Genomic DNA, 184154 nt, shown 5'->3' on the forward strand with positions numbered 1-184154 from the left:
CCGTCCGCGTCGGGATAGAGGTGGCCGATCCGCTGCTGCGCTTCGTCGCGCATCCACGCGCCATAGGCGCGTACGTCCGCCGCCAACCCTTCGGCGCCCTGCCAGGACGAGCGCTCGCCTGCTGCACCCGGGAACACCGGCGGCTGATCGCGGAACTTAGGCGGGATCTCGATCAGCGCCTTGTTGATCAAGACCGCGACCGGGTTGAGGTCGGAGGCGTGTGCCTCCAGGCCGAGCCGCTGCGCCTCCAGGGGGATCGTGCCGCCGCCGGCGAACGGATCGAGGATCGCGGGCGGATTGCCGTCACACGACTTCATGATCTCGGCGCGAGCCTCGGCCAGCAGCCGCTCGTCCCTCACGTTCTCCCAGACGACCAGCCGCTCGATGATGCCGTGGAGTCGTTCACGCTCAACACGTTGGGCTTCCTCGCCCACGAAAATGTCCGGGTGACTGCTCGGGTCATCCACCAGTTGCGCGAACAGCACCGCCCGCGCTGCGGCCAGCGGTCGCCTGGCCCACCACAGATGGAGCGTCGACGGGTGGCCGTGCCGGATCGACTTCTCCCGCGCCGACTCCCGATTGATGACCTCCAGTGGCAACGCCACCTCGATCAGCTTGCGCTTCGGCGCCACGCCTTTGCCTCGCTTTCACCCAACTTGTTGGGCTTCTGGAACCACATGAACGCGCCACCACCGAATTGCGAGCGCAGCGCGAGACACCCAACGTGTTGGGTTTGGGTTCACCCTGTCATGGCCCACCGACAAGCGCAGCCGGACCTGCCCAATCAGTTGAGCGGACCTAAATAGCTTCTCGCCTTAGCGTTCGGTCATGGCCGACGCGGACCGGGCGTACGTCTATCCCACTGACCGGAAGTGGTCAGCCTTCCTGCGCGCCCGGCCTCACCTGACCGAGGTGAACTTCTGGACGCCTTCGGGCGCGTCCTTCAAGAGCTTGGAACGCAATCAAAGGTTCCTGTTCAAGGCCAAGGAGGCCGATGGCGGTCAACTCATCGGCGGTGGACTGTTCAGCCACTTCACGAAAGCAACCGTCTCGATGGCCTGGCGCGCGTTTGGGGAGGGCAACGGCGTGGCTTCCTCACGCGAGTTGCTGGACGCGGTGAATCACTACCGACGCAGGCACGGTCACCCGGACTCCCCCGACCCCGAGATCGGCTGCGTGATCCTGCACGGAGCCTTCTTCGCCCCGGATGAGGGACGCGTACAGCCACCGGTGGACTACCGGGCAGCCGGAGCTACGCGCGGACGCAAGTACTCACCCGTCGACGTGGGCTGGGCCCAAGTCGAGGCTTCGTTCGACTACCTCGCCCGCAACGCCGGCGCCGATGTCCGCCCTGACGCCGATCCTGATCTGGTGTCGTGGATCGGGGGCGCCACCATGAGCGAACTGCGCGAAACCACGCGGCGGCACCGTCTGGGGCAGGGCGAGTTCCGAGTGCGAGTGGCTTCCAACTACACCAACCGGTGCGCGATCACGGGCAATCGTGTGACGCTCACGTTGGATGCGGCGCACATCAAGGCGATCGAGGATGGCGGGGAGCACCGCTTGGATAACGGACTCCTATTGCGCACGGATGTCCATCGTCTCTTCGACGCTGGCTATCTGGGCATCGACACCGATCATCGACTGCGCGTGAGCAAGCGCCTGCGCGATGACTTCGGCAATGGCCAGGAGTTCTATGACCGCAACCACCTTGAGCTGGCTGTGCTCCCAACCCGGGCGGCAGATCAGCCCAACCGCGAGTTCCTGGAGTGGCATATGGACTCGCGCTTCAAGTCGGCCTAACGGGCGCCCTCGGCCGCTGGTTTCGGGTGAAAACGCCACTTACTCTCCACAGGCGCGTCGAAAACGTGCGCTTTCCACAGGCCGCTCTGGTGTCACCACAAATGTCGGTGGTCAGTCATAGAGTCGAACGCATGTTCACCAGACTCCAGGCGCAGCACCGCCGATCACGGCCAGTCACCGAGGCCGCGCTCGACATCGCGATGCTGCGCCTGGAAGTCACGGCGGTCGCTCCCGGCCATCGGGCGCGCGACCTAGTGGATCAGATCGATGAGTTGGAGCGGCTCAAGGCGAGCATCGCAGCGAAGCAGGCGAGACTGACCCTCGACCTTCATGACATCCGCCAGCACGAGCATGACGAGCGCCAGCTCCGCGATGACCCCGCGCTCCCCCGCCGGACGCCCAATCCCGACGCGAGCACAGGTCGCGAGATTGGCCTGGCCCGGCGCGAGTCGCCTTACGAGGGCCGGCGCGAGCTCAACGTGGCGCGCGCACTCCTGCACGACCTGCCGCTGACGCTCGCCGCGCTCGAACGCGGCCACCTCAACGAGCGACGCGCGGAGATCATTGCCACCGAGACCAGCCATCTCCGCCACGAGTTGCGCCGGCAAACCGACCGGATGCTGCATGAGCAGTACGACGGCACCTTTGACGGAGTCGGCAACGCGGAGTTGCGCAACTCCACCCGGCGTCTGGCGATCAAGCTCGACGAAGAGGGCTACCTAGCGCGGCGTGAGCGAGCCCTCTCCCAGCGTCATGTCACGACCCGCCCGCTGCGTGACGGCGTGAGCCAGATCAGTGCCATTGTCGACTCCTTGAGCGTCCCCGCGATCATGGAGTCGCTTCGGGAGTCCGCTGATGCTGAGTTGGCTGACGATGCCCGCTCCGACGCCGAACAGCGGACGCGGACACAGGTGATGGCCGACCTCTTCGTCGAACGTCTCGGCGGCTCCTTGTTCACCCGCCGCGTGCCCGTGGCACTCAAACTCCTCGTTGGTGCCGAGACGTTGCTCGGCGAATGCACGGAGCCGGGCTATCTGATGGGGTCGGGGTTCATCCCAGCGTCGGTGGCACGCCGGCTGGTCGCGCATGGCGTCAACGCCCTGACCTCCAGCATCCAGCGACTCTTCCAAGCACCCGGCGATGGAGCGATCGTGGCGATGGAAAGCCGCTCAAGCCTCTATCAACACAGTCTCGGAGAGTTCATCGCCCTGCGCGACCGAGAGTGCCGTACGCCCTATTGCAACGCCCCCATCCGGCACAAGGACCACATAGTCTCGCGCGCGCAAGGCGGCAAGACCACCGATGTCAACGGTCAGGGCCTGTGCGCGGGATGCAACTACGCCAAGGAGTCCCCGGGATGGCAGCACCAGGTGGTGCCCGGTGACCTGACCGACCCCCACGAGGTCGAGGTGCGGACTCCGACAGGCCACCGACATCGCAGCCGGGCCCCATCCCCGCCTGCGAGATTAGAGCCACCGACCCCGCTGGAGTTGGACATCACGCGACTGGTCCTCGTGCGCTAGTGCCGCGGATTTGAAGTTGTTGGACGGTTGGCCTTCGCCAGGATCTGATCGGCGGTCTTGGTCCACACGAACGGATGCGCTCTTTCGTGCCAGCCGTCGATGAAGGCGCGGATCTTGGCGTTGAGGTCCTTGACCGACTTGAACACCCCGCGGCGGATCGCCTGCCGCTCGACGATGCCGAACCAGACCTCGACCAGGTTCATCCAGGAGGCATGGGTCGGGGTGAAGTGCACGACGAAGCGCGGGTTGTCGGCCAGCCAGGTCTTCACGTTCAGGTGCTTGTGCGCGGCGTAGTTGTCCATCACCAAGTGCAGCTCGACCGGCTGCCCGTCGGCGTCGCGGACGTCGCGGTAGGCCCGCTCGATCTGCTTGAGGAACGCCAAGAACTCTTGATGACGATGGCGCGGCTTGAGCGCCGCGGTGACCTGCCCGGTCGCGATGTCGAGCGCTGCGAACAGCGTGGTGGTGCCATGCCGGTAGTAGTCGTGCGACCTGCGCTCGACCTTGCCCGGTTGCATCGGCAAGATCGGGACCGTCCTGTCCAGCGCCTGGATCTGGGACTTCTCGTCCACGCACAGCACGATCGCGTTCTCCGGCGGCGCCAGGTACAGCCCGCAGATGTCGGTCACCTTCCCGACCAGCTCGGGGTCGGTGGAGAACCGGAACGACTCCGCCTTCCACGGCTTGACGCCGTAGGCCGACCAGGCTCGGGCGACCGACTTGTGGGAGATCTTCAGCCGGTTGGCCAGCAGCCGGGTGGACCAGTGCGTGACACCGAGTTTCTTCGGTGGCGGCTTCAACGTCTCGGCCACGATCGCCCGGTGATCGAGCTCCCCGCGGACGTCCCGAACGCGGAGCATCTGCCAGCCCCGCCAGTCCCTTGGACTGGTAGCGATCCCGCCAGCCCAGCACCGTGGTCACCGTCGCACCGACCAACTCCGCGATCCGCGTATTCGCCACCCCGTCGGCCGCGAGCAACACGATCCGCGCCCGCTTCGCCGCCGACGCCGGCACCGTCGAAGCCCGGGCCCACCGCTCAAGCTCCTCGCGATCGCCTGGACGCAGAACCAATGCAGGAGCAGGACGATTCGCCATGCCTCATGATTTCAGATCCCAACTATCTAGGAACTTACGACACGCGGCACTAGCTCACGTACCCAGGATCAGTGCGGGGCGGAGCCGCGCGCCCACGTCTTCGCCCAGTTGCCGCGTACGCCCTCGGCCGCGAAGTCGCCCATCGACATGTCCCGGAATGGATCATCGACATAGCGCAGCTCGTCGTGCTCGGGCCCGCGCGGGTCTACGCGGACCAGTGCCAGGCGATAGTGCGGCGTGGCGTTCTGCCCGAAACGCACCTCGGAATGGGTCACGAAGAAGTCTTCGGCCCCGTCAATGCGCGCCTTGACCTCCAAGAAGACCAGCGGCTCGTCGCCGGATGCCGAACGCACATCGAAGCCCTTGTTGTTGTGTGCCATCTCCTCCGGTTCGCGGCCCAACGCCCGCTCGGCAGCGAGCACGGCGTCGACGCCTCGACGTTCGACCTCCTGGGTTTCGACCGCGTGCATCGGTGAGACAGCCGCGACTTCGTCGGAGTGCGCGGCGAATGGCAACACCAGCGCGGCCGCGACGATGCGAGGCGGCTTGGTGGAAAGCCGGCCTTGCTTGTCGAGCTCAGCGAGCCGGGCGTCCAGTCGCTGTTCGAGCTCGAGCCGTTTGCGGGTCAACGACTCAGAACCTTCGCGGACCCGCAAACCGCGTAACTCGCGATCTTGTGCAGCCATCGCCTCCCCCGCGAGTCGATTGATCTCCTGATTCATCCGAGCAGCGACTTGGGTACGCAGTCGCGACACCTCTGCTCCACGCCCCACGCTCACGTCGTGCAGGAACTCCGGCAACCGATGCGCCACCAGCCAGTCCTGCCCGAGCCGCTCCACTCCCGCGAGCCATCGCATCCCAGCAGCCGCAGCAGCGCCACCCGGAGCAGCCACACAGTCCAGGCACGGGGCGGGGCCGGCGTCACGGACGGCTCCTGCCTCGTTGACGTAGGCATAACTGAAGCGTTTGGCGATGCTCTCCCCCGTCGCGTCGGCGATCTCCTCGATCACGCCGACCAACACCTCCGGCTCGGTCACCTTGGTCGAGATCAACACCGAGCCCCGCTCCAAGGAGTCACCCCAGCGCGACAGCGCCACCTCGAGCACAGCGTCATGCAGCGGATGTCCGGGCGCGATCAGTTCGGCGCGAGAGAGTTCCGCGCCTTCGACTCGATCGAGTTCGAAGGTGATCCGTTCATAGCGTGTCGGCACCGGCCCACGGGCCTCGTGACGGACCTCGGCGGGCACCTGGGTGATCTCCCAGCGCCCGGCTTCGCGGCGCGACATCCGACCGCCCAACCGCTTGAACGCCTCACCGAACGCGTCGGCGATGAAGTGCGGCTGGAGCCTCATGGCCCGCGCCTCCTCCATCCGTCTGCGCAACTGCGCAACGGTAGCGGTGGTCATGGCATTGTGCGCGAGTCCTCGTTCCGCAATCAGTTCGCGCAATCCGTCGGACACCCGATCGTCGATGACCTGGTGCATCCGAGCACGAGTCTCCGGTAACCCGCCGTAGCGCACCGCCTCCATGAGCAGGCTGCGCAGAGGCGTGTTCTCGAAGGCGGCGCCCAGCACATCGAAGACCTTGCCGCCGTAGGCCTTGCGCTGCTCCTCGATCTTGTCCAGCAGACGCGCGAAGACCTCACCTTCGCGGGTATTGGTGGCGACGAGATTCCACAGCCGGCACACCTCGAGCTGCCCGATCCGGTGGATGCGACCGAACCTCTGCTCGATGCGGTTGGGATTCCACGGCAGGTCGTAGTTGACCATCAGGTGCGCGGCCTGGAGGTTGAGCCCTTCTCCTGCGGCGTCGGTGGCGAGCAGCACGCGTACGCCGCGGTTGTGGGTGAACTCCTCCGTGATCTCACGGCGCATGGAGCGCCGCACGCCACCATGGATGGCCACCACCGCCTCGGGACGCCCCAGATAGCTGGTGATGCGTCGGTGCAGATAGTCGAGGGTGTCCCGGTGCTCGGTGAAGACGATCAGTTTGTCGACGCCGTGCTCTTCCAGGATGGAACGAAGCTCGGTCCACTTGCGGTCGGTGTCCTGACCGCGTACGCGGGCCGCGGTCCGGATCAGCCTGCGCAACGCGACCAACTCGGTGTCGAGTTCCTCGACCGTGCGCGCCGCCGTCGCCGCATCGACGAGTTCGTCCTCGAGTTGCTCGATGTCGTCAGCAGCCCATTCGTCGGCGTCAGCGAGGGCGGAGGCGTCGATATCGTCGTCGCGTACGCCGACCCCGCGACTGAGGTCGTCTCGCCGCTTCTCCAATCGGGCGGCGCGACGGTTGAGCGACTGATAGATCGCCTCGGGGCTGGAAGCCAGGCGCCGCTGCAGCACCGTGAGCGCGAAGCCGACCGTGTTGCGTCGCAACTTGTTGTCGAGAGCGTCCGCTCGGTTCATCTCGTTGCGGACATACTCCGTGACCTCGTCATAGAGCAGGATCTCGTCACCGACGAGTTCATAGGGCAGCGTCTCGGCGATCCGTTCGGGGAAGAGGGGCTTGCCCTCGAACGTCAGCAGGTCCTCCTTGATAGCGCGCCCCATCACCGGCTCGGCGTCGATCACGGTGCTGCCGCGACGGAACTTGCCTTCGAACAGATCGCGATCGAGCAGGGAAAGGAAGAGTTGGAAGTCCTCGTCCTTGCCCGCGTGCGGAGTCGCGGTCATCAGGAGGAAGTGCCGCGTACGCTGCCCGAGCACCTCGCCCAGTTGGAACCTCAGACTCTTCTTGACCTCGCTGCTGAACGCATTGGCCGACATCCGGTGCGCCTCGTCGACGATCACCAGATCCCACTCGCACTCGCCGAGATGGGTCATCAGTTCCTCGTTGCGCGCCACCTGGTCCATCCGGACGATCAGGCGATTGTGAGCCTCGAAGACCGAACGACCCAACGCCGCCTCCGCGCCGGCCGCGGTCAGGATCGCGAACTCCAGCCCGAACTTGAACCACAACTCGTCCTGCCACTGGTCGACCAGCCCGCCGGGCACCACGACCAGGCAGCGGCGCACGTCTTCTCGCAGCATCAACTCCTTGATGAACAGTCCCGCCATGATCGTCTTGCCCGCGCCCGGGTCGTGCGCCAGCAGATACCGCAGCGGGGATCGGGGCAGCATCTCCTCATAGACCGCGCGGATCTGGTGCGGCAGCGGGCGTACGTCACTGGTCGCCACGGCCAGCATCGGATCGTGCAGCCCCGCCAGTCGGATCCGCTGAGCCTCGGCTGCCAGACGGAAGTCGTGCGCGGGAGCGTCGAACGGCCGTGCATTCGCGGTCGCGTTCGCAAGAGTCTGCTCGCTGTCGCGATACACGATCTGGCGGCCAAGATCGCCCGTCGCCGACTCGTACGTCAACGAAACCGCATCGGGACCATGCCACGCCACGGCGAGCACGTTGACCACCTCGCCGGGGACGATCCCGGCCACCGAGAGACCCTGTCCAAGTTCTTCTAGACGCACGCGGCCATCGTGCCCGACATTGCCCAACTTGTTGTGCGGACTCGGGCATCGCTGCCCAGCAGATTGGGCGGGTGCCCGAACGTCGAGTCTCCGAGGACTACTTGCGGGCATCTCGACTGCTCGGCATGAAAGTGCGCGCCGCGCGCGAGTCGATGGGGCTGACCCAGGAACAATTGCACGATCTGACCGGCATCAGCCGCAATCAGATCCAGAACATCGAGCACAGCCGCAACAACAGTCGCGACTCCAAAAGTGGCCGTCCGGGTCCTGGCAATGCCCGACTCGACACGATCTTCCTGCTGGCCGAGGCGCTGAAGGTCGAGGTCACCTACTTGATCGACCCCACACAGCCGATCCGCGACGCCCGCTAACCCCGTTGCGGCTCCCGGGCCGCGAAGATCGCCAACGTCGAGGGCACCAGGAAGATAGCCACGAACAGCAGCGCCTTCAGCGTGCCGGTGTGGTCGGCGATGTAGCCGACCACCGGAGGGCCGGCGAGGAACGCGCCGTACCCGATCGTGGAGACCACGCTCACCCGTGCGGCCGAGCGCTTGGGGTCGTCGGCGGCGGCACTCATACCGACGGGGAAGCCGAGCGAGGCGCCCAGGCCCCACAGCAGAATGCCTGCGATCACGAACACCGGCCCGGTGCCGAAGACGATCAGCATCAGGCCCGCGATCGCGCTCACGGCGGTGACGAGCAGGACCCGGACGCGACCGTACGCGTTGAGCGCCGAGGTGCCGACCAGACGCCCGAGCGTCATCGCGGTCACGAAGGCCGCGTAGCCGAGTACGCCGACCGCCTTGCTCACGTCGTGGCCGTCGACCAGTGCCAGGGCCAGCCAGTCGTTCGCGGCGCCCTCGGTGAGGGCGAAGGCCAGCACCATCAGCCCGATGACCAGCGTGCGCGGCTCGCGCCATGCCGTCCAGACCGACGGACCGGACGCCTCTTCCTCTGCGTCGGTGTGGCCGGGGATGAAACTGCGTACGCCCCACAGGATCAACGCGAGGCCCACGAGCACCACCCCACCGAGGTGCAGGATCATCGGGACGTCGAGCGCGACGAGACCGGCACCGATACCACCACCGGCGACCGTGCCGAGCGAGAAGGCGGCATGGAAACGCGGCATGATCGCGCGATCGAGTTCCTGCTCGACCGCGACGCCTTCGACGTTCATCGCGACATCCCACGAGGCGGTGCCGGCTCCGTAGAGGAACGCACCGAGACTGGTGACGACCACCGAGGTGAGCAGCGACCCACCGGTCGCCAACAGCATCATCGCGATGGTCACGGCGACGGCTCCGGCGACGACGACACGGGCGGTGCCGAAACGTGAGATCAGCGCACCCGTGGTGGGCAACGCGAGCAGCGAGCCCAGGGCCAGAGCCAACAACAGCGTGCCCAGCTCGCCGTTGCTCAGCGAGAGGTCCTCACGCACCTGCGGGATCCGCGACACCCAGGAGGCGAAAGCGAATCCGTTGAGGAAGAAGGCGAGAGCGGTGGCGTTGCGAGCAGCGGTGGCGGAGAACCCGCTCACAGGTTCATCACGGGACCCGGCGGGCCTGCCTCCAGCCACGCCTGGAAGCCGGTCAGGGAAGACTCGGTCATCGCCAGCTCCAGAGGTTCGGAAGAGTAGGTACAGGCTACGACGACGTGGTCTGCGTACAAGGACATGCGCTCAGGTCCGGCAGGTTCGCGACGCCCTGCGTACGCCAGCATGTTGCGCTGCCACACCACCTTGGGGCGCGGCGACAGCGAGAAGACACGGAACCATTCGAGCCGGTCACCGTCGTAGCGGCCGATGCCCAGCAACCAGCCGCGCCCGTCCTTGTCGGAACGGGCGCGGTAGGAGAGCTCGAAGGCTCCGCCTGGTCGGGTGAGCAGGCGGCGGCGAAGGATCAGGGCGAGGCCGAAGGCCAGCAGAAGGAAGAGCAGGACGCCGACGGCGTCAAGGATCAACTCCCACAGCGGCAACGTCCCACCCCTCTCGGCCGATCAGACTCGCTCGGCGGCGCGGATCCGCGCTTCGGCCAGTCGCAGTGCCTCTTGCGCCTCGTCGTCGCCCTCACCGGCGGCCTGAGCACGCTCCAGGTCCTTGCGCGCCTTCTCCAGGTCGATGTCGTGGGACGCCTCGGCGTACTCCGCGAGCACGGACACCCGGTTATGCGCGACGGACAAGAACCCGGCGCTGACCGCGGCCACCCACGTCTCACCCTCGACGGTCTGCACGTCGACGACACCGTCGATGAGCAGCGAGAGGATCGGCGCGTGGCCGGGCAGGATGCCGACGTCACCCTCGGTGGTGCGGGCGATGACCATCGTGGCCTCGCCCGACCACACGAGCTTGTCGGCCGAGACGACCTCGACCTGAAGGATCTTGTCGGAGTCGGCCATCAGAGGTTCTTCTGGATGTCAGCCCACTTCTGCTCGACGTCGTCCAGACCGCCGCACATGAAGAAGGCCTGCTCGGCCACGTGGTCGTACTCGCCGTCCGCGATCTTGTTGAACGCCTCGATCGTGTCGGCGACGGGCACCGTCGAACCCTCGATGCCGGTGAACTGCTTGGCGACGTAGGTGTTCTGCGACAAGAACCGCTGGATCCGGCGCGCCCGGTGCACGATGAGCTTGTCCTCTTCGGAGAGCTCGTCGACACCGAGGATCGCGATGATGTCCTGGAGTTCCTTGTTGCGCTGCAGGATCTGCTTGACGCGGATCGCGCAGTCGTAGTGCTCCCGGCCGACATACTGCGGGTCGAGGATCCGCGAGGTAGAGGTCAGCGGGTCCACGGCCGGGTAGATACCCAGCGACGCGATCTCACGCGAGAGCTCCCGTGGTCGCGTCGAGGTGCGCGAACGTGGTGGCAGGAGCCGGGTCGGTGTAGTCGTCCGCGGGGACGTAGATCGCCTGCAGCGACGTGATCGAGTGACCACGCGTCGAGGTGATGCGCTCCTGGAGCTGGCCCATCTCGTCGGCCAGGTTGGGCTGGTAGCCCACGGCGGAAGGCATCCGGCCCAGCAGCGTGGAGACCTCGGAACCGGCCTGCGTGAAGCGGAAGATGTTGTCGATGAACAACAGCACGTCCTGCTTCTGCACGTCGCGGAAGTACTCCGCCATCGTCAGCGCAGCCAGCGCGACGCGAAGACGCGTGCCGGGCGGCTCGTCCATCTGACCGAAGACAAGCGCGGTCTGGCCGATGACGCCGGCCTCTTCCATTTCGGCGATCAGGTCGTTGCCCTCACGGGTGCGCTCGCCGACACCGGCGAACACCGACACACCGCCGTGGTCGCGCGCCACGCGGGCGATCATCTCCTGGATCAGCACGGTCTTGCCGACACCGGCACCACCGAACAGGCCGATCTTTCCACCCTGCACGTACGGGGTCAGCAGGTCGATGACCTTGATGCCGGTCTCGAACATCTGGGTCTTGGACTCCAGTTGGTCGAACGAGGGCGCCTTGCGGTGGATGCCCCAGCGCTCCTTGACCTCCAGCGTCTCGCCCTCTTCGAGGTTGAGGCAGTCGCCGGTGGTGTTGAAGACGTGACCCAGCGTGATGTCGCCGACGGGCACGCTGATCGGGCCGCCGGTGTCGGTCACCGTGGCGCCGCGCACCAGGCCGTCGGTCGGCTTCATCGAGATCGCGCGGACCATGCCGTCACCGATGTGCTGCGCGACCTCGAGGGTGATCTCGTGCGACTCACCGCCGAGTTCGAACTTCACCTTGAGGGCGTTGTAGATCTCCGGCATGGCGTCGGAGGGGAACTCGATGTCCACCACCGGGCCGATGACGCGGGAGATGCGGCCCACGCCGCCCGAGGCACCCTCGGTCTTGGTCTCTTCAATCGTTGCAGTCATGTCTCTCACTCATTCCCTGCGGAGGAGTCGGCCAGCGCGTTCACGCCACCGACGATCTCGCTGATTTCCTGGGTAATGCCGGCCTGGCGGGCCTGGTTGGCGATTCGCTTGTACTTCTTGATGAGCTCGTCGGCGTTGTCCGTCGCGGACTTCATCGCCTTCTGGCGAGCGGCCAGCTCGGAAGCCGCCGCCTGCAGCAGGCTGAAGAAGATGCGCGACTGGACGTACTTGGGCAGCAACGAGTCGAGGACGTCGGCGGGCGACGGCTCGAACTCGTACAGCGGCAGCAGCTCGGACGAGTCCGGCTTCTCCTCGCCCTCCACGACCTCCAGCGGCAGCAGGCGTACGGCGGTCGGCTCCTGCAGCAGCATGGAGCGGAACCGCGTGTAGACCACGTGGACCTCGTCGACCGCGGGAGCGACCTCGACGTCGTTGGGCGTGTGCTCGCCGGCCAAGAACGCCTCGATCAGCGTCTTGCCGATGTCGGCGGCCACGTCGTACGTCGGCTGGTCGGAGAAGCCCGTCCAACTCTGCACCACCTTGCGCTGGCGAAACTTCATGTACGCCTCGCCCTTGCGGCCGGTGACGTAGAGGTCGACGTCCTTGCCCTCCTCCTTGAGGCGCTCAATGAGGCGCTCGGCCTCCTTGATCACGTTGGAGGAGTACGCCCCCGCGAGACCGCGGTCGGATGTCACCAGCAGCACGGCCGCACGGTCCGGGCTCTCCGGCTCCGTGGTCAGCGCGTGGTCGACGTTGGAGAACGTCGCCACGGCGGACACGGCTCGGGTGAGCTCCCGGGCGTACGGCGCGGCGGCCTGAGCCCGCTGCTGCGCCTTGATGATGCGCGACGCAGCGATGAGCTCCATGGCGCGCGTGATCTTCTTCATCGACTCGGTCGATCGGATCCGCGCGCGATACTCACGCAGCGATACGGCCACGGTCAGCCCCGCTTCTGCTTGACGATCTGCTCCTGCTCGAGCTCGTCGTCTTCCATCGCCTCGTGCTCTTCCTTGCCGACCTTGAGCGGCTGGCCGTCGGAGGTCTCGAACTGCTTGAGGAACTCGTCGTACGCCCGCTCCAACTCTTCCTCGCCCGATTCTTCGAGACTTGGTGGTCTCACGGATGCCGCTGAGGATGCCCTCGTGGCTGCGGCGCAGGAAGTCGAGGAACTCGTGCTCGAAACGGAGCACGTCCTCGGTGGGCACCCGGTCGAGGCGACCGGTGGTGCCCAGCCACAGCGAGGCAGTCATCTCATCCAGCGGGTACGGCGAGTACTGCGGCTGCTTGAGCAGCGCCATCAGGCGCTGACCGCGGTCGAGTTGCTGGCGCGACGCCGCGTCGAGGTCGGAGGCGAACATCGCGAACGCCTCCATCGCGCGGAACTGCGCCAGGTCGACCTTGAGCGAACCGGTCACGGCCTTCATCGCCTTGGTCATCGCCGCACCACCCACGCGCGACACCGAGATGCCGACGTCGATCGCGGGCCGCTGGTTGGCGGCGAACAGGTCCGACTGCAAGAAGATCTGGCCGTCGGTGATCGAGATGACGTTGGTCGGGATGAACGCCGAGACGTCGTTGGCCTTGGTCTCGATGATCGGCAGACCCGTCATCGAGCCGGCGCCCATGTCGTCGGAGAGCTTCGCGCACCGCTCCAGCAGGCGCGAGTGCAGGTAGAAGACGTCACCGGGGTACGCCTCGCGGCCCGGCGGGCGACGCAGCAGCAGCGACACGGCACGGTAGGCCTCGGCCTGCTTGGTCAGGTCGTCGAACACGATCAGGACGTGCTTGCCGTCGTACATCCAGTGTTGGCCGATGGCCGAGCCGGTGTAGGGCGCGAGGTACTTGAACCCGGCAGAGTCGGACGCGGGGGCCGCGACGATCGTGGTGTATTCGAGCGCACCGGCCTCTTCGAGGGCGCCACGCACCGAGGCGATGGTCGAGCCCTTCTGCCCGATCGCGACATAGATGCAGCGGACCTGCTTGGACGGGTCACCCGAGTCCCAGTTCTGCTTCTGGTTCATGATCGTGTCGATCGCGATCGTGGTCTTGCCGGTCGCGCGGTCACCGATGATCAGCTGACGCTGGCCACGGCCGATCGGGGTCATCGAGTCGATGGCCTTGATGCCGGTCGCGAGCGGCTCGTGCACCGACTTGCGCTGCACCACCGTGGGCGCCTGGAGCTTCCAGCGCCCGGCGCTCGGAGCTCTCGATCTCGCCGAGGCCGTCGATCGGGTTGCCGAGCGGGTCGACGACGCGACCGAGGTAGGCGTCGCCCACGGGAACCGAGAGGATCTCGCCCGTACGGCGTACGGTCTGGCCTTCTTCGATCTTCTCGAAGTCACCCAGGACCACGACGCCGATCTCGCGGGTGTCGAGGTTCAGCGCGATGCCGAGGGTGCCGTCTTCGAACTCCAGCAGCTCGTTGGCCATGGCCGACGGGAGACCGGAAACTCGCGCGATGCCGTCCGCGGCCTCGGCGACAGTGCCGACCTCTTCCTTGCTCGCGGTCTCGGGCTTGTAGTCCGACACGAAACGCTGCAGCGCGTCACGGATCTCGTCCGGACGGATGGACAGCTCCGTCATTTCATCTCACCTGTTCTTTGGGGTCTGCTGAAGTTGATGGTTGGGGTCAGCCGGCGAGCTTGCGCTTGGCGGCGTCAAGGCGACTGGAGACCGTGCCGTCGATGACGTCGTCACCGATCTCGACGCGGATGCCACCGATGACCTCGGGGTCGACGACGACGTTGAGGTGCACGCTGCGGTCGTACTGACGCGCCAGCGCCGAACGCAGCCGCTCGGTGTCGGCGTCCGAGAGCGGCTTGGCCACCCGTACGGTCGCCACACCCTGGCCGTGGACCTCTGCCGCGACCTTCTGATAGGTCGTAAGCGCCACGCCGACAGTGCGGTAGGTGCCGGCCAGCGACTGCTTGGCCAAGGTCACCGTCGCAGGCAGAGCCTTGCCTGCCAGCAGGCCTTCGACCAGGCCCGCCTTGTCGGCGACCGAGCGAGCCGGGTTGGACAGGGCGTCGCGCAACTCGGGGCTGTGCTGGACGACCTGGCCGAACTCGAAGAGTTCGTCGGAGAGCCGCTCGGTGTCGGCACCGGCAGACTTGACGACCGCGATCTCGGAAAGGTGCTCCAGCACGTCACCCAGATCACGGGTCGCGGTCCACCGCTGACCGAACGCCTTCTCGATCACCTGCAGCGCAGCCTCGTCGACCTTGCCGGCGAAGAGCTGGCGGGCCAGGTCACGCTTGGCATCGGCCGCGACCGACACGTCGGTCGCCACCCGTCGCAGCGCCGGCTCACCGCGCAGCAACTGCGACACGGTGAAGAGGTCGTCCCCGACGCGGGCTGCGTCGGAGCCGGCCAGTGCACCGTCCAACTCGCCGCGCAGCGCGGCGAGAGAGTCGGCGGAGGCACCTCGAAAAGACATCAGTTGACGCTCCCGGCGGTGTTGCCCGACTCCAACTCGGCGAGGAAGCGCTCGACCACGCGGCTCTGGCGAGCCTCGTCGTCCAGGCTCTCCCCGACGATGCGACCGGCAAGACCGGTCGCCAGCGTGCCGACCTCGGCGCGCAGCGACGTGACCGCCTGCTGACGCTCCGCCTCGATCTGCGCCTTGCCGTGCTCGACGATGCGCGCGGACTCGGCTTGGGCCTGGTCACGCATCTCGGCGACGATCTGAGCACCCTGCTCACGTGCTTCCTCACGGATGCGCGCGGCCTCGTGCCGGGCCTCACCGAGCTGCTTCTCCAACTCGGCCAGCTTGGCGTCGGCCTCGGCCTGCTTGGTCTCGGCCGCGGCCAGGCCGCCCTCGATGGCAGCCGTCCGCTCGGCGAACGTCTTCTCGAAGTTGGGCACGACCCACTTCGCGACCGCGAAGTAGAGCAGGCCGAACACGACCAGCGAGAGGATGATCTCGATGGTGTGCGGGATGAGCGGGTTGAGCTCGCCCGCCGCCATCACAGTCGGACTCGTCATGAGTGGTCCTTTGGCGTCGTGGAACTGGTCAGAGGACGAACGCGAGCGCGATACCGATGATCGCGAGCGCCTCGGCGAGCGCGAAGCCGAGGATCGCGATCGACTGGAGGCGGCTCTGCGCCTCGGGCTGACGGGCGACGCCGGAGATGTAGGCGGCGAAGATCAGGCCGATACCGACACCGGGGCCGATGGCGGCAAGGCCGTAGCCGATCATGTTGGCGGAGCCGTCGATAGCCATTGCAAGCACGGCGATTTCCTTTCGGTTTCTTTTTCTATTTCAGCTCTCAGTGCTCATCGGAGATGGCACTGGAGATGTACATGGCGTTGAGCAGAACGAAGACGTACGCCTGGAGGAACTGGATCAAGATCTCCAGGAAACTGATGGCGATGAACATCAACCACGCGAGCAGGCCGACCGGCTTGACCAGCGTGGAGCCTTCCAGCAGCAGGTATTCGCCACCGAGCGCGAACAGGATCAGCAGCAGGTGGCCGGCCATCATGTTGGCGAACAGACGCAACGCCAGTGTGACGGGGCGCACCAAGATGTTGGACATGAACTCGAGCGGGATCAGGAGCAGCAGGATCGGGCCGTTGACGCCGGCCGGGACGCTCTGGTGCTTGAGGTAACCGATCACGCCGTGGTGCCGCATGCCCGCGACGTTGTAGATGACCCAGCTCAACGCGGCCAGGCCGTAGACCATGCCGGAGCGGGAGAACGTCGGGAACTGGAAGAAGGGGACGCTGGCGAGCAGGTTGTTGATCAGGATGAAGAAGAACAGCGCGAAGAGGTACGGCGTGTACTTCATGAACTCCTTGCTGCCGATGATGTCGCGCGACAGCGAGTTGCGTACGAAGCCGTAGCCCTCCTCTCCGACGAACTGGAAGCTTGCTGGGCACCAGCGAGCCCTTCTTGGACGCGGAGTAGAAGAAGGCGAAGACCAGCAGAGCGACGAACACCAACTGCACCATCGGCTTGGTGATGCCCGCGACGATCGGCGGAAGGTCGAAGTCTGCGGGGCCTGGGGGCGTGAAAGTGTCCCCGGACAGCTTGATCACCGCGGTCGCGACTGCGCTCACCAATTCTCCTGTGTCTGCTTCAGTTCTGCTTCTCGGGATTCTCGGCGCTGTTGAACCTCTTGAACGTCATATAGAGGCCCAACGCGGCACCCAGCAGGATGCCCACCACGACGAACCCGGTCGTGCCGAGCCACCGATCTAGAGCCCATCCACCCAACCCGTAAAGACCTACGCCGGAGACCAGGTAACCGTACGCGTGCCATGGGTCCCCCTGCGGCTTTTGGTCCTCAGGAGAGTGGTTGGACATCGCGTTCGAAACCCTAGCAGCGAAGAGCCCTAAGACTCATTTCGGGAGGGCTCGTCGTAGACGGGGATGCGCGTACGCGTCGCGACCGCGAGGTGTACGACGGTCCAGGCCAGGGTGGCGACCACCACTCCACCCGCGAGCCAGGCGCGTTCGGAGCCGGCACCGAAGGCATTTGAGCGGTGCAAAGCGGTGAAGATCACGATCAGGGCCAGCAATTGCAAGGCGTACGTCATCAGGGCGACGAGCAGCGACAACGAGGGTGTGATTCTCGCCACGAGGTTGACCGCGACAGAGCCGAAGAGCAGCACCCCGATCGCGATCGCGGCCCCCACACCGGCACCGGTGGCGCCCGCGCGACCGTCGGCGAGCGCCGCCAGAGCGACGAAGGCGACGGCGATCAGCACCACGCCGCCCGCCGCGCGGAACAGGATGCCGCTCATGAGGTTGCCTCCGGAGGGGACTCTGCGCCCCGGCGCACCTGGGGCCTGCTGATCACGGGCAGGACGAAGGTCGCCACGACGCACAACAGCAGCGCCAGCGCCAGTCCGACGTACGTCGGCATGCCGGCGAACAGGCTCAACAGCACCACCGAGCCACCCAGCAGGGCGGCCCAGAGCCACAAGATCACCACCGCGCGCCGATGCGTGTGACCGAATTCGAGCATCCGGTGATGCAGGTGCTGCTTGTCGGCGGCGAAGGGCGAGCGTCCGGCTCGCGTACGCCGGAACACTGCAGCCACGAGATCGGCGAGAGGCACGATCGCCAGCGAGATCGGCAGCAGCATCGGCAACAACACGATCCGAGCACCACCGATGTCGGCGCCGGCGAACTGGCCGGTGAAGGTGATGATCGAAGCGGCCAGCACCAGGCCGATCAGCATCGACCCCGAGTCACCCATGAAGAGTCGCGCCGGGTGGAAGTTGTGCGGCAGGAAGCCCGTGCAGACACCCGCCAGTGCGGCCGAGAGCATGGCTCCCCCGGTCGCCAGGGTGAGTTCGTTGAGTCCGGCGGCGTAATAGCAGAACAAGAACATCGAGGCCGCGCCGACACCGACGATCCCGGCAGCCAGGCCGTCGAGGCCGTCCACGAAGTTCACCGCGTTGACCGTGATCACCACCATCAGCACTGTGCCCAGCGCGCCCTGCGCCGGATCGATGGTGCTGATGCCGCCCGCGAAGTCGGGTCGGTAGTAATACTGCACCCCGAACGCGACCAGCAGGCTCGCCGCCAACACCTGTCCGCCGAACTTCGTCAGCGCGTCGATGTCGAAGATGTCGTCGAGGACTCCGACCAGGCAGATCACCGTGCCCGCGATCAGCACTGCGCGCGCCTGGTCGAAGATGAAACTGTCGGCGCGCGAGAGGAACGGCAACTTCCCCGCCACGGCGTACGCGGACCACAACCCGCCCAGCATCGCGACGCCACCCAGATAGGGCACCGGCTCGTCGTGCACGTCTCGGTCGCGCACCGGCGCGAAGGCGTTCGTACGCAGCGCCAACTCGCGCGCGATCACCGTGAACAGGTAGGTGGTCGCGGCGGCGACCAGAAAGACGACGAGGTATTCGCGCATCAGTCCTCGTCGGCGAGCGTGACGTCGAGTTCGGCTAACGCCTCGTTGAGGGTCTCGACGCTCAGCGCACCGTGCCGCAGCACCCGCGGTGGGTCGACGGTGGCATCGATGATGGTCGACGCCTCGGCACCGGGGGTCTCGCCGCCGTCCACGAAGACCTCGACCTCAGCACTCAGCATGTGTTCGGCGGCCTGGACCGACGTCGCGGCAGGCTGGCCGGTCGTGTTCGCGCTGCTCACCGCGAGCGGACCGGTGCGTTCGAGGATCGCCAACGCCACCTCGTGGTCGGGCATCCGGATCGCGACCGTGCCGCGGGTGTCCCCCAGATCCCATTGCAGCGAGCGCTGCTGGTGGGCCACGACGGTGAGCGGGCCGGGCCAGAACTTCTCCATCAGGACCCGAGCCGCCTGGGAGAGTTCGCGGGCCAGACCGTCGGCGGTGAGCGGGGAACTGATCAGGACCGGCGGCGGCATGTCGCGTCCGCGTCCCTTGGCGGCCAGCAGCCTGGCGACGCTGTCCTTGTCGAACGCGTCGGCGGCGATGCCGTAGACCGTGTCGGTGGGCAACACCACGAGTTCGCCCTTCGAGATCGCCGTCGCGGCGGCCTCGACGGCCTGCTCGCGGTCCTCGTCGGAGCCGGTGGAGTAGCGCGCCATGCGGGCTATCGTGCCAGCCTGGCCGTCACGAAACGCGGTCGACCCGCGAGGTCGCGCCGGTCGCGTACGTCGGTCCAGCGCCCGCTGGTGGCAAACAGCGACACGACCGCCTCGGACTGGACCTCGGCGTGCTCTGCCGCCAGCAGCCCACCGGGACGCAGCAGTCGCGCCGCACGAGCTTCGAGGATCCGGAACGCATCGAGCCCGTCGTCGCCGGAGAAGAGTGCCAGGTGCGGGTCGTGGTCGCGGGCCTCCGGAGTCACCGACTCCCACGCTTCGAGGGGGACGTACGGCGGGTTGCAGGTGACCACATCGGAGCGTCCGAGGAGGTCGTCGAACGCGGTCGCGAAGTCACCCGCGCGCAGATCTACGCCGGTGCCGGCCAGGTTGCGCTGGGCGTACGCGACCGCTGGGGGGTCGAGTTCGACCGCGTGCAGGATCGCGCCGGGGATCTCGTCGTGCAGTGCCAACGGGATGGCCCCCGAGCCCGTGCACAGATCGACGATCCTGGGTCGCTCGACCGAAGCCAGGGCCTCGACGACCCAACCCACCAGGGCTTCGGTCTCCGGCCGGGGCACGAAGACACCCGGCCCGACCGCCAAGGTCACGTGCCGAAAATGCGCCACTCCGGTGAGGTGTTGCAGCGGTTCTCGACCCGCGCGCCTGGAGATGAGGTCGTCGTAGGCTCGCTCCTGCGCAGGTGTCGGCGGGTCGGCGAGGATCAGCCGGCCTCGCGCGGTGCCCAGCACGTGGGCGAGAAGTTCGTCCGCGTCGAACTCGGGCGAGGCGACGCCGGCTGCACGCAGGCGAGCGGCGGCTGCTTGGCGCAGCCGTCTCACTCGATCGCCTCGAGGCGCGCGGTCAGATCCGCCTGTACGCACGAATCGAGCACCGGCTGGAGGTCGCCGTCGAGCACCGCGTCGAGGTTGTAGGACTTGTAGCCGGTGCGGTGGTCGGAGATGCGATTCTCCGGGAAGTTGTAGGTGCGGATGCGCTCGGAGCGGTCGACGGTGCGGACCTGGCTCTTGCGGGCGTCGCTGGCCGCGGCGGCGGCCTCCTCTTCGGCGGCCGGCAAGCAGACGGGCTCGCAGGATGCGCAGCGCCTGTTCTTTGTTCTGCAGTTGCGACTTCTCGTTCTGACAACTCACCACGATGCCGCTGGGCAGGTGGGTGATCCGGACGGCCGAGTCGGTCGTGTTGACACTCTGGCCCCCGGGACCACTGGAGCGGAAGACGTCGATGCGCAGGTCGTTGTCGTCGATGCTCACGTCGACCTGCTCGGCCTCGGGCATGACCAGCACCCCCGCGGCGCTGGTGTGCACGCGACCTTGCGACTCGGTGACCGGCACGCGCTGGACGCGGTGCACGCCACCCTCGAACTTGAGCAAGGCGTACGGCGCCTCGCCCGGCGCGGGCGTGCCCTTGGCCTGCACCGACACGGTGACGGACTTGTAGCCGCCCAGGTCGGATTCGGTGGCGTCGAGGATCTCGGTGCGCCAGCCGCGCGTCTCGGCGTACCGCGAATACATCCGCAGGAGATCGCCGGCGAACAGCGCCGACTCCTCGCCACCCTCCCCCGACTTCACCTCCAAGAGCGCGTCCTTGGAGTCGGCGGGGTCGCGCGGGACCAGCAACTGCTGCAACCGCTCGGCGGTGGCGTCGCGCTGACCGACGAGGGCCGACGCATCCTCAGCGAAGGCGGGGTCCTCGTCGGCCAACTCGCGGGCTGCCTCGATGTCGTCGCCGAGTTGGCGCCACTGGGCGTACGCCGCGACGATCGCGGACAACTCCGCGTACCGCTGGTTGAGCTGCTTGGCCAGCCGCTGATCGGCATGCGTGGCCGGCTCGGCGAGCCGGCCCTCGAGCTCGGCATGCTCCTCGACGAGGCCGTCGACGGCCTCGAACATCAGGAGTTCTTCTGGACCTTCTTGTAGCGGGCCTCGAAGCGGGCCACACGACCGCCGGTGTCGAGGATCTTCTGCTTGCCCGTGTAGAACGGGTGGCACTGCGAGCAGACGTCGGCGTGGAGCACGCCGTTGGCCGCGGTGCTGCGCGTCTTGAACGAGGCGCCACAGGTGCAGGTGACCTCGGTGACGCGGTAGTCCGGGTGGATGTCCTTCTTCATGGCTTTCCCTTTTCTGTAGGCGGTCGCCGGGTCGCTGTTCGGGATCGAACCCTTCCGCGTGAACCGGAACCAATGGGCGATTGTGCCAGTGCGGACAACGTACGACGCAATCCCCGTATTCCGCCGCGCAGTCCTCAGCCGCGCTGGACGGCCGTCAACAACTCGATGTTGCTCTGCGTGCCGCTGATCCGGCGCAGCAACTCCTCCAAAGCGGCCTGCGGATGTTCTTGATCCAGCGAACGTCGCAGCCTGGTGAGGATCGCGGTCTCCTCGCGGCTCAACAGCATCTCCTCACGCCGGGTGCCCGAGTGCAGCACATCGACGGCGGGGAAGAGATGCCGCTCGGCCAGGTCACGCCGCAGGCGCAACTCGAGGTTGGCAGCGCCGTGGAACTCCTCGAAGATCGACTCGTCGATCGGCGAGCCCGACTCGACCACGGCGGTGGCCAAGATGGTCAGCGAGCCGCCGTTCTCGATGTTGCGCGCAGCGCCGAAGAACTTCTTCGGGGCATAGAGCGCGGCCCCGTCCACCGCGCCCGGGAGCGCACGTCCGGCTGTGGACGCGGCCAGGTTGTGGGCTCGGCCCAGGCGGGTGAGGCCGTCGAGCAGTACGACCACGTCGTGACCGAGCTCGACCAGGCGCTTGGCGCGCTCGATGGCGAGTTCGGCCAACGTGGTGTGGTCCAGCGGCGGCCGGTCGAACGCGGAGGCGATGACCTCGCCCTTCACGCTGCGCTCGAAGTCGGTGACCTCTTCTGGGCGTTCGTCGACCAGGACGACCATCAGGTGGCACTCGGGGTTGTTCTTGGTGATCGCCGCCGCGACAGCCTGCAGGATCCGCGTCTTCCCGGCGTTGGCCGGAGACACGATCAGACCGCGCTGACCCTTCCCGACCGGCGTCACCAGATCGATCACCCTGCCGATCGTGTTCGTCGCATCGGTCTCCAGCCGCAGCCGCTCACTCGGGTGCAGCGGGGTCAGCTTCTCGAACTCTCCGCGGTGCAGGGCCGAGTCGGGCTCGGCACCGTTGACGCTGTCGATGCGCACCATCGGGTTGAACTTCTCGCGGCGCTCGCCTTCACGGGGCTGACGCACCTGGCCGACGATCGCGTCACCACGGCGCAGGCCGTACTTCTTGACGATCGACAGGCTCAGGTAGACGTCGTCGACACCTGCGAGATAGCCACTCGTACGCACGAACGCGTAGTTCTCCAGCACGTCGAGGATGCCCGCCGCAGGGACGAGCACGTCGTCGTCGAGGATCTGCGGCTCGGGGTCGCGGCCCCCGGCCGTACGCGTGCGGTCGCGGCCCCGGCGGCGACGGTTGCGGCGCGAGCCGCCCTCGTCGTCGGTGTCGGTGGTGTCGCCGTCGGCCGGCTGGGCCTGCTGGGACTGGGCCTGGGGGGATTGGGCCTGGGGGGATTGGGCCTGCTGGTTGTCCTGCTTCTTGGCCTGGTTCTTGTCCTGCTTGGCGCCGGACTGGTTCTTCGGCTTCTCGGGCTGAGACTTCTCCGGCTGAGACTTCTCCGGCTGCTGTTTGTCCTGCTGGGCCGCGCGCTTGGCGTTGCGCGTGCGGGTCTTGACCTGGTGTTGGACCGGCTTCTCCTCGGCGGCCGGCGCCCCAGCCGGTGCCCCAGCCGGTGCCTCGCCCTGGGGAGCCTCAGCCTTCGCCTCGCGCTGCGGCTTCGCCTCGCGCTTCTGCTCCCGCTGGGCGTCGGTCGACCTCGCCACCGGCTTGTCGCTTTGGTGGGCGCGGATCGCGTCCAGGATCTGTGCCTTCTTCATGCTCGAGACACCAGAGATCCCCAGCGCACCCGCGAGCTTCTTCAGATCGGGGAGCAGCATGGAGTTGAGACTGCCTGCACGCTGGGCGGCAGTCGGTTCGGAGGTTTCGCTCACGTGAGCCCTTCCACGTCGTGGCCGGTGCGAGTTCATCCAGGACATGCGCCCAGGTCGCGGAGACCGGCAATGAGTCATGCGCCACAGCGGCGCGGCGTCAGGCTAGCACCGCGCAGTCCAGCACCGGGCGACGAGGCTCAGCCTGAGATCTCCTCGGCGGCGCCGCGAGAGTCGACAGCCAACGCGAGTGCGCGCCAACCGTCCGGGGCGTAGGCGATCAGCACCTGCGGGTCAGCACCGAATGCCAGCACGGTAGGTCCGGCTCCAGAGATCACCGCAGGGATTCCCGACGACCGAAGCTGACGTACGAGAGCCAAGGTGTGCGGCATGGCCGGCTCCCGGTAGTCCTGGTGCAAGAAGTCTTCGGTCGCGACGAGCAGGTGTTCGGGGCGACCGGCCAGAGCGGCGATCAGCAAGGCCGTACGGCCCGCGTTGGCGGCTGCGTCTGCATGAGAGACCTGCCTGGGCAACAGCCCCCGCGCCTTGGTCGTCTCCACGCCATCGGGCGGAATGAACGCGACGGCGGCGATGCGCGGGTCGACTCCGGACTGGACGGCGAACCAACGCTCGTGAGCACGACCCGCGATCACGAAACCACCCAGCAGCGCTGGGGCGACGTTGTCGGGGTGGCCTTCGAGATCGGCCGAGAGTTGCAGCAGTGCATCGTCGTCGAGCAGCAACTGCCCCCCGCGTACGAGCGCCCGAGCCAGGACCAGACCTCCCACGATCGCGGCCGACGACGAGCCGAGACCGCGCGCGTGCGGGATCACATTGGTGCAGCGCAGCCACAGCCCAGGCGGTTGCTCGCCCATCCGCTCGAAGGCCGCCCGCATCGCGCGTACGACAAGGTGGCGCGCATCGAGCGGCACCTCGCCTTCACCCTCGCCCTCCACCTCGACCGTCAGGCCGTGGTCTTGTACCTGCGCGGTCAACGTGTCGCGCAAGGACAGCGCCAGGCCAAGGGTGTCGAAGCCGGGGCCGAGGTTGGCCGAGGTAGCGGGCACCGTGATCGAGACGGGACCGGTGACGAAGTTGGTCATGGATCAGGCGAGGCCTGCGGCGCGGGCCGCCTGGTCGGCATCGGCATCCACGACGGTGTCGACGATGCTGCCGATCCCTTCGAGCGCGGTCGCGGTGTCCTTGAGGCCGTTGCCGGTCACGGTGATGACGACGGTCGAACCGGCGTACGACTCCCCCTGCGCCAACTCCTGCAACATTCCAGCAATGCCGGCAGCGCTAGCCGGTTCGACGAACACTCCGTCGCGGCGGGCGAGTTCGGCCTGGGCGGCAAGGATCTGCTGATCCGAGACGGCTGCGAACCGGCCACCCGACTCTTGAGCCGCTGCCTCGGCGAGTTTCCACGAGGCCGGGTTGCCGATGCGGATCGCGGTGGCCTTGGTCTCGGGGTCCGGGAACGGCTCACCGGTCACCAGCGGCGCCGCGCCCTCGGCCTGGAAGCCGCGCATCACGGGGCGTTTGGTGGACCGGCCCAGGTCGGCGTACTGCTCATAGCCCATCCAGTACGCCGAGATGTTGCCCGCGTTGCCGACCGGCAACAGGTGGAAGTCGGGCGCGTCACCGAGGTAGTCGACGATCTCGAAGGCGGCGGTCTTCTGGCCCTGCAGACGCACCGGGTTGACGCTGTTGACCAGCGCGACCGGGTAGTTCCAGGCCAACTGCTTGGCCATCTCCAGGCAGTGGTCGAAGTTGCCGCGCACCATGATGATCTGCGCGCCGTGCAGAATCGCCTGCGCCATCTTGCCGGCCGCGATCTTGCCTTCGGGGATGAGGACGAGCGGCTTCAGTCCGGCCTTGGCTGCGTACGCCGCCATCGACGCGCTGGTGTTGCCGGTCGACGCGCAGACCACGGCCTGCGCGCCCTCGTGCTTGGCCACCGAGATCGCGGTGGTCATGCCGCGGTCCTTGAAGGAGCCGGTGGGGTTGCTGCCCTCGACCTTGAGGTGCACCTGAGCCCCGGTGAGGCCCGAGAGCCACTCGGAATGCACCAGCGGAGTCCCACCCTCACGCAGCGTGATCGCCTCCATGCCCTCGGGCAGCAGGTCGATCAGGTCGCGGTATTCCTCGATCAGGCCGCGCCACTGTGCAGAAGTCATTCGTCGACCCCTTCCACCCGCATCACCGAGGTGACGTCGCGGACCATGTCCATCGACCGCAACTGCTCGACCGTCGCGCTCAACGCAGCATCGGTGGCGGCGTGGGAGACGACCACGAGTTGGGCATCATCACCGCGCCCCTCCTGGCGTACGGTTTGAATCGACACGTCGTTGTCGGCGAACGCGCTCGCGACAGCCGCAAGCACGCCCGCTCGGTCGTCCACGTCGATCGCCACGTGATAGCGCGTGCGGGTCTCCCCCATCGGCAGCACGCGACGGTCGGCGTACGCGCTCTCGCCCACACCACGGGTGCCCGCAAGCCGATTGCGCGCCACCGTGACCAGGTCGCCGAGCACCGCGCTCGCGGTCGGCGAGCCGCCCGCGCCGGGGCCGTAGAACATCAACTGACCGGCAGCCTCGGACTCCACGAAGACCGCGTTGTACGCCTCTCGCACGCTGGCCAGCGGGTGAGTTCTGGGAATCATCGCCGGGTGTACGCGCACCGAGATGCCGTCACCATCGGAGAGTTCGGCGATCGCGAGCAGCTTCACCACCGAGCCCATCTCGCGCGCGCTCTGCACGTCGGCTGCGGTCACCTCGGTAATGCCTTCGCGGAACACGTCGGCCGCGGTGACGCGCGAGTGGAAGGCCAGGCTGGCCAGGATCGCAGCCTTCGCGGCGGCGTCGAAGCCCTCCACGTCGGCGGTCGGGTCGGCCTCGGCGTACCCGAGGGACTGCGCCTCCTCCAGTGCCTCGGAGAAGCCGGAGCCCTGGGTGTCCATCTTGTCGAGGATGAAGTTGGTGGTGCCGTTGACGATGCCGAGCACGCGGGTGACCTTGTCGCCGGCCAGGCTCTCGCGCAGCGGCCGCAGGATCGGGATGGCACCGGCCACAGCCGCCTCGTAGTAGAGGTCGCGCTCGGCCTGGTCGGCCGCTTGGTAGAGAGTCGCGCCGTCCTCGGCCAGCAGCGCCTTGTTGGCGGTGACCACCGATTTGCCGCTTTGCAGCGCGGCCAAGATCAGCGACCTCGCCGGCTCGATGCCCCCGATCACCTCGATCACCAGGTCGATGTCCTCGCGCGTGACCAGGCTGTGCGCGTCCGTGGTCAGCAGGCCCTCGGGCACCTCGACCTCGCGCTCCGCGTCGAGGCGGCGTACGCCCACTCCGGCGAGTTCCACCGGAGCACCGACACGGGCGCCAAGGTCACCGGCCTGCTCGTCGAGCAGTCGTACGACCTGCGAACCGACCGAACCGCAGCCCAGCACCGCCACCTTCAGCGGTTTCTTATCACTCATGCGTTTGCACCCACATCTGTTGCCAGGAGATCGTCCACACTCTCGCGCCGCACGATCACTGTTGTCACACCGTCTCGCACTGCGACCACCGGAGGACGCAGCGCATGGTTGTAGTTGGAGGCCATCGAGCGGCAGTACGCGCCCGTGCCCGGCACGGCGACCAGATCGCCGGGACGGACGTCGCCGGGCAGGAACTCATCCTTGACCACGATGTCGCCCGCCTCGCAATGCTTGCCCACCACCCGGCTCAACGCGGGCGCGGCATCCGACTCGCGGTTGGCCAGCGTGCAGGAATAGTCGGCGTCGTAGAGCGCAGTGCGGATGTTGTCGCTCATGCCGCCGTCGACGGAGATGTACGTACGCTTCGCGCCGCCGTCGAGTGCCACCTCTTTGACGGTGCCGACCGTATAGACGGTGCACATCGCCGGGCCGACGATCGCGCGGCCGGGTTCGACGCTGAGGCTCGGCTCCTCGATGCCCTGGGCGCGGCACTCGTGCTCGACGATCTTGGTCATCTCGATCGCGAGCTGCGCCGCGTCGGAAGGGTCGTCCTGGGTGGTGTACGCGATACCGAAGCCGCCGCCGAGGTCGAGCTCGGGCATCTGGACACCGAGTTCGTCGGACACTCGCGTGTGCAAGGTGAGCACCCGTTTGGCGGCAACCTCGAAACCGCTGGTGTCGAAGATCTGGCTGCCGATGTGGGAGTGCAGGCCGAGCAGTTCGAGGCCGTCGGCCGCGTGGATCTTCTGGACCGCCGCGAAGGCCGCCCCGCTCGCGATGGAGAAGCCGAACTTCTGGTCTTCGTGCGCGGTCGCGATGTATTCGTGGGTGTGCGCCTCGACGCCCGCGGTGACGCGGACCATCACGCCTTGGGGTTCGCCCCCCACGCTTCGCGCCACGCTGATCAGCCGGTCGATCTCGTCGAACGAGTCCACGATGATCCGCCCGACGCCCTCGGCGACGGCGCGCCTGAGTTCGGGTTCGGTCTTGTTGTTGCCGTGATAGCCGATCCGCTGCGGGTCGAAGCCCGCGCGCAGCGCGACGGTGAGTTCGCCATCGGAGCACACGTCGAGGCAGAGCCCCTCCTCCTGGAGCCAGCGCGCGACCGTCGTACACAAGAACGCCTTGCCGGCGTAGTAGACCTCGGCGGGCGCGAAGGCGTCTTTAAAGGCACGCGCGCGTGCGCGGAAGTCGGCCTCGTCCAGGACGTACGCCGGGGTGTTGACGTTGGCGACCAGGTCCGGGATGTTGACGCCGCCGATGACCAGATCGCCGTCGACCTTGTGCGCGGTGCTCGACCAGAGCTGCGGCACGAGCGCGTTGGGATCCTGGGGTTCACGCAACCACTGCGGTCCCTTGAGGGCGCCGTCGGCATGCGCCCAGCCCGACGGGTGTGCGGTGGGCACCGGGTCACATCCTCTCGGGGGCCGAGACGCCGAGCAGGCCCAGACCGTTGGACAGCACCGTCTGGGCGGCGTGCACCAGCACCAGCCGGGCCTCGTTCGTCGGCGTGACCGGCTCGTCGCCCTGCGGGAGCATCCGGCATTCCTTGGTGTCGTACCACTTGTTGAAGACGCTGGCGGTGTCCTCCAGATAGCGCGCGATCCGGTGCGGCTCCCTGAGTTCGGCGGCGGCGCCGACCACTCGCGGGAACTCGGCGAGGGCGCGCAGCAGGTCGCCTTCGCGCTCGTGGCTGAGCAGCGCGGGGTCGAAGTCTGTCGGCAGGCTCATTTCGAGGTCTGTGGCATTGCGGATCATCGCCGCGGTGCGCGCGTGGGCGTACTGCACGTAATAGACCGGGTTGTCGTTGGACGCCTTGGTGATCTCGGCGATGTCCAGCGTCAACGGACTGTCGGCCGGGTAGCGCGCAAGGGAGTAACGCAAGGCATCGACGCCGATCTCGTCGACAAGTTCGTCGAGCGTGACGATCGTGCCCGCGCGCTTGGACAGCTTCATCTCGGCGCCGTCGCGCAGGATCTTGACCATCTGCCCGATCAGTACGTCCAGCGTCTGGTCGGGGTCGTCGCCCACACATGCGGCCATCGCGCGCAGCCGGCCGACGTACCCATGATGGTCGGCACCGAGCAGGTAGAGGCAGTTGTCGAACCCGCGCTCGCGCTTGTTGAGGTAATAGGCGGTGTCGGAGGCGAAGTACGTCAACTCGCCGTTGGAGCGGATCAGCACTCGGTCCTTGTCGTCGCCGAAGTCGGTCGTACGCATCCACAGCGCGCCGTCGGCCTCGAAGAGGTGGCCGTGATCGCGCAGGGAGTTCAACGTGTCGGCGACGGATCCGCGGGTGCCTGCGTCCGCGTGCAGGCCCCGCTCGGAGAACCACACGTCGAAGTGGGTGTTGAAGCCTTCGAGTTGGTCCTGCTGCTCTTGGAGTTGGACGGCGTACCCGGCCTCGCGGAACGCCTCCAACCTCTCGTCCGCAGGCAGGTCGACGATGCCTGGGTGCTCGGCGACCACCTTGGTCGCGAGGTCGGCGATGTAGGCACCCTGGTAGCCGTCCTCGGGGATCGGCTGCCCCAGCGCGGCGGCCTCGATGCTGGCTCCGAAGAGGTTCATCTGGTTGCCGCGATCGTTGATGTAGAACTCGCTGGCCACCTCAGCCCCGGCCGCTCTTAGGACGCGCGCGATGGCGTCGCCGAGCACGGCCCAACGCGTGTGTCCCAGGTGCAGCGGGCCGGTCGGGTTGGCCGAGATGAACTCGACGTTGATCTTCTGCCCACCCAGCGAGGCGTTGGTGCCGTACGACTCCCCTGCCGCGACGATCTCTCCCGCGACCTGACCTTGGGCGCCGGCCTCGACGGTGATGTTGAGGAAGCCCGGTCCGGCGATGTCGGTCTGCGCGATCCCGTCGGAGTCGTTGAGCTTGCTCGCGATCATCTCCGCGAGGGCGCGTGGGTTCGTACCCGCCTTCTTCGCCAACTGCAGCGCCACATTGGTGGCGTAGTCGCCGTGCCCCTTCTGCCGCGGTCGCTCGATCGTGACCTCCGCGGGCACGCCGTCGGGCAACGTCAGCGCACCCTCGGCCACCAGGGCCTCAAGCGCGGCGACGATCGTCGTGGAGAGTTGTTGCGGGGTCACCGGTGAAGCCTATCGACGCTCCTGGTTTCACCCACATCGATATCGACCGGTAGGGTTCTCGGTGCGCTGTTAGGCCTGGCCTGGCGACGTGTTGCCTCCGTAGCTCAGGGGATAGAGCACTGGTTTCCGGTACCAGGTGCCGCAGGTTCGAATCCTGCCGGAGGCGCGTTCGATCCTTGGCTCCCATCGGATAATGGCTCCGTGGAGATGCGATTCGAAATCGGCTCAGAGCCCGCGTCGTTCGTCTATCACGGCATGACCGGGCGTACCGACTTGGTCGCCGGCGGCCGGTTGATCGAATTGCAGAAGCTCACCTCGCTCGGGACTCACTACAGCCTTGGCCTCGTCAAGACCTTCGAGGTGGAAGTCGACGGACACCGGGTCGAGATCCAGATGACGCGCAAGCGATGGCTGGCGGGCTTTCGCGATGTCGATGTCGTGATCGCGGTCGAGGGCGTCGAAGTCGCACGCGCATCGGGGCGCTGATGATCCTGATAGACCCGCCTTTGATCCCGGCTTGGGGCCGGACCTGGTCTCACCTGGTCTCCGACACCTCACTCGACGAACTACACGCGTTCGCGGCTGCTTGCGGGGTCCCTGAACGCGGCTTCTCGCGCGATCACTACGACGTGCCGGCTGAGTTCTACGACGACCTGGTCGCAGCCGGCGCCGTGCCGGTGCGCCCGCGCGAGATCGTGCTTGCGCTGCACGCGGCCGGGTTGCGGCGGCGCAAGTCCGGCTGAGTGGTCGAACAGCGGCGATAGTCCACCGCGCCCGCGCGCGAGTTCGAGCGTACGCGTGAACTCGTGCGGTTGGTGGCGCGCAGAGCGCGCGAGTTCGAGCGTACGCGTGAACTCTCACCGCAGGGCTGGGCAGAACCTCTGCTCAGGCAGCTGAGGCGCGCCCCGGGAAGTGCGCACGCCAGTCATCGCGTGGGCGGGCGGGGAGCCCCTGGAGTCCCGCCGCGCGCAACACCTTGAAGGCGCGCTCGACCGTCAACCCAGGGTCGACGAAGACACCACGAGCCACCACGGTGACGATGCGCCACGACGCATCCTCAAGTTGCTCGCGCCGCTCGATGTCTGCCTCCCACTGCTCCACGCGCTCGATGTGGTGGCGACCGTCGTACTCGAAGATCACCTTGACCGACGGCCAACACAGGTCGAAGCGCCTGACGATGTCACCGATCTCGTTGCGCATCTCGCGGTTGACCTCGGGCTCGGGCACCCCAGCGAGTACGAGGAGCATCCGCAGGCGAGTCTCCATCGGGGAATCGACCCGCTCGCGGACATAAGACGCTGCTGCACGTGCATGCTTGCCGACCCGGCCAGGCACCTGAGATGCGGCGCGCTGGAGTCGTTGAAGGTTCAGCCCCTTGCGTACGAGATGGTCACCCACGACCACAAGGTCGACGAGACTGAGTTCGGCAGCAAGCTCCACGAAGAGGTCCTCGCGCGTAGAGACCCGGATTCCCTTCACGATGTCGTGTCGGGCATCGGGTCGGACATGGCTCACAATCCCGCCTCGGCTGACCCGCGCGGCGTAGTCCGGCACAGTCGCGTGCAGCGCCTCGCCGTCGGGTACGGGTACGCCTCGCACGCGCGCTGCCGTCTGGTGGCTGACGAACGCGCGCGGGCCAGCGACCAACAACACCGCCTCAGCGCGAAGCCGCGCAGTGACCGTGCGAGCACTGCTTATGTGAATACCGAAGAGCAAGCGTTGAAAGCCCCGCCCGGCCAACTCACGAGGGCTGATCCCCGCCGCCAGGCCACTCTTGGTCGTGAAGGGCGCATGTGGGTCGAACTCGGGCATCACGGCACCCTGCCCCAGATCGCTCAACGCCGCTCCCGTTATCCACAGGCCCGGTCTTCGGGCGGTGGGCGTCCGGGCTCGCTGCCGCGCGCGAGTTCGAGCGTACGCGTGAACTCGCGCAGCAATCAGGGTCCCGAGCGCGCGAGTTCGAGCGTACGCGTGAACTCGCGCAGCCCGAGCGGCGCATGCCGCGAAGCGACCGGCCGCGGCGACCAGGCACACGTTCTCAGACCAGCCGGGCCAACTCAGCGGCCACATTCGCTCTGGCCGCGGCCTCCCAACGGTCTCGGGCCGCGGGCCAGTGAAACAGCAGAGGCTTCGCCAGCAGAGCACGCAGGATCGCGGCCCGGCCGGAGGCGAAGTCGGTGTCGGACAGGTGGGAATACTCGTCACGCACCGCCGCGACATATTCGGCATAGCGATCCGGTGGCGAAGCCAAGATGGCCAGGTCTGCGTCACACAACGCCCCACCCGCATCGTCGTCGGGAGCGGGCTCGTGGGTCGCGGTCAGGCGTACGAGCCGGACGACCTCGTCGACCTCGGGGGCCGGAATCAGGCCGGCGAGAGACCAGGAAGCCAGCAGCGCCGAGCGCTCCTCGTCGTCGCGCTCGCCGTCGTAGACCGCGTCGTGGAACCAGGCCGCGAGCACGATCGCGCGACGAGCCGGGTGGTCAGCCGGCACGAGAGCCGACAGGTGGGTCAACACCTCCGACAGGTGCACGACATCGTGATAGTGCCGTGACGAGTCCGCGTACGCCGCGAGCAACCGATCGCGCAAGTCATCGGCACCTGTCAACGGCCACCAAGCCGCGAGACTCACTGCCCGAGACCCTCCAGCACCTCCGCGCCCGGCAGCGACGCGAACAACGCACCCGGCACGATCAACTTCGAACGGCGTACGCCCGACCCGATGATCGCGGTCGGGATCTCCAGCACCCGCGAGTCGATCAGGACCCGCCAGCCGGACGGCAGTCCGACGGGAGTGATCCCGCCGTACTCCATCCCAGACTCCTCCACCGCGCGCTCCATCGGCAGGAACGAACACTTGCGTACGTCGAGGGTCCGCTTGACCAGGTTGTTGACGTCCGCGCGCGTGTCGGCGCGCACCAGGCAGGCCGCGATCCGCTCCTCGCCGTCGCGCTTGCCCGAGACCAGCACGCAGTTGGCCCCCAGCAGCGGCGAGAGGTCGTACGCCTGGTTCATCGCGGCGGTGTCCGCGACCGCGGGATCGATCTCGACGGCCGCGATGCCGTCGGCGCCCGGCCATCCGGCCAGTGCCGACGCGACGGGAGGCGCGAGCAAGGAAGGGTGCTCAAGAGCAGGCAGAGAGCGGAGTGTCCCGACCGACGGCAGCGTCATGGGTCGAGAGTATGGGGCCATGCGATCGGGGCAGACCAGGGTGTTCGCGCACCGCGGCGCGAGTGGCTACCGGCCCGAGCACACGTTGCGAGCGTACGAACTCGGCATCGCGCAGGGCGCGGACGGCATCGAGATCGATGTGGTGATGACCAAGGACGGGCATCTGGTCTGTCGCCACGAGCACGAGATCACGGGTACGACCGACGTGGCACAGCGACCCGAGTTCGCAGCACGCAGACACACCCCGACGGTGCCCGGGCGCAAGGCCGTCGAAGGCTGGTTCGTGGAGGACTTCTCCCTCGCGGAACTCAAGACCCTCAAAGCCAAGGAGCGGATGCCCGGCACCCGACCCGACAACACCGTTTGGGACGGCGTCGACCCGATTCCCACCCTCGACGAGGTGCTGGACCTGGTCACGCGCGCCCGGGAGACCCAACCTCTCGGGCTGATGATCGAACTCAAGCACCCGGCGTACCTCACCTCGCTGGGTCTCGATCCGACCCCTCCGCTGCTGGACTCGCTGGCCCGCCACGGCCTCGACGGACCGGACCGCGACGTGATGTTGGAGAAGCTTCGAGCCGACCGCGCTCGTACGTCTGGCCGACCGGACCCGACTGCCGCTGATGCAGTTGATCGAGCTGGCCGACAAGCGGCCCGCGGACCTCGCCGAGACCGACGACGCGCGGACGTTCGGCGACCTGGTCACCCTGCCCGAGCTCGACGCGGTCCGTGGGCGGATCGCTGCCCTCGGCGTCCACACCACGCACGTCTTTCCCCTCGACCCGCAGGGCGCCACCGGGGCGCTCTCGTCCCTGATCGACGAGGCCCACGCTCGCGACATCCAGGTCGCCGCCTTCACGCTGCGCCGGGAGAACCGATTCCTGCCCACCCAACTCCGGATCGGCGACGATCCCAAAGCACCCGGCGACCTGGCCACCCAGGCCCGCGCGTTTGCCGAGGCCGGCGCGGACGCACTCTTCACCGACAACGTCGACGTCGTCCGAGAGGCACTCCAGCAATGACCGACACCATCCGCGCGCACTACGACGCGATCGCGTCGGGGTACGACGGGCGCACCGCCACCGACTGGACCAGCAACGACCACCTGATCCACGTCCTGCGCGACCAAGCCGTCAGCGCCGACAACGTGCTCGACCTCGGCGGGGGCACCGGGCAGACGACGCGAGCCGTACGCACGGTGCTGCCCGACGCGAAGGTCACACTGGTCGAGCTCTCGCCAGGCATGGCCCAGGTGGCCAGGGACGCTTTCGCGCGCGAGGAGGGCGTCCGCATCGAGGTCGCCGACCTGGACGCGTGGCTGAGCAGCACCGAGGAGACGTACGACCTGATCGTCTCGGCCGGGGTCCTGGAGATGGCACCCGACCTCACCGCCACGCTGACGCGGATCGCCGAGCGGGTGGCACCCGGTGGGCGGGTCGTCCTCACCTGCGAGACCCGGATCCACGGGTACGCACCACAACAGGCCGCCGACGAGGTGATCACCCCACCGTCCGGACCGATCAGGGTGCATCGCCCCGAGCCGTACGACTTCGAGGCCACGTTGCGCCGTGAGGGGCTGCACATCGACGTGTCACGACTCTTCGTCGCCTTCCATCGAGACCACTCCGAGCCGGTGATCTACCACCTGGTGAGCGCGGTCAGCAGCGACTGATCCGCGCGTCGCGACGGGCGTCACGACCGAGTCGTCTGGCCTGGAGTACGTCTGGGAACACCACCGACTGCGGGCCTACCCACCCGACGCCACCGCCGATCACACATGTGGTGATCTTGCCCGGCTCCACCTGTGCCACCAGTTGGGCGAGCCGGAAGAGTTCGCCGGGTCGCAGGTTCGTCGAGGTGTGCTGCAGCACCGTAAGCACACCTCGATCAATGAAGCCGGGGCGCTTCGCGTTCGAGTGGATCCGCCTGTGGATGCCGCGCAGCGTGCGCTGTTGGTTGGCCGAGCGGTCGAAGTCACCGCGGGGCAGCGACTTGCGGATCCGGGAGAACGCCATCGCCTCGAACCCGTTGAGCCGGATTCGCCCTTGCCGGAAGCCGCGCTTGCGCAGGTACGGATCGGAGAACGTACGCGGGTTCTGCACCGAGATCCCCCCGATGTCGTCCACCATCTGCTCGAAGAACTCAAAACGCGACACGAAGACATAGTCGGGGGTGATCCCGATCAGTCGCGACACCGCGGCTGCCATCGCCTTCGGGCCGCCGAACACCAACGCCGAGTTGATCTTGTTGCGACCGTGCCCGGGAATCGTGACCCACGAGTCCCGCGGCACTCCGATCGCGGTCGCGGCCCGAGTGCGGGGGTTGATCCCGACCAGTTGCAACGCGTCGCCGTGCGAGCGGTTCATCGGCTGGCCCGGACGCGCGTCGGAACCGACCGCCAGGATCCACACCACCCGATCACTCGCGCCGACGCTCTGGGCCGCGCGGATCCTCACGAGTTCGACGTCCGTCGGCGCCTGGGTCGAGTCGGGCAGGCTGAGCACCGCCACGCCCAACATCACGGCGAGCACCAAGCGTCGTACGATCCGCGCTCTCATCGGCGACCCTTCCGCAGGTCGTAACCGAAGATCCGCCACCCGTGTCGGGTCGGCTCCAGGAACAGCCGCCCACGCACGATCACGGTTCGGGCGCGCTGCCCGTGCGTTCGTAGCCGCAGACGCAGGTGCGCCGTCGCCACGCGCGGGCGGCGGTCGGTCGCCAGCAGATCCACGCGGATGCGCCGGGTCAGCACCTCGACCCCGTCGATCCTGCGACCCAGGTCGGCGTTGGTGAGCAGGTTGCGAGAACGACGAGCCGCACGCCTGGCCTGTGGGGTGAACGCGCCGAGAGCCTTCGGGTAGTGAGTACGCGGATAGTCCTCGCGCACGAAGGCCGCGTCGAGCCAGGCGTCGACCATACGAGCCGCGCGGCGCACCGCCCGATGGCGCTGCTTGTCGGGTACGCGCCCCACCACGACGCCGGCGCTGACGTCGGAGCGGGACTTGACCAGGCGTACGGAATCTCCGGTGGCGAGTCGGCCCGAAGCCTGGTCCCCGCCCATGAGATCCACGCCGAGTAGGGCGATCAGCAGTACGCACAAGGCCGCGAGCAGCCGCGCTCTGGCCGGACTGGCGACGACCATCGGATCGCTCCTGACAGTGACTGGGGAAGGTCCGGACCGCGCACCGAGTCGGTCGGCGAGACCAGAGTGCCGCACTCCGGGCCCGCCACCCTGCATTTCCCTCGCGTGTGCAAGTAGCCTTGCCTGAAAGTCCCGCGCACGTTTCGAGATGAGGCGAATCAACCCGTGCCGCAGCCCTCTGCCCAGTCCGGCAGTCACGCATCCGTCCAGCCGTCCAACGACCTCGGAGCCAACGAATGGCTCGTGGAGGAGATGCGGGAGAGCTATCAAGCAGATCCCAGCAGCGTGAGTGAGGAGTGGGCCGCGTACTTCGGCGCCAACGGCGCGAGTGCCGACTCCTCGTCCGGTGACGGCTCCGCCTCCAGTGCGCGCGCTGCGGAGAAGTCGCAATCGGCGTCCGCACCGGCCCAGGAGTCGCGGAAGACCCCGCAGTCGGCCGAGAAACAGCCTTCGGCCAAGCAGGAGCAGCCCCCGGCACAGAAGGGTGAGGCGAAGTCCACTCCCCCGTCCGTGGCGCGACCGCGCCCCGACACCGCTGCTGCGGAGCCGGCGAAGGGCACCAGCACCCCCGTGGCGAAGGACGCCACGAAGGCGGCTCCGGCCGAGGCCGGCGACGAGCCGAGTTACACCGTGCTGCGCGGTGCCCCCGCGCGTACGGCCACCAACATGGAGTCCTCGTTGACCGTCCCGACCGCGACCTCGGTCCGCTCGGTGCCGGTCAAGTTGTTGTGGGACAACCGCACCGTCATCAACAACCACCTCGCCCGAGCACGAGGCGGCAAGGTCTCCTTCACGCACCTGATCGGCTACGCGCTGGTCAAGGCGATGAAGTCGATGCCGGAGATGAACAACTCCTACGCCGAGGTCGACGGCAAGCCCAACCTCGTCACCCCGGCCCACATCAACCTCGGCCTGGCCATCGACATCAAGAAGGGCGACCAGCGCCAACTTCTGGTGCCCTCGATCAAGGCCGCCGAGACGATGGACTTCGCGGGCTTTTGGACCGCGTACGAGAACATCGTGGTCAAGGCGCGCGACAACAAGCTCACGGTTGCCGACTTCCAGGGCACGACCTTCTCCCTGACCAACGTCGGCGGCTTGGGCACGGTGCACTCGGTGCCACGGTTGATGCCCGGCCAGAGCGCGATCATCGGCGTCGGGGCGATGGACTACGCCCCCGAATGGCAAGGCGCCTCCGAGGAAACCGTCGCACGCAACGCCATCAGCCGGGTCATGTCGATCACCTCGACCTACGACCACCGCGTCATCCAGGGTGCCCAGTCCGGAGAGTTCCTGCGCCGCGTACACCAGTTGCTGCTCGGTGCGGACGGCTTCTACGACGAGATCTTCGCCAGCCTGAGAATCCCGTACGAGCCCATCAAGTGGGCTCAGGACATCTCCACCAGCCACGACGACGAGATCAGCAAGCAGGCTCGCGTCCAGGAGCTCATCCACGCCTATCGCGTGCGTGGGCACCTGATGGCCGACACCGACCCGCTCGAATACCGCCAGCGCAGCCACCCCGACCTCGAGGTCGAGTCGCACGGACTGACGCTGTGGGACCTCGACCGCGAGTTCGCCACCGGATCATTCGGCGGCGAACGGCGCTTCATGAAGATGCGCTCGATCCTGGGCATCCTGCGCGACTCCTACTGCCGCACCATCGGCATCGAGTACATGCACATCATGGATCCCGAGCAGCGTCGCTGGATCCAGGAGCGGGTCGAGAAGCCGCACGTGAAGGTGCCCCGAGAGGAGCAGTTGCGGATCCTGCTCAAGCTCAACCAGGCCGAGGCTTTCGAGACGTTCCTGCAGACCAAGTTCGTCGGCCAGAAGCGGTTCTCACTCGAAGGCGGCGAGACCACCATCGCATTGGTGGACGACATCTGCGAGAAGGCCGCCGGCGCCGGTCTCGAAGAGGTCGCGATCGGCATGGCGCACCGTGGCCGCCTCAACGTGCTGGCCAACATCGTGGGCAAGAGCTATTCACAGATCTTCCGCGAGTTCGAGGGCAACATCGACCCGCGTACGGTCCAGGGTTCTGGCGACGTGAAGTATCACCTCGGTGCCGAGGGCGAGTACGTCTCGGAGTTCGGCGACCGGATCAACGTCTCGGTGGCCGCCAACCCGTCCCATCTCGAGGCCGTCGACCCGGTGCTGGAGGGCATCGCACGCGCCAAACAGGACGTGCTCAACAAGGGCTCCGAATACCCGGTGTTGCCGCTGCTCATCCACGGTGACGCGGCCTTCGCGGGCCAAGGGGTCGTGGCCGAGACGCTCAACCTGTCGCAACTGCGCGGCTACCGCACCGGCGGCACGATCCACGTCGTCGTCAACAACCAGGTCGGTTTCACGACCTCCCCCGGCTCGTCGCGTTCGTCGCTCTACTGCACCGACGTGGCCCGGATGGTGCAGGCGCCGATCTTCCACGTCAACGGTGATGACCCGGAGGCTTGTGTCCGGGTCGCGGCGCTCGCGTTCGAGTTCCGTCAGGCGTTCAACAAGGATGTCGTGATCGACCTGGTCTGCTACCGCAGGCGCGGACACAACGAGGGCGACGACCCGTCCTACACCCAGCCGCTGATGTATGACCTGATCGAGCAGAAGCGTTCCGTACGCAAGCTCTACACCGAGTCGCTCATCGGTCGTGGCGACATCACGATCGAAGAGGCCGAGACCGTGCTGCGCGACTATCAGCAGCAACTTGAGCGGGTCTTCACCGAGGTACGCGAGGCCAACACTCAACCGTCCTCGTGGACGACCGTGCCCGACTACCCCGAGAAACTCGGCGGCGACACCACCACCGCGGTCGCCCCCGAGGTGCTCAAGCGGATCTCGGATGCGTACACCAGCCCGCCCGAGGGTTTCACGGTGCACCCGAAGGTGATGCCACAGTTGCAGCGCCGCGCCGCGTCGATCACCGACGGCCCGATCGACTGGGGCACCGGGGAGATTCTGGCGCTCGGTTCGCTGCTGATGGAGGGGCGTCCCGTACGCCTGGCGGGTCAGGACTCGCGTCGTGGCACCTTCGTGCAGCGCTTCGCGACCATCATCGACCGCGTCAACGCCGACGAGTGGACTCCGCTGGCCAATCTCAGCGAGGACCAGGCGAAGTTCTTCGTCTACGACTCGTTGCTGTCGGAGTACGCCGCTCTCGGTTTCGAGTACGGCTACAGCGTGGCGCGACCCGATGCCCTGGTGCTGTGGGAGGCGCAGTTCGGCGACTTCGTCAACGGCGCACAGACCATCATCGACGAGTTCATCACCTCCGGTGAGACCAAGTGGCGCCAGCAGTCCGGTGTCGTGATGTTGCTGCCGCACGGGTACGAGGGACAAGGCCCCGACCACTCGTCGGCGCGGATCGAGCGCTTCATGACGATGTGTGCCGATGATGCGTTCGTCGTGGCTCAGCCGTCGACTCCGGCGTCGCACTTCCATCTGTTGCGCCGCCACTCGTTGGGCGAGGAGCACAAGCCCCTGATCATCTTCACTCCCAAGTCGATGCTCAAGCGCAAGGAGGCCGCATCGCAGCCCAGCGACTTCACCGAGGGCGAGTTCCGACCGGTCATCGGCGACGGTGTCGCGGACCCGGCCGAGGTCGAGGTGCTGTTGTTGTGCTCGGGTCGGATCACCTGGGACCTGATGGTCGAGCGCGGCAAGCGCGAGGACGGCGGCAAGTTCGCGGTGGCTCGGGTCGAGCAACTCTACCCCTGGCCGTTGGAGGAGTTGAAGGCCGAACTGGGCCGCTACCCCAACCTCAAGCAGATCCGCTGGGTGCAGGACGAGCCGTTCAACATGGGGCCGTGGCCCAACTACGCGGTCAACGTCTGGCCGGCTCTCGACGTGGAGGTCGAAGGCATCACGCGCGCCGCCTCGTCCTCGCCGTCGGTGGGCACCCTCAAGCGGCACACCGAGGAGCAGAAGGACCTGCTCGCTCGTGCCTTCGCGGCGACCGCCGACGAGACGCGCGACGACTACTGAGGGGAGCGCGCCATGTACTTCACCGATCGCGGCATCGAGGAGTTGCACAAGCGCCGTGGCGATGAAGAGGTCAACCTGGCCTGGGTCGCGGATCGGTTGCAGGACTTCACCGATCAGCACCCCGAGTTCGAGACCGCCATCGAGCGCCTGGCCACCTGGCTGGCGCGCGAGGACGACCCCGAGGACTGATGTATCCGCCGGCACCTTGGCGCATGACCGGCGACCTCTGGTTGTCGCTCTTCCGCCTTCCCACCGCAGTCGATGCACGACGTCCTGCCGGCGTCTACGGCGCGGCCTTCGTGTCGTACGCCGAACCCTCCCCGCTGACCTACAGCGAGTTGCTGGTCGGTCGAATGGCCGATGCGCCCCCTGACGGGGGACGTGCGCGTGCGGTCACGATCACCGACATCTGGGTGGACTCGCCGGAGTCTCGCCAGGGCGGACGCGAGTTGTGGGCGATCCCGAAGGACCTGTGCGACTTCACCTTCGAGTCCGCGCGTACGGGTCCGCTGTCCCACACCGACTGGTCCGCGTCCGTAGGTCGGCATCCGATCGCGAGCGCCACCTTTCACGACATCTCGGTGATCGCTCCCCCGCTGCCCTTCCAGGGCATCGCGCAACAGCCGGGCGTCGATGAGACCGGCGGCGAAGACCGCGTGACGACGCTGCGCGGGCGAGCGCGCACCCTGCCCTGTCGGGGTCGCTGGGAGTTCGCCCCGGACGGACCGCTCGGCTGGTTGGGCCAAGCCCGTCAGTTGTCGTCGGCGCGGATGGCGCGCTTCACGATGTCGTTCGGCTGAGCCGGGCTTAGGACGTGCGAATGGTGACGTCGGTGATCGTGGCGTCTGCCGGCAGATCGAGCACCTGCACGACACTGCGGGCCACGGTCTGCGGCGTCATCCAGTCGTCCTCGGCGTAGTCGCGCCCTTCCTGGGCGTGCACCCGCGCCTGCATCGGCGTCGCGGTACGGCTCGGGAAGACGGTGGTCACCCGGACGTCGCGTTCCTCCGCACGCACGGCATCGGCGAAGGCTCGCAGTCCGAACTTCGAGGCGGCGTACGCACCCCAGGTCGCGTTGGCGGCCAGTCCGGCAGTGGAGTTCACGAAGACGAGCGTGCCCCGAGATGCACGCAGGTGGGGCAGGAACTCGCGGGTCAGCATCGCCGGCGAGGTCAGGTTGACGTCCAGTTGCTCCTGCCAGGGATCGAGGCGCTGCTGGGCCGCCGGCGACAGATCGACGATCCCGGCGGCGTGCACCAGCGAGTCGACCGTACGACCCACGGCCCGCCCGATGCCATGCAGACTGCCGGGGCTGGCAAGGTCGGCCTCCACGAACTCCGCGCGCGCAAACTCGGTGCGCAACTGGTCGATCCTCTCGGCGTCACGGACCAGCAGGATCAACTGGTCGCCGCGGTCACGCAGGATCTCCGCGATCGCGCGGCCGATCCCGGAGCCGGCACCGGTCAGGGCGTGCGTACGACTCATCGAGTGAAGACGATCTTGCCGAAGACGTCACCGGCGGCCATCGCGGCGAACCCGTCGCGGGCCTGGTCCATCGGCAGGGTGCGGTCGATCAGCGGACGGGCGCCGGTCGCGTCGAGCAGGTTCACCAACGACGCGAGCTCGGTCCGGGTGCCCATGGTCGAACCGACGACCTGCAACTGCAGGAAGAAGATCCGGGTGAGTTCGGCGTCATCGAGGTTGGGTCCAGACGTAGTCCCGGAGATCACGATCTTGCCGCCGGGACGCAAGGCCCGGATCGAGTGCGACCAGGTGGCCCGACCTACCGTCTCCATCACGGCGTCGACCTTGACCGGGAGTCGGGCCCCCGACTCGAAGACCTCGTGCGCGCCGATCTCCAGGGCCCGCTGGCGTTTGCCCTCGTCGCGCGACGTGGCGAGCACCGTCAGACCGCCCGCGCGAGCGAGCGTGATCAACGCGGTGGCAACTCCCCCGCCCGCGCCCTGCACCAGGACGGTGTCGCCGGGCTTCAGGTCCCCTTGGGTGAAGAGCATCCGGTACGCCGTCAGCCACGCCGTCGGCAGGCACGCGGCCTCCTCGTACGACAGCGACGCGGGCTTGGCGATCACGTTGCGCCGCGGCACCGCGACCTTGTCGGCCAACGTCCCCTGATAGCGCTCGGAGAGCAGCGACCGCTTCGGGTCGAGGGTCTCGTCACCGGTCCAACTCGGGTCTGAGACGACGGCGTGCACGACGACATCGTGGCCGTCCTCGTCGACACCGGCCGCGTCGCAGCCCAAGATCATCGGCAACGACTCCTGGCGAAGACCCACGCCACGCAACGACCAGAGGTCGTGATGGTTCAGGCTCGCGGCCTTGACCGTCACCGTGGTCCAGCCGTCGGGCACCTCGGGTTCGGGGCGCTCGCCGACCACCAGGCCGGACAGCGGGTCGTCGGTGGAGAAGGACTCGGCATAGACGGCGAACATGTCTGCCACGCTATCTCCCCACCGGAGTCAGACCCGTGCGACCCCGTCGCGCAGCGCGGCCTCGGCAACAGCCGCCGAGACGGCCGGACCGACGCGCGGGTCGAAGGGGGAAGGCACGATGTATTCGGGAGTGAGGTCCTCGGCGACCAACGCCGCCAGGGCGTCTGCGGCGGCGAGTTTCATGCCTTCGGTGATCGCCGAGGCGTGGACGTCGAAGGCGCCGCGGAAGATGCCGGGGAACGCCAGGACGTTGTTGATCTGGTTGGGGTAGTCCGAGCGGCCGGTGGCCACGACACTGGCGTACTTGTGCGCCAGGTCGGGGTGGACCTCGGGCGTCGGGTTGGCCAGGCCGAAGATGATCGCGTCGTCGGCCATCGTGGACACGATCTCCTCGGGCACCGATCCCCCGGACACCCCGATATAGACGTCCGCGCCGCGCATCACGTCGGCCAAGGTGCCCGCACGACCGAAGTTGTCGGCGGTGAGGCGGGCGAGTTCGGACTTCACGGCAGTGAGGTCGGCGCGCTGGGAGTTGAGGACGCCTTGACGGTCGACCACGGCGAGATCGCGGATGCCCGCCCCCAGCAGGATCTTCGCGACCGCGACCCCGGCTGCGCCTGCCCCGGAGATGACGACGCGCGTGGTGTCCGGCGTACGCCCGGTCAACACCAGGGCACCCTTGAGGGCCGCGAGCGCCACCACGGCGGTGCCGTGCTGGTCGTCGTGGAAGACCGGGATGTCCAGGCGCTCCTTGAGCCGGTCCTCGATCTCGAAACACCGCGGGGCGGAGATGTCTTCGAGGTTGATGCCACCGAAGGACGGTGCCATCCGAGCGACGGTTTCGATGATCTCCTCGGTATCGGTGGTCGCCAAGCAGATCGGCACCGCGTCGACACCGCCGAACTGCTTGAACAGCACGGCCTTGCCCTCCATTACCGGCATCGCGGCCGCAGGCCCGATGTCGCCCAGGCCCAGCACGGCGGTGCCGTCGGTGACCACGGCCACCGTGTTGGGCACCCAGGTGTAGTGCCGCGTCATGATCGGGTCCTCGGCGATGGCCTCGCAGACACGGGCGACTCCGGGCGTGTACGCACGCGAGAGTTCGTCCTTGCCACCGAGAGCGACCGTCGAGACGATCTCCATCTTGCCGCCGACATGCAGGTCGAAGACGGGATCGCCAGCGAAGGGATGGTCAGAACTCACGACGCAGAATACTTCCACAACCCCACGTGCGGTCGCGGCCACACCCTCGCGAGTACGACTGCCAGCACGTCGGTGTCGGCGATGACGCCCCGGTGCCGGGAGTCGACGCCGTGGTGCGGGTCGTCGCTGAGCAGCCAGACGCCCGGGGCTCCGGTGCGGGTCTCTCGCACGTCCGCCACCCGCTTGACGACCAGCGCACCATCTGGGAAACGCGCCAGAACCAGGTCTCCCGCGCGGGCCTCGCGGGCGTACGACACGAAGAGTCGATCGCCCGCGTGCAGCGTAGGTTCCATCGACCTACCGTGGACCTTGGCCAACCCCCACGGCAGCACACCTGAACGTGGGGTGTGAGGTCGGCGCATAGAGCGATAGTGTCGCAAAGTACTGACCACGTTCGAAAGGTTGTGTCACTCATGCGACTTCTTGCTCCCACCATCGACGTCTCGGCGCACTGCGATCTGCCGTGCGGCGTCTACGACCCGGCTCAGGCCCGGATCGAGGCCGAGTCGATCAAGGCGCTCATCGGGAAGGTTGCCGACAACGACGATCCCGACTTCCGCACCCGTGCCCTGATCATCAAGGAGCAGCGCTCCGAGTTGGTCAAGCACCACCTGTGGGTGTTGTGGACCGACTATTTCAAGCCCCCGCACTTCGAGAAGTACCCCCAACTCCACACGTTGGTCAACGAGGCCACCAAGCTGGCCGGTGCGGGCGGCACCAAGGGTGAGATGGACGCGGCCAAGGCCGACGAACTGCTCGCCAAGATCGACGAGATCGCCGAGATCTTCTGGGAGACCAAGAAGTCATGACCCCCGGCGGCCGCGCCGCCGTGGTCATGACTTCTTTACGGTCCACCACGCGGCTTTGCCGCCTAGGTCACGACTTCATACCCCCGACAGCCGGGTCCGCGCTTCGCGGGCCCGGCTGTCGTTTAGTCTCTGTGCAACACCGGTGCCGACCGTGAAGGATCCTTGATGACCAACGCGCCCACGACGAGCATCACCGAGGGGTCACCCGACGCCGAGGTGGAGATCACGGTTCCTGCCGAGGGTGCCTACGTGTCGATGCTGCGCACCACGACGGCGGCACTGGCGGCGCGATTGCAGTTCACGATGGACGACGTCGAAGACCTGCGGATCGCGGTCGGCGAGGCTGCCGCGATGGCGCTGGGACACGCCAGCCCCGACAGCCAATTGCGTTGCACCTTCCGGCTGGCGCCCACACAGGTCGAGGTGGTCGTACGCGTGCTGGCGATCGAGGGCGCGTTCCCTGAGTACGACTCCTTCACCTGGACGGTCCTGTCAGCGCTGGCGACCGACGCCGACGTCGCGACCGACAACAGCGAGTTCGTCGTACGCCTGCTCGTGGACTCCTCTCTCGCGGGAGTAGAAGCCTGACATGACCGAACAAGATCTCGGTACTGAGTCGGTCGGGGAGGTCAGCGACAGCCGCACCCGCGTGGAGATCACGAGGGCGCGCTCGGCCGAACTCTTCCTCGACTTCCGCGACCCCGACGCCAGCGAGGCGGTCCGCGCCAGCGCTCGGGACAGCCTGATCCAGTTGCATATGCCCCTCGTCGAGCATTGCGCACGCCGCTTCCGCAACCGTGGCGAGCCACTGGAAGATCTCGTCCAGGTCGGGACGATCGGCCTGATCAAGTCGGTGGACCGCTTCGACACCGAGCGCGGGGTCGAGTTCAGCACGTACGCCACCCCGACGATCATCGGCGAGATCAAGCGCTATTTCCGCGACAAGGGCTGGGCCATCCGCGTGCCCCGGCGGCTGCAGGAATTGCGGATGCAGATCACCTCGGCCAGCGCGGAACTCACCCAGAGTCTGGGCCGCTCGCCGACAGCCGGTGAGCTGGCCGAGCAGATCGGCTGCACGATCGAAGAGATCGTCGAGGGCATGGAGTCGAGCAACGCCTATTCGACGCTGTCGCTTGATGCGACGACCGAGCATGACGACCACTCGACTCCGATGCTCGACGCGATCGGCGTGGAGGACGTCAACCTCGAGCACGTCGAGGTCCGTGAGTCGATCAAGCCGTTGCTGGACCAACTCGAACCGCGGGAGAAGAAGATCCTGATGCTGCGTTTCTTCAAGAACATGACGCAGTCGCAGATCGCGGCCGAGATCGGTGTCTCGCAGATGCACGTCAGTCGCCTGCTGACGCGCACCTTGACGCGGCTGCGTGAATCCCTGGGCGAGTCACTGGCCGAAGCCGACCACTGACCCCCGGGCTCAGGGCTCGTCGGCGAGCGCCTCGATGCTGCGGGGATGGAAGATCCCGACCAGTACGACGCCGGCTAGCAGCGCCAGCCCGATCGCAACCCACGTCGTGGCACCACCGCGGAAGCTCCAGGCCACCCCGAGTTGGATGAGCTGGGCCAGCACGACCGGACTGCGCGCCCAGGAATCGAGACGGGACAGCCGGAAGGCACACCACGCCAGCGCAGCGGCATAACCGAAGAAGAAGATCGCGGTCGTGGTGCCCATCGCCGCACGCGTGGCGTCGAACGTCGCGACCTCCAACACGCCCATGATCGCCAGTAACGACGCCTCGATCCCGGCGACCGCCGTCGCCACAACGAGAGGCGGCGGGACCGGTCGGCTGCGCTTCTCCACGGCCTGGATGCTAGTTGACGACGAAATCAGTTGTGACACAGGTGACGCAACACTGCCCGAGGTAAACCCTTGTGTCAGCCGCAATCTCTTGCGACGCTAGGGCTTGCCTCGTGAACGGATTCACACACTCCGGCGAGGCAGCACCTTGTTGGAAGACCCCTGCGAGGCCCCGGTCGAAGAAAGAAGTAGCAATTCCATGGATTGGCGCAGCCGTTCCGCGTGTTTGGACGAGGACCCGGAGCTGTTCTTTCCCATCGGCAATACCGGCCCTGCGATCCTCCAGATCGAAGAGGCGAAGGCCGTCTGCCGACGCTGCGAGGTGCGCGAACAGTGCCTGGCGTGGGCCATCGAGGCTGGTCAGGACCACGGAGTCTGGGGCGGCCTGAGCGAGGACGAGCGCCGGGCGCTCAAGCGTCGCAATGCCCGCAACCGCGTGCGTACCCCGGTCTGAGCGCCGAGCAGAGCCGGCCTGAACTCACGTCGCCGTCAACACCAACTCCACCAGCACTCCGCGTCCCGGCTTCGCGGAGCCGATGCGGAAGGTGCCGGCGAGTTCACTCTCGACCAGCGTCTTGATGATCGACAGGCCGAGGCTGGCCGACTGATCGGGATCGAAGTGCGCGGGCAGGCCGCGCCCATCGTCGAGCACGTCGACCAGCAGGCGACCCCGCTCGCGTCGCGCCGTGATCTCGATGGAGCCCTCGTCGCCCTCGGCGAAACCGTGTTCCACCCCGTTTTGCAAGATCTCGGTGAGCACCATCGCCAGTGCCGTAGCGGTCTCGGAGCGCAGGTTGCCGAACGCGCCGCGGCGCACGACTCGTACGTGGGCTCCGGTCGAGCTGACGTCGGTGACCATGTCGCCGAGCCGGTCCGCGATCTCGTCGAAGTCGACCACGCCTTCGAGCGAATGGCTCAATGTGTCGTGCACCAGCGCGATCGAACCGACCCGGCGCACCGCCTCCTGCAGCGCTTCGCGGGCGGCGGGCTCGTCGATCCGGCGAGCCTGCAGGCGCAACAGCGCCGCGACGGTCTGAAGGTTGTTCTTCACTCGGTGGTGGATCTCGCGGATGGTCGCGTCCTTGGTCACCAGTTCCCGATCGCGACGACGCAGGTCCGTGACGTCGCGCACCAAGATCACCGCACCGAGATGTTCGCCGCCTCGCGTGAGCGCGATCGAGCGAAACACCACCGCGACATCGTCGGTGGCGACCTCGGAGTCGCGGTCTGCTCGGCCACCGAGGATCGCCGAGAGGGTCTCCTCGTCGCCGCGACGGGTCACCGGGACCAGCGCCCTCGTCACGTCCGCCAAGGAGAGACCGTCGAGGTCGCCGTGATGGCCCAGTCGGCGATACAGCGACAAGGCGTTGGGACTGGCATAACTGACCTGGCCGCCGGGTGTGAGCCGGAGGAACCCATCCCCCACGCGCGGTGAGTCGGCGTGATCGCCGCGCGCCGTCGGAGAGGGAAAGGTGCCCTCGGAGATCATCTGGGTGAGTTCGCCTGCCGTCTGGAGATAGGAGAGTTCCAGACGCGAGGGCGTACGGATCCCCTGCAGATTGGTGTTGCGCGCGACCACCGCGATCACGGCTCCGTTGCGGCGGACGGGGATCGCCTCCACCCGTACCGGCACGTTGTCGCGCAACTCAGGGTCGCCGTCGCGCATCAGCCGTCCTTCGGACCAGGCGCGATCAAGCAGGTGTCGACGACCGACCGGCACGAACGTGCCGACCACGTCGTCGACGTAGGCGGTCGGGCCGGTCGTCGGGCGCATCTGCGCGCCGGCCCAGAAACCTTGGCCGCTCTCGTCGGGCAGCCACAACACCAGGTCGGCGAAGGAGAGGTCGGCGATGATCTGCCAGTCGGCCATCAGACGCTGTAGCCAGGCGATGTCCTCATCGGTCAGGTCGGTGTGCGCACGGACCAACTCGGACAGGGACGGCACTGCGCCAGCGTAGACCCGGGTTTGGCAAGATGGCTTCATGGTCTCGGGCTATTGGCGAAGGGTGATGGCGTCGGGCCTTGAGGTCCCGACAGACCGTGCCCTGACCGATCTGACCGCCGAATTGACCACCATGCTCGGCTCCCCGGACCCGGCTCAGCGAGACGGGATCGCCTTCCCGTTGCTCGCGACCTGGATCGAACGCGGCGTCTATGACGACCTGCTCCCAGGGCTGGGCGACGGGATGACCGCGGGTCTTACCGTCGGTCTCGGCGAGCAGGGTTGCGACACGGTCTTCCGCCGCAGCTTCTCGGCCCTCGTGTTGGCGCAGATCATCACCCGAGACACCGAGCACGGGCTGGTCTCCGCGGGGCAGGTGTTGCGCTGGGGCGACCACCTGATGTCGTGGCTGCTGCGTGAGAAGGATCTGCGCGGCTTCGTGACACAGAAGGGGTGGGCGCACGCTCTCGCGCATGGCGCCGACGCCCTCGGCGCCCTCGCCGCGTCCCCGCACTGCCGGATTCACGAACTCACGGTGATCTTGGACGTCATCGCCGACCGGGTGCTCGTACGCGGGCAGCGGTTCACAGCCCGTGAGGACGACCGGCTCGCGCTGGCGACGCTGGAGGTGCTGCATCGCGGCACGGTGCCGCTGAGTGTCGTCGAACCCTGGATCGCGCGAATCGTGGCCGAGGCGACCGCGCGCACGCCCGAAGGCACCGACCCGGGCGACCACCAAGCAGCACCGGAGGCGTTCCTGCGTGCGCTGCACCTCCAACTCGCGCTAGGCCCACGCAAGCCGCCGTTGCGCGCGGATCTGTTGCTGGCTGTGGTGGCTGCGTTGAGCCGTACGAACGCCGCCTACCTGCCCGCCCCCTGACCGCCGGGCCCGGGGCAGGTTTCCGGCCGGTAACCTCCGTTCATGAGCCAACAGATCAGCGGTCACTCCGGAGCCCTCGCCGTCGCCGTCGCCCGCGCTTACGGCGTCGAGACCATGTTCACTCTCTCGGGGGCGCATGTGTTCCCGATGTACGACGGAGCGGTGCAGGCCGATCCGCCGATGCGGCTCATGGACGTACGCCACGAGCAGACCGCCGCGTTCGCCGCCGAGGCGACCGGCAAACTCACCCGCACTCCCGGCCTCGCGGTCCTCACCGCCGGACCCGGCGTCACCAACGGTGTGAGTGCCATCGCGCAGGCCCAGTTCGCCGGCTCACCCATGGTGGTCGTGGGCGGACGCGCCCCGCAGAACCGGTGGGGCACCGGCTCGCTGCAGGAGTTGGATCAGCCGCCGATCGTCGCTCCGGTGGCCAAGCTCGCCCGGACCGTGATGACGGCCGGCGAAGTGCTTGCGGGGTTGGGTGAAGCGTTCTCAGCCGCCGGCTCGGCGCACCGCGGCCCCACGTTCGTCGACATTCCGATGGACGAGTTCTTCAACAATGCCGACGGGCCCGAGCCGATCGCGACGTACGCCCCTCGCGACGCTGTCGATACCGATGCGCTGGACCGGATCGCCATGCTGCTGGCCGAGGCCGAGCGCCCGGTGCTCGTGCTCGGGACCGACGTCTGGGCCGATCGCGCGGAGGTCGCGGCACTCGACTTCGTCGAGGCCCTGCAGATTCCGACCCTGACCAACGGCATGGGCCGCGGGATCGTGCCGGGCGGCCATCCACTGTTGGTGACGAAGGCTCGCGGTCAGGCGCTGGGGCGCGCCGACCTGGTGATCGTCGTCGGCACCGCGCTGGACTTCCGGCTTGGCTACGGCCAATTCGGCGGGCCGGAGAAGAACGACGGGCTCCCCTTCGCCAAGGTCGTGCATGTGGCCGACTCGGCCGCGCAGATCTCCGGTCACGCCGACCTCGCCGCGTCGGCGTCCGGCGACCTGAGTGAGGTATTCACCGCGCTGTTGTCTGCGGTCGAACGCACAGCGCGCGCCGACTGGTCGGCGTGGACCGGCGCGCTCCAGGAGACGGTCGCGGTCGCCACGGCCAAGGACCGCGAACTGCTGTCCGCCGAGGCCGACCCGATCCACCCGGCACGCATCTACGGCGAACTCGTCCCGCGCCTGGCCGACGACTCGGTCGTGATCGGGGACGGTGGCGACTTCGTGTCGTTCGCGGGCAAGTTCGTGGAGCCCCAGCGTCCTGGCGGCTGGCTGGACCCGGGGCCGTACGGCTGCCTCGGTGCCGGCCTAGGCGCCGCGATCGCCGCGCGGCTGGCTCGCCCGTCTGCCCAGATCACGCTGCTGCTCGGCGACGGCGCGGCCGGCTTCTCGCTGATGGATGTCGACACCTTGGTCCGCCACAATCTGCCGGTCGTGATGGTGATGGGCAACAACGCTGCGTGGGGTCTGGAGAAGGGCCCGATGCAGATGCTCTATGGCTATGACGTCGTGGCTGACCTCTCCCCCACTACCTCGTACGACGGTGTCGTGCGGGCGCTGGGCGGCGGTGGCGAGACGGTCACGGATCCCAAGCAGATCGGTCCGGCGCTGGATCGGGCGTACGCCTCCGGGGTGCCCTATCTGGTCAACGTGGTCACGGACGTGAACGCGGCCTACCCGCGCAACACGTTCGGCATCTGAGTTGGTGCGCCCTTTGCCGTCGTACCAGATCCGGATGGCTCGGGAGAGCGAGTTCGAGGCCATCGGCGACCTGACCGTCGCGGCGTACGCCTCCTTCACCCAGGGTCCGGGCGACCCCTACATCCAGCGGCTGCGAGACACTCGGACCAGGGCGACGCAGGCCGAACTGTGGGTCGCGGTGTCGGACGGTCGGCTCCTCGGCAGCGTCACGTACACGCCGCCCGGCTCGCCGTGGCGCGAACTCTCGGCCGACTCGGACGAGGGCGAGTTCCGGATGCTGTCGGTTCATCCCGACGCCCGGGGGCTCGGGGTGGGCGATGCTTTGGTGTCGCGCTGCGAGGAGCGGTCGGTCGACGACGGAGCCACCTCGATGGTGCTCTCCTCGCTGCCCGACATGCGCGATGCGCACCGCCTGTACGCTCGGCGCGGCTATCAGCGCGCACCCGAACGAGACTGGAGTCCCGTGCCAGGAACCGAACTGATCGCCTTCACCAAGGAGTTGAGATGACCGTGTTGTCCTTCACCGTGACAGACGCAGACACCGCGCAGGCGGTCGGATCGGGATCGCTGCCCGTGTTGGGCACGCCCCGGCTGATCGCCTGGTGCGAAGCCGCGACCTGCGCCGCGATCGAGCCGGCCCTGTCCGAGGGCGCCACCTCAGTCGGCACCCGGATCCAGTTCGAGCATCTCGCCGCGTCGGCCGTGGGGTCGACGGTGAGCGTCACAGCCGACAGCGCGTACGTCGACGGGCGACTGCATCGCTTCACCGTCGCCGCGCGCGAGGGGGACCGACTGATCGGCACTGGGGAGGTCACCCGCGTGATCGTGGATGCCGAGCGGTTCATGTCACGCGTCGGCTGACCCCACGGACCGACCCGCGATTAGCGGCGCCGCCCACGATTTGAGAGACTGATCCGCACTTCGATCCAGGAGGAACACCATGGGCAAGACCGGCCGCAAGCGCCGCGCGCGTAAGAAGAAGGGCGCGAACCACGGCAAGCGCCCCAACGCGTGAGCTGATCTCAGCGTCGCGGACCCCCGGCATCGCCGGGGGTCTCGTCAATTCACGAGGCCGGTCAGCCTTCGAGTTCGATCCGGACTTCACGGATCGACATCAGCACCCGCGCGCGCAGGTCCTCGGGCGCCCTTTCGGCACACGAGCGGGCTACGACCGCCTTCACGGTGCGTTGCACCTCGTATCGTTCGTGACACGGCGTGCAGCCGTCGATGTGCAGGCGTACCGCCACCACATCCTCGTCGGCCAGTTCGTTGTCGATCAGATAGACGATCGAATCCAGGAACTGCGCGCACTCGGCGGTGACGCCGAAGCCGTGGTTGTGCTCGCCGGCGCTCACGAGTCGGCTCCTTCCGAGATCCGCACGAGATCGTTGTCTCGGACGTAGTCGGTGAGCAGATCACGCAACTGGCGACGTCCGCGGTGCAGTCGCGACATCACGGTGCCGATCGGCGTACCCATGATCTCGGCGATCTCCTTGTAGGGGAATCCTTCGACATCGGCGAGATAGACCGCCAATCGGAACTCTTCGGGCAGCTTCTGCAAGGCCTGCTTGATCTCGCTGTCGGGCAGGTGCTCCAACGCCTCCATCTCGGCGGACTTCAACCCGCCGGAGGTGTGCGCCTCGGCGCGAGCCAACTGCCAGTCCTCGATCTCACCCGACTCGCCGGTCAGCGACTGCTGCGGCTGGCGCTGCTTCTTGCGGTAGGTGTTGATGAAGGTGTTGGTCAGGATGCGATACATCCACGCTTTGAGGTTGGTGCCGGGCTTGAACTGGTGGAAGGAGGCCCACGCCTTCGCGAAGGTCTCCTGCACCAGGTCGTCGGCATCCGCGGGGTTGCGAGTCATCCGCATGGCGGCGCCGTAGAGCTGGTCGAGCAACGGCACGGCGTCACGCTCGAAGCGCACCAAGCGCTCGGCGTCGGTCTCGTGCGCGAGGTCGATCGCCTCGGGATCTGTGTCGTATGAGTCTGTCATCACGGGCCAGCCTAGTCGGGATAGCGACAACGCACTGGTCCCCCGCGGTCTCTCCAGGACTGCCTGCATGAGGCGGATAACGTCGAGGATCGCTCAACGATTCCCGAACGATCGGATCCACCAGTCCAGCACCGATTCCGTGAGCAGTCGGGCCACCCCTTCGGCACCCAACGTGGACGACTTGGCCACCTTGAGCCCGTGGTCGGCGCCCGGCACCACCACAAGCTCCCACTCCTGGTCGGGGAACTCCTCGGGACGCCCCATCGGGTCGCGCTCCCCTTGCAGGATCAGGGTCGCAACGCCTGCGCCGGTCAACTCGTCGAGTCGGGACTTCTCGGGGCGTCCTGGCGGATGCAACGGGAACGCCAGCGCGAGGAGCCCGGCGGCGCCGAGCGCTCGTGCCGTACGAGCCGCCGACCGCGCGCCGGCCGAGCGACCGCCCACGACGAGAAGCCCCCCGGTGTCGAGAAGACCGGCGGCTGCTGTCAGTCCTACGTCGAGCGTGGCCGGCGGCGTCGCGACCTTGCGACCGGCCACGCGCCAGGGTTGCTCGAACCTCGCCACCGTGATGCCTGCGGCAGGCAGGGTGGCGGCCAACGCCGCGAGGTCGTGGGTGTCGATCCCGTTGCCCGCACCATGACTGAGCAGCAGCGTGCCTCGCGGAACCGCTGCCGCCTCGATGACCAGTCGCCCCGGTCCGTACGCCGTGTCGACCTCGATCCGGCTCACCACAGGGCGTCCTCGGTGTCCGACTGGATGGTGTCCGGCTGGGCGGTGTCCGGCTCGATCGGAATCGGCTTGATCAGCTCCGGCCCGTTGTTCTTGACGTTGTTGACCAGGGTCGCCACCGGGTAGGCGTCCAGGTGTCCGGGCGCGGCGGGTTGGAGAAGGTCGAGAAGATCGGGACCGGAGACACGCGGGTCGAGCCACCCCTGCCAACGATCTGGCTCGACCATCAACGGCATCCGGTCATGCAAGTGTCCCAGTGAGTCTTCGGCGGTCGTCGTGATCACCGTCGCGGTCCATCGAAACCGGTCCGGGTCGTCTTCGGCACGGCTCGGGTCTCGCCAGATCTCATAAAGCCCGGCCATCGCCAAGATCCCACCGTCTCTCGGGGTGATGTAGAAGGGCTGTTTGACCGGCTTGCCGCCACGACCGGTCCGTTCGGTGGGATACCACTCGAAGTATCCGTCCGCAGGCAGGAGGCAACGCCGCTTCGCGAAGGCTTTGCGAAAACTCGGCTTCTCGGCGACCGTCTCCATCCGCGCGTTGATCAACCGACTGCCGATGCTGGCGTCCTTGGCCCACGAAGGCACCAACCCCCAACGCAGGACTCGCAACTGGCGTTCGGGCTCATCCTCCTCGGCAGGAGGTCGGGCCACGACGCCGTAGATCTCCTTGGTGGGCGCCACGTTGAAGTCCGGCTCGAGAGGCGCGGCGAAACGGGGGGTCCGGATCTCGAACTCTTCGATCAGGTCCTCGGGTTGGCGACTCGACGCATAGCGACCACACACAGACCCAGCCTAGGTGGCTCAGATCCGGGCGAGTTCGTCCATCAGTACGGCCGCGCTGGCATCCGAGCCCGGCAGGCCCTCGATCCACACGCGGACGGGGCGCCCCTCGAGGTCGAGGGCGTTGACCAGGCGGCGCAGCAACGCGGTGCGTTGGCTCAACTGCTCGTCTCGAAGCGCGAGCACCGCTAATCGGTTCGTGCCCAGGCGGGCGATCGTCTCGGCGCCGGAGAACACCGTGCGTGCCGACTGCCCCACGCGCGTGACCCGACGCGCCGACGCAAGGCGCGCCGAAGCGCCGTGCGTGAGGTCCCCGCCGAGCACGTCGACGATCACCAGTGAATAGGTGTCGCGGATATCCCCCGGTGCGGCCTCGGCTCGGTAGAGCTCGGTCAGTCTTCCGCGCAGGTGCGCGAGTGAGGCCAGTCCGGTCATCGGGTCCGCACACGAGAGTTGGTGCAGGTAGCCGAGCGTTGCTTCGCTCCACGCCTCGGCCAGAGCCTGTACGTCGCGGAAACTCGGGTCGGTGCCGCGTACGGACCGGTACGTCGCCTGCAGCGCAGTCAAGCACTCCCCCAAGGATGACCCCCGAAGGGCCAGAGCATGCCCAACCACGCTGCAGGCGACCGATGGATCGGCGCCGGAGACCAAGGCCTCCTCGACGCTGGCGAACTCTCCCCGCAACCCCCCACAGGCCGCGGGTACGAGCTCGACCGCGTACGCAGGCGCCGCGCTGGCGCGTCGGCGGGAGGTGAACATTCCCAACACGTCAGCACACCCCCGTCGTTTCCGTTGTCGCCCCGACACCATGGAAACGTGGCGGCGCCCCTGCCATGACGCGGTTGTGCGGACATTTCTGGATGCCAGCTGCCGCTGCACCGCCTAGCATGGGGTGGAGTGACCGGACCGAGGATCTTGCGTCATTCTCCCCCGTTAGGAGCGTCTTCTTCACGTGCCTGTCACTCTCTCGCGCACCCACGGCCCCACGGACGCCGAACTGATCTCGGCCGTCCGCGAGGGAGACCTTGACGCGTACGGAGAACTCTTCGGGCGCCATGTCGGTGCCGCGACCCGTCTGGCTCGTCAACTCACCAGCGCGGCCGATGCCGATGACCTGGTCTCGGACGCGTTCGCGAAGGTGCTCGGCGTGCTGCAGCGCGGCGGGGGGCCGGACGTGGCATTCCGCGCCTATCTGCTGACGGCCGTACGTCGCCTCCACATCGACAAGGTGCGCGCGGGCGCGAAGTTGCACACCACCGACAACCTCGAGCCGTTCGACCCGGGCGTCCCCTTCCGCGACACCGTGGTCGAGGGCTTCGAGAACGCCGCAGCCGCCAAGGCATTCGAGTCGCTCCCCGAGCGGTGGCAACTCGTGCTGTGGCATACAGAGGTCGAGGGGCACAAACCGGCCGATATCGCACCGCTGCTGGGAATGAGCCCGAACTCCGTGGCCGCGTTGGCGTATCGGGCGCGCGAAGGTCTGCGCCAGGCATTCCTGACGATGCACGCCCAGGAGATCGAGGACGACGCCTGCCAGTTCACCCACGACAACCTCGGAGCGTACGTCCGCGGCGGCTGCTCCAAACGCGACGCCGCCAAGATCGAGACTCACCTGGAGGAATGTCGCGCCTGCACCGCGATCTATCTCGAACTCTGCGAGATCAACGGCAACCTGCGCGGCATCCTGGTGATCACACTGCTCGGCACCGCGGGACTGGGCTATCTCGGGGGCAGCACGACGGCGTCCACCGCCGTGAGCACTCTGCTCGCGCGTGGCCGCGACCTGGTCGTACAGCACACCGGAGTTGCGGTGGCGACCGCTGCTGCCGCGACCGTCGCGATCGCCGCGACCAGCGTCGCGCTGCTCGGTGGCGCCGACGCAGACCTCTCCTCGGCAGATCGCCAGATCACCCCCGACGTATCAACCTGGGCACCGACCGAGCCGTCCCAGCCCGGTGCGGCCACCACTTCGCTCCCCGCCGAGGCAACGGTCGCGCCCACGGCAGGGGTCCCGCCTACTTCTGGGCCGACTTCTGGGCCGACTTCTGGGCCAACCCCTGGGCCTACTTCTGCGCCCAGTTCTGGGCCCACTTCTGGGCCGTCGTCCCCGCCCGTCGCCACGTCGATGCCGACGACCAGTCCGAGCCCCACCCGCACCATGACGCTCGGGAGCCCGACCCCCACGACATCACCGTCAGTCACGACCAGCGCAACCTCCACGGTGAGCCCGACGGCGAGTGCCTCGCTCACCGTCTCCGCCTCAGCGTCACCCAGTTTCACCCCGACCAGCACCGCCACCTCGAGCCCGACCAGCACCGCCACCTCGAGCCCGACCATCAGCCCAAGCCCGAGCCCGACCAGCAGCCCCAGTCCGAGCCCGACCAGCACCGCCACCCCGAGCCCGACCAGCACGCCCACCAGCACGCCCACACCGCCGTTGGCCGCGATCGTCACCGGTTCCGCTCCCGACTACACGATCACCCTGGTCGTGTCGGGCGCCTCGGCCGACTCCGAGCTTCGCGTGCAGTCCAGTGGCCCGGTCGCGATCTCCAGCACGGACCCTCGCTGCGAGCGGCTCAACACCAGTTCAGGCGCGTGCATCGTGTCCGGCGACACGACTCTCGTCCTCTCCGCGAGCATGCGCAACGACGGCGGCAGCGTCACCGTGACGTTCACCCTCACCACGACCGTCAACGGGCTCCCGCAGACGACCACCCAGACCGTCGAACTGCCGCCGGCGCCCGCGCCGGCATCCCCGACTGCGACCCTCGGCCTGTTCTCGATCGGCGCCGCGACGCTCGCCGGCCCCTCGGCTGTGGTCTGGACCCACCGACCCCGCCGCTGAGCAACTCAGCGAACCCTGGAACAATGGCCAAGGTGACCGACGACCTGTGGCCCGCTCCGACCGCGCAGGCACCCGTACGCGCGATCGTCTCCTTGCCGGGCAGCAAGTCGGAGACTAATCGAGCGCTGATCCTGGCCGCGCTCGCCGACGGTCCGTCGGTCGTACGCCGTGCGCTGCACTCGCGCGACACCATGCTGATGGCCGCTGCGCTGGGCTCGCTGGGAAGCAACGTCGACACTTCTGGTCCCGACTGGGTCGTGCACCCAGGCCTCCTGAGCGGACCCGCGACCGTGGACTGCGGCCTGGCGGGAACGGTGATGCGGTTCGTCCCACCGGTGGCGGCCTTGGCACAGGGGCGGGTGGACTTCGACGGCGACAGCCACATGCGCCAACGGCCGATCGGCGCCATGCTCGGCGCGCTCGCAACCTTGGGCGTCGACGTGCACGGCGAGTCGCTGCCCTTCTCGATCCACGGCACCGGCACCGTTGCCGGCGGGAAGGTCGTCATCGATGCCTCGGCCTCCTCCCAGTTCGTGTCCGCGCTCCTCCTCGCCGGGGCACGATTCGAGCGCGGCGCCGACGTGGTGCACGACGGCAAACCCATGCCGTCGTTGCCGCATGTGGAGATGACCGTCGCGATGTTGCGTGAGCATGGCGTGGCGGTGGACGACACCGATGCCAATCGGTGGGTTGTCTCGCCCGGCCAGATCACCGCCCGGGATCGCACCATCGAGCCCGACCTCTCCAATGCCGCAGCCTTCCTGGCACTTGCTGCCGTCTCCGGCGGTGAGGTCGTCGTACGCGATTGGCCCCGTCACACCAAGCAGGCAGGCGACCGACTCCGCGAGATCTTGAGCCTGATGGGTTGTGCGGTCGAGTTCGTCGAGGGAGGTCTCTGTGTGCGGGGACCCGAACACCTCCTCGGCGTGGATCTCGACCTCCACGACGTCGGAGAAGCTCACTCCCGTGGTCGCCGCCCTGTGCGCGCTGGCCACCACCCCTTCGCACCTGAGCGGCATCGGCCACATCCGCGGTCACGAGACCGACCGCCTGCTCGCACTGGCGACCGAGTTGGGTGCGCTCGGCGCCGACGTGACCGAGCACGACGACGGTCTCGCCTTCCGGCCTGCTCGTCTGCACGGTGGCCGCTTCGCGACGTACGCCGATCACCGGATGGCGCACGCGGCCGTGGTGATCGGAGCCGGCGTCGAGGGCGTGCTCGTGGAGAACGTCGCCACCACCGCCAAGACGTTCCCCGACTTCGCGACCACCTGGTCGGCGCTCGTGGAGGACGTGTGACCGGACGCTATTCCGACCACGATCACGAGCACTACGAGCGTCCGCGTCGCCGCACCAGGCCCCGGACCAAGGAACGCCCGACGTACGACGACGCGGTCGAGGCCTCGGTCATCACCGTCGACCGGGGACGCTTCACCCTCGATGTGGACGGCACGACAGTGATGGCGATGAAATCCCGCCCCCTGGGCCGCAAAGGGGTCGTGGTCGGCGATCGGGTGCGGGTGGTCGGTGACGTCTCCGGGCAGGACGGCTCGTTGGCGCGCATCGTCGAGGTGCGCGAGCGGCACACCGTGTTACGTCGTACCGCCGACGACGACGACCCCGTCGAGCGCATCATCGTGGCCAACGCCGACCAACTCGTCGTCGTCACGGCGCTGGCCGATCCCGAGCCACGACCGCGCCTGATCGACCGCGCCCTCGTCGCGGCGTACGACTCCGGCATGGCTCCCCTGCTGTGTCTGACCAAGGCCGACCTGGCGGACCCCGAGACGCTGCTGAGCACCTACCGCTCCCTGGGAGTGCCCTGGGTGGTGACCCAGCGCGACGGCGACCTGGCCGAGTTGTGCACCCGCCTGGCCGGACGTACGTCCGTGCTGATCGGCCACAGTGGGGTGGGCAAGTCGACGCTGGTCAATGCGCTGGTGCCCGATGCCAATCGCGACGTCGGGCACGTCAACGAAGTGACCGGCCGCGGCCGCCACACCTCGACGTCGGCGCTGATGCTGGCACTGCCCGGAGCAGGCGGGCTTGGATCATCGACACCCCCGGCATCCGCTCGTTTCGGGCTGGCCCACGTCGAGCCCGAGCACCTGATCGAGGCCTTCCCCGACCTCGACGAGATGACCGAGGACTGCCCGCGCGGCTGCACTCACGGCGGGGACGAGCCGGAGTGCGGACTCGACGTGGCCGTGCAGTCGGGAGCAGCCGACGCCGAACGGGTGAAGTCCTTCCGACGGCTGCTTGGCGGCCCGCTATGACGCGTCGGCGTACTGATGGCGACGCATGGATCTACCCTGTCACTATGGCGATCACGGGCACTGGCGTGCCGGACTACACCGACGATCTTCGCTTGGCCCACGTGCTGGCCGACGACGCCGACTCCCTGACCATGAGCCGCGCTTTCAAGCGCGCTCGACCTGCACGTGATGAGCAAGCCCGACCTGACACCGGTCACCGAGGCCGATCGTGGCCGTGGAAGAGAGCCATTCGCCGGACGCTGTCGCGCGTACGCTCTCGTGACGCCGTCGTCGGTGAGGAGCACGGCAGCACCGGACACTCCCAGCGACAGCTGGATCATCGACCCGATCGACGGCACCAAGAACTTCGTCCGCGGAGTTCCCGTCTGGGCCACCTTGATCGCATTGGCGGTCGACGACGAGGTGGTGCTGGGCGTGGTCTCCGCCCCCGCGCTGCATCGGCGCTGGTGGGCCAGCGTCGGGCCAGGGCGCCTGGACCGGCCGTTCGCTGCTGAAGGCAACGCGCTGCGAGGTGTCCGATGTACGCCGCCTGGAGGATGCGTCGCTGTCCTACAGCAGCCTGGGCGGCTGGGATGAGCGGGGTCGACTCGACGACTTCTTGTCCTTGACCCGGCGTTGCTGGCGGACCCGCGCGCTACTGGCGACTTCTGGTCCTACATGCTGGTCGCCGAGGGCGCGGTCGACATCGCCACCGAACCCGAACTCGCACTGCACGACATGGCAGCACTCGACATCATCGTGCGCGAGGCCGGCGGACGCTTCTCCGCCCTCGACGGTGCTGGACGGCCCGTTCGGCGGCAACGCGCTGGCCACCAACGGACACCTGCACGACGCGGCGCTGGCCTTCCTCGGCACCGCCCATGACGACGACGACCCGGACGCCCCGGTTCGTGGCCCCGGTTCGGTGAGCCAACTGCGAGGCAGGCGCGGCGAGGACGAGCACGGCGGTCGCTGACCGGTCTCGCAGGTCGGACAAGTGTCCAGCAGACCCTTCACGCGGACACCGCACCTGGGTACGTTGTGGTCACCGCACAGCGACAGGAGTGGCCCATGCGCATCAACGAGGTCTTGAAGCGGAAAACTCTCGACGGCGTCGTCACGATCAGTCCGGACGCGACCGTACGCGAACTCATCGGGCTCCTGGCCGAGCACAACGTCGGTGCCTTGATCGTCAGCACGGACGGCTCGTCGGTCGACGGCATCGTCAGTGAGCGCGACGTCGTACGCCGCCTTCGCGACGGCGCCGAACTTCTCGACGGCGCAGTGCACTCGATCATGACCAGCGAAGTGCACACCTGCGAACTCGACCATGACCTCGACTCACTGATGTCGCTGATGACCGAGCGCCGCATCCGCCACGTCCCCGTCGTCTCCGACGGCCGACTCACCGGCATCATCAGCATCGGCGACGTTGTGAAGAACCGGATGGCCGAACTCGAGTTCGAGCGCGACCAACTCGACTCCTATATCCAGTCCTGATGCAGATCCCGGAGGTCTCCGTCTCCGACGGCGCGATCCGGCTCGGGCAGTTCTTGAAGCTGGCCGACCTGGTCGACTCGGGCTCCGACGCCAAGGCCCTCATCGCCAGCGGACGGGTGCGGGTCAACGACGAGGTGGAGACCCGGCGCGGGCGTCAGCTCGCCGCCGGTGATGTCGTACGGGTCGCCGAGCGCGCCGCCCGGGTAGCCGGCAACGTCAGCTGACACCCATCAGGTCACACACGAAGATCAGCGTCTCACCGGGCTTGATCACGCCGCCGGCACCGCGCTCGCCGTAGCCCAGGTGCGGCGGGATGACCAACTGTCGGCGACCGCCGACCTTCATGCCCGTGACGCCGTCGTCCCAGCCCTTGATGACCTGGCCGATGCCGAGCCGGAAGGCGAGCGGCGCACCCCGGTTGTAGGAGGCGTCGAACTCCTCGCCGGTGGAGTGGGCCACGCCCACGTAGTGCACGGACACGGTGGAGCCGGGCGTCGCCTCGGCGCCGTCACCCTCCACCAGATCGGTGATCACCAGGTCGGCGGGGGGCTCGAAGTCGGGGAAGTCGATCTCAGGTTTTTCCATATCGACGACCCTAACCCTTGGCCTCGGCGTCAGTGCACCAACACCGTCACCGCGTGGATCAACACACCCACCAGACCACCGACGATAGTGCCGTTGATCCGGATGAACTGCAGATCACGCCCGACATACAGCTCGATCCGGCTGGCGGCCTCCTTGCCGTCCCAGCGCTCGATCGTGTGCGTGATGACCGTCGTGAGTTCCGCGCCGTACCTCTCGATCCCGAAGACGGTGACGTCTGCGACCAGGCCGTCCAGCTTCGCACGCAGGGCCTCGTCGTCGAGCAACCGGTGCGAGAACGCCGAGAGTTCGGTCTGGAGCCGCAGGCGTACGGCGCCCTGCGGGTCCTTCAGCGACGTCAGCATGGCCCGTCGCAGCGCGTTCCACAACGAGACCGCCGACTCCAGCACTGCCGGATGATCGAGCATGCGCTCCTTGAGGCGCTCTGCTCGGGCCTGGGTCTCCTCGTCGAAGAGCAGGTCCTGGGCCAACTGCTCCAGCATGGAGTCGAGAGCCTGCCGGGCGCGGTGGTCGGGATCCTCCAGGATGTCCTCGACCCACTTGATCGCCTCCAGGTAGACCCTGCCGGTCACCGCCTCGTTCAGGCGCGGCGGTGCCCACCACGGCGCACGCTCGGACAGGATCTCGGTGAAGGTCTCCTCGTTGCCGAGCAGCCAGGCGTGCAGTTCGCGCATCGCGAGGTCGACCAACGAGTGATGCACATCGTCCTCGACGAACTCATGCAACATCCCGCCGAGCAAGGGCGCGAGGGGCTCCTCGCGAAAGCGCGGCACCAGTGCGTCTCGGACCAGGTCCTCGACGTGCGAGTCACGCACCTTACCCAGCCCGATCGCGGCAACGTCGGAGGCCTCGTCGACCACCCGGCGTACGTTGGCCGGATCCGACAGCCAGGTCGCCACGCGGTGGGAGATCGTCGCCGCCGCGACCCGATCGCGGATCACCTGTTCTTGCAGGAAGTTCTGCCCGACGAATTCCTCCAGCGACTTGCCGAGCAGGTCCTTCTTCTTGGGCACCAGCGCGGTGTGCGGGATCGGCAACCCGAGTGGGTGCTTGAACAGAGCCGTGACGGCGAACCAGTCGGCGATCGCGCCGACCATCGACGCTTCCGCACCGGCATTGACGAACCCCAGGAAGCCCGACTCCCCCAGCGTCAGCAGGTAGACGACCGCGGCGAAGATCAGCAGCGCGACGGCGACCGTACGCATCTTGCGCAGTCCCGACCGGCGTTCGGCGTCGGCCTCGGGGTCGGGCGTGATCATCGAGATCGCGGGGGCGGGCATGGAAGGAGCAGTCATGATGGCGGAATTCTCCCCCATCCCCTGTGAGTGGAAGAATCCGGCCATGGCCAACCCCTCCAGCACCGCGAAGACGGTCGTCACCTTCGGGACCTTCGACGTCTTCCACGTCGGGCACCTGCGCGTGATCGAGCGCGCCGCCGCGCTCGGCGACCGACTCGTGGTCGGGGTGTCCGCCGATGCTCTCAACCTGCGGAAGAAGGGCCGCGAGCCCGTCTTCAGCGAGCGCGAGCGCCTGGAGATCGTGGCCGCGCTGAAGTGTGTCGACGGAGTCTTCTTGGAGGAGAGCCTGGAGCAGAAGCGGGACTACCTCGTGGAGCACGGCGCCGACATCTTGGTGATGGGCGACGACTGGAAGGGGCGTTTCGACGAGTTCTCCGACATCGTCGAGGTCGTCTACCTTCCTCGCACTCCGGCCATCTCCACGACGGCGTTGATCGAGAAGATCTCCGGTTCCTGAGCAAGGGTCTACCCTGTGCGGGTGTTGCGTAAGAGAACCCTCGCCCTGCTGACTTCGGCTGTGCTGATCACGGGTGGCCTGCTGGCCTCCCCCGTAGCCGCACAGGACAAGTCCCCCGCTGCGGACAAGGGCTCCGCAGTCATCGACCGCGTGCTGGAGTTGGCCTCCGGTGACACGCCCGCCCAAGCCAGCGACATGACCATGGCGCTGGTCGAATTGCGCAAGGCGTTGCCCACGCTCACCGGTGCCGACCGCCGCGAGGCGCAGAGCCTGCTGGCCCGTCCCACCGACGGCCCCAACGATCCCCAGGGGTTCGGCTACACAGTGGCTGAGGCTGCACCCCTGTGCAGCGCCAGCTTGTGCGTGCACTACGTCGCGAGCACCTCCGACGCGCCTCCGGCGGTGGACGCGAATGCCAACGGCGTGCCGGACGGCGTCGAGTTCACCTTGGCCACGATGGACCAGGTGCTGGCGTTCTTCACCCAGCAACTCGGCTTCCGCCCACCCGCCGCGGACGGCATCAAGGGCGGCGACGCTCGTTTCGACATCTATCTGTCGGACGTCGGGTCGCAGAGCCTTTACGGCTTCTGCGCCCCGGAGAACAAGGTCGCCGAGCGCTACCGCGCCGACGGCTACTGCGTGCTGGACAACGACTTCGTCGAGTTCGACGCGCCGCCCGACCAGAGCCTGATCGTCACCGCCGCACACGAGTTCTTCCACGCCATCCAGTTCAACTACGACTTCGCCGAGGACAGTTGGCTGATGGAGGCGACGGCCACCTGGGTCGAGGAGCGCTACGCCACTCACGTCAACGACAGTCGGCAATACCTCCCGGCGAGCCAGATCCGGCTCCCGTCCATCCCGCTGGATCTGTTCAACCGTCAGACCGGCTCGCACTACGGCAACTTCATCTTCTTCGAGTTGCTCTCCCAGCGGTACGGCAACGACATCGTGCGCGACATCTGGAGCCGTGCCGACTCCGACGCCCTGGCCCCGGACCTCTGGTCGGTCCAGGCCATCGACAGGGCACTGCGCGCTCGGCACTCGAGCATGGCCAAGTTCTACCCGCAGTTCGCGGCGGCCAACGTACGCCCGGCCTCCTTCTATGCCGAGGGTGCCGCGTGGCCCAAGGGCAAGGCCAAGAAGTCCACTCTGCGCAAGCGCAAGAAGTTGAGCCGATCCAAGCGGCTTGACCACCTGACCAACGCCAGCTATGAGTTGAAGCCGCGCAAGTCGTTCAAGCGGGGCAAGCTCAAGCTCACGTTCTCCCTGCCCAAGAGGGGCCGCGGCGGCAGCGCCGCGATCACCCTGGTCAAGCGCAACGGCAAGGCGAAGATCAAGGTGATCAGGATTAACAAGCGTGGCCATGGGAAGGCTCGCGTCGCGTTCGGGTCGAAGCGGGTCCGTTCGGTCACCGTCACGCTGGCCAACTCCTCGCTTCGGATGAACTGCTGGCAGCGTACGGACTACGGCTGCCGGGGGATCGCCCGTGATGACAACGGGAAATTCCGCTTCACCGCACGCACCTGATCGATTCCGACCTGCTTTCCTCGGGAGTTCTCCATGCGTCGCAGTCTCGCCGCCGCCGCGGCGGCCCTCGCCCTGTTGGTCTCCGGTCCTCTGGGAGTCGCCCCTGCGGCTCAGGCCAGGCCGACCGATGGTGCGCTGGACCCGTTCTATTACGGCTACTCCGTCCCGGCGGCGAAGAAGTGCTCGAAGAACATCTGCGTGTATTGGGTGCCGACGAGTGCTGACGCGGCAACCGACGCCTTCGCCAGCCACACCCTCGGCGCATGGCAGAAGTCGTGGAACGTGATGGTCGACAAGCTCGGCTTCCGCAAGCCGCTCGCCGACGGCAAACTCGGCGGCAACAAGAAGTTCGACGTCTATCTCAAGGACCTGAGCGCCACGGCCTCCACGTCCGTGTGTCCCCAGGAGAAGGTCAAGAACCGCTGGTTCATCCAGACCTACTGCATGGTCGAGAACGACTTCCTCAACCCGCAGTACAGCGGGGTCGACTCGGGAGCGCTCGCGCAGGTCACCGCCGCCAAGGCACTCTTCACCGCGGTGCAGTACGCGTACGACTCCGAAGAGGACAAGTGGTTCGCCGACGCCACCGGCACCTGGATGGAGGAGAAGATCTTCGGTTCGGCCAACCTGAACCGGCGCTACCTGGCCAACAGCCAGATCATGGAACCGCACGTGCCGCTCGATACCTGGGTCACCGGCACCAACTACCCCTACGCCAACTGGATCTTCCTGGAGTTCTTGACCAAGCGTTATGGCAAGAAGACCGTCCGCGCGGCGTGGCAGCGTGCAGCGGCCGACAACAAGGACGACTTCTCGCTCAAGGCCGTCGACTACGTGCTGCGCAAGCGGGGTGGGTTCGAGAAGGCGTACGCCGAGTTCGCCGCGTGGAACACGCGACCGGCGCGCTTCTACCGTGACGGCGGTTCGTGGCCCCAGCCCGTGGTGGCGGCGACGACGCTGAGCCGCTCGGTCCCTCGCTACGCCGCTCCCACGGTCAGGTTGCACCACCAGACCTCCAACAGCACCGTCTTGACACCTGACGCCTCCCTGGCGAAGAAGAGCTGGAAGCTGAAGGTGCGGGTCAAGGGCCCGAAGCGCAAGAAGATGCCGGCACTCTTCGTCCTCGTCGAGAAGAAGAAGGGCGGTTTCACCAAGGTGTTCGGCAAGTTCAACCGCCGCGGCAAGGCCAAGGTCGTCGTCCCGTTCAGCACCCGCAAGGTACGCAGTGTCACCGTGACCGTCGCCAACGCCTCGATTCGCTACCGCTGCTTCCGAGGCACCAGCAATGCCTGCCAGGGCGTGGCCAAGGACGACAACCAGGCGTTCACCTGGTCGGCCAAGGCCTCCCGATAATCGGTCTGGGAAGTTTTCTCGCGTAGGTTGACCGGATCTGTCAACGATGGGTCACAATGGGCGGATGGACCCCCGCCAGGCGGAGTTATTGCGAGCCGTTCCGACTGACGTGTTGGGCGCGCGGGTGCGTGCCCACCGGGTCGCCAAGGGGCTGACGCAAGGCCAACTAGCAGGAGCCGAGGTCTCGGTCGGCTACATCTCGCGCATCGAGGCCGGACAGCGACGCCCGACCGTCGAGGTGTTGCGCGCCATCACCGAACGCCTGGGGGTGTCGCTGGAGCGAATCCTGACCGGTGTCGAAGCCCATGAGTTGGACGAGATCCAGGTGTTGCTCGATTTCGCCCAGCTCTCCTTGGAGTCAGGAGATGCCTCGACCGGCCGTACGCAGGCTGTCGAATCCCTCGCTCGAGCCGAGAGCAGCGACCAGGCACGCCTGGCGCAGCGCGCTCGGTTCTTGATCGCTCGCGCCACGGAGGCGCACGGTGACGTCGACGAGGCGATCTTGGCCTATGAGTCGCTGATCGACGCGGAGCCGAGTTGGGTGCAGCGGCTGCAGATCGGGATCGCGCTGTGCCGCTCCTACCGCGAGGCCGGGGACCTGAGTCTGGCCATCGAGACCGGCGAGCGACTGCTGAAAGAGGCAGGCGAGGCCGGCCTCGACGGCAGCGACGAACAGGTCCAACTCGCGGTCACGCTCGCGGCGGCGTACTTCGAACGCGGCGACGTCAACCGCGCGGCCCGGGCCTGCGAGAGTGCCGTCCGCTCCGCGGAGCGACTCGACTCCCCCAAGGCACGAGCGGCCGCGTACTGGAACGCCGCCACGATCCAGGCTCGTCGCGGAGCCATGCAGGAGGCAGTTCCGCTTGCTACGCGTGCTCTGGTCTTGATGTCGCAAGGCAATGACATGCGCAACCTTGCCCGGCTGCGTACGCAGTTGGGCCTGATGCATCTCGAACTCGACCCGCCCGATCTTGACCAGGCACGTACGGAGTTGGTGCGCGCCGCACAGGAGTTGTCGTGGTCGAGTGCCAGTCCGGCCGAACGCGGTCGCAATCGGCTGGGTCAGGCACGGGTCCGGTTGCTCAGCGGCGATCCCGCTGACGCGCGCGAGATCGGCGAGGCCGTGCTGGCGACGGCGGACGCCGACACTCCGGCCACGCTGCTCGCCATGGCACACACCCTGATCGGCCAGAGCCGAGCCGCAGAGGGGGACGTCTCCGCGGCGGCGGCAAGTTATCAGTCCGCCTCGATGGCGCTGACCGCTATCGGCTCCGACCGGTCAGCCGCCCAGATCTGGTACGACCTGGCCGAACTTCTCAGCGAGGTGGGCGATCACGACGCAGCCCTGCATGCCTATCGCAGCGCGGGCGCCGCAGTCGGCCTACGCCATGGCGCGTGGACCCGCTCGACTATCGCCGGCCTGCGCGTCGACGGCTGAGTCAGCAGCACCACTCGGTGCCGAGGTTGATCCGCGGCTGCCGCTCCAGGTTGGTGTTGACCGCCGAAACCGGCGAGAGGGTCAGCGCCGCCATGAGGGCGACGACAATCGTGGCGACAGCCTTCGAAATCCTGGACATGGGCGTCCTCTCGGAGCGGGGGGTGCGTGAGTGAAAAGTGGCGAGTCGACCGAGACCACCGACTCCTGGAAGAACTCAACTTATCCTCCCACATTCGTGACAGTCAGGTGTAGAGTTCAGTCAACTTCCTCAGACATATTCTCTCGACTTCACCGGCAGCGCACCCACACCCACCCACAAGTGCTGCCGGTGGGTGCCGGAGGCCCCCCACACCGCCAGCACCGACAGCGCCCCGCCTCCTCGTGAGGCGGGGCGCGCCCCATTCCTGACCGATACGGTGTGGTGTGTGAGTCGCATCTTCGGCACCCCCGTTGCCTCGGTCTATCCGCACTACGTCACCAAGGTCGAGAAGAAAGGACGTACGGTCGGCGAACTCGACGAGGTGATCTGCTGGCTGACCGGATTCGATCAGTCCGAGCTCGCCCACCACCTGGAGGCGGGCACCACTTTCGAGGACTTCTTCACCACCGCCGAACTCAACCCGCGGGCCGATCAGATCACGGGCCTGGTGTGCGGCGTACGCGTCGAGGAGGTCGAGGATCCCTTGATGCGAAAGATCCGCTATCTGGACAAACTGGTCGACGAACTCGCCAAGGGCAAGACGATGGACAAGGTGCTGCGCTGATGACGACTCCACTCACCCTTCCCGGCATGGACCCAGCCGCGGGGCTGGACTTTCTGGCCGGGCGCGAGCACGACATGAGCAGCGTGTCCGCGATCGCCGAGCGCGTGAAGTCGGGAGCAGCCGGCTCCACACTCGAGGTGCTGCAGGCGTGGAACGAAGCCGAGTTGCTGATCCACAACGCGGCCTCAGCGGGAGAACTCTTCGCCGAAACCCACCCCGATGCGGGCGTACGCGAACGCGCCGACGCCGTCTCGCAAGCGGTGCAGAAGTTGACCACCGACCTGTCGCTGGACCGCGATCTGCACGCGGCCTTCGCAGGCCTGGACGACTCCGATCTCGACGATCTCGCGCGGCGTTATCTGGAGCGCATCCTGCGCGACTTCCGGCGCGCCGGCGTCGACCGCGACGACGAAGCGCGCGAACGGCTGCGCGCATTGGCCGAGCTCGAATTGGAGTTGAGTCAAGAGTTCGGACGCAACATCCGTGAGGGCACTCGTACGCTGCGGCTGCGAGCCGAGGAACTCGACGGTCTGCCGGCCGACTGGCTGGACGCGCACCCCCCGGCCGAGGACGGCTTGATCGAGGTCACCACCGACTACCCCGACCTGGTCCCGCTGCTCACCTTCTGCCGGGTGCGCGAGACCCGACGCAAGCTGGCGTTGGAGGCCAACAACATCGCCTGGCCGGCCAACGACGTGGTGCTGCGACGGCTCTTCAACGCGCGCGCGGAACACGCTGCGCTGCTCGACTACGACTCCTGGGCGTCGTACGACACCGAGGTGAAGATGCTGGGCGGTGGTGCCCACGATGGTTCCGCGCGCATCGCCGCCTTCGTCGACGAGATCGCCACCGCGGCGCGTGAACGCGGCCTGGCGGACAAAGCGGTCCTCCTCGAACGCCTCCAGCAGGACTATCCCGACGCGCAGGACGTGCAACCGTACGACCGTGCCTTCTACGAAGAACTCGTGGGCACCGAGCGCTACCACGTCGACGGCCAGGTCGTGCGCCAGTACTTCGACTTCGCACGCGTACGCCAGGGACTCCTCGACGTCACGGGTCGGCTCTTCGGCCTGACCTACGTCCCGGTGCCCGATGCGGCCGTCTGGCACGAGGACGTGGTCGGGCTCGACGTGGAGTTCGAAGGTGCCCGGATCGGGCGGATCTATCTCGACCTGCATCCGCGCGAGGGCAAGTACAAGCACGCGGCCCAGTTCGACCTGGCCCCGGGTGTCGCGGGTCGACAGTTGCCCGAGGGTGTCCTGGTCTGCAACTTCTCCCGTGGCGTGATGGAGCACGGCGAGGTCGTCACGCTCTTCCACGAGTTCGGCCACCTGATCCACCACGTGATGGGCGGGCAGGGCGACTGGGTGCGCTTTGCCGGTGTCGCCACCGAGTGGGATTTCGTCGAAGCTCCCCTCGCAGATGCTGGAGGAGTGGGCCTGGGACGCAGCCGTGCTCGCCACCTTCACCTCCGGCCCCGACGGCGAACCGATCCCGGCCGAGTTGGTGGCCCAGATGCGCGCGGCCGAGGAGTTCGGCAAGGGTTACCACACGTGCCAACAGATGTTCTACGCCTCACTGTCGCGGGAGACGCACGTGCGGACGTACGACGACAGCGACGGCGGCGACGACGATCTGACGACACTGGTCCGCGCGCGGCAGGAGGCGTACGCCGTCTTCCCGTTCGTCGAGGGCACGCACTTCCATTGCTCCTTCGGCCATCTGGACGGCTATTCGTCGGGCTACTACACCTACATGTGGTCGAAGGTGATCTCGAAGGATCTGTTCTCCGCGTTCGACCCCGACGACCTGTTCGCCTCGGCGGTGGCGACGCGCTATCGCGATCGGGTGCTGCGGGCGGGCGGCACGAAGGATGCAGCGGATCTGGTCGCAGACTTCCTCGGCAGGCCGTACGACTCCACGGCGTTCCGGGCCTGGCTGGAGGCCTGACCCGCCATGGCGCACACCATCGTGACGTTGACGCGTGGGGATGCGCACAAGATCGGCGAGTGGATCGAGTATCACTCGCGGCTCGGCTTCGACGACTTCCAGATCATCTTGGACGGACAAGTCGACGACACGCAGAGTGTCTTGAAGTCGTTGGATGTGCCGGCCACGATCGGGATCCACCTGCGAGACGAGATCGGCGAATACGCCGAGGGTCTCACCCCGACCGAACGGCTGGCGCAGACCGCCGCCTGGCGCGCGCGACACCAGGAGGAGTTGGCCGCAGGTCGAATGCGAGGTGTCGACCCGTTGTCGTGGCGACAGCAGATGCACTTCCCGGGGATATTGGCGCCGTACGCGGCCGGTGACCGGGGCAAGGGCTGGCTGTCGCTACTCGATGTCGACGAGTACCTGGTGTTGCGGGGTCCGCGCAACGTGCGCGAGGTGACGAGCGCGGCCGAGGCCCCCCGGATCCGCTTCCGCAGTCTCGACGTCGACACGACCGGTCACGATCCCGGCCGACCGGTGCTCTCGCAGCACAGCCGACGATGGTCGTTCGACGACCTCGTGGCGCTGCCGGATCCGCGTTGGGCACGCAGATTCAAGTCTCTGGTGCGCTACCGGTGCGCGCGGCTGACCAGCACGGTCCACAAGATCAGCCTCGGCCCCAAGGTGATCGCCGACCCCGAGGTGGCCCGCGTACATCACTTCCGGGTGCCGCTCCAGTCCGGCGTCGACGTGCCGTATTCCGTGGACGATCCGATCCGGCTGCCGGACTAGTTCGTGCCGCCCAGGCAAGAAGAACTCCCCTGGGCCATCGGGGTGCGGATTCCAGCTCGTCTCTGCCTGGGTGAACCCGTGGGTGCGTACGGCTTCTACCCACAAGGCATGGGCGCGCTCGACGAGCCCGATCTCGGTCGGCGGGCTCAGCGCCGCCACGTCGCCCTCCTCGACGAAGCGGATCATGAGCCGCTCGGTGCACATCGGCAAGACCATCAGCGACTCCACCAATCCACGACGTGATCGACAACTGCCGCAGGCATGCGAACCCAGGCGATGTGATCAGTGGAGCCACCCAGCGGGGCCTCACTGCGGCGATAGTGCCACCGTTGCGCGTCCTCGGGTTCATAGAGCGCGGCCAGCCCCTCGACCGCTGCAACCGGTGACAGATCGTCGCCTTCGAGGCTGACGAAGAGGGCGGGACCGGCCACGAGGTGCGGTGTCTCGAACGGCGTCTGGCCGCTTATCACCATCCGGGACCATTCGCGCATCAACGTGCGCGCTCCCGGCCCGCCGAACACCGGCTTGGGCACATAGCCCAACGCCGTCGTGGTGACCGGCACGATCACCCCGGCCATCAGCAGCAGCGCCAGACTTCGCATTCCATAATGGCGAAAGTGCGGAACCGAACCGGCGACGGCGATCACACCGTCAGCGGGTGGGTGGGTCAGTTGGTGACCGATGGCGAGTTGAGCACCCAGGCTGTGCCCGAGCAGCAGCACTGTGCGCCCCGGCTCTTCGGCGCGTACACGCGCGATCGCGTCGGCGATGTCAGCGATCTCGTCGGCGTAACTCCAGTCGTGGGCGCGACCGGCCCGATCCCGGTCAGGCTCGAAGCCGCGCCGCCCGAGCGCCTGCGCCGACCAGCCCACCTGCTCGAATGCCTCCACCAACGGTCGGTAATAGCGCGCTCCGACGGCCATGGCCGGTGAGATGAGGACAACCGGCGTCGCACTTGCGTCTGTGGGCACGACGACCATTCTCCTGGCTCGCTCACGAGGAGTCACCTTTGAGCGCCGCGGCGATCTCGTCCAGCGTGTACGGCGGGTGCGCGCCATGGTCACGCCAGGCGATCAACTTCTCTGCGGGTGGGCTGAAACCCCCGAGGTAGCCGCCTGACCCGGAGAAGACCCGGCCGGTCAGGTCCGTGGCCAGATCACTGGCCAGGAAGGCGTACAGGCGCGCGACGTACGCGGCGGGCGCGGGGGCGCTGGCACCGGCGTACGTCAGGTCGTCGAGGATGCCGCGGCGGTGCAGTTCTTCGATGTGATCGGAGTAGTCACTTCCCGTGGACATCCGGGTCTCGGCGCCCGGGCAGACGGCGTTGACCCGGATGCCATGCTCGCGCAACTCGGCGGCCAGGGCGTAGGTGAGGCTGACCACTCCCCCTTTGGCCGCCGGGTAACCGGTGCCGGCGAAAACGCCGGTGAACGCGTGGGAGGCCGTGTTCACGATCGCGCCACGCCCACGCTGCGCCATCTCGGGGGCGAAGGCGCGACAGGTCGCGAAGGTGGAGGTGAGGTGGCTGGCGATCAGGTCGTGCCAGTCCTCGGGCGTGATCGACAAGATCGAGGACCCCGGTGGTTCGACGATGCCGGCGCAATTGATCAGGATGTCGACATCGCCCAGTTCGCCAGCCGTGGCCTGAAGTTGGGCCACGACGTCGGGATCGGCGGCTGATCCGACGACCGCCGCGACCTGGCCTTGGGCGGCCAACTCCTCATGGGCCCGGGCCACCGCCTCGGGGTCGCGCCCGTTGATCACGACGGCGGCGCCCTCGTCCAGGAGTGCGGCAGCCACCGCTCGCCCTATCCCACGAGTCGAGCCGGTGACCACCGCGACCGAGCCGGACAGCCGTAGCGGACTCATCAACGCCGGACCAGGACTAGCGTGGTGCGCGACGTGCCGCCGTCGGCCTTCAACGCCGCGACCACCTTGACCCGTTTGCGCCGGGGCAGCAGCCGGACGCCCCGTGTGGTCACGCGGAGTCTGACCTTGGCCCGCTGCCCGGGCTCGATCGCGTAGGTCGCGGTCTTGGTCAAGACCTTGCGGCCCTTGACGCGGCTCAGTTTCACCGTGCCCGAACAACCTGCCGTCGCGGTGGTCGGACACTGGATCTTGACGACTGCGCGGCGCTTCTTGACCACCGTCGGAGTTCGTCCTTTGACCACCCTTCCCGGAGCCGGGTCCACAGTACCCGGCGGGGGCGGCGGGGGCGGCTGCGTGGCCGAGGTCGCGGCATCGAAGTCGGCCAGTGTCATCGTGCCGATGCGGTTGAGGTCGTTGTCGACGAACCAGATGTTGCCGTCCGGCCCGACGGTGATCGACTCCATCTCGACACCGCCGGGGATGCTGGCCAACCGGTACTGACCGGTCGCGCTGAGGTGGCCGATGCCGGTGCCGAACCCGGTCACGAACCAGACGCCGCCATCGGCAGCCGGAGTCAGGCCGACCGGAACGAGATCTTCGACAGGCATCGGGTAACTCGTGACCTGGCCCTGCGGGGTGAGCGCGCCGATCGCCCCACCGTACGCGCTGGTGAACATCGTGCCGGGAGAGAACTTGGAATACCAGATCCGCCCACCGCTGTGCGTCAGCGCGGAGAATCGCGAGCCACCCGAGGAGGGGACCGGGAAGTTCACGATGTGGCCATCTGGCGAGACCCGCTTGATCACCGCGTAACCGTCGGCGACCCACGCAGATCCGTCCGGAGCGGCCGCCACTTTGCCCTGGAAGTAGCGCAACGGCTCGAGGTAGTCCTCGCTGGTCGGGCGGTCGAAGTGGCCGATCCCCTCACCATCGCCATAGATGGCCCACGTCCCACCAGTTGGATCGGCGGCAATGCCGTCGATGCCGTTGTAGCCCATGTCCTTGACCAGGGAGACGGTGCCGGAGGGGTCCGCGACACCGACCACGCTTTCGAGCGGCAGTCCCTTCTGCACCAGCCACAACTCGTCGGCGCGCGCCGCTGACAGCATGAAGGGACCGTACGGCGCTTCCCCCATGCTGGCCGGGATCGGGAACTCGCTGATGTTGCCCGCAAGGTCCATTCGGCCGAGTTTGTAGGCGTCCTGCTCGGCGAACCACAACGCGCCGTTCCACGACACGATGCCGCCCTGGCCGTACGTCGGGCCCTGGTTCGCCGACGCCAGGCCGACCTCGGACGACGGCAGCGCCCAGGTCGTCACCGACACGGCGGGTGCGGCCGCGGCTCGCACTGCGGGTGGCTGCCCGGCCGCGAGAGGCGCGAGCATGGTGGTCACGAGCCCGGCGAGCCCGGCCGCCAGTCCCGCCCGGATTCCGCGAGTCATCCGAGTCCCCTCCCCTTGGGGTCGTCCGATCGAGATCATCCCACCCTGAAGTGGGTACACGGCACACTAGCGGCGAGCAGCGACACCGTGTCGAGAGGAACCACATGACAGACGTCTCCGGTCGCCCCGTCCTGATCACCGGTGCGACCGGCCTGATCGGGCGACGAGTGACGCAGATCCTGTTGGAGCGCCGAGTCGACACCGTGCTGTGCCTGCGCGACTCGAAGGCCAACAGGCGATTCGCGGCCACCCATCTCGGCGCGCGGGTGCGGTGGGGCGACCTGACCGACCCGGCGTACGTCTCCCAGACCCTGGCCGTGGAACGCCCCCGGGCGATCGTGCACCTCGCCGCTGTAATCCCGCCACAGTGCTTCGAAGATCCGGACCTGGCTCGTCGGGTCAATGTCGAATCGACCCGAACACTCCTTGCCGCAGCGGCCGAGATGGACCCCCCGCCCCGCTTCGTCCACGCGTCGAGCATCGGCGTGCACGGCCCTCGCAACCCGCATCGCGAGCAGGGAGTGCTCACCGTCGACACGCCGATCGCGCCGCGAGACGTCTACGCGGCTCAGAAGGCGATCGCGGAGACGCTCGTACGATCGGCCGCACTTCCCTGGCTGATCCTGCGCGTGGGCGGGGTGGTCGACATCGAGCAGAGCGTCCGGCTCGACCCCGCCGTGATGTATTTCGAGTCGACGATGCCGGGCAACGGTCGAATCCACACCGTCGACGTACGTGACGCAGGCAAGGCGTTCGCCAACGCCGTCGAGGCAGCGGCTGCGCAGCAGATCCTGATGATCGGCGGCGACGAGTCGCACCGGAAACTGCACCACGAGTTCACCGACGAGTTCGCGCGCGCTTTAGGCATGCGCCGCGGACTGCCGGACAAGCCGTCCAGTGACCCTGATGTCGACGACTCCTGGTATGCCACCGACTGGATGGACACCGCCGAGGCTCAGCAGGTGTTGGATTTCCAGGACCACACCTTCGCGGACACACTCGCGGCCGTACGCCACCACGCAGGTCTGCTGGGTCTGGTGATCGCGCCTTTCTCCGGGCTGTCGAAGTTGGTGCTCTCGTGGATGAGTGCCTATCCGCGCAGATATGCGGGAGTCGCGGAGCCCTGGCCGCGGATCGCGGCGCGGTGGCCGGAAGCCCTGGTGGAGAAGGAGTGAGTCTCAGCGCCACCAGGTGTCGCTGATCGTGACCGGGGTGGTGCGCTTGTGCCGGGTCCGGCTCCACTTCTCCTCGATCCGCTCGGCGACGTCGTCGGGGACCTCTCGACCCTCCAGGTAGGCGTCGATGTCGTCGTACGTCAGGCCCAATTCGTTCTCGTCGGTGCGGCCGGGTTGGTCATCGAGAAGATCTGCGGTCGGCACCTTCTGCCACAGCCGCTCGGGTGCACCCAGATGCGCCAGCAGGCGACGGTTCTGGCCCTTGTCGAGACCGAAGAGGGGCAGGATGTCGGCGGCGCCGTCTCCGAATTTCGTGAAGAAGCCGGTCACGCTCTCGGCGCCGTGGTCGGTTCCGATGACGAGCAGGTTGTGGTCACCCGCGACGGCGTACTGCGCCACCATCCGCAGGCGCGCCTTGGTGTTGCCCTTGGTGAAGTCGGAGAGTTCTTGGCCCGTCGCGCGGTCGTACTCGGCCTCGAAGCCGTCCACGCCAGGGGCGACGTTGTAGGTGAGGCACTCGTCGGGGGCGATGAAGGTGACCGCGGCCTGCGCGTCCGCCTCGTCCTGCTGGACCTTGTACGGCAGACGCATCGCCACGAATCGCGCGTCACCGCCGCCGTCACGGACCCGTTCGACGGCCAACTGCGCCAGCCGCCCGGCCAGCGTCGAGTCCAGACCACCCGAGATGCCGAGGACGAAGCCGCGGGTGTGGGTCGCGCGGAGATAGTCGACGAGGAAGGAGATCCGGCGTTCGATCTCTTCGGCCGGGTCGATCTGGGGGCGTACGCCCATCTCGTCGATGATCACGCGCTGGAGTTCACGCATCGGGGGCTCTCCTCTGCTTGCCGAAGCCTCGAAGTTATCAGTGGCCCAGGTCGAGACCGGGCGGCGCCTCACCGGTCGGCGTCAGCAGGAACGGCGTCCCGCCGATGCGTCGTACGCCGGGCAGGTCGACGTACGTCATCCCCACGAAACTCGACCCGTCGGCCGTCCAGCGGATCTCGTCGCGCACCCAGCGCCACGGTCGCGGCGCGTCCACTGCGTACGAGACCACCAGCGCCGGGCGTCCGTCCGAGAGTGAGGTGCCCACAGCCAGGGTCATGGGCAGCACCTCGGCAAGGTCGGCGCCTCGTCGGACGAGGTTGACGCCCGCGATCGAACCGACGGCGCGCCGGAAGCGTTTGCCGTACCAGTGCGGCAGGCCGATCAGACCCAGTCCCGGCGGCGCGATGCGGGTCAGTGGAGGTACGAACGAAGCGGCCAGGTCACCCACGTCCTCCAGGAGCAGGTCTTCAGGGGCAGGCGTTGCCAGGCCACCCCACGCCCGCTTGAGAGTCACCACGGTGTGCGCCATCCGGTCACCTGGGTCAGGCGCCGGCATCGCATCATCGATCGGCGCGGGGAAGAGACTGGCGAACCGCTCAGCCAGCGCGGTAATCGTGAGCGAGGGATTCACGCCGAGGTTGGCCGGGATGACGCTGGCATCGGCGACGAAGAGCCCGGGATAACCGTGGACCTCGTGTCGCGCATCGACGACCCCGTGGGCCGCATCGGGCCCCATCACCGCGCCGCCGAGCACATGCGCGGTGACCGACAGGCCACCTACCGACTCCCCGAGGAGGTTGAGTGCTCGACCGCCGGACGCGGCCGCGAAGGCACGGGTGACCTCGTTGGCAATCGGGATGTTGCTGGGGGGTCGCGTGCCGTCGGTCAGGCGGGAGCGCAGGGTGCGTCGCCACGGCTGGGACGCGGAGCGCCGCAACTCCAATGCCAGTTCGCTGTCGTGATGTTGCATGGTGGTGAGGACGGTGAGGCGCCGCAGGAAGTCCCGCGCACCCATCAGCTGCGCCTGGGCGAGCGGGTTGGACGCCAGTGCTCGGAGGACCCGCCGGGCACGGCGCCCAGGACGATCGTCGTCCACCATCGGTCCCAACTGGGCTCGCATGTGCCACCCACCCATGTAGCGGTTCTGTGTCACGTGCGTACGCGCGTCGGGGTGGAAGTGACTGGAGATCGTCGGCCCCTGCGACAAGTCGTCTCCAGGCGGCTGCAGCACGGCGGTGAGAGCCTCGGAATTGGTGCGTACGCGCCGGCCGAGGAGCGGCGAGATGTCGGGCAGGGTGCCGAGTTCGTCGCGGCAACGGTGCAGCAGTTCCAGGGTCCCGAGCACACCTGCAGCCAGGACCACCCGGCGGGCGGAGATCGTCGTACGCCGATCCTTGCGCCACGGATGCCGCGTTTCGACCAGGTAGCCGCCCTCGACCGGGCTCAACCGGGTCACCTCGTGCTCGGCACGGATCTGCACACCCTCCTGTTCGGCGAGGTGCAGGTAATTGCGGGTCAACTCGTTCTTCGCGCCATAAGGACACCCCAGCAGACATTCACCGCAGAGGCGGCAGCCGGTGCGCTCGGGTCCGCGACCGTCGAAGAACGGGTCCGGTTCGCTGACGCCGGGGCGACCGAAGTGGATCGCGGTCGGGACGGGACCGAAACTGTCCTCTGCGCCCGCAGCGCGTGCTGCGGCCTGCAGGTAGTCGTCCATCCGGCCATGGTGCGCGCTGGTGACCCGCCCCAGCATCCGCGCCGCCCGCGCCAGATGCGGCGCGAGCTCGCCACGATCGATGCCGAGATCGGCGACCGCCGGCGCGGCGTAGAAGTCGTCCCCGGGCTCCAGAAGCACCCCGGCCCACACGATCGAACCGCCCCCGACACCGGTGCCCCCGATCACGGCGACGTGCTGGAAGATCCGCTGCCAGAAGAACCCTCGCAGTCCCACACTCGGCTGCCACAGATAGGCGCGCGGGTCCCGCCGAGCACGAAGCAGGTCACTGTCGGACAGGCGGCGGCCCTTCTCGGCCACGATGACACGGTGCCCGGCCTCAGCCAGGCGCAGGGCAGTCACCGCCCCACCGAAGCCGCTGCCGACCACGACGACATCTGCGTCCCATGCCTGATTCACCTGCTCACCGTAGAGGTTTGGTGACCCTCACGGCCCGACATCCGGTGCACTCTCGCGGTCGCTGCCGGCATTGCGTGGCAGCGCGATCGTGGCGAGCAGTCCGATTGCCAGCGCGAGTGCCGCGAGCCCTGTCGTCCACCGGCTGGCCTCGATCATGGCCTCACTGGCCGCCCGGGCAATTGCTGCTTGCGCGGGGTCGGACTGGAAGCCCGCGATGGCGATCCCGGCCGACTCGCGAACCGCCGTGACAATGCGGTCAGATGCGGCAGTCGGCAGGCCCAATGAGGCGAGGTTCTCCTGGGTGGCTCGGCCGAGTTGGGCGATGAGGAAGCCGCCGAGGAGCGCGACGCCGAGGGCAGAGCCGATCTGTCGCACGCTCGACTGGAGCCCGGAGGCCTGTCCGCTCTCGTCGACGGGGACGTCGGCCAGCAGCAGCGAGGTGAGTTGCGCGGTCGCGAAGCCCACGCCGAAGCCGTACAGGAACAGCCACGCCGCAATCGTCCAGGTCGAGACGTCGAGCGACAGCGACCACGCGAGCCCTCCCACGGCAAGGGCTTCGAGGAAGAGCCCGATCCGCACGATCTCGCGCTGCGACATCCGCTGGGACAGCTGCGGCAGTGCGCCCGAGGCCAGGAAGGTCCCGACCGCGAGGACCAGGATCACCGCACCGGTGCTCAGGGCCGAATACCCCAGCGTCCCCTGAAGCAGCAGCGGGAGGGTGAAGAGGAGGCCGAACTCTCCGAACGAGACGATGAGTGCCGCGATCGCCCCATTGCGAAACGATCGGATGCCGAAAAGGCCGAGGTCCACCAATACGTCGCGGCCGGCACGTGCCCGAGCGCGCTCGAGCCAGACGAAGCCAACGAGCAGCACCAAGCCCACGACGAGCACGAACGGCACTGGCGAGAGGGCGCCGTCGTCTTGGCGCCACCAGCCGTACCACTCCGCCTCGATGAGTGCGAAGACGAGGGCACCCATGCCGAGGGCGGACAGGAGTACGCCGCCCCAGTCGCGCAGGTCGGTGGCGTTGGCATCGCGGGTCTCGGGCAGTGCCTTGACGATGCCGATGACCACCAGGAGACCGACCGGGATGTTGAGCCAGAAGGCTCCCCGCCAGGAGACGTCGGTGGCCACCCAACCACCGACGAGGGGGCCGATCGCCGCCATCCCGCCGATCGCCGAACCCCACACGGCGAAGGCGATCGCACGGGCGCGGCCCTGGAACATCGCATTGAGCGTGGACAACGTGCTCGGCACGATCATGGCCGCGCCCAGTCCCTGGACGAAGCGCGCGCCGATCAGCATCTGGCCGTTCTGGGCGAGCCCGGCGACGACGGATGCGACCATGAAGACCGCCATGCCGATGAGGAAGACCCGACGCCTGCCGTGCACGTCGCCGATCCGGCCCACCGTGAGCAGCAGGGCGCCGAAGACGAGCGCGTACGACGCGTTCAGCCATTGCGCGTCTGCGGCGGTGAGGTGGAGATCTTCCAAGACGACGGGCAGCGCGACGTTGACGATGGTCGCGTCCATGATGACCAGGCTGACGCCGAAGCCCAGCGTGAGCAGCGCGGCCCAGCGCGCGGGAGTCATGGCATCAGTGGCACTGCCATTAGCGGAGAGTTCGTTCACAGAGAACCACGTTATCGACACTACCGTCGAGAAACAAGCCGACACATGTGTCGAAAAGATGCTCCGTCTGGGAAGATGTGGCCATGCCCAGGATCGAGGCCCCCACGCTCGCAGAGCATCATGCGCAGCGGCGCGCGGCGATCGTGGCGGCCGCCGTCGATCTGCTCGGCCGCGAAGGCATCGGCGCCGTCACCCCGGCGGCCGTAGCGTCAGGTTCTGGCCTCGCGCGCAGCAGCCTGTATCAGTACTTTCCCTCCACCGCCGCGCTGGTGGCGGCGGCCGTCGAGGAGAAGCTCACCCGCACCCGGATCCTCATCGAACGCGGGCAGTCTCGAGCCGCGACCCCGGCCGAGCGGGTGCTGGCCTGGGTCGACAGCGCACTCACCGCGGCCGTCGAGGGACATGACCCCACGCGGATGCACTCGGCCGCCGAACTGCCCGAAGAGTGCCGAGCCGCAGTCGCCGCACTGCACCTGGAACTGACCACGCCACTGGTCGGAGCGCTCGACGAGCTTGGGAACGCCTCGCCGGAGGCGGTGGCAGAGGCTTGTGGGCGGGGCGGTCGCCGCGGCGGCGGGCCAGGTGGCACGCGGGGCATCCGTACGCACGGTGCGCCACCGGGTGCGTACGTTCGTGCTCAACGCGGTCACGTAGCCGACGCGATCACCCTCACGCCGCGGGGATGAGCTCGCTCAGGATGTCGGTCAGGGTGACGACGCCGAGAACACCACCGGTCTGATGGCCGATCGGGACGGACTCGGCGGCATCGTCGACGACTGCCGCGATATGGCTGCTGGTCTCCCGCATCTGCCGCAGTGCCTCGTGCAGTGCCGTGTTGATGTCGAGACGGAGCAGGTCGCGTACGAGTGGCTGGACGGGGTGGTCCGGGTCGAGGTCGAGGGTGTCGCGCACGTGGACCATGCCGGCGATAGTGCCGTCCTGCTCGCGGATCAGGATCCGCAGATGATGGGTGTCCAGCGTGGCTTCTTGCAACTGCGCGACGGTCGCACCGGTCGACACGGCCGCCACATCGCGACGATCGTCGAGCAGGTCCGCCACGGTGCGGCTGCGCAACTCGATGGCGCTCTCGATGGGAGCGCGGTACGCCGACTGGAGGGCGCCGACGTTCGCGGAATGCTCGACCAGCGCGCGCAGCCCTTCGGGGCTCTGCGCTGCGGCCAACTCGTCGACGGGCTCGATGCCGAGGGCGCGCAGGATGCGGTTGGCCGAGTTGTTCATCGCCAGCAGCAGCGGCCGGGTGGCCCACATGAAGCCGCGCATCGGCAACGCCAAGAGCGTCGCGGAGCGCTCGGGGTGGGCGATCGCCCACGACTTGGGCGCCATCTCCCCCACGACCAGGTGCAGGAAGGTCACCACGAACAGCGCCAGGATGAAGGAGGCCACGTCGGCGACCGCCACGGGCAGGCCGACCGACTCCAGGGGTGGCATCAGCCAGTGGTGGACGGCCGGCTTGGTGATCGCTCCCAGCGCCAGGGTGCATACCGTGATGCCGAGTTGCGCCCCGGCCAGGACGAGGGTGAGGTCGGCCGCGGACCGCAGGGCCGCGCGGGCACCCGTCGAGGTGTGGGCACGTTCCTCGAGTCGGTGACGTCGAGCGGCGAGCAGCGCGAACTCGATGGCGACGAAGAACGCCGACGCGGCCAGGATCGCGACGGTGGCGGCAATGACGGCAGTGGTACTCATCGCTCATCCTCGATCGTGTCGGACTCCCCCACGACGGGCTCCGACTCCGGCAGGGTCAATCGCAGTCGCGAGGGCACGTGATTGGCGATCTCCAGCACCTCCACGTGGAGAGTGAGCGGAATCGGGGTCTCGTCCTCCAGCAGCGCGGTCGCGTCGAGAGGCAACGCGATGTCGACCGTCTGACCCTGCTCCGGGAGTGCACCCACGGAGTCGATGACCAGGCCGGCGATCGTTTCGTACTCGCCTGGGGGAAGATCGATGCGCAAGGCCCGCTCCACCTCGTCGACGTGGACGTCGCCGTTCATGATCCAGATGCCGTCGTCCTCGACGGGTTCGGCGTTGAGGTCGTCGGGGTCGTGTTCGTCGGTGATCTCGCCGACGATCTCCTCGGCCAGGTCCTCGATGGTGAGGATGCCGGTGAAGCCGCCGTACTCGTCGACGACACAAGCCAGCCGTTCCTTCTCATAACGCAACAGGGACAGCGCCGCGGGCAGTTTCATGAGTTCTGGTACGACCAGGGCCGGTCGCACCAGGTCGGTGATCGGCCCCTCGGTCCGCGGGGCGCCCAATACATCGAGGAGGTGGAGTACGCCGACCACGTTGTCGCCCTCGTCGAGGACCGGGTAACGGCTTGACCCGGTGCTCATCGACGTCCTGGCCTGCGCCAGAGTGCTCGTGCTCGCCAGGGTGTCGACCCGGCTGCGCGCGATCATGGCGTGGCCGACGTCTTGGCGGGGGAAGTCGATGATGCGGTCGATCATGGTGGACAGTTCGTCGTCGAGTTCACCGCTGTCTCGTGACAGTTCCACGACGTGTTCGAGATCGCTGGCGGTCGCCGCGTGCTCGACATCGTGAACCGGTTCGATGCCCATGGCCTTCAAGAACAATTCGGCCGCCTTGTCGAAGAACCAGATCAGCGGCTTCATCACCGCCAGGTAGATCCGCGTCGGGGTGGCCAGCCAGCGCGCGGACCCGTCCGGCCGGGAGATCGCGTAGTTCTTCGGCAGCAACTCGCCGAACAGCATCTGCACGATGGTCGAGAACCCCAGTGCCACGATCGATCCCACGCCGAGTGCCCAGGCCGTGGACGACCCGCCGGCCAGGTCTGCCAGCGCGACACCGATCAACGGCTCCGCGACATAACCGACCAGAAGACCGGTCACCGTGATGCCGAGTTGGGCACCCGAGAGCATGAAGGAGGTGCGCGAGGTGATGCCGAGTGCGCGCGCCGCAGCGGCGTCACCTCGCGCTGCGGACGCGGTCAGACGCGACCGGTCGACGGCCATGTACGCGAACTCCTGCGCCACGAAGAACGCAGTCCCGCCCGTGATGAGGAGGACGACGCACACGCCGACGAGCAACGAAAGCCAAGGGTCCATGGTCGATGCGCGGCGGCGCGTACTCCTTTGTGGTTTTTGGGTGGGGGTGTCACGTCGAATCCGGCGACAGAGTCTGGATCCGCTGGTCCAACGTCCGACGATCTTCGGTAGTTCCGGGTGGCGCTTCGACGGGCGCCGCTGAATCGTCGCACAGCGCCGCCGGAGAGGCGCATCGCTCGCCTGGGCGAGGAAGGGACCTGGTCCGCGGGGCGCGGCCGGTGAGCTCAGCCGTGGTAGGTCGCGATCCGCTGCCCGTCGAGTTCGTGGACCCGGACGGGAAGTCCGTAGACGCGGGTCAGCACCTCGTCGTCGATGACCTCCTCGGGTGAGCCGCAGGCCGCGATCCGGCCCGCACGCATGGCGACGATCGTGTCGGCGTAGCACGAGGCGACGTTGAGGTCATGCAGGACGACGACGACCGTACGACCCAGCTCACGAGCTGCGGCTCGCAACCGACGCATCATCGTCGCGGCGTGCCGCAGGTCGAGGTTGTTGAGAGGCTCGTCGAGGAGTACGAAGTCGGTGTCCTGGCATAGCACCATCGCCACGAAGGCACGCTGGCGCTGGCCACCTGAGAGCTGATCGAGGAACCGGTCGGCCAGATCGGTCAGGTCGAAGTGAGCCAGCGCTCGTTCGACGTGGGCCAGATCGTCGGATCCCGGGCGCCCCTTGGAGTGCGGGTAGCGGCCGAAGGTCACCAGGTCGCGCACCGAAAGGCGGATGTCGAGGTGGTTGTCCTGACGCAGCACCGCGAGTTTGCGCGCCAAGACGTCGGAGGCCGTGCTCGATACGTCGAGCCCGTCGACGGTGACCCGGCCTCCGTCGGCCCGCAGCAGGCGCCCCACGACCGAGAGCAGCGTCGATTTGCCGGCACCGTTGGGGCCGATGAGGGCTGTAACGCCGCCGCGCGGCAAGTCGAGGCTGACAGCGTCGAGCACGACCGTGGCGCCGTATGCCTTGCTGACCCCGTCGGCACGGATGCCGTCGCAGTCGGCGTCGATCGTCGGCGTGGATCTGGACCTGAGGATGGTCATGTGAGGTTCCTCCGGGCTCGGTGCAGGAGCAGTGCGATGAAGGTAAGGCCGCCGACGAACTCGATGACGACCGACAACGTCGTGGTGACCTCGAGGACTCGCTCGAGGAGGAACTGGCCACCGACCAGCGTGCAGATCGCGGCTAGGCCGGCCATCGGCAGGACCACGGCATGGCGGTGGGTACCGGCGAGTTGATAGGCGAGGTGTGCGACGAGCAGGCCGAAGAACGTGATCGGTCCGACCAGCGCGGTGGAGACCGAGACCAGGACGGCCACGACCGTGAGGACCCGGGTCACCTCGCGGCGATGGTCGACGCCCAGGTTGGTGGCGGTGGCGGGGCCGAGCGCCAACACGTCGAAGACGTGCAGGCGACGTACGACGAACACCGTGGCGCCGCCGACAATGGCCGCCGAGATCCACACCAGATCCTCGTCGACCGTGGTGAACGACGCGAACATCAGGTCCTGCAGGATCTGGAACTCGCTCGGGTCGATGAGCCGTTGCAAGAAGCCCGCCAGACTGCGAAACAGGGTCGCGAACACCATGCCGACCAGCAGCAGTACGTGCAGTTCGCGCCGGCCCGAGGTGAACAGCCAGCGGAAGAGTGTCAGCGCGAACGCCACCATCAGCAGGGTCTCGACCACGAACACCAACCGGGGGTCGGTGTCACGGAAGAGTTGCGCGGTGAAGACGAAGACCACGACGGTCTGGAGCAGGATGTAGAGCGCGTCGAAACCCATCAGCGACGGAGTCAGGATCCGGTTGCCGGTGACGGTCTGGAAGAGCACCGTCGACACCGCGATGGCCCAGCCCACGATGACGAGTGCGACGAGGCGCCGGATCCGCAGCGGCACCACGAACTCCGCGTAGCCGTTGGTGTCGGCCAGCAGGAACCCGGCGATGACGGCGAGCGTGACCGTCGCGAGGATGCCGACCCGGACCCACGGTCGGAGGACGGGGCGCGCGCCGGCGACCGAGGTGAGCTGCGGGGTGCGGTGAGGAGAGGTGTCAGTGCGCGGCATCGGGGCTCCTGCGCAACAGCAACCAGAGGAAGATGACCGCGCCCACCACACCCATGACGGAGCCGACCGGCACCTCGTACGGATAACGGATGAGGCGACCGACGATGTCGCAGGCCAGGACCATCGCGGCGCCCAGCAAGGCCACCCACGGCAGGCCCCGACGGGCGTGATCGCCGACCAGCATGCTTACGACATTGGGCACCACCAGGCCCAGGAAGGGAATGACGCCGACTGTCACCACCACGACCGCGCTGATGACCGCGACGAGGGACAGGCACAGGGCGAGTACCACGCGGTAGTTGAGTCCCACGCTGGTCGCGAAGGACTCCCCCATGCCCGCGACGGTGAACCGGTCGGCGGCGAGAAAGGCTATGGCCACGAGCGCCGCCGCCACCCAGAGGAGTTCGTAGCGGCCGCGCAGTACGCCGGAGAAGTCGCCGGTCATCCAACTGTTGAGGGTCTGCATGAGGTCGTATTGGAAGGCCAGGAAGGTCGTGGCAGCTCCGACGACACCGGCAAGCATCATCCCGACCACCGGCACCAGGACGGTCGAGGTCGCCGGCAGCAGGCGTACGACCCTGAGGAAGATCCAGGTGCCGAGAAGCGCGAACACGCACGCGAACAGCATCTTGCCCATCAGGGAGACGCCGGGCCACAGGAGCGTCACGAGCACGAGACCGAGGCCGGCCGCCTCGGTGGTGCCGACCATCGACGGTTCGACGAACCGGTTCCGCACGGCCAATTGCATCAGCAGGCCGGAGACGGCCATTGCCATGCCGGCCAGGACGAGCGAGATCGTGCGGGGCATCCGCGAGACCATGAGGATCTCGAAGTCGAGGGCCGAGACCCCGATCGTGGTACTGACCGCCGCGAGGACGAGCACGCCGACCACCCCGCCGACCAGGGCGATCGGCGGGGTGTGTACGCGGGGCGAGGTAAGGGTGGACATGGCCTCAGGCCGACATCAGGCGATGCCTGCCTTGATCTCCTCGATCAGGGTGCCGAGGCCGGTAAGGCCACCCACGACGATGTACCAGGCCTCGCCGTCCACGTAGGTGACCCGATCGTCCTGCCAGGCCTTGGTCGCGTGGACCAACTGGTTGTCGAGGACCTCTTCGGCGGAGTCGCCCGACTCGCCGATGGCCGCGTCACGGTCGACGACGAAGAGCATGTCGGGGTCGGCCTCTCGTACGAACTCGAACGAGACCGCCTCTCCGTGGCGCGACTCGGTGTCGCCAAGTTCGCCGGTCGCCGCCTCGACGCCGAAATCCTCGTGGAGGAAGCCGAAGCGGGAGTTGAGGCTGTACGCGGTGATCTCTCCTCCGCTCGTCAGCAGCACCAGCGCGGTGCCGGCGTCCGCGGCGCCTTCGTTGATCTCGGCGACCTGCTCGTCGTACTCGGCCAACTTCGCCTCGGCCTCGGCGGTCTTGTCGAAGATCTTGGCGAGTTCGAGGACGTTGGTCTTGGCCGACGCCAGATAGTCGGTCTCGTCCACCGACATGTCGAGCACGGGGACACCGTCGAAGGCGTCGGCAAGGGTGTCGTGCATCTCCGAGGAACGGCCGCCCACGATGATCAGGTCGGGCTCGGTCTGTGGAATCGCCTCAAGGTCGGGCTCGAAGAGGTCACCCACGCCGACATAGTCGTCACCCTCGTACTTCTCGAGGTAGGACGGGGCAGCGCCCTTGGCCACGCCGGAGACGGCGTCCACTCCCAACGCGTCGAGGGTGTCGAGGACACCCATGTCGTACACGACGACGCTCTCGGGGTTGAGCGGGACCTCCTCGCTGCCGCGCGAGTCGGTGACCGTGATGGTCTCGACCTGCGTGCTGTTCGACTCGGCGTCGCTGCCGCAGGCCGTCAGGGTGAGCAGCCCCGCGGCCAGCAGCGGCGTGAGGCCGCGGACGTACGGGTGTCGAAGTGTGGGTCGACTGATCATTCCAGAACTCCTGACTTTGCTTAGACTTACCTAAGTAAGGCAACCCTAACGTCAAGTGTTCGGTCGCGTGGATCCGGGGGCCTCCGGACGGATCAGGTCAGCGGCCGTCCAGCCGCTCGAGCACCTCGGCGATGACGTCGTCGAGGGGCGCCGAGATGTCGACGGTCACGCCGTTCTCGTCGGGAGCGAGGTCCTCCAATGTGGCGAACTGGGACTGCAACAGGCTGGCCGGCATGAAGTGCTCACGCGCGTTCACCCGCTCGGTGATCACGTCGGCGGTCCCGGCCAGATGTACGAACACGGTGTCCGGGGAACCCTCACGCAGGACGTCCCGATAGGCCCGGCGCAGCGCCGAACACGAGACCCCGGTGCCCTGACCTGCGGCGGCGTGACGGGCGGTCCAGGCGGCGAGCTCGCGAAGCCAGGGCCATCGGTCCTCGTCCGTCAGGGGTGTCCCGCTCGACATCTTGTCGATGTTGGCCTGCGGGTGGAACTCGTCACCTTCGGCGAAGACAAGACCGAGCGCGTCGGACACCGGTCGTCCGACAGCACTCTTGCCGGTGCCGGAGACGCCCATGAACACGACATGTCGAGGCATCAACCCACCATCCAGAGGCCCAGAGCCAAGACGAACGCGGTGAGGCCGAGGGTCGTCTCCATCACCGTCCAGGTCCGCAGCGTGACCGACTCGGAAAGGCCGAAGAAGCGACTGACCAGCCAGAAGCCGGAGTCGTTGACGTGGGAGAGCACGGTCGCTCCGGCGGCGATCGCGACCACCAGCGCTACGCCCTGGAGGGTGGAGATCTCAGGGTTGCCGAGCACTCCGGGCGAGAGCAGGCCGGCCGTCGTGGTGAGCGCGACCGTGGCAGAGCCCTGGGCCACTCGCAGTCCGGTAGCGATGAGGAACGCGGCCAAGATCAGCGGCATACCCATGTCGTTGAGCGAGTCAGCCAGAGCATTGCCGATGCCGGTGTAGCGCAACACGCCGCCGAACATGCCACCGGCACCGGTGATCAGGATGATCGCGCAGATCGGACCGAGGGCGTCGTTGAGAAGCCCCTCCACATCCCGGTTGCTGCGGCCCAGCCGCAGGCCCAGCGCCCACATCGAGGCGAACACGGTGATGAGCAGAGCAATGGCGGTCGTACCGAGAAGTTTGAGCATGCCAACCCACCAGGCGTCGCCGTCGATAGTGCCGGTCGTGGCAAGAGTGCTGACCACCGTGTTGAGGGAGATGAGCACCAAGGGGAGCAGCAGGATGCCCAGGACGGTGCCGAAGGTGGGCGAACGGGCATCCGTCGGCTCGGGCGAGTCATTGATGTCGCCGAGGATCGTGGCGGGGATGTCGATGTCGAACTTCTTGCCTGCCCACTTGGAGAACAAGTAGGAGCCGACGTACCAGGTGACCACCGCGACCGGAATGCCGATCAGGGTCGTGACGCCGATGTTGACGCCCAGCAGGTCCGCCGCGGTGACTGGGCCGGGGTGAGGCGGGATGATCGCGTGCATGGCGGCGAAGGCACCCGCCGAGGGCAGCGCGTAGAAGAGCAGCGATCCGCCGAAGCGCCGCGCCACCGTCAAGATGATCGGCAAGAACACGACCAGACCTGCGTCGAAGAAGATCGGGAAGCCGAAGAGCAGCGAGGCGACACCCAGCGCCAACGGTGCGCGCTTCTCCCCGAAGCCCGCGATCAGCGTGTCGGCCAACTTCTGAGCGCCCCCTGACACCTCCAGCAGGCGCCCGATCATCGCGCCCAGTGCGACCAGGAGGGCCACCGACGCCAGGGTGCTGCCGAAGCCGCCGAGCAGGACGGCGGGGATGTCGCCCATCGGGATCTTGGCTGCGACGGCGGTCAGCACGCTGACCAGCACCAGAGCGAGGAAGGCATGGAGCTTGATCCTCATGATGAGAAAGAGCAGCACCGCCACGGCCAGAGCCGCGATCAGCAGGAGGGGCCCGGTGCCGTACGCCGGAGTCATCGGTTCCATGCCGACCAGTCTGCCGTGCTCATGCCGTGGTGGCGAGGGCGACCACGACATGAGCCAGAGCGGCGGCACTCGCCGTCGTCATGACCGTGTTGGACGAGTTGGCGAACCGCTTCACGGGATATCAACTGGCCAGACCCGGCGGTTTGGGTTGGGCGATGGCTGCGATCAGCTCATCGTCGAGCGGCGCCTGGGGTCCCGCTACCCGGCGGGACCAGAGTGGCGGTGAAGAGTGGCCAGGTCATGCAGGTCGACGCCACGCAGCTGGTAGCCGCTGTGGAAGTAGCGTTGCCCTTCAGCGGTGTAGCAGGGGACGGTGCGGTTCTCGAGCTGTCCGGTCGTGAACCACTCGCTGCGGAAGTGCCACCACGTTCCATCGGGTGCCTGCTGTCGCGCGTCCCCCGACGGGTCGAGCTGCAGCGGGTGAAGGTCGACCACGCGACCGTCGGATGCCTCCAACTCGAGGCGAGTCGGGCGCTCGTCAAGCCTTTCGTGATAGCCGAGGTCCTCGAGGGCTGCGATGAGTTCGTCTTCGCGGCTGGCGTCGAAGTCGACGTCGACGTCTTGGTGGTCTCTCGTCTGTTGCCCGACCAGCGCGTCGATCCCCCATCCTCCTTCCAGCCAATAACGGCATCCGATGGACTCGATGACATCGAGCACCTGCATCAGGTCCTTCAAGGGCATCGTCGGATTCACGGACCTAGGGTAGGCGAATCCGCTGCAGCCAACCGGGAGGCTCAGTGGTGACCCTTGAGCACCATGCGCAGGTTGATCACGGCAAACCTGACGGCCTGTCGTACGACGCTCTTGCGGCACCGCAGCCTGCGCTCCGTCGGCAGCGGCGAGCGACTGAGATCGGCGACGGGTTCATCGATGGATTCAGACATGTCGATCACTCCGGGATGAACTGCCAGCCCCAGCGGGCCTTGGCCTTGTGGATGAACAAGTGATGCAACATCAGCTTGGCCCAATGGCCAGCCAGGCCGATCTCGCCTCTCGTGTTGGCCGTCATCGCCTCCTGGTTCAAGCTGGCGCCGTGGGTGCGCAGGTGCCGGTAGCACGTCTGCGCCGGCGTGGCGGCTCAGGCCTTCTTGACCACGCTCGACTTGAGTTGCATGGGGCCAAACCCCTCGACGTTGGCTTCGAGGTCATGGTCGCCGACACCATCAACGAGTCGGATGCTGCGGACCTTGGTGCCGGCCTTGATCGGCTTCGGCGCGCCTTTGACCTTGAGGTCCTTCACGATCGTGACATCGTCGCCGTCCGCCAGCACATTGCCAACCGCGTCCCGGATCACTCGGCCGGGCTCGGCGGCAGAGGCGGAGTCCGCGGGGTCCCACTCGTGCCCGCACAGTGAGCAGACCGTGAGGCCGCCGAGTTCATAGGTGTGTTCACTCGCGCACTCGGGGCAGGTCGGTTGGTCACTCACTGCGCCATTGTCTCAGGTGACCTAGGTCGACATCTCGCGGCGGCCGATCAGCCTCACGCCCGCGCAGGCGAACACCACGGCGATGCCGGCGAGGATCAGGCTCTCGCGGCGCCACGCTTGCGTGAATGGCCCGTGCCTGATCAGCCACTCCGGCAGCCCTAGCAGGGTCCCGAGGAGGGCGACGACCGCGCCGGCTGCCAGCAGTAGCCACAGGATCGAGAACGCCCGCGGCGCGATGGCTACCATCAGGGTCGCCACTGCGACGAACAGCACGGCCACCGGCCATTGCCCGAGGACCTGTTGTACGGCGTGCGTGCGGGTAGCCCCGAGAGCGGGCGCCGAGAGGGCGGCACCGCCAGCAGCGGCGAGCAGCAGCACCGCCACACCGACGGCCGCCGCGATGGTCCGAGAGGCCAGCAGGCCGCGCGGTCTCAGGCCGGTTCCCCGGAGCAACTCGATCAGCCCCTCGGACTCGTCCCGGACAATGCCCGCCATCACCGAGAGGCCACGAGCGGTGGCGAGTAAGGCCGCCAGAACGCCCGCGTAACGCAGGTAGGCCGGGGCCGGATCAGCCGCGGCCATGGGAGCAGACGCCGGACAGTACAACGGCAGGGTGGTGAGAGGCAGACATACGGCTCCAAGATCATCAAGCGGGACACGCTGACCTCGGAGCCACTAGGCGTCAACGAGTTCAGCGCAGGGCGTACGCGACGTGACGCTTGTCGATCAGCACGATGAATACCCTTCGCCTGGGCAATGCCGATCAGGCGGGGGCGCCTCCCGCGCCGCGATCAGCGAGTCCACCTCCGCCTTCGTCGGCATCGCCTCGGCACAGGCCAGTCGCGAGGCCACCAGCACGCCCGCGGCATTGCCATAGGCGGCACAGCGGACCGGGTCCCACCCCGAGAGCAGCCCGTGGACGAACGCCCCGCCGAAGGCATCGCCCGAGCCGAGGCCACACACGACCTCGACTTGGTGGGGCGCGACGACCTGACGCTGATGTGCGGTGGCCACGAGTACACCCTGGGCGCCGAGCTTGACGACCGCGATCTCGACACCCTTGCCGAGCAGCCGGTCGGCGGCCTCGTGTGCGTCCCGGGTCCCGACCGCCACCTCGACCTCGTCACAGTTGCCGATCGCGACGGTGACGCAGTCGAGCATGCGGGCGAAGTAGGCGCGCGCCTCCCCCACCGACGACCAGAACCTCTCCCGCCAGTCGAGGTCGAGGATGGTCCAGCGCCCCGAGCCGGGTTGGGGTCTGTTGCGTCGTTGCAGGATCTCCAGCTGGGTCGACCGGGCCGGTTCCACGCTGACACCGGTGCCCGTTACCCACAGCACCGTGGCCGATGAGATCGCGTTCCAGGGAACATCAGCGGAGGTGAGGGTGTGGTCGGGGGCGATCGGCGACCGATAGAAAGTCAACGGCGGGTCCTCCGGGGGATCGAGCGCACAGAAGACGACCGGTGTCTGCAGATCGGGGGCCGCCCCGACGAAGGCCGTGTCCACGGCGAGCCGGGCCAGCTCCTCGCGGACAAACTCCCCGAACCCGTCAGCCCCGACCTTGGTCAGGACCGCGGAGCGGTGGCCGAGTCGCGCCGCGGCCACCGCCACGTTAGTGGCAGTGCCACCCAGGGACCTGGCGAAGGTCCGCACGTCCTTGAGAGGCACTCCGGACTGCTCCGGATAGAGATCCACGCCCACTCGCCCCACCGTGAGCAGATCCAGGGGCGACATGGGTCCTCCAGTCCGGTGTGCTCTCGGCCGTTCAGTTGGCGGTCGGGAAGTGGAAGCTTCGCCCCGCTGTCGTGGCTCACCTGGGGCCACCGAGAGGTGACGACCTTGGCCCGAGTGTAGAACCCGACGCCCTCAGGCCCATGGACGTGCTGGTCGCCGAACAGCGAGTCCTTCCAGCCACCGAAGGAATAGAAGGCCATCGGCACCGGGATCGGCACGTTGATGCCGATCATGCCGACGTGGACTCCGCGCTGGAAGCGGCGGGCCGCCTCACCGGAGTTGGTGAAGATCGCCGTGCCGTTGCCGAAGGGGTTGCTGTTGATCAGTTCGATGGCCTCGTCGACGGAGTCGCTGCGCACGACCGAGAGCACTGGCCCGAAAATCTCCTGCTGATAGACGTCCATCTCGGTGGTGACCTCGTCGATCACCGTTGGCCCGACCCAGAACCCGTCCTCATAGCCGTCGACCGAGAGCCCCCGGCCGTCAACCGCCAGACGTGCTCCCTGCGACTCCCCGCTGTCGATGAGTCCCAGGATCCGCTCCTGGGCCTGCTTGGTCACCACCGGGCCCATTTCGCTGGCCGAGTCCCGACCGGAGCCGACCTTGACCGTGCGCGCCCGCTCGCTGACTGCATCGACGATGCGGTCAGCGGCCGAACCCACTGCGACGGCTGCTGAGATCGCCATGCACCTCTCGCCCGCGGAGCCGAAGGCCGCGGCAGAGAGGTGGTCCGCGGCGAAGTCCAGCTCGGCGTCGGGCATCACGATGGCGTGGTTCTTGGCTCCGCCGAGGGCCTGCACCCGCTTGCCGTTGGCGGTCCCGCGCTCGTAGATGTACTTGGCGATCGGGGTGGAGCCGACGAAGGAGACCGCAGCCACCCGGGGCGAGTCGAGGATCGTGTCGACCGCGAGCTTGTCGCCGTGCACGACGTTGAAGACGCCGTCCGGCAGCCCCGCCTGCTTCCACAACTCGGCCAACATTACTGCTGCGGAGGGATCGCGCTCGCTGGGCTTGAGCACGAAGGTGTTTCCGCAGGCGATGGCGACGGGGAACATCCACATCGGCACCATGGCCGGGAAGTTGAAGGGTGTGATGCCAGCAACCACACCGAGCGGCTCGCGGAAGGAGAAGGTGTCGATGCCGGTGGACACCTGGTCGGAGTAGTCGCCCTTGAGCATGCTGGGGATCCCGCACGCGAACTCGACGACCTCGAGACCACGCTGGACCTCCCCGAGTGCGTCGGAGAGGACCTTGCCGTGCTCGTCGGTGATCGCAGCGGCGATCCGCTCGGCGTTTGCGTTGACCAGCTGACGGAAGGCGAAGAGGACCTTGGTCCGGGCGCTGACCGAGGTCTGCGACCACCTCGGGAAGGCCTGCCACGCCGACTCGATCGCCGCTTCGACGTCCGCCTTGGAGCCCAGCAGCACCTCGGCCTGCTGCTGCCCGGTCGCGGGGTTGAAGACGGGGGCGGTGGACTCGGAGTCGCCGGCGAACGCCTCGCCGCCGACCCAGTGGGAGATGGTGGTCATGGGTAGCTCCTCAAGTCTGATCTTTTGTCCTTACAATCCTACATCCTGACCACTCGCGTCAAGAACCGGCGAGAGGACATCCCGCTTCGGAGCTCTTGACCTGACATACTGACTTAATGACCGCCAAACTCGACTCGTCGGACGAGGTTCTCCGCAACTTCACGATCGACCGGCGCAGCCCGGTGCCGCTCTATCATCAGGTCGCTGAATATCTGGAGACGGCGATCGTGGCCGGGGACATCCCCCAGGGGACGCTGTTCGAGAACGAGATCGATCTCGCCGACGCACTCGACCTGTCTCGTCCCACGCTGCGGCGGGCGATGCGCCAACTCTCCGAGAAGGGCCTGATCGTGCGCCGCCGCGGCATCGGCACCCGTGTCGTTCAGCCCAAGGTACGCCGCCCCCTCGAGCTCACCAGCCTCTATGACGACCTCAGCCGAGGCGGGCAGAAGCCGACGACCCGCGTCTTGTCCTTCGACCGCGTCGTCGCAACCTCGGAGGTGGCCCAGCATCTACGGGTGGCGAAGGGCGCCGAGGTGGTGGCGCTGAAGCGGCTGCGCCGAGCGGGGCGGAGCCCGATCGCCGTGATGACCAACTACCTTCCCGGCGATCTGGTGCGGTTCACGGCAGAAGACCTGGCGACTCGTGGTCTCTACCAGCTGATGCGGCAGTCGGGCGTCCAGCTCTTCTCCGCGGTCCAGGTTGTGGGCGCGCGCAACGCGACTGAAGAGGAGGCGGCCCTGCTCCGTGAGCCGGCGGGCGCCGCCCTGCTCACCATGCAGCGCGATACCATGGACGAGGACGGCATCATCGTCGAATACGGCACTCACGTCTATGCGGCGAGCCGCTACAGCTTCGAGACTCGGCTGACCCTCCCCTAGCCACCAGTCGGCAGCACCCGACCGCTCGTGACGGCAGTTACACGTTATGACTCTTGCGCCCAACTTTGTTCTTACATACGATCTATCTTAGAATTTGACTTCAGAGGAGAACGAGATGGCAGCTGGCATGGATCTGACCCCTGGCCCTCTGGCCGACATGGTCCGCAATACCCCGACAGTGCTGTGGAACGACTCGGCCGACCTGGTGGAACTGCGGGAGTCCATCGGCTTCGGCGCCGTGGGCGCCACCTGCAACCCGGTGATCGCCTACACCACGATCAACCGCTGGCGGGACATCTGGACGCCGCGGATCCGCGAGATCGCCGACGCCAACCCGACGATGGGCGAGGCCGGCATCGGGTGGGCCGCCGTGCGGCAGATGTCGGTCGAGGCCGCCGAGCTCCTGTACCCGATCTTCGAGCAGCACGCGGGCCGCAACGGCCGGCTGTCGATCCAGACCGACCCCCGGTTCCACCGCGACGCCGCCGCCCTGGCCGACCAGGCCGAGGAGTTCGCCAAGTTGGCCCCCAACATGATCGTTAAGATCCCGGCCACCGAGGTGGGCATCGCGGCCATGGAGGAGGCCACCTATCGCGGCGTCAGCATCAACGCGACGGTGTCGTTCAGTGTGCCCCAGGCCCTCGAGGTGGGTGCCGCTGTCGAGCGCGGGCTGAGCCGGCGCGAGGCCGAGGGCCTCGACATCTCATTGATGGGTCCCGTGGTCACCATCATGGTCGGCCGACTCGACGACTGGCTCAAGGTCGCCGTCGAGCGCGACGGCATCGACATCGAGAAGGCCCATCTGGAGTGGGCCGGTGTAGCCGCCTTCAAGCGGGCCTATCAGGTCTTCCAGGAGCGTGGCTACCGCGCCCGGCTGCTCTCGGCCGCCTTCCGCAACCTCCTGCAGTGGAGCGAGCTGATCGGCGGCGACGTGGTCATCTCGCCGCCCTTCTCCTGGCAGCAGAAGATCCAGGAGTCTGGCATTGCCGCGACCCCCAGGATCGACATCCCGGTCGACGAGGAGATCCTGGCCTCCCTCAACCGGATCGAGGATTTCCGGCGAGCCTATGAGCCCGACGGCATGAGCATGGCCGAGTTCGCGTCCTTCCCGCCGACGCTGCGGACGCTGCGGCAGTTCCTCGCCTCTGACGCCGACATGGACGCCCTGGTGCGCGACGTGATCGTGCCCAACCCCGAGAGTTGAGCCGAGGCCTGTCGTGACCAACGTGACCGTGCTGGGCGCGACCGGAACCACCGGACGCCTGGTCTCCAGCACGCTGCAGACACAAGGGCACAGCGTCCGGCGGGCATCACGGACCAGTGAGATCCGCTTCGACTGGGACGATCACTCCACCTGGGAAGCCGCCGTGAGCGACTCGACATCCGCCTATGTCGTCGCCGACGAACGTGTCGGCGGCGTCGAGCGGCTCAGCGAGCTGCTCCGGCTGGCTTCCCGTCGCGGCACGGAGCGCGTCGTCCTGCTCTCCGCCCGCGACTGGATCGACCACGACCTGCCCGACGGACACCTGCGCGAAGACGCGGTCAGGGCCAGCGGGCTGGAGTGGACGATCCTGCGCCCCGCGTGGTTCGCCCAGAACTTCCACACCGCGCCGGCCTTCGCCCACGGGATCGCAGCCGGGCGGCTTCCCTTCAACAGCAGCGACGGCGCGACCCCCTTCGTCGACGCTGCCGACATCGCCGCGGTCGCCGCTGCGGCGCTCACCGAGCCGGGTCACCACGAGCGGCACTACGAGCTGAGCGGGCCCCGCTCGCTCACGGTGCCCGACGTCGTCCGGATCATCGGAGCGGCCATCGGACGCGAGGTGACACCGGTCCCCGCTGACGAGGACTCCTATCAGCGCTTCCTGCGTGATCTCGGGTACGACGATGCCGGCATCCACGCGATGCTCTTCTTCGGCCGAGCGATGCGGGCTGGAGAACTCGACTATGTCTCGTCGGGAGTCCCGGACGCGTTGGGTCGTCCGGCCACGGCGTTCGAAGACTTCGCCGCCGCTGCTGCTGCGCGCGAACCTCAGCGCGGCACGAGCTGGAACTGCAACTGATCCAGGATCACCCGGACCAGGCCACTGACATAGAAGTCGGCCACGTTGTTGTCGGCCAGCAGCCTCGGCATGTGCCGGGTGGACAGGATCGGCTCGCAGCGCTCCCGGATCGCCACCAGGTCGGCATCGTTGACGCCGTTGCCCATCAGCATCACGAACTCCGGGTCAATCGTGCCGGCGGTGATCAGGACCATCCGGGCCGCCAGCTCCCGGAAGGCCGCCGGGTCGTCCAGTGCATCCATCTGGGATGCCTGCGTAACTCCGAAGCCTTCGGCGATATAGAACAGCTCCCCCGCAGACTTCGAGTGGCCCCGCAGCGGCTTGCCGTCGATGACGAACCCGCAGCCCACACAGTTGTCCCGGGGGAAGAGCAGGGTCGCGTGATCGCCACCCTGATGAGGGACCGTGTGATAGACACCGGTGGCGATGAAGAGCATGTCGTTACCGACCTCGATGGCCAGCCCGAACTTCTCTCGCAGCCGTTCCTCGATGTCGATCCCGACCAGCGACTGCACATCGCACCGCTCGATCACGCCATCGAGGGTGATCCCGGGGATGCCCAGGGCGATGCCACTGATCAGTCTGTCGGTGGAGAGCTGATCGGCGATGAACGCCTCGATCGTGGAGCAGGTGATCTCGTCGAGCTGCCGCTCGCCGCGTCGCAGGATCTCACCGACCGCGTTGGCCACGGCTAAGGAGATAGTGGGGCGACCGCCTTCGGCGGTGACGTTGACGACCAGAGCGTGCAAGTGGTCGGGGTTGTAGCGATATCGGCTTGCAGGCCGCCCGACATAACTGTCCTCCTGTGACACGTGGAGGGTTTCGCCGTCGGCCAGCATCTCGTTGAGGATGGTGTTGCAGGTCGACACGCTGAGGCTGGTCCAGCGGGATACCTCGGCCTTGGTGAACGTCTCGCGCTGCTGGATCGCCCGCCGGATCCGCTCCCGGTTGAGCTGTCGGACTTCGGGGGTACTGCGCAGCGTCTGCTTGTTCTTCGTGCTGCGCGCCATCGTCTCGTCTCCGGTGAAATTGGACCGATCCAGACTAGCATTGGGACCACGTTCCGGTTGAATCTTTGATGAGCGCTCCGACAGCCTGGTCGGCATCGTTCGTTCCGCTCCGTTGATCGGCCCCGTTGATCGGCCCCGTTGATCGGCCCCGTTGATCGGCCCCGTTGATCGGCCCCGCCCTCCACGGAGAGACTCCGTGGAGGGCGGGGCCTTGGATGACTCCTGAGTGCAGCGACCGTTCCCTCAGCGCGTGAGGTACTTGCCGCGGGACCGGCCGTAGTCGGTCATCTCATAGGTGATCTTCAGATCATCGCCATCCATCGCGAGGTCGGAGGCCTTCATGAAGGTGACCCCGACGAACGCGTCGAAGTACTCCTCGACGAGCTTCCGGTTGAACATGCGCTCCTTGCCATAGTCGGGCTCGAGCACACTCATCGCGTCTTCGACCGTGATTCCGCGGTCCTGCTTGATCGCGTATTCCAGGATGCGTGACTTCATAGGCAGCAACATGTCCGGTCCCCTATTCCGTGTTCCGCAGGTTGACAAGTTCGGACGGCTTGCTGATCACCAGCAGCAGACCGACCACCACGATGATCGCCCCGATAATGCCGAAGGCCGTCACCGAATAGGCAGCGACTCCCATCGCAGCGAAGAGATAGCCGAGCGGGATGCTCCACACCGGACGCGAACTGTCGATCGCCAGTGTGCGGGATGGACCGGTCCGGTTGAACGCGAGGTAGGCCGCGTTGTAGTTGATCGCTCCAAGCAGCCCCATGATCGCTACGAAGAGAAGCAGCTTCGGCGTGGTGAGCGCGATGTCCAGGATGGTCCCGAACTCGGAGAGGTTGCCCGTGCCGGCCGACAGCAGGAACATCGCCGTGAGGCCGACCGCCGCCGAGCCGAAGCAACGGTAGAGGCCGCAGCCGACGTTGGGATCGATGATGTCACCGGCATACGTCGAGAGCTGTGCCTCGAGGGTGAACCCGATCGGCGCCATCAGGGCGAGGACGACGCCCAGCCAGAAGTTTGTCCCGCCCTCACCTTCTGACCAACCGGCGATGACCACGCCGATCACGGTGATGATGACGCCAAGGTAGACCCGGGAACTGACGTTCTCCTTCAGCACGAACCGGCTGACGATGACCGTCAGCACCGGCCCGAGCGAGGTGATGACCGCGACCATAGTAAGGCCGGCGAATGGCGTGGCGGCCATCCATAGACCGGTGGCCATCGGCCCGGCGATGGCCGCGGCCAGCAGCATCATCCAGGAGATCTTCAAACCCATCGTCCGCTTGTACTCGGGGATGCCCTTCCCCTTGGAGAGGTTGTACAAGAAGCTGAAGATGCCGGCGAAGACGTCGGCGAGGCCGATAAGCGTGATCGAGGTGATGATGCTGAGCAGCACGACCTCTGCCAGGGACTTGGTGACCGACTCGGTCACCGACACGTTGAAGATGTTCTGCAGGATCGCGGTCAAGGGCATCAGCAGAGCGATCTTCATTCCGCTGGTGGCCATCCGGATCTTCCGCGCCGAGTACGCCTGTTCCGCAGTGAGAGTCGATGTACTCATGGGGTGATCGCCTACCTCTGGATCAGCTCTTCGGCCAGTTTCCTGACCTCTGAGGTGTAGCGCTCGAAGGCCAGGAAGTCGCCCATGCCGTCCTCGTGCTCATAGAGCCGCTCCTTGGGCGACACGTCGCAGAAGCCATAGGTCTTGAGCCGGGAGAATTCAGCGCAGGTATAGCCGCCGCCTTCGACCCCGATGCCGGTGCTCTTGGTGCCGCCGAAGGGCTGGTCGTTGTGGCGCAGCGCACTGGAGCCGTTGACCCAGACCGCTGAGGACTCGATGTTCTCGGTGAAGTAGTAGGCCTTCTTCAGGTCCTTGGTCACGACCGATGCGCTGAGGCCATACATGCTCTGGTTGGCGATCTCGATCGCTTCTGCGTCGTCCTTGAACGTGATGATCGGAACGACAGGGCCGAACACCTCCATGTCCTTGGCGATGTCCATGTCCTTGGTGACGTTGTCGATGATCGTCACGTCCATGGCCGCGCCGTCGCGCTTGCCGCCGTAGATGACCTTGCCGCCCTGGGCGACGGTGTGCTCGATCTGCTTCTCGACTCGGATCGCCGAGGCCTCGTCGCGAAGCCGGGTCAGGTCGGCGGTGGGATCGGTGGCGTGGCCGCGTTTGAGACCCTCGCAGAACTTGATCAGGCACTGGACGAACACGTCCTTGGCCTTCTCGTGGACGATGGTCCGCTTCGGGGATGCGCACACCTGGCCGTTGTTCTCGATGATCCGGCCCCAACCGAGGCATTCGATGGCCTTGACCATCTGCTCGGGGTCCGAGGCGACCTCCTCGGTGATGATCAGTGGGTCGTTGCCGCCCAGCTCGAGGTGGACGTTCTTGATGGTGGGCGCTGCGGCCGTCATCATCGCGCTGCCGGTCGCGGTGCTGCCGGTCATGGCGATGCATGCAACCTTGGGATGGGTCAGCAGGCTCTCGGTACAGTCCTCGTTGCTGGCGGTGATGAACTGCAGGCACTCCTTGGGCACGCCAGCCTCGTGGGCCAGGTCGACGATCAGCTTGACGCAGTTGGCGGCCTGGTTGTCGGCCTTGACGATGCAGGTGTTCCCCATCAGCAGAGCTGGCACGATCTTCTGCATGGTGAGCTCGGCCGGGTAGTTGAAGGGAATGATGCAGGCGATCACGCCGAGCGCCTCACGCTTGACGAAGACCGAGTGGTTCTCATAGCCCTCGGAGCTGTCGCAGAGCACCTCGCCGTACAAGTGTTTGCCGACCTCGATGTTCGCGCGCCCGATCTCGGCGGCATAGGTCGTTTCGGCACGCGACTGGAGGATCGGCTTGCCCATCTCCTTGGACATGAACTGCGCGATGTCCTCGCGGCGCTCATCAATGAGGTCGCAGAACCGATAGAGGATCTGGCCGCGCTCGAAGGTGGGCACACGCTCCCACCGAGGCTGCGTGGCGAAGGCGACCTCGACCATTTGCGCGATCTCAGCGCTGTCATAGAAGGGGACCTGTCCCACCAGTTCGTCGGTGGAGACGTCGATGACGTCAAGGGTCTTCATCTGTGGATACCTTCCTAACTTTTTCGGGGCTATCTGGGTTTGTGGCGCTGCCCGGATCAGGCAGTGCTCATGAAGTTGACTTGCTCTTCGAAGTCGTTGGAGGCGCTGATGCCCAACTCATTGATAAGGTCGGCGACCTCGACCGGCTCGGTGTTGCCGGGCAGCATCGCGTTGAGCATCCCGCCCATGCAGATGCGATACTTCCGGCCGCGCTTCTTGGCGCTCTCCACCAGTTGGCGGGCGTAGTCGAGGCTCTGGCCGGAGTGGACCGAGACGCAGATCGCGTCGGCGCCTTCCTCGTCGGCGGCGTCGAGTAGGAACGACGGCTCCATGTTGGTACCGCAGTTGATGACGTCGGCGTTGAGCGCCGACCACACCTCGTCGACCAGCAGCAGCCCGTAACTATGACCGTCGGCGGATGCGCAAACCACCTTGGTGCCGCGCAGTGTGTTGCCGTAGCCCTTGTCTTTGAGGTCGTCGACGATCCGGCCGCGCATCTCGACGGTCTCGCGACCGAGCACCGTCGGCACGATCGGAGTGAACTCGCCGCCGTCCTGGGTGCTGGGATGGAAGGCCCGCTCGAAGGACGCCGGATCGAAGCGCCGGAGCACGACGATCATCTGCAGCGGGTCCTGGGTGTCGACTCCGGCCTCGACGAGCCCCGCCATCACGTTGTCATAGAACTTGGTGCCCTCTTCGATCAGCAGGTCGCGCATCTGCTCGAACTTGGTGAAGTCGATGATCTCGAGCCATTCCTTGGCCTTGCGCTCGACGCCGATACCGCACTTGACGATGTTGAAGAGCTCTTCGAGGGTCGGCACCCGCTGGGCCTCGGTGATGGAGACCGGGTTGATGATGGCCGGCATCTGGTACTTCAAGTTGATGACCGACTGGATCAGCATCTCCGAGGCGGCCAGTCCATAGTTGGCCTCGATGTCGTGGTCCCACTGCTCGTTGGTGGAGCCGTTGTAATAGGTGAGGAAGGGATGGTCCTCAGTGCCGTAGAGCTTCTCCATCGCCAGCGCGAAGGCCATCCGCGGCAGGATCTCCGACAGCAGTCCGCCATAACTGAGCGCCATGCGTGCGCCACACAGGTCCTCGATGATGTAGTGCTCGACCATCTCGTAGCCGACGAAGGACGCCACATCCATGAAGAAGCCCGGGAGCCCGTCCTCGGGATAGGTGATGCAGTCCAGGCCCTCGTCCCGCTTCGCCGCCAGAATCCCCATCGACCGGCACATGTCCGAGAAGCGCTCCCGCTCGTCGTGATAGCCGGGGTACTCCCAGACGAAGGTGGAGAAGCAGCCGAGCCGCGACGTACCCGCCCTGAGGGCGTACTTGGTCAACTCGAGGTTGTTGGGGCTGGCCAGGTGCCAGTCCTGCCAGCAGATGTCGACCGGCGCGGCCCCGGAGTGGGCGATCCAGTCGGGCTCGCTCTCCATCATGTAGGACGTGGGCTTGGGAGCGCCCGCCCAGTATTCGGGCTGCAGGCCCACGAGCTGGCTGGGAATCGACTGCACCGAGCGCACCTCGAAGCCGGTCCGCTTGGCGAACTCGTCGACCTTGCGGATGCCGTCGAGTTCCTCCTCCAACGTCGACAGCCCCATAAGGAGTTGATAGGTCTGCTTGCCTTTCCTCAGATTGTCCTTGCGGTATGCCAGGTGGCTGTCGAAGCCGGTCTCCTCCAAGAACCGGTTCCGGTTCCAGGGGATGTCCCGGGCCATCTCGCGGCCTTCTGCGACCAGATCTCGACCGTCCGGGAAACCGACAGGGATCAAGCTCGCCACGTACTCCCGGAACTCCTGGGACATCAGGGTCTCCTTAACCGAGGACTCAATCACTCAATAGTTCTTATTAGACTTTTAAGTTAATAAAACGTAACTTCATGGAAGATACCTTGTCAATACCCGCTTATCGCCTGCCGCGGCCGGTCAGCGATGCAGGTGGGCCGACACATGGACCACCCGTTCCACGAGGAGCTTCCGGTCCCGGCTCAAACTGGCGATCTCGAAGTCCTCGACCCGGGACTCGACCTGATGGGCGCGGCCTCGCGCCCAGTGCGCGACGAAGTCGTCGCCCGAGGCTTTGGCGGCCGCCGTCGCCGCCTCCAGGGTGGGCAGGCTGAGCCGGCCCATGGGTGAGAAGACGAGGAAGTGGCCGGTGACGGTGTCCTGCCGGATCAGGATCTCCAGGTTCTCGACGGCCTGGGCGACCGCGGCCCCGAGGGCGTTGGCGACCTCGGCGTGCTCCGGGACCTCCGGCTCGCACAATGACGTGACGCCGACTCCGGTGAGCCAGGTCGCCGCCGGGGCTCCGATCGCCACGACCGGCTTCAGCAGCCGGTAGGAGGCGCGCATGGACCGGGAGTCGGGCTCCAGGCACAGGCGATTGAGGAAATAGTCGGCCGCGCCGCCCTCGTGGAAGTCCAGGTCCTGGCGGTCGATGTAGACGGCCGCCCGGATGGCGGCCGTGTCGAGCTGCCGGCGCAGCGTGTGCTGCACCTGAGCGATGAGTTCCTCGGGGGTCTGCCCGCGCTGGTCGGCGGCGATCCGCAGGGCCAGGTCGGCCGCCTGCGGATCCCACGGCGAGTATTGACCGTTGACGTGCCAGATGTCGGTGGGCGTGAGCGAGATCCGCTGGACCACGCCATCCTGGATCAAGGTGGTCAGGATCGAGCGCAGCCCCGGCAAGGCGATGGTCTGCTCCAGATAGTGCAGGGTCCGCGGCTGATGGCGAAGCACTTCGATCATGATGCTCTCATCACCGGTGTAGCTCAGCCGCTTGTGTTTCTTCACCAGGGCGAAGGCCTCGTGGGTGCGCCGCAACCGCAGCCTGTCCCGATCCGCCCAGATTTGCTCCAGCTCCTCGACCAGCTCCGGATCGCGCGCCGCAGCCACGGAATAGCTGATCGACCGCTCCGGCCCGATCCGCAGCCGGTCCTCACTGTCGACATAGATGCGACTGTCGCCCCCCAGACCGACGGTGAAGACCTCCCCCGCACGGACATGGGTAGACCAACCGCCGACCTTGGCGCCCTCGGAGCGAATCACAAGCCGGCCCTCCGACACGTGCGCGACGTCGGTGGTGGTGCCGCCGATGTCCATCACGAAGCAGTCCGGGCGACCCGACAGGTGCACCGCCCCGATCGCGCTGGCAGCGGGGCCGGACAGGATCGTCTCGATCGGCCTGTTGTAGGCCTGCGTGTCGGCCATCAGGGTGCCGTCGCCGCGCACCATCATCAGCGGTGCGGTCACCTGATGCCGCGCCATGGCCGCCCGCACCGAGTCCATCAGCTCCCACACCAGCGGGATGAGGCGGGCGTTGAGCACGGCTGTGACCGTGCGGTCGTGGAACCCGAGCTGGCTGCTCAGTTCGTGGGCGCAGACGACGGGGACGTCGAGCAGGTCCTCGATCGCGGCGCGCACCAGAAGCTCATGCTCGGGGCTCCGGATGCTGGCATAGCCCGAGACGGCCATCGCGTCGACCTTGTCGCGAAAGGACTCCACCACCTCGTGGACCTGGGTCAGGTCGAGTTGCTCGATCAACCTACCCTTGATGTCGTGCTTGCCCTTGACCAGGGCATGACGCGGGGTGAGCACCTTGCCAGCTGGCTTGGCGCCGATCAGGATCAGCCCCTCCTTGCAGCCGCGGCCCTCCACGATGGCGTTGGTGGCCAGCGTGGTCGACAGGTTGACCAGCATGATCGTCGGCACCAGGTGGGGGGCAGCTCCGCGAAGGTTCGGTTGAGGCACTTCTTCAGGTTCTTCCGGCTGGTGAGGGTCTTGGCCTTATGGAGGACCTGCTTCGTCTCGGCATCGATGATCACGCTGTCGGTGAAGGTCCCGCCGGCGTCGATGCCCAGGATGGTGTGCATTGGTCGCCCCTAGCCCAGGGTGGCGAAAATGGAGTCCATCTTGTCCAGGGTCTCATCCATGTCGGCCATGGTGTGAGCGGTCAACAAGGCCCGGTGGGCGGGCGTGATCGACGTCGAGGTGTCATGGAACCAGAGCCCTGCCGCCGACGCGGCGGTGACGAACCTCTTGTCCATCGCCCGGTCGAACTCGGCGGCCACCCGGCGGAAGTCGAAGTCGTCCTCGGGATCCTCCACTCCGAAATAGATCGCCCAACGGGCGCCGAGGCCGCGGACATGGCCGGGCAGCTTGTGCTGGGCCAAGAGCTCATCGATCCCCCTGAACAGCCGCTCGCCCAGAGCGTCGAAGTGCTCGTAGAAGCCGGGTTCCAGCGACATCCTCATGCACTCGACGGCCGCCACGACCGGCAGCAGCGACCCGGTGTAGGTGCCGCTCATCGAGACCTTGCCGAGCGGGTTGAGGTTGTCCAAGATTTCGGCCTTGCCACCCACCAGCGCAATCGGCAGGCCGCCTCCGATGGCCTTGGCGGCAGTGGTCAGATCAGGGAGTACGCCGAACCGGACTTGGGCACTGCCCGGGCTCATCCGGAGGCCGCAGATCACCTCGTCGAAGATCAGCACGATCCCCTCGCGGGTGCAGATCTCGCGCACCGCAGCCAGGAAGTGCTCCCGTGCCTCCAGGCAGCCGCAGTTGTAGCTGATCGGCTCCAGGATCACCGCGGCGATCTGGCCGGCGTACTTCTTCACGGCGAACTCGAGCGCGTCGACGTCGTTGAAGATGACGTTGATGACATTGTCCGCCGCCTCGACGGGGAAGCCGGCGGAGTCGGGGGTGGTCTTGACCTCGCCGTGCGCATCAGCCTGGGCGACCATGTTGTGGTTGAACCAGATGTTCTCGTGCATTCCGTGGAAGTGCCCCTCGAAGCGCAGCACCAGGTTGCGGCCGGTGTGGCCGCGGGCGATCCGGAGGGCGGCTTGGGTGGCCTCAGAGCCGGTGTTGGCGAGCCGGATCTTCTCGCAGCTCGGGAAGATCTCGCGGGTCAGCTTGGCCAGCTCGAGGGTGTCCTCGGAGTCGTAGTTCATGAAGAAGCCGCGGTCGATGGCACCCACCAGCGCCTGTTTGATCCGCGGGTGGTTGTGCCCGAAGAGCGCCGCGCCCGAGCCGCCGTGGAAGTCGATGTACTCATTGCCGTCGACGTCCCAGAGCCGGCTTCCGTCGGCCCGCTCCAGATAAAGGGGATAACCGAGCGCCGCGTTGTAGCGCTGGCCGGCCGACGCCCCGCCCACGAGCAGCTGGGACGCCTCTTCGTAGAGTTCCTGGTTGCGTGACATGGCAGATCTCCGATTTCCGCTTAAGTTTATTATAAACTCTATATTAATAGCCACGCTATGGCCCGCACCCCCGGCTGTCAAGGGGCGGTCCGAGCGGGTGCCTACCCTCGCCAGAGTCCAGTGGCACGCACACATTCCGCCGCACGGTCGCCTCTTGACTCGACGACGCTGGCGCTCCCCTGCCCGAGATCACCAACCAGTTGGGCCACCAGCGACAAGAACGTCATCGCTGCCTAACTGGCGACGCCAAACTCAGCCGACCAGAGCCGCCAACGTCATTGTGTTTCCCCCCGAATCGTGGAGGACTCAGCTCCTAGCCCGAGGTCTCGGCTGGTGGTGGTCCTCATCGCTTCGGCCGGTCGGATGTATTGGTTGAGCAGGGTCCCGAGGTCGCGGTGGCGGGTCTGCGCTGCGATGCGGTCGATCCAGGCTCCATTGATCGCGTGAACAGGGGGCCCGCCTCGCGTGGTCGGACCTTGAGCCACGCGTCGAGTGCTCTGATCAGGTCCGTGCCGGCGTGCTCGCCGCGAGCGATGCCGATGAGTTGGCCGCGCGCGTCTTGGTCGGTCTTGGAGCGTCGGATTCGGATCAAGGCTCCGGTCGGCTTTCGCACGATGTCGTCGACGTCGAGGGCCGAGATCTCGCCTGGCCGCATGGCAGCGGCGTAGCCGACGAGGAGGATGGCGCGGTCGCGGACCCCGGTGAAGTTGTCAAGGTCGATCGCGTCGACGACCTGGCCAAGCTCGACAACCGTGAGCGGGTGGGCCTGGCGACGTGGCGCGACACCCATGATCCAGCGCAGTCCGCAACGCACGCGTCGTACGAGGAAGTCCGCGGTCGGGTCGGCGAGTCCTTCTTGGTGGTGGCGGTGGGCGATGCCGGAGCAGTAGGCGTCGAGGGTGCCGAAGGTCAGTCCGGTAGTGGCGCGCTCGGCAAGGAATGCCGCGAGAAGCTTCGGGCGGGGCAGGCAGTGGGGCGATGCTTCTCCCCTGGCACCAGCGTTCCCAGACTCGCCAGGAGCCGGCGTACATGGCCTGAGTGCCCGGTGCGAGTTCGGCCTCGACGGCCGCGGCGATGTGTTCGGCGTCGTCGACGGTGAGCGCGACGCCAGCCATCGGAAGCGAATGCGATTCAGGGGTGGTGAGTGGGTTCGTCATGGCCCACTCTCAGCGCTTCGCCCACGCCCTGGCGAACGGTGGCTGGGGCGGGTTCGACGAGCCTCCACAAAGGAGGGTTCTTGGAGGGTCGATCAAGATCAAATGCTTTCTGGCCCGGGATTCGCGCTGAATCCTGGGCCAGATTGGTAGCGGGGGCAGGCTTTGAACCTGTGACCTCTGGAATCACACAGGAGCCGTTTCCGGACTACGTCAGACCTCGGATCCGCTTGGAAACCCTCGGGTTGGTGAGAAGAATCCTCGTCGGACATGGTCCAGAGTATCGGGTTGGCATGGAACCGTTGCCGATCGTTTCTGATGCCTTTTCGATGACCAGTCGAATCCTCTAGCCAGCAGGCTGGTCCAGACAGTCCCCACAATCGCCACCAACTCGGAGTCGCTCCTCATCTCAGACTCGACGGCTGTCTCTCAGAGCGGAAGGTAGATGACTCGGTTCTGCCATTCGGCGGCTTCGCTGGCTTCGGCCCCCAGAGAGATGTCGTCGATGACGCGTGCCATCGGCAGCGCTGTGTTGATGATGAAGACGCCAGGCATCGGCAGACCCTGGGCAACTCGTTTGTGAGCGAAGTCCGGCACGGTGGAGATGTCGTGGGTCAGCAGGATGCGCCCTTCGTTGGCCGCCCACTCGAGGATTGTCGGGTCGTCTGCGCTGCGGAGGCCGACGTCTTGGACGCGGACGATATCGATCTCGGCATTAACCCGGATCAGTCCGAGCACGAGGTCCGGGTCGATGTTCTCGTCGGCAAGGAAGCGCGGGGTCACGATTCCATGCGGGCGAGCAGCTTGGCCCGCAAGCCTTCCTCGGGCGGGTAGATCGCCTCGATCCGCTCCCGCACCTCGTCGCCCTGACGTTGCTGCTCGGCGAGGTAGTCCTCGACCTCGGTCCGGTGGCGCAGGTAATAGGCGAAGATGGCGTAGACATCGGCCAGCGGAATGGTCTCGTAGCCTTCGTGGATCGCTTCAGGCGTCTTGCCGCGTTTGAACGCAGCCACGAGGACGTCGAGGGAGATGCGGGTTCCGGGCACCATGAGACGGCCGGCGTGGTCGAGGACCAGTGGTACCGGCTCGGGCTGGATCGCGCTCGCGGTCATCGGTCTGCACCTCCTGTGCGGTAAGGATACCGGCGTCAGCCGCCATTAGCCCGTCGAACTCGGCTGGCTCTTTAGAGGCCGAGATCCTTGCTGGAGGTGGAGTCGAGCGCTTCGAGGGTCGGATGTAGCGGTTGACGAGGACCGAGATGTCCTTGTGGCGGGTCTGTGCGGCGATCCGGGACAGTGGTACGCCGGCGAGGGCGGCGGTGGTGGCGTGCCCGGCTCTCAGTGAGTGGCCGGTGATCCGGGTGACATCGAGGCCGGCAGCTTGGGCGCGGGCACGCAGCATTCGCGACGGCACGTGTGGGGTGAGGTGTTCCAGGCTGATCGAGCTGGCCCAGATCCGGGTGAACAACGGTCCGGGGATTTCGCCGCGGAGCTCTCGCCAGGCTCGCAGGGCGGCGACGGGGTCGGTGCTGGCGTGTTGGCCGTGGGCCACGGCGACGTGTTCGCCGTGGCCTTCCTGATCGGTCTTGGAACGTCGGATGGTCAGGAGCAGACCGGCGGGTTTGTGGTCGACATCGGCGAGGGTGAGGGCCACGAGCTCGGAGACCCGCAGGGCGGAGGCGTAGCCGAGCGGGATGATCGCGGCGTCGCGGGTCCCGATGGGGGTGGTGCGGTCGACGGACGCGATGATCTGGCGGATGTCGTTAAGGGTGATGGGTCTGGCGAGGCGGCGGGGTGCGGTGCCGTGGGTGCGGGCCAGTCCGCGGCGTACCTGGCGGACGGCTTCGGAGGCGACCGGGTCGAGGGCTCCGGTCTGGCGGTGGACGTGACGGACCACGGTGCATGACATGTCTAAGGTGCCGGTCGCACGGCCGGCGGCGGCACGTTCGGTCAGGTAGGCGCACAACGTCAGCGGGGTCGGCAGGCATGGGACTCAGTCCGTGGGCATCGCACCAGCGTTGCCGCTGGCCCCACACATAGGCATACACGCGACGGGTGGACTCGCTGCGGGCGGCGCCGAGCGCCGTTGCAATGCGGGCGGTGTCGGTTTCGGTGAGTCCGATCGGGAGCCGTCCGAGGTCGAGGGTCCGGGCTTGTGTGGTGGGAAGGGTGTGGATCATCAAGGTGGTCATGGCGACCTCGTATCGGCGTCGTCGCCACCAGTGCAGGGCTGGACGGCCACTCTCCTGCTGGGCAGGGGCATTGTTGGTCAGATAAGTCTGACTAAGTAATGACCGGATCAAGTCTCAAATGCTTTCAGGCTCGGATCCTAAGAGGATCCGAGCCTGAAATTCGTAGCGGGGGCAGGAGTTGAACCTGCGACCTCTGGAATCGCACGTGGCGTTTCTGGGCCCTACCGAACAACTCGGGAAACAGCCGAAACCCTTGTGGTGTCGCGGGATCCGCTGTCTCTGACTCCCCCGACTGTACCCGGTCAGCACTGGAACAGGCTGACTGAATCCGGAGGGTAAGTGGTGGGCATCCGAATCCCTCCGCTTTCGTCCACTATGCCTTCCAAGGGTTCATCGTCGGCACCCCGAGTGGCTTGAAATGCCGGACATTGCGCGTCACCACAGTCATGTCGTTGGCCTGGGCGATCGCCGCGATCAGGGCGTCATCGAATGGCGCATGCTCCGGGACCCGGTACTGCGCCAGGATCCGCTCAGCCGACACGTCGAACGGCAGCACCCGACCGGCGAAGGCCGGCAGAACATGGTCCTCGAACCACCGGCGCAGCACCTCCCCCTGCGCCGCATCCGATCGCTCCTTGGCGACCACCCCTCGCTCGATCTCAGCGATCGTCAATGCCGTGACGAACTGGTCAGCCAACGCTACTGATGACGCCCACGCCTCAACCTTGGGATTGCGGCCCCTCACGCGCAAGGACGACACGACGTTGGTGTCCAGGACGAACCGGCCTGCCACCATCACAGCTCGGCCGCGCGGCCGGCCAGTCCAAGCCGCCCGGGCTCAAACTCGATGTCAGCGCCCTCATCGGCCGCGAGCAGGTCCACCAACGTCAGCGGGTCAGCCTCCAGGGCCGACGCAAGGATGTCCCTCGCCTCCGCCTCAACCGACCGCCGATGCTGCGCGGCGCGTACCTTCAGCGCCGCCTTCGTCCCCTGCGGGAGATTGCGAATCAGGATCTGCTCCACTGCCAACACCTCCGATATCGGTACCACGATATCGTCGAACGTGCGGCGTTCCAAGCAGGAGGACTGGCTCCTCGCGAGACCTTGAGGAGCGATATCTAAGCGGATATCATGGGGGACATGGCCAGAACGATCATCGCGCGCGCACGCCGCGGCAGTGGACTGTCGCAGCGGGAACTGGCGCGCCGTTCGGGCACCTCGCAGCCAACGCTCTCGACCTACGAGCACGGCACCAAGTCGCCGACGCTGGCCGTGGCCGAGCGCATCGTCAACAGCAGTGGCTTCGATCTCGACCTCGTGCCCCGCGTCGAGTTCACCATCCACTCCGGTGCCCGCGGTGAGCCGTTCGTCGTCCCTGATCGCCTGTGGCGTCTCGACACTGACACGGCCTTCGCGACGGTGAAGCCGCCCCAGCGCCTGCACTGGTCCGGCCCGTCGCGTCCCTACAACCTTCGCGACCGACGCGACCGGGCCAGGGTCTACGAGATCGTTCTTCGCGAAGGCGAACCGGCCGACCTGCTCGCTTACTTGGACGGGGCCCTGCTCGTCGACCTCTGGGACGAGCTCGTCATCCCGAGGGCGATCCGCAGCGCCTGGGAGCCGCTCATCGCGTCCGTTCGGTGCCATCGCGTGAGCGACTGAAGGCTGAGCGACTTCCAGGTCGGACTGGCCAACGTGTTCTTCTCCCTGCCCGAGTCGGCAGGCTTCCTACTCGCCGGCGGCGCGGCGCTGATCGCCCAGGGGATCGTGCCGAGGCCGACCGAAGACCTCGACTTCTTCACATCGCGTCACTCCGGAAGCGTCGTGGCAGCGAGCGATGCCCTCATCGCTGCGGTCACGGCTCGCGGGTGGACACACGAGTTGGTGCGGACCGGCGAGGAGTTTCGGCGGTGGGCGATCACCGGTCCGGAGACGGTTCTCGTGGACCTCGCCGTCGACAGTCCCGCCTCCAGCACTCCGACCGTCACGATCGCGGGCCCGAGCTTCGCGCCCGCCGAGCTTGCGATCCGCAAGACACTCGCGCTGTTCGGCCGCGCGGAACCCCGCGACTTCGTCGACGTCTACGTGCTGCACCAACGATTCGCCCGCGAGGAGACGCTTCTGATGGCAGCCGAGGTCGATCCAGGCTTCGACCTCGCGATGTTCGCTGCCACGCTGCGGACCCACGGCCGCATCGAGGACCAGGACTTCCCCGACGTCGGCGTACCCATCACTGCCATTCGGGCCTACTTCGATGCTTGGGCCGAGGAACTCGACCCGCGCTAGTCGTCCTCACGAGCAAACGTCTGGCCGAGCAGCTCGGTGGTCAGCGGGTTCACCTGTTCGTTGCGGCGGATGTAATGCTCGATCGTCACCTTGGGATCGGCGTGGCCGAGCGCTCGGAGGCAGGGTTCAGGCTGGCCTGCTCGTTGATGACGGTCGCGACGGTGCGGCGGAACATGTGGCGGGCTGACGGTGACAACGGATGTCGCGACCGTTGACGGGTACGTGTCGTCGTACCCGGAAGGCCACCGATTGGGCCCGGCATGGTCCGGGGTGGTGTGTCACATCGCCGCTAATTCGCTCCGGGGTCACAGCCCGAGGTCTCGGCTGGTGCTGGTCATCATCGCTTCGGCGGGTCGGATGTAGTGGTTGAGCAAGGTGCCGAGGTCGCGGTGGCGGGTCTGGGCTGCGATGCGGTCGATCGACGCGCCATTGACCGCGGCCGTCGTTGCGTGGCCGGCGCGGAGTGAGTGTCCGGTGACGGGGACGCCTTCGAATCCGGCTTCGTTCGCGCGCTGTTGGACGGTCCGGCTGATCGCGCGTGGTCCCATCCGGTCGAGGGTCGGGTGGTTGCGCCAATGGACGCGCGTGAACAGGGGGCCCGTGCCGCGTGGTCGGACCTTGAGCCACGCGTCGAGTGCTCTGATCGGGTCGGTGTCGGCGTGCTCGCCGCGAGCGATGCCGATGAGTTGGCCGCGCGCGTCTTGGTCGGTCTTGGAGCGTCGGATTCGGATCAAGGCTCCGGTCGGCTTTCGCACGATGTCGTCGACGTCGAGGGCCGAGATCTCGCCTGGCCGCATGGCAGCGGCGTAGCCGACGAGGAGGATGGCGCGGTCGCGGACCCCGGTGAAGTTGTCAAGGTCGATCGCGTCGACGACCTGGCCAAGCTCGACAACCGTGAGCGGGTGGGCCTGGCGACGTGGCGCGACACCCATGATCCAGCGCAGTCCGCGACGCACGCGTCGTACGAGGAAGTCCGCGGTCGGGTCGGCGAGTCCTTCTTGGTGGTGGCGGTGGGCGATGCCGGAGCAGTAGGCGTCGAGGGTGCCGAAGGTCAGTCCGGTAGTGGCGCGCTCGGCAAGGAATGCCGCGAGAGCTTCGGGCGGGGCAGGCAGTGGGGCGATGCTTCTCCCCTGGCACCAGCGTTCCCAGACTCGCCAGGAGCCGGCGTACATGGCCTGAGTGCCCGGTGCGAGTTCGGCCTCGACGGCCGCGGCGATGTGTTCGGCGTCGTCGACGGTGAGCGCGACGCCAGCCATCGGAAGCGAATGCGATTCAGGGGTGGTGAGTGGGTTCGTCATGGCCCACTCTCAGCGCTTCGCCCACGCCCTGGCGAACGGTGGCTGGGGCGGGTTCGACGAGCCTCCACAAAGGAGGGTTCTTGGAGGGTCGATCAAGATCAAATGCTTTCTGGCCCGGGATTCGCGCTGAATCCTGGGCCAGATTGGTAGCGGGGGCAGTGGTAGCGGGGGCAGTGGTAGCGGGGGCAGTGGTAGCGGGGGCAGTGTGCTGGTTCAGGACATCTGCAAGGCATGTCTCACGACATCTGCAAGACCGGTTTCCGTGATGCTCTCCCGTGTCGAGAGCAAGGCTGGTCATCACCGCCATCACCACCCAGGGCCTCACCCAAGCCCAAGCGGCCCGTACGTACGGGCTGTCCGAAGCCACCGTCAGCAGGCTCATGGCCCGCTACCGAGCCGAGGGCGAAGCGGCGTTCCAACCCCGCTCCCGAGCGCCCAAGACCTCACCTGCTGCGACCCCGCCGCAGACCGTGGAACTAGTCCTGCAACTACACCAGAAACTCGCTGATGCCGGCCACTACGCCGGCGCCGAAACCATCTGCTGGCACCTCGCCCAACACCACGCAATCACCCTGTCGCGCGCCACGATCCATCGCATCCTGACCCGCCATGAAGTGGTGACCCCCGAACCCAGAAAGAAGCCCAAATCCTCCTACATTCGATTTCAAGCAGCCATGCCCAACGAGTGCTGGCAGTCCGACTTCACCCACTACCCGCTCACCGACACCGTCAGTTTCCCCAAGGGCGTGGAGATCATCACCTGGCTCGACGACTGCACCCGCTATGCCCTGCACGTGTCCGCTCACCGGGCGATCACCACCCCCATCGTGAAAGCCACCTTCCGCGAAACCGCAGGTCAGCACGGCATTCCGGCATCAACATTGACCGACAACGGGATGGTCTACACCGTCCGCCTGGCCGGGATCGGCCGCCAAGGAGGACGCAACGGCTTCGAGCAACAACTACGAGCCTGGAACGTGACCCAGAAGAACTCCCGACCCAATCACCCCACCACCTGCGGCAAAGTAGAGCGCTTCCAGCAGACCATGAAGAAGTGGCTACGCGCCCAACCCGACCAGCCCGCCACGATCGCCCAGCTGCAGAGGCTGCTCGACCGGTTCGCCACCGAGTACAACACCACCCGACCACACCGCTCCCTGAACCGCCCCGGCATGTCCGGAGAGCTGATTCGTTGGAAGGATCACTCTCATGGCACGTCCCTCGAGGTACCCGACCGAGCTGCGTGAGCGCGCAGTGCGGATGGTGATGGAGTCCAGGCAGGACTATCCGCACGAGTCCGCCGTGATCAGGTCGGTCGCGGCGAAGCTGGGCATCACCTCTACTGAATCGCTGCGTAAGTGGCTGCGGCAGGCCGAGATCGACGGCGGTGTCCGCGTCGGCAAGTCCAGCGAGGAGATCGCTGAGATCAAGGCGTTGAAGAAAGAGGTCGCCGAACTGCGGCGGGCGAACGAGATCTTGAAGAGCGCTTCGGCTTTCTTCGCGGCGGAGCTCGACCGCCCCAACAGGTTCTGATCGACTACATCGAGGACCACAAGGTGGAGTTCGGGGTCGAGCCGATCTGCCGCGTGCTCAGTGAGCACGGGATCAAGATCGCTCCGTCCACCTACTACGAGGCTCGCTCACGCCGGCCTTCCAAGCAGCAGATCCGCGACGCGGAGCTGGTCGAGATCATGGTCGCCGAGCGCAACCGGCAGAAGCTGGTCGCGCGGTTTGGTGCACGCAAGATGTGGCTGCACCTGCACGGACGGGGCCATGACGTCGCTCGATGCACCGTCGAGCGGCTCTACCGTGAACAACGCTGGGTCGGGGCGCTACGTCTGAAGAAGTTCCGGACCACCATCGGCGACCCGGCCGCCGAGCGACCACTGGACCTGGTCGATCGGCAGTTCTGGGCGAGCAGGCCCAACCAGCTATGGGTCGCCGACTTCACATATGTCGCGACCTGGTCAGGCACTGTCTACGTCGCCTTCATCTTCGACGTCTTCAGCCGTCGGATCGTGGGCTGGCGGGCCGCCACGCGGATGACGACCGACCTGGTGCTCGACACCCTTGAGCATGCGATCTGGACCCGCCAGCAGGCCGGTGTCACCGACCTTTCCGGCCTCATCCATCACACCGATGCAGGGTCTCAATACGTCAGCTTTGCCTTCACCCAGCGCCTCGTCGACGAGGGGGTCGACCCCTCAGTCGGGTCGGTTGGCGATGCCTATGACAACGCCCTCGCCGAGTCCCAGATCGGGCTCTACAAAGCCGAACTCATACGTCCTGAAGGTCCCTGGCGCGGCGTCGAACACGTCGAACTAGAGACCCTGAACTGGGTCGACTTCTTCAACAACGAGCGCCCTCACGAGGCGCTCTCCGACCTCACGCCCATGGCGGCCGAGGAACTGCACTACGCTGCAAGAAACGAGCTCACGCCAACCGGCTGAGCCACCAAACCCAGCCTCCGGACTCGCCGGGGCGGTTCACCCTGCCACACCGAGCCACCCCGGCAGCGCTCTACAACACCATGCCCAAGGCCGTTCCTGGACCGAGCCGCGACACCGACACCCACGACCGGGTCCGGCACGACATCGTCGACAAATCCGGCACCGTCACCCTGCGCGTACACGGCCAGCTCCGCCATATCGGAGTAGGACGAACCCACAACCGAACCCACGTAATCCTGCTCGTCCAAGACCTCGAGGTCCGCATCATCAACGCCATCACCGGCGAACTACTCCGCGAACTCACCATCAACACCAACAAGGACTACCAACCCCAGGAATAGACAAGGCCCGAACCCACTCCCGTGGGTTCGGGCCTTGCAGATGTCCTGAGACATCACATCGTAGCGGGGGCAGGATTTGAACCTGCGACCTCTGGAATCACGCGGGGCGTTTCCGGGTCCTACCGAACGACTCGGGAAACAGCCGAAACCCTTGTGGTGACGCGGGATTCGCTGTCTCTGACTCCCCCGACTATACCCGGCCAACACCGGAACAGGCTGGCTGAATCCGGAGGGTAAGTGGTGGGCGTCCGAATCCCTCCCACACCTGGGCCCCAGTTGGGTGAACGTCGGTCGGGCCTGCGTCATCGAACCGCTGTTGTCCCACGGAACGAAGTTTCGTGATCTGCTGTCCCTGGGCGACCGCTCCCTGGACCATCGGCACCACGATCAGAGTGTCGACGCCAACGGACTCATAACGAGCCAGCTGCTCCTGGACCACGTCCTCGGGACCGACCAAACTCGTCATGTCGATCAGGTCCGACGGGATCGCGGCCGCCGCCTCCTCCTTGCGCCCGGCCAGATAGAGGTCCTGGATGCCTCGGGCCTCCTCGCGGAATCCGTAGCGGGTCATCAGGTCGACATAGAAGTTCTTGGCCCGCGAGCCCATGCCGCCGATGTAGAGCGCGAGCGCCGGACGGACTGCGTCGCGAGCGACGTCGATGTCGTCGTCTATGAACATCAGCACCTGAGGGCACACCGCAATAGACGCCACGTCACGCCCCGCACGCTCAGCGCCCTCGCGCAGTGGGGCGCTGAGCAGCCCCACATGCTCGGGGGAAAAGAAGGTCGGGATCCAGCCATCGGCGATCTCGCCCGTCAGCTCGACGTTGCGAGGGCCGATGCTGGCCAGGAAGACCGGCAGGCGCTCCTGCACCGGGCCGATCGTCAACTTTAGCGCCTTGCCAGGGCCGTCGGCCAGCGGCAGCTGGATCGTCTCGCCGTCGAAGGCCACCCGCTCGCGGGCCAGCGCCATGCGGACGACCTCCACATATTCGCGGGTGCGCTGCAGCTGGCGGCCGTAGGCCGTGCCGTACCACCCTTCCAACACCTGCGGACCCGACAATCCGAGGCCGAGGGTGAAGCGGCCTTCGGAGAGGTTGTCCTGCGTCGCCGCGGCCATGGCGGTGGTCGTCGCCGGCCGCGCCGGGATCTGCATGATCGCGGTGCCGAGTCGGATCCGCTCGGTGTGCGCCGCGAGGTGCCCCAGGATGCTGACGGCATCGGACCCGTAGCCTCCGCGATCCACACGGAATCGAATCCGATGCTCTCCGCATGGCGCGCGAGTGCGACCTGGTCGTCCTTGGTGAACCCCAAGCCCCAATAGGCCATCCCCAGCCCGAAGCTTCATCGTCCCTCTCCCGATTCCAGTGCTTCGCTGACTCGCCTGGTCAGCCGTTCCAGTCCGCGCAGCGGCCGGATCATCACGGTGAGGTCCGTGACGAGGCCGTCTGCGTCGATCTCCAGCAGGTCCACGCCCTCGAGCTGCAGCCCGTCGATCGACGCAGTGAACCGCAGCAGTTCGCGTCCCGGCTCGACCCACTCGTCGACATAGGCGAAGGCCTCCATCACCGAGGTCACCGCATCGAGCACCACGAGGGTAACCTCACGGCCGGCGTAGGGCGTATGAACTGCAGGGCTGCAGAAGCGCACCTCGGGGTGCAGGATCTGCTCCAGCGCGGCGATGTCGGCTCCCGCGAAGGCCGTCCTGAATGCGCTCATGTCTGCTCCCCTGGTGGTGGCGCGCCTCAGCGGCGGCCGATGAACTGCTCGATGAGGGCGCCGGCCTCCGACGAACCCGAGCGACGCGCGATGGTGCGCCCCTCCTCATCACCGGCCTCCTCGCGGGTGCTCTGCCACGCCTCGCACAACAGCCGCTTGGCGTCACCGAGCGCCAGAACCGGCCCGGCGGCCGCGGCACGCGCCAGCGTGGTCGCTGCGACCAGTTCATCCCCGTCATCGACGACGCGTGTCAGCAGGCCCCACTCCTGGGCCTCCCGGGCACTGAGCACACGGCCCGCGAGCAGCAGGTCCGCCGCACGCGGCCCTCCGACAGCCCGCGGCAGCAGCCAGCTCAGTCCGCAGTCGGGCGTCAGCCCGATGCCGGCATAGGCCGTCAGCAGCTTGGTCGAGGAGGCCGCGACGACCAGGTCGCACGAGAGCACCACCGACATGCCCGCTCCTGCCACGGCTCCCTGTACGGCTGCCACGACGACCTTGTCCATCGCGCGCAGGCGCTGGAGGGCTCCATCGAACTCGTCGGCGAGCTCCTGCAGGTAGGCCGAGCGGTCCGGGGCGGCAGCGAACGCCGCCACGTCTCCCCCGACGCAGAACCGGGAGCCCGCACCCGACACGACCACCGCCCGCACCGACTCCGACGCGGCGAACCGGTACACCGCCTCGCCGAATGCCCGCGCCGTCAACAGGTCGATGGCGTTGGCGGCGGCGGGACGGTTCAACTCGAGGTGGCCGACTCCGTCGACGACCGTGGTGGCGATGGATGGGCTCATGTCGTGGCTCGCTCACTGTGGGGGGCGGAGCCGGCGGCGCCGGCCCGGTGGATGCCGCGGGCCCAGGTGGCGCTGCGACCGGTGCTGATGACGATCTCGGCCTCGGTGGTCACGAGGTGGACTCCGGCCCGCACGATGCGGGCCTGCACGGCCATCGGGTCATCGGAGATGACAACCGGGCCGCGGAAGTCGATGGTCAGTGACATCAGGTCGGCGCCGGGGCGACGATGGCGGGCGACCAGGTCCATGGCATGCATCAGCATGGCGCCCTGCGCACCCCCATGGACGACCCCCGAAGGGTTCGCCAGGTCACCGCCAGGGATCAGTTCGTGGCGCACGCCGTCACCGGTGACCACCATGTCGTCGATGCCGAGGAGGCGACCCAGCACGGCACTGTTGTCGGCACCGGCCAGATCCGGCACCGGGGCCGGCGGGGGCCCGTCGACCATGAGGAACCGGCCGTGGCCGTGGGCAACGAGTTCACCGGTCTCGGTGCGCACCTCCACCGTGGTGCTCATGGTGTCCCCCTCGTCGGACACGGTCCGCCCGAGAGCGCATACGACCGAACCGGGACGCAGGACTGGGTGATGGAACTCCAGGCTGAGTGACACCGTGACGCAGGTGCCGTTGCCGAACGTGTGGCGCATGGCAGTGCGCCCGAGGACGAGGTCGACGAGCGGCAGGAACCAGCCGGGGGCGCCGGGCTCCGCCGGAGCCGGCATCTCGGCGAGGGCGAGGTGGTCCTCGTGCCCGACGAGCCGAGTGGCGAACAACGCCTCCGCGGGAGACGTCGACGCCCCGATGAGCGCACCCTGCTCGACGTGCCGCACGCCGGCGTCGAAGGCGGCGAGCATCTCGTCCTGTCTCAGATCCACAGGACCTATTCTACATTCACTTGTTGACCGTTGCCACAGTTGTCTTGTCGTCTCATCTCACCTAGTGTGCATTCACATTCTTGTCACGGACGGACGCCATCATGACCGATTCGACCACCCGACCGTGCTGGGTGACCGCCGCGTCGACGCCGGAGAGCCGCTATGCGCTCCGCTCGTGCAGGCTCGACGGGGAACACCGCCGCGCCACCCTCGAGGTGGGCCCCTGGGCCACCCAGGGCAACACCGAGCACCACGGTCACCTCATGGTCGCTCTGGACCACGTCCTGGGCGAGGTCCTCTTCGAGCACCGACCCGAGGGCACCTGGTCGGTGACCACGTCACTCTCGGCTGCGTTCACCGGGATGGCAGCGGTCGCCGGGCCACTCACCGTGCGCACCACGGAGGTCCTCATCGGTCCCGACGGCGGATTCGCCGCAGGAGAGGTACGCGACCAGGGCGGAACCCTCCAGTGCTCGGCCACCACGCGCACCCGCGTGGTCGACCTGCCCGAGGTGTCCTCGGCGACGGGATCGCCCACGGACGACGTACGGCCTGTCGCGCTCCCCACCGCCGTCTCGGCGGCTGAGCACCTCGGCGCCGACGTCAGCATCGCCGACGACGGACATAGTGCATCGACGTCCGTACGGGTCGGCGACTGGGCCAACCTGTTCGGCACACTGCACGGCGGCATCTGGGGCGCGTGTGCCGACCTGGCTGCCGGCGCGCTGCTCGAGGACTCCCCGGCCTTACGCCTAGTCGTGAGCGAGCTGCACCTGTTCTACAGCAGGCCGGCGCGCGTGGGGTCGATCGCGACCGTGACGGCGACACCGAGGGCGATCGGCCGCTCCAGCGGCGTCGTCGACCTGCTGGGCACGGACGACTCGAGGAGGGCCTGCCTGCACGGCATGGCCCTCCTCGATCGGGCTCAGCCGTCGTGACGTTCAGTGCTGACGATCAGCGAGGCGTTCTGGCCGCCGAAGCCGAAGGCGTTGGTCTGGATCCACTCCACCGCCCGCTCCTTGGGCTGACCCAGGACCAGGTCGAACTCGATGTTCTCCTCCGGGTCGGTGGTGCCGCCGGTGTGCATCACCAGGCCCCGCTTGGAGCCTTCGAGCGCCGTGATCAGCGAGAGAGCGCCGGCCGCGCCCGCGGGGTGGCCGAGCGTCCCCTTGATGGACATGACGGAGACGTCCTTGGCGTGGTCGCCATAGAAGTCGTTGATCGCGTTGATCTCGGCGACGTCACCCTTGGGCGTGCCGGTGCTGTGGGCGGCGAGCATGTCGATGCGCGAGAGGTCGACACCGGCCTCCTTGGCGGCCTTGGACATCGCGAGACGCTCCCACTCACCCGAAGGGTTGGGCGAGGACGGGTGGTAGGCCTCCGAGGACGAGCCCCAGCCCTGGACCCAGGCGTGGACGCGGGCGCCGCGCGTGAGGGCATGCTCGGCACTCTCGAGGATGAACATGCCCGCGCCCTCACCCATCACCATGCCACCGCGGTTGCGGTCGAAGGGCAGGCAGGCACGGTCGGGCGTCTGGACGGGGGCGCCCATGCCATACATGTAGCGCGAGTAGGCACTGGCCGGCACGAAGTCGCCGTCGACGCCATAGGCCAGGCCGCCCTCGGTACCACCGGCGATCGCGACGTCGACCTCGCCGCTGGCGATCATCCGGGCAGCCAGCCCGATCGCGTCCAGGGACGAGGCACACGCGGTGCTCAGGGTGAGGCAGGGTCCGTGCAGTTCCCAGTTCATGGCGATCTGAGAGGCCGCCATGTTGGGCCACACCTGGATCATCAGCTTGGGCGAGACGGCCTCGCGACCGAGGCGGTCGACGTCATATTGGGCCCGCTCGAAGGTCTGGGTGCCGTTCTTCGACGTGCCGATGACGATGCCGGTCTTGTCGGACTCGAAGCGCTCGAGGCCCGAGTCGGCGACGGCCGACGTCACCGCGGCTCCGGCGTGCTGAGCGAAGGGGTCGATGCCCTCGAGCTTCTTGCCCTGCATCCAGTCAGGCGCCGTGAAGCCCTCGACCGGAGCCCAGAACTCGAAGCGCTCCGGGTCGTCCTTGGTCCAGGGAACCTCCTGGACACCGAGTTCATTGGCGGCGAGGCGGTCGAACAACTCCTGTGGGGAGAAGCCGAGCGCCGACACCGCGCCAATGCCGGTGATTGCTACGTCCAGTCCCATCGTGATCCTCCTAGTCACCGCAAGGCCGACTGCCTCGCGAACCGCACATAAGTCGATTTCTCGTCGTACGTCAAGTTTCCCGTCTCCTTTTGTCGAACTCGAAATCCGACCGTTTCTCCCGTCTCGCGAGCGCAATCTCAGGCTCGGAGACGGCGCTGGCGCCGCGACAGCACCCACTCCTACCGCCATTGCAATCATGGACATTTAGATCTACAGTCGTCGTGCCAGCGTCACTTTCGAATGAGGAGGCGAGTCGATGTGCGAGTCCCTGCGACTGGCGATCGTCAACCGCGGCGAGGCGGCAGTACGACTGCTCCAGACGACCGCGTCGATCGGCGGCATCAACGGGCGGGCGTTCCACACCATCGCCCTCCACACGACGCCCGACCGGCACTCGCTGTTCGTCCGCCGCGCCGTCGAGGCACTCGACCTCGACGCCCTGCCGGCCACCGATCCGGCAGCAGGCGCCAGCCCCTACCTCGACATCCCCCGCCTGATGAGAGCGCTGCGCGAGTGCCGCGCCGACATGGTCTGGGTGGGCTGGGGCTTCGTCGCCGAGGACGCCGAGTTCGCTGCGGCCTGCGAGCAGGCCGGCATCACCTTCATCGGACCGAGCAGCACGGCCATGGCTGCGCTGTCGCACAAGATCCAGGCCAAGGAAGCTCGCCGAACGCGCCGGTGTGCCGGTCACCCCGTGGAGCGGTGGCGCCGTCACCTCCGTCGAGGAGGCGACCGCCCGCGCCGCGGAGATCGGCTATCCCCTGTTCGTCAAGAGCGCCGCCGGCGGCGGCGGCATGGGCATCCGCGAGGTGCTCGATCCCGCGGATCTGGCCGACGCGGTGACCTCGGCCCGCCGGGAGGCCCTGCGCGCCTTCGGCGACAACACCGTGTTCCTCGAGCGCCGTGTCGACGCCGGTCGTCACGTCGAGGTGCAGGTGCTCGCCGACTCCCACGGCACGGTCTGGCCGGTCGGCGTCCGTGAATGCTCCATCCAGCGCCGCCGCCAGAAGGTCGTCGAGGAGTCCGGGCTCAGCATTCCCGACCCCGAGCTCGAGCAGCAGGTGCGCTCCTACGCCAGCGCCATCATCCGCGAAGCGGGCTACACCAACGCCGGCACCGTGGAGTTCCTCATCGACGCCGGGACGGGCGAGCCCCACTTCATGGAGGTCAACACCCGCCTCCAGGTGGAGCACACCGTCACCGAAGAGGCCACCGGACTCGACCTCGTCGAGCAGCAGATCCGGATTGCCTCGGGCCTTGCGCTGGAGGGCACGCCTCCCGAGGTCCGCGGTCATGCCATCGAGGTCCGGCTCAACGCAGAGGACCCCGAGGCCGGCTTCGCCCCCGCCCCCGGACGCGTGCTGCTCTTCCGCGCCCCCCAGGGTCCGAGCATCCGTACGGACACCGGCATCGAGCAGGGCGACGAGATCTCGGCCGACTTCGACTCGATGGCCGCCAAGATCATCGCCTGGGGGCCGGACCGTGCCACCGCGCTCCAGCGCCTGCGCCGGGCGCTCGACCACACCGAGGTCGTCATCGAGGGCGGGGCGACCAACAAGTCGTTCCTGCAGGAGATCGTGGCCCACCCCGACGTGGAGTCGGGCAACGTCAACACGCGGTGGCTCGACGAGCTGGTCGCTGCCGGCGGCCTGACCCCGCAGCCCCAAGCGGCCCTGGCGCTGGTCCAGGCGGCGATCGAGGCCTACCGACTCGCCGCGCGTCTCGACAGTGAGACGTTCATCCGGTCACTGGCCGTGGGCCGCCCGCAGTATAGCGACAGCGGCGCGATCCGGTTCGAGCTGGATTCCGCGGCTCCAGCCACACCATCGAGGTCAACGAGCCCGAGGCCGACGTTTTCCACCTGCGCGTCGACGGCGAGCACATCGTCGCGACCCTCGACCACGTCGACGGCTCGGCTCGCGTGCTGGGGGTCGGCGGCTCCACCCACCGCACCTTCGTGGTGCCCGGCGGGGACGGCACCACGGTCGACGTGGACGGCCTGCCCCACCGCATCTCCGCCGACGGCGGCGGCACCGTCCGCGCCGGCTTCCCCGGCATGATCGTCTCGGTCCTCGCCTCCGTCGGCGACCAGGTCGAGGCCGGCGACACCCTGCTCACCATCGAGTCGATGAAGCTGGAGTCGCGCGTCCTCGCACCGGCTGCGGGCGTCGTGCGCGAGGTCCACGTCGGCATCAACTCGCAAGTGGGCTCGGGTGAACCGCTCGTCCGGCTCGACGTCGTGGACGACGACGACACCGCGGGCGACGACTCGAGCGTCGACTTCGCCGCGCTGGCCTCCGACACTCCGGACCGGACCCCGCTCGACGTGCTCCGTACGGTGGTGCTCGGCCTCGACGCCGCGAGCGGTGAGACCGATCGGCTGTCCGCCGGACTGCTCCCCACCCGCGAAGACGCCGCGGCGCAACTCGCCGGGGAGCTGGACGTGCTGGCGGCCTTCGCCGACATCCACTCCCTCGGTCCGCGTCGCGCTGCCCTCGCCGGCCGTGTGGACGCCCCGGAGCGTGCACACCTGGTGGGCTACCTGCGCGAGCGGCACCGCGAGGACCGGGAGTTCCCCGACGACTTCCTCGCTCGCCTGGACACCGCCCTGGCGCTCGTCGGCCACGACGAGAGCGACGACGTCGCCCACCTGCGCCTCTACCGCTCGCTGCGTCGACGCGACCTCATCCACTCCGCGCTCGCCTCGATCCTGCGCCGCTGGCTGGAGCCGGCGACGACCGTGCCTGCGACCGAACAGGTCCGCACGGTCCTCGAACGGGTCGTCTGGATCACCGAGGGACGCTCCGACCAACTCGAGGGGCTGGCCAGGTCGGTGCTGTTCCGACTGTTCTCCCAGCCGGTCCTCGACGCCGACCTCGCCGCCCAGACCGCGATCATGACGGAGCGCATCCAGCAGATCGGCTCGCAGTCCGACGCCGCAGAGCGCACGCTCGACCTGCGCACCCTGGCCTTCGACTCGCCGCCGTGGGAGGCGTGGCTGCTGGGGAGCCTGGCCGGTCCGGACCGACCCGCTTGGGAGGACGTCCTGGTCGTGGTGACGGCCGACAACTACCGCCACCGTCGCCTCGTCCAGGTGCCGACCCCATCGAGCCCTGCAGCACCACTGCTGATGGCCGAGGAGCTCGACGCCGAGTCGGACATCAGCGTCATCGCGGTCGCCCACCTCGGCGACGACACGGCGACTGCTGCCGCACTCGAACCGTTGATCGCCCAGCGGGCCGCACTGGGGCCGGTGGTCGTCGAGCTGCTCGTCACCGACGGCCGACTCGACCTCGACCCGAGGCTCGCCCGCGCCTGTCTCGCGGCCACCCAGGTCAACGCCACGGTCCTGCCCGTCGCTCCGGAGGGCCACGTCGCCCACCGGTCCTGGGCACCCGGGCCGGGCGGGGACCTCACAGAGGTGGCCCTGTTCCGCGACCTGCACCCGTGTCTGGCCGAACGCCTGGAGTTGTGGCGGCTACGTGACTTCGACCTCCAGCGCCAGCCCGCTCCCCCGGCGACGTTCCTCTTCACCGGCACGGCCCGGGACGACGAGCGCGACAAGCGACTCTTCGCCCTCGCCGAGGTGCGCACTCTCACCGCCGCGCGCGACGACGAGGGCACCGTCACCTCCATCCCCGAGCTGGAGCAGACGCTGCTGCGCTGCTTCGACGCCTTCCGGGTCCACGACAGCACCCACAGTCGCCGCAGTCCCTTCGGCTGGAACCGGGTGATGGTCCAGGTCCAGCCACCCTGGGACTTCCCCGACGACGCGTTGCAGGGGGTCGCCCACCGGATCGCCCACGCGGCCCGCGGCCTCTCCCTCGACCAGATCGTCCTGCGACTGCGCGGCACGGATCCGGGCGCCGAGGACAGGGTCGTCCACCTCACCCTGCTCGAGGGCGAGGGCGTCCAGATCGGCTTCAAGGCCCCCTCCGACCGGCCGCTGACCGTGCTGCGCGGCCACCGGCGTACGGCAGCACAGATGCGTCGCCGCGGTCTGCACCACCCGGCCGACATCGTGCGACTGCTCACCAGCCCCGGAGCAGCGCACTCCGACCTGCCCAGCGGCGACTTCACCGAGCTCGAACTCGTGGACGGCACCCTGGTGCCGGTCGAGCGCGAGATCGGTGAGAACGCCCACGGTGTCGTGATCGGCGAGATCACCAACCGCACGCCCAAGCACCCCGAAGGGATGCGGCGGGTGATCATCCTGAGCGACCCGAGCAAGTCGATGGCCTCGCTCGGCGAGGGCGAGTGCGTGCGCATCATCGCCGCGCTCGAGTTGGCCCACGAGCAGCGCCTGCCAGTGGACTGGTTCGCGGTGTCGTCCGGTGCTCGGGTCTCGATGGACAGCGGCACCGAGAACCTCGACTGGACCGCGCGTGTGCTCCGTACGATCATCGAGCTCGCCCAGCTCGACCTGGAGATCAACGTCGTGCTCACCGGCGTCAACGTCGGCGCCCAGTCCTACTGGGATGCCGAGGCCACCATGTTGATGCACACTCGAGGAGTGCTGATCGCCACCGGCGACAACGCCATGGTGCTCACCGGCAAGGACGCACTGGACTACTCCGGCGCCGTGTCGGCGGACGACAACGCGGGCATCGGCGGCTACGAGCAGATCATGGGCCCCAACGGCCAGGCGCAATATTGGGCACCCTCGCTGATCGAGGCCTGCCACCTGCTGTTCCGGCACTACGCAGTCGCCTACGTCGCCCCGGGTGAGTCCGGTCCGCGTCGGGCACCGGTCACCGACCCCGCCGGACGCTCGATCGCGGCGTCGCCGCACCACTCCGGCGACGGAGGACCGTTCGCCACGGTCGGCGACATCTTCGACGACGCCCTCAACCCCGAGCGCAAGCTGCCCTTCGACATCCGCTCCGTCATGGCCGCGGTCAAGGACGACGGCGACGACCCGCTGGAGCGCTGGCCCCACATGCGCGACGCCGAGAACGCCGTCGTGTGGGACACCCATGTCAGCGGCTTCCCCGTCCAGATGATCGGCATCGAGTCGCGAGACCTGCAGCGCCACAGCGTCACGCCCAACGACGGGCCGCGCCGCTGGTCTGCGGGCACGCTGTTCCCCCGGTCGTCGAAGAAGGTCGCCCGCGCCCTCAACGCCAGCAACGGCGTGCGGCCAACCGTCATCCTGGCCAACCTGTCTGGCTTCGACGGTTCGCCCGAATCGATGCGGGAGCTGCAACTCGAATATGGCGCCGAGATCGGTCGGGCCGTGGTCAACCACCGCAGCCCCCTCGTCTTCTGCGTCCTCTCCCGTTATCACGGCGGTGCGTTCGTGGTGTTCTCCAAGGCCCTCAACGAGCGCCTCGAGTCGATCGCGGTCGCCGGAGCCAGGGCCTCGGTCCTCGGCGGCGCGCCCGCAGCGGCCGTGGTGTTCGCACGCGAGGTGGCGCACCGCGTCGCGGCCGACCCCCGGGTCGTCGAGGCGCAGGCGGCCGTGGACGCCGCCGGCCCCGACACCGTCGACCAGGCACGCCTCGAGCTGGCCGCGGTCCAGGACGAACTCAAGGGCCACTGCCGCGGTGTGGTCGGACGCGAGTTCGACGGCATCCACACCATCGAGCGCGCCAAGGAGGTCGGCTCCGTCGACCAGATCGTCACCGTCGACGCCCTCCGCGACGCGATCGTCGCCACGCTGGAGTCGGAAGGACACTGACACCCATGGCCCACGTGATCACCCAGGCTTGTTGCGCTGACGGGGCGTGCACGACGGTGTGTCCGGTGGACTGCATCCACCCGACTCCGGCCGAGCGCGAATACCTCGTGACGGAGATGCTCTACATCGATCCGGACACGTGCATCGACTGTGGTCAGTGCGTGCCGGAGTGCCCGGTGGACGCGATCTATTCGGGCTATGACCTGCCTGACCACCTGGCCTCCTATGCGGCCATCAACGCCGAGTACTTCAAGGGCACCACGCTGGGCGACGTGCCGCGTCGGGTGGCGGCGCCGCCCGAGCTGCACGAGGACCAGCCGCTGCGGGTGGCGATCGTCGGGTCCGGCCCGGCCGGGTCCTACAGCGCCCACGAGCTGGTCGAGGTCGGCGGGTCGGGCATCCGGGTCGACATCTTCGACCGGCTGCCCACCCCGTTCGGTCTGGCCCGCCTCGGCGTGGCCCCGGACCACCTGGGCACCAAGCTGGTCATGCGTACCTTCAGCGAGCTAGGGGCCGACCCGCGGGTGCGGTTCCACCTCAACACCGAGATCGGGCGTGACATCACCGTCGAGGAGCTGCGCGAGCACTACCACGCGGTGTTCTTCACCCACGGTGCGTCGTCGTCGCGACGTCTGGGGATCGAGGGCGAGGACCTGCCCGGCAGCCACGCCGCCACCCAGTTCGTCGCCTGGTACAACGGCCACCCCGACAGCCCCAAGCCCCGCGGGTGGCAACCGCCCAGTCACGTCGTGGTGATCGGCAACGGCAACGTCGCCATCGACGTGGCCCGTCAGCTCACCCTCGGTCCCGAACACCTCGCCGCCTCGGACATGGCCCCCTATGCCGTCGACGTGCTGAGCCGTGGCCTGGTCAAGGACGTCACCGTCGTGGGTCGACGCAGCGCGCTGCACGCCGCGTGCACCCTGCCCGAGCTCGAGGCGCTGGCCGACCGCACCGATATCGACGTGGTCGTGCCACCGGAGGACCTGGTGCTCACCGACCACGAGCTCGCTGCCGTGCGCGAGTCGGGCATGCTCCGGCTGAAGTACGAGCTGTTCCGGACCCTGTCCGAGCGACCCCACACGCGCGAGCGTTCGATCACGTTCCGCTTCCTGCTCACCCCCCAGCGCATCCTGGGCGAGAGCCACGCCGAAGGCATCGAGCTGGCCCGCAACCGGATGGTCTCCCTGGGCGATCGCACCGTCCTCGAACCCACCGGCGAGACCACCGTGCTGCCGACCAACCTCGTCCTGCGCTCGGTCGGCTATGCCGGTGTCGAGTTGCCCGGGCTGCCCTTCGACGAGGCCACCATGACCGTTCCCACCGACGGCGCCCGAGTGCTGACCGAGCCCGGTGGCGAGGTCATCCCCGGCCTCTATTCGGCCGGCTGGGTCAAGCGCGGCCCCAGCGGCGTGATGGGCACCAACAAGCTCGATGCCCAGGGCACCGTCAAGGTGCTGCTCGACGACGTCCGGGCCGGACGCATCGCCGCACCGGCGAAGTCCCTCGACGACCTCGACCGGCTCCTGCGCCAGCGGCAGCCCCAGGTCGTCCCGTGGCAGGGCTGGCAGGCGATCGAGGCCCACGAACTCGCCCACGGCACCGAGACCGGCCGCCCTCGCGTCAAGGTCACCTCCCGCGAGGCACTCGTCGAGTTCGCCGCCGCCCGACTCAGCACCGAGACGGAGGAACAGTGATGAGCGCCCCCGATGACGGCACCCGGCAGGAGTTGCGGGTCGTACAGCGCCTGTGTCCCTTCTGCGAGGCGACGTGCGGCCTGGAGCTGACCCTGCGCGGATCCCACGTGGTCCGCACGGCCGGTGACGGGCAGGACGTGTTCAGCAAGGGCTACATGTGCCCCAAGGGCGCGAGCCTAGGTGAGCCTCCACGACGACCCCGACGCGCTGCGGCAGCCCGTCATCCGCGAGGGCGAGGAGTTCCGTACGGTCTCCTGGGACAAGGCGTTCGACAAGGTCGCCGAGCTCGTCGGCAAGGTCCTCGACGAGCACGGCCCCGAGGCGATGGCGGTCTATCTGGGCAACCCGGTCGGGCACAATCTGGCCGGACTGCTCTATCCCCGTGCCTTCATCGCGCCGCTGGGCACGCCCAACCTCTACACCGCCTCGACACTCGACCAGCGCCCCAAGGACCTGGCCAGCGGCCTCATGTACGGCGACCGCTACACCCTGGCCGTACCCGACCTGGACCGCACCGACTTCCTGATCATCCTGGGCGCCAACCCGATGGAGTCCAACGGCAGCCTCGCCACTGCTCCGGGCTGGCCGCGGCGCCTGCGGGCCCTGCAGGAGCGCGGCGGGGAGTTCGTCGTGGTGGACCCCGTCCTCACGCGTACGGCCGAGTTCGCCGACCAGCACCTGCGGCCACGGGTGGGCAGCGACGCCGCCCTGCTCACCAGCATGGCCCACGTCCTGTTCGATGAGGACCTGGTCGACCTCGGCCGACTGGAGGAGTTCGTCCTCAACGTCGACGACGTGCGTGCGGCTGTGGCCGACTTCTCCCCCGAACGCCTCGAGGGGTGGACCGCCATCCCCGCCGAGGTCGTACGCGACCTGACGCGGCGCCTGGCCGGCGCTCGCCGTGCGGTCGTCTATGGCCGCATCGGCACCGCAACGACCCTTTTCGGGTCGATCGCGTCGTGGATGGTCGAGGTGCTCAACACCCTCACCGGCAACCTCGACCGGGTCGGCGGCGCGATGTTCCCCAACCCGCCGAGCGGGTCGATCAACACCCAGGGCACGCCGCGTTTCGGTCCGCCGATGCGCACCGGTCGGTTCCGCACCCGCGTGAGCAACGCACCCGAGTTGTTCGGCGAGCTGCCGACCGCGTTGCTCTCCCAAGAGATCGACACCCCTGGCCCCGGGCAGTACCGCGGCATGATCCTGATCAGCGGCAACCCCGTGGTGTCCAACCCCAACTCGGAGCGGATGGACGCGGCGATGGCCTCGCTCGACGCGCTCATCGCGGTCGACCCCTACATCACCGACTCCACCCGCCACGCCCACGTGATCCTGCCGCCGCCCTCGGCCCTGCAGCGCAGTCACCTCGACGTGCACTTCGCCATGTGGTCGGTGCGCAACACCGCCCGCTACTCCCCTGCCGTGCTGCCGCTCGAGCCCGGCCAGCTGGAGGAGTGGGAGATCATGTGCCGCCTCGGCGCGATCTTCGAGGGTAAGGGCGCCTCCATCGCCGACATCGACGACAACCTCGTGCGCTATCTCATCGCGCGCGAGGCCAAGCAGCCGGAGTCCCCCATCCACGGCCTGGCCGTCGACGAGGTCATGGCGGCTCTCGAGCCCCGTACGGGCCCCGAACGCATCCTCGACTTCCGGCTGCGCGTCGGTCCCTACGGCGACGGGTTCGGGCACGGCACCGGCACCCTGACGATGGACCTGCTCGAGCAGCACCCCCACGGCATCGACTTCGGGCCCATGCAGCCGCGCCTGCCCGACGTGCTGCGCACCCCTACCGGCATGGTCGACCTCGCGCCCGAGATCCTCGTCAACGACCTCGACCGCCTTTCTCGCGCGGTCGACGAGGGCCCGGTCGAGGGCCTCGTGCTCATCGGTCGACGCCACCTGCGCTCCAACAACTCCTGGATGCACAACGTCCCCAACCTGATGACCGGACGCGACCGCTCCCGGCTCCAGATGAACTCCGACGATGCCGCCGCTCGCGGCCTGATCACCGGCAGCTTGGCCCGCGCCACCACCAAGACCTCCAGCGTCGACGTGCTCGTCGAGGTCACTGACCGCATGGCGCAAGGGGTCGTGTCCCTGCCGCACGGCTGGGTGCACGGCAGCGGCCCAATCGGCATGCGCACCGCTGCCTCCCGTCCCGGCGTCAACAGCAACCGCCTGGCCAGCTCCGACCTCGACGTTCCGTCGTGGAACGCCATCCTCAGCGGCATCCCGCTCGAGGTGTCCGCCGCACCAGTGGAAGCCGACGAAAGGGCACGACGATGACCAGCTCCTCCGGATCCGCACTCGCGTTCCGCCCTCACCCCGAGGCCGACGCCGAGCGCTACCGCGCCGTGGGCTGGTGGCCCCAGACCACCCTGGTCCACGACATCTATGACTGGGCCGTCCGGCAGCCGCGCCACGCGGCGATCGTGAGTTATCGCGCCGGTGCCACGACCTCCGACACGACCACATATGGCCAACTCACCGCGATGGCGGACCGCTTCGCCGCCTCCCTCGTGGAGCTGGGCGTGGAGAAGGACGACGTCGTCTCGATCCAGGTGCAGAACGGCTGGGAGTTCGCCGTCGCCGCGATCGGTGCCGCTCGGGCCGGCGCGATCGTCAACCCGCTCGTCACGATCTTCCGTCGGCGCGAGCTCTCCTTCATGCTCGCCCGGGCGGACTCGCGGGTACTCGTGGTGCCGGGCGTGCTGCGCGGCTTCGACCACGCGGCACTGGCCATGGAACTGGTCGAGGAGCTCGACGGGCTGCAGCACGTCGTCGTCGTCGACACCGACGGCACCACCCCGCCCGAGGGCGCCACCCGGTTCAGCGATCTCATCGCGCACGGCGCGACGGACCCGGCGCAGGTGCTGGCAGGGCGCGAACGCGGCACCGACGAGCTCGCGTCGCTGATGTACACCTCCGGCACGACCGGCGAACCCAAGGGGACGCTGCACACCTACAGCACGCTGTGGTCTGCGGGCCAGGCCGTGTTCGACAACCTCGGCCTGACCCACGAGGACGTGGCGTTCATGGCCTCCCCGATGGGGCACCTCACCGGCTATCTGTGGGGCCTTCTCATCCCACTGTCCCGCGGCATGACCACGGTGTTCCAGGAGGCCTGGAATCCCGGTCAGTTCCTCGACGTCATCGCAGACGAGGGCATCACCTGGACCATCGGCGCCACCCCGTTCGTGGTCGACTCCGTCGCCGAGCAGCAGGACCACCCTCGCCGGTTCGACTCCCTGCGCATCTTCGTGTGCGCGGGTGCGCCGATCCCGCCGGTGCTCTGCGTGCAGGCCGAGGAGGTGCTGGGCGCCAAGCTGGTCGCCCAGTGGGGCACCTCGGAGTGCGGCGGCTGCACGATCCACTCCCTCGACGACAGTGTCGACGTGGTCGCTGACAGCGACGGTCGTCCCAACGGCTACATGGAGGTCAAGCTCCTGGCCCCCGACGGCGGCCCCGCCCCGGTCGGCAGCGAGGGCAGGCTCGTTGTACGAGGACCGAGCGTGTTCGTCAACTACATCGGTCGCCCCGATCTCTATGACGAGGTCGTGAGCGCCGATCACTGGTTCGACACCGGCGACCTCGGCATCGAACGTCGCGACGGCACCATCCGGATCACCGGGCGGGCCAAGGACATCATCATCCGCGGCGGGGAGAACATCCCGGTCGTGGAGGTGGAGAACCTCCTCTACACGCATCCCGCGGTGAAGGAGGTCGCCGTGATCGGCGTCCCGGACCACCGGCTCGGCGAGAAGGGATGTGCGGTGGTCGTCTCGGACGGCACGCCCCTGACACTCGCCGATCTGACCCGGTTCCTCGACGAGCACGGCATGGCCAAGCAGTACTGGCCCGAACACCTGGTCGTGCTCAACGAGATGCCGCGCACGCCCAGCGGAAAGATCCAGAAGTTCATCCTCAAGGACACCGTCCCCGGCTCACTCGATGCCGGTGCCGGTGTCTGAACCCGAGTTCCATCCCTGCCGCACCTGCGGCCCCTACAGTGAAAGGCGGCGTCGATGACGTCCTACACCGAGATCCTCACCGACGTGACCAACGGCGTCGGCCGGATCACCTTCAACCGCGTCAACCGGCGCAACGCTCTGAGCATCGAGGTCTTCACCGACCTCAGCGACTGCCTCGACGAGTGGAAGACCAACGACGAGGTCGCCTGCGTGATGATCACGGGCGGTGAGGACGTCTTCTGCGCTGGCCTCGACCTCAAGTTGCAGTCGATGTTCAACAACCTCGAGCGGCGTGCGGCCTATTCGGAGGCGTGCCTGCGCGCCTACGGCACGCTGCTGGACTACCCCAAGCCCACGGTGGCGGCCGTGGGTGGCCCCGCGCTCGGCGGCGGCTGCGACATCGCTGTCTTCTGCGACATCCGCGTGGGCGCGCGCAACGTGATCATGGGTTACCCCCAGATCAAGATGGGCCTGACCCCCTACTTCTCCCCGCTGTGGAAGATCGTCGGGCTCAGCCAGGCCAAGCTGCTCACCTTCTCCGGTGACCGCATCGACGCTGAGGAGGCCTTCCGCATCGGCCTGCTCGACCGTCTCGTCGACGCCGGTGGCGTCCTCGACGCGGCCACCGAGCTGTGCGAGTCGATCGCGGGCACCACCACCGCCTCGGCCGCCAACAACAAGGAGATGGCGCTGCGCTCGCCCGCCATGGACCCGATCAGCGCACTGGCCTACGAGACGCTCGCCTACCGCGAGGTCATCTGGCACGACGAGGTCGTGGAGCGGATCAACTCCGCCTACAGCAAGATCAGCTCCAGCATGAAGTAGTCAGCACTCGCTCCACGCCAGTGGCGCCGTCCCCTCCGGGGCGGCGCCACTGTCCTTGTGTGCTCCGGGTCGTTCCACGCACACACGAACGAGGGCGCCGCCCGGATTCGGACGGCGCCCTCGTGAGGGTCCTCGGCGGGTTGGGAGGTGCCCGACGAGAGGTGCGACTACTCGATCGTCACCTGCTGGTTGCTGCCTCCCTTGGCCTGGTAGGTCACCAGGAAGGAGCCACCGAAGCCGTCGTGGCTGTCGGCGAAGGAGATGGTCGAACCGGTCGAACCGGCAGCACCGTCGAGCGGCTCGAGGCCGGTGATGGCCTCGGCCAGCTTGTCGCCGGCGCCGTCGCCCTTGGTGTCGATGAGTGCCTGGATCGCGATCCGCGTGGCGTCATAACTCTGGACGGCCGCGTCGGGGTACTGCTGCTTGGCGTCGTACTCCGCCTCGTAGGCCTCCTTGAACTCCTTGAAGGCCGGCTTCTCGGTGTCGACCGACGCCGGGAAGTAGGCACCGGGGAAGCTTGTCGTAGGCGTCGCCGCCGACCTCGAAGGCGTCGGGGAAGCCCACGCCGACCAGACCGATGATCGGGATGTCCACGCCCTGCTCGACCATCGTCTTGGCGATGAGGCCGTGGTCGGCGCCAGTGGAGCCACCGATCATGACGGCGTCGGCACCCTGGTCACCCAGCGAGCGCACCGGGCCGGACATGTCCGTGCCGGCGAGCGCATACTCGATCGGCTTGCCCGACAGCGGCAGGGAGATCTCCTTGGCGAACTGCTCGAACATGCCGGCGAGGGCGGGACCCACCGCGCCGTTGTCGGCGAGGATGCCGGCCTTCTTGGAGCCGAGCGCCTGGGTGATCTCGGCGACCGCCCTGGCCTGGTCGATGGCGGTGGCGGCGACACGGAAGGTGTACTTGGCGCCGTCGGTGATGCCGGGCGAGGACGAGGCCGAGGCCAGGTAGACGACCTTGTTGCGCTCGGCGACCTCGCGGATGGCGAGGCCCTCGGCACTGGAGAGGCCACCGACGAGCACGGCGACCTCGTCGACGGTGATGGCACGGGTCGCGACGCGGGAGGCGACGTCGGGCGAGAGCTCGTCGTCATAGACCTTGAGCTCGATGTCCTTGCCGTCGATGCCGCCGTCCTCGTTGGCCTGAGCGACGGCGAGCTTGGCCGCGTTGACCATCATCTCGGCGGTGTCGGCGTTGGAGCCCTTGAGCGGGGCGACGAAGCCGATGGTGACCTTGTCGTCGCTGCTGCCCGAGCCGCCGCCGCACGCGCTCAGCGCGAGGAGGGCCGCGGCGGCCACGGGGGCCACCAGAATCTTGCGCAAACTGCTCTTCATGTCGGTTCTCCTGGGGTGTGTCACCGGTGGTGGCCGGTGGACTGGGTGGGGCTGGTGCTGGGTGGTGCGGGTTTCCGAGAGGGAGGTTCGGAGGCGGCTGCCTCAGAAGTAGGCGCGCTGGACCTCTTCGTGCGAGAGCTCGTCGACCCGGCCGTTGGCGACGACCTGGCCCTTCCTCAGCACGACGAGTTCGTCGCACAGCGTCCGCAGACGCGTTCCGCTCTGTTCGACGACGAGCACCGAGACGCCACGCTCACGCAGCGAACCGATGGCCTCATAGATCTTGGCCACCACGACGGGGGCCAGGCCCAGTGAAGGCTCGTCGAGCAGGAGCAGCCGCGGCTCGCGAACGATCGCGCGGCTCAGCGAGAGCATCTGCTGCTCGCCACCCGAGAGCAGGCCGGCCAGTTGCGACTCGCGGCTCTCGAGAATGGGGAAGAGCTCGTGGATGAGCTCCAGGTGGGAGCGCAGCTTGGCCGCCGCGCCGCGGTTGGTGAGGGCGCCCGTGGCGAGGAGGAGGTTCTCCTTCACGGTGAGCGACTTCAGGACCATGTGGCCTTCGGGGAGGAAGGCCATCCCGTTGCGGCTGGTGCGGTCGGAGGGGTGACCGGTGGTGTCCTCGCCGTGGAACGTGATGCTCCCCGAGTGGGGCTTGAGCTGCCCGGAGATCACCTTCATCAGGGTGGACTTGCCGGCGCCGTTGAGGCCGGTGACACCGACCGCATGGCCGGGACCGACGGTGAGGTCGACCCCCCGCAGCACGTCGACACGCTTGTTGTAGCCCGCGTGCACTCCGCGCACTTCCAGTGCGTTCGTCGTCTCGCTCACAGCGCTGCCTCTCCCAGATATGCCTCGATGACGTCGCGGTTGGCGAGGACCTCGTCGGGGGTGCCCTCGGCGAGTACGGCGCCCTGGTTCATCACGACCATGCGATCGGCGGCGCGAACCACGAACCCGACGTGGTGGTCGATGAGGATCACCGAACGGCCCTGCGAGCGGAGCTGCTCGATGACGTGGAGCAGGTCCTCGAGATCGTTCTCGGTGAGTCCGGCACCTGGTTCGTCGAGCAGCAGGAGGCCGGGGTCGAGGGCGAGACCGCGAGCGATCTCGGCCAGACGGAGCACGCCGTAGGGCTGGGAGTCCGCGTCGCCGTCGGCATAGCGGCCGACGCCGACCTCGGTGAGGTTCTCCAACGCCGTGGCGTGGTGGATCTCGTCGTCGCGACGCGACTTGCGGCTGTGGAACAGCTGGCCGAGGAATCCGGCGCGGCTGTGGACCTCGCCGCCGAGCATCACGTTCTCGAGGATGCTCAGGTCGGGGACCAACGCGGGCACCTGGAAGGTCCGCGCGATGCCGGCCTGACGGATGCTGTGCTTGCGCTGACCGATCAGCGACTCACCCTTGAGGGAGATCGCTCCCGACGTGACCGGCACCTCGGCGGTGATCGCGTTGAGCAGCGACGTCTTGCCGGCGCCGTTGGGGCCGATCAGTCCGACCACCTCACCGGGACGCACGGACAGCGAGACCTCCTTAACCGCGACGACACCGCCGAAACGCACCGTCACGTCTTGGAGGTCCAGCACCGGCTCACCAGTGGCGGGCTGTCGTACGGGACGCTCGTGGGCCGTGACCGTCCGCTGCTCGTGCGAGGCGGCGGGCGTGCCACTCTCGGCGGAGCGGTGCGCCTTCTCGCGGCGCCAGGCGAGCGCGGAGCTGATCCAGCCCGCGACTCCCTTGCGGCCGAAGGTCATCAGGAAGATCACGGCGACGCCGTAGACCAGCGGCTGGTTGTCACCCATGTGGATGCCGAGCTCGTCGAGGCCGAGGAGCACGCCGACGCCCAGGAAGGGGCCGAGGAAGCTGCCGGCACCACCGATGACGGTCGCCAGCAGGAGCTCGATCAGGCGGTGGATGCCGAACGCCTCGGGCGCGATCGTGAGCTGGAAGTGGGCATAGAGCGCACCGGCCAGGCCGGCGAGTCCGCTGGAGACCACGAAGGCCAGCAGGCGCAGGCGGGCCGCGTCCACACCGACGGTCGGCAAAACGTTGGGCGTCTCGCGCAGCGCCACGAGCTTGCGACCCAGGGCCGAGCGGTGGATGCGCAGCATCAGGTCACCGACGAGCCAGGCCACCACGGCACACAGCCACAGATATTCGGTCGTACCGCCGACCAGCGAGGTCTCGCCGATGCTGGGCGGGGTGATCGAATAGATCCCGGCCGCACCGCCCGTCACCGAGGTCCACTTCGAGAAGACCTCGGTCACCGCCACCGCGAAGGCGAGGGTGACGATCGCGATGAAGATCGAGCGCAGTCGCGCCGTGGGTGCAGCGATCGCGCCGCCCAGCGCTGCGGAGAGCACGAAGGCGAAGACGATGGCCAGCCAGAACGACCAGCCCCAGTTGTTCTCCGCATAGACCGAGGCATAGGCGCCGACGCCATAGAGGGCGACGCTCGCCAGGGAGAAGATGCCGGCATAGCCGAAGACCAGGTTGAAGCTGGAGGTCAGCACATAGGCGATGCAGCCGGCTGTCGCGAGGTGGCGGTAGTAGCCGTCCTCGGACACGGCGAGCACCATGACGGCGAGTGCGATGGGCAGGGCCAGGTGCGGCCAGACCCGCCGCAGCCACCCGGCCACGGACCTCGTGTTGTCGAGCTGCGCGTTCACACTCGCTCTCCTGTCTTCTGGGACGCGAAGATGCCGGCGGGACGGACGGCGAGTCCGACCAGCAGCAGGACCAGCGCGGGGGTCAGGGGGATCTGCATCTCGACGATGCGCTCCACGGTGGCGCCGACCAGGCACACCACCGTGACGCCGAGGACGCTCGCGCGGACCGAGGCGATGCCACCGAAGACGACTCCGACCAGGGCCGTGATCATCAGCGGCATGGCAGCGGTCTCGGAGATCGCGGCGAGGCTGGCCTGCATCACGCCGCCGAGGGCGCTGCACGCGCCGCCGACGAACCACGTTACGAAGTGGAAGTTGACGGTGCGGTGCCCATAGAGCCGTACGAGTTCCTCGTCGTTGGCGCTGGCCTCCATGCCGCGGCCGAAGAGCGTGCGGTCGAAGAGCGCGACGACGATCACGACACTGAGCAGTGAGAAGGCGATGACCAGCAGGCGCTGCACGCTGACGTTGGTCCCGGCCAGGCTCACCGATCCGGACACCCAGGTGGGGCCGGAGCGGGGGCTGGTGCCGAAGACCTCGTCGCCCACCATCTGCAGGATGAGTGCGAAACCCAGCGTGGCCAAGGTCATCGCGACGGGCGGAGTACCGCGCACCTTGCCGGGCAGCACCGAGACGGCGAAGGTGACGACGCCGATGAGGCCGCCGATCACCAACGTGCCGATCGCGCCGAGGATGCCGCCGCCCAGCGCGACATAGACATAGCCGGAGACCACGCAGGTCGCGCCGGCGGCGAAATTGATGACACCGCCGATCCGATAGACCAGCACCAGGCCCATGGCGATGGGGGCCAGCACCGCCACTTGCGACAGTGCAGTCAGCAGGACTTGCATCGGGCCTTCTCCTTGGGTCAGGTGCCTCTGGGTCACACTTCCACGTCATGGATTCGCCGGGTTATTATGCGACAGTGGGATTGCGTTGCGCTCCAGTCTGTGTCACATTTCATACGAGTGTCAAGGGTCACATCGCGGAAGGTTCAAACCGCTCGGTCACGGTCGAACTCCCACGAGAGACCAGGACACCACGGAGCAGGGACACTTCTACCCGAGAGTCTCAACGTTTACTCAAAACAGGCCATCTGCTTGAAGACAAGCAGCGCCAACGTCCACCAAATCAGGAGCTGGGAAACCATGACCTCAACCGTTAGCCTCGACCCCATGACGTGGCAGCGACAGGTGTCGCCCGAAGACCAGGAGCGCTTCCGGAGCAACGGCTGGTGGCGCGATGTCACTGCGCTCGACGAGTTCCTCGACTCGGTCGCCCGCCACCCCCACAAGGCCGCCGTCGTGGCCTACTCCAAGGACAACCCGATCCCGTTCACGGTGACCTACGGCCAGCTCGGCGCGATGGTCGACCGCTGCGCCCTGGCCTACCTCGAGCACGGCGTCGGCAAGGGTGACGCGGTCACGATCCAGCTGCCCAACGTGTGGCAGTTCCCCGTCGCCGTCCTCGCCGCGATGCGCATCGGCGCCCTGCCCAACCCGGTGCCGCACATCTATCGCGGGCACGAGCTGCGCTTCATGCTCAACCACGCGCAGAGCAAGCTCTATGTCATCCAGTCGGACTTCCGCGGCTTCTCGTTCATCGACATGGCGCGCAACCTGCGCGTCGAGGCCCCGGCACTCGAGCACATCGTGACGATCGGCGCACAGCACGACGACACCCTCGACTTCGACCAGGTCTTCCTCGGCACGCCGCGCGAGCTCGAGCCCGGTGCACGGAAGCGCCTCGACGCGATGCGCCCCAAGGCCGATGACCCCGCCTTCCTCATGTTCACCTCGGGCACCACCGGCCAGCCGAAAGCGGCGCTGCACTCCTTCAACACCGTCTGGTCGGCCGGTCGCGGCATCACCGAGGGCGTGGAGGCCGGTCCCGACGACGTGTGCTTCATGGCCTCGACCGTCGGTCACCTCACCGGCTTCTATTGGGGCACCGTCTTCCCGCTGTCGATCGGCCAGAAGATCGTCTACCAGGACGTCTGGGACGCCGCGGCCCTGCTCGACATGGTCGAGCGCGAGGGCGTCAGCTGGACGGTCTCCGCGACGCCGTTCGTCCTCGACATGGTCAAGGAGCAGCAGCGACAGCCGCGCCCGCTCGCCAGCCTGCGTGCCTTCGCGTGCGGCGGAGCCCCGATCCCGCCGACCGCAGCGATCGCCGCCAAGGACGTCCTCGACATGGACCTGGTCTCTTTGTGGGGCATGACCGAGGTCGGTACGTGCACGGTCCACCACGTGGGCGTACCGGTGGAGACGCTGGCGGCCAGCGACGGCATGCAGGTCGACTTCATGGACCTGCGCATCGTCGATGACGAGTTCAACCCGGTCGCCGACGGCGAGGAGGGGCGACTGCAGGTACGCGGTCCGAGCATCATCCTCGGCTACTACGAGCAGCCCGACAACACCGCTGCCGCCGAGACCCCCGACGGCTGGTTCGAGACCGGCGACCTCGGCATGCACGTCCCCGACGGCGGTGTCCGCATCACCGGTCGCAGCAAGGACATCATCCTGCGCGGTGGCCAGAACGTCCCCGTCGTCGAGATCGAGAACGCCCTGATCACCCACCCGCACATCGCCGAGGTGGCCGTCGTCGCCTACCCCGACGACCGCATGGGTGAGCGCGGTTGTGCCGTGATCGTTCCCGAGGGCGAGGCCCCGACCCTGGCGGACCTCCAGGAGCACCTGTCAGCAGCCGGCCTGGCCAAGCAGTTCTGGCCCGAGATGATCAAGATCGTCGACGCCATGCCGCGTACGCCTTCAGGAAAGATCCAGAAGTTCATCCTGCGCGACCAGGTCAAGTCGGAGGTCACCGCCTCCTGACCCACGCACGCGCGAAGGGCCCGGCGGAGCGGCCGGGCCCTTCGTCGTCGCGTGCTGGCTCAGGCGCTGCTGGCGAGCTTGTTCCAGTGGCGCAGCGACCGCACCTCGAGCGCGTTGTGCCGATCACGGAAGACGCGCGAGGCCTCATGTCCGGGCCAGTTGGTCGGCAGGAACTGCTTGGGCAGGTCGGGGTCTAGGTAGGGGAAGCGCCGCCAGCTCTGGGTCAACGCAACTCGCTCCCGCAGGCAGTCGCGATCCGTGGGCGGATTGACGCTGCCGAAGGTGTCGATGAAGTGCTGGTATTCGGCCGCGAGTTCGTCGAGGTCCCAGGCCCGCTCCACGAGCCGGCGCTCGTCGGTGAGCGGGCCGGGGGTGCCGATGAACATGTGGGCCTGATCGACCAGGTTCAGGCTGCGCACGACGTCGGCGACGTCTTCGGCGCGCTCCCAGTGCGGGGTCAACCACTCCCCCGGGACGGGCGAGCCGAGTCCGGCCCAGGTCAGTCGCGACTGCAGGTGGTGGCGCAGCTTGCGCTGCTTTTCCGGCACCGAGACCGAGAGCATCAGCCAGCGACCGTCCCAACTCGTGTCGCGGGCGTCCCACCGAAAGACGCGCTGGTCACCGGCCTGCAGGGTGCGGAAACCGCCGGGGGTGATCGTCCACCGCACGCGGCGGCCGTCGCGTTCGGCCTCGATGAGACCGGTCTCGGAGGTGCGCTGGAGGGCCTTGCGGGCCGCATTGGGCTCGACGTCGAGGTCGGCCAGCGCCTTGAGCAGCGTCGAGGACCACACCGGGTCGAGCGAGGGCCACACGAACTCGCCGAGCAGCACCAGCAGCAGTGCGCGGGCACTGCTCTGCCGGGTCCCGGCGAGCGGCGCGCGGCTGTGGATGGCTGGCGTGGTCGTCACAGGAGGACGATACCCCATCAGTGGAAGCAGTTGTCGCGCAGCAACGAAATAAGGTCCACTGATGGGGTGACGACCTCGTCGCGTCAGGACGGCAGTACGCCTGCTCCCCAGCGATCGGGATGGGGGAACTCGAGGTCGCCCTCGGTCAGCACCTGAGCCATCCCGACTGCGGTCCATCCCCCGTCGCGCTGCCACGTGGCAGCCGCCTGCGGGTGGGTCCAGACGGACAATACCGTCCCGTCGAACGACAGCACCTGACCATGGACGAAGTCGGCCTCCGGGCTCGCGAGATAGACCGCGACGGGAGCGACGGTCTCGGGCGGGGGAAACGTCACTGCGTGTCCGACGTCGCCACCGGAAAAGACTGCGGTCATTTCGGTGGCGGCGACGGGAGCCAACGCGTTGACGCGGATGCCGAAGCGGTTGAGCTCCAGGTCCATGACCCGCGTCATGCCCACCACGCCCGCCTTGGCGGCGGAGTAGTTGGCCTGGCCGAACATGCCGAAGAGACCGGCTCCCGAGGTGACGTTGAGGATGCGGCCTCCGCCAGCGGATCGCATCTCCTGCGCCGCAGCCGAGCTGGTCGACCACGTGCCTCGTAGGTGGACACCCACCACGTCGTCGAACTCCTCGACGCTCATCCGGGTGAACGAGCGGTCGCGGGTGAAGCCGGCGTTGTTGACCAGCATCCCGATGCCGCCGAAGGTGGAGACGCAGTGCGCGACGAGTGCGCGGGCCTCGGCGTCATCGGAGACCGACCCGACGAACCCGGTGGCGCGCCCACCGCCCTCCTCGATGAGCCCGACGGTCTCCCGGACCGCGCTCTCGGTGGTGCCGTTGACCACCACGCTCGCACCGGCCTGGGCCAGCGCAAGGGCGAAAGCTCGACCGAGCCCTCGCGACGAACCGGTCACCACGACCGGCATTTCGTCCAGCACGTGCTGCGTCATGACACCTCCAGGGTGGGCACGAGGGCCGCCTAATGCAACCGCTCCTTTGGTATGATACTACTAGAGAATATGCAGTTCACATGCGATGTATTGCAGAACAAGTGAACGCCGATTAGTCTAGACGGACATCTCCCTCCGATCAACCCGGGAGCACACATGGCCACGTACGAATATCTGCTCACCCACGTCGAGGACGGCGTCGGCGTCATCCAGCTCAACCACCCGGAGAAGCGCAACGCCCTCGGCTGGGAAGCTTCACGAGGAGCTCATCGCAGCGTTGGAGGCGTGGCGATATGACGACGAGGTCGCCGCGGTGCTGCTCATCGGCACGGAGGAGATCTTCTGCGGCGGCTGGCGCCTCGACGTCCTCAGCGGCATCACCGGCGACGACCAGAAGCGGTTCACCGAGCTGGCCACCCGCCTGATGACCGACCTCACGGACTACCGCAAGCCCACGATCGCCGGCGTCGCCGGTGTCGCCCCGGGCTATGGCATGGACCTGGCCAACATGTGCGACATCACGGTCGCGGCCGAGAACGCCTTCTTCGGCTCCACCCAGGTGAAATACGCCATGAACGGCTTCTACGGCGGGCTCATGCGCAAGGTGGGGCCGATGCGTGCTCGGCGCCTCTTCTTCACCGGTGACCCGATCGACGTCCACGAGGCCTACCGCATCGGCATGGTCGACGAGGTGGTCCCCGTCGGCCACCTGCGTGAGCGCGCCCTCGCCGTCGCCAAGGAGGTCGCCGAGGCCGGCACCGAGCTGACCACGGTCCTCAAGGAGGTCGCCCTGCGCGCCACCACGATGGACCACGTGGCGGGCATCGCCTACGAGCTCCGCGTCACCCACGACCTCACCCAGCGCCCGCTCTTCCACGAGCGCACTCCCGACGGCCTGAAGAAGCTCAAGTCCGGCTCGAGCCGCGCGACCGAGCGGGTTCGCACGAGCGACCCGTCCTGATCACCTAGGGTCTGGGCAGCCGACCCAGACATGAGGAGAACCTCGTTGACCCGCCGATCCACCGCCACTGCACGGCGCCCCAGCGACCGTGGCGCACAGATCGTCACGGCCGCCGCGACGCTGTTCCGCAAGCGGGGATTCGTCAACGTCTCCATGAAGGACGTGGCCGCCGAGGTCGGGGTCACGGCCCCGGCGATCTATCGCCACTTCCCCGGCAAGGATGCGCTCCTGTCCGCCGCCATCGACTCCGGCCTGACCCAGGTCGAGTCGGTGGTGGCGGCGAGCACCACCCTCCGCGCACTCCTCGACGGGCTGGCCGAGGTCGCCGTCGAGCGCAGCGACCTGTGGATGCTCATCACCCGCGAGTCCGAGAACCTCCCCGAGGACCAGCGCCACCAGGTCCAACAGCGCTTCGCCGCGCTGAGGGACGCACTGGCCGGCCACCTCACCACGGCCCGTCCCCCGCTGTCCGAACCGGACCTCGACCTGCTCACCCGCGCCGTTCTGGCCGCCCTCGCAGCACCGGCCCAGTTCGGTCAGCGCCTCACGGGCAGGCGCTTGGCAACCGCCCTCGCAGCGATCAGCGCGACGATCTGCGAGATCGACGTACCGCATGCGACGGGGAGCGCGACCACGGCTGCTCACCGCAACCAGTTCGACGCCTCGCTCTCACGCCAGGAGGAGGTGCTCGCAGTCGCAGCGCGACTGTTCGCCGAGCGCGGCTACCAGAACGTCTCGCTGGCCGACATCGGCGCCGAGGCCGACATGGCGGGCCCGAGCCTCTATCACCACTTCGCCAGCAAGTCCGAGATCCTCCTCGGCGTCCTGCGGCGCTCGATCGACTGGATCGAGCTCGACCGCACGCGGTCGATCCGCGACAACGACGAACCCGACATTGCGTTGCATCGACTCGTGGAGAAGCTACGTCGACATGGCCATGGCCACGCCCGACCTGTTCCGGGTGTTCACCAAGGAGGCCATCAACCTGCGCGGGGCTGACCAGGAGTTCGCCCGCCGCGCACCACGCCAACTCGTGACCCACTGGACAGCGATGCTGCGCCGAGCCGAGCCCGCCCTCTCCGAGGGCGAGGCACAGACCCGCGTGACCGCCTGCCTGTCGGTGATCAACGAACTTGCCCCGGCACGCCGGCACGCCCAGCAGCACGACCACCCCGAGCGACTGGCCAGCATCGCGATGGCGGTGCTGCTCGGCCGCTGAGCGCGGCAGCCGCCGCTTCGGGACCGGGGCTCACAGGCCCAGGTCGCGGCCGATGATCTCCTTCATGATCTCCGTCGTGCCACCGAAGATCGTCTGCACGCGGGCGTCGGCATAGGACCGGCTGATGTCGTACTCGGTCATGAAGCCGTAGCCGCCGTGCAACTGCAGGCACTGCGCGGCGACGAGGTTCTGCAGCTCGGTGGTCCACCACTTCGCCTTGGCAGCGCGCGGCGCGGTGAGCCGGCCGGCGACCAGGTCCTCGACGCAGGTGTCGACGAAGGTCCGGGCGACCTCCACCTCGGTGGCCAGCTCGGCCAGCACGAAGCGGGAGTTCTGGAAGGAGCCGATCGGCTGCCCGAAGGCAGTGCGCTCCTTGACGTAGGCCAGCGTGCGCTCGAGCATGCCCTCGCAGGCTCCGACGGCAGTCGCGGCCAGCGACATCCGCTCCTTCGGGAGGTTGCGCACCAGGCTCAGGAAGCCGCTGCCCTCCTCGCCGAGCAGGTTGGCGACTGGGACGCGGACGTCGGTGAAGCTCAGCTCGCTGGTGTCCTGGGCGTGCAGGCCGAGCTTGTCGAGGTTGCGCCCACGCTCGAAGCCGGGCATGCCGCGCTCGACGACGAGCAGCGAGAGGCCCTTGTGGGGGTGCTCGCTGGTGCGGGCGGCGACGACGACGAGGTCGGCGTTCTGCCCGTTGGTGATGAAGGTCTTGGCGCCGTTGAGGACATAGTCGGCGCCGTCGAAACGGGCAGTCGTACGGATGCCGGCGAGGTCGCTGCCGGTGCCCGGCTCGGTCATCGCGATGGCCGAGACCAGCTCACCGTTGACGAGGCCGGGCAGCCAGCGCCGCTTCTGCTCGTCGTTGGTGAGGTCGAGGAAGTAGGGTCCCAGCACGTCGTTCTGCAGGGAGATGCCCAGGCCGCAACCCATCAGGTTGGCACGGGCGAACTCCTCGTCCAGGATCATGTTGAACCTGAAGTCGTCCATGTCCGAGCCGCCGAACTCCTCCCCTGCCGGGAACATCAGCATTCCCTGCGACCCGGCAGCGGTGAAGAAGCTCGCGGTCCACGACCTTCTGCTCGGCCCAGCGGTCGGCGTGCGGCCGGACCTCGCGCTCGATGAAGGTGCGGACCAGCCCGCGGAACTCCTCGTGGTGCTCCTCGAAGATCCGGCGTGGGGCGAAGTTCAGCGACTCGGACATGGTGATCACTCGTAGGTCTTGCCGTCAGCGGCGAGCTGGCGCAACGACGCAGGCGAGTCGAAGCGCCGGCCATACTTCGCGGCGAGCTCGTCGGCACGTGCGACGAACCCTGCCGGGCCGCCTTCATACTGGTTGATGTGCTGGAGCACGCCACCGGTCCAGCCGGGATAGCCGATGCCGAGCACCGAGCCGACGTTGGCGTCGGTGATGGTGCGCAGCACGCCCTCGTCGAGGCAGCGCATGGTGTCGATGCTCTCGGTGAACAGCAGGCGGTCCTGGATGTCCTGGACACTGACGGCGTCCTCGACGACGGGATACATGTCGGCGAGCACGGGCGAGAGCCCCTGCTTGCGACCGTCGACGTAGTCGTAGAAGCCGGCGCCCTTCGAGCGACCGGGGCGACCCGCCTCGATCATCGTCTCCAGGACGGCGCGCCCGGGGTGGCGGTCGGCCGGGTCCTCGTTGCGTGCCGCAGCAGCCTGGTCATAGATGTCGCGCAGCAGCGTGAGGGTGAGCTCGTCGACCAGCGCGAGCGGCCCGACGGGATAGCCCGCCATGGTCGCCGCGCGCTCGATGACGGCCGGGTCCACGCCCTCACCGACGGCCGCGATGGCCTCCAGCACGTATTGCACGATGACGCGGGTGGTGAAGAAGCCCGGGCTGTCGTTGACCACGATCGGCACCTTGCCGATCTGGTGGGAGATGTCGAGCGCCTTGGCCAGGGTGGCGTCGGACGTCTTGTCACCGACGACGATCTCCAGCAGCGGCATCCGGTCGACCGGCGAGAAGAAGTGCAGCCCGATGAAGTCCTCCGGACGGCTCACTCCCGTCGCCAGGTCGGTGATCGGCAGCGTCGAGGTGTTGGACCCCAGGACGGCGTCGGCGTTGACGTGGCCCTCGAGCTCGGCGAAGACGCTGCGCTTGAGGTCGGGGTTCTCGAAGACGGCCTCGATGACCAGGTCGGAGCCCTGGGTCCGGGTCATGTCGTCAGTGGGCAGGATGCGGGCCAGGATGGCGTCGCGCTGCTCCTCCGAGACCCGGCCCGAGGAGACCTGCTTGTCGAGCACCTTGGCCGCATAGCCCTTGCCGCGCTCCGCGCCTTCCTGGCTGACGTCCTTGAGCACGACCTCGATGCCGGCCTTGGCACACACGAACGCGATGGCCGCGCCCATCATGCCCGCGCCGATGACCGACACCTTGGAGGCCTGGTGGGCGGGGTAGCCCTCCGGACGCCCTGCACCCTTGCGGATGCGCTGCATGTCGAAGAACGACGACTTGATGATGTTGTGCGAGATCTGGCTGCAGATCAGCTCGGTGCAATAGCGCGTCTCGATGTCGAGCGCAGTGTCGATGTCGACCTGTGCGCCCTCAACCGCCGCGGCCAGCACGTTGAGCTGGGCCGGGGCCGGCGAGCCGCGGAACTGCTTGCGCAGCACGGCAGGCATGACCGGCAGGACGGCCGCGACCTTCGGGCTGTCCGGTGCGCCGCCGGGAATCGTGAAGCCGGGCTGGTCCCAGGGCTTGCTCGCCTCGGGGTTGGCCTTGATCCAGGCCAGCGCGGCCGGCCACAGCTCGTCCTCGGAGGACACGACCTCGTCGACGAGACCGGCCTCGAGTGCCTTCCGGGAGCCGTACGTCCGACCCGTCAGGAGGACGGTCTCGAGCGCCCGCTGCAGGCCGAACATGCGGACCGTACGGGCCACTCCGCCCGCTCCGGGCAGCAGACCCAGGGTCGTCTCGGGCAGTCCTACCTTGAGGCCCGGGCGGTCGACGGCGACGCGGTGGTGGGCGGCGAGGGCGATCTCGTAGCCGCCGCCGAGAGCCGAGCCGTTGATGGCGGCGACGACGGGGACGCCGAGCTTCTCGAGGCGACGCAGCGGCTGCTTGACCTGGGTCAGCAGGTCGTAGATCTCCTGGGCGTCGTCCGTGGTCGCGTTCATCATCAGCTCGAGGTCGCCACCGGCGAAGAAGGTGTCCTTCGCCGAGGCGATCACGACGCCGGTGATCGACTCGCGCTCGGCCTCGAGGCGGTCGACGGCCGGGCCGAGCGCCTGGCGGAACGCCTCGTCCATCGTGTTGGCGCGCTTGCCCGGGGCGTCCATCGTCAGCACGACGACGCCGTCGGAGTTCTGCTCCCAGTGGAAGTAGTCAGGGGTGGTCATCTGGATCTCCTGGTCCTGTGGTGTCAGTCGCGGTTCAGACGCGTTCGATGAGGGTGGCGATGCCCATGCCGCCGCCGATGCAGAGCGTGACCACGGCCCGGCGCAGGTCCTGGCGCTCGAGCTCGTCGACGACCGTGCCGACGAGCATCGCGCCGGTGGCACCCAGCGGGTGACCCATGGCGATCGCACCGCCGTTGACGTTGAGCTTCTCGTCGGGGATCGAGAAGTCCTTCTGGTACTTGAGGACCACGGACGCGAAGGCCTCGTTGATCTCGAACAGGTCGATGTCGTCGGGGGTGAGGCCGGCGGTGTCGAGCAGCTTCTGCGTGGCCGGCGTCGGGCCGGTGAGCATGATCGTCGGGTCGGCACCCGAGGTGGCCGATGCCACGACGCGGGCGCGCGGGGTGAGACCGATGCGCTCGCCGATCTGCTCGCTGCCGATGAGCACCAGGGCCGCGCCGTCGACGATGCCGGAGGAGTTGCCGGCATGGTGCACGTGGTTGACCGCGGTGACGGCCGGGAAGCGCTGCATGGCGACGTCGTCGAAGCCCATCGCACCCATGCCGGCGAACGCGGGCTTGAGGCCGGAAAGGCTCTCGATGGTCGCGCCTGGACGCATGTGCTCGTCACGGTCGAGCAGGAGCAGGCCGTTGCGGTCGGTGACCGGAACGATCGACTTGGCGAAGTGGCCACCGCTCCACGCGGCGGCCGCGCGCTCCTGGCTCCGAACGGCATAGGCGTCGACGTCCTCGCGGCTGAAGCCCTCGATCGTCGCGATCAGGTCGGCACTGACACCCTGCGGGATGTAGTGGGTCTCGTAGTTGGTCTCGGGGTCGAACATCAGCGCGCCGCCGTCCGAGCCGAGCGGGATGCGCGACATGGACTCGACGCCGCCGGCGACGATAAGCCGGTCCCAGCCGGATACGACCTTCTGGGCTCCGGTGTTGACGGCCTCGAGGCCGGAGCCGCAGAAGCGGTTGAGCTGGAGCCCTGCGACGGTGGGGTTGAGGCCGGCCTTGAGGGCGGCGGACCGTGCGATCACCGAGCCCTGGTCACCGACCGGCGAGACCACGCCGAGGACGACGTCGTCGATGGCGTCGGTGTCGAGGTCGGGGTGGCGGGCGCGCAACTCGTCGATGAGCCCCACCACCAGGGAGATCGGCTTAGTGCCGTGCAGCGAGCCATTGGCCTTGCCACGGCCGCGCGGGGTGCGGAACGCGTCATAGATGAACGCCTGGGTTGTCATCGGCGAGTCCTTTGAGTCTTGGGGCCACTCTGGCCGGACGATCAGGAAGTGAATCATAACTAGGGCACACCATGACTCGTCAAGCCCTGGCAACATGAGGCTCTGAGCGTGAAATCTGGTCCGAAAGTGAATCTTGATTAGTTTCGCAGTTCGGGGTAGCGTTCTGCCACCGCAAGTGAGCCACGAGAGGAAGTGCCCGTGATGAAGACCCCCTTCACAGAGGCGTTCGGCGTCCGCTACCCGATCGTCCAGGGCGGCATGCAGTGGGTCGGCCGGGCCGAGCTCGTCGCCGCCGTCGCCGAGGCCGGCGCGCTCGGCATGATCACGGCGCTGACGCAGCCCACGCCAGAGGACCTGGCCAAGGAGATCGCTCGCACCAGGGAGATGACCGATCAACCGTTCGGCGTCAACCTGACGATCCTGCCGACGATCAACCCCCCGCCCTACGACGAATACCGCCACGTCATCGCCGACTCCGGCGTCAAGATCGTGGAGACGGCCGGGTCCAACCCCGAGCCGCACATGGACTTCTTCAACGCCCACGACATCAAGGTCCTGCACAAGTGCACGAGCGTGCGCCACGCGGTCAAGGCCGAGAAGGTCGGCGTCGCCGGCGTCAGCATCGACGGCTTCGAGTGCGCCGGTCACCCCGGCGAGGACGACATCCCGGGTCTGGTCCTGATCCCTGCCGCAGCCGACCAGCTGACCATCCCGTTCATCGCCTCGGGCGGTTTCGCCGACGGCCGCGGCCTGGTCGCCGCGCTCGCGTTGGGCGCCCACGGCGTCAACATGGGCACCCGCTTCATGTGCGCCGCCGAGTCCCCCATCCACGAGCAGGTCAAGAAGGCCATCGTCAACGCCGACGAGCGCCACACCGACCTGATCTTCCGCACCCTGCGCAACACCGCGCGGGTGGCGAAGAACTCGGTGAGTGAGGAGGTCGTACGGATCCTCGACGACGGCGGCGACTTCGCTGCAGTCCGCGAGCTCGTCTCCGGCGCTCGGGGCCGCACGGTCTATGAGACCGGCGACGTCGAGGCAGGCATCTGGACCGTCGGCATGGTGCAGGGCATCATCAACGACATCCCGACCTGCGCCGACCTGGTCAGCCGCATCGTCGACGACGCCGACGCGTTGATCGCGTCGCTGTCGCGCTTCGCCTCGGCCTCAGCGTGAGCGCGATGGCCGAGCAGACGGGCGCAGCCTGGGTGCGTGAGTTCGCGGGTCGGTGGGAGGACGCATGGAACTCCCACCGCACCGACGACGTGATGGCGCTGCTGCACCCCGAGATCGAATGGGACGACCGGATCTTCTGGACCGACGTCTTACACGGTCATGACGAGGTGCGCACCTACGTAGACACCATTTGGGAGGTGATGCCCGACGTCCGCTTCGAGGAGGTCCAACTTTTCACCGGTGGTCCCGAGCACGGTGGCGTCTACCTGTTCCGGCAGACCGCGTCGGCTCCGGCACGCTTCGAGACCGACAAGGTCGCGGTGACCCACGGCTGCGACATCTTCCTCGAGTTCCGCGACGGGCTGCTGCTGCGCTACATGGCCCAGTACGAGATCTCCGAGATGATGCGCCAGTTCGGCGTGCTGCCGCCGCGGGGCGGCCGGATCGGCGGCGCCTACCTGCTCTCCCTGCTGCATCGACGCGCCTGACAGGTCACCACGAAGGAGCCCCCATGACCGCCCGCCGCACCCTGCCTACCGAGGAGGCCCGCGACCTGCTCGCCCTGACCCGCGACATCTGCGTCCGCGAGCTCGCGCCGCGTGCCGCGGAGGCGGAGGAGACCGAGACGTTCCCGCGTGAAGTCTTCCGGATGCTCGGCCGCGCCGGTCTGCTCTCGCTGCCCTACCCAGAGGAGTTCGGGGGCGGCGGCCAGCCCTACGAGGTCTATCTCCAAGTCCTCGAGGAGATCGGCTCGGTGTGGTCGACGGTAGGTGTCGGCACATCGGTGCACGCGTTGTCCTGCTTCGGCCTGGCCGAATTCGGCACGATAGAACAGAAGAAGCGGTGGTTGCCTGGCATGCTCGGCGGCGAGTTGCTGGGCGCCTATTGCCTCTCCGAGGCCCACGCTGGCTCCGATCCCGCCGCTATGCGCACGACGGCACGGCGCGACGGCGACGACTGGGTCCTCAACGGCGCCAAGGCCTGGACAACGCACGGTGGACACGCTGACTTCTATAAGGTCATGGCCAGGATGTCCACAGGGCCGACCGGCGAAGAGGCTGGCGGCCGCGCAATCTCCTGCTTCCTCGTACCTGCCGATGCTCCAGGACTGTCCGCCGACGCCCCTGAGCGCAAGATGGGCCTCACCGGCTCAACGACGGCCACGATTCGCCTGGATGGCGTACGTGTCGGCGGGGACCGGCTGCTCGGCAACGCGGGCGATGGTTTGCGCATTGCGCTCGCAGGCCTCGACTCCGGACGTCTGGGCATCGCGGCGGTCGCGACAGGCCTGGCGCAGGGCGCACTCGACGCCGCGGTCGCCTATGCCCGCGAGCGTGAGACGTTCGGCAAGGCGATCATCAACCACCAGGGACTAGCGTTCGTGCTGGCCGACATGGAAGCGGCTGTGCAGTCCGCCCGAGCCACGTATCTCCACGCCGCACGCCTACGCGACGCCGGACTGCCGTTCCGACGCGAGGCGTCGGTCGCCAAACTGGTCTGCACCGACAACGCGATGAAGGTCACCACCGATGCAGTGCAGGTGCTGGGCGGCTATGGCTACACCCGCGACTTCCCTATCGAGCGTTTCATGCGCGAGGCGAAGGTGATGCAAATCTTCGAGGGCACCAACCAGATCCAGCGACTGGTGATCTCACGCTCCCTGGCCCTGGACAACAAAGGCACCCACGTCGCCCTCAAGGCTTGACCACCTCAGCCGGGTGCCGACGGGCAAACGCCCCAAGGTTGGCCGCGTGTCACAGCTCCGAGGTCGCGGCTCATGTTGATCCTCATCGCTCAGGCGGGTTGAGTGTAGTGGTTGAGCAGAGCGCCGAGGCCGCGGCGGCGGGCCTGGACTGCGATGGGGTCGAACGACGCGCCGTTGACCGCTGCCGTCGTGCCGTGGCCGGTGCGGAGTGAGCGCCCGGTTACGGGTTGACTTCGAAGCCGGCTTCGTTCTCGCACGGCTGGACAGTCCGGCTAATCGCGCGTAGCCCCATGCGGTGGAGGTCGGTGGTTGCGTCAACGGACTCCAGAGCACTGGGACCGGTACCGCGTGGCCCGACCTTGAGCCCCGAATCGAGTGCCCGGACGGGGTCGGTCTCAGCACGATCCCGGCGCGCGATTTCGATGAGTTGGCCGCGCGTTGGTCGGTCTTGGAGCGTCGAATGATCGAGACTCCGGTGGATTTCGCACGATGTTGTCGACGTTGGGGGCCGAGCTCCTCTGGTCGTATGACGGAGGTGTAGCCGTCAAGAGAGCATGGCGCGGTCTCGAACCCCGGTGCTGTTCTTGGGGTCGATCACGGCGACGATCTGGCCAAAGGTCGGCAACTGTGAGCGGGAAGGCCTGGCGACGTAGCGCGACGCCCATGATCCGACGGTTCACAAGCACGAGTCATACGAGGGAGCCGAAGTTGGGGTCGGCGAACGTTTCCCGTGGTGCCGGTGGGCGATACCCGAGTAGTAGGCGTCGAGAGTCACGAAAGGTCAGCACTGGCGACACTTTGGCCAGAATGGAGCCGAGGATTTCGACGGGACTGGTGTGGTGAAGGCGTCCTCGGCTCGCCTCTGACGCAGATGTCATCAGCCGGGTGCACGGGCTCATCTGCCCATCTCATTGTCGCTCAACAGCCATTGGGCGTACTCGACGCGGGCCAACTCGACGCCACCCGCTGAGCCGACAAGTACGGCGACAACGCCGCCCAGCTGCGTGCCGCACTCACCGACCTGCTGCGCCAGCATCGCATCCAGCAGCGGATCGGTGGATCAGGGTCGATCAACGTCCAGGTCACCACCACGCCGGAAGAGCGCCAGGACATTGGCAACCTGATCCACACCTACAGACATGGCGTGCTGACGTTGAAGCGCCCCAGGTTCTCTGCCGCTCCTATGCGGGTTGCGGCTCTTGGTTGAGGGCCGCGTAGTGGGCTTGCTCGAACTCCACTGGGGTCATCATCCCAAGAGTGCCGTGCAGGCGTCGGTTGTTGTACCAGTCGGCCCAGCCGGCGGTGGCGTACTCGACGTCACCGATGGTGCGGTTGGGGCCGGTGTGGAAGACCGTGGTGCGGATGCACTCGGTCTTGTAGAGCCCGATCACGCACTCCATGAGGGCGTTGTCGTAGGCGTCGGCCACCGATCCGATCGAGGGCCGGATGCCCTCGTCGGCGAGGTGCTCGGTGAACGTGATGGAGGTGTACTGACTGCCGGCGTCGGCGTGGCCGATCAGCTTGCCGGGCACCACGGGGTTGCCCTCGCGGTTGCGTTGCCACAACGCCATCCGCAGCGGGACGTCGACCAGGTTGACGGCCTTGGTGGACGCGACGTTCCAGGCGACGATCTTCTGGGCGAAGACGTCGAGGATGAACGCGACGTAGACGAACCCGGCCCAGGTTCTGACGTAGGTGAAGTCCATGACCCAGGTCCGGTTCGGCGCTTCGGCGGTGAAGTCCCGATCCAGCAGGTCACCGGCTCGCTTGCCGTCCTTGGCCGGGATCGTGGTCCGGATTCCCTTCGAACGACGAACCCCTCGCAGGGAGGGTTCTCATCGCCCGGTCCACGCTGCCGGGCGACGCGTCGGGGCTGGTGCGTCGTACGAGCGCGGTCATCTTCCGACGCCCATAGCGCCCTTCGGGTGTCATCCTGCGCATGCCCTGGTGGTCGACCGTCCAGACCAGGTCACGGACCTGGTTGACCACCTGGGCATCGCTGATGGTCCGGGTCGCGACCCGGTGGTTGGCTTGTGTCCAGTCGCGGTAGGTCCGCGCGGCGATCTGGCAGCCCTGCTCGCGCAGGACTCGGCAGATCGACTCGACCGCGTGGCCCTCAGATCGCAGTTCGTCGATGAACGCGACGACCAGCGATTGCGGGGGTCGAGCTCCCCCGCGAAGAAAATTGAGGCCCGACGCAGGATCTCGTTGTCCTCCTCGAGCCGGCGGACCTTCGCCTTCAGCTCCTTGATCTCAGCCAGTTCCTCGCTGGTCGCGCCACGGCGCTGTCCACCGTCGATCTGGGCCTGGACTACCCAACGACGGACCGTCTCCTTCCCCAAGCCCTCACGGCGGGCGACGGACTCGGCGGCCGCGGTCAACGATGGGTACTCCGGCAGATGCTCCAGCACCTGCCTCACGCACCGCTCCTTGACCTTCGGATCGATCTTCTTCGGCATGAACTGCATCCTTCCAACTCAAAAGGATGCGGCATCAAACCTTGGGCGCTTCAGCTTGCGCAACCGAGCCATGTCCCGCACCGGGTTCTCCCGCAACGCGTCGTAACGCACCGCCAACCCGAACGCCAGACTCAACACTGTCCGCGCCTGCTTCGCCGTGCTGTAGCTCTTCGTCGCCGCCAACGTCTTCAAGAACTGATCCACCTTGCGCACACTGATCTCCCGCAATGTGAAGTGCTCAACGCCGGCATCACCAGCTGCCGCATGTTCCGCTCGTACAACGCCCGCGTACTCTCCGCGACCTTGTTCTCCAGATCGAGGTCAGCGAGCCAGACATCGACGAGCTGAATGAACGAAACTGCCACTGGTCAGTTCTCCGGCTCCTGGGCTGCGATCCGTTCTCTCGGCCAGTCTCTCCTTGAGCCGATGCTCGGCGAGCTTGCGAGATTTGGCAGTGGCCTCCACCCGCCGGATTTGCCCGTCGAGATCGCGGAATCGCACGCGGGCACGGATGCCCGTCCCGACCTCCGTGAACTCGATATCACCGAACGTGCCGATTGGAGTGCGTGGTCTAGGCACGACCAATCACCTCTCCGGCGTCCCGTCGTGGCCCTGGCGTTGGTCGTTGAGCCAACAGAGAGTGTCGGATTCTGCGAACTTCAGATGACGGCCAATCTTGAAGGCTGCCGGGCCTGCCCGGTGCTCGCCAGTCGTAGATCGTCTTGATGGGAACGCCCAGATAGTCGGACAACTCGTCGATGGAGATGTCGGCGGCGCTCGAAAACTGAACAGTTTCGGCGGTGAAAAGTGATCACTCAACGATTGGAGTGTGATCACTTTGGAGGACTGGGCGCTGATCAGGAGGCTGGCTGCTGACGGGGTGCCGAAGGCACGGATCGCGGCCCGGTTGGGGATCTCGCGGACCACGGTCATCAAGGCGGTGAACTCCGACGCGCCGCCGAGGTACGTGCGGTCGCCGGGTCCGACGTCGTTCACGGAGTTCGAGCTGAACCGCCCCGGCGAGTCCGGAGGCTGGGTTTGGTGGCTCAGCCGGTTGGCGTGAGCTCGTTTCTTGCAGCGTAGTGCAGTTCCTCGGCCGCCATGGGCGTGAGGTCGGAGAGCGCCTCGTGAGGGCGCTCGTTGTTGAAGAAGTCGACCCAGTTCAGGGTCTCTAGTTCGACGTGTTCGACGCCGCGCCAGGGACCTTCAGGACGTATGAGTTCGGCTTTGTAGAGCCCGATCTGGGACTCGGCGAGGGCGTTGTCATAGGCATCGCCAACAGACCCGACTGAGGGGTCGACCCCCTCGTCGACGAGGCGCTGGGTGAAGGCAAAGCTGACGTATTGAGACCCTGCATCGGTGTGATGGATGAGGCCGGAAAGGTCGGTGACACCGGCCTGCTGGCGGGTCCAGATCGCATGCTCAAGGGTGTCGAGCACCAGGTCGGTCGTCATCCGCGTGGCGGCCCGCCAGCCCACGATCCGACGGCTGAAGACGTCGAAGATGAAGGCGACGTAGACAGTGCCTGACCAGGTCGCGACATATGTGAAGTCGGCGACCCATAGCTGGTTGGGCCTGCTCGCCCAGAACTGCCGATCGACCAGGTCCAGTGGTCGCTCGGCGGCCGGGTCGCCGATGGTGGTCCGGAACTTCTTCAGACGTAGCGCCCCGACCCAGCGTTGTTCACGGTAGAGCCGCTCGACGGTGCATCGAGCGACGTCATGGCCCCGTCCGCGCAGGTGCAGCCACATCTTGCGTGCACCAAACCGCGCGACCAGCTTCTGCCGGTTGCGCTCGGCGACCATGATCTCGACCAGCTCCGCGTCGCGGATCTGCTGCTTGGAAGGCCGGCGTGAGCGAGCCTCGTAGTAGGTGGACGGAGCGATCTTGATCCCGTGCTCACTGAGCACGCGGCAGATCGGCTCGACCCCGAACTCCACCTTGTGGTCCTCGATGTAGTCGATCAGAACCTGTTGGGGCGGTCGAGCTCCGCCGCGAAGAAAGCCGAAGCGCTCTTCAAGATCTCGTTCGCCCGCCGCAGTTCGGCGACCTCTTTCTTCAACGCCTTGATCTCAGCGATCTCCTCGCTGGACTTGCCGACGCGGACACCGCCGTCGATCTCGGCCTGCCGCAGCCACTTACGCAGCGATTCAGTAGAGGTGATGCCCAGCTTCGCCGCGACCGACCTGATCACGGCGGACTCGTGCGGATAGTCCCGCCTGGACTCCATCACCATCCGCACTGCGCGCTCACGCAGCTCGGTCGGGTACCTCGAGGGACGTGCCATGAGAGTGATCCTTCCAACGAATCAGCTCTCCGGACATGCCGGGGCGGTTCAGTCCGCATCATCAACGCCATCACCGGCGAACTACTCCGCGAACTCACCATCAACACCAACAAGGACTACCAACCCCAGGAATAGACAAGGCCCGAACCCACTCCCGTGGGTTCGGGCCTTGCAGATGTCCTGAGACATCACATCGTAGCGGGGGCAGGATTTGAACCTGCGACCTCTGGAATCACACAGGGCGATTCCTAGTGCTACCGAACGTTGCGGGAAACAGCCGAATCGCTTGTGTTGACGCGGAGTTCGCTGTCTCGAACAGTTCCGATCGTACCCGATCCGTACTGGCTTAGGCCGACAGATTCCGGAGGGTAAGGGGAGGGACATCAAGTCCCAGCTGCGCCCCGCAGTAACCGCGTCGCTTGGCCGCGACCATCGATCCCTATCCCACGCGGCCGGGAGACCGTCTCTCTTTTCTGACCCAGCTCGGAGTACGGCTCTTCGACTTCGAGGTCAGGTGCCAGGCTTTGCAGAGGCCGCACCAGTAGGACCCCGTTGGAGCTTTCCGACCGCGTGACCGGCAGGACTCCTGAATCGCCTGCAAGGCGCGTTCCGCGGCCCACTGGCTTGGATAGGACTTCTTCGAGCAGTCGAGCACCGCGACCGTTCCTCGGCGCGTGTTCAACTGGCTCATATCCAGCCCGGCACGATGGGTTCGCGGCTGAAGCCGCTCGGCCCGGTTCGGAGCATGTGTGTCTCCGATTGACGACAGGAGACTACCGAGCAACTCCTTTCGATGGCCAGCCTCCACCCTGCACAGTCGCCGCGCGTACACCGCCGCCCGTCGGGCCCCGGCGTCTATCGGATCTGCCGAGATCCCATCGTCTGTGGCCCAGAATGGGGTCGTGAGTGAGCTGGCCGGCCGAGCTGAGGACATCGCCGCGCATCTCGTAAGCCACGCTCTGGGCGCCGACGCCAGGAAGTTCGACGCCGATGGCCGACAGTCTGCGGTGGACTTCATGCTCGAATGGCCCAACGGTCGCCGGGGCGCGCTCGAGGTCACTCTCGTCACGCAACCCGAGTCGTCAGCCTGGCAGGGACTGGCGGCCAAGGAGGGCTGGCGATGGCCCGCACCATCAGGGTGGGAGTTCCGACTAACTGGCGATGACATGCCCTACCGACGAGCGCGCCGCGCGGTCGTAAGAGCAGTTGAACTGTGTGACCGTGAAAACGTCGATGCGCTCGACCGACTGCCCCCTGCCATCTTCTCCAGCGACCCTGATCTCGAGTGGCTGAGCGACATTGGCGATCTTCGCCGAACATCCTTCAAACCCGGTGTCGCCCTGCTCCCTGCGGTCCGTGCCGAGTTCGTGGATGCTGCGACCTCAGACTTCGCGACTCTGGTCGAGCGATGGCTTCATCTACCGCATATGCCGCGTCACGTCGAAAAGGCTAGATCGGCTCTCGCTGTTGACGAGAGGCATCTCTTTCTAGTGCCTGTCGACGAGGTGCTTCCCACCCGGTTCTTCACTAACGACTTCCCGGCGCCAACTCGGAGACCTGAAGGCTTCAGCGGCATCGACGGGATCTGGGTGTGGTCCAACTACTGGCATCAATACTTGGTCTGGCTCGCTGGTAGGTGGCGCTGGCTCGACTTCCCACCGAAGGACCATGCGTAAGTAGCCGCTCGCGCACTCATCTGTAGCCGCCAGGTGGACTCGAGCTTTGAGCGTCCCTGTCCGTCGCCGCATCGAAAGATGATCTTCGGCACAGGGACCCTGCGAAGGCCGCAGCGCTAGGCTCCGTTCGTGCCTGGAGCAGCGCAGATCCTGGACCGCCTTGCCGGGGACGGGAGGATCGCCGTCGACTGGGTTGCGGGTCTTCGCGCTGCCGACGCTGGCATCGACACCAAGCTCGAGGCCTGCTTGGCGAAGGTGGCCGATGCCGGCCCCCACCTGCCAGTTGATCCGGATGAGAACTCGGTCATCTGGCGAGCCTTCGAATTGCCCCTCAACCAAGTGCGGGTCCTGGTCCTCGGACAAGATCCCTACCCGAACCCGGCACGCGCGACGGGCTTGAGCTTCTCCACCGGCCCGGGCGGCGATGTGCCGGATTCGCTAGCCAACATCTTCCAGGAGCTCCCCCGTCGAGTACCCGCCGCCAAAGACCGGCGACCTCACCTCATGGACCAAGCAGGGCGTCATGCTGCTCAACCGCGCCCTCACCCTTCCCTGCGACAAACAGTCACGGCCGAAGCGGCACATCCGGTGGTGGTCGCCGCTGGCCGTAGCCACCATGAAGGCAATCCGGGTTGAGGCCGCGGCTCGGCCGATCGCTGCCATGCTCTGGGGAGTACCTGCCCACGGCATGCGCAAGTACTTGGCGTCCGAGGTCGAAGTCTTCGCGTCCAGCCACCCGTCGCCCATGTCGGTACTCCGAACAGCCGGCGCCGAGCCGGCGTTCCGCGGCTCCGATCCCTTCGGCAGGGTCAACCGCTGGTTCGCCAGCCGACACGTCGACCCCGTCGACTGGACCATCCTCGATTGAGCACACCTCAGAGGCCCCTATGAGCGCCTCCCGGAGGACCAACTCACGCGCGTCTTTCCGCGTCACGGCTTGATTTGCATCGCCTCGTAACGAGAGAACCGCAGCTCGTAACCGAACTCTTGACCCTCGGAAGTCAAGGCCCTCCCGTCCGTTCGCCCCGCTCTCCACAGCCACGGCAGAACGAAGCGAGCTCGATCTTCCGCGGGGAGTTCGGCGATGAGGTCGCGAGCCGCCTCGCGAAGGCTCTCGAGCTCTGTTGGACTCGTGGCGCCTATGCCGCGCTGTCGGCCATCGATGGCGGTAGCGCGAGCCAGACCAAGCAGGTCCTCAGCTACGGGTGCAGCGTGCGGCCCTTGCCGTGGTGCAGGGATGGACGTTTCGGCTGCCTCAGCTGGCAGTACTTCGCGCGAGCTGGGTCCTTCCTCGGCCGACGGGGTCTGTCGAAGCAACGCCTCCCGTTGCTGCGAAGGGCGCAGGGTGGCGAGGTTCTGGATCACGGTTCGGACGGTGTCGACATACGCGATCACTTCCGATCGTTGATCGGTGCCCCAGACGGCCTCGATAAGTGGCATGACCTGTGCCCAGGTGAGATGGCAATAGCGTTGCCCCTCACTGACCTCGGGCGGGGACTTGCTCAGTGGCCCGGTCATGTACGTGAGATCCACCCGGCAGCCAGGATGGGCAGCCGTGGCCAGAAGCAGGTAGTAAGGCAACTGATCCTCGCGGTGGCTGCCGGCCTCAGTCTTGAGCTCGAATTATCCAAACTCGATCCCGCCACAGCACTGCCCAATCCGGCCAGCCGTTCTGAGCCGAGTCCACGACCTTTGGCAGCAGATACTCATCGACGAACGCGTCTGCCTCGGCAGCTCCGGCCCGGTGCGACCCATCGCCATACGCGAGATCGTCCAGGAGCCGCAGAAAGCGTCGACCCTGTTCGTCCGGAGCGCTTGGAGTGTTCCACCGAGGCGGATCACCGCCGACGATCAACGTCGTGATCAGCCGTTGCAAGAATTCCTCACGGCCCAAACTTGAGGCGACGCCAGAGGCTCTCGGGACTCTCCCACATGAACCGCAGCGTAGATCGCTGCTCCGACAGAAACGGTGGCGCGGTGTTGTGCAGTTCGTCCATGATCCGAGATTCCACTGCTCTAGTCTCCGATGCTCTAGGGGATTCGGCCGGCGATCACGGCCAATGGCATGGCGGAGGGCCGCCTCCGCCTGATGAGGAGTGCGCGATGAACGAGCCGGGTGAGGACTCTTGGAGCGAGCGCCTGCGTGGGCTGCTGCTCGGCCTGGCTCTGGGTGACACTTATGAACGAGCGCGAGGGTCATTCCCGCGGCGCGGAGTGATCGAAGTCGGCGTTGCCACGCAGTTGGCCGCGTTCACCGCCGACGGGCTGGTGCGGGCACTTGCGTCCTCGGGCGACCAGCTGGCGCCAGGTCAGCTGGCTCCGGCACTGTGGAACGCGCTCACTCGATGGGGCGCCCAGCAAGAGGTCATCTCGGCGACCGATGCACAAGGCGCTCCCGTGGCGAATGGTTGGCTTAGCGAGGTTCCGGCCCTAGGTGAAAGGCGGGGATCGGCTCCAGCGACCGTCTCAGCGGTCAGAGGAGGCCGGCCGGGAACCCTCGAGCAGCCCGGGAGCAGCAGCGGCGGCACGCAGGTGGTGACGCGGTTGTTGCCCACGGCGGCGGTGCGCCATCTGCTGCCATACGAGGGCATCTACCGGGCGACTAGCTCCCAAGAAGATGGGGTCTGCGTTGCCGGCGCCGAGGATCGGCTCGTGGTAGATCCCTCACCGTGGGTGAAGAACCCATTTCCTGCCGTGGAGCGGCGCCGCACGGAGCCTCGGCGGCGCCGGGGGTGACAGCTGCCGCTACACATTGCCGCGACTGCGACACTGAACCGCCCATTGCCGGGAGTCGAGCTCGTCCCATGCACGAACCGAGGCCGGATTCCGCCTTCCCAAGCGGCTGGGCCGCGACCGTACGGCTTGGAGCGCAGCATCCAGAATTAGCCGATTTTGTCGGACCTCGATGGAAGAATCGAGGCATGACAGACACCCGCTTCGAGACGGTCTTCGAGGACACCGACGACCTGCTCGGCGGGGTTGATGTCGACGAGATCGGTGACGTCGAGACTCTGCTGATGTTCCTGTTTGCGAGGCCAGTGGTGGTGGAGGAGGTGTGGGACGACGAAGGTGTCGCACCCTCACTTGAGGTCATCATGCAGGGGAACGACGAGGCAATCGGGTCCGTCTGCGCGTTTCCGTTGAGCATCATCGAATTGGCGCGATCATGCGCCGAGACGGTGGATGAGCTCGGTCCCTACACCCGAGACGGCGTCGCAGCGGAAGAGACGCCTGATGTTTCGGCCATGAGCGACGGCGAACTCATTACTGCCCTGCAACAGGCCCTCGGCAAAGTCCGCCTGTTCAGCATGCTGGATGGGGGCGAGTAGCCGCATGATGCTGCCTCCAGTCGATGGCGCGCACGAGCCGTACGACGTGCCGCGTGGCACCTGCCCATCCTGTGGATCAGGCGAGGTCGTGCACCTGATCATTGGCATGCCGTCGGGACCGGACGCCGGGTCGGGCGACCCTGACTGGGTTCAGTGGGTGGGTTGCATGCACCCGGGTTTCGAGCGTGAGTGCAACTCATGCGGGGCAACGTGGAACAGGCGCACCGCCGACGCTCTGAACCCGATCCGACTGCTGTCGGAGGCTGGCGCATCGTTCGCGCTGCTACCCGCGCCGAGCCTCGTAAACTTCGACTACCCGTACACCCATCTGGTGGACATCGAACTGCTGACGCCCGATCGTCTCGTCCGTTACCTCGGGCGACCGCTCTCGCGAGACGCACTCGCAAGGCTCGCCGAAGCCTGGATGCAAGCAGCCCACGACGAGCACCCCGAGCAGACTGTCCCGACTGTTCAGGATGACGCCGCCGGCCTCGCTGTCGTTGTCGTTGTCAACCAGTCCACCCCGTTCGCTGTGACCCTGGAGATCCTGGTCGAGGCCAACCTTGGCGGCGATGTCCCCGATCAAGACGGATTCTCTTTCGACGTTGCCCGCTCCGGGCTGATCGACGCCGCCCACGCGATAGAAGGGTGGTTGGCATGAGCTACCTCGGGACCATCCTCGAACTCGACGATGGCTCACGTCTCACGGGCGTTGGCCCTCGACCACTCGCACGCGAACTCTCGCACCAAGGCGGAACGGTTTACCTCCACGTAGTGATGCTGCCCGCTGGAGGGGACGCAACAACCGCCAGCGGTGCAGCCGCGACCTTCATGCCAGCGACACTCGCGACGATCGACGGGAACCAGCCTGACAGCAGCACGTGGTTCGCGACGTTCCAATTCGCTGCAGACGACCGCGATTCCGTGTGGGTCGAGCAAGCAGCAGACGCGGCGATTCTCCGCGCCCTGAACCTCACCGGGATTGGCGATGAGGATGTATGGGGCCAAGCGCTCCGTGCCGACGACCTGCGCTCGGCCTACGAGGACGCCGGTGCCGGTGACGTGAACGATTGGTTGGTCTCCGACCTGCTCACCGGGTTGCTGATCGAGTTGACCAACACCGATCTCACAACCGTCGTCGCAGACTCCGGTCGACCCGAACTGCGCGATAGGGAAGGCGAACCCCGACGGACTCGACTGCACGAACTGCTCACTTCCTGGGCCGCCACCTACGAAGGGCCGGCCGCATGAAGGAAGGTGGCGAGCAACCATGAGCGGCGCGCTGCTGGAACAACTGCCCACGCTCTCGAAGTACGACCCGGGCGAAACCGGCGAGGGGAGTCTGGACCCCTTGGGCCTCGGCGCGGTCGCCGACCGTATTGCAGACCGCCTGGTTCCAGGTGTGCGCGCCCGCATGAGCCAGCCGAGGTTTGTCACGCTCTCAGCGGTTGGAGCCCACGCGTGCCAGTCTCTCGCCGGCATCACTTCGACCGACGGCAAGACCACGTTCGACCTCGCCTTCGAGTGGCTTGTCGTGGAGTCCCTCGTCCAGCATCCTGTCCCGAATCGACTCGCGAGTGTTCCTGGCAGCCAGAAGGCCCAGCGTGCGCGGGCCGCCGGTGAGCGCTTGAGCGCCGCGAACTACCTCGCTGGACCGAGGGTGTTCGGGTTCACTGGCGTTTATCGCCCCTTCTCGGTTGACTCCAGAGTTCTTGACCGCGACGGGCTCCCCGGTGAGAACGCGGATCGCCTTCTGAAGGCGTGGGAGGACGATCAGGGACTCGACGGGTTTCACCTCGGCGGATCGGGTTCGCCGGGAGGAAAACTTCGAAGAGAGATCGAAAAGGCCGTTCGCGACTCCCTGACGAACGGCCGCTGCACAGCGCCTCTCAATGGCGCACTAATCGCCTCGATCGCGAGTCACGTCGCTCCGTTGGAGGCCGGCGGCAAGGAGCGAGGTGAAGTTCGCCGACTAATCATGAGCGAACAACATCCTGTGCGCCACGAACTGTCACAGATCATGACCGCTCACATGCCCCATCCCGACCCCTGGCCAACGCAGAGAGAGCTGGCAACAGCCCTTCTCGACAGAGCCACTGGAGCTGTCACCCGCGCAGCACTTCGATCCGCAATCGCGTACGAAGCCTGTACGACCGCAATCGAGTACGCCTTCCGACGGCTGCTCCAGCACGGTGCGTCCCTCCAGGGAGGAACCTTCTCTATCGACCAGGGTGCCGCCACACCTGGCATCGCCGAACTGGCAGGGCGCGTGGTCGACCTGGTCCGTCACGCAGTCGAAGCAGCCGCCGAACTCGATGAAGGACTGGCTCTGGATGTCGAACTGGTCCTCGGCGAATTCGACAGGGCTTTCACCACCCCGGAGTTCGTGAATGCGCTCATCTCCCGGCACCAGGATGTCCAGACGGCCAAGGGAAAGCGCATGTGGATCGACCCGATCAAGTACGACTGGTTCGTTCGCACGCCCTACCGCCGTGACTGGGGTCAGCTGGACGACCGGATTTGGACTCATCCGATGAGGATCGAGACCCTGCTGGGCTTTCTAGTGCGGTCCGCATGAAGCTCACGCCGCTACTCGACCATTGGCAGAAGCCAGCCAATGCAGGCGATCCCCTCGCTGTGCTCGCGACGACCTTCACCCTGGACCCAGACTTCTTCGAGCGGAGTTGTCTCGCACGCTTTCTCGCAGTCGAAAGTGTCGATGAGGGAACCGGCTCGGTCGACGACCTGGTTGCACGACTGGAGTTGGAGGAGAGCCTCCGCGCACCGGCAGTCACCGTTCTCGCCGACCGGAGCGCACAGGGCGAACGCTCCACGCTTCGGTGGGACGCGCTCCACTGCCAAGTCCCCCGACGAGGACTCCTCCACTCGAAGGTGGCGATCTTGCTATGGGAGAACGCCGCTAGGGTCATCGTCGGTTCAGCCAATCTCACGGCCGCCGGGTACCGGCACCAGATCGAACTCGCGCTGGCAGCCGACCTAGGGCCGCACTGCATCCTTCCGGGGGCTGTCCTGACAGCACTCGCAGACGAGCTCGACAGCTATCTGGACCTCGTTCCCGGGTTGGCCGTTGGCGTTCCGGCGCGCAACCAAGTCGATCGGACATTGGCGCTTTTCCGTGAACGCGCGTCCAGGCAACCACGCGTGCAGACGAACCTAAAGGTTGCCTTTGCGCCGAGCAACGCCGATGTTGGGCCGCTCGACGCACTCGAAGAAGCCTGGAGTGGTGCACGGCCTCTTTGGGCCACGCACCTGTCGCCATTCTGGGACGCCGACGACCCAACGGTGCTCAGGAGCGTCGCGGACCTTCTCACTGGCCGGCCCAAAGAGGAGCGCTGGCAGGACGTTGCCGTGGTGTTCGGTCCCCGTGGCGAGATCGGCTTCCCCCTCGATCACTTCGATGCCGTTGACTCTGTTAGCGAGCTCGACCTTCGCGACGATGAGGTGCGGCGGCTCCATGCGAAGTGTCTGCTGCTGTCGCAACGGGAATGGGTGGCCGCACTCGTGGGGAGCTCCAACCACACCAAGGCGGGGCTAGGTCTAGCGAAGACGAATGGGAAGCGCCATCGAGAAGTCAATCTCTGGCTCGGAGCCCCTCTGAATAGCAAGGAGGGTACGGCCCTATTTGGACTTGTTCCGACCGGCCAGGAAGTTGACCCGGTCGGTGTGAACTACGACGACCAAGCGGACGACGACGAGCTCGAAGACTCCGCACCAGTGCTGCCTCCTTGCTTCGGGCTCTGTCGTCTCACCCGCAAAGATGACTCGTGGATACTCACGATCGGAATCGAACCTGTGGCGATGCCGATTGCATGGCGAGTCTCCCTCCCCTCGGGAGCAACGCTCCTTGATGCCACGTCCTGGAGATCGGCGGGGAGCCCTACATCAATCGAAGTCGCTGTCGAGGCCAACAACCTGCCGATGTTCGTTGTCGTCGAGTGGGACGAAGAGAGCACGATCTGGGCGGTCATCGCCGATGACCGCCACTCGCTCCCGCCCGGGGCGGGGCTCGCCGACCTGAACTCCGGCCACCTGCTGGACGCCCTCGCATCTGGCAAGTCACTCGCCCGGGCGGCGCGCGAGGAACTTGAACGCAAGCAGCGAGAGCGGCCGGCATCTGGCGGAACACAGATCGTGACCGACCCGCTGAAGCGCTTCGACTCCCGAGCCAGCCTGCTTCGCAGAGGCCGAGCACTCGCCCAGTCACTTGCCGCGATGCAAAGGAGGCTCGAACATCCTGCCTTGACGACCGATGCGCTCGTTGCGCGTCTGACTGGCCCTCTAGGACCTAGGTTCGTCGCTCGCAAGACGGTCGAAGACGTCGAGGAAGGCAATAAGGACCTCGCCGACGGATTGTTTACGCTCGCGGAGATCGCGCTGACCGTTGGCCGTGTCGACTGGGCGAGGGCCCTGCAGTTCGTCGATCAGTCGGAGGGGCGAAGCACAATAGGAGCCGCACTCGACGACATCGAGTCGCTCCGGGTGCGCCTTGGCAACGGGCCCGCTGACCTGGCGCAATACGCAGCGCGGGCGATGAAGGAGGCTCGACGGTGCCTGACCTCCTGACGTCTCACCTTCGCGAGTCGCCAGACAACGAGTTCGCCGACGACTGGAACCGCCAGCGCCGCACAGCGGAGGACATCCTTCGGCGGCTTCAGAGCCAAGAGGGCGTCGTGCTGGCAGATCAGGTCGGGATGGGGAAGACGTTCGTTGCACTCGCCGTCGCGACGACTCGAATTCTCGCCGCGCCGACTCCCGGACAAGTCGTCATCCTCGTTCCGGCGCGCGTCGGCGAGAAGTGGGTACGCGAGTGGGGCAAGTTCAGCGAATCCCTCCTATACGACAGCGCCCCACAACTGCGCTGCGTGCCGCACGCCATCCGCAGCGGAGAAGACCTGCTTAAAGCGCTCGACGATCCGCCGCGGAGTCGCTCACACATCGTCATCGTGACCTACGAAGCCCTCACGGCCAGCCTGAAGGACTCCTTCATTCAGCTTGCCCTGCTCTACTACGCCTGTCGCAATCGAACCGGAGCAGCGAGGATGAGGAGCCTGATCGCGCGCTGGTGCACTGGCAGCTCTGGGCTAATCCGCGACAGACGGCTCACCACTCCACGGGTTGAGGCTCTCTTGAACACGCCGCCAGAGACCTGGCGCGATGCTTGGACGCATCTGACGGACGGACAAGACCTTGGTGACGACCCGGTCCCGACTGCGCTCTGCGACGTCGCGACTGACCTCGACCTGGCCAGCGTGTGGGATGTCATCCAGGCTCTGCCCCTGAAATCGTCTGCGAACCTCGACGCGCGACTGAAGTCGGCCCGCAAGAGCCTCAATGACGCCACTCAGTCCGCCTGGAAGGCCGTCCTGGTCTCGGCCAGGCTGCGTCTCCCGCTGCTGATCGTTGATGAGGCGCACTCGCTGAAGAACAGCCACACGCGAATCAGCCGACTCTTCACACCGCTGCCCCAGGAACCCGAAGACGGCGCGCTCAAGGACATCTTCGACCGAATACTCCTTCTGACAGCGACGCCGTTCGAGCTCGGTCACAGCGAGCTCGTCAACGTTCTTAGTCGACTCGACGCGATTCGTCCCATGCGGCCGAAACGGACCGAGACACTCTCCGTGCGCCTCGATCGCCTCAAGGAAGCACTCCAGCGAGCCCAAGTCACTGCACTGGAGCTCGACACCTCCTGGGGAAGGCTCTCCCCCGCCGATCTGGCAGCGTTCGATTCCTGGGAATTGACAGCAGACCCACCAACACACATAGGGGCTCACGGACGGAAGGCGTGGCGCGACGCTCAACTCGCGGTCTATGCCCGCACACTGATGCACCGAGAGCTCAAACCCTGGGTGATCCGCCACAGCCGCCCTGCTCGTCGGCACTACCACCATGGCGCGGCGATCCTCACCGGCAGCGAATCGACGGCTGACGCAGGACTCGAGATCCCCGACGACAGCGCGCTTCCATTCCTTCTTGCTGCGCGCGCCCAGGCCGTCGCCGAGCACAACCGCGGAACTGCACGACCCCTCTTTGCCTACGGCATAGCCTCGTCCTACGAGGCGTTCCTCCGGCTTGAGGAAGGCGACGACAATCTCGACAGTGACGTCGAGGCCAGTACAATTGTCGGTGCGAGCGATGGCTCTGAGCCGCCGCACTCCGAGGTGGACTGGTACCGAAAGGAGATTGAGTCCATCCTCCGGCACGGAGACACCAGAGCGCGACACCCCAAGATCGCCGCAACAACGGAACGTGCCCTGCAACTCTGGCTCGCCGGCGACAAGTGCCTCATCTTCTGCTGGTACATCAAGACAACAGCGGCGCTCCAGTCTGCCCTCACCGCGAAGGTCGATCTCCTCATCCGCGAGCTCGCATCGAAGTCGCTCGGGGTTCCCGCCACTCGCGTTGATGACGCACTGGAGCGCATCGCCAATCGGCTCCTCAAGGCAGACTCGGGCAACTACGCAGGCATCAGAGCCAGGCTCGTCGAATCGTTCGGCGCCGCAACGGACAACCTGACCTCCGGTGACGCCATCACCGAGCCCGGCATGGGCGGACAGGAGCTAGCAGAAGCCTTGGCCGACGTGGCGATCCGAAATCTGCGCACACCAGCCTCTCTTATCCGGTACACCAACCTCCGCGTCGACCTCGATGCCGAAGATCTGTGGGAAGGAATCACAGGGACGAACCCTTCCGGCGTCGATCTGGTCGCTCGCTGGACCCAGTTCGCTGAACGGCTTGCAGCGGCCACGCCACTCGAACGCCGCAACGTCCTTGACGCGCTCTTGGGCGACCAGGGACTGGCCAGCGACGAATCGTCGGGACGTGGAGCGCGATTGTCGCCAGTCAGGCGCGCCTACGGACAGACTCGACGCGAGGACAGGGAGCGCCTCATCGCCGTGTTCAACACCCCGTTCGCCCCCGACCTCCTGGTGGCCAGCTCAGTCATGGGCGAGGGGATCGACCTGCATCAAGAGTGCCGCCAGGTCATCCACCACGATCTCGACTGGAACCCGAGCCGACTCGAACAGCGCACCGGGCGGCTAGATCGAATCGGTGCTCTCGCGGAGCGGGTCGGCAAGGACATCGAGGTCTACGAGCCGTTCCTTTCGGGCACCCACGACGAGAAGATGTTCCGCGTCGTGAAAGACCGAGCGGGCTGGTTCGACGTAGTGATGGGCCGGGCTGTCGGCACTGACGAGCAGGAAACTGACGCCGAGGAGATCCGATTGCCACTGCACCCACGCATCCGAGAAGCGCTCTCAATGGACCTTCGGAGTCCCAGGTAGTCATCGCCGCAGACATGACAAGACCCCATCTGGGACACCGGGGCCCCCAAGGACAGGTAGAGGGGAGATCCAAACACTGCACGGCGCGGCTGACGCCTTGGGCATCACCGTGCACCTCGAGTGCATGACACTCTCCGTACAGAACCCTGACGCGCTGATCGCGGCCATCCCCCACCTGCTCGGCTTCCAGCCCCAAGAGTCGATCGTTTTCGTGTCGATGAGATCCGACCTCCCCGTCGCTCGCGTGGACATCCCCACCACACCGCGAGACAGCGACCTGGTCTGGCGATCGATCCGGGAAGGTCTCAGCCGCTACGCCCAGCCCGGCTCAAGCGTCGGAATCGTCTGCATGACAGCCGACCGTCGGCTCGCAGACTCAGTCGGCCAGGACTTCGTCGCTCGTCTCGACACCATCGGCATCGACACCCGCGTCAGACTGTGGGCCGACGAGACCCGGTGGGCCGATCTCGACACCGGCGACATGGGACTCCAGACCGATGCCGCTCGGGAACGCATTGCTGCCATGACGGTCCTGGCCGGCCGGGCGCAGCCGGAGGCCAGTCGGGATTCGCTCGCCGCGTCATTGGTCGGCGACCGGGGGCCGGTCGCGAATCTGCTGCCCGCCGCCCGGGCTGCGGAAAGCGAGAGTGCCCCGCGAACCGAAAGCCGATGGGCTCTCGGTCGGCTCCACCGGTTCCAACACAACGGCTTCCGGCTCGACGACGGCGATGCAGCCCGCCTCCTGGTCGCGCTCGACTCCATCCCGATCCGCGACCACCTGTGGACCGACATGACCCGAGACACCGCCGCCTCCCACATCGCGCTCTGGACCGACATGACCAAGAGGGCTCCGGACGAGGTGCGCGCCGCCCCGGCTTCCCTGCTCGCCTTCGCAAGCTGGCTCAAGGGTGATGGGGCGATGGCGTGGTGCGCCCTCGACCAAGTGCCCGAGGGCAAGCCGTACGCCCTCGCGAACCTGGTCGCAGCGGCAGTCCAAGGCGGGGTGCACCCGCGCGAGTGGGAGACCGTGAAGTGCCTGCCCGTCGAGCGCGGCGTGGAGCGCGCCTCCGACCTCGCCCCTTCTCGGCCGAGTGCGCAGCTCGGTTCGGTTTACCCCACACACGGAATCTGAGGAACCGATGGAGAACACCTACCGCCGTCGTCACGGGGGTCAGGCGCCCGGAACGCCTGCTGGCTCGGCTCGTGCTCAGTCAGCAGTTGCCTCACCCAGCCGCGCCATGCGTCGACGTTGTGCACGACGCAGACGTGGACTTCAGGAGGGCTTGAAGCGTGAAGCCAACGCCTCGCGGGCCGCAGGCACTTCGACTGGCCCTTCTGCCTCAGCGAGCAGCTTTGCGAGGCGCTTCGGCCAAAGCGCGTGGACGCCCCTGGTCGTGAACGCTCCGCCGATGAGCGGCCAGTCCGCTTCGACGATACACAATGCACCGATCACGGGAAGATCACCCACGACCTCGCGGACGAGGTCGATCTACTTAAGGACGCCGTCGACCAACTTGGTGCAGTCTCGACGGCCGACCAGGACCTTCTCTACGCGGGGCCGGAGGATGCCGCCCTCGATCTTCAGCTCTGGGCGGCCCTTGTATCGCTTGGCGTCGATGACCCAGATGCCGGCGGTCGTCACGGCGATGTGGTCGATGTTCGCCTTCGAGCCCGGGACGCGCCGGTCATGGAGGACCGCGATCGACTCCGAGACCAGCGAGTCGAGTCGCGCGCCCAAGCGCTCCTCGCCTACTGCACCCGTTGCCCACGCCTTCGTACTCTGCTTCCCATCTGAGAAGACCACTGCGATGCCGCCCAGCTTGCCCCACTTCTGTCGCAGCCGTTCCTCGTCCTTGGCCTTACGGCGCTCGTACTCACGGCGGGCAGATGACCCTGCAACTCCGGCGTTCGGTGCCGGTGTTGGCCCGGCCAGTACTGTCATATCGGCCTTGGCGTCGACCTCGATGATCCCCACGTCTGTCGGGCACTCGGCATAGCGGAGCCTCATCTGCTTGTCCAAGGTGCCGTCGGGATCAGAAGCCATACTCACGAGCGCCTACCCGCGGGCGAGCCGCTACGCCTTCCCATCGTTGACCTTCTTGAGTTCCTGCAACTCGGCCCACTGTTCCTCGAGTCCGGTCAGAGTTGGGCTGACCCCGAGGGTTGCGAGCGGCTGCGAATGGCCGTCGATGTAACGGCAGGCATCCTCAAAGACCTCGGTAATCTTGGGAATGATCTCGCCGAGCCTCTCAGTGTTGATCTTCTCCAGCTTGGTCATGCCAATGTTCGGCTGATAGCGCTGCGACACGCCTTGAAGCAACTCCGTCTCGGTGAACACCTCGCACCACGAACGAACCCAGCCGTATCCAACTCGGACGAGGGCATCGCGAGCCTCCCCTTCCACATTCTTCGCCGCTTCGATCGTCGTGTTGATCTTCCCCTTGATTCCATTCAAGGTGTCCCAGCGGGGATGGCTGGCGCGCGTAACCTTGCCCTTTCCTTCCTCATCCGTGATCTGGAAGTAGGTGCAGCGCTTCGACTTCTCCGACAACGCCAACAGCGTCGTGGTGAACAAGATGTCGTGAGTGAAGATCATGACCTGGTTGTCTTGGGATAGGCGCACGACGCGCTCAGCGACCTCGCGCACCCGACGGTGGTCCAGGCTCGAAACCGGGTCGTCGAAGATGACCGGTGCAGTGATTCCGGCCAGCCGTGCCTCGGCAAGGAAATCGGCCAGAGCAAGCACCTTCTGCTCACCCTCGGAGAGCACTTTGGACGGCTTGTGTCGGCCACTGAGCACTTTGCGCCGTTGTGCACGTCCCTCGCGTCCAACGAACTGGACCTTGAGAGCCGGCGCGCGCAGTGCCTCGCACTCCTCGATGAAGAGGGCGTCGAAACTTTGGTTGATCAGCTGGTCGCTGGCGGCCTTGGACAGCTCGGTTACGCCACGGGTCAACTGTGGCAACGGGCGCTTCAGCGTGCGAAGCTGATCGGCCTCCTTGGCAGCCGTCACCTGCGTTTCGATCACGGCCCAGGACTTGGTGAGTTCGGCTGCGTCCTTCAGTTCGAGAAGCTCGGCCTGCCTGCCTTCAAGTGCTTTCGACCTGTCCTGCGACTGTTCATCGAGGACGGCAACGTCCGCCGCGGCGGCATCGGTCTCTGACACGCTGGCCGTCTTCGGCTCCGCCAATCTCGCGGCGAGGTCCGCGGCAACGGCATCACCTGTTCGCAGTGCACTGGTCACGGCGGCAACAGCATCGAGGATCTCGTTGAGACCGGTGAGATAGGTGGGCTCCGTCTCCTCGCCTGATAGCTCCTGCCCGAGCGCCGCCGCATCTGCGACCGCGATTTCATCAACCTGTTGCTTGAATGCTGCGATCACCGCGTCGTTGGCGCGGATGTCACTCGTGATCTTGTCTTCGAGGTAAGTCGAGTACTTCTCCAGAAGGTCGCGTGCAGCTCCAGATAGTGGCTGACGGCAGTACAGGCAACGGCTGGCGTCGTGCGCCTCAATCTGGACGAGGTGCTGGCGATACGCGTCACCGGCCTCAATGAAGTCGCTCCACGTCTCCTCTGGTTCAGCGGGCAGGTCTGCTGCCGTAAAGAGCTCCGAGCGGAATGCTTCGTAGTCGGTCGCCAGCTGCGTGCGCTTGACCAACGCATCGTTGTACATGGAGACATCGAGTGCGATGAGTGCGTCCGCTGCGTCCGCTGCTTGCTGGACGGCACGCTGCTCGCGCCGTCGTGCTGCGAGTTGAGTACCGATGGTGTTGGCGCGCAGCGCGGCCACTGCCTGCGTGAGAGTGTCGATCTTCGCTTCGACGTCCGGGTCGGTTGATCCCCTAGCTTTCAGGGCGACAAGGTCGGTCGAGGCGCCTAGCGTCTCGATTAGTGGGTAGATCGTCGACCCACGCTGGAATCGTGAGAGCAAGCCAGGTGGCCCACTCCCGAGGCTGGAGATTTCGGCGTCAATGTGCGCAGTCACTCCTTGGATGGCAGCGATGACGTGATTGAACAGCGCGAGGGCGGAGGGCACATAGACGTAGTCGAGATCGTCGTCCACGTGCGTGGAAACTGAAGGGCTATCGAAGATCGACATGCGTGTAAACGGCGAGACCCCCCGTTCGCCATGCCACTCCAACTCATGCAGATCATCGCCGAGCTTATAAGCCAGCTTGGCGTACTGGTCCGTCTCCTCCTCCGCGTCTACGTTGCCCAAGATCACGTCGGCCGTTCGACTCTCCGCCAGCGCCTTGAAGATGCGTGAGTAGCCGGTCTTGCCCGTGCCGTTCTCGCCGTAGAGGATCGTGAGCCCTTCATGAGGCTCAATCTCTGCACCTGTTACCAGCGCGTTGACACCCTGGACTTCTGAAAGCTTGCGGAGGCTGAGCGGAGGGGCTGCCTCGTCTTGGCGGGCTTCGGTGCTGAGCTTCGCGACTGCGTCGACCTCCCGCGGGTCGAGAGCCTTCTCTTGGCGAAACAGTTTGTAGGCCGATTCGACGACCGTCGCGCCGACCGGCCTTCCCGTCGCCAGTACCTCGGCGACAAGGAGCCGCACCCACTCATCGCTCTCGTTCGCCCAAAGAGCGAGCATGGCTCGTGGGTCGAAGGTCCCGTCGGCGTCCTCCGCCTCAGTCTCAGTAGCGTCCTCGGTCATGCGTCCGGCTAGCTTTTCCTCGAAGCCCGACTGGTCGAACTTGAGCGTCTTGGCGTTCTCCGACACCGTGCGGACCTTGCCGTCCTCGAAGCCGGTGGCGTTGGTGGCCTCGATCTCGATGCGGACGGTCAGCTGGGTGCCGTCGGCGGCGCGGAGGTTGGCAATCACCTCGTCGGCGATGTTCTTGAAGTCCATCGCGATCTTGTCGGAGTTGAGAGTCTTCACTCCGTAGAAGCGGGTCTTGGGCTTGACGAATACGACGTCGACCTTTGGTGCTGACGGGTCGTGCGATGTGGCGCCGCCGTGCTGCTCGACGAGGGCCGCGAGCTGCTCTTCGGACGACTCGGCTTCACGCTGTTTCGTCGCTACATCGGGACGCACGAGTAGGAGCGTGTCGGTCGCAACCGGTGCCGGACCCTTGTCCTCTGGAGTCCACAGACCGATGTAGCGGCCAGCGGCTTCGTCGTACCCGGTGGCGAGGGCGAACGCGTCGGTCACCCAGATCATCGGCAAGTCGACGATGCCCTCGTTGAGAACCTTCCTGTCTCGCAGACGCGGCATGTACGGGTACTGGCTGTACAGGCCCCAGAGCGCACCGAGCGTGACGTGGCCGTCCTTCCAGATCTGCGGCACCTTGTTGATCGCCAACCGGATGGTTGCAGCGGCCTGACGGGTCGAGAGGTCACCGTCATTGCCCAGACGCCTCGAAACCCGCTCTGCGAGTGACTGAGACTGACCCTCGACCTTGGTCTCGCGAATCAGGAAGGGCGAGCCCGGGTCCGGCTGCGTCGGGACAAGCGCCCAGGTGAAGCTCTGCAACAGACGCGCGGTGACGGTCTGGTCGGCCTGCGCCTGGCGCTGTGCGGCCTGGTTCTTCTGGTTCTGCGTGAGGTCGAGGTCGGCCTCGTTGGCGAGGACGTGCGTCCAGCCGAGGTAGTCACGGGTCGCGGCGTCGAGCTCTTCGAGTCGGGCCTCGTCGGCGGCCAGGTAGACAACCGTGTTGCGGTTGGCCCGGTTGGCGCTGCCGCGCTGCTCGGTCGCCTTCTGTGCGAATGCCTTCGCCTCCGACTCGGACTTGCCCTTGTGCGCGACCTTCGGGTGCAGGATCACAAGCCGGGCCTCGTCGGTGTCCGGGATATCGGCGTTCGTCTCGGGGCAAACGTGAACCCCCGCGAAGTCACCGCCCGTGCGGCCCTGCCCCTGGAGACGCTTGACGATCTCAGCCCACACATCCTCCTTGTGGAGACGCTCTGCCTGATCCTTGGCGGTGCGAGTGATGTTGGGCTGGAGGTCGTACCAGTACTTGCCCGAGCCCGAGTAAAAGTACGTAGCCCGGTCGCCGAGGGATGTCAGAGCGGCGTGGAAGTTGCCGGGCACATCACCGGGAACCGCCGTACCAAGGAAGACACGCTGAGTGCCGATGCCCTTCCGGGTCGAGCCAGGCGCGACAGTTGGGGCGGCTCCGAAGAACACCGTGCGGGCGAGACGCTTGGTCAGAGCGCGCTGGCCGAAGAGCGGCTTCTCTTTGTCAATGCGCGCCGGCTCGGAGTTCGGGCCGTCGACATCGGCGTCGATGATCGTCTTCCACGAGTCCTGGAGGTACTGCGTCAGCTCGGCGTTCACGTTCGCGGTGGCGAGCGGGATCGAGCCAGGCATGATCAGCGGAGAAGCATCCTCGCCGGCCCACAGGGCATGGATCACGGTGCTCATCAAACGCAGGACACCGCGGGTTCGTTGGAAGCGCTCCAACGAGGACCACTCCTCGTAGAGGGTGTCGAACAGCTCCGGGTGGATCGGATAGGTCCGCTTGATGCGGTCCTCGTAGGCCGCGTCCCGAACCTCGCGCGGGAAGTCGTCGGTGTACTTGCGGTACATCTCGACATACGCCTTGGCCGTTGCTCCGATGGACGCGAGCCCGGCGGCGTCAGGCTGCTTGAACAGTCGCTGCTTGACGATGTGATACGCCTCGTCGGACGAAGCCGGACGCCACTGGTCAGCCACGCGACGAACGACATTCTGGAGCCGCTTGAGGGCTTCGAGACCGTTGGCGCCACCAACTTCCTCTGCGTTGCCAACCGCAATCTGAGCGTCGTCACCGCTCTCCGACGCAGGGATCGAGATCGCCAGCAGCACACCAGCCGTGCCCTTGGATGCTTCGGTGAGCGACTGCGCGAAGGTGAACTGGTCATCGAAGGTGCCGCCGGCAAGGTCATCACGTCCGACGAGAGAACGGGCGTAAGCCACCCACTCGTCGATCAGAATGACCGCCGGCGCGTACTTGCTCAGCAACTCATGGAGGGCGTCGCCTGGATGGGTGCGGTCACGCGTCCGATTTCGCGACGAGGGCGTAGGCCTCCGGGCCGCCGAGCTGCCAGGCGAGCTCGCCCCAGATCGTGTTGACGCTGTGTGCCGTCGTCCTTGACCACACCGGAGGGGCTGAAGTGGTTGCCGACGATCGCGACACGGTTGACCTTCGTGCCCTGGTAGCCGTTGGCAAGCAACAGCTCCTGCGTCTCCTGCGGGAACTCACCCACCGGCAAGCCCGCGGCGACGTGCCACAGCGACAGCATCGAGTGGGTCTTGCCGCCACCGAAGTTGGTCTGGAGGTTGATCACCGGCGATGCGTTGTCATCACCGGACAGACGACGCACCGCGCGGCCGATCAGGTCGCTCAGACCTTCGGTGAGATAGGTGCGCTTGAAGAACTCGACCGGGTCGGCGTAGTCGGAGTCGACCTCGCCGCCAGTCGCGACCTTGTAGAGGTCGGCGGCGAACTCGGAGGCATGGAAGTTGCCGGTCGCGACGTCGTCGTGCGGCTGGAGCACTTCGCGCCACGGCTTCAGCCCACCAACTGCTTCGGGGTTGTCGACAGCGGCCTTGAGGACCTTCTTGTCGTCACGATCAGCCGTGACGCGGCGAAGGTTCAAGCGGATCGACTTCACCTGGTCTGCCTCCGACGGGCTTGCCTAGCAGCGTCATCAGGCGCTCGGCGGTGTCGAGCGCGCGGTAGGCGTCATCGTCGGTGAACGACCCGTTGTGCGCCCAAGTATTACGGGCATTCTTCAGCTCGGTTGCGAACGCCTCGCCAACCCGACCCGAGGGTGTCGGAGAACGGATACCAACGGGGCTTCACATTGTTAGTAATCGAGGACTCCGTCAGCATGCGCAGCTGGACTTGAGGGTCGAGGGGGTCATAGACCTTGCCCGCGTGTCCATCTTTCGCGGCGACGAGTTGCACCCAGTTGGCGCCGACCGCGGCGTCGACCGCTCCGATCACCGACGCGATGTAGTCGTCGAGGGCCGGCGCAATGACCTCGAACAGCTTTCCGATGCGGTCCCGGTTACTCAGTGCCATGTCACTCGTCCTCGTCGAACTCGAAAGCGCCCTGTGTCTGGCTGGGCTTCTTGGCGGACCGGGCGACCTCAAGGATCTCTGGCCAGCTCGTCACAAGGCTATTGAAGGACAGCGCGTCCTTCGTCCAACCGTTGCTCTCGGCGACGCGGAAGAGAAGGTGTGCCAACTCCTTCACGAGGTCGGCGTCCACCGCCCCGTCGGGTGCGGCTCAACGCTGCCTGGAGGAAGTCGCCAGCGGGCGCGATGCCGTCGCGCTCCAAGCACCTTGATCAGGTGGTGAAGGGCTTCCCAGTTGCTGGTGTGCATGTCCTTGACAGGGCTCGTAGTCCCAACTCAGGTCAGCATGGCTTGATGAGCTGCACCTTGCCTGCCGCGGCTGGTCAGGATGCCGTCCCGATCCATCGTGTCCACGGTGGTGTTGCGCGCATTCGCGATGCTGTTGGCGTCACCGAAAGAACCGACCGAGTAGCCATGCTGCCGATACCACGCGATAGCGAACCGCGACGGCGCAGTCAAAGTCACCCTCCTGCTCGTTGAGCACCTGGTCCAGGATCTCGTTGATGCGCGAGAGCGCTGATCGAACAGTCATCTTCGTAGCCGTCCGGCTCAAGAACCGCGCTGTAACGGCTGAACACGGCCATTCCGGGCCCAATGGCGGCTTGTGGGCAGGTCGACGGGAGCGACTTGATCCCTGCTGAAGCTTGCGGAGGGCGGTCGGGCAGCTCCGCTTTCCAACGTCGCAATGAACCCGCGGCGATCGGTGGTGTGCAGCTTCGTCCGGGCGTAGGGCGAAGCGAGAGCACGATCGAAGACGCAAGGGCATTCCGCCCAACGCTAATCATCCGACCGCTGCCTTCAGTTCGCACTGGCCAAGTCGATGTGATCTCCCAACCACTCCGGATCATTCCCTCGAGCAGGGTTTCCCAACCAGCTCGACGCCTCTCCTCCGGCGTCAGTTTCACTCTGTTTGAAGGCGTAGTACACGGTGATCGGAAAGTCTGGTCGCGCGACCGCTCGGGCCTGCGCGAAGACATCCTTGAATCCGGCCTCGAAGAACGCCTTCGCCTTGTCTTTGCCGCCATGCCGATACGGGTTGGCGACGAGTTCCTCGGCTTTCGGCACGAGCATCGTTGCCAGCAAGTCCGGATGTAGGTGCCGAATGCTCCGCCGGAGCCAAACGTAGAAGTAGTCGGATAGCCCCGAGTAGTCGATGTTGTCGTAGTACGGCGGATCTGTACTGATCAGGTACCCAGACGAAACAGAATCTGCGGCGTCTAGCTGGCGCGCTTCACCTGTCCCGAGAGGTAGCGCAGCAACGGCGTGAGCAATCCGGTCGACAACACCGCCAGCCTTCTCGATTCCGTGAGACTCCACGAAGTCCCAGACCATCGGGAGCGCCTGCCGAGCGAAGGTAGTCCTCGGGGACTCCGCCTGCTCTCGCCATGATGTGATGGTCGACGAAAGATTGGCGATGCCACTTGGAACCATGCCGAGGTACGTCGCAACCGCCGCTGCGTACTCGGCACTGCCGCCATCTTCCAGAACCCGCTTGCGAACCTGCTCGGCGAGGTCACTGTACGCAACAAGAACCGACAGCTGGCGGTTGGTGAACAGATCGACGACTTTAGTGAGACCGTACCGATAGACGTTGATTCGCCCGGGCCAGTCAGTGAGTTCGCCGGCAGGAAGGTCGTCGGGTGCCGGGACGGCAGCAGCCGACACCTGAATCGGGTCGGGCGCGAAATAGTTCCGCTTACGATTGCCTTCACCGACAACGGCCATCAACTGCTGACCGAGCCCGATCTCACGGCTCGTCTCACGGATGTAGTCGAACGGAACAGACGTCTGACATGAGAGACACTTCGCGCCCGTCCTTTCGACAGTTCCGTCACGTCCTGAGTCGGGCGCGTACGCCTTGTCGTGGCCGATCGCGAACTCCACGCGGTGCCCCGAAGGATGCGTAGCGTCGGGCACGATTGACGGAACAACGAAGGTTTCCTTGCCCTTCTTCTTCGCCAGCCACCACGACCTGACCAACGGCATTTCGATCCCGCACGCAGGGTTCGGGCAAGCAATCGTGCGCGCCCATATCCAAGCGACACCCGGCTTACCGCCTACCACGGGAAACATGTGGCCCACAAGCTTCTGAACTTCACCGTGCATCCACTCGCCGTAGGCGCGGATGTCCGCCGCTAGGCCCTCGGCCCCCCGCCATGTACGAATCTCCGCCTCCGCCGCGCCGGGGTGGACAGGCGCTTGGTTACGGAATGCTGAGGGAATCTCGATGAGTGCCTTGTTGATAAGGACAGCGACGGGATTCAAATCAGATGCATGCGCCTCAAGACCAAGGCGTTGTGCCTCGACCGGAATGGTGCCCCCTCCAGCGAACGGATCAAGGACGGGCGGCGGGTTGCCATCAGTTGAATCCAGAATCGCCTGCCGTGCCTCCCGGAGGAGTTGGTCGTCCCTGGTGTTCTCCCAAACGACAAGCCGCTCGATGATCCGGTGCAACCGTTCCCGCTCGGCGCGCTGTTCGGCGTCTGTCGGGAACTTGTCAGGTCGACTGCTGGGGTCGTCTACAAGCTGAGCGAACAGCACCGCCCGTGCAGCAGCCAGAGGCCGACGAGCCCACCAAAGATGAATCGTCGACGGGTGACCGTGACGGATGGCCTTCTCCCGGGCTGACTCCCGGTTGATCGCCTCCAGCGGCAGCGCCACCTCGATCAGCTTGCGCTTCTGCACTACAACGACCCCTCTGCCCGTCGCCGGGCATGACCAATGCGGCGCCCCAGGGGCGCCACGACTCTTTCCACGCCCCAACCTATCCGCGACGTCCGACAGATCGTGGCACTACGTCACTTCTGCATCATCGGACAAGGAACGGAGGACAAGCGTCCAGGATGGGGTTCAGCCAATCGCGGCCGCCACTGCCGCCCTCACCGCGTTGTCGTCCACCGCGGACGCGAGTCGGTGAAGCGCTCCGACCCGAAGCCGGTCAGTCAGGCTGTCCTCGGTGACCTCATCTGGCAAGCCGCTACGGATCCACTCCGTTGCGTTCATCGAGGAGCCATCGTCGTAGAGCGTTGCGAAGATCGCGGCAGGGTCCTCCACCCCGCGTGCGAGCACCTCGACGAGATCCTCGAAGTCCTGTGCAGAGATCACCCGAACGGGTGTTCGCGACGAAGCTGCGGGTGTCGTCGTGGCGGGAGCGACAATCGGAACCCCGACGTAGGTTCGTCCGCCCACCCGCGTCGTGACGTGCCTGTCCAGAGTGACGACAAGGCCGAACACCGGGATGTCGACCCCTGCCAGGTGTTTCGCTGACGCATCGACCTGGTCGAAGGCGCCCTGGTAGAGGTCGTCAATCAGCGAGCGATCGTCCCAAAGCCGGAGTTGGGCGGTGAGTGCCTGAAGTGTCGTCTTCGACTCAACTACCAGCACGAAGTTGCCGTCAGGCGGCATGAGCAAGAAGTCGGCTCTCGATGTGCGGGGGTCAGCATCTTCATCTAGGTCGGTAACTATCCAGCCGTCCGGCAGGCTCTCAGCGGCGATCCGCTGAAGGTATCCCTCGAACGCTGCCCCGGCGGCCTCTGTTCGCTCGCGCGTCCTCGCGGAGGCATCTGCACGGATCAACCGTATGTACAGTCCCGCGGTGCTCAGGGCGGACTCCAAATGCACCCGTGACGGAATAACGAGAGCATCGTCTGGCAGCCGGATGATCGGGAACCGCACGAGCGGCCCCAATCCACGAATAACGTCTTCACCAAGTCGTCGCTCGTCGTCACTGACGGCCTGTCGAATGCCGTCAAGGTCGGCGCTGAGGAGGTCAATGGACCGCGTCATGATGTAACCAACAGCCTCGGGCAGTTGGCCCAAGCGGGCGGCGGCGATCGTCCCATCGGGTCCGATCAACCCACTCATACCCATGACGCCGACGATCAGGTCCGTCAGCTCCATGCCCAACAAGTCTCGCCAAGCTGCACGCCCGATCTTGCCGGTCTCGGTGTCGGGGGCCAGAACCGCCAGCACCCGATGAATGTCAGCAAGCAGGGCCGATTGCCCGATGAGCTGCTGGGGAAGCATCCTGGCCATCGCGGCGTCAGTCAGATCGGTTCCGGCCCTCTTCATCAGTTCGGGGTCGACGACCTGCATCAGTCGGCTGCCAATCACACTCAACTGGTCGACGGAAATCGTCGTGGCACCTGATGTTAGAGCGGCCTCGTGCACAAGCCTGCTGACGATGAAGGGCTCCAGTGAGTTCGACGACCCCAGCCCTGCAATTATCGAAGCGGCCGAGTAGTCCGCCACCTGTTCGCGGAATTCCGCGAGGGTAGGCACCCCCGACATGTCTCGCATCAACCTCCGCTTCTGTGCCCGGCCCAGGTTGGACTCCGCGAGCCCCAGCGCGCTCAGTCGCGCTCGGTTGCGAGCTTTCCGCTCCCGATTCCTCGTTGACATCAAAACCAACCCCAGGCGATCGAAACCATCTCAGAACGGCTGCTTTCCCTTGGCCCATTGCTTCGCCCAGTCACCCCGTACACCCGTTGCATCAAAGTCGCCGAGGTCTGTCGTGGCAAATGGGTCATCGAGGTAGCGGACCTCGTCGTAGCTGCGCGCCCCGGGGGTCGACGCGGACGAGGGCGAGGCGGTAGCGCGGGACGGCGTTCTTGCCGGTCATCACTTCGTTGTGGGTGACGAAGAAGTCGGTGGCCCCTTCGATGCGGGCCTTGACCTCGATGCGGAACGTGTCGCCCTTCGCGTCACTGGAGAGGATGTCGAAGCCGGGGTTGTTGAACGCCTGCTCGACGGGCTTGCGACCGAGCTCTCGCTCCCGTGCGAGGACCAGGTCGACGCCGCGGCGCTCGACTTCCTTGGTCTCCTTGGCGTGGATAGGTGCGGTCGCGGGCAGGTCGGCTTCCAGCATCCCAACGGGGAGCACGAGCGCGGCGGTGACGATGCGGGGCGGCTTGGTCGACATCGAGCTGTTGCTGGTCGAGCAACTCCAGCCGCTTTCGAAGGCGTACGTCGAGTTCGACGGCCTTGCGGTTGAGGCTCTCCGACGACTCCTTGGGCTTGTCGCCCGGCCTGCTCCTTCTCCGACGCGATGGCGGCATCGAGGAGGAGGCGGTCGCGTTCGCCTTCGAGTCGCGTGGTGACGAGGGCGCGGGCCTTGTCGCAGCTCGGCGAGTCGTCGCGGCTGGACTTCGGCGAGGTACTCAGGCAACTGGTTGGCGATGATCCAGCTCGTCGCCGTGTCCTCGGCCTCGGCGAGCCAGGGCAAAGCTGACGGGCGGCGTCGGTGGCGCGGACTGTCGGGGTGCTGCGACGCAGTCGAGGTACGGAGCAGGGCCCGGCTGGGGTGACGGTGCCGTAGCTGTCGACGTAGGCGTAGCCGAATCGTCGTGACGACGGACCCGCCGGTGGCGTCAGCGACTTCCTCGATCGACTCCGACGAGCAGGTGCGGCTCCTCCAAGGTCGAGGAGACCAGGACGGTGCCGCGGTTGAGGGTGCCGCCGAACTGGCGGACTGCTTCGTCCATGACGGCGTCGTGGAGCGGGTGACCAGGTGCGAGCAGGTCGGCGCGGGCGACGTCCTCGGCCTGCCGACCTTGCTCAGATTCGAAGGTCGACCCGGTCGTACTTGGTGGCGATCGGCCCCGTGCCTGCGGCCCGGATGCTGCTGCGGGCACGTTGGCGATCTCGTAGCGACCCTGCTCGCGCTTGGCGATCCGGCCGCCGAGTCGCGTGAAGCGCCGCCTTGAAGGCCAGCTCGATGTAGTGCGGCTGGAGACGGCGCGCGCGGGCTTCGTCCATCGCCGCCTCGAGCGCCTGCGAGGTCGGCCTCGGCGAGGTTGTTCGGACGCGAGGGCTCGCTCGTCGAGGAGGTCCTTGAGCCCGTCGCCGACGGTGGCGTCGATGACCTCGTGCATCTTGGCCTTCACGTCTGGGCGTTCGCCGTACTGGATGGCCTCCAGCAGGAGGTTGCGCAGCGGGGTCTCGGTGAACGCTTCGCCGAGGACGTCGAAGACCTTGCCGCCGTAGGTCTGCGCGCATCTGTTCGAGCTTCTCCAGCAGCCGGGTGAAGACCTCGCCCTCGCGGGTGTTGGAGGCAACGAGGTTCCAGAGCCGGCAGACCTCCTCTTGGCCGATGCGGTGGATGCGACCGAAGCGCTGCTCGATGCGGTTGGGGTTCCACGGGCAGGTCGTAGTTGACCATCAGGTGGGCGGCCTGGAGGTTGAGGCCCTCACCGGCGGCGTCGGTGGCGAGCAGGATCTGGCACGTCGCGGTTCTTGGTGAACTCCTCGGTGATCTGACGACGCTCGCCTCGGCGTACGCCTCCGTGGATCGCGCGGACGGCGTCGGGCTTGCCCGATCAGTGACGTGATCCGGCGATGGAGGTAGTCGAGGGTGTCGCGGTGCTCGGTGAAGATGATGAACTTGCGCGGCTCACCCGTTCGCCGTCGGTGGTCAGCGCGTTGTCCTGGAGGATCGTGGACAGTTCGGTCCACTTGCGGTCGGTCGCCGATGTCGCGCACCTGCTTGGCGGTCTTGGTCGAGGTCTGCGCAGTTCGAGCAGTTCGGCGTTCGAGCTCCTCGACGGTCTGGGCCGCGGTGGCTGCGTCGAGCAGCTCTTCCTCGATCTCCTCGATTTCCTCGGCATTGAAGTCGTCGGAGTCGAGGTCGTCGAGAGGTCGAGCCGTGGGCTCGGTCGTCGGAGTAGGTGCCGTTGAGGATCTCTTGCTTCTTGCGTTCCAGCCGTTCCGAGCGGCGCTACCAGACTGCGGTAGATCGCCTCGGGGCTGGATGCGAGTCGGCGCTGGAGCACCGTGAGGGCGAAGCCGACGGTGTTCTTGCGCTTGCCGCCGAGCTTCTCGGCGCGGTTCATTCCCTCGCGCACGTAGTGGGTGACGTCCTCGTAGAGGTCGTACTCCAAGGCTGTCAGCGTCGTAGGGCACGGTTTCGGCGATGCGTTCCGGGAACAGCTTCTTGCCCTCGAAGGTGAGCA

167 protein-coding genes, 1 tRNA gene, 12 pseudogenes and 3 other annotated features (1 of these 183 cut by a window edge) are annotated in these 184154 nt (G+C 66.9%); of the genes and pseudogenes, 72 read left to right on the forward strand and 108 right to left on the reverse strand.

The features are described 5' to 3' along the window. Window positions 1-632, reverse strand: the beginning of a protein-coding gene (locus V9G04_10455; protein MEI2713687.1) for a DUF1156 domain-containing protein. 2239 nt of this gene lie to the left of the window's left edge; the window shows 632 of its 2871 coding nt (coding positions 1-632); the start codon lies at window positions 630-632; its stop codon lies beyond the left edge, outside the window. A 196-nt stretch (window positions 633-828) separates the two neighbouring features. Here V9G04_10455 and V9G04_10460 point away from each other — a divergent pair, with 196 nt between their 5' ends. Beyond that, window positions 829-1803 carry an HNH endonuclease gene (locus V9G04_10460; protein MEI2713688.1) on the forward strand — a complete coding sequence of 325 codons (975 nt, stop codon included), beginning with the start codon at window positions 829-831 and terminating at the stop codon, window positions 1801-1803. Between the two features lie 131 nt (window positions 1804-1934). Then, on the forward strand, window positions 1935-3326 hold the full coding sequence (locus V9G04_10465; protein MEI2713689.1) for a DUF222 domain-containing protein: 1392 nt from the start codon (window positions 1935-1937) through the stop codon (window positions 3324-3326). Here the strand turns inward: V9G04_10465 and V9G04_10470 are convergent. After that, window positions 3323-4421: pseudogene (locus V9G04_10470) on the reverse strand (IS630 family transposase). The gene V9G04_10465 and the pseudogene V9G04_10470 overlap by 4 nt on opposite strands. Before the next feature lie 68 nt (window positions 4422-4489). Further along, the gene (locus V9G04_10475; GenBank protein ID MEI2713690.1) at window positions 4490-7849 is read right to left on the reverse strand and encodes a helicase-related protein; all 3360 of its coding nucleotides are present in this window, start codon (window positions 7847-7849) and stop codon (window positions 4490-4492) included. Window positions 7850-7953: 104 nt separating this feature from the next. Here V9G04_10475 and V9G04_10480 point away from each other — a divergent pair, with 104 nt between their 5' ends. Further along, window positions 7954-8253 carry a helix-turn-helix transcriptional regulator gene (locus V9G04_10480; protein MEI2713691.1) on the forward strand — a complete coding sequence of 100 codons (300 nt, stop codon included), beginning with the start codon at window positions 7954-7956 and terminating at the stop codon, window positions 8251-8253. Here the strand turns inward: V9G04_10480 and V9G04_10485 are convergent. The 23 genes and pseudogenes from V9G04_10485 to argS all read right to left on the reverse strand — a co-directional run bounded on the left by V9G04_10485 (window position 8250) and on the right by argS (window position 29790). Further along, window positions 8250-9419, reverse strand: a complete 1170-nt coding sequence (locus V9G04_10485; protein ID MEI2713692.1) for an MFS transporter — start codon at window positions 9417-9419, stop codon at window positions 8250-8252. The two genes, V9G04_10480 and V9G04_10485, sit on opposite strands and share 4 nt — an antisense overlap. Continuing rightward, complete coding sequence (locus V9G04_10490; GenBank protein ID MEI2713693.1) at window positions 9416-9856, reverse strand: DUF2550 domain-containing protein; 441 nt, start codon at window positions 9854-9856, stop codon at window positions 9416-9418. Before V9G04_10490 ends, V9G04_10485 begins: the two co-directional genes overlap by 4 nt. Before the next feature lie 21 nt (window positions 9857-9877). Then, complete coding sequence (locus V9G04_10495; GenBank protein ID MEI2713694.1) at window positions 9878-10276, reverse strand: F0F1 ATP synthase subunit epsilon; 399 nt, start codon at window positions 10274-10276, stop codon at window positions 9878-9880. Then, a pseudogene (atpD, locus tag V9G04_10500) lies at window positions 10276-11734 on the reverse strand (F0F1 ATP synthase subunit beta). Before atpD ends, V9G04_10495 begins: the two are co-directional and overlap by 1 nt. A 5-nt stretch (window positions 11735-11739) precedes the next feature. After that, window positions 11740-12672: a F0F1 ATP synthase subunit gamma gene (locus V9G04_10505; protein ID MEI2713695.1), complete on the reverse strand. Its 933-nt coding sequence runs from the start codon at window positions 12670-12672 to the stop codon at window positions 11740-11742. 2 nt (window positions 12673-12674) lie between these two features. Further along, window positions 12675-14317: pseudogene (gene atpA / locus V9G04_10510) on the reverse strand (F0F1 ATP synthase subunit alpha). A 46-nt stretch (window positions 14318-14363) separates the two neighbouring features. After that, on the reverse strand, window positions 14364-15170 hold the full coding sequence (locus V9G04_10515; GenBank protein ID MEI2713696.1) for a F0F1 ATP synthase subunit delta: 807 nt from the start codon (window positions 15168-15170) through the stop codon (window positions 14364-14366). Continuing rightward, the gene (locus V9G04_10520) at window positions 15170-15718 is read right to left on the reverse strand and encodes a F0F1 ATP synthase subunit B (GenBank protein ID MEI2713697.1); all 549 of its coding nucleotides are present in this window, start codon (window positions 15716-15718) and stop codon (window positions 15170-15172) included. The genes V9G04_10515 and V9G04_10520 overlap by 1 nt, the downstream gene beginning before the upstream one ends. 28 nt (window positions 15719-15746) lie before the next feature. Continuing rightward, window positions 15747-15956, reverse strand: a complete 210-nt coding sequence (gene atpE, locus V9G04_10525; GenBank protein ID MEI2713698.1) for an ATP synthase F0 subunit C — start codon at window positions 15954-15956, stop codon at window positions 15747-15749. 46 nt (window positions 15957-16002) lie between these two features. After that, window positions 16003-16629, reverse strand: a pseudogene (atpB, locus tag V9G04_10530) (F0F1 ATP synthase subunit A). Window positions 16630-16814: 185 nt separating this feature from the next. Then, entirely contained in the window at window positions 16815-17042 is a 228-nt protein-coding gene (locus V9G04_10535) for an AtpZ/AtpI family protein (protein MEI2713699.1), read from the reverse strand. Between the two features lie 29 nt (window positions 17043-17071). Then, window positions 17072-17482, reverse strand: a complete 411-nt coding sequence (locus V9G04_10540) for a hypothetical protein (GenBank protein MEI2713700.1) — start codon at window positions 17480-17482, stop codon at window positions 17072-17074. Continuing rightward, window positions 17479-18612 (reverse strand): MraY family glycosyltransferase, encoded by a 1134-nt coding sequence (locus tag V9G04_10545; GenBank protein MEI2713701.1) that lies wholly within the window; start codon window positions 18610-18612, stop codon window positions 17479-17481. Before V9G04_10545 ends, V9G04_10540 begins: the two co-directional genes overlap by 4 nt. After that, window positions 18612-19268 (reverse strand): L-threonylcarbamoyladenylate synthase, encoded by a 657-nt coding sequence (locus V9G04_10550; GenBank protein ID MEI2713702.1) that lies wholly within the window; start codon window positions 19266-19268, stop codon window positions 18612-18614. The genes V9G04_10545 and V9G04_10550 overlap by 1 nt, the downstream gene beginning before the upstream one ends. A 5-nt stretch (window positions 19269-19273) precedes the next feature. Further along, a complete protein-coding gene (gene prmC / locus V9G04_10555) occupies window positions 19274-20149 on the reverse strand; it encodes a peptide chain release factor N(5)-glutamine methyltransferase (GenBank protein ID MEI2713703.1) in 876 nt (291 codons plus the stop codon). Next, a pseudogene (prfA, locus tag V9G04_10560) lies at window positions 20104-21175 on the reverse strand (peptide chain release factor 1). Before prfA ends, prmC begins: the two are co-directional and overlap by 46 nt. Then, complete coding sequence (gene rpmE / locus V9G04_10565) at window positions 21175-21393, reverse strand: 50S ribosomal protein L31 (protein MEI2713704.1); 219 nt, start codon at window positions 21391-21393, stop codon at window positions 21175-21177. The pseudogene prfA and the gene rpmE overlap by 1 nt, the downstream one beginning before the upstream one ends. A gap of 134 nt (window positions 21394-21527) precedes the next feature. Continuing rightward, a complete protein-coding gene (rho, locus tag V9G04_10570; GenBank protein ID MEI2713705.1) occupies window positions 21528-23336 on the reverse strand; it encodes a transcription termination factor Rho in 1809 nt (602 codons plus the stop codon). 92 nt (window positions 23337-23428) lie between these two features. Continuing rightward, window positions 23429-24331 (reverse strand): homoserine kinase, encoded by a 903-nt coding sequence (gene thrB, locus V9G04_10575; protein ID MEI2713706.1) that lies wholly within the window; start codon window positions 24329-24331, stop codon window positions 23429-23431. A 3-nt stretch (window positions 24332-24334) separates the two neighbouring features. Further along, a complete protein-coding gene (gene thrC, locus V9G04_10580) occupies window positions 24335-25405 on the reverse strand; it encodes a threonine synthase (GenBank protein MEI2713707.1) in 1071 nt (356 codons plus the stop codon). Continuing rightward, a complete protein-coding gene (locus V9G04_10585; protein ID MEI2713708.1) occupies window positions 25402-26700 on the reverse strand; it encodes a homoserine dehydrogenase in 1299 nt (432 codons plus the stop codon). The genes thrC and V9G04_10585 overlap by 4 nt, the downstream gene beginning before the upstream one ends. Then, window positions 26697-28106 carry a diaminopimelate decarboxylase gene (gene lysA, locus V9G04_10590; protein ID MEI2713709.1) on the reverse strand — a complete coding sequence of 470 codons (1410 nt, stop codon included), beginning with the start codon at window positions 28104-28106 and terminating at the stop codon, window positions 26697-26699. Before lysA ends, V9G04_10585 begins: the two co-directional genes overlap by 4 nt. 4 nt (window positions 28107-28110) lie before the next feature. Beyond that, entirely contained in the window at window positions 28111-29790 is a 1680-nt protein-coding gene (gene argS, locus V9G04_10595) for an arginine--tRNA ligase (protein ID MEI2713710.1), read from the reverse strand. A gap of 93 nt (window positions 29791-29883) precedes the next feature. Here argS and V9G04_10600 point away from each other — a divergent pair. The 3 genes from V9G04_10600 to V9G04_10610 all read left to right on the forward strand — a co-directional run bounded on the left by V9G04_10600 (window position 29884) and on the right by V9G04_10610 (window position 30533). Next, a tRNA-Arg gene (locus V9G04_10600) sits at window positions 29884-29956 on the forward strand. A 35-nt stretch (window positions 29957-29991) separates the two neighbouring features. After that, window positions 29992-30276 (forward strand): hypothetical protein, encoded by a 285-nt coding sequence (locus tag V9G04_10605; protein ID MEI2713711.1) that lies wholly within the window; start codon window positions 29992-29994, stop codon window positions 30274-30276. Further along, window positions 30276-30533, forward strand: coding sequence for a DUF4031 domain-containing protein (locus tag V9G04_10610; GenBank protein MEI2713712.1), 258 nt, complete (start codon window positions 30276-30278; stop codon window positions 30531-30533). The genes V9G04_10605 and V9G04_10610 overlap by 1 nt, the downstream gene beginning before the upstream one ends. Before the next feature lie 142 nt (window positions 30534-30675). Here the strand turns inward: V9G04_10610 and V9G04_10615 are convergent, their stop codons facing one another. From V9G04_10615 to V9G04_10625, 3 genes are all read right to left on the reverse strand, one after another. Beyond that, the gene (locus V9G04_10615) at window positions 30676-31602 is read right to left on the reverse strand and encodes a hypothetical protein (protein ID MEI2713713.1); all 927 of its coding nucleotides are present in this window, start codon (window positions 31600-31602) and stop codon (window positions 30676-30678) included. Between the two features lie 226 nt (window positions 31603-31828). Next, window positions 31829-32422, reverse strand: a complete 594-nt coding sequence (locus tag V9G04_10620; protein ID MEI2713714.1) for a hypothetical protein — start codon at window positions 32420-32422, stop codon at window positions 31829-31831. Further along, entirely contained in the window at window positions 32419-32961 is a 543-nt protein-coding gene (locus V9G04_10625; GenBank protein ID MEI2713715.1) for a YbaK/EbsC family protein, read from the reverse strand. Before V9G04_10625 ends, V9G04_10620 begins: the two co-directional genes overlap by 4 nt. 623 nt (window positions 32962-33584) lie before the next feature. Here V9G04_10625 and V9G04_10630 point away from each other — a divergent pair. Together V9G04_10630 and V9G04_10635 are read left to right on the forward strand one after the other, a co-directional pair. Further along, complete coding sequence (locus V9G04_10630) at window positions 33585-33983, forward strand: hypothetical protein (protein ID MEI2713716.1); 399 nt, start codon at window positions 33585-33587, stop codon at window positions 33981-33983. Beyond that, window positions 33980-34633, forward strand: coding sequence for a class I SAM-dependent methyltransferase (locus V9G04_10635; protein MEI2713717.1), 654 nt, complete (start codon window positions 33980-33982; stop codon window positions 34631-34633). Before V9G04_10630 ends, V9G04_10635 begins: the two co-directional genes overlap by 4 nt. On the opposite strand, the gene V9G04_10640 is transcribed toward V9G04_10635, so the two are convergent. Both V9G04_10640 and V9G04_10645 read right to left on the reverse strand, forming a co-directional pair. Beyond that, the gene (locus V9G04_10640; GenBank protein ID MEI2713718.1) at window positions 34620-35519 is read right to left on the reverse strand and encodes an LCP family protein; all 900 of its coding nucleotides are present in this window, start codon (window positions 35517-35519) and stop codon (window positions 34620-34622) included. The genes V9G04_10635 and V9G04_10640 overlap by 14 nt on opposite strands. Beyond that, window positions 35516-36103, reverse strand: a complete 588-nt coding sequence (locus V9G04_10645; GenBank protein MEI2713719.1) for a hypothetical protein — start codon at window positions 36101-36103, stop codon at window positions 35516-35518. The genes V9G04_10640 and V9G04_10645 overlap by 4 nt, the downstream gene beginning before the upstream one ends. 165 nt (window positions 36104-36268) lie before the next feature. Between V9G04_10645 and V9G04_10650 the strand changes: the two genes are divergently transcribed. From V9G04_10650 to V9G04_10660, 3 genes are read left to right on the forward strand one after another with little or no spacing between them, the layout of a single operon-like run. Further along, window positions 36269-40084 (forward strand): multifunctional oxoglutarate decarboxylase/oxoglutarate dehydrogenase thiamine pyrophosphate-binding subunit/dihydrolipoyllysine-residue succinyltransferase subunit, encoded by a 3816-nt coding sequence (locus V9G04_10650; protein ID MEI2713720.1) that lies wholly within the window; start codon window positions 36269-36271, stop codon window positions 40082-40084. Between the two features lie 12 nt (window positions 40085-40096). Next, entirely contained in the window at window positions 40097-40273 is a 177-nt protein-coding gene (locus V9G04_10655; GenBank protein ID MEI2713721.1) for a DUF6104 family protein, read from the forward strand. 23 nt (window positions 40274-40296) lie between these two features. Continuing rightward, window positions 40297-40884 (forward strand): acetoacetate decarboxylase family protein, encoded by a 588-nt coding sequence (locus V9G04_10660; protein MEI2713722.1) that lies wholly within the window; start codon window positions 40297-40299, stop codon window positions 40882-40884. A 7-nt stretch (window positions 40885-40891) separates the two neighbouring features. Here the strand turns inward: V9G04_10660 and V9G04_10665 are convergent, their stop codons facing one another. The 4 genes from V9G04_10665 to V9G04_10680 are packed head-to-tail and all read right to left on the reverse strand — an operon-like array spanning window position 40892 to window position 44099. Then, window positions 40892-41569, reverse strand: coding sequence for an SDR family oxidoreductase (locus tag V9G04_10665; protein MEI2713723.1), 678 nt, complete (start codon window positions 41567-41569; stop codon window positions 40892-40894). After that, a complete protein-coding gene (locus V9G04_10670) occupies window positions 41566-42534 on the reverse strand; it encodes a zinc-binding dehydrogenase (GenBank protein ID MEI2713724.1) in 969 nt (322 codons plus the stop codon). Before V9G04_10670 ends, V9G04_10665 begins: the two co-directional genes overlap by 4 nt. 27 nt (window positions 42535-42561) lie before the next feature. Beyond that, window positions 42562-43677 (reverse strand): NADP-dependent malic enzyme, encoded by a 1116-nt coding sequence (locus V9G04_10675; GenBank protein MEI2713725.1) that lies wholly within the window; start codon window positions 43675-43677, stop codon window positions 42562-42564. 56 nt (window positions 43678-43733) lie between these two features. Continuing rightward, window positions 43734-44099, reverse strand: a complete 366-nt coding sequence (locus tag V9G04_10680) for a S24/S26 family peptidase (protein ID MEI2713726.1) — start codon at window positions 44097-44099, stop codon at window positions 43734-43736. A 42-nt stretch (window positions 44100-44141) separates the two neighbouring features. Here V9G04_10680 and sodN point away from each other — a divergent pair, with 42 nt between their 5' ends. From sodN to V9G04_10695, 3 genes are all read left to right on the forward strand, one after another. Beyond that, window positions 44142-44546, forward strand: coding sequence for a superoxide dismutase, Ni (gene sodN, locus V9G04_10685; GenBank protein MEI2713727.1), 405 nt, complete (start codon window positions 44142-44144; stop codon window positions 44544-44546). A 165-nt stretch (window positions 44547-44711) separates the two neighbouring features. After that, complete coding sequence (locus V9G04_10690) at window positions 44712-45134, forward strand: ATP-binding protein (protein MEI2713728.1); 423 nt, start codon at window positions 44712-44714, stop codon at window positions 45132-45134. A gap of 1 nt (window position 45135) precedes the next feature. After that, window positions 45136-45972: an RNA polymerase sigma factor SigF gene (locus V9G04_10695; protein ID MEI2713729.1), complete on the forward strand. Its 837-nt coding sequence runs from the start codon at window positions 45136-45138 to the stop codon at window positions 45970-45972. 9 nt (window positions 45973-45981) lie between these two features. Here the strand turns inward: V9G04_10695 and V9G04_10700 are convergent, their stop codons facing one another. Beyond that, window positions 45982-46365, reverse strand: coding sequence for a hypothetical protein (locus V9G04_10700; protein ID MEI2713730.1), 384 nt, complete (start codon window positions 46363-46365; stop codon window positions 45982-45984). A gap of 196 nt (window positions 46366-46561) precedes the next feature. Between V9G04_10700 and V9G04_10705 the strand changes: the two genes are divergently transcribed. Continuing rightward, window positions 46562-46816: a WhiB family transcriptional regulator gene (locus tag V9G04_10705; GenBank protein MEI2713731.1), complete on the forward strand. Its 255-nt coding sequence runs from the start codon at window positions 46562-46564 to the stop codon at window positions 46814-46816. A gap of 24 nt (window positions 46817-46840) precedes the next feature. On the opposite strand, the gene V9G04_10710 is transcribed toward V9G04_10705, so the two are convergent. Continuing rightward, window positions 46841-48307: a sensor histidine kinase gene (locus V9G04_10710; GenBank protein ID MEI2713732.1), complete on the reverse strand. Its 1467-nt coding sequence runs from the start codon at window positions 48305-48307 to the stop codon at window positions 46841-46843. A gap of 37 nt (window positions 48308-48344) precedes the next feature. On the opposite strand from V9G04_10710, the gene V9G04_10715 reads away from it, so the two are divergent. Genes V9G04_10715 through V9G04_10730 form a run of 4 tightly spaced genes read left to right on the forward strand, consistent with a single transcriptional unit; the run spans window position 48345 to window position 51749 of the window. Next, window positions 48345-49184 carry a DUF2785 domain-containing protein gene (locus V9G04_10715; GenBank protein ID MEI2713733.1) on the forward strand — a complete coding sequence of 280 codons (840 nt, stop codon included), beginning with the start codon at window positions 48345-48347 and terminating at the stop codon, window positions 49182-49184. 42 nt (window positions 49185-49226) lie between these two features. Beyond that, entirely contained in the window at window positions 49227-50888 is a 1662-nt protein-coding gene (locus V9G04_10720) for an acetolactate synthase (GenBank protein ID MEI2713734.1), read from the forward strand. Window positions 50889-50922: 34 nt separating this feature from the next. Beyond that, window positions 50923-51396: a GNAT family N-acetyltransferase gene (locus V9G04_10725; GenBank protein ID MEI2713735.1), complete on the forward strand. Its 474-nt coding sequence runs from the start codon at window positions 50923-50925 to the stop codon at window positions 51394-51396. Further along, on the forward strand, window positions 51393-51749 hold the full coding sequence (locus tag V9G04_10730; GenBank protein MEI2713736.1) for a thioesterase: 357 nt from the start codon (window positions 51393-51395) through the stop codon (window positions 51747-51749). The genes V9G04_10725 and V9G04_10730 overlap by 4 nt, the downstream gene beginning before the upstream one ends. A 215-nt stretch (window positions 51750-51964) precedes the next feature. On the opposite strand, the gene rsrA is transcribed toward V9G04_10730, so the two are convergent. The 5 genes from rsrA to V9G04_10755 form a co-directional block, all read right to left on the reverse strand. Beyond that, window positions 51965-52243, reverse strand: coding sequence for a mycothiol system anti-sigma-R factor (gene rsrA, locus V9G04_10735; GenBank protein ID MEI2713737.1), 279 nt, complete (start codon window positions 52241-52243; stop codon window positions 51965-51967). Next, window positions 52240-52881, reverse strand: a complete 642-nt coding sequence (locus V9G04_10740) for a sigma-70 family RNA polymerase sigma factor (protein ID MEI2713738.1) — start codon at window positions 52879-52881, stop codon at window positions 52240-52242. Before V9G04_10740 ends, rsrA begins: the two co-directional genes overlap by 4 nt. Before the next feature lie 93 nt (window positions 52882-52974). After that, window positions 52975-53610, reverse strand: coding sequence for an alpha/beta family hydrolase (locus tag V9G04_10745; protein MEI2713739.1), 636 nt, complete (start codon window positions 53608-53610; stop codon window positions 52975-52977). Further along, entirely contained in the window at window positions 53607-54395 is a 789-nt protein-coding gene (locus tag V9G04_10750) for an SOS response-associated peptidase (protein ID MEI2713740.1), read from the reverse strand. The genes V9G04_10745 and V9G04_10750 overlap by 4 nt, the downstream gene beginning before the upstream one ends. Before the next feature lie 18 nt (window positions 54396-54413). Then, window positions 54414-55151 carry a hypothetical protein gene (locus tag V9G04_10755; protein MEI2713741.1) on the reverse strand — a complete coding sequence of 246 codons (738 nt, stop codon included), beginning with the start codon at window positions 55149-55151 and terminating at the stop codon, window positions 54414-54416. A gap of 193 nt (window positions 55152-55344) precedes the next feature. Here V9G04_10755 and V9G04_10760 point away from each other — a divergent pair, with 193 nt between their 5' ends. From V9G04_10760 to V9G04_10790, 7 genes and pseudogenes are all read left to right on the forward strand, one after another. Next, the gene (locus V9G04_10760) at window positions 55345-57237 is read left to right on the forward strand and encodes a sigma-70 family RNA polymerase sigma factor (protein ID MEI2713742.1); all 1893 of its coding nucleotides are present in this window, start codon (window positions 55345-55347) and stop codon (window positions 57235-57237) included. Between the two features lie 23 nt (window positions 57238-57260). After that, a pseudogene (locus tag V9G04_10765) lies at window positions 57261-58130 on the forward strand (3-phosphoshikimate 1-carboxyvinyltransferase). A gap of 73 nt (window positions 58131-58203) precedes the next feature. Further along, the gene (locus V9G04_10770) at window positions 58204-58536 is read left to right on the forward strand and encodes a hypothetical protein (GenBank protein MEI2713743.1); all 333 of its coding nucleotides are present in this window, start codon (window positions 58204-58206) and stop codon (window positions 58534-58536) included. A 167-nt stretch (window positions 58537-58703) separates the two neighbouring features. After that, window positions 58704-59513, forward strand: coding sequence for a ribosome small subunit-dependent GTPase A (rsgA, locus tag V9G04_10775; protein MEI2713744.1), 810 nt, complete (start codon window positions 58704-58706; stop codon window positions 59511-59513). A gap of 65 nt (window positions 59514-59578) precedes the next feature. Further along, a pseudogene (locus V9G04_10780) lies at window positions 59579-60468 on the forward strand (inositol monophosphatase family protein). 95 nt (window positions 60469-60563) lie between these two features. Then, complete coding sequence (locus tag V9G04_10785) at window positions 60564-60992, forward strand: CBS domain-containing protein (protein ID MEI2713745.1); 429 nt, start codon at window positions 60564-60566, stop codon at window positions 60990-60992. Further along, window positions 60992-61216 carry an RNA-binding S4 domain-containing protein gene (locus V9G04_10790; protein MEI2713746.1) on the forward strand — a complete coding sequence of 75 codons (225 nt, stop codon included), beginning with the start codon at window positions 60992-60994 and terminating at the stop codon, window positions 61214-61216. The genes V9G04_10785 and V9G04_10790 overlap by 1 nt, the downstream gene beginning before the upstream one ends. On the opposite strand, the gene V9G04_10795 is transcribed toward V9G04_10790, so the two are convergent. Together V9G04_10795 and V9G04_10800 are read right to left on the reverse strand one after the other, a co-directional pair. Continuing rightward, entirely contained in the window at window positions 61209-61577 is a 369-nt protein-coding gene (locus V9G04_10795) for an FKBP-type peptidyl-prolyl cis-trans isomerase (GenBank protein ID MEI2713747.1), read from the reverse strand. The two genes, V9G04_10790 and V9G04_10795, sit on opposite strands and share 8 nt — an antisense overlap. A gap of 29 nt (window positions 61578-61606) precedes the next feature. Beyond that, window positions 61607-62890, reverse strand: coding sequence for a DUF445 domain-containing protein (locus tag V9G04_10800; protein MEI2713748.1), 1284 nt, complete (start codon window positions 62888-62890; stop codon window positions 61607-61609). A 46-nt stretch (window positions 62891-62936) separates the two neighbouring features. On the opposite strand from V9G04_10800, the gene V9G04_10805 reads away from it, so the two are divergent. The 4 genes from V9G04_10805 (at window position 62937) to V9G04_10820 (ending at window position 67671) form a co-directional block, all read left to right on the forward strand. Then, window positions 62937-63350: an adenylyltransferase/cytidyltransferase family protein gene (locus V9G04_10805; protein ID MEI2713749.1), complete on the forward strand. Its 414-nt coding sequence runs from the start codon at window positions 62937-62939 to the stop codon at window positions 63348-63350. Between the two features lie 21 nt (window positions 63351-63371). Then, the gene (locus tag V9G04_10810; protein ID MEI2713750.1) at window positions 63372-64880 is read left to right on the forward strand and encodes an MXAN_6640 family putative metalloprotease; all 1509 of its coding nucleotides are present in this window, start codon (window positions 63372-63374) and stop codon (window positions 64878-64880) included. A 33-nt stretch (window positions 64881-64913) separates the two neighbouring features. Continuing rightward, complete coding sequence (locus V9G04_10815) at window positions 64914-66233, forward strand: MXAN_6640 family putative metalloprotease (protein MEI2713751.1); 1320 nt, start codon at window positions 64914-64916, stop codon at window positions 66231-66233. Between the two features lie 64 nt (window positions 66234-66297). Continuing rightward, the gene (locus V9G04_10820; GenBank protein MEI2713752.1) at window positions 66298-67671 is read left to right on the forward strand and encodes a helix-turn-helix domain-containing protein; all 1374 of its coding nucleotides are present in this window, start codon (window positions 66298-66300) and stop codon (window positions 67669-67671) included. A 1-nt stretch (window position 67672) separates the two neighbouring features. On the opposite strand, the gene V9G04_10825 is transcribed toward V9G04_10820, so the two are convergent. Continuing rightward, on the reverse strand, window positions 67673-67810 hold the full coding sequence (locus V9G04_10825) for a hypothetical protein (protein ID MEI2713753.1): 138 nt from the start codon (window positions 67808-67810) through the stop codon (window positions 67673-67675). A gap of 286 nt (window positions 67811-68096) precedes the next feature. On the opposite strand from V9G04_10825, the gene V9G04_10830 reads away from it, so the two are divergent. The 4 genes and pseudogenes from V9G04_10830 to V9G04_10845 all read left to right on the forward strand — a co-directional run bounded on the left by V9G04_10830 (window position 68097) and on the right by V9G04_10845 (window position 71162). Beyond that, window positions 68097-68435: a DUF2200 domain-containing protein gene (locus V9G04_10830; protein MEI2713754.1), complete on the forward strand. Its 339-nt coding sequence runs from the start codon at window positions 68097-68099 to the stop codon at window positions 68433-68435. A 74-nt stretch (window positions 68436-68509) separates the two neighbouring features. Further along, window positions 68510-69784: pseudogene (locus V9G04_10835) on the forward strand (M3 family metallopeptidase). Between the two features lie 73 nt (window positions 69785-69857). Next, window positions 69858-70385 carry a M3 family metallopeptidase gene (locus V9G04_10840; protein MEI2713755.1) on the forward strand — a complete coding sequence of 176 codons (528 nt, stop codon included), beginning with the start codon at window positions 69858-69860 and terminating at the stop codon, window positions 70383-70385. A 6-nt stretch (window positions 70386-70391) separates the two neighbouring features. Further along, a complete protein-coding gene (locus V9G04_10845; GenBank protein MEI2713756.1) occupies window positions 70392-71162 on the forward strand; it encodes a glycosyltransferase family 2 protein in 771 nt (256 codons plus the stop codon). A gap of 215 nt (window positions 71163-71377) precedes the next feature. Here V9G04_10845 and V9G04_10850 read toward each other — a convergent pair whose 3' ends face one another. Genes V9G04_10850 through V9G04_10860 form a run of 3 tightly spaced genes read right to left on the reverse strand, consistent with a single transcriptional unit; the run spans window position 71378 to window position 74473 of the window. Beyond that, window positions 71378-72133: an alpha/beta hydrolase gene (locus V9G04_10850; protein MEI2713757.1), complete on the reverse strand. Its 756-nt coding sequence runs from the start codon at window positions 72131-72133 to the stop codon at window positions 71378-71380. Between the two features lie 22 nt (window positions 72134-72155). Continuing rightward, a complete protein-coding gene (locus V9G04_10855; protein ID MEI2713758.1) occupies window positions 72156-73031 on the reverse strand; it encodes an SDR family NAD(P)-dependent oxidoreductase in 876 nt (291 codons plus the stop codon). Beyond that, window positions 73031-74473 (reverse strand): hypothetical protein, encoded by a 1443-nt coding sequence (locus V9G04_10860; GenBank protein MEI2713759.1) that lies wholly within the window; start codon window positions 74471-74473, stop codon window positions 73031-73033. The genes V9G04_10855 and V9G04_10860 overlap by 1 nt, the downstream gene beginning before the upstream one ends. 104 nt (window positions 74474-74577) lie before the next feature. Here V9G04_10860 and V9G04_10865 point away from each other — a divergent pair, with 104 nt between their 5' ends. Then, window positions 74578-75648, forward strand: coding sequence for an NAD-dependent epimerase/dehydratase family protein (locus V9G04_10865; protein ID MEI2713760.1), 1071 nt, complete (start codon window positions 74578-74580; stop codon window positions 75646-75648). A gap of 3 nt (window positions 75649-75651) precedes the next feature. Here the strand turns inward: V9G04_10865 and nadE are convergent, their stop codons facing one another. Genes nadE through V9G04_10880 form a run of 3 tightly spaced genes read right to left on the reverse strand, consistent with a single transcriptional unit; the run spans window position 75652 to window position 80200 of the window. Then, window positions 75652-76473 carry an ammonia-dependent NAD(+) synthetase gene (gene nadE, locus V9G04_10870; protein MEI2713761.1) on the reverse strand — a complete coding sequence of 274 codons (822 nt, stop codon included), beginning with the start codon at window positions 76471-76473 and terminating at the stop codon, window positions 75652-75654. A gap of 37 nt (window positions 76474-76510) precedes the next feature. Continuing rightward, window positions 76511-78607, reverse strand: a complete 2097-nt coding sequence (locus V9G04_10875; GenBank protein MEI2713762.1) for a GMC oxidoreductase — start codon at window positions 78605-78607, stop codon at window positions 76511-76513. A 27-nt stretch (window positions 78608-78634) separates the two neighbouring features. Further along, complete coding sequence (locus V9G04_10880; protein ID MEI2713763.1) at window positions 78635-80200, reverse strand: MFS transporter; 1566 nt, start codon at window positions 80198-80200, stop codon at window positions 78635-78637. A gap of 122 nt (window positions 80201-80322) precedes the next feature. Between V9G04_10880 and V9G04_10885 the strand changes: the two genes are divergently transcribed. Beyond that, on the forward strand, window positions 80323-80925 hold the full coding sequence (locus tag V9G04_10885) for a TetR family transcriptional regulator (protein ID MEI2713764.1): 603 nt from the start codon (window positions 80323-80325) through the stop codon (window positions 80923-80925). Here the strand turns inward: V9G04_10885 and V9G04_10890 are convergent. From V9G04_10890 to V9G04_10955, 14 genes are all read right to left on the reverse strand, one after another. Beyond that, window positions 80909-81943, reverse strand: coding sequence for a hemolysin family protein (locus V9G04_10890; GenBank protein MEI2713765.1), 1035 nt, complete (start codon window positions 81941-81943; stop codon window positions 80909-80911). The two genes, V9G04_10885 and V9G04_10890, sit on opposite strands and share 17 nt — an antisense overlap. Further along, a complete protein-coding gene (locus tag V9G04_10895) occupies window positions 81940-83322 on the reverse strand; it encodes a hemolysin family protein (GenBank protein ID MEI2713766.1) in 1383 nt (460 codons plus the stop codon). Before V9G04_10895 ends, V9G04_10890 begins: the two co-directional genes overlap by 4 nt. A 224-nt stretch (window positions 83323-83546) precedes the next feature. After that, window positions 83547-84356: an ATP-binding cassette domain-containing protein gene (locus tag V9G04_10900; GenBank protein MEI2713767.1), complete on the reverse strand. Its 810-nt coding sequence runs from the start codon at window positions 84354-84356 to the stop codon at window positions 83547-83549. Continuing rightward, on the reverse strand, window positions 84353-85378 hold the full coding sequence (locus V9G04_10905) for an iron chelate uptake ABC transporter family permease subunit (GenBank protein ID MEI2713768.1): 1026 nt from the start codon (window positions 85376-85378) through the stop codon (window positions 84353-84355). The genes V9G04_10900 and V9G04_10905 overlap by 4 nt, the downstream gene beginning before the upstream one ends. Next, entirely contained in the window at window positions 85365-86327 is a 963-nt protein-coding gene (locus V9G04_10910; protein MEI2713769.1) for an iron chelate uptake ABC transporter family permease subunit, read from the reverse strand. Before V9G04_10910 ends, V9G04_10905 begins: the two co-directional genes overlap by 14 nt. A gap of 15 nt (window positions 86328-86342) precedes the next feature. Next, entirely contained in the window at window positions 86343-87317 is a 975-nt protein-coding gene (locus tag V9G04_10915; GenBank protein ID MEI2713770.1) for an ABC transporter substrate-binding protein, read from the reverse strand. 97 nt (window positions 87318-87414) lie between these two features. Further along, window positions 87415-87915 (reverse strand): gluconokinase, encoded by a 501-nt coding sequence (locus V9G04_10920; protein MEI2713771.1) that lies wholly within the window; start codon window positions 87913-87915, stop codon window positions 87415-87417. Then, complete coding sequence (locus tag V9G04_10925; protein ID MEI2713772.1) at window positions 87915-89306, reverse strand: GntP family permease; 1392 nt, start codon at window positions 89304-89306, stop codon at window positions 87915-87917. The genes V9G04_10920 and V9G04_10925 overlap by 1 nt, the downstream gene beginning before the upstream one ends. 198 nt (window positions 89307-89504) lie before the next feature. Continuing rightward, complete coding sequence (locus tag V9G04_10930; GenBank protein MEI2713773.1) at window positions 89505-89999, reverse strand: hypothetical protein; 495 nt, start codon at window positions 89997-89999, stop codon at window positions 89505-89507. Between the two features lie 41 nt (window positions 90000-90040). After that, on the reverse strand, window positions 90041-90190 hold the full coding sequence (locus V9G04_10935) for a hypothetical protein (GenBank protein MEI2713774.1): 150 nt from the start codon (window positions 90188-90190) through the stop codon (window positions 90041-90043). Between the two features lie 194 nt (window positions 90191-90384). Next, entirely contained in the window at window positions 90385-90732 is a 348-nt protein-coding gene (locus tag V9G04_10940; GenBank protein MEI2713775.1) for a zinc ribbon domain-containing protein YjdM, read from the reverse strand. Window positions 90733-90753: 21 nt separating this feature from the next. Further along, window positions 90754-91314 (reverse strand): hypothetical protein, encoded by a 561-nt coding sequence (locus V9G04_10945; GenBank protein MEI2713776.1) that lies wholly within the window; start codon window positions 91312-91314, stop codon window positions 90754-90756. 144 nt (window positions 91315-91458) lie between these two features. Beyond that, the gene (iolC, locus tag V9G04_10950; protein ID MEI2713777.1) at window positions 91459-92400 is read right to left on the reverse strand and encodes a 5-dehydro-2-deoxygluconokinase; all 942 of its coding nucleotides are present in this window, start codon (window positions 92398-92400) and stop codon (window positions 91459-91461) included. Then, window positions 92298-93995 (reverse strand): CoA-acylating methylmalonate-semialdehyde dehydrogenase, encoded by a 1698-nt coding sequence (locus tag V9G04_10955; protein MEI2713778.1) that lies wholly within the window; start codon window positions 93993-93995, stop codon window positions 92298-92300. The genes iolC and V9G04_10955 overlap by 103 nt, the downstream gene beginning before the upstream one ends. Before the next feature lie 116 nt (window positions 93996-94111). Between V9G04_10955 and V9G04_10960 the strand changes: the two genes are divergently transcribed. From V9G04_10960 to V9G04_10970, 3 genes are all read left to right on the forward strand, one after another. Next, on the forward strand, window positions 94112-94876 hold the full coding sequence (locus V9G04_10960; protein MEI2713779.1) for a GntR family transcriptional regulator: 765 nt from the start codon (window positions 94112-94114) through the stop codon (window positions 94874-94876). Between the two features lie 115 nt (window positions 94877-94991). After that, on the forward strand, window positions 94992-96080 hold the full coding sequence (locus V9G04_10965; GenBank protein ID MEI2713780.1) for a transaldolase family protein: 1089 nt from the start codon (window positions 94992-94994) through the stop codon (window positions 96078-96080). A 13-nt stretch (window positions 96081-96093) separates the two neighbouring features. Then, window positions 96094-96939 carry an NAD(P)H-binding protein gene (locus V9G04_10970; protein ID MEI2713781.1) on the forward strand — a complete coding sequence of 282 codons (846 nt, stop codon included), beginning with the start codon at window positions 96094-96096 and terminating at the stop codon, window positions 96937-96939. Here the strand turns inward: V9G04_10970 and V9G04_10975 are convergent. The 10 genes from V9G04_10975 to V9G04_11020 form a co-directional block, all read right to left on the reverse strand. Then, entirely contained in the window at window positions 96909-97949 is a 1041-nt protein-coding gene (locus tag V9G04_10975) for an ROK family protein (protein ID MEI2713782.1), read from the reverse strand. The two genes, V9G04_10970 and V9G04_10975, sit on opposite strands and share 31 nt — an antisense overlap. Before the next feature lie 243 nt (window positions 97950-98192). Further along, window positions 98193-98447 (reverse strand): hypothetical protein, encoded by a 255-nt coding sequence (locus tag V9G04_10980; protein ID MEI2713783.1) that lies wholly within the window; start codon window positions 98445-98447, stop codon window positions 98193-98195. Window positions 98448-98469: 22 nt separating this feature from the next. Further along, on the reverse strand, window positions 98470-99519 hold the full coding sequence (locus tag V9G04_10985) for a DMT family transporter (protein MEI2713784.1): 1050 nt from the start codon (window positions 99517-99519) through the stop codon (window positions 98470-98472). A gap of 11 nt (window positions 99520-99530) precedes the next feature. Beyond that, window positions 99531-101042, reverse strand: a complete 1512-nt coding sequence (locus V9G04_10990; protein ID MEI2713785.1) for an aldehyde dehydrogenase family protein — start codon at window positions 101040-101042, stop codon at window positions 99531-99533. A 56-nt stretch (window positions 101043-101098) separates the two neighbouring features. Then, window positions 101099-102853, reverse strand: coding sequence for a cobalamin-dependent protein (locus V9G04_10995; protein ID MEI2713786.1), 1755 nt, complete (start codon window positions 102851-102853; stop codon window positions 101099-101101). 120 nt (window positions 102854-102973) lie between these two features. Beyond that, complete coding sequence (locus tag V9G04_11000) at window positions 102974-104794, reverse strand: hydantoinase/oxoprolinase family protein (GenBank protein MEI2713787.1); 1821 nt, start codon at window positions 104792-104794, stop codon at window positions 102974-102976. Window positions 104795-104925: 131 nt separating this feature from the next. Continuing rightward, window positions 104926-106245 carry an aspartate aminotransferase family protein gene (locus V9G04_11005; GenBank protein ID MEI2713788.1) on the reverse strand — a complete coding sequence of 440 codons (1320 nt, stop codon included), beginning with the start codon at window positions 106243-106245 and terminating at the stop codon, window positions 104926-104928. Between the two features lie 343 nt (window positions 106246-106588). Next, window positions 106589-107059: a hypothetical protein gene (locus V9G04_11010; protein ID MEI2713789.1), complete on the reverse strand. Its 471-nt coding sequence runs from the start codon at window positions 107057-107059 to the stop codon at window positions 106589-106591. A 769-nt stretch (window positions 107060-107828) separates the two neighbouring features. After that, window positions 107829-108182 (reverse strand): DUF5615 family PIN-like protein, encoded by a 354-nt coding sequence (locus tag V9G04_11015; protein ID MEI2713790.1) that lies wholly within the window; start codon window positions 108180-108182, stop codon window positions 107829-107831. Beyond that, complete coding sequence (locus V9G04_11020) at window positions 108179-108511, reverse strand: DUF433 domain-containing protein (GenBank protein ID MEI2713791.1); 333 nt, start codon at window positions 108509-108511, stop codon at window positions 108179-108181. Before V9G04_11020 ends, V9G04_11015 begins: the two co-directional genes overlap by 4 nt. A 232-nt stretch (window positions 108512-108743) precedes the next feature. On the opposite strand from V9G04_11020, the gene V9G04_11025 reads away from it, so the two are divergent. Next, complete coding sequence (locus V9G04_11025; protein MEI2713792.1) at window positions 108744-109304, forward strand: hypothetical protein; 561 nt, start codon at window positions 108744-108746, stop codon at window positions 109302-109304. 659 nt (window positions 109305-109963) lie between these two features. On the opposite strand, the gene V9G04_11030 is transcribed toward V9G04_11025, so the two are convergent. Next, window positions 109964-110386, reverse strand: coding sequence for a type II toxin-antitoxin system VapC family toxin (locus tag V9G04_11030; protein ID MEI2713793.1), 423 nt, complete (start codon window positions 110384-110386; stop codon window positions 109964-109966). Continuing rightward, window positions 110386-110613: a hypothetical protein gene (locus V9G04_11035; protein ID MEI2713794.1), complete on the reverse strand. Its 228-nt coding sequence runs from the start codon at window positions 110611-110613 to the stop codon at window positions 110386-110388. Before V9G04_11035 ends, V9G04_11030 begins: the two co-directional genes overlap by 1 nt. 117 nt (window positions 110614-110730) lie before the next feature. On the opposite strand from V9G04_11035, the gene V9G04_11040 reads away from it, so the two are divergent. After that, on the forward strand, window positions 110731-111252 hold the full coding sequence (locus V9G04_11040; GenBank protein MEI2713795.1) for a helix-turn-helix transcriptional regulator: 522 nt from the start codon (window positions 110731-110733) through the stop codon (window positions 111250-111252). A gap of 33 nt (window positions 111253-111285) precedes the next feature. Then, window positions 111286-111876: a nucleotidyl transferase AbiEii/AbiGii toxin family protein gene (locus V9G04_11045; GenBank protein MEI2713796.1), complete on the forward strand. Its 591-nt coding sequence runs from the start codon at window positions 111286-111288 to the stop codon at window positions 111874-111876. Between the two features lie 305 nt (window positions 111877-112181). On the opposite strand, the gene V9G04_11050 is transcribed toward V9G04_11045, so the two are convergent. Then, window positions 112182-113174, reverse strand: coding sequence for a tyrosine-type recombinase/integrase (locus V9G04_11050; protein ID MEI2713797.1), 993 nt, complete (start codon window positions 113172-113174; stop codon window positions 112182-112184). A gap of 275 nt (window positions 113175-113449) precedes the next feature. On the opposite strand from V9G04_11050, the gene V9G04_11055 reads away from it, so the two are divergent. The 3 genes and pseudogenes from V9G04_11055 to V9G04_11065 all read left to right on the forward strand — a co-directional run bounded on the left by V9G04_11055 (window position 113450) and on the right by V9G04_11065 (window position 115836). Then, window positions 113450-114421 carry an IS481 family transposase gene (locus V9G04_11055; GenBank protein ID MEI2713798.1) on the forward strand — a complete coding sequence of 324 codons (972 nt, stop codon included), beginning with the start codon at window positions 113450-113452 and terminating at the stop codon, window positions 114419-114421. Next, a protein-coding gene (locus V9G04_11060; protein MEI2713799.1) for an IS3 family transposase occupies window positions 114384-115624 on the forward strand; the annotation gives its coding sequence in 2 pieces (ribosomal slippage) (window positions 114384-114666 and window positions 114666-115624; 1242 coding nt in all). Before V9G04_11055 ends, V9G04_11060 begins: the two co-directional genes overlap by 38 nt. Continuing rightward, window positions 114665-114793 (forward strand) — a sequence feature (AL1L pseudoknot). (Overlaps the previous gene by 129 nt.) 44 nt (window positions 115625-115668) lie before the next feature. Then, window positions 115669-115836 (forward strand): annotated as a pseudogene (locus V9G04_11065) (IS481 family transposase). Between the two features lie 319 nt (window positions 115837-116155). On the opposite strand, the gene V9G04_11070 reads toward V9G04_11065, so the two are convergent. The 4 genes from V9G04_11070 to V9G04_11085 all read right to left on the reverse strand — a co-directional run bounded on the left by V9G04_11070 (window position 116156) and on the right by V9G04_11085 (window position 119347). Beyond that, window positions 116156-117211: an LLM class F420-dependent oxidoreductase gene (locus V9G04_11070; GenBank protein MEI2713800.1), complete on the reverse strand. Its 1056-nt coding sequence runs from the start codon at window positions 117209-117211 to the stop codon at window positions 116156-116158. Between the two features lie 98 nt (window positions 117212-117309). Continuing rightward, window positions 117310-117684 (reverse strand): nuclear transport factor 2 family protein, encoded by a 375-nt coding sequence (locus V9G04_11075; protein ID MEI2713801.1) that lies wholly within the window; start codon window positions 117682-117684, stop codon window positions 117310-117312. A gap of 26 nt (window positions 117685-117710) precedes the next feature. Next, entirely contained in the window at window positions 117711-118472 is a 762-nt protein-coding gene (locus V9G04_11080) for an enoyl-CoA hydratase-related protein (protein MEI2713802.1), read from the reverse strand. Beyond that, window positions 118469-119347, reverse strand: coding sequence for a hotdog domain-containing protein (locus V9G04_11085; protein ID MEI2713803.1), 879 nt, complete (start codon window positions 119345-119347; stop codon window positions 118469-118471). Before V9G04_11085 ends, V9G04_11080 begins: the two co-directional genes overlap by 4 nt. A 101-nt stretch (window positions 119348-119448) precedes the next feature. Here V9G04_11085 and V9G04_11090 point away from each other — a divergent pair, with 101 nt between their 5' ends. Continuing rightward, window positions 119449-120285, forward strand: a complete 837-nt coding sequence (locus V9G04_11090) for a hotdog domain-containing protein (protein ID MEI2713804.1) — start codon at window positions 119449-119451, stop codon at window positions 120283-120285. Here the strand turns inward: V9G04_11090 and V9G04_11095 are convergent. After that, window positions 120273-121535, reverse strand: coding sequence for a beta-ketoacyl-[acyl-carrier-protein] synthase family protein (locus tag V9G04_11095; GenBank protein ID MEI2713805.1), 1263 nt, complete (start codon window positions 121533-121535; stop codon window positions 120273-120275). The genes V9G04_11090 and V9G04_11095 overlap by 13 nt on opposite strands. Window positions 121536-122164: 629 nt before the next feature. Between V9G04_11095 and V9G04_11100 the strand changes: the two are divergent. From V9G04_11100 to V9G04_11125, 6 genes and pseudogenes are all read left to right on the forward strand, one after another. Continuing rightward, window positions 122165-123154: pseudogene (locus V9G04_11100) on the forward strand (fused acetyl/propionyl-CoA carboxylase subunit alpha/methylmalonyl-CoA decarboxylase subunit alpha). Window positions 123155-123456: 302 nt separating this feature from the next. Beyond that, complete coding sequence (locus V9G04_11105) at window positions 123457-127215, forward strand: carboxyl transferase domain-containing protein (GenBank protein ID MEI2713806.1); 3759 nt, start codon at window positions 123457-123459, stop codon at window positions 127213-127215. 5 nt (window positions 127216-127220) lie between these two features. Further along, window positions 127221-128912 (forward strand): 4Fe-4S binding protein, encoded by a 1692-nt coding sequence (locus V9G04_11110; protein ID MEI2713807.1) that lies wholly within the window; start codon window positions 127221-127223, stop codon window positions 128910-128912. A gap of 180 nt (window positions 128913-129092) precedes the next feature. Beyond that, window positions 129093-131198 (forward strand): molybdopterin-dependent oxidoreductase, encoded by a 2106-nt coding sequence (locus tag V9G04_11115; GenBank protein MEI2713808.1) that lies wholly within the window; start codon window positions 129093-129095, stop codon window positions 131196-131198. Then, the gene (locus tag V9G04_11120) at window positions 131195-132883 is read left to right on the forward strand and encodes an AMP-binding protein (GenBank protein ID MEI2713809.1); all 1689 of its coding nucleotides are present in this window, start codon (window positions 131195-131197) and stop codon (window positions 132881-132883) included. Before V9G04_11115 ends, V9G04_11120 begins: the two co-directional genes overlap by 4 nt. A gap of 54 nt (window positions 132884-132937) precedes the next feature. After that, complete coding sequence (locus tag V9G04_11125; GenBank protein MEI2713810.1) at window positions 132938-133708, forward strand: enoyl-CoA hydratase/isomerase family protein; 771 nt, start codon at window positions 132938-132940, stop codon at window positions 133706-133708. 387 nt (window positions 133709-134095) lie between these two features. Here V9G04_11125 and V9G04_11130 read toward each other — a convergent pair whose 3' ends face one another. The 4 genes from V9G04_11130 to V9G04_11145 form a co-directional block, all read right to left on the reverse strand. Next, complete coding sequence (locus V9G04_11130; protein ID MEI2713811.1) at window positions 134096-135052, reverse strand: ABC transporter substrate-binding protein; 957 nt, start codon at window positions 135050-135052, stop codon at window positions 134096-134098. Between the two features lie 102 nt (window positions 135053-135154). Continuing rightward, window positions 135155-135880 carry an ABC transporter ATP-binding protein gene (locus V9G04_11135; GenBank protein ID MEI2713812.1) on the reverse strand — a complete coding sequence of 242 codons (726 nt, stop codon included), beginning with the start codon at window positions 135878-135880 and terminating at the stop codon, window positions 135155-135157. Then, complete coding sequence (locus tag V9G04_11140) at window positions 135877-137718, reverse strand: ATP-binding cassette domain-containing protein (protein ID MEI2713813.1); 1842 nt, start codon at window positions 137716-137718, stop codon at window positions 135877-135879. The genes V9G04_11135 and V9G04_11140 overlap by 4 nt, the downstream gene beginning before the upstream one ends. Continuing rightward, window positions 137715-138569, reverse strand: coding sequence for a branched-chain amino acid ABC transporter permease (locus tag V9G04_11145; GenBank protein MEI2713814.1), 855 nt, complete (start codon window positions 138567-138569; stop codon window positions 137715-137717). Before V9G04_11145 ends, V9G04_11140 begins: the two co-directional genes overlap by 4 nt. Window positions 138570-138893: 324 nt before the next feature. Here V9G04_11145 and V9G04_11150 point away from each other — a divergent pair, with 324 nt between their 5' ends. Beyond that, on the forward strand, window positions 138894-140552 hold the full coding sequence (locus V9G04_11150) for an AMP-binding protein (protein MEI2713815.1): 1659 nt from the start codon (window positions 138894-138896) through the stop codon (window positions 140550-140552). A gap of 59 nt (window positions 140553-140611) precedes the next feature. On the opposite strand, the gene V9G04_11155 is transcribed toward V9G04_11150, so the two are convergent. Together V9G04_11155 and V9G04_11160 are read right to left on the reverse strand one after the other, a co-directional pair. Next, a complete protein-coding gene (locus tag V9G04_11155; GenBank protein MEI2713816.1) occupies window positions 140612-141460 on the reverse strand; it encodes a PaaX family transcriptional regulator C-terminal domain-containing protein in 849 nt (282 codons plus the stop codon). An 83-nt stretch (window positions 141461-141543) separates the two neighbouring features. Then, window positions 141544-142410, reverse strand: a complete 867-nt coding sequence (locus V9G04_11160) for an SDR family NAD(P)-dependent oxidoreductase (GenBank protein ID MEI2713817.1) — start codon at window positions 142408-142410, stop codon at window positions 141544-141546. A gap of 156 nt (window positions 142411-142566) precedes the next feature. On the opposite strand from V9G04_11160, the gene V9G04_11165 reads away from it, so the two are divergent. The 4 genes from V9G04_11165 to V9G04_11180 are packed head-to-tail and all read left to right on the forward strand — an operon-like array spanning window position 142567 to window position 144590. Beyond that, window positions 142567-142707 carry a hypothetical protein gene (locus V9G04_11165; protein MEI2713818.1) on the forward strand — a complete coding sequence of 47 codons (141 nt, stop codon included), beginning with the start codon at window positions 142567-142569 and terminating at the stop codon, window positions 142705-142707. Beyond that, window positions 142688-143371, forward strand: a complete 684-nt coding sequence (locus V9G04_11170; GenBank protein MEI2713819.1) for an enoyl-CoA hydratase/isomerase family protein — start codon at window positions 142688-142690, stop codon at window positions 143369-143371. Before V9G04_11165 ends, V9G04_11170 begins: the two co-directional genes overlap by 20 nt. Before the next feature lie 45 nt (window positions 143372-143416). Then, a complete protein-coding gene (locus tag V9G04_11175) occupies window positions 143417-144370 on the forward strand; it encodes a helix-turn-helix domain-containing protein (protein MEI2713820.1) in 954 nt (317 codons plus the stop codon). Then, entirely contained in the window at window positions 144333-144590 is a 258-nt protein-coding gene (locus tag V9G04_11180; GenBank protein ID MEI2713821.1) for a hypothetical protein, read from the forward strand. Before V9G04_11175 ends, V9G04_11180 begins: the two co-directional genes overlap by 38 nt. 30 nt (window positions 144591-144620) lie before the next feature. On the opposite strand, the gene V9G04_11185 is transcribed toward V9G04_11180, so the two are convergent. The 4 genes and pseudogenes from V9G04_11185 to V9G04_11200 all read right to left on the reverse strand — a co-directional run bounded on the left by V9G04_11185 (window position 144621) and on the right by V9G04_11200 (window position 149196). Continuing rightward, window positions 144621-145616 carry an acyl-CoA dehydrogenase family protein gene (locus V9G04_11185; protein ID MEI2713822.1) on the reverse strand — a complete coding sequence of 332 codons (996 nt, stop codon included), beginning with the start codon at window positions 145614-145616 and terminating at the stop codon, window positions 144621-144623. Window positions 145617-145677: 61 nt separating this feature from the next. Beyond that, window positions 145678-145788, reverse strand: a pseudogene (locus V9G04_11190) (hypothetical protein). Between the two features lie 5 nt (window positions 145789-145793). Further along, the gene (locus tag V9G04_11195; GenBank protein ID MEI2713823.1) at window positions 145794-147950 is read right to left on the reverse strand and encodes a 3-hydroxyacyl-CoA dehydrogenase NAD-binding domain-containing protein; all 2157 of its coding nucleotides are present in this window, start codon (window positions 147948-147950) and stop codon (window positions 145794-145796) included. 34 nt (window positions 147951-147984) lie between these two features. Next, the gene (locus tag V9G04_11200; protein ID MEI2713824.1) at window positions 147985-149196 is read right to left on the reverse strand and encodes an acetyl-CoA C-acetyltransferase; all 1212 of its coding nucleotides are present in this window, start codon (window positions 149194-149196) and stop codon (window positions 147985-147987) included. 201 nt (window positions 149197-149397) lie between these two features. On the opposite strand from V9G04_11200, the gene V9G04_11205 reads away from it, so the two are divergent. Genes V9G04_11205 through V9G04_11215 form a run of 3 tightly spaced genes read left to right on the forward strand, consistent with a single transcriptional unit; the run spans window position 149398 to window position 152077 of the window. Next, window positions 149398-150372 (forward strand): nitronate monooxygenase family protein, encoded by a 975-nt coding sequence (locus V9G04_11205; protein ID MEI2713825.1) that lies wholly within the window; start codon window positions 149398-149400, stop codon window positions 150370-150372. A gap of 5 nt (window positions 150373-150377) precedes the next feature. After that, window positions 150378-150860: a nuclear transport factor 2 family protein gene (locus tag V9G04_11210; protein ID MEI2713826.1), complete on the forward strand. Its 483-nt coding sequence runs from the start codon at window positions 150378-150380 to the stop codon at window positions 150858-150860. A 23-nt stretch (window positions 150861-150883) separates the two neighbouring features. After that, window positions 150884-152077, forward strand: coding sequence for an acyl-CoA dehydrogenase family protein (locus V9G04_11215; GenBank protein MEI2713827.1), 1194 nt, complete (start codon window positions 150884-150886; stop codon window positions 152075-152077). Window positions 152078-152972: 895 nt separating this feature from the next. Here V9G04_11215 and V9G04_11220 read toward each other — a convergent pair. The 3 genes and pseudogenes from V9G04_11220 to V9G04_11230 all read right to left on the reverse strand — a co-directional run bounded on the left by V9G04_11220 (window position 152973) and on the right by V9G04_11230 (window position 154740). Beyond that, window positions 152973-153113 (reverse strand): hypothetical protein, encoded by a 141-nt coding sequence (locus tag V9G04_11220; protein MEI2713828.1) that lies wholly within the window; start codon window positions 153111-153113, stop codon window positions 152973-152975. 145 nt (window positions 153114-153258) lie between these two features. After that, a pseudogene (locus V9G04_11225) lies at window positions 153259-154536 on the reverse strand (IS3 family transposase). Further along, window positions 154133-154267 (reverse strand) — a sequence feature (AL1L pseudoknot). It overlaps the preceding pseudogene by 135 nt. A gap of 18 nt (window positions 154537-154554) precedes the next feature. Beyond that, window positions 154555-154740: a hypothetical protein gene (locus V9G04_11230; protein ID MEI2713829.1), complete on the reverse strand. Its 186-nt coding sequence runs from the start codon at window positions 154738-154740 to the stop codon at window positions 154555-154557. A 625-nt stretch (window positions 154741-155365) separates the two neighbouring features. Here V9G04_11230 and V9G04_11235 point away from each other — a divergent pair. Beyond that, window positions 155366-155599, forward strand: coding sequence for a helix-turn-helix domain-containing protein (locus V9G04_11235; protein MEI2713830.1), 234 nt, complete (start codon window positions 155366-155368; stop codon window positions 155597-155599). Here V9G04_11235 and V9G04_11240 read toward each other — a convergent pair. Further along, a protein-coding gene (locus tag V9G04_11240; GenBank protein MEI2713831.1) for an IS3 family transposase occupies window positions 155583-156823 on the reverse strand; the annotation gives its coding sequence in 2 pieces (ribosomal slippage) (window positions 155583-156541 and window positions 156541-156823; 1242 coding nt in all). The two genes, V9G04_11235 and V9G04_11240, sit on opposite strands and share 17 nt — an antisense overlap. Continuing rightward, window positions 156414-156542 (reverse strand) — a sequence feature (AL1L pseudoknot). Its footprint overlaps the gene before it by 129 nt. Before the next feature lie 902 nt (window positions 156824-157725). On the opposite strand from V9G04_11240, the gene V9G04_11245 reads away from it, so the two are divergent. Together V9G04_11245 and V9G04_11250 are read left to right on the forward strand one after the other, a co-directional pair. Then, window positions 157726-158499 (forward strand): hypothetical protein, encoded by a 774-nt coding sequence (locus tag V9G04_11245; GenBank protein MEI2713832.1) that lies wholly within the window; start codon window positions 157726-157728, stop codon window positions 158497-158499. A 523-nt stretch (window positions 158500-159022) separates the two neighbouring features. Next, window positions 159023-159367 (forward strand): hypothetical protein, encoded by a 345-nt coding sequence (locus V9G04_11250; GenBank protein MEI2713833.1) that lies wholly within the window; start codon window positions 159023-159025, stop codon window positions 159365-159367. A gap of 62 nt (window positions 159368-159429) precedes the next feature. Here the strand turns inward: V9G04_11250 and V9G04_11255 are convergent, their stop codons facing one another. After that, the gene (locus V9G04_11255) at window positions 159430-160080 is read right to left on the reverse strand and encodes a hypothetical protein (GenBank protein MEI2713834.1); all 651 of its coding nucleotides are present in this window, start codon (window positions 160078-160080) and stop codon (window positions 159430-159432) included. Between the two features lie 1340 nt (window positions 160081-161420). On the opposite strand from V9G04_11255, the gene V9G04_11260 reads away from it, so the two are divergent. The 7 genes from V9G04_11260 to V9G04_11290 all read left to right on the forward strand — a co-directional run bounded on the left by V9G04_11260 (window position 161421) and on the right by V9G04_11290 (window position 170267). After that, window positions 161421-161828 (forward strand): hypothetical protein, encoded by a 408-nt coding sequence (locus tag V9G04_11260; GenBank protein MEI2713835.1) that lies wholly within the window; start codon window positions 161421-161423, stop codon window positions 161826-161828. 4 nt (window positions 161829-161832) lie between these two features. Further along, a complete protein-coding gene (locus tag V9G04_11265) occupies window positions 161833-162489 on the forward strand; it encodes a hypothetical protein (protein ID MEI2713836.1) in 657 nt (218 codons plus the stop codon). Between the two features lie 170 nt (window positions 162490-162659). After that, window positions 162660-163079, forward strand: coding sequence for a hypothetical protein (locus tag V9G04_11270; protein ID MEI2713837.1), 420 nt, complete (start codon window positions 162660-162662; stop codon window positions 163077-163079). Between the two features lie 19 nt (window positions 163080-163098). Continuing rightward, complete coding sequence (locus tag V9G04_11275; GenBank protein MEI2713838.1) at window positions 163099-164406, forward strand: hypothetical protein; 1308 nt, start codon at window positions 163099-163101, stop codon at window positions 164404-164406. Then, complete coding sequence (locus tag V9G04_11280; GenBank protein ID MEI2713839.1) at window positions 164403-166412, forward strand: hypothetical protein; 2010 nt, start codon at window positions 164403-164405, stop codon at window positions 166410-166412. Before V9G04_11275 ends, V9G04_11280 begins: the two co-directional genes overlap by 4 nt. Then, window positions 166397-169135: a helicase-related protein gene (locus V9G04_11285; protein ID MEI2713840.1), complete on the forward strand. Its 2739-nt coding sequence runs from the start codon at window positions 166397-166399 to the stop codon at window positions 169133-169135. Before V9G04_11280 ends, V9G04_11285 begins: the two co-directional genes overlap by 16 nt. 124 nt (window positions 169136-169259) lie before the next feature. Continuing rightward, complete coding sequence (locus V9G04_11290) at window positions 169260-170267, forward strand: DUF4192 domain-containing protein (GenBank protein ID MEI2713841.1); 1008 nt, start codon at window positions 169260-169262, stop codon at window positions 170265-170267. A gap of 357 nt (window positions 170268-170624) precedes the next feature. On the opposite strand, the gene V9G04_11295 is transcribed toward V9G04_11290, so the two are convergent. The 10 genes from V9G04_11295 to V9G04_11340 form a co-directional block, all read right to left on the reverse strand. Beyond that, window positions 170625-171155: a nuclease-related domain-containing protein gene (locus V9G04_11295; GenBank protein ID MEI2713842.1), complete on the reverse strand. Its 531-nt coding sequence runs from the start codon at window positions 171153-171155 to the stop codon at window positions 170625-170627. Between the two features lie 54 nt (window positions 171156-171209). After that, the gene (locus V9G04_11300) at window positions 171210-176081 is read right to left on the reverse strand and encodes a DUF499 domain-containing protein (protein MEI2713843.1); all 4872 of its coding nucleotides are present in this window, start codon (window positions 176079-176081) and stop codon (window positions 171210-171212) included. Then, entirely contained in the window at window positions 176075-176734 is a 660-nt protein-coding gene (locus V9G04_11305; GenBank protein ID MEI2713844.1) for a hypothetical protein, read from the reverse strand. The genes V9G04_11300 and V9G04_11305 overlap by 7 nt, the downstream gene beginning before the upstream one ends. Before the next feature lie 107 nt (window positions 176735-176841). After that, on the reverse strand, window positions 176842-177147 hold the full coding sequence (locus tag V9G04_11310; protein MEI2713845.1) for a Swt1 family HEPN domain-containing protein: 306 nt from the start codon (window positions 177145-177147) through the stop codon (window positions 176842-176844). Between the two features lies 1 nt (window position 177148). After that, the gene (locus V9G04_11315; protein MEI2713846.1) at window positions 177149-177337 is read right to left on the reverse strand and encodes a hypothetical protein; all 189 of its coding nucleotides are present in this window, start codon (window positions 177335-177337) and stop codon (window positions 177149-177151) included. A 143-nt stretch (window positions 177338-177480) separates the two neighbouring features. Continuing rightward, entirely contained in the window at window positions 177481-177669 is a 189-nt protein-coding gene (locus V9G04_11320; GenBank protein MEI2713847.1) for a hypothetical protein, read from the reverse strand. 333 nt (window positions 177670-178002) lie between these two features. Next, window positions 178003-179889 carry a DUF1156 domain-containing protein gene (locus V9G04_11325; protein ID MEI2713848.1) on the reverse strand — a complete coding sequence of 629 codons (1887 nt, stop codon included), beginning with the start codon at window positions 179887-179889 and terminating at the stop codon, window positions 178003-178005. 165 nt (window positions 179890-180054) lie between these two features. Then, a complete protein-coding gene (locus tag V9G04_11330) occupies window positions 180055-181494 on the reverse strand; it encodes a hypothetical protein (GenBank protein MEI2713849.1) in 1440 nt (479 codons plus the stop codon). A 235-nt stretch (window positions 181495-181729) separates the two neighbouring features. Beyond that, window positions 181730-182125: a DUF3883 domain-containing protein gene (locus V9G04_11335; GenBank protein MEI2713850.1), complete on the reverse strand. Its 396-nt coding sequence runs from the start codon at window positions 182123-182125 to the stop codon at window positions 181730-181732. Between the two features lie 448 nt (window positions 182126-182573). After that, window positions 182574-183260: a hypothetical protein gene (locus V9G04_11340; protein ID MEI2713851.1), complete on the reverse strand. Its 687-nt coding sequence runs from the start codon at window positions 183258-183260 to the stop codon at window positions 182574-182576. A gap of 147 nt (window positions 183261-183407) precedes the next feature. Here V9G04_11340 and V9G04_11345 point away from each other — a divergent pair, with 147 nt between their 5' ends. Further along, complete coding sequence (locus tag V9G04_11345; GenBank protein ID MEI2713852.1) at window positions 183408-183533, forward strand: hypothetical protein; 126 nt, start codon at window positions 183408-183410, stop codon at window positions 183531-183533. A 7-nt stretch (window positions 183534-183540) separates the two neighbouring features. Continuing rightward, complete coding sequence (locus V9G04_11350; protein MEI2713853.1) at window positions 183541-183879, forward strand: hypothetical protein; 339 nt, start codon at window positions 183541-183543, stop codon at window positions 183877-183879. Window positions 183880-184154: the final 275 nt, after the last annotated feature.

Origin of the sequence: Nocardioides sp. (assembly GCA_037045645.1) — a bacterium.
In the GTDB taxonomy this organism is placed as follows: Bacteria; Actinomycetota; Actinomycetes; order Propionibacteriales; family Nocardioidaceae; genus Nocardioides.

Coding starts and splice junctions, on each gene's coding strand:
- V9G04_10460 (MEI2713688.1), top strand. CDS start 829: ATGGCCGACGCGGACCGGGCGTACGTCTATCCCACTGACCGGAAGTGG.
- V9G04_10465 (MEI2713689.1), top strand. CDS start 1,935: ATGTTCACCAGACTCCAGGCGCAGCACCGCCGATCACGGCCAGTCACC.
- V9G04_10495 (MEI2713694.1), bottom strand. CDS start 10,276: ATGGCCGACTCCGACAAGATCCTTCAGGTCGAGGTCGTCTCGGCCGAC.
- V9G04_10515 (MEI2713696.1), bottom strand. CDS start 15,170: ATGTCTTTTCGAGGTGCCTCCGCCGACTCTCTCGCCGCGCTGCGCGGC.
- V9G04_10520 (MEI2713697.1), bottom strand. CDS start 15,718: ATGACGAGTCCGACTGTGATGGCGGCGGGCGAGCTCAACCCGCTCATC.
- atpE (MEI2713698.1), bottom strand. CDS start 15,956: ATGGCTATCGACGGCTCCGCCAACATGATCGGCTACGGCCTTGCCGCC.
- V9G04_10535 (MEI2713699.1), bottom strand. CDS start 17,042: ATGTCCAACCACTCTCCTGAGGACCAAAAGCCGCAGGGGGACCCATGG.
- V9G04_10540 (MEI2713700.1), bottom strand. CDS start 17,482: ATGAGCGGCATCCTGTTCCGCGCGGCGGGCGGCGTGGTGCTGATCGCC.
- V9G04_10545 (MEI2713701.1), bottom strand. CDS start 18,612: ATGCGCGAATACCTCGTCGTCTTTCTGGTCGCCGCCGCGACCACCTAC.
- V9G04_10550 (MEI2713702.1), bottom strand. CDS start 19,268: ATGGCGCGCTACTCCACCGGCTCCGACGAGGACCGCGAGCAGGCCGTC.
- rpmE (MEI2713704.1), bottom strand. CDS start 21,393: ATGAAGAAGGACATCCACCCGGACTACCGCGTCACCGAGGTCACCTGC.
- rho (MEI2713705.1), bottom strand. CDS start 23,336: ATGTCCTGGATGAACTCGCACCGGCCACGACGTGGAAGGGCTCACGTG.
- thrB (MEI2713706.1), bottom strand. CDS start 24,331: ATGACCAACTTCGTCACCGGTCCCGTCTCGATCACGGTGCCCGCTACC.
- thrC (MEI2713707.1), bottom strand. CDS start 25,405: ATGACTTCTGCACAGTGGCGCGGCCTGATCGAGGAATACCGCGACCTG.
- V9G04_10585 (MEI2713708.1), bottom strand. CDS start 26,700: ATGAGTGATAAGAAACCGCTGAAGGTGGCGGTGCTGGGCTGCGGTTCG.
- V9G04_10610 (MEI2713712.1), top strand. CDS start 30,276: ATGATCCTGATAGACCCGCCTTTGATCCCGGCTTGGGGCCGGACCTGG.
- V9G04_10615 (MEI2713713.1), bottom strand. CDS start 31,602: ATGCCCGAGTTCGACCCACATGCGCCCTTCACGACCAAGAGTGGCCTG.
- V9G04_10625 (MEI2713715.1), bottom strand. CDS start 32,961: ATGACGCTGCCGTCGGTCGGGACACTCCGCTCTCTGCCTGCTCTTGAG.
- V9G04_10630 (MEI2713716.1), top strand. CDS start 33,585: ATGCAGTTGATCGAGCTGGCCGACAAGCGGCCCGCGGACCTCGCCGAG.
- V9G04_10635 (MEI2713717.1), top strand. CDS start 33,980: ATGACCGACACCATCCGCGCGCACTACGACGCGATCGCGTCGGGGTAC.
- V9G04_10640 (MEI2713718.1), bottom strand. CDS start 35,519: ATGAGAGCGCGGATCGTACGACGCTTGGTGCTCGCCGTGATGTTGGGC.
- V9G04_10645 (MEI2713719.1), bottom strand. CDS start 36,103: ATGGTCGTCGCCAGTCCGGCCAGAGCGCGGCTGCTCGCGGCCTTGTGC.
- V9G04_10655 (MEI2713721.1), top strand. CDS start 40,097: ATGTACTTCACCGATCGCGGCATCGAGGAGTTGCACAAGCGCCGTGGC.
- V9G04_10660 (MEI2713722.1), top strand. CDS start 40,297: ATGACCGGCGACCTCTGGTTGTCGCTCTTCCGCCTTCCCACCGCAGTC.
- V9G04_10665 (MEI2713723.1), bottom strand. CDS start 41,569: ATGAGTCGTACGCACGCCCTGACCGGTGCCGGCTCCGGGATCGGCCGC.
- V9G04_10670 (MEI2713724.1), bottom strand. CDS start 42,534: ATGTTCGCCGTCTATGCCGAGTCCTTCTCCACCGACGACCCGCTGTCC.
- V9G04_10675 (MEI2713725.1), bottom strand. CDS start 43,677: ATGGAGATCGTCTCGACGGTCGCTCTCGGTGGCAAGGACGAACTCTCG.
- V9G04_10680 (MEI2713726.1), bottom strand. CDS start 44,099: ATGCGCCGACCTCACACCCCACGTTCAGGTGTGCTGCCGTGGGGGTTG.
- V9G04_10690 (MEI2713728.1), top strand. CDS start 44,712: ATGACCAACGCGCCCACGACGAGCATCACCGAGGGGTCACCCGACGCC.
- V9G04_10695 (MEI2713729.1), top strand. CDS start 45,136: ATGACCGAACAAGATCTCGGTACTGAGTCGGTCGGGGAGGTCAGCGAC.
- V9G04_10705 (MEI2713731.1), top strand. CDS start 46,562: ATGGATTGGCGCAGCCGTTCCGCGTGTTTGGACGAGGACCCGGAGCTG.
- V9G04_10715 (MEI2713733.1), top strand. CDS start 48,345: ATGGTCTCGGGCTATTGGCGAAGGGTGATGGCGTCGGGCCTTGAGGTC.
- V9G04_10720 (MEI2713734.1), top strand. CDS start 49,227: ATGAGCCAACAGATCAGCGGTCACTCCGGAGCCCTCGCCGTCGCCGTC.
- V9G04_10725 (MEI2713735.1), top strand. CDS start 50,923: ATGGCTCGGGAGAGCGAGTTCGAGGCCATCGGCGACCTGACCGTCGCG.
- V9G04_10730 (MEI2713736.1), top strand. CDS start 51,393: ATGACCGTGTTGTCCTTCACCGTGACAGACGCAGACACCGCGCAGGCG.
- V9G04_10740 (MEI2713738.1), bottom strand. CDS start 52,881: ATGACAGACTCATACGACACAGATCCCGAGGCGATCGACCTCGCGCAC.
- V9G04_10755 (MEI2713741.1), bottom strand. CDS start 55,151: ATGTTCACCTCCCGCCGACGCGCCAGCGCGGCGCCTGCGTACGCGGTC.
- rsgA (MEI2713744.1), top strand. CDS start 58,704: ATGAAATCCCGCCCCCTGGGCCGCAAAGGGGTCGTGGTCGGCGATCGG.
- V9G04_10785 (MEI2713745.1), top strand. CDS start 60,564: ATGCGCATCAACGAGGTCTTGAAGCGGAAAACTCTCGACGGCGTCGTC.
- V9G04_10790 (MEI2713746.1), top strand. CDS start 60,992: ATGCAGATCCCGGAGGTCTCCGTCTCCGACGGCGCGATCCGGCTCGGG.
- V9G04_10795 (MEI2713747.1), bottom strand. CDS start 61,577: ATGGAAAAACCTGAGATCGACTTCCCCGACTTCGAGCCCCCCGCCGAC.
- V9G04_10800 (MEI2713748.1), bottom strand. CDS start 62,890: ATGACTGCTCCTTCCATGCCCGCCCCCGCGATCTCGATGATCACGCCC.
- V9G04_10805 (MEI2713749.1), top strand. CDS start 62,937: ATGGCCAACCCCTCCAGCACCGCGAAGACGGTCGTCACCTTCGGGACC.
- V9G04_10815 (MEI2713751.1), top strand. CDS start 64,914: ATGCGTCGCAGTCTCGCCGCCGCCGCGGCGGCCCTCGCCCTGTTGGTC.
- V9G04_10820 (MEI2713752.1), top strand. CDS start 66,298: ATGGACCCCCGCCAGGCGGAGTTATTGCGAGCCGTTCCGACTGACGTG.
- V9G04_10825 (MEI2713753.1), bottom strand. CDS start 67,810: ATGTCCAGGATTTCGAAGGCTGTCGCCACGATTGTCGTCGCCCTCATG.
- V9G04_10840 (MEI2713755.1), top strand. CDS start 69,858: ATGCTGGAGGAGTGGGCCTGGGACGCAGCCGTGCTCGCCACCTTCACC.
- V9G04_10845 (MEI2713756.1), top strand. CDS start 70,392: ATGGCGCACACCATCGTGACGTTGACGCGTGGGGATGCGCACAAGATC.
- V9G04_10855 (MEI2713758.1), bottom strand. CDS start 73,031: ATGAGTCCGCTACGGCTGTCCGGCTCGGTCGCGGTGGTCACCGGCTCG.
- V9G04_10860 (MEI2713759.1), bottom strand. CDS start 74,473: ATGACTCGCGGAATCCGGGCGGGACTGGCGGCCGGGCTCGCCGGGCTC.
- V9G04_10865 (MEI2713760.1), top strand. CDS start 74,578: ATGACAGACGTCTCCGGTCGCCCCGTCCTGATCACCGGTGCGACCGGC.
- nadE (MEI2713761.1), bottom strand. CDS start 76,473: ATGCGTGAACTCCAGCGCGTGATCATCGACGAGATGGGCGTACGCCCC.
- V9G04_10880 (MEI2713763.1), bottom strand. CDS start 80,200: ATGACTCCCGCGCGCTGGGCCGCGCTGCTCACGCTGGGCTTCGGCGTC.
- V9G04_10885 (MEI2713764.1), top strand. CDS start 80,323: ATGCCCAGGATCGAGGCCCCCACGCTCGCAGAGCATCATGCGCAGCGG.
- V9G04_10890 (MEI2713765.1), bottom strand. CDS start 81,943: ATGAGTACCACTGCCGTCATTGCCGCCACCGTCGCGATCCTGGCCGCG.
- V9G04_10895 (MEI2713766.1), bottom strand. CDS start 83,322: ATGGACCCTTGGCTTTCGTTGCTCGTCGGCGTGTGCGTCGTCCTCCTC.
- V9G04_10900 (MEI2713767.1), bottom strand. CDS start 84,356: ATGACCATCCTCAGGTCCAGATCCACGCCGACGATCGACGCCGACTGC.
- V9G04_10905 (MEI2713768.1), bottom strand. CDS start 85,378: ATGCCGCGCACTGACACCTCTCCTCACCGCACCCCGCAGCTCACCTCG.
- V9G04_10910 (MEI2713769.1), bottom strand. CDS start 86,327: ATGTCCACCCTTACCTCGCCCCGCGTACACACCCCGCCGATCGCCCTG.
- V9G04_10915 (MEI2713770.1), bottom strand. CDS start 87,317: ATGATCAGTCGACCCACACTTCGACACCCGTACGTCCGCGGCCTCACG.
- V9G04_10920 (MEI2713771.1), bottom strand. CDS start 87,915: ATGCCTCGACATGTCGTGTTCATGGGCGTCTCCGGCACCGGCAAGAGT.
- V9G04_10925 (MEI2713772.1), bottom strand. CDS start 89,306: ATGGAACCGATGACTCCGGCGTACGGCACCGGGCCCCTCCTGCTGATC.
- V9G04_10935 (MEI2713774.1), bottom strand. CDS start 90,190: ATGTCTGAATCCATCGATGAACCCGTCGCCGATCTCAGTCGCTCGCCG.
- V9G04_10945 (MEI2713776.1), bottom strand. CDS start 91,314: ATGGCCGCGGCTGATCCGGCCCCGGCCTACCTGCGTTACGCGGGCGTT.
- V9G04_10955 (MEI2713778.1), bottom strand. CDS start 93,995: ATGACCACCATCTCCCACTGGGTCGGCGGCGAGGCGTTCGCCGGCGAC.
- V9G04_10960 (MEI2713779.1), top strand. CDS start 94,112: ATGACCGCCAAACTCGACTCGTCGGACGAGGTTCTCCGCAACTTCACG.
- V9G04_10965 (MEI2713780.1), top strand. CDS start 94,992: ATGGCAGCTGGCATGGATCTGACCCCTGGCCCTCTGGCCGACATGGTC.
- V9G04_10975 (MEI2713782.1), bottom strand. CDS start 97,949: ATGGCGCGCAGCACGAAGAACAAGCAGACGCTGCGCAGTACCCCCGAA.
- V9G04_10980 (MEI2713783.1), bottom strand. CDS start 98,447: ATGAAGTCACGCATCCTGGAATACGCGATCAAGCAGGACCGCGGAATC.
- V9G04_10985 (MEI2713784.1), bottom strand. CDS start 99,519: ATGAGTACATCGACTCTCACTGCGGAACAGGCGTACTCGGCGCGGAAG.
- V9G04_10990 (MEI2713785.1), bottom strand. CDS start 101,042: ATGAAGACCCTTGACGTCATCGACGTCTCCACCGACGAACTGGTGGGA.
- V9G04_10995 (MEI2713786.1), bottom strand. CDS start 102,853: ATGTCCCAGGAGTTCCGGGAGTACGTGGCGAGCTTGATCCCTGTCGGT.
- V9G04_11005 (MEI2713788.1), bottom strand. CDS start 106,245: ATGTCACGCAACCAGGAACTCTACGAAGAGGCGTCCCAGCTGCTCGTG.
- V9G04_11020 (MEI2713791.1), bottom strand. CDS start 108,511: ATGACCGCGAGCGCGATCCAGCCCGAGCCGGTACCACTGGTCCTCGAC.
- V9G04_11030 (MEI2713793.1), bottom strand. CDS start 110,386: ATGGTGGCAGGCCGGTTCGTCCTGGACACCAACGTCGTGTCGTCCTTG.
- V9G04_11040 (MEI2713795.1), top strand. CDS start 110,731: ATGGCCAGAACGATCATCGCGCGCGCACGCCGCGGCAGTGGACTGTCG.
- V9G04_11050 (MEI2713797.1), bottom strand. CDS start 113,174: ATGACGAACCCACTCACCACCCCTGAATCGCATTCGCTTCCGATGGCT.
- V9G04_11075 (MEI2713801.1), bottom strand. CDS start 117,684: ATGAGCGCATTCAGGACGGCCTTCGCGGGAGCCGACATCGCCGCGCTG.
- V9G04_11080 (MEI2713802.1), bottom strand. CDS start 118,472: ATGAGCCCATCCATCGCCACCACGGTCGTCGACGGAGTCGGCCACCTC.
- V9G04_11090 (MEI2713804.1), top strand. CDS start 119,449: ATGACCGATTCGACCACCCGACCGTGCTGGGTGACCGCCGCGTCGACG.
- V9G04_11095 (MEI2713805.1), bottom strand. CDS start 121,535: ATGGGACTGGACGTAGCAATCACCGGCATTGGCGCGGTGTCGGCGCTC.
- V9G04_11110 (MEI2713807.1), top strand. CDS start 127,221: ATGGCCCACGTGATCACCCAGGCTTGTTGCGCTGACGGGGCGTGCACG.
- V9G04_11120 (MEI2713809.1), top strand. CDS start 131,195: ATGACCAGCTCCTCCGGATCCGCACTCGCGTTCCGCCCTCACCCCGAG.
- V9G04_11125 (MEI2713810.1), top strand. CDS start 132,938: ATGACGTCCTACACCGAGATCCTCACCGACGTGACCAACGGCGTCGGC.
- V9G04_11130 (MEI2713811.1), bottom strand. CDS start 135,052: ATGAAGAGCAGTTTGCGCAAGATTCTGGTGGCCCCCGTGGCCGCCGCG.
- V9G04_11145 (MEI2713814.1), bottom strand. CDS start 138,569: ATGCAAGTCCTGCTGACTGCACTGTCGCAAGTGGCGGTGCTGGCCCCC.
- V9G04_11150 (MEI2713815.1), top strand. CDS start 138,894: ATGACGTGGCAGCGACAGGTGTCGCCCGAAGACCAGGAGCGCTTCCGG.
- V9G04_11160 (MEI2713817.1), bottom strand. CDS start 142,410: ATGACGCAGCACGTGCTGGACGAAATGCCGGTCGTGGTGACCGGTTCG.
- V9G04_11165 (MEI2713818.1), top strand. CDS start 142,567: ATGGCCACGTACGAATATCTGCTCACCCACGTCGAGGACGGCGTCGGC.
- V9G04_11185 (MEI2713822.1), bottom strand. CDS start 145,616: ATGCTGATGTTCCCGGCAGGGGAGGAGTTCGGCGGCTCGGACATGGAC.
- V9G04_11195 (MEI2713823.1), bottom strand. CDS start 147,950: ATGACCACCCCTGACTACTTCCACTGGGAGCAGAACTCCGACGGCGTC.
- V9G04_11200 (MEI2713824.1), bottom strand. CDS start 149,196: ATGACAACCCAGGCGTTCATCTATGACGCGTTCCGCACCCCGCGCGGC.
- V9G04_11205 (MEI2713825.1), top strand. CDS start 149,398: ATGAAGACCCCCTTCACAGAGGCGTTCGGCGTCCGCTACCCGATCGTC.
- V9G04_11210 (MEI2713826.1), top strand. CDS start 150,378: ATGGCCGAGCAGACGGGCGCAGCCTGGGTGCGTGAGTTCGCGGGTCGG.
- V9G04_11215 (MEI2713827.1), top strand. CDS start 150,884: ATGACCGCCCGCCGCACCCTGCCTACCGAGGAGGCCCGCGACCTGCTC.
- V9G04_11220 (MEI2713828.1), bottom strand. CDS start 153,113: ATGCTGGCGCAGCAGGTCGGTGAGTGCGGCACGCAGCTGGGCGGCGTT.
- V9G04_11250 (MEI2713833.1), top strand. CDS start 159,023: ATGCTGCTCAACCGCGCCCTCACCCTTCCCTGCGACAAACAGTCACGG.
- V9G04_11260 (MEI2713835.1), top strand. CDS start 161,421: ATGACAGACACCCGCTTCGAGACGGTCTTCGAGGACACCGACGACCTG.
- V9G04_11265 (MEI2713836.1), top strand. CDS start 161,833: ATGATGCTGCCTCCAGTCGATGGCGCGCACGAGCCGTACGACGTGCCG.
- V9G04_11270 (MEI2713837.1), top strand. CDS start 162,660: ATGCCAGCGACACTCGCGACGATCGACGGGAACCAGCCTGACAGCAGC.
- V9G04_11275 (MEI2713838.1), top strand. CDS start 163,099: ATGAGCGGCGCGCTGCTGGAACAACTGCCCACGCTCTCGAAGTACGAC.
- V9G04_11280 (MEI2713839.1), top strand. CDS start 164,403: ATGAAGCTCACGCCGCTACTCGACCATTGGCAGAAGCCAGCCAATGCA.
- V9G04_11290 (MEI2713841.1), top strand. CDS start 169,260: ATGACACTCTCCGTACAGAACCCTGACGCGCTGATCGCGGCCATCCCC.
- V9G04_11310 (MEI2713845.1), bottom strand. CDS start 177,147: ATGGCACTGAGTAACCGGGACCGCATCGGAAAGCTGTTCGAGGTCATT.
- V9G04_11330 (MEI2713849.1), bottom strand. CDS start 181,494: ATGTCGGGGGTGCCTACCCTCGCGGAATTCCGCGAACAGGTGGCGGAC.
- V9G04_11335 (MEI2713850.1), bottom strand. CDS start 182,125: ATGTCGACCAAGCCGCCCCGCATCGTCACCGCCGCGCTCGTGCTCCCC.
- V9G04_11350 (MEI2713853.1), top strand. CDS start 183,541: ATGGAGGTAGTCGAGGGTGTCGCGGTGCTCGGTGAAGATGATGAACTT.